This window comes from Paracandidimonas soli (assembly GCF_004342005.1).
In the GTDB taxonomy this organism is placed as follows: Bacteria; Pseudomonadota; Gammaproteobacteria; order Burkholderiales; family Burkholderiaceae_B; genus Paracandidimonas; species Paracandidimonas soli.
In genome coordinates, this window is the sequence record NZ_SMBX01000003.1 from 1 (window position 1) to 227,227 (window position 227,227).

The following is a 227,227-nucleotide window of genomic DNA, read 5'->3' on the forward strand; positions in this document are numbered from 1 at the left end:
GCGTTCACGGACTTCGGGGGAAAACTTGTTCTGCTTGCTCATAGTGGCTCCATTCTCTCAAAGGTTGGAGCCTCCGCAAAACCCGGGGCGATTCACTGATCCCAATAAAGCATAATGTTGCCGATCGGGATTTAAAGCATAAGTCTTCCGAATGGCAGTTTTATGCTTAACGGCACACCAACGGAAGACCGGTGGGTCATTTGCAACTGGTGGTGGGGCAGGAGTGAAAGTCGAACCACTCTTCCGTTGGCGTGCTGTCGTCTGCGCGTCACATCTAGCGGGAAGGGGTGTGTGCGGAAAGACTGCTATGCCCGTACACTCCCTTTAATCTTAAATTCGGTGAGTTCGTCCGTTGGCTTCATCATAGTTGCGAAGCCTAGCTCGGCAAGCCGATAAGACTTGGGCTTCCAGTGTTTCAAGGAGCGCCAAGTCGGTATGTGGCTGGATATTTGCCCAGCTTCCGGAGGGTCGGTTGCCTCGCAGCGAGTGGACATCGGGATCGAAGGCAACGACGAACCGGTCGGTTCTTGGATGGAATATTCTCATGCGCGCGGCGCCGGGAATAGTCTCTCCAATGTAGATTTCTCCGTCGATATGAAACTGATATGTCATGTTGCTTCCTTTTTAGCTCTTTGGCATCATGCCTGGGGAGCAAGTTGGAGTAAAAGGCCCATAAAAAATGCCCGCAATTGCGGGCGCTGTTGTTCCCACTGATTGCTTTGATAAGCCGCATCGTCTTTCCACCTTGTATGGGCCACAGGTTGGCATGGGCATTAGGCCCAACTCTTGATGCAATGTTTATTTTAAGTCGGAACTAAAAAACTGTCAACTCCGTGTTCGAGAAACAGCCCAAGGCATGCAACGACTTTCATCCGGCTGACTTATTGATCAGACTGTCCCTAAGGATGTCCAATCAAGCCGGATCGTCCTCGGCATCCTCAGCATCCCGAATGCGATGAAATTGCTGCTCGCAACTTGTACATTGCCAATCTGGATTGTCACTCGATAGACAGCAGCCACCCAGGACGAACGTTCCCGCTGCGGCGTCTTCGAAGGCGCTCGGGTCGGGTAAACCATAAGCGATCGCGACAACGGTAGCCCTGCCGCACTTTGGGCAGAAATTCGGTTTATCGGTGCTCTCTATTCGTATGGTTCCGTTCATGTATGCATTCCGGTTCCGTAGCAGAGACTGACTTCTAGAGTTGGATTAGGATCGATTATAGGGGCCAGGGAGAATTTATGGATAAAGGCTCTGTCGAGGTTGCGCCACATTGTTATATGTTATTTCCCAACGCCCGTGCCGACTGTACTGGTCAGCCAGGAAGTGTGGTAATCCCCACTTTTAACGGTGCCCAGAAGTAGCACCGTTATGCGGCCATGGCCAGCCGTTTTGGGGTGAGTGCTCTCCGCGTCGCATCTGGTGCCTGGAACCGCCTGCGGGCGGTTTTTTTGCCACTCGGTTCTCGGTCGCCCCATCCATGCAGTGACCAATCACAACCCTTCAGCCCGAAACCCGCATAAAACCTAGCCTTACCCTCGCGACCGCTCGCGAGCCCGGTAGAGAAAAACCGAGAACAGAGAGGCGGGAGAGGGCGAAAACGGGGCTGAGAACCCACCCACCGCTCGCGAGACGAAACCGCAAACCCCCGCCAACACTGGCGTTCCAGGCAAAAAAAATCCCAACCGATAAGGGTTGGGATTTGGTAACTTGGTGGCCTGGGGCGGAATCTAATTGAACCTCTATAGTTCACTATTCATGCGGGTTCCCAAATCTCGCGGGAGCGTGGGGGTACAAACCGGGGTACAACTCGGCGTATGGTGCAAAAAAGCGACAAAGTGGCCTGTGGTGATATTTCATGAGCCGTTTTGAGAGTCAAAAGCCGGCACTACACGTTTCGCCAAGCTCTTTCTCCCGCTGACCTCGCGGTAGCTACAACAGTGGGTGTTTCTCTGCCCGATGTTTGTTGTCATTTTTCGGACAGAGTCGATTGATGCAAGGTTTGAGCTAACTGGCCACGGTCTTGTTGCGTTCGATCAGTGCATGCACGCTTGCGGCTGTTATGCCGCTAGATCGCTTGCCTATCTTGATGAGTACCAGCTCCCCCTCATTGACCAAGCGATAGATCGTGGAACGTGACACGCCGAGCTTAGCTTCTGCCGTGTGGATCCGATAGAGAAGAGCCTCGTCAGGTTGCTTCGGGGCTTGCTTGCTGGGTGACGGGTAGCCGAAGATGCTGTTCGACAGTGCCTGTTCCTTCATTTGTTCCTCCGTTAGACCTTGGGAAGCACCCTGGAGACTCAGGATGCTTTCCAAAGCCGGCGCAACCAGCGCCGTGTTGTCCGACCCGCCAAGTTGCCTCGATGGGGGCCGGGTGCTTTCATCATTCTCAGCAGCGCCCGCCGCTGGCCCCGCTGTCGCGGTTCGGCGGGATGCTGGGAACTGCGGTCTTTGCCGCTGTCATCGACGGATTACGCGCCATCTATCGAATGTGGCCTGCACTTCGGCAGCGCCGGCGTCCGTGTGAACGGATCGTCACTCACACCTTCCAGTTCGCACCAGTCGCTACCGGCCCGGAAGAGGAATGATTTTTCACCTGCTTTACTCCTACCCAGGTGCACGTCACCCAGTACGAAGCTGGTGACACGGGTAGCCGCGCACTCGCACCGCTCAGATGGAGCAGGGCGCGGTATTTATCGGTGTTCTGTTGTTAAAGAGCAGGGTTGGTGTAATCATTACGTATCTACTACGCAGAGTCAATACAAATGTAATACTAAAAAGTCATATTGATAATGCGAATTCCCCTCGGACGGGAGAAAAATTTAGAAAGAGACACGCTGAGATCCGGATTGACTCGTCAAGGGACTGAGGCCCCGGAACTGGGTGGCTGTCGTTTTTTTGCAGAGTCGGGGGAAGAAACAGCGCGGCGCTTTATTGTCAGGTGGCGGACGTGGGGCCGTTGTCTTCTTTCTTGGTGTGCTTCGCCAACTTCATCTGAATGTAGTCGCCAATGTCTTCCCGCACATGTGCAGGAAGTTCCGCGACGACGCTACAGGGGGTACTAGGCCAGGGCCATTCTTCCTCAAACATTTCGCCCTTGCCAGTGACCAGCCATTCAGCCCTGATGTGCAGCGCTGCGGCGATCCATACGATGTGTCGCGAGGATTCGCTGCGGCCACCCTCAATATGCGCTATGGCACCTTGTGTAAGCGGCGTCTGGACAAGGTTGGCTAACGCTTCCTGCGTGAGGCCGCGTTTCGTGCGCGCGATGCGTAAGCGGTCGCCGATGGTGCTCATGCTGTGCAGTTTGCGGTGCGTTTTTTAGTAGAAAGATACATTATGACAGACCTTCGGTTCAAATTATGACCGGATATAAAAATAACTAACTAATAATCTTGAGGGTTGAAATGTCATTGTCGCGACATTGTGGCAGGTATTGGAACGCCGTGGAACGCAGGTTTACCATGCTTTGAAACCGTGGAGCATTTTTCGCACCTACCCCGGGGCACCACAGCTGCGATCATTCACAGCGGCCAGAAAGCCGGCGGCTAGCTTCGCCAGGTGTCGCTCGTTGCGTGCGGGGATATTGACTTTGCGTTTGCCGCCGCTATATAGAAGTAGCTGGGGTAGATGCTTGAGATATGCCGGAAGAAACAGAAGCTCGGTGATGGTTTGTGTGAGGATGACTGTGGGCATCAGCGGCGCAAACCGCAATGCTCAGGTTTGCTATTCACCCTTACGCGACTGTAGCCCGTCGCTGTACCGCCCAGGGCGCAAGACCGTGTCCTCGGCTCTCGGCTGCAGGCAACTAACCCTGGAAGGGTTGCTGTCCGTATAAGATCAACCTATGCTCCCCAAAGCCGGAAACGTCTTCAGAAGCCAGATCGCAAAACGCATTAGCTGTCCGCTCGCTACGGCGATGCCCATTAATACTAGGATCGCGCCCGTAATCAGCTGAATGTAACGACCCGTTCGACGTAGAGAGCTTAGGCGACGCATAAAAGGCGTCATGAAATATGCGGAAAGCAGGAACGGAACGCCTAAACCGGCTGCGTAGATTCCTAACAGAGCAGTCCCATGGCCTATGCTCTCAGATGTTGCGCTAAGAACCAGAATGCTGCCAAGCACGGGGCCAATGCAGGGCGTCCAGCCAAATCCAAAGGCGACTCCCAGAAGCAGAGCGGACCAGGGATTACCGCCTTTTGTGTCAGGGTCAAAACGGTAATAGCGCTGCGCCCACATCGGAACGCGCACAACGCCCATCACGGTCAGGCCCGCTAACGCTATGATGATACCGGCCGCAATATTGAGTTCGTAGCGATAGCTGAGGAAGAGGCGACCGATTGCCGTAATGCTAGCACCTAGAATCACGAATACCAGTGCGAACCCGAGAACAAAGCATGCACTGAGCCCGAACGCTCTCAATCGCTGTGAGCGCCCATCGTGAACAGGTGTCGTCGCAGATATGTTGCCGCCGGCGACATAAGATAGATACCCCGGAACCAGGGGCAAAACACACGGTGATAAGAACGATGCAATACCGGCGATAAATGCAGTCAGCATTCCGATCGTGGTAAGTTCAAGCATTGAAATATCCTAAAAACGACGTTTCTTATGATCGCAATGCGCCTTGCGCGTCAGCTTGTTTACGAGCCCTGTAAAGCTCTATCGATTAACGCTTCTACTTGCTCGCCGTCCCAAGCGGCGGGTCCCAACGCGCGACCTATTTCTCGACCGTTTCGATCAATGAGTAAAGTCGTTGGTACACCGGGGGCACGGAGTGAATTTGGAGCTTGTGCTGATGGATCAAAGTATCCACGCAAAGTCTCTATTCCGAACTCTTCGTAGAACGATTCGACCAAGGCCGTATCACGGTCAATCGACAAAGCCACAACTTCGAAGTCTGCGCCGCCCCGTTTGGCGTTTAGCCGGTCGAGTGAGGGCATTTCTTCTCGGCAAGGTGGGCACCAGGTAGCCCAAATGTTTAATAAAACGACTTTCCCTCGGAAGTCTGCCAAGCTGAGCGCTTTGTCTGCTTCGCCCTTGAAAGGCAGGGTTGGAAGATCTCGCGGTGTACTCCAGCGCATGAAGCGTTGATCGCCGATATCAATGGCGATGTTGAGAGTGCCCCCGGAGACTTTTCCTGTGGCATTCTCACGCTGGTAAGTAAACAAGAAAAATGCGATGGCGACCAATGAAGCAATCACTATCATCGTAAGAAAGAATATTTTCAAAGCACTTTTCATGATGGCTACTGTGCTGGGGTTGGAGTAGTTGTGTCGTGGTCTCTTTGATTGATCGCATGTTGGATGCTCTCGCTAATAGCGCGCGCCGCGTTCGAGTCCGGGGGAACCGCTCCAAGCACCTGCTGCCAGTAAGAGATGGCGCTGTCATAATCTCGCCGTTCTAATGCTGCAGCGCCTGCAAGTGTTAGTGCAAATGGGTCTTGGGGACTAAGGGCTAGCGCGAGTTCGAGCAATGTGGTGGGGTAGCCAGAGAAACCGTTAGGACTGTTTCGTGCCAAGGTTTCTGCGTACTCGGTGAGTGCGAGCGGATCGGCTTCAACTGCACTTCCTGCCTGCGCGAAAGCTTTCGCGGCTTCCTCATATCTCGAAAAATACCGATATGAGCGGGCAAGCATGAGCCACCCTTGCGGGTCGTCTGGATTCAGTGCGAGTCGTGCAGAAAGTGAATTCACCATTGCCTGAACATCAGCTTGTGTGATGCTGGGTGACGGCTGTGTAGGCGCCGGATTCATCGCAGCGGGGTTTCCTAGTTGAAGGTATAACAACATCGACGCCACGGGGAGAACGACCGCTACACCTAACGCAGCATATTTCCCATTGCGAGGCTGTTTTCCGCTTGTTACGACTGGTTTTGCCTCATCTAACACTCGACGTTGTAGATCTTGAACGGCTTCGCCATGATCCTTCGTCGACAATGTGCCGCTTTTACGATCTCTCTCGAGTTCGGCCAACTGATCACGAAGCACGGCCGAATTCACGACGTGGTGCTCAAGATGTGTCGTTGCGCGGGGCCCGCGCCATAGCACGCGGCCTAGCGGGAGCACGACGGCAAGAAGCACCAGTACAACCAGTACAGTAAAAATGAGGTTCATCAGGATTTCTCAGTGTCGGCAGATTGGGCTAGTAACGCACGTGCACGTTTGCGGTCTTCGGCGCTCAGCGGAGTATTAACGAGGCGGGCCTTGCGGCGGCGGAGTGCCATTATCAGTATCGTCAAGCCCAATAAGAACAGCAGCATCGGCCCGAACCAAAGCAACACCGTAGTGGCATTCATGGGCGGACGGTAGAGCACGAAATCCCCGTATCGTTCAACCATGTAGGTTCGGATCTCGTCATCGGTTCGGCCGGCTTGGATTAGCTCGCGGATCTGCTGACGGAGGTCGACGGCTAGTTCAGCCCTTGACGCTGCAATGGATTCGTTCTGACATACAAGGCAACGCAGCTCTTGCGCGATGTTGAACATCCGCTTCTCAGGGTCGACCGTCGTTGCGGAAGCCGGCATTGCAATCAAGAGAGATAAAATGGCAAACCACCAGTATTTCATTGCTGGAGCTCCCGAATTAGTGGCAGCAGCGTGTCGCGTACTGCGCTTTGTGTCACCGGCCCGATGTGCTTATGGCGAATCATTCCTTGCTTATCGATGACAAACGTTTCAGGGACTCCGTAGACGCCGAAATCGATTCCTACACGGCCACGCGTGTCCGACACAGAGAGCGTATATGAGTCTCCGTAGCGCGCGAGCCAGGCTATCGCCTCGTTGCGTACATCCTTGTAGTTCAAGCCTATGATTGGTACCACACCGGAGTCGGCTAGCTCCGAGATGACCGGATGTTCGTCAAGGCAAGCAGCACACCAGGATGCCCATACGTTTAGTAGCCAGACCTGGCCTTTCATCGAGTCAGAGGTAAAGACGTTTTCAGGCGACTTCAATTCGGGTAAAGAGAAGTTTGGAGCCGGTTTATCGATAAGAGGCGAGGGCAACTCACTTGGCTTCAACGTGAGTCCGACCGCAAGGAATGCCACCAGCACGATGAATCCCGCGAAGGGCCAAAACAAACGATTCACGACGTCGCTCCCTTCAATGCGACGGACGCATCACGCGCCTTCCGCTTCAGTCGGTAGCGGCGATCACTGATCGCTAACAACCCGCCTAGGGCCATCAAGAGACAACCGCCCCAAATCCAATCTACAAAGGGCTTGTAATACACGCGAACACTCCAGGCGCCGCCACCGAGCGGTTCTCCTAATGCCACGTACACATGACGAAGTCCGTTGGCGTCGATCGCAGCCTCGGTCATAGGCATGGCAGAGGATGCGTACGTTCGTTTTTCTGGATGCAGTAGGCCCATAGATGCTCCGTCGCGGAACATTTCGATGTCTCCCATGTCGGCGACATAATTTGGGCCTGGGACCTTGCGCACGCCTATGAATTTCAAGTCATACCCCCCGACCTGTACCGTTTGCCCCGGCGCCATGCTCACGTCTTCCTCAGTTTCGTAGCCCATTACGAGCGTGACACCGACAACAAAAACCGCTATGCCCAGGTGGGCGACGTGCATGCCGAGCCAACTGAGAGGCTGGGAGAACAAGCCGCTACGCGTCGCTTTCATGCGTTCGTAGATGCCAATGACGACGGCAACACCGATCCATGTCGCGAGTGACACGCCGAGGGCAACAAGCAGAGACCACCGTCCGAGCGCTAGCGGTACACCTATGCCGAATGCAACGGCGAGGAATGCGGGGATGTACAGACGTTTCAACATGGCTGGCAACTTGGCGGACTTCCAGTTCGCTATAGGGCCCACCGCCATAAGGAGTAATGCCGGCACCATGAGAGGTACAAAAATCGCGTTAAAGTAGGGCGGGCCAACGGATATTTTTCCAAGCCCCAGCGCGTCTATGAAGAGTGGATATAACGTACCGAGTAGTACGGATCCGGCAGCCACTGCCATCAGTACGTTGTTAACGAGCAAAAGGGATTCGCGCGAAATAAAATCAAACCGTCCGCCTAGACCAACTTTTGGCGCGCGGACCGCGTACAAGAGTAGTGACGCTCCCACCACTACAGCGAACAAGAGTAAGAGAAATACGCCTCGGCGGGGGTCTGTGGCAAAAGCGTGTACCGAGGTCAAGACGCCCGAACGCACTAAGAAAGCACCGAGCAGGGATAGCGAGAAAGTGCTAATGGCGAGCAGGACGGTCCAACTTTTGAAGCTATTGCGCTTTTCGGTGACGGCAAGGGAATGTATGAGGGCTGTACCCACCAACCATGGAATGAACGACGAGTTCTCGACTGGGTCCCAGAACCACCACCCGCCCCAGCCGAGCTCGTAGTATGCCCACCAACTTCCGACTGCGATACCGAGCGTAAGGAAGAGCCAAGCTGCAGTAGCCCATGGTCTTGACCAGCGAGCCCACGCCGCGTCGAGTCTTCCCGCCAGAAGTGCTGCGACCGCAAAAGCGAACACCACGGAAAATCCGACGTAACCCATGTAGAGCAATGGCGGATGAAAGATTAGGCCTATATCCTGTAGAAGTGGATTTAGATCAAGTCCTTCCAACGGAGCTGGCGTAAGGCGTTCAAATGGGTTTGATGTGAGCAGAACAAACAGCAGAAATCCAGCATTGACCAAGCCCAATACGCCCAGGACTCTGGCGACCATAGGCTCCGGCAACTGACGTGAAAGCATGCTGACCGCGCATGCCCAGCCGGTTTGCATCAGTACCCACAGCAAAAGCGAACCCTCATGGCCGCCCCAAACTGCGGCAATGCGGTAGAAGAGCGGCAACCGGGAGTTGGAATTCTCTGCGACATAGGCCACAGAGAAATCCTTGGTTATGAACGCCCAAGTCAGGCTTAGGAATGCCAGACTGACTAGGGCAAACTGGATACGCGCCGCAGGTCGTGCAAAAGCGATCCATGCCGCGTTCCCATTTGCCGCACCTGGCAAAGTCAACGCCCCTTGAGCACCCGCCACGAGTAGCGTCAAGATAAGGGTAAAGTGGCCAAATTCAGCAATCATGTCGGCTACAACCTCGTTCCTTCGGCGTTCTGGGTCGCCTGATCTAAAGCGTGCTGGGCTTCCCGCGGCATATAATTTTCATCGTGCTTTGCTAATACCTGCTCCGCTCGAAATTGGCCGTTGCCATCCAGCTTTCCCTGCGCTACAACACCTTTTCCTTCGCTGAATAAGTCAGGCAGTATCCCGGTATAAAGCACTGATACGGTTTGAACTGAATCCGTAACGACGAAATTTACTGTCAAGCCATCGCGCTGCACGCTGCCGGTCTGCACCATTCCACCAACTCGAAACGTGCGCTCTTTAGGGGCTTCTCCAGCAATGACCTGTGCAGGCGTGAAGAAAAATACCAGGTTGTCCTGAAAAGCATTCAGGACCAGCGCGGTCGCGATCCCTAAGGTAGCTATGCCGCCCCCGATAAGGGCAAACCGCTTATGTCGAGCTTTCATTGTTTTTCCTTTCAAAATCGGATTTCTCTGGCAACTTCGATATCGAGCGTTTCCGACGTCGGCTAAGCAGAGCGACTTCCACTACTAGAGCGATGAGCGTGACACTTAGTGAGCCCCATACGTATGGGGCATAGCCCCCCATCGCGAAGAATTCTGCGGCGCTATTCCACTTCATGGTTTTTTCTCATTCAATCGATGTACCCAGGTGCTATGACGTTCTCGTTCCAAAATGATGCATCGAGCGCGTATCAGTGCGACGCTGATTGTGTACATCCAAGCGGCCAAGGATACGAGCAGCATGGCAACGAGCATGATCGTTGCCATGGACGGGGCGCGCGTGAGGGATACGGACGCGCCTTGATGCAATGTGTTCCACCACTCGACCGAGAAATAGATAATGGGTATGTTGACTACACCGACTAAAGTCAGGAGTGCACCGGCTTTGTCAGCGCGGCGAGCGTTCTCAATGGCAGACTGAAGCGCCATAATCCCTATATAAAGAAACAGCAATATCAATTCAGATGTTAAGCGTGCGTCCCAGACCCACCACGTTCCCCACATCGGCTTGCCCCAAAGGGCGCCCGTCCATAAAGAGAGGAAGGTGAACATCGCGCCTGTCGGTGCGAGCGCGCGCGCCATCATGGCTGATAGTCTGCTGTTGAAGGCAAGGCCTACTGCTGCCCAGAATGCCATAACAAGGTATATGAACATGGACATCCACGAGACCGGCACATGGAGAAAAATAATGCGGTAGCCTTCACCCTGCTGCGCGTCTGTGGGTGCCAGGAAGAAACCGATATAAAGCCCCAAGGATCCTATCGCTATAGCCGCGAGCATGAACCATGGTGCCAAACGACCTGCCAGAGGGTAAAACGTGCTTGGCGTGGAATATTTGAACCAGTTAATCATTTATTGCCTTACTCCAACGCGATCCGTAATGCCATAGTTGTGGCCAAAGGTGAGAAGAACGCAGCCAGCGCCAAAGCCGCCGCTAACAATGAGAAATGGGATTCGGCTCCTAACCCTGCATTAACCGAGGCGACCGCTCCTGCACCGAAGATCAGTACTGGTACATAGAGCGGCAGAACCAATAACGCGATAAGTACGCCGCCACCCCTCAATCCGATCGTCAAGCTCGCGCCTATCGCCCCCAACAGGCTCAGTACTGGCGTACCTATCGCGAGGGAGGTGGCTAAGGTCAACAATGACGCGGGTGCGAGATCAAACTGCAACGCCAGCAACGGTGCGACGAATAGCAGAGGAACACCGGTAAGGATCCAGTGCGCAATTACCTTCCCTGTGACGAGCATTCCAAGGGGGGCTGTGGATAGCATGAGTTGCTCCAGCGTCCCATCAGCATGGTCCTCTTCGAAAAGCCTGTTGAGTGAAAGCATGCTTGCTAATAATGCAGCGACCCAAATGATCCCTGGTGCGATCTGTCTCAGCGTATCGCGCTCGGCACCTATACCGAGGGGAAATAAACTAACCACGATGACGAAAAAGAAGACCGGTGTAAGAGCGTCGGACTTACGACGCATCGCAAGACCTAAGTCGCGGCGAATCACCGCATATGTGGCCGCTAAACCAAGTGATTGCATCATGAGCCGATCCGCAACGTACGTATTGATCCGGCTACGGCCATCGGTAAGTGGCTGGTCCAAATCGCAGTGCCGCCTTCATTTAAATGCCGCGAAATCCTGTCGAGCACCCATTGCGCTGCCGCGTCATCAAGCGCAGTCAAAGGCTCATCGAGTATCCAGAAAGATCGTCGCAAATAGCACAGTCTGGCCAAACTTACCCGGCGTTTTTGGCCTTGAGAAAGCGCCCGCACCGGCAGGTCTGCAATTTCATACAAGCCGCTTTGCTTCAATGCCTCCTGAGCGATTGCGTTGCTGATAGGTTCGTCAGCTAATGCCGCTGCATAAACGAGATTCTCTATTGCGGTCAGGTCGTCTTTGAGGCCTATCAGGTGACCGCAATAAAGTAGCTTCCGTCGCAAATCGTCTCGAGCGAGTTGAATCGGTCTTCCGTTCCAGAGGATAGCTCCGCCGCAAGGGGGTGTGAGCCCCCCGAATACACGCAGCAGTGTTGTCTTTCCACTCCCATTCGGCCCTTGGACGAACAGGCCGGATCCACGTTCAACATGAACGTTCAGGTCATGGAATAGACGGCGCTCACCGCGCACGCAGGTCAGATTGATGGCTTCAAGCACGATCGTCCCCAATTCGCAACTTCGTTGCTCGCTGTACAAAAGCTTGCGGACACTAAGGGCAAGAATGCCGGCGCTGCCGTCAACCCTCAGTGCAGTTCGATAAGCTGGACAGAACTGGCACGGCGTACCATGCGTTTCAGGCCGAGAACCACGAAAGGGTCAAGATTGCGCGACAGTTTCACGCACGGCGTGCCAGCTCAGGCGAGAGGCAGCCACTGAGGGCGTTCGGGACGCTCGTTGAGCGCGCGCTGCTTCATGGCGACCTGCCGAAGGTCAGGACCAGAGTCGGAAGCGAGCGGCGGAGGGGGGGAATGTGAGGATGATAACAAAAACGCACAGGATGCATGACAGACATAGTCCGAATGCCCTGACATCTCCGACGAAGTGTCTGCCTTCTTCACTTCGTCGTAGGATGGCGCCTTCGTTTCCTGGAGGTTAAAACTACGGTCGTCCACATAGCCGACTGACGTTGGCGGACAATAGAAGTCGACTACCGCCCAGGAGGCCTGGAGCGGAAGCAACGAAAATATTATCAGCAAAATCAATCGTTTCATAATCGTTGACATTCTACAGGTTTGGGGCTATGCCTGCAAACCGGATAGGGGTGAAGCTGGGATCTTGGGCAGCCCTGACGCACCTTCGGCCGGTGTGTCGTGCGGGGTGGGATGTAGACTCTAAAAACGTCAATTGTGTCCAGGAAAAAGAATTTCAAAGGCCGTCGCTGCATCGTTCGAGCTGACAGTGATGGTACCCCCGTGGGCCTCAATAATAGATTTCGCAATTGCTAATCCCAGGCCGGCACCTTCCCCCGAGCGCTGACGGGAGGCGTCAGGACGATAAAACCGCTCGAATATACGGGGAAGATGTTCTGAAGGGATGGCGAGGCCTGGATTCTGTATGAGGACTTTTACCGTACTCGGGGCGTGTGCAGCCATTTTTTCCAGCTGGACCAAGACCGTTTCACCGCTAGGAGTGTGTCGAATAGCGTTGGACAATAGATTGCTCAGCGCACGGCGAATCATCAATCTGTCACCTAAAGTACTGACAGGCCCACCGGATACCTCTAAGGCGACTTCACGTTCTTCGGCCCAAGCACCAAAATAATCAAAGAGCATGCGAACTTCAGCTTCAAGGTCGATGGCTACTAGCTCAGGCTTTAGCAGCTTGTTGTCCGCTTGAGCCAGAAATAACATGTCGCCGACCATCTTGGCCATCCGATCATATTCTTCTAGATTGGAATACAGGATTTCACGGTACTGTTCGACACTGCGGGCTTGAGAAAGTGCGACTTCTGTCTGGGTTTTTATGTTCGTAATCGGTGTACGCAATTCATGAGCAATATCACCCGAGAAATCGGATAGACGCCTGAACACGTCTTCGAGACGGTCTAGCATCTGGTTGAAAGATGTGGCCAGCTCGGCAAGTTCTACTGGCACTGCATCAGGGAACAACCGGATGTGCAGCTGGTCGGACTTGATTCTTCCTATCTGACGGTTGATTCGCCTTATGGGCGCGTGGCCTTGATGCACAGCGAGCCATGTAAGAAAAATTGCAATAAGGCAGGCAGCCGCCGTAATGACACGCAGATAATTGCGAAAGCTCTCAAGGTAGTGCAGGTGGAAATTTATGCCGGTACCCACGGCAATGGTAAGAACTTCCATACCCGTATGACTGTCGGCTGGAACCTGAATCACTGCACCTCTGTAAGTTTCGTTATGGTCTTTCCATATACTTACTGTATCAACAGTGATCTGGTCGACAGGTTGCGAAATTTTTGCAAACCTTGCCAGGTTCGAGCCGGGCGTCGCATAGACCACCGAGCCAGCCAGCGTCGAAATTCGGTACTGAGCATTGTGATGACCGGAAACAGCGCTTGCAAACATGGCCCGTACGTCTGCGGCACGTGAGCCATCCGGCAGTGTCGCAACGGTGTGTTTTAGGGCTTGCAGAACCGCATTCAGTTCATCTACGTCCTGCTGGATGAAGTGATTGTTGATTGAGCGCTCGATGACCCATCCGAACGTCAGCAATACAACCGTGATCACTGCGCCGATCGAGACGGTAAGTCGTACCGCCAGAGAGACAGGACGTCGCTTCATTGGCTTGGTGTCGAATCGGTGACATCGAGCATGTATCCCATCCCGCGCACCGTATGTATCAATTTAGGTTCGTACTCGTCGTCGATTTTCGCCCTAAGACGCCGGATGGCGACGTCGATAACATTGGTGTCGCTATCGAAATTCATATCCCAGACTTGGGAAGCAATCAACGATCGAGGCAGCACTTCGCCCTGGCGACGCACGAGGAGCTCCAGCAGGGCGAACTCTTTGTTAGTGAGGGTTATCCGAGTTCCTTTGCGTTCCGCTCGCCGCCGTGGAATGTCGAGTACGAGATCGGCTACTTGCATTTGATCACTTGCGGCCGGGACAGCGCCGCGCCGCAATAGGGTGCGAACGCGTGCGAGAAGTTCGGCGAAGGCGAACGGTTTGACCAAGTAATCGTCTGCCCCCAACTCCAAGCCCTTCACCCGATCTTCCACGCTATCGCGCGCCGTGAGAAACAAGACCGGAGTCTGCGATTTAGCATCACGCAGCGACTGCATGATGCGCCAGCCGTCTACGTCGGGCAGCATCACGTCCAAGATGATTAGGTCGTAGGAGCCTGTCAGCGCCAAGTGGTGACCGTCAAGGCCGGTGCGGGCGAGATCGACCACAAAGCCGGATTCGAGCAGACCTTGGCGCAAGTAGTCGCCCGTCTTGACCTCATCCTCCACAACAAGCAGTTTCATGTGATCGCTCCTGAAAGTTTCCGCGGAAGCGGGGCTCCCACGGCCGGACTTCGCCTTACTAAACCATCGTTACAGTCTAGTGTCACCATCGTGACACGTGCATGACGGGATGATTACAAAATTGTAATGTCGGGTGGCGGCTTTGCGACCCTTCGGTCAAGTCCGTCCAGTCTTGCTGTAAGCCCGGATTTCAACGCGTCTTTGTTGCTAGACTTGCGCCGCGCGCAAGATCTGGCATGGGGTTACCGGGCTTGGAGGCTGCCAGTTTCCGTTTTTCTTGGATGGGGTCTACCGGCTGATTATTGACTCGCAGCTCATAATGCAGATGGGGGCCACTGGATATTCCGGTCGAACCGACATAGCCAATGATCTGTCCTTTTTCTATGTTGACACCCTTTCTTAGGCCTTTCTTAAATCGACTTTGATGTGCATATACAGTGGAATAGACATCGTCGTGTTCTATGAAAATCACTTTTCCATATCCGTTCTGAACGCCTATAAAAGAAATTTTTCCCTGAGCCGTGGCACGGATGGGGGTTCCTTTTGGGGCAGGGTAATCAAGACCTTGATGGCCGGCCCACTTGCCCGATACCGGATGAAGTCGGTAGCCATAGGCTGAATTGATATGCACGCGTTCGCTCAGTGGCGTGTTAAGAAACATCCTGCGTAAGCTCTCAAGCCGAGGTGGGGCTTTATGCGAGTGTTTGCCGAGCGTGTGAACGGGGCCGTCGATAATAGAAGTCTGCCTGACCTCCGATGCTGCCACAGTATTCGTCATAAGGTAGCCCAAGACGAGAAACAGGCCTTTTAATATCCTATGCATGTCAGATAGAAAATATTCTTTTAGTGCTAAAGCGTGGTTCGTCTTCTTTGATCCGATCGACTCTGGATGCTGTGGGGAAAAAGCGTGGGCGGTACTGCGTACGCAGTACCGCCGCCTTTGCCTTCATGGCACCTTATCCGACTTTTACCTTACCGATCATGCCGGCTTCCATGTGTCCGGGAAGGAGGCAGGCAAAGTCAACGGTTCCAGCCTGAGGAAACTGCCAGACGAGCCCACCTTTTTGACCAGGATTGACCGTGATCATATTGGGCTCGGCATGTTTCATTCCAGGCATGTTTTTCATCATGGCTGCATGCTCTTTGAGTTCTGCAACGGAACCGATCACCATTTCATGCGGAATTTTGCCGTTGTTCTTCATGAAAAAACGAACCGTCTCGCCCGGCTTGACGTTGAACTGGCTTGGAGAGAAACGCATGGTGTCGTCCATGACTAGCTCGATCGTACGTGTGACCTTGGCGGGGTCGCCAGGTTGCCCCATAGTTGAGCCGGTTTTTTTCATGCTGGACATGTCATGGCCTTGCATCACGGTGCCGTCTTTCATCTCATGACCTCCACCGTGGCTCCCGGCAGCAAATGCCAGAACCGGTAACGTGCTTAATATCGATATAGATAGTGTCTTTCTCATGAAAATCACTTTTGAATGAGGAAAAAAAGAGCATCAGATATGATGTTCCCTGGTAAAACCGTTAAAACCGAAAGCTCAAACCCGCCACGAAACGGGTTTCCTGCTTGGAGTCGCCCGCTGCCCGCGCGTAATCTGCCGTTTTTCCAAATTTGCTGGACCACTCCACGCCAACGTAGGGAACAAACTGACGCGTGACTTCGTACTTGAGGCGCAAGCCCGCCGTGCCGTCTGTAAGACCGCTGCCAATGCCCCAACGTTCATCGTCTTTGCCATGGAGATTCACTTCCACGCTCGGTTGCAGGTACAACTTCTGAGTCAGCAAGATGTCGTACTCGGCCTTCAGTCCCAGAGCCGTGCGTCCGCTGGGGCCGACATAAGCGGTGGCATCCACCTCGAACCAGTAAGGCGCTAACCCCTTGAAGCCGAATGCCAACCATTCCCGGTTCGGCGCGCCCTGGCCGTGATCGAAACGAACCCCCAGCTCCGTATCCCAGAAAGTTGAAACCGCATGGCGCCAAAGTAATTGCGTCTCGGACTCCTGCAACTTGCCGCTCGCCACTTCGCCTTCCGCTTTGATGACGAGGCGGTTATAGGTGCTGCCATACCAAGCCTCCCCTTCATAGGCGGCCCATTCCTCGCCTCGCGCCCTGACGTACTCGAACCGGTCGACGTTGACGGAGCCGAAATTGTGCATATCCGACATGATCAGCGCATCTGAAGGTGGCAGCGCGTACTTGCCCGCGTTACGCACATAGCCATCGGAGTAGGCATCCGGATCGCGTGCATCTGGTGGCGCCGATCCGCCTTGCATCTGCATATCGCCATGGTCCATCCCGCCGCCGCTCATATCCATTGCTCCCATATCGTGAGCAGCAGCCGTTGGAGCTGTGTTGGTTTGGCCATGGTCCATGCCAGGCATATTCATTTTGCTGTGATCCATGCCAGGCATGCTTGCTGTATCTGCAGGAGCCGAGCTCGCTGGCATGGCGGTATGGCCTGTATGGGCGTCATGCGCTTGGGCGTACGCGAAAAAAGGAGCTGCGCCGAGCGTTGCGATTGCAACGGCAAGAATGCTTTTTTTTATATGGGTATTCACGAAGAAGATTCCCTTTTTCTTGTTTATTGAGCTCATGCCACCACCACTTCGCGAAACATTCCCGCATCCATGTGCAGCATCAGATGGCAGTGCCAAGCCCAGCGACCCAGTGCATCCGCGGTCACGAGAAAGCTGATGCGCTGCGCCGGCTGCACCGGAATCGTGTGGCGGCGAGCTTGGAAGCTGCCGTCGGGCGACTCCAGCTCACTCCACATACCGTGCAAGTGCATGGGGTGCGTCATCATGGTGTCGTTGTGCAAGATAATCCTGACCCGCTCGCCGTAGCGAAAATGCACAGGTGTCGATTTTCCATATTCGACGCCATCGAACGACCAGGCATAGCGTTCCATGTTCCCGGTCAGATGAAGCTCGATTTCACGCTCTGCGCCGCGTGGATCCATCGCGCCGCCCACCGTGTGCAAGTCTGAAAGCGTCAATACTCGGCGGCCATTATTGCGCAGCCCAATGCCGGGATCGTCCAGATTGGTGCGAGGCATGTCGACCCGCATATCGATGCTCGGACCATACTCGGTCCTTGCGTGGCGCACTTGGGTGCTTGCGCCAGCCGCTGCCATTGGGCCATGATCCATACTCGCCATGCCTGCGTGATTCATGCCCTGCATGCTGCCATGGTTCATCCCTGCCATAGCGCCATGGTCCATACCGCTCATGGACGACGGGCCGGCCGCGCCGTGGCTCATTCCGGTCATGCCACCGCCCATTGCGCCCATCATGTCCGCCATGGTCAGCCATTCCACTGGATCAAGCGCGGGCACAGGCGCTTCGAGTCCGGCACGTGTGGCGAGCGTACCGCGCGCATATCCCGTGCGATCCATGGCTTGCGCATAGACGGTGTAGGTATCGTCCTTAGGTTGCACCAGCACGTCGTAGGTTTCCCCAGGACCAAAGCGGAACTCATCCACAGTCACGGGCTCAACGTTGACGCCGTCGGCTTGAACGACTGTTAACTGTAAGCCTGGTATGCGGACGTCGTAAAAGGTGTTGGCTGCTCCGTTGATAAAGCGTAGGCGGATCCGTTCACCAGGCCGAAACAGCCCCGTCCAGTTGCCCGCCGGTGTCGTGCCGTTCATCAAATAGGTCAGCACGTTCGCGGACAGGTCGGCTAAATCGGTCGGGCTCATGCGCATCTCGTTCCACATTTTGCGCTTGTCGATGGCTGCTTTGAGGCCATCCCGTGAGGCATCCCGGAAGAAATCAACGGCGGTGGGCTGGTTGTAGTTGTAGTAGTCGCCTTGCGTCTTCAGCTTGGCCAGGACCCGCATCGGGTCCTCGTCGGTCCAATCTGAGAGCTGAACGACATACTCCCGATCCGCCCGTATGGGGTCGGTTTCTGCCGGGTCAATAATGATCGCCCCATAGACGCCGGTCGCCTCCTGCATCCCAGAGTGGGAGTGATACCAGTAGGTGCCGCTCTGTTCGACTTTAAATCGATATGTAAACGTTTCTCCTGGGGCGATGCCCGTAAAACTGATGCCTGGCACGCCATCCATTTGGAAAGGCAGGATGATGCCGTGCCAATGTATGGAGGTCGCTTCCTGCAGCCGGTTCTTGACGTGAATAGTGACCGTATCGCCTTCGCGCCAACGCAACGTGGGGGCAGGAAGCGAGCTATTCACCGTCGTGGCCATGCGTGGGTTGCCGGTGAAGTTGACGGGCGATTCACCGATCTCCAGGTTGAATTCGGTTCCCGTCAGGACAGCGGCTGAGCCTGTGCCCGTCTTGGCGAACGAACCCCCAGCAGCTCGGGCGAAGGGGGACAAGCCCAACAATACGCCGCCGGCCGCAAGGCCCTGAACGAATCGGCGACGGGGCAGGATAGGCAGTGCAAGCGAGGGCGGTAGCAGGTGTTTCACGTGAGCGTATCCGAAATTCGAAAGATGGTGGAAATCAATCATCCTTCGATGATCGAGGCTTCAATTAAATCGCCAACAACGACTTTAACGAGGCGCACATGTCGGCCCAATGACGCCCGCATTACATTTTTGTAATGGACGGTATGGCCGGTTTAGCGACGACGTGATCGGCGCCTCCTCGGGCGGATAGTGACCGGTGCCGGCAGCACCGATATCATTGGCCTTTGGCTTTTTCGTCATGCTGCGTTGAATCCGATTCGCTCGAATTGCCATGCTGGTGTCCTCTGTGCCCATGCATTAAATGCATGAGCGAAACGGCTACCAGGAGTAAATAAGGCCACCAGCCTGTGATATGTCCCCAATGCTCCCGCATGAGGTAAAAGCCCGTCACTAGGACGAGGGAAATCCAAGCCTTCGCCCCAGGGCGCGCCCAAAGCGAGGGCGATGGCCGTTGACGCTTGGGGTGGGACGGATGATGCTTCATACGCAGGAGCTCCAACTAAATTAACTAATACTTTCTAGAACGCTAGCGGCGTTCAGCTCGCGTTTGCGCCCCTCTGCAATGCATACAGCGAAATATCGACCCGATACTTTATGAGACGCTCAGTGGCCGCCGCAGCACCCGCCGCTTGCTCGAGGATCGCGTTTAGAACCCTCTGGAGCGGCTTCCTGGCTGCCTTCCATACTCACAGCACTGCCGGTCACTTGCTGCGCGGGGTAGCCCGCCGCCGCTAGAGCTTGCAGCAGAGCCGGTTGTATCGCAGCGACGTCGTTAACGTTGGCGCGCGCCACTCCCCGCGCAAGGTCTACCTCGGCGTTATGCACCCCTGGTACACCAACAAGTGCCCGAGTCACTCTTGCGACACAGGCGCCGCAAGTCATGCCCGCTACCTTCAGTTCGATTTGTTTCATGCTTTACTCCTTCAGTATTGTTTCAGTTCAAACGGCAGTCAGAGCCACAGCTCGTCTCTGTTTCCTCGTACCCACGGTTCCCGGTCGCGTGCTGTCACTACCAAGATAAACCTTCCCATTGCGACAAGGTCAAGCAATACCTTCGCTGATTCCATCACGGTTCCGCATAGCGTCCAAACTTGAAAGCTTTCCGGTGTTAGTAGCAAATTGAAAATGCAGCTGGTCGTTTGCAACTCATTGAAGTGCAGTTCTACTTCCGACTTCAACCGTCGTCGACCACAAGTGGCCGGTACCCCAGTCCGCAGAATCAAACTATCTCGCAATCGCAATATTGGCTTCCATGGGAAATCGTAAGGAATCTCCCTTCATGAAGCTTTGCACGACTGCGTGAGTTTCCTTGGTTACTTCGCTCACGAGCGCACTTCGCGTTGCCCCGTCTAACGAAGCAAACTTCGGAATCGATGTCGCTGCGCCCAATATAGAAAATTCGACGAATCGTTCGGGTTCAGGCATTTGGATCGACACAGCTTTCGTCGTAACTTCTACATGTGTAAAGTTCGCGCTTCTAAGCAACGTATAGAGCTTTTCTGCGCTGGAAAAGGAGAAGGCAACGTCGACGTCCCTGAATGGGACGTCGAGGTAGCGCGCGGTGGCGGTGAATAGCGCTTCGTGTATTGGGTGTCGAGTTAGAGATTGCCAGACACTGATTACGGCTGTTCCGTGCGTGCGAAGCAGGCGGCGCATCTCTCGTACTGAAGCGCCTCGGTCTGGAAAGAATTGCAGTCCTTGCTGACAGAAAATCAGATCGAAATTATCGTCAAGAAGGTCTAGGTGCGTTGCATCGCCTTGGCGCCACTCGATCGGCGCGCCTGCGGGTTGGTGTTGGGTGCGACCCACCTTCAACATGTCTGCGTTGATATCGACCGCGACGACTGTACCAGTTGTCCCTACTATCGGTGCGACCTGTCGAGCCACACTGCCGGTGCCACATGCAAGATCGAGAACCCGATCACCGCGCTTGGGAACTGCCAATTCCAAAAGAACGCGTGTCCATGGATCTGCAATAGGTCGGCTGAGATAGCGCTCGTACACTTCGGCAGGATTAAGAGGCTGTTGCATGTTCATTGGTTCCAAATCAATGGTGATCTATTCCTACGCAAACCCGCACGTTTTTTTGTGGGTTTGCCACGGAACCCCCAATATTCCCGCCGGGGCACCAATCGCGTTTTTCTAAGAAACAATTTATGGCGCGCTACGGTACGTGATTCCGTTAGGGTTGGGTCCTACCTGATACGTAGCAACCACATCATGAGTGCTGGTGTCGATCGCGCTCACGCTATTATCGAGGGTGTTAGTGATGAAGACGTATTTACCGTCTTCACTCGCAACTACACCGTGAGCACCTTTACCCGTCACGACGGTGCCAATAACCTTTTGGTTTGTGGTATCGATCACTGAAACGGTGTTGTCTGGATCGGTATCACTTCCTTGATTCGCCACGTACATCGTGTCGCCCGCAGCGGCATAGAGTTGGATCGGGCCGCGACCGACGCCGATGCGATTGGTCACTTTCCTCGTATCCACGTCAATCACGGCCACGCTGTTTTCGTCGCGTAGTGAGACGTATACTTGCTTGCCGTCCGGGGTGAATGCCACCTGTACGGGTGCCTTGCCTACTGGAATCCTCGCGACCTCTTTGAGGCTTTTGGTGTCGATGACGGAAGCTGAGTTGTCGGTCACGTTTGCTACGTAAAGCTCGAGCCCACTCGGGCTCAAGCGCAAGCCGTGCGGATAAGAACCGGTATCAATCTCAGCGGTAATTTTCTTCGCTTGGATATCCACTACCGACACGCGATCCTTATCGGCGTTGGTGATGTACGCATAGCGCCCATCAGAACTGGTGACGATATGAGCAGGGTGGTCGCCCGACGGCAGTGTTTGCAACACGTTATCAAGCTGATCGACGTCCAAGATCAGCAGGCCGGCATCGCCATGAGCGTCGGCGCCGTCGCTGTGCGCGCCAGCTGCCTTTTCTCCGTGACCGCCGTGTCCACCTCCGTTGTTCTTCGCAGTTCCGACGGCGAGCACTGTTTTGCCGTCCGGGGAAATCTGAACATTATGGGGCACGACGCTGATCGGAGTTGTCTGCACATTGCCTGTGCTCAGAACGATCTTGCTAACGGATCCATCGCCCTCGTTAGCACTATATACGACGCCATTTGGCAGCGACGCAGCGTGTATCGTGCTGGCAGAGAAGGCAAGAGCGACAGCGAGAAGGACAGGACGAAGTTTTAGCATGGGGAAGCCTCCATATATAGGCAAGGAAAATTGTTTTCTGGCAATGGGAAACCATGGCTGAAACTATAGGGTGCTGCCCCTGACCGGACGATTACTCACGAATTACCCTTTTGTAATGCCATGCCGCTATTGCGGGTGCGACGGGCACTGCACGTACCGATATTCGAGAAAATGACGGCACGATTACAAAGGTGTAATGCGCGCCCAGTGTCGCTCACCACTCATATTTTTCTCTGGTGCGACGGCTTGAGATTTGCTGATTTAGCCGTGTGGCGTCTCACTTAGGGACGCACGATTAAACACCTGTTAAGACCATTGGAGATGAATATGCCCCATAAGAAGTTTCAATCTTGCATCGACGCCTGCTATGCATGCGCTACAGAATGTGATCACTGCGCAGTTTCCTGCCTGCATGAACAAGACGCCAGTAGCATGGCGCGCTGTGTAAAACTGGATATGGATTGCGCTGCAATGTGCCGCCTTGCGGCCAGTTATATGGCGAGAGGGAGTGAGTTTGCGCAATCCATCTGTCGCTTGTGTGCAGAGATCTGCGAAGCTTGCGGAGAAGAGTGCGCGAAGCACGAAATGGAACATTGCCAACGCTGCGCGGAGGCGTGTCGCACATGTGCTGAGGAGTGCAGGCGGATGGCCCAGGCGGCTTAACGTCTTGTTTTAAGGAACGTTCGCGCCGCCCAATAAGGCGCGATTAACTGAAGGCCGACGTGACGTGTCACGTCGGCTTCTTATATTTGGAGCGACGGTGTGCTAACGGGTAAGAGCATGGCCTTGCTCCACAAGTCTGGTGTCTAGCCCCGTCGAGGCTCCTGAGGAAATGTGAAAGGATCGTTCGTTCCTGCTTTTATGCGCAGTCGCCGAGCATTGCGCCGATGACAAATACAACCCGCTACAAATTACTTGGTTACGACGGCGCGGCGAAGATGACAAAGATGTAATGCAGAAGCAATGCCCCTGAAAGGCGGCGGCGGCTACAGTAAGGTGAGCCGCTCGATTGTATGGCGGACGATAAACATATCACCAAAGAGAACCGAAAATGAAATGCGATATGAAGACGATGCTAAAGGCCGGCGCCGGGCTTGCCGTTGGGATTGCGGTTGCCTATGCAATCTTTCCCGCCGCACGCGAACTACTCGTTGCGGTAAGCCCGTTTCTGTTTTTGTTGATCTGTCCGCTGATGATGGTTTTCATGATGAAGGGGATGCAGTCGTGCCATACGGACCATGGAACTAAGAAACATAGGTCGACAGAGATACCGACGGATGAGCCCGCTAAGTCGGGATTCACTCGCCTAGGCCTGGCGGTGAGTAAGCGGCGGGATGCCTAACCAGCTAATGGGTGGCGACCTCAAGAGAGCAGTTTTAGTTCTAATCGCAGTGCTGGGAATGCTCATAGTGTTGGCCGTCGCGTTTGCAGGGATCATGCTGTACTCATTGTTGAGGTTATGAGATGGGTGTGCCGTCAGCATTTCTGCGCACTTGAGCTCGTATCGCTCCCTTGTGGGCTGCCAGCTCAAATGTCTTTTTATTATGAAAAAGTAATGCTTGCGTCACTCGACTGACCGCAGCACTTCGCTATATCTATGCATTAGCACTACCGTTGTACAGGAAACAATAATGAATACCATTTCACGACGCGGCTTTCTTGCCGCGGGTGCAGCCATGCTGGCCTATTCGCAGCTGCCCAAGTTCGCGGCGGCGCAGGGTGTGGCCCCGCTGTCTCTACAGGCAGCAACCCGCACGCTCGATGTCGACGGTCGCGCGGCGACCGTCTTCGGTCTTGCTGGTCCTAGCGGCCAAGGCTTAGTTCTCGACGCGGGACAGAGGTTCAGGGTTGACCTGACTAACAATCTTGATGTGAGTACGATCATTCACTGGCATGGCCAAATTCCACCCAACGCGCAGGACGGCGTACCAGACTTGCCTTTGCCGATGCTCGCGCCGGGTGAAACGCGGTCCTATGATTTTGAGCCGTTGCCGGGCACATTCTGGATGCACAGTCATGTGCCAATCCAGGAGATGCAACTGCTCGCGGCACCGTTGATCGTTCGTTCAAAGGAAGATCTTGCGGCCGATCGGCAAGAGGTGGTGCTATTCCTGCATGATTTCTCATTCAAGACGCCCCAGGAAGTGATGGCTGAGATCGAGGAAGGCCACGGGGGCGGCCATGGAGGTGGTCATGGGGGCGGCCACATGAGTGATATGGCGGGCATGGACCATGGTGCCATGGATGGCATGGCGATGGATCTCAATGACTACGACTGGGATGCCTATCTTGCCAACGACCGCACGCTTTCGGATCCCGAGGTGGTGCAGGTCGAGCGTGGCGGGCGCATCCGTCTGCGGGTGATTAACGCTGCTGCGGCAACGGTTTTCTGGATCGAGACTGGGAAAGCGCAAGCCCGGCTCGTCGCTGTGGATGGACATGCCATCCAGCCCGTTCAGGGCACGCGCTTCGGCCTGGCCATGGGCCAACGCCTTGATCTCGAAATCGACCTGCCACAGGACGGTGGTGCCTGGCCGATTCTCGCGCTACGAGAAGGGGCGCGAGAGCGTACAGGGCTGATCCTTGCCACTCCGGGCGCTGAAATCCGCCGCATTGACACCCTGGCAGAAACCGACGCACCCGCCTTTGACACTGACTTGTCACAGGAGTCGCGCTTGATCGCCTTGAACGCACTGACGAGTCGGCCCGTAGATCGTAGCCACATCGTAACGCTGGGCGGCACAATGCAGCCTTATGTCTGGACGATCGACGGCGCCGTTTGGGGCCAGCACCGTCCGGTTAGCGCGAAAAGCGGCGAGCGGGTCGTGCTGTCCTTTCATAACGTATCGATGATGGGCCACCCGATGCATCTGCACGGACATGTGTTCCAGGTCGTCGGACTGAACGGACGCGCGGTCTCGGGCGCCTTCCGGGACACTGTATATGTGCCGTCGATGTCGAAGGTCGATATCGCGCTCGACGCGGGCGAAGCCGCGCGCTGGATGCTGCACTGCCACCATATGCCGCATCTTGAAACCGGCATGATGACAGAGTTCGCTGTCAGCGCGTAGGCCAGAGCATGGTTACTCCCAGCGCACACAGATGCTGGGATGTTCCGAGAGATAACGGTCAGCTAAGCTAGTCATGAAGCAATGTCACGCAAGAAATTAGTCTTTGGCGCAGCGGCAATCGTTTTATTGGGTTCCGCCGCAGCCCTTTACAAGGCGATGAAACAATCGGGGCCTGTGTTTATCGACCCTGCTGATCAAACCCTTGTGATGCAGGGCAAAGCGATATACGCAAACAATTGCGCATCCTGCCATGGCGCCGAACTGCAAGGGCAACCGAACTGGCGCCAGCGGTTGGCGAATGGTCGGTTGCCCGCGCCGCCGCACGATAAGACCGGCCACACGTGGCACCACCCCGATGCAATGCTAATCGACATGGTGAAAAATAGCCTGGTTCCGGGGCGCACAGCGCCACGGGGCTACGAGACCGATATGCCAGCCTATCGCGATATCCTGACTGATGAGGAAATTATCGCGGTGCTGGCGTATATAAAGAGCAGCTGGCCGCCCAAGGTGCTGGAGGCGCAAAAAGAAGTGACTGTGCGAACCCAGGGCTGAGGGAGTTCAAGAGGATATTTACGAGTGGTCGGATCCGACCACTTATCAGGAGTGAATTATGAGAATGTTGGTTGTCGCGGCTACTCTGATGGCCGCCTCTTCATTGGCCCATGCCGCCGATACCGCTATTACGGTGTATCAGGATCCATACTGTGGATGCTGTTCCGGGTGGGTGGATCATATGCGGGAGTCTGGTTTTGAGGTTAAAGCGATCAAGACGACTGATATGACGTCGATCAAACAGAAGCTGGGTGTACCCGCGAAGCTGGGATCCTGCCATACAGGCGTGGTCGAGAGTACGGGGCAAATCATTGAGGGACACGTGCCGGCCAATGCGGTTAACAAGCTCCTGGCAGACGCTTCGGTGAAGGGCGTGGCGGCCCCTGGCATGCCAGTGAATTCCCCCGGGATGGGCAAGTTAAATGGAAAGCTGGTGACGGTCGATTTCGAAGGGACGCCCTTTTCAAAAGACTAGCCGTAGTACCGAGTCGTGATATTCCTATCATGTCTCGGTACGTGCATCATGTGGATAGCCTTTCCTCGCCCCAACCCGCGCAGGCATGTGACGCGGTTATCACGACATTTTGTGATGAGCCTCTCGGGAGGCGCGGGTAGATTCTTACCTGTTCTTTAAGGTAACTTCAAAGCGTGGCTAGTGACAGCATGATCGAAGATCCCCAACATCTGAGACAGACTCGATTCTTCGGCAGTCGACAACGGCCCAAAGTCGCGCATACGCGCGACACCGTCAGCGATCTCCCGAATGCAGGCCGGGTTGTCACGGGCCAGCAGCTGGGGCAGGGACGCAATTGCGGCCTTTTCGTCAAGCCGCATAATATTGGCTTGGCGGCGCACTGTGTCGCGGAAAGACGCCATGTCAAAGCCACGGTGGCAGTCGGGCTGGTGTAGTTCGAGCAGTAAGTTCGCGCGCCGCTCATCAATAGAACTACAAAAGCGGTGAATATAAATCAGGGCTCGGATTCCTGCCTCGAGCGCGCCTCCTTCGGCAATCTCGGTACGGAGCTCTGTAATCTTCTGCTGGATCAAGGCATCATGATCAGGTGCAGTGCAAGGCCCCGCGTGGGCTGGCTCGTCGCTGCCTGTCTGTCCAGTGATAATGCGCATCCAGGGCGAGTCGTAGATCCATTCAAAAGCTCGTTCATAAGCCGAGTCGCGCGCATCTCGCCAGTGGTCGAGGGCCTGCGTAATGGCTTGCGAGCCAATTTCCTGCATCTGCAGAAAAGGATTGTCGTCGTCAATCGCTACACGCTGCTTGCGAACTTTAGTTGCTGTATCGGCGATGTGTGATGACAACGGGTTTTGATCGGACCACCATTCGTAAGAGAGCCTCAACGGATGCATGGCCTGTAACCACTGCGCCGCCTGCGGCGTGTACGTATGACGTACCCATGGCTGCAGAAACTGGCGGTACAGTCCTAAATTAATCTTCGAGAGCTGCGCCACAGCGTTGAAGCGACGGTCGCTCTCTGGATCCGGCTGGACAATGTCGCGCACGCGGGCCACGTCGGCAGGCTCGATCGATAGCTCAAAATTATCGAGCGGGACCGCGCCATCTTTTTGCGCTGGCTCTGCAATCGTTGCGCGATATATGCCCGCGGGTAACACGTCGATCAGGTCAATATTGGTGGTAAATTTATGATGTTCTTTGCGGCTGACTGCTCCAGACACAAAGATGCCCAGATGGCCGACGCTATCGTGAGTGGCATAGATAATGGTTTGGTCGTGCGTTAGTACGTCTTCATCGTCGCCGTACAAGTCAGTAATCCAACCTAAGGCCTGTGGCGGCGGTGTAATGTTGTCGCCGTACGAGCAGAAGACTACGATCGGCGAGCGAATGTTGCGTAGATCGATGCGTGAGCCATCCGAGGTGCGCAGTTCGGCGATCGAGAGACGATTGCCAATGAATAAATTATCAACGATGTATTGCATCTCCACATCGTTGAGGTAGACGTACCCGCCCCAATATTTTTCGAAATCCAGGTAACGGGGGGCCTCTGTGTCGATGTTTGCATACAGATGGTGTTGCTTGTTCCAGAGCGTATTGGCTGGGTTCAGGTTTTCGAAGTTTTGCACCAACCACGCGCCGTCGAAGCGGCCGGCACCCATGTCGCTCGTCATTGCAGTTAACCAGCTGCCACCAAGCAGCCCGGCGGTGTAGCGCATGGGATCGCGACCGCGCCATCCGGCCCAATAAGAAAGCGGTGCACCGGCGACAATAATCGGGCCAAACAGTTCCGGTCGCATGGCTGCAGTCATCAGAATTTGCCAGCCGGCCTGGCAGTTGCCAATGACGGCTGGCTTACCTTCAGGGCACGGATGCAGTTCAATCACTTTTTCAAGGAAAGCTGCTTCCGCGTGCATCACGTCTTCGATCGTTTGCCCCTCTATGGGGTCGGGCAGAAAACCAATGAAATAGCAGGGGTGGCCAGCATCGATAACCACGCCGATCTCGCTGTCGACTTTGAAGCCGCCAATGCCTGGGCCGTGGCCAGCGCGAGGATCGATCACCACGAAAGGTCGTTTCATATGATCCGCAGGCTTGTCGTGCGGCGGCACTATCCGTACCAGCCAATAGTTCACTGGTCGAGGCAGGTCTTTACCGGATATCACTACTTCGGAAGGGAAGTTCAGAACATTCGGAACCCGCTCGGCGCGGTGCGTTTCATATTGATTGCCGCGCTGGCGCATGACGTCTGCATAGAGGATACTGCGTTGCCAGGCGTCAACCGCATACTCCGCCAAGTGTGGCAGTTTGGGTGTATCGGCTTCTGGCCCCGCCTCGTAGCGGCTTTTCCCCTGTGAACTGTTCGGTGTTTCCGCCTTCATGTTGGTTCCCTCCCGTGCGCCGGCGTCGTTGTCATCAGAACGCCAAGGTTATGGGGTTGTAGTGGCCGCCGCCGGCATTCTGTCCATCATCATTTGCATCATGCCTTGCATCATGTCCATCCGTTTCAGCATCATCTCGTGATGTGCACCTGGCGGCGCTGCGGATGGATCTTTTCCGGTTTGAGAGTGCATGCTTCCCATCATTCCCATACCCTGCATTCCTGCGGACGCCATGCCCATTAGCTTCATGCCTTCTTGCATCAAATCGTGGTGCTCGGACATGAGTGCGCGACGTTCGTCTGGCGTGGCTTTTTGAAGATTCTCATGAAAGGTGTTCATGGCCTTCATATGGGTATCCATCTTTTGCTTCAGAAGCGCCGGGTCTGCCGCTAATGATTTATCCGAAATTGACGTTTCGTTGTTGCCGGTCCCTCCGGGGTGGTGTGCGTTATGCTCGTCTGTCGTCTGAGCGAACGACAGGGCGCTAGCCGAACTCAGAATAATGGTGGAGGCGATTAAACGGATCTTTCTCATGGTGATGCTCCTTACTTGCAAGTGACCACGATCATGGTCATTGCTTTCACTATACTGAGCGGGGGCTGTCGAAATGATGTCGCGGACATTACAAAACAGTAATGTCCGCGGGATTCAAGCGTCGGTCAGATCAGGAGCAGCTGCGCCGGCTTGGCTACACTGAATTGCGCAGTCTCAGTGCGTTGAATACTACGGATGCCGAGCTTAAGCTCATGGCCAGCGCGGCGAACATGGGCGAGAGCAAGAGCCCCAAAAAGGGGTACAAGACGCCGGCCGCCAACGGCACGCCCAGCGCGTTGTAAATGAAAGCGAAGCCAAGGTTCTGCTTCATATTGGCTACCGTCTTCCTGGATAAATGTTGTGCGGTGGATATGCTGCGCAAGTCCCCCTTAACCAGCGTCACCTGTGCGCTGTTCATGGCCACGTCGGTGCCGGTTCCCATGGCAATGCCGACATCTGCTTTGGCCAATGCCGGCGCGTCATTGATGCCGTCACCGGCCATCGCAACGACCCGGCCTTCAGCTTGCAATCTGCTCACTAAATCGAGCTTATCGGCGGGCTTCACTTCGCCATACACTTCGTCAATGTTCAGGATTTCGGCAACAGCTTTGGCTGTCGTTAAGCCGTCACCGGTCGCCATGATGACGCGGATTCCCGCCTCTTTGAGCGCTTGCATGGCTTCCGGTGTGCTCGCCTTTATAGGGTCGGAAACGGCTAATAGTCCGGCCACTTGACCGTCGACAGCCAGATACATCACGCTGGCGCCCCTGGCCCGGAACGATTCGGCCGTTTCGGTCAAGGTTGTGACCTCCACACCGTCTTGTTGCATTAGGGCTGTATTACCCAGTGCCAGCCGCTTCCCGTCAACTTCGCCGCGGACGCCTATACCGCTGCCCGATTCAAAGTTATTCACTGGGCTCAGGCTCAGACCTTGTTCCCGAGCCGCGTCGACGATGGCGTCAGCCAGGGGATGCTCGCTGCCTTGATCGAGGCTGGCAGCAAGGCGCAAGACTTCGTCCACTTCCATTACACCGGCCGAAACGGCTTTATCGAACGCCGGGCGACCCTCCGTCAATGTGCCGGTTTTGTCGACGATAAGGGTATCTACCTTCCGCAAGTTTTCGATTGCGGCCGCATCGCGGAACAAAATACCTTGCGTGGCGCCCCGGCCGGTTGCGACCATCACTGACATGGGCGTGGCAAGCCCGAGCGCACAGGGGCATGCAATGATCAATACCGCTACGGCATTGATCAAGCCGTAGACCCAACTCGGCTGAGGCCCGAAGATGCCCCATACGAATACAGTGATGATGGCGATCGCAACGACCGCCATGACGAAGTAGCCCGCTACAAGGTCGGCCATTCTCTGCATCGGTGCGCGGGAACGCTGCGCCTGTGCGACAAGCTGAACGATTTGCGAAAGCACGGTCGCAGAGCCGACTTTTTCGGCGCGTATCACCAAAGCGCCCGATGTGTTCATGGTTGCGCCAATAACCTTGTCGCCAGCCCGTTTACTGACGGGTAGAGGTTCGCCAGTTAGCATCGACTCGTCCAGGGAACTGGAACCGTCTTCCACCACGCCGTCCACCGGGACTTTTTCTCCAGGGCGCACGCGCAGACGGTCGCCTTCATGGACATGGGTCAGAGGCACGTCTTCTTCGGTTCCGTCGGCGTTGATTCGGCGGGCCGTCTTAGGCGCTAAACCAAGTAGAGACTTGATTGCAGCAGAAGTCTGTGAACGGGCACGAAGTTCAAGAACCTGGCCGAGCAGCGTGAGGGAAATGATGACGACTGCGGCTTCGAAGTAGACGTCGACACGGCCCATCGACATAAAGGTCTCAGGGAAAATGCCGGGGGCTACGGTCGCAAGTGTGCTATATACGAATGCCGCTCCTGTGCCTAGACCGATCAAGGTCCACATGTTGGGGCTGCGGTTGACGACGGATTGCCATCCCCTGATGAAGAATGGCTGACCCGCCCACAGGACCACAGGAATGGACAGCACCAGTTCGACCCAGGTTTGTGTTGTTATGTCGAACCAGCCGAGTCGTGGGCCGAACATCGCAAGGATTGTGACGACGACAGTAAACGGCAGTGTCCACCAAAAGCGCCGCGAGAAATCTACCAGTTCGGGGTTATCGTCATCCAGGGTCGGCATCAAAGGCTCGAGCGCCATGCCGCACTTTGGACAGCTTCCCGGGTGATTCTGTTGAATCTCGGGATGCATTGGGCACGTGTATATTGTGCCCGGGGCGTCTTCGGTCAGGGCTGATTCGCTGTCGCTCTTTGAGCCCAGGTATTTGTCGGGCCCGGCACTGAACTTTTGAAGACAGTTTTCGCTGCAGAAATAAAACGTTCTGTCGGCGTGCTGCCATTGATGCTCAGTGTTTTTGGTGACATGCATCCCACATACTGGGTCGGTGAGTGCAGCCTCGGCGCCTGGATGATTCCGTTGATCATTCTTATGATGACCATCACGCTGTTTCTGTGTCATGGCTCTGTTCGTCAATCCTTTAGAGAACGTCAGTTAGGGCGCGCCACAGCAAGTAAACGGCCGTAGCGTCGGCGCCCGACTGTTGTCAATCATGCCACGTCTACGTGCCGATTTACATTTCGCGCGCATTACATTTTTGTCATCTGAATCGGTACAGAGTCAGACCTCACGGGGCGATCTACTTGGCGTTCGGCGATTGGTCGGGAAAAAACGATCCAGCAGTTCGGATCGCCTGCGGGCGATAAAGGCGCTCGCCGCGCGGCCGGTATCCACAATCCTTCTATGTGGCAAGGGCAGCCATTGCCCTGAGTGCGCCGCCTAAAACGCCGACAGTATCACTCCACTCCTTCATCCAAGGGGTTCGCTTCGCCGGGTACTCACCCGGTCCCTCCGGTTCTCTTCGTTCTCCTTCAGGCTGCGGCTTGCGTGCCAGCCCCTTTCCCGTCGTCCTTCCTTGATCCAGCGCGGCAAGGCGACGAACTCACGGCAACGGTGGCACTCCGGGCCAGACGTAGGACTGCGGTCACCGCAAAACCTACAAAAGGCTCGGAATCTTCGGCCCCGGTAGCCGGTTAACCCCGAAAGGAGAAAACAACCATGGAACACCAAACCGCCGCGCTGAGCTATGACAACATGAACGCTACCCCTGCACTCTACGTGCGGGGCCCTAGCGGTCGCTATAAGCTGGCCAGCGATGACATGATTCTTGCAGCGGGCCGCATGGCTGCAGAAAGTCTGTTGCCGCAGTCACAGCCAGTGGACAACCCTCAGAAAGTACGCAAATTTTTCCAGTCTAAGCTGGCCGGATTGGGGCATGAGTGCGCGGCTTTCCTGTATCTGGATAGCAAGTTCAAGCCTATCCGCTACATGGAGCAGGGCCTGGGTACGATCAATCAGGCGAGCGTGTATCCGCGTGAGATCGTGAAAACGGCATTGAGGCTGAATGCTGCCGCGTTGATCATGGCGCATAACCATCCGTCCGGTTCGTCCGAGCCGAGCATGGCCGACCTGAATCTGACAAAGCATCTCAAGAAAGCGCTGGCCTTGATTGATGTGCGATTTCTGGACCATGTCATCGTGACCGCGATAGAAACGATCTCGCTCGCCGAGCGTGGGGAGATGTGAGAGTCAGAAAATCGGGCAGGGCGTTCCGCCCTGCCTTTTATAGGCACGAATGCAATTGACCAGGAAGGTCCGCGGTTGGCCAACACCGTCGGCAAATTTGCTTTGTAGTATCCCCCTAGGGGGGATAAAATTGCCGCATGAAAGCAGAGGGCAAGCACTCTACTCATCCCGATATCGTGAAGCGCCTGAAACGTGCCGATGGGCATCTTCGGCACGTCATTGGGATGATTGAAGGTGGCGACTCGTGTCTCGACATCGCCCGTCAGCTCGCGGCGGTAGAAAGCGCTGTGACGGCAGCAAAGCGCGTTCTCATTCACGATCATATCGATCACTGCATTGCCCATGACAACGACTCCGTGCTGGCCGAAATGAAGGCGCTGACCAAACTGCTTTGAGGCCATCCGATGCTCTCTGTCCTGAAGAACCGCACGTACCGCCACTTGTTCGCGGCTCAAGTGATCGCCCTTGTTGGTACCGGACTGATGACGGTGGCGTTGGGCCTGCTTGCCTACGACCTTGCCGGTGCAGATGCGGGCGTGGTTCTCGGCACTGCGCTCGCCATCAAGATGCTCGCCTATGTCGGAGTTGCTCCGGTGGCGCAAGCGTTCGCAGATCGGCTGCCGCGGCGGTCTTTGCTTGTCGCCCTAGATCTGATACGAGCCTCTATTGCGCTGAGCCTGCCCTTTGTCAGCGAAATCTGGCAAATCTATGTGTTGATCTTCGTTTTGCAGGCGGCATCCGCAGGCTTTACTCCGACCTTTCAAGCCACCATCCCGGACATCCTCCCCGATGAAGACGAATACACGAAGGCACTGTCTCTTTCGCGGCTGGCCTACGATCTAGAAAGCTTGGTGTCCCCGATGCTGGCCGCCGCGCTGCTCACGGTCATCAGTTTTCACAACCTGTTTGCCGGAACGGTTCTCGGCTTCCTGGTTTCCGCGGCGCTCGTGGTCAGCGTGAGGTTGCCCTCCACTGTTCCAGGCCCGCGTCGTGGTATCTGGGAGCGCATCACGCGTGGCACGCGTATTTATCTGGCCACGCCACGCCTTCGGGGCCTGTTGGCGATCAGCCTCGCAGTGGCAGCTGCTGGGTCAATGGTGATTGTGAATACGGTGGTCATCGTGAAGGCTCGCTTTGGTCTGGGTGAATCCGAGGTTGCGTGGGCGCTGGCCTCTTTCGGAGGTGGTTCAATGATTGCAGCCTTCGCACTGCCTCGTTTGCTTGGCAAGCTTGCGGACCGACCCGTGATGATTGCGGGCGCGGCGATGCTGGTGCTGGGAACAGCAGCCGGTGCGATGATTTCCAGCTATGTTGGTCTACTGGTGATCTGGGTCGTCGTCGGCTTTGGCTACAGCACGGCGCAAACACCTTCCGGTCGATTGTTGCGTCGCTCAGCACATCCAGAGGATCGCCCTGCGGTCTTTGCGGCGCAATTCGCGCTGTCTCATCTATGTTGGCTCATTGCCTATCCTTTGGCCGGTCGTTTTGGCGTTGCCTTTGGACTGCAGTCAACCTTCGTCATCATGTCGCTAATAGGTCTCGCCGGAGTGGGGCTGGCATTGCGGCTCTGGCCCGCTAGTGATTCGTCGGACATCCCTCACGATCACCCGGATCTGCCACCAGATCATCCTCATTTGCGCGAATACACAAACCAAGGTGTGCATCGCCACCCCCAAATCGTTGACGATCTGCACCGGGACTGGACGCGGGTTTAAGTGCTGTCCGCCGCTCATACCCCTGACACAGAAAGACAAGCCACAGCAGCGGGGAACCTGACCGCGCCTTAGTTTTCTGACTGGGCGGGTGGGCCCTATTTCAACGATAGTCCACACGCGTGTCCCTCCGCCTGACGGCTGCGGGCCGGGCTCTCGTGCTTCGCATCAAGCCGCCTGCGGCGTCTTGCCCCTCCGGGCTTCCATCCCTCACGTCTCCGCGCCTGCCGGCGCTGCGCGCTGCGCTTGCCCTGGGCCATTGGCCCAAGTAAGAGCCGCGCAGGGCGCGGCTGTGGGCGCTCGCCGCGCGGCTGCCGTGCGGGGTCATCGCCCGGGCGGGCCGCTGTTCCGTCTTCCGTGAGTTCCGTCGCCAAAACCGCCGACTGTATCACTGCGCTTCTCCCTACAAGGGGTTCGCTTCGCCGGGTACTCACCCGGTCCCTCCGCTTCGCTTCGGGCTGCGGCTTCCGTTCTCGCCCCTTTCCGGTCGGCGCTACATGATCCAGATCGGCACGGCGACGGAACTCACGGAAGACGGCGGCAAGACCGGAGAGCCAGCGTAAACCCCACACGGCGGTTTTACGTTCCGGCTCAAGAATCTTCGGATCCGGTCAGCTGAAAACCCGAAACCTCATTTGGAGATCAGACCATGAACACCTATGAAGCGAAGCAGGCAGCACGGAAAGCAGGGTATCAGGCCAAGGCCGCACAGGCCGAACGACAGGCAGACGCGGCACACGCCCAGGCGCACGACATGGCACAGGCCATTCCCTTTGGTCAGCCGATTCTTGTGGGCCATCACTCCGAACGTGGCGACCGCCGGTATCGGGAACGCATTCACCAGGGCTATGAAAAATCCTTTGAATTGCAGAAGAAGGCCGAACACTACGCAGACAAGGCCGCAGCAGTAGGCAAGGGCGGCATTTCCAGCGATGATCCCGACGCCATCGAAAAGCTGAAGGCAAAGCTGGCATCGTTGCAGGCATGGCAGGACGCCATGAAGAAACTGAATGGGGTTCTTCGCCGCCATGCCAAGGCCGACCCGGAAACCCGCATCAGCGCCCTGGTAGCCACTGGCCTGGTGGACGATACCCGCGCCCGCGAACTCATCAAACCCGACTTTATGGGCCGTATCGGTTTTGCCCCGTACCAACTGCAGAACAATAACGCCAACATTCGCCGCATTGCCCAGCGTATCAAAGACCTGGAGAAAGTGGCCGACCGGCCCGAGTTTGAACGCAGCGGCCACGGCTACACCTACCGCGAGGATCCGCAGGAAAACCGCGCCATGTTCCTGTTTGACGGCAAACCGGCCAAGGAAACCCGCGACTTGCTCAAGCGCCACGGTTTCCGCTGGAGCCCGACACGCAGTGCCTGGGTGCGACAACTGACCGGCAACGCCCAATGGGCCGCGATGGATTTCATGCGCGCCTTGGAACTCGCCCAGCGACAGCAATAAGCCTTTCCCGCCTGGGCGAAAGGTCGCCCAGGTTTTTACCCTGACTGACACAAAGGAGAAGTCATCATGGCATCATTGAACCGCGCCACTCTGATCGGCAACCTTGGCAAAGACCCCGAAGTCCGCTACACCGCAGAAGGTGCAGCCGTGTGCTCAGTGTCGATTGCCACGACCAACCAATGGAAGGACAAGGCCACAGGCGAGCGCCGCGAGGAAACCGAATGGCACCGCGTCGTTTTCTATGGCCGACTGGCTGAAATTGCAGGCGAGTATCTGCGCAAAGGCCGCACGGTATTCGTGGAAGGCCGCTTGAAAACCCGAAAATGGCAGGACACCGACACCGGCACAGACCGCTACACCACGGAAATCATCGCAGACCAAATGCAGATGTTGGGCGGCAGGGAAACGGCCAAGGATGACACTGCACAGGCTGCGCCGGCAGCCCACCCGAAAGGCCGCAACAGCAAGGCGAAGGCACCCGCTGCAGCACCTGAAGAAGTCGAACCATCAGATATTCCATTCTGATCGACAGTTCATCACAGGCCGGGTAACACCGGCCTGGCGAAAACCGCGACTGGCCCGGCTTTGCCGGGCCTAGTTGCGTGTGTCGCCGGAATCCTCGCGCTGACCGACACAGATCATTAAATCAGGCTGGACTGTCGCGGCGGTTCCAGCGGGATGGCATCGAATGCCGCAGCGGGCGGCAGAGTAAACAGCGCCTGCGCGTCGTCCTGGCTGCCGTTCAGCCATTGATCGACATCGGCCAGCTCAATCGGAATCACCGAGCGCTTATCTTGCGCGTCGACAGGCCTGGAAGGATCAGGCTTGTGCATTCTGCTCATCAGGGGGTGAGCGTCTGCGTTCAGCGTAAGCATGGTGTAGCTTTCTACCACTTCGCCGGTTTCCCGGCTGACCCAGGTATTCCACAAACCGGCCAGCCCCCAGGGCGCACCATCGGCGCGCCGGAACCGCCACCACACATTGCTGCCGCTTTCCCAACAGGGTTCATCGAAGGATTCCGCCGGAATGATGCAGCGCTGCCCCCGCGCCCAGGCTTGCCGAAAGGTGGGCTTTTGCGCCAGTTCTTCGGCGCGTGCGTTGTTGGTGGAATAGGGTAATTTGGCATCCTTGGCGAATGGGGGAATCAGCGCCCACTGGCCTACGACAAGTTCCCGCCCCTGGTCGCCTGCACGAATAAACGGCCCCATACCCCGGGGATGCACCAGTGGCCCCCAGAGCCTCGGTGGGTTCTGGCGGCCGACATGCCAGTAGCGTTCAACAGCCGCCTGGTCGGGTGTTACGTAGCGATTGCACATGGAGAAATTCTCTCGTGTTTGTTGCGGGTGTGCAATGTCGGGCTTGCTGTTATCTGCGGGTGGTTTGCTGTTGGGTGAGCATGTCAGAGCAGCTTGCGCTGCTGGTGCCCTACAGTTCCCAGGCAGCGCCTGGGACCCTGTCCGGTGACGATGCCAGCCCGGTTCCCGGCCTGGCTGGGACTTTCCGTCCCCAAATTCGCCTTCGCTCATTTGTGGCCTTAAAAGTCCCACACATGACGCACCCCTAGCGGGGTGGGAAAAGGGTTGTGTTTTCAAATGCCTAGCGGGAAAGCGTTGTGACCTCCGATGCAGGACAAACAGGGCTGCAGAATTGCATAAGCCGTTGATTGGAAGGAGGAAGGAAAGGCCACGGGTGTAGCCTTCCGGGGCGTAGACGGTGGAATAAATTCTTTCCGCAGTTGTGCCACTACATCTCGACGGCTGGCTTTATACACTCTCATGACTTGCTGAGGGCATGCCAGCTGCAGCATGGCTGCAACTGGACTACCCACCAATTACACATTGCCTGCAACCGGCCTGCACAATTGCGTCAATCTACCTCAAGGTCAGATTCGACAGGTAGAGTCGATGCGGCCAGCTCCTTTTCATCCTGGCCAAAGACCTTTGCGGCAGCAGGCTGCAGGTCGTGCGCCAGTCCCTTGTAAGTCTGCCTGTCCACTCTTTCCGGCAGCTTCTCTGCATCGTCGGTGAACACCGTCACCTCATGCCGTTCCCGCGAGATGCTGACGTAGTAGGTGTCCTGGGCGGTGGTGCGGCTGAAGCTCTCGGCGTTGTAAAGCACCCGGTCGCAGGTCAGCCCCTGAGCGCTGTGCGCGGTGGTGGCATAGGCGTAGTCCATGTTCAAGGGCCGGTCTGTGGGTAGCTGGACATGGCGGCCCTGGGTTTCCAGGGTGACGCTGCCCGCGTCGATGGCTACGACTTTCGCCAGTTGCCCGTTGACCAGATCATGTTGAGCATCGTTGCGCGTGATGCGGACATGGTCGGCTACGGACAATTCTGCCTCGTTCAGATGATAGACAGACAGCTTGCTCATGGTCTTGGGAATGATTTCTATGGGCTGCGTGGTTGTTGGGTCTGCGTGGAAAGGTAGGACGTTTATACGGTCATGGCGGGCGCTGCCGGTCACGCGGTAGAGTTCGCCGCGTTTCAGGCCGCACTTGTAATCACGCTCTGGAATCACGATGTCCCCCACGGTGTAATAGCGGGCCACACTGCGTTCGGCGCGTGTGGTGTCATGCCGGGCCAACAATTGGCACGGGCGGCCTTTGCCTTCCAGGCCAAGCAGGGCGTGAATGCGTTGATTGATTGCATTCCTTGAGGCGTTGGTGCCGGTCACGACGATGGTGTTGGCCTGTTCGGTGGCCGTCAGTCCGGTGTAGGACTTCGCGATGGCCTCATAACGGGCTGAGCTGTCGCGGGTCTTCCTGCCATGTTCGTCGGTGGTGAACTCATCTGGAATGACGCGGATGGTATTTAGCAGCGGCAAGGAGTGACTGGCCCGGCCTGTGGCAGCGAGTTCGACCGCCTGGCGCAGCCGCGCCGAGCGTTGGCGCTGGATGTCGCCCATCAAGACGGTCTTCATTCCCTGTTCCTGCAGCATGGCAAAGGCGCGGCCGGCCTCGATGGCCTTGGTCTGGGCCGTGTCGCCCAGCAGCACCACCTTCGCGCCTGTTGGCTGAATGAGGGCCAGCAGCTTGTCCATCTGTCGCACCGGTACCACCCCGGCTTCGTCGATAACCACTACTGATGTCGGTCCTAGGGAGTCCAGGAAGGGGCGCTTGTCGGCAGCGGCCAGGATGGAGGCAATGGTGTTGGCCGCAATGCCGTCTTGGCGCAGGTTGCGAACCATGTTCCCGTAGGGAGCCAGGGCCGTCATGGCGTGACCCTGTTCACGCAGAATGGTTTGGGCGTTTTGCAGGGCGAAGGATTTCCCCGTACCGGCGAGCCCCTGGATGCCTGCTACTTGATCGCTGCCAGTGGTAATCAGCATGACTGCTTCGCGCTGGCCGGGCGTCAGAAGCGTGTCCAGAGCATTTTCAGCGTCGGCGGCGTTGATCGTAGATTGCCAGGCACCACGGCCTGTCTGTTCAGCAGCCAGTATCCTGGATTCGGCTTCATGGGCCTTGCGGGTGGCGTAGCGTGGGCTTTCCATCAACAGGCGGCCCTGGGCAATGGCGTCATCAACCAGCTGCAGGGCAGTGTCCTGGTTCAATCCAGCCAGCCGAGTGACTTCAGCAGCCCACCCTTCGCGGGTCATGGGCTGGGCGTTCTTGTCCTGTGTGCTGCTGTAGTGCGGCGCTTCCTGGATCAGCGCACCGGATGCGACACGGCCCTGGATGGCTGCCTGAATGGCTGTGATGTTGGTATGGCCCCCGGCATGGCGTACGGCGCTGTGCAGCAGATCGGCCAGGGGCATGACGGACTCGCGTTCAGCCAAGTGCTGGATGGCCCAGTCCAGCGAAGCCTGTGCGACAAGATCGGCAGATATTTCCCGTGCTTCTGGTGCCTGTCGTTCAGCGTCGTGGCGTGCTTGGTCAAACTGCATTCCGATGGTTGCTGCCGCTTCCCGCCACTGCTGATGCAGTTCCGCGCGGCTGAAAACCTGGGTTTTCTCCTGGCGGTGTGCCAGATTGATACCCTGGCGCAGCGCATGAGGGGCGTTGTCGCGGGGCGTGCCGCGAGCCGTCAGTTCAGCCGTGATGCCGGCGCTGCGCTTACTGAAAAACTCGATCTGTTCACGGGTGATATGGGCCAGTTCGATATGGTTCTTTTCATGGCGAACGGCATACCCCAGGGCGCGGACATTACGTTCCAGCTCAGCCTGATAGATGGAGTCTGTCACCCGCAGCAGCTTGAAAATCGCCTCGTTCGAGAGCGACACCCAGTTGCCGTCGGCGCGCTGAGTCAGGTTCATCAGCAGGGCGTGAACATGCAGGTGAGGGTCAGGGGCTGCGTCTTCCGTAGGGCGGGCGGTTTCATGGCGGAACTTGGCAATGATGAGATTGCCTGTCTGTTCCACCCGCGACTTGCCGTTTTCCTTGTGGCGACCCATGGTCAGATGTTGTTCGACATAGGCCAGAGCAGCAGTCACCGCTTGATCGTTGGCATGAATCAGGCGTTCATCGCCGCCAATCAGTGCCTGCAGCGTGATGCTCTTGGGCGCACCAAAGGTCAGATCAAGCGCAGCACGGGCCTTGGCATCCTTGCGGATCGACCGGCCAGCCGTCACATTCCGGCCGAAGTCGCCCTGCAACATGGCTTTGAAGCGGGCAGGGTCAATCTCACCGACGGCTCCCAGGCGCCGGGCGCCGTCGCCTTGCCAAGTTGCGGCACCACCGTCGCGGCTGTAGTAATCGTCAGCCTGGTCGGCGTAGTAGTGGGTGGCAAGGGACGCGCGAGCGCGGTAGATCTGACTGTGCGAGATCATGGGGGCTCCGGGAGAGGTAGTGAGGGGTTGGTCGGCAGGTGGAAAGCCAGCGTCAGTATTGGATTAGAAAGGAGAGGAAGGTGAATTGACACTCAGTTTATCTACTGGCTCTGTAGATAATGCCGGCATCTAACGTGTCTGTGAAACGGTGGTTTTCTGAACAGGTTGAAGGGACTCAGTTTGTCGTTTTCAGAAGACGACCGCACCATCTGACTGGATGTAACGCCTGGTGTGCATACGGCTCCTGACAGCCCAATATCAGGAGTCGTCTGCACCAATCTCGACTATGCTCAATACTCGTGTGCACCAAAGCGAGGTTTGGGCATGACATCAGACACTCCACCGATTGCCGCGCAAGGCGTGGCCACCCTGCCCGACGAGGCATGGGCGCAAGCCCGGCACCGGACGGAAATCATCGGGCCACTGGCAGCGCTTGAGGTGGTCGGGCATGAAGCCGCCGATGAGGCAGCCCAAGCGCTGGGCCTGTCCCGGCGACAGGTATATGTCCTGATCCGTCGCGCCCGGCAGGGTACTGGCCTGGTAACAGACCTGACGCCCGGCCGATCCGGCGGCGGCAAAGGCAAGGGGCGCTTGCCGGAACCGGTCGAGCGCATCATCCGCGAGCTGCTGCAAAAGCGCTTCCTGACCAAGCAGAAACGCAGCCTGGCGGCGTTCCACCGCGAAGTCGCGCAGGCGTGCAAAACCCAGAAGCTGCCGGTGCCGGCGCGCAACACCGTGGCCCAGCGGATTGCCGGACTACACCCGGCGAAAATAGCCCGCAGCCGGGGCGGGCAGGACGCTGCCCGTCCCTTGCAAGGCGCGGGTGGCATTCCGCCCGAAGTCACCATGCCGCTGGAACAGGTGCAGATCGACCACACCGTCATCGACCTGATCGTGGTCGACGAGCGCGACCGGCAACCGATTGGCCGCCCATATTTGACCCTCGCCATCGACGTGTTCACGCGCTGCGTACTCGGCATGGTGGTCACGCTGGAAGCGCCGTCCGCCGTCTCGGTCGGCCTATGCCTCGCGCATGCCGCCTGCGACAAGCGGCCCTGGCTGGAAGGGCTGAGTGTGGAAATGGACTGGCCGATGAGCGGCAAGCCCAGGCTGCTCTATCTGGACAACGCGGCCGAGTTCAAAAGCGAAGCGCTGCGCCGTGGCTGCGAACAGCATGGCATCCGGCTGGACTATCGCCCACCAGGCCAGCCGCACTACGGCGGCATCGTGGAACGGATCATCGGCACGGCGATGCAGATGATCCACGACGAATTACCGGGGACGACCTTCTCCAATCCCGGCCAGCGCGGCGAGTACGATTCCGAGAAGATGGCCACCCTGACGCTGCGCGAGCTGGAGCGCTGGCTCGCGTTGGCGGTAGGCACCTATCACGGCTCCGTGCACAACGGCCTGCTCCAGCCGCCGGCCGCGCGCTGGGCCGAGGCCGTGGAGCGCGTTGGCGTCCCGGCCGTCGTTACCCGCCCCACCGCGTTTTTGGTCGATTTCCTGCCGGTGATCCGCCGCACCCTGACCCGCACCGGCTTTGTCATCGACCACATCCACTACTACGCCGACGCCCTCAAGCCGTGGATTGCCCGGCGCGAGCGCTTGCCCGCCTTCCTGATCCGGCGCGATCCGCGCGACATCAGCCGCATCTGGGTACTGGAACCGGAAGGTCAGCACTATCTGGAGATCCACTACCGCACCTTGTCCCATCCGGCCGTCACCCTCTGGGAACAACGCCAGGCGCTGGCCAAATTGCGTCAGCTCGGGCGCGAGCAGGTGGACGAGTCGGCGCTGTTCCGCATGATCGGGCAGATGCGCGAGATCGTGACCACCGCCCAGAAGGCCACGCGCAAGGCGCGGCGCGACGCTGATCGCCGCCAGCACCTCAAGACGTCGGAGCCACCGGCCAAGCCCATACCGCCGGATGTGGACATGGCTGACCCGCAGGCAGACAACCTGCCGCCGGCCAAACCGTTCGATCAGATCGAGGAGTGGTAGCCGTGGACGAATATCCCGTCATTGACCTGTCCCACCTGCTGCCAGCGGCACAGGGTTTGGCCAGGCTGCCGGCAGACGAGCGCATCCAGCGCATTCGCGCCGACCGCTGGATCGGCTACCCGCGCGCGGTCGAGGCGCTGAACCGGCTGGAAACTCTGTATGCGTGGCCGAACAAGCAACGCATGCCAAACCTGCTGCTGGTCGGCCCCACCAACAACGGCAAGTCGATGATCGTCGAGAAATTCCGGCGGGCGCACCCGGTCGGCACCGACGCTGACCAAGAACATATCCCGGTGCTGGTCGTGCAGATGCCGTCAGAGCCATCGGTGATCCGCTTCTATGTCGCGCTGCTGGCTGCGATGGGCGCGCCGCTGCGCCCGCGCCCACGGCTGCCGGAAATGGAGCAACTGGCGCTGGCCCTGCTGCGCATGGTCGGCGTGCGCATGCTGGTGATCGACGAACTGCACAATGTACTGGCTGGCAACAGCGTTAACCGGCGCGAGTTCCTCAACCTGCTGCGCTTCCTCGGCAACGAGCTGCGTATCCCCCTGGTCGGGGTCGGCACGCGCGAGGCGTACCTGGCCATCCGTTCGGACGATCAGTTGGAAAACCGCTTCGAGCCGATGCTGCTGCCGCCGTGGGAGGCCAATGAGGACTGCTGCTCGCTGCTGGCCAGCTTCGCGGCGTCACTCCCGCTACGGCGGCCATCCCCGATTGCCACGCTGGACATGGCCCGCTACCTGCTCACCCGGAGCGAAGGCACCATCGGCGAGCTTGCACATCTGCTGGTGGCGGCGGCCGTCGCCGCCGTGGAGAGTGGCGAGGAAGCGATCAACCACCGCACGCTCAGCATGGCCGACTACATCGGCCCCAGTGAGCGGCGGCGACAGTTCGAGCGGGAACTGATGTGAAGTCCGCGCCGCGCTGGCCGCTGCATCCGGCACCCAAGGAAGGCGAAGCCCTGTCCTCATGGCTCAACCGGGTCGCCGCCTGCTACCAGATGGACGTGCACGAGCTGCTGGCCCACGATCTTGGTCACAGCCAACTTGATGACCTGGATACCGCACCATCCTTGTCGTTGCTGACGGCGCTCTGCCAGCGCAGTGGCGTCGAGCTGGAGCGGTTGCGCAGCATGAGTCTTGCAGGCTGGGTGCCGTGGCTGCTCGACAGTCTCGACGATTCGGTACCAGCAGCCTTGGAAACCTATACATTCCAATGCGCGGTGCTCCTGCCCAAGCGCACCCGCAAGGTGCGGTCCATCACTCGCTGGCGTGCCTGGCTACCGAGCCAGACGATTCGCCGGGCGTGTCCGCAGTGTCTGAACGATCCAACGAATCAAGCTGTGCTACTCGTCTGGCAGCTCCCCTTGATGCTGAGCTGCCCGCAGCATGGCTGCTGGCTGGAGTCCTACTGGGGCATGCCCGGCCGGTATCTTCAGTGGGAAATCGCCGATGCTGCGCCGCGCCCTGCCGATGACGCAATCGCCTGCATGGACCGGCGCACCTGGCAGGCGCTGACGACGGGTTTTGTGGAGCTGCCGCGTCGGCGTGTCCACGCCGGCTTGTGGTTCCGGCTGCTGCGCACCCTGCTTGATGAGCTGAACACGCCGCTCTCGCACTGCGGCAGTTGCTCGGCGAGCATCCGCCATGTCTGGGAGCGCTGCGGCCATCCGCTGCGCGCCGGGCAGAGTCTGTGGCGTCCCTACGAGATTCTGGCCCCGGCGGTGCAGTGGCAGATGCTGGAGGCGGCGGCCACCGCCATCACGCTGATCGAGTCAAAGGCGCTGATCCCGCGCGGGGAACAGGCCGCGCTGTTTCAGACGGAGCCGCACACTGGTTTCACCAACGGCCTGCCGGCGAAGGTGCCGAAGCCGGAACCCATCAACCACTGGCAACGAGCAGCCCAGGCCATCGATGAGGCCATCATTGAAGCGCGACACAACCCGGAGACGGCCCGCTTGCTGTTCACACTGGCGTCCTACGGGCGACGCGACCCCGAATCCCTGGAACGTTTGCGCGCCACGTTCACCAAGGAGGGCATCCCGCCGGAGTTTTTGTCACATTACGAGCCTGAATGGCCGTTTGCAGGTCTTAGACTAAATGACGGGTTAAGTGACAGTTTTTGACGGCGAGAACTTTCTGGCTCACACTGTCACATAATCGAACGTATATGTGACAGGTACGACATGCTGATAGGCTACATGCGGGTATCGAAGGCGGACGGCTCCCAGGCTACCGATTTGCAGCGCGACGCGCTGATTGCCGCCGGGGTCGATCCAGTACATCTTTACGAGGACCAGGCATCCGGCATGCGCGAGGATCGGCCCGGCTTGACGAGCTGCCTGAAGGCGTTGCGAACTGGCGACACACTGGTCGTGTGGAAACTGGATCGGCTCGGACGCGACCTGCGACATCTCATCAACACCGTGCACGACCTGACTGGGCGCGGCATCGGCTTGAAGGTATTAACCGGGCACGGCGCGGCCATCGACACCACGACCGCCGCCGGCAAGCTGGTCTTTGGCATCTTCGCCGCCCTGGCCGAGTTCGAGCGCGAGTTGATCGCGGAGCGCACGATTGCCGGCCTAGCCTCGGCCCGCGCGCGCGGGCGGAAAGGCGGCCGGCCGTTCAAGATGACCGCCGCCAAGCTGCGGCTGGCGATGGCGGCAATGGGTCAGCCAGAGACCAAGGTCGGCGACCTGTGCCAGGAACTTGGCGTCACGCGGCAGACCCTGTATCGGCATGTTTCACCCAAGGGTGAGCTACGTCCAGATGGCGAGAAGCTACTCAGCCGAATTTGATGCCGGCATGAGGCAACGTAGCGACAGCGTGGTTTGTCTCAATGGGAAGCGCTCATGATCGATCTTTGAAGGCCCGCAGCAGTCGTGTCACAGACAGGACGAACAAACCGGTCAGCGTGAGGGCTGCGATACCCCAGTACTCTCCGATGAACGCGCCGGCCGTCGTGCCGGCCAGCACAATGGCGAGAATCGGCAAATGGCAGGGACAGGTGAGCACGGCCAGCGCGCCCCACAGGTAGCCGGTGATCGGTTTGTGCGTCTCGGACGGCAAGCGCTCGGGGCTGTTCATGGCAGACTCTCCGCGTGCTGTGCCGGCTCGGTCGGCATGGTGGCCAACTGCACCTCCAGATCGGCCAACGCTTCGCGCCGACGCTCGACGAACTGGCGCAGAACGGCAAGCTGCGCGGCCGCTTCATCGCCGTCCGCAGCATCCAGCGCCCGGCACAGCCGCGCCAGCGCGTCCAGGCCGATGCCCGCCTCGAAGGCCGCCCGCACGAAGCACAGCCGTTGCAAGGCGGCATCATCGAACAGGCCATAGCCGCCCGGGGTGCACGCCACCGGACGCAGCAATCCGCGCAGCAGGTAGTCGCGCACGATATGCACGCTCACCCCGGCATCAAGGGCCAGCCGGGACACGGTGTAGGCGCTCATTGAAAACCTCCTTTTTTTATCCAGCGCAGCAGGAAAGCTGCTTCACGTCCTTGTTGAAGGTCTGCGCCGCAAGCTTCAACCCCTCGACCATTGTCAGGTAGGGGAACAACTGGTCGGCCAGTTCCTGCACCGTCATGCGGTTGCGGATGGCGAGCACCGCCGTCTGGATCAGTTCGCCCGCTTCCGGGGCCACCGCCTGCACGCCGATGAGCCGTCCGCTACCTTCCTCGATGACCAGCTTGATGAAGCCGCGTGTGTCGAAGTTGGCAAGCGCTCGCGGAACGTTGTCGAGTGTCAGCGTGCGACTGTCGGTCTCGATGCCATCGTGGTGCGCTTCCGCCTCGCTGTAGCCCACGGTGGCGACTTGCGGGTCGGTGAACACCACTGCCGGCATCGCGGTCAGATTGAGGGCTGCGTCGCCGCCGGTCATGTTGATCGCGGCACGGGTGCCGGCGGCCGCTGCCACGTAGACGAACTGCGGCTGGTCGGTGCAGTCGCCGGCCGCGTAGATGTTCGGGTTGCTCGTGCGCATGCCTTGGTCGATAACGATGGCCCCTTGCGCATTGACAGTGACCCCCGCCGCGTCCAGCGCGAGGCTGCGCGTATTCGGTGCCCGACCGGTGGCAACCAGCAACTTGTCAGCGCGCAATTCACCGTGTCCGGTGGTCAGCACGAATTCGCCGTTCACATGGGCGACCTGGCTGGCTTGCGTGTGCTCCAGCACCTCGATGCCCTCGGCGCGGAAAGCGGCTGTCACGGCCTCGCCGATGGCCGGGTCTTCCCGGAAGAACAAGGTGCTGCGTGCCAGGATCGTGACCTGGCTGCCGAGCCGGGCAAAGGCTTGCGCCAGTTCCAACGCCACCACCGACGAACCGATCACGGCCAGGCGTGCGGGAATGGTGTCGCTGACAAGCGCTTCGGTGGAAGTCCAGTAGGGTGACTCTTTCAGGCCCGGAATCGGCGGCACGGCCGGACTGGCACCGGTGGCGACCAGGCAGCGGTCGAACGTTACCTCGCGCTCGCCACCCTCGTTCAAACGGACGACCAGGCTCTGGTCGTCCTTGAAACGCGCTTCACCGTGCAAAACGGTGATGGCTGGATTGCCGTCCAGGATGCCTTCGTATTTGGCGTGCCGCAGTTCATCGACACGGGCCTGCTGCTGGGCCAGCAGTTTGCTGCGGTCAATCGCAGGCACAGTTGCCGCAATACCGCCGTCGAACGGACTTTCCCGGCGCAGATGGGCAATATGGGCAGCGCGGATCATGATCTTGGACGGCACACAGCCGATATTGACGCAGGTGCCGCCGATGGTGCCGCGTTCGATCAGCGTGACCGTCGCGCCTTGCTCGACGGCCTTCAGCGCCGCCGCCATCGCGGCCCCGCCGCTGCCAATGATGGCGATATGCAAACCGGCGCCCTCAAGTGCATCACGGATTTTTGGTTCATCTTTGAAATCACCAACCCGGATCGAGCCTTGATAACCCAATGCGGCGATGGCGGCCAGCAGTTGGTTGTGGCTCACGGCGGTGTCTGCCATGACTTGCGCGCGGCTTTCTGGATAGGACACCACAGCGGCATTCACGCCGGGAATCTTTTCCAAAGCATCTTTGACATGGGTGGCGCAGGATGTGCAGGTCATGCCATTCACGGTGATTTCGGTCATTTTTTTACTCCATTGAATTTCGGGGTGCAGCAGGCATCGGCTTGGCGTTTTCGTTGGATGGCGTAGATGGTCAAGCCGATGAAAATCGCCAGCGCAGGCAGCAGCACATAGTCCAGATAGCCGGTCAGCGCGGACAAGCCGACCACACCGAGCAAAATGACCAGAACAGGGGTGAAGCAACACAGCGCCACGAGGGTTGTGCCAATGATGCTGACCCGCAGCAGTGTCTTCGGGTCTTTCATGATCAGTTCTTGACTGATGATGGGTAGCCCGCATCCTCGGTAGCCTTGGTCAGTTTCTGCACGCTGGTCTTGGCATCATCGAAGGTGACCACCGCTTCGCGCGTCTCGAAGGTCACGTCAACTTTACTGACGCCATCGACCTTGGAAATCGCCTTCTTGACAGTGATCGGACAGGCCGAGCAGGTCATGCCCGGTACGGACAGCGTAACGGTCTGGGTGGCGGCCCACACGGGGGCAACAACGGCAGCGAGGGCAAGGGCGGAAAGCAGCTTTTTCATGGTGAACTCCTGTGATCAATAGAAAAATGGCACGACGTAGGGAAATCCGAGCGCGACCAAAACCAGCACGGCCACGCCCCAGAAAATGAGCTTGTAAGTAGCTCGCACTTGGGGAATCGCGCAAACCTCACCCGGTTTGCAGGCGGCTGACGGCCGGTAGATGCGCCGCCAGGCGAAGAACAACGCCACCAGCGCCACGCCGATAAAGATGGGGCGATAGGGTTCCAACACCGTCAAGTTGCCGATCCAAGCGCCGCTGAACCCCAAGGCGATCAGAACCAGCGGCCCGAGGCAGCAAGCCGAGGCGAGGATGGCGGCCAGCCCGCCAGTGAAGAGCGCGCCGCGCCCGTTTTGAGGTTCAGACATACGTTTGTCCTTTCGAATCTGAATTGGATAGCTTAAGCTTACTTCCGTAGTTATGTACGGAGTCAAGCGATATGGAAAACAATTTGGAGAACCTGACCATTGGCGTTTTCGCCAGGACGGCCGGGGTCAATGTGGAGACCATCCGGTTCTATCAGCGCAAGGGCTTGCTCCCGGAACCGGACAAGCCTTACGGCAGCATTCGCCGCTATGGCGAGACGGATGTAACGCGGGTGCGCTTCGTGAAATCAGCCCAGCGGTTGGGCTTCAGCCTGGATGAGATCGCCGAGCTGCTGCGGCTGGAGGATGGCACCCATTGCGAGGAAGCCAGCAGCCTGGCCGAGCACAAGCTCAAGGACGTGCGCGAGAGGATGGCTGACCTGGCGCGCATGGAGGCCGTGCTGTCTGATTTGGTGTGCGCCTGCCATGCGCGGAAGGGGAACGTTTCCTGCCCGCTGATTGCGTCACTGCAAGGGAAGAAAGAACCGCGCAGTGCGGACGCGGTGTAGCCCGAGGGAACTACGCCTTAGCGTGCTTTATTTTCCGTTTTCTGAGGCGACTCCAACGTCAGAAAAGACCGTGCGGTCGACTTTTGATATTTCGTGCTGTCGCCTTCTGAAAGTGACACAGTTTTGCATGGCCGATGAGGCTCGAATCCGTTAAGATATCCGTTAATTTATCAATGTCCTGGTTCTGTCAATGAATCAACGCATAGGGTACGCCCGCGTTTCGACGGACGATCAGCACCTAGACCTGCAGCGCGACGCGCTCACGCAGGCCGCGTGCAGCGTGACTTACGAAGAAGCGATCAGCGGCAAGAACGCGGTACGCCCGGAGCTTGAGCAATGCCTCAAGGCACTACGATCCGGGGATACTCTCGTGGTATGGCGGTTGGATCGCCTTGGGCGCAGCCTGCCCGACCTGGTGAAGATCGTGGCCGAGTTGGAGGAGCGCGGCGTGCATTTTGAAAGCTTGACCGAGAAGATCGAGACAGGCAGCGCGGCGGGCAAACTGCAATTTCACGTTTTCGCAGCCTTGGCAGAGTTCGAGCGCGCCCTGATTCGGGAACGGACGCAGGCCGGGCTTGCCGCCGCTCGCGCCCGTGGTCGGGCCGGTGGTCGAAAACCGAAGTTAGACGACAAGCAGGTGCGCGAGATCAAAGCCCTGCTACGTGATCCAGACATTCGGGTGGCTGAGGTGGCCCGTCGGTATGGCGTATCCCGTACCACTCTTTACAAGCACGTCGGCGTAGTTATGCCGCGTCAATGAGGAATTTTGATGCTCCAACAATCGCTAGAAGTTGGCGCTTCTGACAAGATGCGACAGTCCGCTCAGGAGTCTGAAGCTGTGCTTAATTGTCCTGTTATGGCCGCGACTGAAGCAATGGCGGCAGGAGGGGGGATAGAAGCTCGTGGAGCGATTTTTACGCGCTCAGAGGTGGTTGACTTCATCCTGGACCTGACTGGATACACGGAAGATCAACCGCTTCATGAAAAGCGGCTCTTGGAGCCATCATTCGGCGGAGGAGATTTTCTGCTGCCGATCATTGGTCGACTGTTGGGCGCATGGCGGGCGGCCAGGCCGAACGGTTCCGCGCTCGACGAACTGGCCGATGCGATCCGGGCGGTGGAGCTGCACCACGACACCTTTCGCAGCACTCAAGCCGCCGTTGTCGCGCTACTCAATCGCCAGGGGATTGCTGCGGATACTGCGACCGCCTTGGCTGACTGCTGGCTGTCACAGGGTGATTTCCTGCTGGCACCGCTGGAAGGGCAATTTGATTTTGTGGTGGGCAACCCGCCCTATGTCCGCCAGGAGTTGATCCCGGCGCCGCTGCTTGCCGAGTACCGCAGTCGTTACCTGACCATGTTTGATCGGGCCGATATCTACATTCCCTTCATTGAGCGGTCGCTGTCGGTCTTGTCGGATGGTGGCAGCCTGGGCTTCATCTGCGCGGATCGCTGGATGAAGAACCGCTATGGTGGGCCGCTGCGCAGTCTCGTAGCTGAGCGGTTCCACCTGAAACTCTATGTCGATATGGTGGATACACCGGCTTTCCACTCCGATGTGATCGCCTACCCAGCCATCACTGTCATCAGCCGTGAAGTGCCGGGGGCAACGCGCATCGCTCACCGTCCGGCCATTGACCGGACGACGCTGACCGAACTGGCTGGCTTGCTTACAGCCCCTGCGCTGCCGAAAGAACCCGGCCCGGTGCGCGAACTTGCCCGCGTGACTAACGGTGCGGAGCCGTGGCTGCTGGAGTCCTCCGACCAGATGGCTCTCATTCGCCGTCTGGAGAGTGCTTTCCCCCAGCTAGAAGAGGCAGGGTGCAAGGTTGGGATTGGTGTTGCGACCGGCGCTGACAAGGCGTTCATAGGGGATTTCCAGGAGCTCGATGTTGAGCCAGACCGGAAGCTACCGCTGGTGACAACCAGGGACATCATGACCGGCGAGGTGCAGTGGCGCGGGCAGGGTGTCATCAACCCCTTTGCCGAGCCAGCAGGACTGGTCAATCTCGACGAGTATCCGCGCCTACGGCGCTACCTTGAGGCTAGACGGGAGGTGATTGCAGGGCGTCACTGTGCGCGGAAAGCTCCAGCTAACTGGTATCGCACGATTGACCGCATCACCCCGGCGCTAGCCGCGAGGCCTAAGCTCCTGATTCCAGACATCAAGGGTGAGGCACACATTGTCTTTGAAGGTGGTGAGCTGTATCCCCATCACAACCTCTACTACGTCACGTCAGACGACTGGGATTTGCGGGCCTTGCAGGCTGTGCTGCTGTCCGCCGTCACTCGTCTGTTCGTGGCGACCTATTCAACGAAAATGCGGGGAGGGTTCCTGCGGTTCCAAGCGCAGTACCTACGTCGCATCCGCATCCCGCGTTGGGCGGATGTGTCTGAACTGCTGCGCCGTGAGCTGGCCGAGGCTGCCATCAGGCGGGACGTGCAAGCATGCAACCGGGCTGTATTCAAGCTTTACGGCTTGAGCCACGAAGAACGATCTGCCCTCGGGGGCAATGGAGAATAAATGGCACTTGATCTCGTCAACTACGAACAAAAAGCCCGAGAGGCGGTGAAAGCATTTTGGGGCAACCGTGAAGCAGCAAGGCAGAAACAGATTGAGTCAGGCAATGCCGACCAAGGAGAACGGGCGGGCGTAACAGCCGGAAAGAACATGGATGGGTTCTTGGCCTTGATACTCGACGTCATCAGGGCCAATGGACTCTCCCATGCTGAGATATACCAGAACCGGGCAATGCTGACATTGCCCGGTTATTTCCGTCCGACGAAATTGTGGGATTTGCTGGTTCTTTACAAGGGTGAGCTGATTGCCGCAATCGAGCTGAAAAGTCAGGTTGGCCCCTCGTTTGGAAACAACTTCAACAACAGAACCGAAGAAGCCATCGGAACCGCCCACGATCTTTGGACAGCTTTTCGTGAAGAGGCTTTTGGTAAGCAGCCGCGACCGTTCGTTGGTTGGCTGATGATGGTCGAGGATGCGCCGGGGTCGCGCAAGACTGTCCGCGATGCATCACCGCATTTCCCAGTGTTCGAGGAGTTCAAGGGCGCGTCTTATCTCAAGCGGTATGACCTGCTGTGTCAGCGGCTGGTCCAGGAACAGCTATACACAACGGCAGCCGTCCTAACTGCGGAGCGGAGTGCGCTGGATACGGGCGAATTTACTGAATTGTCGTCAATGACCAGCCTCAAGACATTCGTTGCAGCTTTGGCGGGTCATGTCGCTGCGGAAGCAGCACGGCTCGGGGAGTAATGAATGGCCGACCTGAGCGCATTCGAACGGCGTAAACTCGAAAAGCTGCTTGGGATGGGCAGCGGGTACGTAATGAACTTCTCTGATCGTACCTATTCCGAGTTCTTTCTGGACTATCGCGTTGAGATCGACGCGGCCATGTACCGAACGGGTGGGGACTCAAAGGCCAAGCGGATGCGTACCTTCTGGGATATTGCCCCTAATCACACAGCCGGCAGGGTAATTGATGGCTTGATCGCCTACGGTGCTCAAGAAGACTGCTTTGGGGATAGTAACCCCCTGCTGATCGACGACTGCAGGAAGATTGCACAGCGACTCCTCAGTGACCAGCCGGTGGCCGAGTTAGATGCGTTAACCGCCATCGCGGATGAGCGAGACTTTGAGGTCGTGGCCGAGCATGTCCGTGAGGCTATCGAGAAAAATCAGCCCGAAGGTGGTCTGGATCGTCTACATACCTTCGTCAACAAGTTCATCCGAGTGACCTGTGAGCCACACGGTATTGTGATTACTCGTGATAAGCCACTACATAGCATTTTTGGCGAATACGTAAAGAAACTGCGCGAAGGTGGACACCTTGAGTCTGCAATGACCGAGCGTATCCTGAAGTCCAGTATTTCTGTGCTGGAAGCTTTCAACGATGTGCGTAACAACAAGAGTCTTGCGCACGACAACCCGATATTGAACTACGAGGAAAGCTTGCTGATCTTCAATCACGTGGCAGCCTCGATTCGTTTCATCAAGGGGCTGGAGGCAAAGATCAAAACTCAGGTGGTGGCCTATGAGCAGACCCAGAAGGCGAACTGGGATGACAGCATCCCATTCTGACTACAAAGGTGCTCCCATGACTGACTATCCAGAAGAACCCGCCTTCCTGGACGATGACGGTCCCAGCGATGACTTGCCGCCGGTACCCACTACGACTAACGCGCGTGAACTGTACGACCTGCGCCCCGGCGAGACGGTACTGGAGGCCATCGAGCGGAAGGCCGGGGAGGGCTAACCTATGCCCGTGGTAACTGTCAGCGCCAGAGTGACAGCCGCCGTAAAGGCTGAGGCGGCTGTCGTTGCAGAGGCGCACGGCATGAGCATGGCTGCCTTGGTGCGTGAGCTGCTGATCCGCGTAGCCGCCGGCGACAAGGAAACACTGGCCTGGCTCGATGAGGCTCGCCGATGAAGAAGCTTGAAAGGATGGTAAGGGGGTAAGCTTGGGTACGGAAATTACGCTCGATGTGGCAGGAGTGTCGGTCACGTACAGCAAGAACCACCGCGGAATTGATCACGGATCAATTTTTCAGGAACAAGATCGAAAGGCCATCAAGAGCAACCAGCTCAACTACGATTGGTATGAAGAGAAGGGCGAGGACCCCACACCTTCCGAGATGGCGTTCACGCGGCCGCTTAAGCACGTCGTTCCTCGTCTCGAACTCCTGGGATTCAATCTGGAGCGCGTCCGCCGTGAATATGATGTTGTCGTACAAGGCTGGCTAGAGGAGAGGCAGTCTCTTCAGGACTATGATGACGAGCCCATTCCCGACCTAATGAGCTTTGCGGAGTTCTGCGCGTTTGCTACCGCTCACCCGCTCGACAGTCTTGATGACACCTTTATTTCGGGGACGGACGATGCAAGCGAAAAGAAGGTCCGAGGGCGATTCGACGGGATGCAGTTCGAGCGGATTCCCGGCTATCGATCCTATGATCTCCATGCCTATTCTGAGCGAAGCTTCTTCGGCGGGTTGATAGATATCCTTCACCCGTATTCGGTCCTGCGCCTCTTGGCGGAGGCGAAGGCGAACGAAGACGCTCCCGTTGTTTGGCAATATGGACCGTTGGTGCAGGCTGGGTGGGCAACAGAGCGGGAGTTCATGCCTCACGCCCGGCGAACCGAGACGTTCCTGATCGCAACCGAGGGAAGCTCAGACGTTCACATCTTAAAGCATGCGCTCGCGCTGTTGCGGCCAGGAATCGCGGACTTCTTCCGCTTCATCGATGTGAGCGAAAGCCACCCATTTTCAGGCACGGGCAACCTAGTGAAGTTCGCGGAGGGGCTAGCTAAGATAGATGTCCAGAATCAGGTCGTCTTCGTATTCGACAATGACGCTGAGGGGCTCGACGCCCATCAGCGTCTGTCAACGCTCACCCTGCCCGCGAATATGCGCGGGATCATGTTGCCCGAGCTCGAGGACTTCCGCGCTTTTCCGGCGCAAGGTCCCGAGGGACTCCGCAACTCGGACATTAACCGGCGCGCGGCGGCGATCGAGTGCTATCTCGACCTCGACGTCGGTGGTCACCCGCCGGCCAAGGTGCTCTGGACCAACTACAAGAAGAGCCTCGGCATCTATCAGGGGGCGTTGGAATACAAAGAGTCCTATAGCAAGGAATTCTTGAAACAGACGGCCGAGACGTTGGCCGCAGGTGCGTATGACGTTCGCAAGATCGAGTCGGTTCTCGATCTGCTCATTGATGAATGTACAGCAATCGCCGTGGGCCAATGGGATTCGGCCGAAGTGCACATGAGCGAGAATGATTAGCAGCCCCCTGATTTGTACGAAAAAAGCAGTTTTTTTCTATGTGGTATTATCCATGGCATCAACAAGTAATCAGCATGCAACTAGCTGATTTTCAAAGAAAACATATTTTAATTTATGATCGAGTGGGAATCATCGGTAATACAAAGCCGTGCTGTTAAGTGGTAGTGGTCACACAATACCAATCTCTCTGCAGTCCTCTAATGCTGAATGCCCATGAAATCGGTGTGCATGCCCCTCTGGCTGTTTATAGTTTTCTCGGTGTTTTATCTGACAGATAATTTCGTTATGGCGAAATCAGTTCAAAGTATCTTCCCAGACTCCTGAAACGCGCCCGCAGCCACCACATACTCCCTGAACGGTAACTCCACCCGAGCAATCGCATAATCCCCCGCCAAAGCCACATACCCGCCCAGCGCCGGCAGCGCCTGTATCTGCGCCGCCGTCACCACATCCTCCGCCACCCGTTCCATGTTGTCCGACGTATTACGGTTATCCGCACTGCGGCTGATACTGAATTTTGGCCTTTCAACTTCATGCTTGCCAAGGCTTTCGCTCATATCCTTGGCAGTCTGCGGGTCGGTGCGGGAGCCGCCGAGCACTGCCAAGTTGCGGAAGCTAGCCCGGATGGTGGTCGCCATGGTGCGCCCGTAGATATGTTCCAGCTGTGACGTGCTTTGCAGGCCGGCGACAATGCGCAAGCCGTTCTTGCGGCCTTTGGTCAGCCCGGCTTCCAAAGAGGGCAGTGCTTCCAGGCTGGCCAGTTCATCTATGAACAGCCACCAGCGCCGGTGGGCACTTTCGGGCATGGACAGGATGGACGTGATGAATACGTCTGCCCAGGACGACACCAGCGGTTTCATGGAACTCATCATGTCTTCGCGCCAGTTGATATACAGGTTGCCGCCATCGGGCTTTTCCAGCCAGTCGCGGATGGAAAATCTGCCGGGCTTCATGCCAGTATGTTCCGATAGCTTGTTCGACAGCACGAAGCGGGCGGAAGACAGCGCCTTGCTGGCTTCGCTGGAACCGACAAATAGGGATTCGGCGAGTGTGCCTTCCAGAAACTGCTTCAGCACTTTGGGGTCTTCGATGGTGCAAAGCCGGAACAGATCCATGATGCTGGCTTCCTCGCCCTGCAATTCATAGAGCTTCTTGGCCGTTTCGCGCAGCAGCAGGCGACCGAAATCGTTCCATTCTTCCGCGTTGCGGTCCTGGCTCATGGGAACCATGGAGCGGGCTAGGCGTTTCCAGTCGTAATCGGCGCGCACTTCGTTGAAGAAGGACCAGCCCTGGCTGCGGGCGTCATAGGGGTTGAGGATGACGTCGTTAGGCTGCCAGAACTTGCTGAGCAGATCGCCATTGGGGTCAATGACGATCATGCGGTCATTGCGTGTGGGCGTCTGGCCGGGGAGATGCCGGGCCATGTCATGCTGCGAGCGTTTCAGCACCGATGCCGCCATGTTTCGCAGCAGTACGGATTTACCGGAACCCGTCGCCCCGCTGATGAGCAGGTGCAGGTTTTCATTGGCGGTGGGCATGGGAATGCCGCCCACATCAATCTGCATCTTGCCGCGTTCTTCGCATTGGCGTGCCAGGTTGTTGGCGCTGGTGGTGCGGGTGCCACGCACAAAGCGCTTGTAGGCGGCGCCTTCAAAACCTTCGGTCCTGGCGGTGCGACCAATGAATAGAATCAGTGTCAGGGAAAGCACCAGGCCGACACCCAGGGCGCCCCAGAGCACGGGGTATTGCGGCGTGAGCATCACGAAATGCCGGAAGGTATGGGCGTTCCAGTCGCGCCAGTGCATCTGGCTGGCCCAGGTGGCGGCAAGCATCCAGGTAGTGGGCGGAAAGACGGCCAGGGAAAAGGCGGCAATACGCCGCCGGGTGATGGGTGAGATCAGGGTGGACATGGAGCATGACCCTCAAGGAATTAGAAGCTGGCCCAGGGCCAGCCCGGCCAGCAGACCGCCAAGCACGCCAGCAGTGCCGCCTACGACCAGGGCAATGAGCGCCATGCGGCGAGCGGATTGGTGGGCGATACGGGCATACTGGGCGGATTCCCGGCTCAGCTGATCCAGGTGGGTGCCGGTATCGCTTAGCATGGATTGAACGGACTGCTGAAGCTGTAGATTCACAGGCCGGGCAGCTGCTTCAAGCGTAGCGCTGAGGTGGCGACCGAGTTGCTGGGGCAACATCTGTTGCGCCTCGCTCATGGACTGCATCTGCTGCTGTGCGGTATCCAGGGTACGGGTGGCGGTTTCCAGCCTGTCCACCAGGCCGGCGACTTCGCCCAGGACTTCGTGGTACAGCAAATCCAGTTTTGAACGGGGGCCGCTGGGTGGGGTGTGGGCGTCCATGCTGGATCACGAGAATAGAGCCGAGAAGGCGGCATTCATCTGCCGGTCCACCGGCTTGGCGAGAGCGCGCAGGGCGTGGCGGTTGCTCAGCTGCGAGATGCGGGCGTGATCGTCAGGGTCGGCAGCGCGCAATAGGGCGCGGTAGTCGGTCTGGTCGGCCAGTACATCGGCAATGGTGGTGCGCTGATCGGCCAGCAGCTCGAAGACTTCGTTTTCGTAGACGGCGGCGCGCGGATTGGCCTGTACTTCGCCCGTCTTGGCGGCATAGGCCAGAATCGACGGAAACTCGTCTTCCACGTTGCTATCAACGCGGTTGAATAGAATCCGTACCCGGTCTGAGTCCACCCCCAGCGCAGCCAGCGCGGCCACGGTTTTGATGGTCTCGCGCTGGGCTTTGCCGGTGTTGATGACAGGCAGGACGAAGTAGCTCATCTCTTCGTGCGCGCCTTCGTAGCGCATCATGTGGGTCAGAAAATCTTCGATATTGCTGGCCCCGACATCGACAATGGCGTCATCGCGGGTGAGCAATTCACGGAACAGGCGTCCGAAGTGTTCGCCGCGTAGCTGATCCACGTCCAGGCCTAGGTCGGCTCCGGTTTCGTTGGTGGACTCCACCGCGAATATCTGCGCTCCGTTCATGCGGGGTGCCAGTAGGTGGGAAGCAACAACTGTCTTGCCAACGGAGCCGGTGTAGTTGAGAACGGCGACTTTCATGGTTCATTCCTTTTGGTGGAGTCAGGGGGGCTGGAAGCGCTGCGGTTGGTCAAGCCTTCGCGGCGTAGGGCTTCCAGATCAACACGCATATCGCGAATCTTGCGCAGGTCGCCGGGCGTCTGGATGTTGCTGGGCCGCCCCTGAATGGCATCAAGGGTCCCGGCGGTTGCGGATGGCGCTGAGGGCGTTGTGGTGGGCGTAGCAGGTGGCTTTGGCTTGGCGGCAGGCCCGGCTGCAGCAGCGCGCTGGGCCTTGCGCCAGCGGTAGAGCGTGATGGCGTAGGTGCTTTGCTGTACGGTCAGGCCCGCTGCGGCCAGATCATCCAGCACGGCGGCATGGGGAACGCCGGCAGCCAACTCAGCTTCGATCAAGGAGAATAGGGCACGCAGGCGGGCGGCGATACTGATGCGTGGGTCCAGCTCGGCGAGCGCGGCCCGGTAGCGTGCAACGGGAGCGGAGTCAGTCATAGGATTCCAGGGGTCGGGTGAGCGCCGCTTATTGCGACAGTTCGGGAAAGACAGCGGCCTGCTTGGCCACCAGCCAAGAGCGGCCCGTGGCCAGCGCTTCGTCGTAGGCGGACTGTTCATCCGTGAAACGTGTCACCTTGCCGTGGGTCGAGAACTGACCGCCGCCGACTTCCTGGCCGCCTTCAAGCAGGCGCAGCGTGAAGCAACCTGAATCGGCAGGGTGGGGAAGAATCTCGAAAGTGAAGCGCAGCCGGGCCTGGGTAACGTCGTCGTAGAACTGTCTTTCGACTTCTCGCAGGCGGGCAGTCCATTCCGGGCCGATGCGGTCCAGGGCTTCCGCGATGCTGTAGCCGCGTTCGCGCAGCCAGTCACAGCGATTCAGGATGAGCGCCGCAGTCAGCGCTTCGCCCAGGCTCATGGGGCCGATGCCGTGCAGGGCGGCTTCCTGTGCGATGTTGAGCATGCGGGTGTCGATGGTCGAGTGCATGGGGTCTCCTTTGCCTTGTGAATTGAAAGGGCAATACGGGGGTGAAAAGAAGGTGTTGCCCGAAAGGGCGGGTGCTGGCTTCGTTGCCGACCGACAGCCGCTATGCGGCTGTGCAGCGTGGCGATGCAAGATGGCCCGGCGTGAACAGGCTCAGTGCTGCGCGTCAGGGGCTGACGGCGTCAGTTATTCACAGGCCGGTTCGGTAGAAGTAAGGTAGAAATAAGGTAGAAGGCGCGACAATGGCTGGAAAGCCAATGTTCATGCGGGTTTCAAAAACTCATGCGCGATGCTGTGACGATAAAGCGCGATGTTCTGACGAAAGGCCGCGATCTTATGACGAGCTCGCCGCGATGCTATGACGATGCTCAAAGCCACTTATCCACAGGCTGGAAATCGGGCCTGAAGTGGCTGCTTCCGGGCATGAAGCGCGATGCTATGACGATGAAAGCCTACCGATCCAGGCGCGTCCAGACTGCCTGCTCATGGCCGCGAATGGCGGCTTCAATCCGGGGTTCTGCAATCACTTTCAAGGCTTCCAGTTCGTCCAGGCTGCGCTCCAGTGTGACCCGGAAATCCCGCATCCGCCCGGTGTATTGGGCGCGCTGCTTGAGGATGTCCAGGCTGTATTTCTGCTGGATGTCGGCAGAGGTGCCAATCAGCCGTTGCAGGCTTTTGGACAGATCATGGCGCATTTGCAGGCGCTTGGCCCAGTCCACCAGAGCGTATTCCCGGTTGCCGAAAATCTGTGCCCAGCGCGGGTCGGCGTACAGGGTGTAGCTGCCCGTGGGGTCGTGGTAATCGAAGCCCCCGATCATGGCAATGACACGGGTGGAAGGATGACGGCCATAGCTGTATTTCACCGAGCCGTCTTTTCTGCGCGCCTCGATGCACAGGGTGAAGCGAGCCAGGTCTTTCATGCCTTCATGCAGCCATTCATAGGCGCTGCCGCCGGTAGGCCGGCCCATGCCGCGCAGGAAGTCAGCGCGGTTTATGACCGGCGCCTCGCCCAGCAAGGCCGTGGTTTGCAGATACATGGCGTGCATCCAGATGTCGGCATGGTCTTCACTCAGTTGCTTGCCCGAGCCTTTCAGCAGGATGTGGCTGCCCTCCAGGAATACGGTTTCATCGTGCAGAGGACGCCAACCCCGGCGTACCGGGGCAAAGATGGCGCTACGGGCGATGTAGTTGGGAATGGCCCGGACGGTCTCGTTCATGCCGGGCAGCATGAACGGTGTCGGGGTGGTGGCCTGTTTCTCTGCGGCGTCAGCCATGGCCTGTGAAGCTTTCTGCATAGCGCGCTGCATGGCAGCTGACAGCCGCTGCAGGTTGGCATCCTTGTGAAAAGGCGTGCGGGTGGGCGTGGTCATTGAGGATGCTCCGGGCGAACCCATGCAAGGGCCGCCCGGAATGTGTGCAGCGCCTCACACGGGTTCGGGGTGGGTTGTGACCCGGCAGGCTGCCGGGTCGAATAGGGTAGAAGTGGCGCTGTTGCAGGAACTCAGGCGACGACGTGGCGCCGGGGATCAAACCAGATTTCTTGCACACGGAATTTATCGACATGCACAACAATGTCCACGGTCTGCTGCAGAAAGGTCTGAATCGTGGGTAAGTCCAGATTGCCACCAGTGGGGGACTGCTTGGTAAGGATGGCCAGCCGGTCAAAGGCGTCGATTGCGCTGTTGGCGTGTGTGGTGGTGACGGATCCCGGGTGGCCGGTGTTCAGCGCGGCCAGATAGTCCCATGTTTCGGGGCCGCGCAACTCTGCCAGAAAAATTCGGTCGGGCGACAGGCGCATGCAGGCGGCCAGGCAGTCGGTGGCGGACACGCGGCCCCGTGTGCCGCCGTACATCATGTGAACGCGGTTTTCATGCCAGGGCAGGATCAGTTCATGCACGTCTTCAATGGTGATAAGGCGTTCATGGACGGGTATTTCATTCATGAGGGATCGGGCAAAAGTGGTTTTTCCTGACCCTGTTGCACCCGAAATCACCACGTTCTTGCGCGCGCGGACGGAGTCCACCAAAAACTCGAAATAGTCTCCCCTGTTCTTCAGTATCAGCAGTCGCTGATCGAGTTTCGACAGACCGTCAGCACCATATTTGGCGGTGGCATCCATAGTGGCCTTGAAAGCCCCGCCGGACGCCAGCTGCTTCAGGTAGAAAGTTTCCGTGGCGTGTTTACGGATGTTGATGGCGAGGGTGTCGTCTATGCAGGCCGGCGGCAGAATGATCTGGCCGCGCTCCCCATCGGGCAGTACCACCGACATGATGGGGCTGCGCGCCATGTGGTTGTAGGCTGCCAGGGCCGTCGCCAGCGCTTCGAGCTGCGGGTAGCTCAGTTCCTCGCAGTCGTGTGACAGCCAATGTCCGTCTGTGCGAGCGTACAGATGGCCTTCGCGCACAATGGCGATCTCTGTGACTTTCGGGTCCTGCAGATGTTGGGCCAACGGCCGCAGAAAGGTCCGCACTGAAATGCCGCGATCAAAAGGGACCACTTCAAGGGGTAAGTTCAAGGTCGTAGACATGGCTGAAATCCAGATCACGGGCGACCATGATGCCGATGCGTTCGCCCTGGTTCTTGTAAAGAGTAGGAGGTATGTCCAAAGACTTTTCCAGAATCTTGGCGATGGCTTCCTGCCCGCCCTGGGCGGTGTTGTCAAAGCGGATGTTGTTGTCGCCCGACTGGCCCTGGTTCGATGCCCAGTTGCCGAAGTCGCCCACCAGGGATAGCAGAATGGCGTTGCCGAAGCGCTCCCAGAAATGGTTGTCGACATGGCCGTCCAGCCCGGCTTCCCCCAGGGGGCCGGTGCCGGGTGAGGCCAACTCAACGATGACACCAGCGGGGGTTTCCAGCCGGTTCCAGGTGACAAAGGTGCGTGCCTGGCCCTGCTGGATGCCGCCGGACTGATAGCCGGTGAACTTGGTGCCGGCGTCGATCAGCTTGACCTTGCCGTTGGCGCTCATAACATCGTGCGTGGCCAGGCAGGTGAGCAGCCCCGGCTGGGTGCTGACCAGCTTGGTTTGCAGCGTGCAGTCGATCATGGTGCCTTGGGTAAGCAGAAAGTTGCGATCCCCCAGCAGGCCGGCCACGGAGGGTGCCAGCTCCAGGGGCCGCAGCTTGTCGGCCAGCGGGCCGGCGTCGCTGTAAGGGCCGTTTGGGGCGCTGGCTTGGCTGCCGCTTGCGCTGCCCCCGTCTGCGCCGCCCGCCTGCAGCGGGCTGGCCAGCCGCCGCTGTGCCACTTCATCGACAGGCGGCGGTGCTGCGGGCGTCGATGGTGGAAGGACATAGGCGGGCGCAGGGACCGGCTGAGGTGCCAGGGGAGGCAAAGGCTTGGGTGGCGAAGGTCGCTCCACCCTGGGCGGCTTGAGCCGGTTGGTGATTCCGCTTTGATCGGCTTCCAGGCCGCTGTCGCTGGCAGGCGCTGGTTCCCGGCTCCAGACTTTCAGCAGCACGCCGATGGCCACGGCAATGGCCACCAGGATGGTGAGCCACAGAAAAGCGCGTGCGCCGCGTGGGGCGCTGCGCCCGGCGGTTTCCAGGTTCAGGGCTTCGCGCTCCAGGCCAGCCGTGGGGGTCTGGCCCTGCTGCGGATCGGTGTCGTTCATGGGCTGTTCCTTCATGGCGTAATCTCCCGAATCCGCAGCGTCGGTACAGGCGCTGCCGCGCCTTTCACTGTGCGCCGGACAGCGGGGGAAGCTGTGCCGGTGTGGGCGGGTACAGGGATCAGGCCGAAGGCTTCGTTATGGATGGCCAGCACCTGGTTGCCCAGGCGCAGATGCCAGCGTGGCGAGGTGCGATGCAGCACCATCGTGCGTTCATCGGCCATGTGATAGTTGGTGATGACTTCCTGGCCGTCAGGGGTCACGCGGTATACCGTGGGCATGTCGGTTTCCGGAGGAAATTGCAGCCAGGTATGGCGGCCATCATCCCAGGCGTGAACGGGCGCGAGGCTGGCGTCGCCACTGCGCGTGTACGCCTGCCAGTTCATCGTGCCGGCGGATGCCTGTAACGAGCGCTCAACCGCTGCCTTCCGGGCGGCCTGTGCCTTCATGCGGGCTTCTACTTCCGGGTAGCGCATCACCAGCTTGTAAAGGGCCGGTGAGCCGCGGTCGTGGCTGTAAGACAGCCGGAAGCTGTATTCGCGCCGGTCGGTGATGACAATGAGGTTGGTGTCGGCGTCTTCGGCGGTGGGCTTGAAGAACAGGTGGTGGTTCTTGTACGTGAAGGCGTAAGCCTGACTGTCGCCAAAGACGTGATACTGGTAGGTTTCGCCGGGTTCCAGCTGGATGTGGGTGGCGACACCGATCACCGCATCCAGCTGGATCACGTTGGCCGGGTCATAGTTGACATAGCGCACCCGATGGTCGAGCCGTGAAGCGCGGGGCGTCTCCAGCGCCCAGGCGCTGGCCGGCAGGGCCAGGCACAGCAGCAGCGCCACCGCCCGCCTGCGTGGGAAGAGTTCAAACATGGGGGTTCCTTCTGATCCGGGGGGGTCAGCGCGACAGGTCGGCAGCCAGGTCGTAGCGAACAACCTGAAAGCCCAGCGGGTTGCGACGGGCGACGGCTTCGGTGAGGGGAACGTCGGCGTACTGGTAGGCCATGGTGGCAATCAGGTGCCGCGTCCTGGTGATGTTGCCGGTAGAGACTTCACGTTCCGTTCTGGTGAAACGGACAATGGCTGCCTGATTGGCGCCCAGAGTGATGGAATGAACCTGAACATCCACCGTACCCAGGGTGCCAAGCCGCGTAGTCACGGCATCCGACCCTTCAAAACGCTTGCCGTACTGCACTTGAATGGATGGCGAGGACAGCAGGGCGCAGGTGTCGAATTGCTCCTGGATGGTCTGCCAGCTGTAGCCTTCGCAATTCAGCACGTAGGTGTTCAGGAAATACTTGGCGATGCGCTGGCCGTAGTCTTCCATCGGTTCACCCAGGGTGCTGACATGCTCGATGCTGCCGGTGGCGTTATCCACGCGCACTACATACATTTCGGGCGGCTGCTTCAGGGGCGTCAATCCCGCCACGGCAGCGACAGCGGCAAAGGCGATCAGCCCCGCGCCCATCGCAACCTGCCAGGCGCGCTTGCGGCTGGTGACCAGTTCGCCCAGGTGGTCGCGCTCCAGGCCGCGTGATTGCTCCAGCCAGGCAGCGACATCTTCAGACTTGAGAGGTTCTGCCACAGTTCAGACTCCTTTGAAAATCGGTGCGCTGGCGTTCACCGGCACACGCGGCCCGTCAGCAGGCTGTGGGGGTTGGGGCGCATGAAAGGCGCAGCCGGCCAGCAGCCCGGCCAGCGCCAGGGCGGCAATGAGTTTTTGCATGGAATGGGCTCCTGTGCTGCCGCGTGGGCAGAAGGAAGGGTGTGATGGCCCCGCTTGGGCAGCGGGTGGGGAAAGGCTTACTTGGCGCGCAGGCGCAGCATGCTGCGCAGACGTAGAACAGAGAACGCGCCCCGGGCGGCGGAGCCGACACCGAGTTGAGCGCCGAAGCCGTTGGAGAGGCCGGCGGCAAGGCCGGGGATCAGAATCATGATGACGAGGCTTGCGGCTCCGACCAGAACTTGAGCTCCGAACAGCGAAAGCACATCGGCCATCCCTGTTTCTATTTGGTCAGCTATCATGCGGATCAGCTGGATGTTGAGCTGCAGGATAAGGCCGAAGACCAGGCCCGCAAGCAAGGCGAGGAAGACAAAGTTCAATGCCTGTGAAACCCAGTTATTGAAGAGAGGTTTTGTTGGCTCGAACAATGTCGCGGCGATGAAGAGCGGCCCTGCTGCAACCACCAGTGCCATGCCGACTTTGCAGACCACCACAATGACCATGATGATGCTGCCTACGACGGCCGCATTGATCCGTAATAGTGTCGCCAGGATGCTGACCAGCACTTCCCTGGTGGAAGGCATGAAGTTGTACCAGGGCCGGTCGCTGGAACCCAGCATGGCATTGGATGCCTCACTGGTCTCGTTCTGAAGCTTATCGACTTCTGCCGCCACGTTGCCCGTGCCGAGCGCGAGCTGTGTGACATCGTCAGGCAGTGCGATCATGGTTTTGGCGATGTCGTTCTGATACAGGCCGCCTGCCCCAAAGATCATAGACACAATCGCCACGAGAATGGCCTTGCGGAAGAACTCTGTGACGGTCATATTGCTTTGACCGTGCATGAGTGCAAACGCATACACAACGAATTGCAGAGTCAGGCTCACTACGATGACCGGCATGAGTGCTTCGAACAGTGCCTGCATCGGCCCGTTGACAGCATCGCTGAGGATGCCTTCGGTTTGCGTCATGACCCATTCAGCTATGTTGCTTGGCGTGGTGGGTGCTGCGACGGATGGAGTGAGGCTGGCCATGGTGTGCCTGCCTATTCAGCTGCGCCGGGGGATGAGTCTGACGCTGGCTTGTTCCCAAACCATCCGCCATAGACACGTTCAGCCCGGGCCTGCAGCAGTTGTCGTTCCGCATCCAGTTGCTGTGCGGCAAGCTGAATGCGGGTCTGTTCGGCTGAGATATTCGCTTGCTCAATCTGAATCCGCGCCTGCAGTTCAGCAATTTCCTTGGGGTTTGTCGTTTGATTGATCTGATCCTGCAGGGCATCGACGTTGGCCAGCCGCTGAGTCATCGAATCGTAGGCCCGTTCACTCATGGCTTTCGCGGTGGCCTCAATGTTCAGCGACCGCTTGGATAGCTCTTGTCGGTCTTCGGCGAAATTCACCGGGGCCAGGACATCATCCGTGATGCGGGAAACATCCCCGTTCAAGCCTGAGCTGCCAGAACGGTTCAGCAGGTCCTGGGCGTTGGACGGCAGCGCAGCGCGAAGCTGGTCGCGGATGGCGTAATCATTGGGAATGACACCGTAGCCGCTGGACTGCGTGAATGCGGCAAGCTGCTCCCTGGCTGTTGCCAGTTGATCCGTCAGGTTCTTAAGCTGGTCGCGGGCGGTCAGCAGCTGTTCTTGCAACTGGGCTATGGTTGCAGCATCGACCGTAGGGATGCCGCTGGCGCAGGCAGGATTCATGAAAACAGCGGCCAGGGCAATGCCCGCCGCAAGGTGCTTGTAGCGTGTCATGGGAGAACTCCGGGGGGGAACGGGGGGCGGCGTGCTAAGTCGCCGGATGGGGTGGCGCTTCAGACGAAGCGGTTAGATGCGTAAAACACTGCCAGTTGAGTATGATTCTTCGGCCAAAAGCCGTCATTTCGACCACATTTAGTAGCCCGTCTTACTGATGGTTTTTCTAAGCTTAATCTTCCTCCCGAATTTGAGATTATTTTCTTATGAAAATCAATGAAAAACGGACTCCAGAGAGAATCGTCGATGGCGATTTTGAGAAAGAAGCCATCTCCTCGAGCGCCAGGCTTTTCTACATCCTGATAACAATGACAATCATCTATGTTTTCGCGGGGATGAGTAAAATTGACAGAAATCAGGCGATGGATAATCTTAGGTCTATGAGTATTATCCATGCATTGATTGTTCTTGCTGAAGGGGGGGCGCCACACAGAGAGATGCTTCGTCTGGATCTGACAAAATTCCACGCCCGCGCGAGGGCCGAAGTTGCCGAAAATGAATTTATTCTTCCAGAGAAATTCGGGGATGGGTCAATTCAAAATGCAGGAATCTATGAGGTTTCGATGAGATTTGCTCCAGCTGCCACTTGCAAAGTCTCAGTGGTTGAAGCTAAGAAGGGAGTGGAGTTCTATGGCGCCAGTAGTTATATAGCAGGCGGCCTACACAAAATTTCTAGTGAGGATTCTCGTTTAGTCAGCTTTGGACGCTGTGGCGTCGGGTATGGTCAAGATTTTCATGCTTGGATTTTTAAGGATAAAAAAAACCAGATTCTTGTGGGGATTCCCAAATCATTTCAAGATTCATTCCCATATCTAAGACCGCCGACACCTGCGGAGCTATTCGTTATAGAAGAAACCGAAGAGATTAAGGGGCTGCTTCCGATGCTTGTGCAGGAGTACTTGGAAGTTAACGAGCCGTTTGTGTTGATCCACGTTCAAGCGCTACGACATGCTATCTTGCGCTACGCAGCGGAGAGACGGGGGGTTTATTACAGTGCCGATGAATTAGAAACTGCAGTATCTCGGCTCTACGAAGAAGTAGAGGCACGGACCGGTTTTATAGGTATAAACGCAACGCATACAACGATCATCCGATTTGGGCCGATAGTAATTTTCATCGTTGCGTGGGAGCTGTGGCGCCGTGTTCGCCGAATCGCCCCGACAGTTAGACGCGATTCAACTTGGTTCCCGTTTGACGTACAGCTTCCCGTAGCAGAAGTGATGGCATCTCTGTTCGCTTTGGCGCCGTTCGTTTCAGCGCTGTTGATCACATATTTCTTTGTTGAATCTCAGGAACTGGGGGTGGTGATTTTTGATCGAATAGTAACGATCTCTGGCATTTTGGCTTTCGATTTTCCGTTGGCTCCGAGTCCAGGGTGGATCAGTAAAGACTATTGGGCGCTTACGCTTATCCCTCTCTTCGTTTCTCTGGCTGGTTTGTTGTTATTTACTTCACTTCGGCTGCTTGCGATTATCAGAGTCAATGCGAAAAATTTCGCGGAATGATTCCTTGGGTTCGTCTGCGAAAAATTCGTTGCTGTCACGGAGGGCATGTTTCGCTAGCCATACGATCAACTTTCACTATGGGTAGTGCTCTGCCTCTCATAAGTCGATGAATCCAGATTAAATCCAGGCTTTTACGACTTACCGCTTGGAAATGGCGGCTTGGTATTCGGTCTCTGAAATACGTCGGGCTTTTAGGTTGTTCGAGACAATTTCATCGTCAGCTTCCTTGTAGGCAATCTGTGCGCTGTCGCCCACAACCAGGATGTTGTCCGCGCCGTTTAGTGTGGCCGGCACGGTATTGGACCGGTATCCAACTTTGCCGAAGTTGTTCCATGCTGTTTCTGTGAACAGGAACGTGTCGTCGTTCCGTTCAATGTGGACCAGGGTTGGTGGGTAGCGACCGTTATCCGAGAACCAATGGCCGATGAATTTCTCGCCCTTCGGTTCGGTCTTGCATCCCGCCAGGATGCTTAGCAGGGCAGTGGCTCCGGAAGCGGCGATGAAATGTCTTCGATTCATTGGGTGTTCCTATGGTGGTCGGTTATCAGTAATTCCCTGGCTGCGTTTGTACGCTGCCCAGGCGTCGGCCACGCTGCAAGCGTGTCCGGCAGTTGTAAGCCAGGCAGCACGTTCGTCTTGTTTCTGATTGTTCCACCAGGCCATGCCGGCTATCTCATCGGCAGAGGGCTGAGTTTGGAGGTTGGGAAGGTTCACAGGCACAGGTCTGGTCCCTCCTGTTCATGCCGTGGGGACAGCCTTAGCGCATGGTCGAAGCGCGCGCCGATTAGGTCGGCCACCCGCTGATAATCCTCCGGGGTGGGGCGCTGCCCATTCACTTCATGAACGTGCAGGCTGTAATACTTTTGCACACCTTGCTCAAAATAGGCACGATCCTGGCGCGGGTAGGTGGAGGAAAACCAGATATCAGGACTCTGGCGCGGGTCGCTGCATGACGGTTCGGTCACGCCGTAATCCTGGCTGTGTCGTTCGAGGTCGTCAGCGTCCACCGTCACCCGGTCAAGCTCGATGTCACGGGTGTTGGTTTCCCCGGCTTCCAGGTTTTCATGCGTCCAGTGTTCGCTGTAGACCGAGATCAGGAAAGTGTCTTCCGGGGTGTCTGCGTCCGGGCCGTGCAGGCTCAACCGCGTGTAGAAGTCCTGATCTTTGGCCGTCTGCAGATCATCACGAACCTGTATCTGGCGCCGCTCTTCATCCAGCGCCTGCTGCTTCGCACGTTCGTTGGCGTTGTGTTTCATGGGGCATTCCTATGAAGTGGCCGGAACGATGCGGCCTTGGCGAACCGCATCCAGATAAACGGGTAGCCAGTTCGCTGGGTCAGGCCCGGCCTGGGCGACTGCCTGCTCCGCAATCTCTGCCATGTCGGGGCTGCCGGAGAACACCAGCAATTCGTCTTCGCAGCCGGAGAGTTCCAGCTGGGCTACCGTGACGCTGGAGCCTTGCTTGACGAGGAACTTGCGGCTGGCCTCGCCCAGCGTTTTCAGTAGCTCGAATTCAGCGGGGGTGAGGCCGAAGCCTTCGATGTAATCGCGGGCCTTAGCCCTAGGGTTGGGTAGCAGAATCAACGTGGCTGTCTGCTGAACCAGTGAGGGGCCAACCGGGTTTTCGGTGATGGCACCCGGTTCCTGTGTAGCGAAGGCGAGTACCCCATTTTTCTTGCGGATGGTGCGGCTGGCGTCCTGCATGTCATCCTGGAAGTGCTTATCTTTCAGGGCGTGCTGACATTCGTCGTACAAGTTGATGATGCGCCGGCCATCATGCAGGGCGTCGATGCGGTGCTTCAAATACATGGTGGCCGCGCCGCGTACCGCGTCATCGTCCAGCAGTTCGGTAAGGTCAAAGCCAAAGATGGCCGGTTTGCCGTCATCCGTTGCGAGGCTCAGCTGATCTGCCGGGTTGTCGAACACCCAGCCATATTCACCGCCCCGGCACCACGGTGCCAGGCGTGCATGAATGGTGCTGGTGCTGTCATCCTCGCTATAAGGGTTGGGCAACAAGGTGTTCAAGGTGGACAGCGTGCGGGCTTCGCGGTCGATCAGTGTGGTCAGCTGCTGTACGGCTTGGGTAATGTCGGCATGTTGTCGGGTGGTGACTGTTTCACCCCGGCGTTCCGCCAGAAATACAACCAGTCGCACCATAAAGGCGACGTTGCCTTTCGTGGGTTCCATCTGAAATGGGTTCCAGCCGGTCGCTTCGCCAAGGCGGATATTGAAGTATCGCCCTCCCAGCGCCATGATGAGTACCTGCATACCCTGGTCTTTGTCCCACACCACACACGTAGCACCGAACTTCTGTGCCTGGGTGAGCAGCATGCCCTGCAGCACGGTTTTTCCGGTGCCGGTCATGCCGATAATCATGGTGTTGCCCGGGCGTCGCTTGCCCGTTTCGTCCAGGTCTTCCACCGAAGCATGGAAGTTGAAGAAGAACGGGCTGCCGGTCTGTGTCTTTAACATCGTCACGGCTGGCCCCCAAGGGTTGCCTGCGGGCTTACCGGTCAGCTGGTTATGCAGACTGGAGAAGCACAGGAAGTTGAGCGACGTGACCGGCACAGGGCGCGGACGCCAGTGCCAGTTGCCGGGCAGTTGCGCCCAGAAGCCAGCTTCCAGGGCTTTTTCCAATGGCCTGAAGCCGATGGCTTCTTCGGCCAGGGCGGTGGCTGTATGCGCCAGTGCCTGGCGCACGCCTTCCGCCGTGTCGCCATAAATGAGCAAGGTAGCGTGGTGGTCACCCAGACCAAGGCGGCCAGAGGTAAGGTCATCCATGGCCTGGGTCAGTTGGGCCACCTGGCTGCCGGCATCATCGCCGGAATCTACCAGCAGCTTTTGATGGCGCTTCACCAGCTTCTTTGCTGCGGCTCCGGTGTGGCTGCCCCAGGATTGGGTCAGTACAAACTCATGCGGCAGGCCCAGCAGCCGATCCAGATGGCCGGGCTTGCTGGCTTCCGGGTAGTCGCGCAGCTCCATCATGCCGAAGATGCGCGAGTCTGCCACAGTACGCAGTTCGCCAAGCTCGCCATGTTTGCCGAAGATGGGCCGGGCATAGGGCAGGGTGTCGCGTAGTCGTTCCCGCGAAACCGGTACAGGCCGCTGCCGCCCTGAAAGCAGAAAGCCCAGGAACTCAGCGGTTTCACTAAAGGCAAAACCATTCCGATCCACAATCCCCAGCGTCTGCGGGTCGTAGCGGTACAGGCCCGCCTTGAGAGTGCGCAGAATGTCGTTCAGGCGGGCGATGGATTCCGTCTGCCAGTGCGCGATGCGCTGGCTGTCAGCCTTTTCCAAGCTGGCGAAGGTGCCAAGTATCGGATCCTCGACCGGGTGAATCAGCACTGACAGGTGCAGGTCATTCATCATCAGGCCGCTTGCGTCGAAGGTGGCGCGATAGGCCGCGTCGAACCGGGAGGCGAAGGGTTGGTTGAAGGCGCTTTCCGGGTATTCGGTGACGCGGCGGCGGATGATGTGGGAATAGAAGCCGACCGACCCCATGGGCAGGCCGCGCAGCACGTTATGCAGGGCTTCAATCCATTCCTTCAGTTCTTCCTGTGCGTAGGCATCCGGTGCGCGCCCCGCCACCTTGATGACGGCCAGGTACTCATGGTTATCGCAAGCGATGATCTGATCCGTGGCATGGTGGGAGTAGGGCAGATAGCGCGAAACCCGCCGTTCATCCACGGCAAGAGTGGCTGCAGCAGTCATGGTGGCGTCCTTTATCGGATGAGGGCGCGCCAGGGGCGGCGCCGGTGGTAGCCGTGCAGGGCGTAGCTGGAACCTTTCCAGAAACGCTGATTACGGTTGCGTTTACGGGTCCTGAGTTCCAGCCAGAGCACATCCAGGGCTTTGTCGTCGTCGCGGGTGAGGATGGCCAGGGTGGGCATGACCACGAATAAGAGTCCCCACCAGGCCAGGCCAGCTGTCATGGCGATCACTGCGACAACGGCGAAGGCACCCAATGACAGCCGTGTGGGAATCCCCATGAAGGTGGCCTTGCGGCCCAGACCTTTGAAGACAGGGTAGGTGTGATCGTTCATGGCTTACTTCCAGAGCAGCACAACCAGTTCAGCGGCTGATCCGGCCAGCAGCACACCAATGCCCCAGCGGATGGCGTCGTCCTTGCGCATGACCTCTGCGGAATACAGCACAAAGATGATGATGCCGATGATGATGGCGGCAATCGGCAGGATGACATCCAGGTTGTCGCGCAGGGTCTGCAGTGTGGTCTGCGCCCTGGACAGCCCGCCGATGGATTGGGCAGATGCCGCCTGAGTGATGCTGCACAGCAGCAAGGCTGTCATCCATCTGTTGAAGATATGCTGGCGCTGCGTAGCGTTTCTGAAGTGATTCAGTAGTGACATGGAAAGACTCCTGCCCCAGACGCCGGGCGGCGCAGGGGTGACGGTGAAAAGGGAAATGGGTGGCCGGCCTGGTGGGCAGTGGTCAGGTGTCGGAACGCTGGCCGGGTTCAGGGTCGGGCGTCGGGGCAAAGCCGTCAGTCGCCGGGTTGGAGGTGAATCCGTCGGGTGTACCGGGTGGCGCTTCAGGCTGCGGTTTCTGCTTGGGGTTCTTTGGTGGCTGGGCCGGTGTGCCGGTCGCAGCCGCGGATGTCGTATCGTCGGCAAGCGGCACCAGGGCCGGAACCTTGATGCCTGCCTGGGTCAGTACCTTCCCCACATAGCCGTTGGTAAAGCCACGCCTGAAATTGCCGGTGTTGTAGCAGGACAGCGCGGCGCGCAGCGCCTGTTGCGGGTCCTTGTGAGCGGGTAAGGCTCGGGCGTAGCAGTCAGCCAACACGGTCTGGGCTGCTGTCAGATTGCGGCAGGGGTCAAACACGGTCGTGGCATCCAGCTTCAGCCAAGCCCAGTTGCGTACATTGATTTGACCCAGCCCGGCATCGAAGTCGATGCCCTGGTCAATCAGCCTCTGCGCTGCTGCTGTGGCTTCTTCCAGGCTGCGGGGTTGACGCTTCAGTTGGTGGCCCTTGCGGTTGACGCCGATGGCGTACTGCTGCGCCCTGGATTCATGCTTGACCACAGCCAGCAGAGTGACCGGGTGAATATCGGGCGCGCAGGCAAGGGCCAGAGCGGCGAGTTCTGCAAGCATGGCGGCGTCCTCAGTTGTTGCTGCGGTGCCGGGGGTCGGTCAGAGAGAAATTCCAGCCGGTCGCCCACTGCCCGGTATGTTCAGCTTCCCACTCGGCCTGAGCCGCATCGTAATCTTCAGACTTGATCCAGTAGCCGCCCATGGCCGGCCTGCCTACATATCGGACAGACAGTTCATAGGTCCAGGCGTGATCGTTGTAGACCACGCAATAAGCGGGCAGTTGTGTGAGCGTGACCGTGCGAAGGGGATGCACTTCGTACACGGGTTCGGCGCTGTCGCCGCCGTAGGTATACCCGCGTTCCCGCCATTTGTAGGCCGTGCCGGCATAGTGGCGGTTCAGAAAGTCTGCATCACATTTGCCAGCCCCTCGGGAAATGGCGTCGATGCGTTGCGCCATGCCTGGTTCGCCGGATGCCGGGCATTCAGACAGGAAAGCCCGTCTGGCCGCTACAGTTGCAGACCAGTCCAGGCCGCGCCGGTTGAACTTCTTTATGTCGAAATAATGATCCAGCGACGGGCTGCATTCGCCAGGGCGCAGGCTGGATGACAGGCATAGCGTCGCTTCGCAGGCCAGGCGGGGAATGCCTGTCAGCAGCTCAATGGTGCCGTTCGCGTGGGCAGCAGGAGCCAGGACGCAGGCAAGCGCCAGCGCCCCAGCCCGCAGGGCGGGAAGGGTGTGCATGGGGAAGTCTCCGGGAAGGGGTAGAGCGTGCGGCCTGTCGGCCTGGGGGATCAGCGCTGCTGTTGCAGCGTCTGTTGTGCGATGGCGAGATGTTCAGGCTTGGCCATCGCCCGCAGCAGGTGGGCGCTTTCAATGGCGGCCAGGCGGGTGTCGCGCAGGTGGCCCAAATCAGCCACGATCTGGCGCAGCAGCGTCAGTTCTTCCTGCAGCGTGTCGTCGGCGGAAAGGCGACGCCTAATGTAGTTAGAAAGGGATAGCCCGGACAGGGCGGCGGCTTCGCCTAGGCGCGCAGCATGGGACGGGGTCACCCGAATGCGGATGACCTCGGAAAGAGGTTCGTTCATGAAAACTCCTGTGTATGAATACAGGCTTAACGTGCGATAGGGCGGAAGTATCCCTTGATGCAATCCAGGTTGCGGATGGCTATCTGGATGTGCGTGCGTCGATGGAACCCGGCACCAGGGTAAAGCTCAACATCTTCCCTGAATGGCGCCCTGACGGAGTCGTAGGGTGGCAGACCTTTGCCTTCCCGGTATGTGTGGACGGCAGTGATGACCTGACAATCTAGCTCCCGCCTGAGTTTGTCAGGCCCGCCTTTGTTGGCAGGCAACGGTATACCCAGTTCGTTATAGCTTTCTGTCAGAATGGCGTAGGCTTCCGCTACCTCTTCAAGACCCGACCGAGTGGTCAGATCAAGGCATAATTTCAGGTCAAGAACTGCGCCGACCGCGTCCGGTGTCTTGATCTTGGATTTTGCATTGCCCGTGCTAGCCCACTCGTATGCTCGCTGAGGATCATTTTCCCAGAAATAGATACCGTGACCCAGCCATTCGTACTTGCCGGCACTCGGTTTCAGGTGCTTTGAAGGGTCAGCGACCAGTGTGCTAACAGTTTCCTGCTCTGTTCCGTGGAAGCCAAGAATAAACGACGGCTGCGTCTGATACAAAAGCCACGAATTAGCCACGGATCAAATTCTTTCGCTTGCCTTCTGGTGTGAGGACGCCCAGCTCAACGAGAAACTTACGAGCGGCTTCAGGGGAGGCAGCGACCTTCTTACGGTACGCGCGCATATCTTTGAGCAAGGCTTCGCCTTCCAATATCTTGGTATGGCCGACAGCTGGCTCGGAGCGGCGTCGTATACGATTGATGGTGCTGGATGTAGTGTTGCTCATGTTCACCCCCGTCAAGTTCAGATTGGCGTTTGTGTCCTCGTATTTTAGCATCGCTGCCTCTCCGGAATAGCATTCGTGTCCCATTGGCCATAGGGAGCACGGATTTTGATTGAATAGCGGTAGTTGTCGTAGGTACTCATGCTCTGAGCCGAAACGCTGATCTGGGCTTTTCGCGTATGAACTGCAGGACTTTGCTGTCCGGCTGGGGCAGCTTGCCAGCTTCCAGTTCATCCAGAAAGTTGGCCCATTGCTGGACCATGGTTTTCCGCTGAGCGATGAATTCTGCGCGGTCGTAGCTGCTGCCGAGTTCTTCATCGGATGTATGCGCCAAGTGGCGCTCGATGACATCCGGGTCCCAGCCCAGATGTTCTCGAATCATGGTGCGAGCTGTGGCGCGGAAACCATGACCAGTGATCTGTTCCTTGGTGTCGTAACCCATGGTACGCAGGGCGACGTTGATGGTGTTTTCGCTGATATACCTACTGGTTTCCGAGCGGCGTGACATGCTGCGGAAGACTGGGCCGGTTGGACCAGTGAGCGAATGCAGTTCCTCAAGAATCTCCAATGCTTGGCGCGGCAGGGGGACAATGTGTGCCGGTGTGCGGCTATCGCGTTTCTGCCATTCGCGCATTTTCATCTTCTCAGGTGGGCAGCGCCAGAGTTCAACCTCTAAATTGATGTCTTCCCAATCTGCAAAGCGGATTTGACCAGGCCGCTGAAACAGCATGGGTGCTAACCGCAGCGCGCAGCAAGTGATGAAGTTGCCGTGGTAGTTGCGGATATCACGCATGAGTTGGCCGAGCTGCGCTGGATCAGTGATGGCCGCGTAATGTCGGCCACGGGGCGAAGGCAGCCCGCCCGTGTACCTGTTGACGAAGTTCTTTGCCGGTTCCAATGTGCCAAGGTCCACGGCGTACTGATAGATGTGCTGGATGACCTCACGTATCCGTTGCGCAGTTTCAAGATTGCCGCGCTCTTTAGGGCGGTGCAGGCATGACACAATTTCCGTAGGCAGAATGGTGTCGATGGGCTTGTCTCCCACCCAAGGAAACACATGAAGTTCCAGGTGCCGGATGATCCTGTGCGAGTACGCATCAGACCAATGCCTATCTTTGGTAGCGCTCTTGTGCCACGCACGGGCCATGAGTTCAAAAGTCTGAAGGCGGGCTGTCCGGGCCAGTTCTTCCTCGCGGCCACGAACGTCCTTGGGATCCTGACCGTTGGCACGTAGGCTGTTTGCCTCGTTTGCCTTGATCCGAGCCTGGGCCAGCGTGACGCCCGGATATGGCCCCATGCCGAGCTTCACAGGCTTGCCGTGTCTCATGTACCGATAGATCCATGCCTTGCCTGTCGCTCGAACGCGCAGGTAGAGGTTGTCGCCGTCGTTCAGCAGATATTCTTTTGGGCCGGGCTTGGCCGCTCTGATCTGAGTCTCGCTCAGTAAGCCCATGACTTGTACCCCCGGAGGCCGTTAATGACGAAACCATTGTGGGGTACAAACTGGGGTACAGACAAACTCGGGATGTAGCGACGCGCAGTGAGACGTCCTGGGCGGCGATTTGCGCCTAAGACATTGATTTTTTTGAGATTTGGGAGGTTTTGAAGCGTGCTGGAACAGCAGAATGGTGGCTTGGGCGCACCCACATCATGCCTGCAAAGCCAATGTTCATGGGGGTTTCCAGTTTTTCTTTGCGAGAGATACTGTCAGTGATACTGTCATAAGTAAGCATTTGTCCAATGCCTCTGCGGCCGTCGTCAGCAACCGGCCGGCAGCCATGATCCTCCCTGACCCTCGATCGAGATAGAAATGTCGCGCGTACGTGCATGCGCGCGCCGGAACCTTCCGAAAAAATTTAAGCGGGCCGTGGGAAAAGTGTAATCTCCGTAACTTTTTCCGGAAAATCGCCGGAAAGCCTTTATCCATGCGGTTTTCAGCTTCCCGTAAGAGCGTAACTTTTGCGTAACCTGACCGTAACCTTATTACAGTCTTATAGTGTAATTTTCTTAAAAAATATATATCTTATTTATCAAATACTTATAAAAATATTACGTTTCAGGTTACGGTAAATTACGGTGGGACCGTAATCAAACAATCTTTTTTATATCAAATACTTATGGATCAAAAAATGGAAGGGTTACGGAGATTACACTTTTCCCACGGTCCACTCGATATTTCTGGCGATCGTTGGCAGTGTCCCATGACGGGTCATAGGAGCCCCATACAGCATTCTTCTGAAACCTGGACTGTCGGCCTTCAGCGCCTGTGAAACGGCTCTCCAGCGGCCTGTACGCATTGATCTGGCTGCATTAATAAGTGCTTATTGGGCGAGCGTCGGGGGCGCGGAGGGGACGGCGATTTAGGGGTAGAGGCCGGGAGTGGTCACCTTTTGACCAGCGGCCGTCAGCCGGCCCGGGCCGGCGAGCCAGGGCAAAAAAAAACCGCCCGAGGGCGGTTCAGAGGGGCGGCAGCGTATTGCTACCGTAGCGGCGGGGACGAGCTGGGCTCGCCGAAATCGAGGTCGTAGTCGTTGAAGCGTACGACCTCTTCGCCCACCCAGTCGTTCAACTCCTTGAAGCGTTCCTGCAGGGGCAACAACTCGTTGGCCACGAACACCTTGGCAACCGGTTCTACTGCGCCGAACCCACCAGCGACGCTGGGCATCACGCCCATAAGCTGAGGTGGCACCCGGTGGGCGGCCAGGATGTCGTCGCGCGTCACGTTCTTGATGTTGAAAAATTCGTCTTTGGCGGCGACTTCCGATAGCGGTATGACCTGCAACCCTTTTTCTTTTCCGTTCGGCGCGTACATGAACAGGTTTCGGAAATTGCCAGGGCCTTTGCTGCTTTTCACTGCCGTGCGAAGAGCATCGATGTCTGCTTCGTTGTGCGCCGCATCGGTCAAATACATTATGTAGCCGGCGTGGCTGCCATTCTTGTAGTAGCGGCGCCGGAACAGCGTGGCATTCTCATTTAGCCACGCCGACTGAAGGGCCGACAGGTATTCCGGCACGCCGTAGATTTCTTGGTTCAGATCCGGCTCGAGCAGGTGAAATATCTTCCCTGGCTCGAACTCATGCGCTTGCCCCCATTCCTTGATGAAAAAATACTGGTTCAGATCTTTGCTCGACCTGCGCATGTATTTGGCCAGCGAATGCTTCAGGGCGATAGGTTTGCCCAGGCGGTTGCTACGTTCTTCCAGGTAGCAGTTTCCCATCACAAGGTGATCGAGCACGAACGAGCTGAAAGTACTGCGCGATAGCAACGGGTGTGGCTTGAACGTACTGACAAGAATATTGCGCTTCACATAGATCGCGGAGCTGTGGTGCGGGCTTGCCCGAAAGGAGCGCGCCAGGCCGTCCAGGCTGATAGGCGGGTCATACCACCGTCCGTTGTCCAACGACTGGAAATACTCGACGATGCGACCGTGGTCGAGCACCGATTCGGGCTCTCCGAAAGTGAAGACCTCTACGCTTGCGGCGTTGGGCACTTGCTCTTGCTGTTCCATTAACTCATTTCCATAATGTTCTGGCCGGCCTCTGTCGTGCCTTCCAGCGGTTCGTGCGCGATAGCGTTCATGGTGGCCCACGCCAGGTCGGCATGGCCGACAGCCTGGGTTCGGCCCGACGCATAGGTGGCCTGGCGGCCCGAGGGCGTGAGTATCTTTCGGATGGACATGAACGACTGTGCCAGGTCGATGAAGCCCGAATCGAACTCCAGGCGGCCGTTGCGCATCACGTTCTGCATTTTCAGCACCATCTGGGTTTTGACTTCCACCGAATAGTTGATCGGCACGGCCGCGGGGAAGAAGAGCCGGACCAGTTGGTACACGGCCCGGCCCATGCCGGTTACGTCGATGCCAATATGCGTGACGTTGTATTTATCGGTCAGCTTCTTGATTTCATCAGCCTGGACCTGGTAGTCAGGGTTCTGGAACTGGATGCGCTCGAGTATGCGGAATTTCCCACCAGGCACCGCCGGCGGCGCAATGACGACACAGCCCTGCTTGTCGCCAGTGTCCGAAGGGTCGTAGCCTATCCAGACTGGCTTATTGCCGAAGGGCCGCGCGGCGTGCGGCTTGTAGTCCGTCCAGATTTCCCAGGAATCGACCATGCAGCGCTGCAGCATCTGCAGCGGGAATACCGACTTGGTGTCGTCGATGAACAGACACTTCAGCAGGTTGTCGAACTCGTCTTCCGTGTACTCATTCCTGAGCTCTTCGATATCGAATAAGTCGCAACCGCCTGCCTCGGCGTCGAAGATCGTGACGATCTGGCGCCAGATCTTGTCCGAGCACAGCTTGCCCGCCTGCAGAGCCTTGTGGCTGATGTCCATCTTGATGGCGCTTTTCTTGCCCCGCACCTTGGCGTGGCGCTCGCCCGACCAGAACGGATAAGCCTCGTGACTCATGGAAGATGGCGTGGAGAAATAGGTTTTGCGCCACTTCTTGTGCATGGCCATGCCGCTGGCCACTTTGTTCAGTTGCTCGAAGCCTGGAATCCAGAAAAACTCATCGACATACAGATTTCCGTGGTAACTCTGCGCCGTACGGTAGTTCGTACCCAGGAAGTACAGTGTCGCGCCGTTGTGCAGCACGATGGGATCGCCGCGTAATTCGACGTCAATGGTGTCGCGCACGAACTGCAGGATGTACTGTTTGAAGACGTGTGCCTGCGCCTTGGAAGCGGAAATAAAGATCTGGTTGCGGCCCGTCAGCAAGGCATCAATGAAGGCCTCACGGGCGAAGAACCAGGTCGCCCCGATCTGGCGAGACTTCAGGATGATGCGTGTGCGCTGATCCCTGTTGTTCGCCCACGTCCGTTGGTACTCGAACAGCGCATCGTCGAATGCTTCGATCAGCTTCTCGGTCTGCTCTTCAGAAATGAAGTTCTTGCTCGGGCGGCGCTTTGGCTTGGAGTTTCGGGCGGCGAGGTTCGGGTTCAGGTCGACCTCGTTGCCGCCGCCAAGATACTTTCGCACACGTGCGTATCGCTCCATCTGGCGACCCAGTAGGTCGATTTCCTTGAAGTCTTGTCCGGTTTTTGCCTGCTTCATCACTAGTTGCACAAGGCGGCACTCGGCAGCGCCCTCGATGCGCTCAATGACGGGGGCTTGATCCCACTTGTCGCGCCGCTTCCACGAGCCAACCGTTGGCGGCCGCTCGCCCAGGTATTCGGCGATGGCGGTTAGGGCCCATCCCTGCCAATACAAGAACTTGGCATGACGGCGATTGTCATGGTCGGCGGGCTGTGTAAACATGGCTGCCAGAATAGGCAACGGCACACTTATTAAAAATAGAAAGTGCTTCTCAAAGGCCGTTTACAAAACCCGCGTCCTTGAGCGCGCACGCCCTAGCGGCAATCATGTCGGCACATGTTTCCCACGAAAGAGATCCGACATGAAATTCAAGTCCAAATTTTTTTGCGTTGCCACCGAGGGCGCCACGACCGACGGCCGCACCATCACCGCAGAGTGGATTCAGCAGATGGCGAAAACGTTCAGCCGGGCAAAGTATGGCGCGCGGGTATGGCTTGAACATATGCGCGGGTTGATGCCTGACGGGCCCTTCAAAGCATACGGGGACGTTTTGGCGCTGGAAGCACGAAAGAAGAGCGACGGGAAGCTCGGCCTATATGCCCAGATCGAGCCGACCGACGAACTCATCAAGATGAACAAGGCCCGCCAAAAGATCTACAGCAGCATCGAAATCAACCCAGACTTTGCCGGCTCGGGCGAGGCCTATCTGGTCGGCCTGGCCGTCACTGACAGCCCCGCCTCGCTGGGCACCGACATGCTGGCGTTCACCCAGCAGAACCCGGAAGGCTCCCCACTGACCGCTCGCAAGCAGGATAAGGACAACCTTTTTTCGACCGCCGAGGAAATCGAGCTGGAGTTCGAAGAGGTCGACGAAGGCTCCGGTTTTTCGGAGCGGATCAGGGAGGTGCTGGGCAAGTTCAGAAAGCAAACGGTCAAGACCGAAGACCAGTTCGGGCAGATGCTGGATGCGGTCGAGCAAGTGGCAAGCCACGGCGCGGATCTCGAGCAGAGGTTCAATGCATTTTCCACCGATTTGAATAAATTCACTGCGGGCCTGGAAACATTGACGAAACTGCAGGAGTCCTTCGAGGCGTTCAAGGCGCAGGTCGAACAGACCGATGCCGGCACCACCCACCGCCCGCCGGCCACTGGCTCAGATGGTCAGGTGCAGACCGACTGCTGACCCCGTTTCAATCGCCCTGAAAACAAACTGTCAAAAATCTGACCGGAGAGCGCAATGCGTAACGACACCCGCCTGAAGTTCAATGAGTACCTTTCCCGCCTGGCCACACTCAACGAAGTGAGCGTCGAGGCCGTGGTAAGCAAATTCACGGCCGCGCCCAGCGTGCAACAGACCCTCGAAAACAAGATTCAGGAATCGAGCGACTTCTTGCGCTCGATCAATACCTACCTGGTCGACGAGCAGGAAGGCGAACGCATTGGCATGGGCGTGACGGGCCCCATTGCCAGCACCACCGACACCACCGAGGCGGACCGTACGCCGCGCGATGTCAAGGCGCTGGACGACAACAGGTACCGTTGCGAACAAACAAACTACGATACGTATCTTCGCTACGCTACGCTTGATGCCTGGGCGAAGTTCCCCGATTTTCAGGTGCGGCTGGCTAAAGCGATCATCCAGCGCATTGCGCTTGACCGAATCATGGTCGGTTTCAACGGTGTGTCGCGCGCCGATACGTCAAACATCGCGACGAACCCCCTCCTGCAGGACGTGAACATCGGCTGGCTGCAGAAGATTCGCGTCAAGGCGCCCGGCCGCCACCTTTTTGAAACCGAAGAGGACAGCGGCAAGGTCACCGTGGGTGGTGCCGGCGACGAGTACAAGACCCTGGACGGCGTCATCTTCGACGTAGTGAACTCCATGGTAGAGCCCTGGTTTCGCAACGATCCGAAGCTGGTAGCCGTGGTGGGCCGACAGTTGATGTCCGACAAGTACTTTCCGCTGGTCAATGCGAAGCAGGCCCCCACCGAAACGCTGGCTTCCGACATCATCATCAGCCAGAAGCGCGTCGGCAACCTGCCGGCGGTGCAGGTTCCCTATTTCCCTGACAATGCGGTCCTGATTACCCGGCTGGACAATCTGTCTACGTACGTCCAGCGTGGCTCTCAGCGCCGTTCCGTCATCGACAACCCGAAACGGGATCGCGTCGACACGTTCCAGTCGTCGAACGATGCCTTCGAGTTGGAAGATTACGGTTGTGCGGCCCTTGTAGAAAATATCGAGATCGCCGCAGGCTGATCTGCCTGACCACAGACGTTCGAAAAGGAGCAAGGATCATGACTACGCCCGCTCAACGCCGCTTTGCCAGGGCCGAGGCTGCGCGCGCGTCGGCGCACGCGCAGCCCGGACAGGCCCCCGCCGGCTCAAACGCCTACGAGTTAATGCTGGCTAAGCTGTACGACGACAAGCGTCGTCTCAAGGAAGTGCAGAGCATCGAGCGCAAGATCGAAGTCAAGCGCGAGCTTCTGTCCGATTACGACAGCTGGGTGGCCGGGGCCCTGGAGGGCGGCCAGGGCGCCCAGGACGAAATACTGGTCACGGTCATGGTGTGGCGCATGGATGTGGGGGATTTCGATGAAGCCCTGCGCATTGCACACTACGTTCTCAAACACGACTTGGTCTTGCCTGACCAGTACGAGCGCACGGTACCCACGGTCATTGTTGACGAAATTGCCGACGCGGCCCTGGCCTTGCAAAAGAATGGGCAGTCGTTCCCGCTGAACCTGCTGCGGGAGACACACGACATGACCGTCAACCTGGACATGCCCGACCAGGCCAGCGCCAAGCTGCACAAGGCCCTGGGTTATGAGCTTCGGGCTGCCGGAAAGCTGCCGGAAGCCGTCGAGCAATACGAACGGGCCTTGCAGCTGAACGACAAGATCGGCGTCAAGCGCCTAATCACCGAACTAAAGGCGGAGATTGCTCAAGGCTCCGCTTAACTGAGCTCCTCGAGCCGTGGCGGCGCGGGCCAAGGGGAAGCCCATTCATGAGGCCAAACCCCGAAGCCCGCCCACCGCCACCCTTCCAAGGATGTCTATGTCATTCGCCATTGCCTGCGCCGACCCTCAAGCGCTCGATTCGGGCACGGCCCCAGAGGCCATCGATCAATTGTGGTGGCCGGCCGTCAGCCTCCAGCGCGCCCGCCAGGTGATGCGCCTGAATGGCACCGTCACCAATGATCGTCTGCTCGAGGCTCTGCAAAACGCAGCCTACTCCGTAAACGATGAGCTGCAAGCCTGGAGCGAAGCGCAGCGCCAGGCCCATCCCGATGGGCTGCCCAAAGGCCGATTGACGAACCTGTACCTGCGAGCCGTGCACTTCTACGCGAAGGCCGAGCTCGTCGAGCGCTACAGAGACTTCGACGCTACGGGCGCCGGTGACCGCCGTGCGGATGATCACGAAGGCATACCGGACGAGGCGCGGCGCAATATGCGGTGGGCGATCAGTGACATTCTGGGCAAGCCCCGTGCAACGGTCGAGGCCTTGTGATGATCGTCCATGCCCAGAAAAACGATACCGTCGACGCTCTGTGCTGGCGCTACCTGGGCGAGACGCGCGACATAGTCGAACAGGCCTATGAGCTCAACCCTGGGCTTGCAGATCAAGGGCCGATCCTCGCGCATGGCACCCCCGTGGTGCTTCCTGACGCGGTGCGTCTGACTTCTACAGTGGAAACGGTGAAGCTATGGGACTGACATTGAAGCGAGCTGCATGCCATCGAACGTATTTCAGCCTGAACATGTCGGCTGACTGGCCGATCCGGATCTTCTATGGCCTGGTAACGCTGTATCAGGGGCTGTTTGGCATTTTCGTACCCTCCTCGATATTTCATCAGGCGCTGGAAAGCTACAACGGTGCAATCGCGATCATTACCTGCCTGCTTGCCGCCGGCGGGCTGCTTGTTGTGGATGGCCTGATGGCGATGGTCCGGTATTGCACCTACATGAATTGCGACCCCATCCGTCCTGCTATGCAGATGTTCCATCGGCGCCGGCCTCTGCTTTTTCTGCCGCCGGTGTTTTGTTATTACGTCACACTCATTCTCGTCAATCGACGCATGGACGAAGGCGTGGTGGTAGTCACCAGCTACTACGTTGTGCTCGCGCTCGCTGGCGTGGCCTTTTGCCTACGAGATGGAATCATTAGCCAGAAGGCACAAAGGGGCACGCATGCCTAAGATGTTTCACAAGCGCGAACTTTTCATAGTTCTCTGTTCCTACGCAGTGCACGCATCCGTGTATGCCTCGCAGGCCTCTCTATGGGAACAGATCAACACCGCTGGGACTCTGATGGATCTGTTCATCAATATGATGAGCGCGATCTGCGCATCGATGGCAAATACAGCATTCCGGCTCAAAAACGAGGCTCTGGTGGTGTCCCAGGTATTCAAAGAGCTGGCGTATGGAATTGGCGTTGGATTCACCGCAGGCGTCATTGTTTACGCCGTCGCTGAAGCGGCAAACGCAAACAAGTTCTTGCAGCTCGCCCTTGTGACATTGGCTGGCTGGGGCGGCGCCAAGGTCATAGAGTCTTACAGCGAAAGGTATTTCGGCGACAAGCGGCACAAACCGCCTCTTGACCGACAAACGGGGGAATGAACATGATTATCAGGCTTGGCGATATCGGAGCGCATGTCGGCGACCTGCAGCGCCGCCTATACATGATTGGCCACAAGGTCGAGCAGACCAACGTCTATGACCAGAGCACCCGTGCGGTCGTTCGCCGCGTACAGGCGCGCGCCGGCCTGGTCGTGGATGGCATCTATGGGCCCAAAACAGAGGCGGCGGTCAAGGGGCAAGAAACCGGTCGACTTCTTCGTCAATCGGCGCTTGTTGAAGCGGCTGACCAACTGGACGTTGATCTTGCCAGCGTAATGGCGGTCAACGAAGTGGAGTCGCGCGGGCAGGGTTTTGTGCGCGATAACCTGCCTGTCATCCTGTTCGAGCGCCATATTTTCTGGCGCCAGCTTGTGGCGCGCAAGATCGACCCCCGGCCATTCGCTCAGAAATACCCCGGCGTCGTCAGCCAGGCGCGCGGTGGTTACGCCGGCGGCATCAGCGAATACACCCGCATGGGCGTGGCAAAGAGCATCTGCGCGCCGGCGGCGTTCGAGTCATGCAGCTGGGGACTGTTCCAGATCATGGGCTTTCACTGGGAGTCGCTCGGGTTCGAGTCCGTCGAGTCCTTCGTGGACTTCCAGCGGGAAAGCGAAGACAACCAGCTGCGTACATTCGTTCGATTCATCCTTCAGGACAAAGAGCTGCATCGCGCCTTGAAACAGAAGAAATGGTCGACATTTGCACGACTCTACAACGGCCCAGCGTATGACGAGAACCTGTACGACGTGAAATTGGCCAGGGCCTATAAGCGCCACATCGATGACATGACGGAGGCCTCTTGAACTACTTGCGCATTGGCGTTGCGATCCTGGGCATGCTCCTGGCCATCTTCAGTTGGGGGCAGTACCGGCAAATAGGCCTGCAAAAAGAGCTGATCAAGAAGCAAGAATCGGCCATTAAAACGGCCATTGACAAACTGAATCAGGTACAGCTCATTGTTGAAAAAAACGATGTTCTGATGTCCGCCATGCTGGGGGTTCAGGTCGAAGTCAACAGCCGCTTATCGACACGACAGCAAGAAATCCGGAGGCTACAAAATGACGTTGCGGAAATACGCCAGTGGGCTGATCAGCAGTTGCCTGATGACATTGTTCGGATGCGCCAGCGGCCAGCCGCCACAGGTGCCCGAGCTTATGGTCAATCAGTGCCCGCCGGTAGTGCCCTGCGTGCTGCAGGCGGCGAGCCCCCGCACGAACGGCGACCTGAACCTGACCCTGGAACAAACTGAAGCCGACTGGGCCAGGTGCGCGGCCCAAGTCGACATGATCTATTCCTGCCAGCAAAAGGCGAAACCCGATGCTCAAGCCGACCGCAGTTCGTGACATCATCACGCGTGCGAACCCCTACCTAAAGCGCGACCCAGACAAGCTGCAGGTGTTCCTGGACTCCGGCCGTATCGTGGCGCGCGGCGCGGCCAGCCTGTCGTACGAGTACCGGTACACACTGACCATCATCGTTCAAGATTTTCCGAACCACGCCGACCAAATCATCCTGCCCATGCTGGCGTACCTGCGCACCCAGCAGCCCGAGTTGTTCGAGAACGTGGAACTGTCGAACAATCTCATCCGCTTCGACGCCGAGGTCATCAATCAAGACTTGATCGACCTGTCGATGCAAGTGGATCTGACCGAGCGGGTCATTGTCGCGCAGCAGGATGGAAAACTGACGGCCACCCATGTGGGCGAGCCTGCGCTGCCAGACTTCCCGGAGCAGGACATCAGCATCGAGCTCGTCAACAAGAAAACGGGCGAGGTCCTGGGAGTCTTCACCGCGCCAGCCTGGAACCCGCAGTTCTGATGGACGGCGATTTGCACGCCCTGGAAGACTGGCTGGCGGGCCTGCTGGCCAAGCTTGAACCCGCCCAGCGTCGTGCCGTCAACCGGCGCGTGGCGTTCGAGCTGCGCCGCTCCCAGGCCTCGCGCATTGCCCAGCAGCGAAACCCTGACGGAAGCCGTTACCTGCCTCGAAAAAACCAGAACAAGAATCTGCGCAGCAAACGGGGCACCATCAAGCGTCGATCTATGTTCGCGAAACTGCGCACCCAGAAGTTCTTCAAGGTGGACGCCGACGCCAATGGCATGAGCGTAGGATTTCGCGGCCGCGCCGGCATGATTGCATTCGTCCACCAGTATGGTGAGAACCGAACCGCCCAGTCCGGGCAGAAGTTCATCACGCCCAAACGCGAGCTGCTGGGCTTGACCGACGTCGAACTGAACCTGATCATCGACGCCTACATCAGGCACCTTGCCGACCAGGACTAGCTTGTAAAAGCACCAGATACAAACCCGCACCCGCGCGCGCGCGATGGCAATTGACCATCATTGCGGACATGAGCAACGAAGAACTGGCCCGCCTCATTCAGAATCTGATCCGCGTAGGCACGATCATGGAGATCGACCACGAGGCGGAGCGTGCACGCGTCAGAAGCGGCAAGCTTGAGACCGATTGGCGGCCGTGGTGCGAAGTCCGTGCCGGTCGCAGCAAGACCTGGGATCCGCCGACCGTTGGCGAGCAAGTCATTCTGTTGTCGCCTGGTGGCGATCCGGCTGGAGCGTTTATCCTGCGCTCCATCGGCTCAGACGCCAATCCCTTGCCCAGCCACTCACCTGACGAAACCGTGCGCGAGTACCCGGACGGGGCGATGGCGAAGTACAACCACGAGACTGGGGCCCTCAGCGTGACTGGAATCACCACCATGCTGGTCGAGGCTTCCGAGAGCATTACGCTGCGCGCCGGCGGAGACATCAATCTGGACGCGCCTCAAACGACCTCGACCGGCCGCCACACGATCGAGGGCTTACTGAGTTACCTGGCCGGGATGGCGGGCCAGAACGGCGAGAACGGCACCACGAGCATCCAGGGTGATATTACGCACGTTGGGGGCAGCCTCTCCTCAAACGGCGTAGTGGTGCACCTGCACTTCCATGGCGGAGTTCAGCGCGGTGGATCAAATACGGACGGTCCTGCATGAGCATCGGAATGTCTACCGGGACCGGCCGCGCAATCGAAGAAATGGACCACCTTCGTCAGTCCATTCTCCAGATCCTATGGACGCGGGTAGGCAGTCGGGTCAAACGGCGCACCTTCGGTAGCCTGCTGCCCGAACTGATCGACCAACCCTTGAATGACTACACCATCATCCAGCTTTATGCAGCCACAGCGACGGCGCTGCTGATGCATGAGCCGCGGCTGCGCTTAACAAGCGTTCAGCTTGCCATCGACGCGGACCGCCCAGGCGCAGCGACTTTGGAGATCTCCGGAACCGCCTCGCTGAATGGTAGGCGTCGCCCCGTGTCGCTGAGCGTGCCCTACGCCCAAGGAACCGCAGCATGAGCATTGTCACGTCCCCGATCGATCTATCCCTGCTGCCGGCGCCAGACGCGCTGCAGGTGGTCGACTTCGAAGAAATCTATGCCAGTCGAAAACAGCGCCTGGTAGACCTGTTCCCGCCCGAAGTGCAGGGCGAAGTGTACGAGACGCTGGCGCTCGAATCTGAGCCGATGTCCAAGCTCCTGCAGGAAAACTCGTACCGAGAAATGGTCATACGCCAGCGTGTGAACGACTGCGTTCGGCGTGTCTTGCTCGCGTTCGCCAAAGGGACCGATCTGGACCACCTCGGCGCCCGGTACTATGTCAAGCGTTTGGTTGTGCAGGCGGCTGACCCCAATGCGTCGCCGCCGCTGCCGCTCATCATGGAAGATGATGATGCGTATCTCGAGCGAATTCAGGACGCCTACGAAGGTCTGTCCGTCGCCGGCCCCAGGGGCGCCTACGAGTTCCATACCCGTTCCGCCGATGGAAGGGTGGTCGATGCCCGTGCCATAAGCCCAGCGCCCTGCGACGTAGAGGTCTACGTGCTGTCTTTCGAGGGTGACGGAACGGCCAGCCAAGAACTGCTCGATGTCGTGGCCGCGGCCCTGAACGATGAAGAAATCAGGCCGCTGGGCGATCGCGTCATGGTTTTGTCGTCAGACATCGTCCCATACCAGATCAAAGCCAAGCTGCACATGAAATCTGCCGGGCCAGGCAGGAAGCAGGCGGTCGAGCTCGCGCGGGAGCTGACGGCTGCTCACGCCCACCGGCGCAAGCGGCAGGGATGGTCTGTCTGGCTTTCCAAACTTGATTCCTTGATGCACGTCGAAGGGGTCGAGCGCGTCGAGATCATCGAGCCAGCCGAGGACATTGAACTGCTGGAGAGCCAGGCGGCTTACTGCACTGGCATCGATATCCGGGATGCCGAGGAGGCGGAAGAGTAGCTATGGCCGCCATCACCCTGCTACCCGCCAGCAGCACGTCCCTGGAGCGCAACATTGCCCAGGCCGGAGCGGACATCGAGCTTATCGATGCGACGGTCATTGTGCGAGTCACGCGTGTGGACGATGCGCCGGTGGACTTCCTTCCTTATTTGGCATGGGAAGTATCGGTCGACCGCTGGTCGGACGCCTGGCCGGAGGCGACCAAGCGCCAGGTCATCAAGGAATCGTTCTATGTGCACAAGCGCAAGGGAACGATCGCATCGTTGCGCCGGGTGGTCGAGCCGTTTGGCTACCTGCTCAAGGTGGTTGAGTGGTTTCAAGAAACCCCGCCGGGACCGCGCGGAACCTTTCGCCTCGACATAGGCGTCAATAACGAGGGCATTACCGAAGAGGTCTATCTGGAGCTCGAGCGCCTGATCGCCGATACGAAGCCCCTTTCACGTCACATGTTGGGGCTGAATATCACGCTTCTGACGCGAGGCACCTGCTACATAGGTGCGACAACGCTGCTGGGCGATACAACCACTGTTTATCCGCCAGATCCCCAAGATATCGAAATTTCAAGTGCGCCGCACTATCGCGCCGCTACACACATCATTGATACCGTTTCTGTGAGGCCCTTGCTATGAGCCAAATCTATTTCACCACCCTGACCGCCATCGGCGAAGCCAAGCACGCCAACGCAGCTGTAACCGGCAACAAGGTTGAGTATGCGACATTGGAGGTAGGCGACGGCAATGGTGTCGTTCCTGTTCCAGACCGCAACCAGACGAGCCTGGTGAACCGAGTACGTTCCCACGGGATCAACACAGTCATGATCGACCCGGACAACCCCTCTCAGATCATCGTAGAGCAGGTCATTCCAGAGGACGTGGGCGGCTGGTGGATCCGCGAGGTCGGTATTCGCGATGTCGCTGGCGATTTGATCGCCGTGGCAAGCGTGCCACCCACCTACAAGCCGGTGCTGCTGGAGGGATCGGGCCGCAACCAGATCATTCGCGTTGTCCTGTTGCTCGCGAGCACCAGCGTAGTGGAGCTCAAAATCGACCCTGCTATCGTCGTTGCCACCAGGAAGTATGTCGACGATCTTGTTACTGCTCCGTCAGGCGTAGAGGAAGGTACGTACGGAAGCACGAGCGAGTACCCAGTTTTCACAGTTGACTCGCGCGGCCGTATCGTGCATGCCGGCACCATAGAGACAGTGTCGGTATGGGATGACATACCCGATCAAAATATCGGGGACATCATCTTTGTCAAGGGCTTGGGGGAAATGTGGTGGGTGGATAACGAATTTCTCACTGGCTATCGGACGAAGTGGTGCGGGATCCCCGCACACACGCTCGACAGAGCCAACCGCTCGTGGACAATATCGCTGCGCGGCGGCACCTTCGACAAGAGCCTAAAGAAGTACCACGGGCTCTATTCGTGGATCCTCGAAAACGATTTGATGGTGCCGGCTGCAGAGTACGAAGACGGCGAGGGCTTCTTCGCCGAGCTCGGCGGCAACATCGTAAAAGTGCCGAATTTTGATGATATGTTCTGGCGGAGCATCGGAACTGACCGTGACACTGCAAATGCAACATTGCTCGGAGGCCGAAAGGGTGACAGTTTGAAAAACCACATTCATGGACTGATCACCTCCGGTGGCACGGCAGGGCCGGGATCAGCAGCGCTACCAGATCACCTATTTGAAGCATGGTCTGGAAATTCCAATCCGGGCCTAGCAGGGATATCTGCTGCAGTGACTTACGGTGTTGGATCTGCTGAAACAGCCCCCAAACACACCTATCTGCACCCTCGACTGTGCATCTGACTGCAAATGCAAGAGTGCTGGGGTCTGGGCAGCTGGATGCGCTCCAAAATATTACGGGAACATTTGCAGCAGGCTCCGCCACTGGCTTTCCAGCCAGTACCCTAACCACTGGTGCGTTTGTTGCGGGCCAGGGAGGAGTGCTGGAAAACATGCTTGGCACGCAGACCGGCTCGACGAGATTCTTAGGGATCAACGCATCGCGAGTCGCACGAACCTCAGCCGAGACACGAGGTGCAAACGTAGCATTAGTCCCCATGCTACACGTGTAGCCTAGGATGCATCGCCACGTTGACTCCCCGGGTTTCAGATGATGACCGTGCGACACGGGCGCTATCGAATGTAAAAGAGTCTCCGCGTTTCTGGGCTGGCACTTCCACTGACACCCCATTAATGTTCTCAGATCCTTCGGTATTGGCCGAAATTCTGAATACCCCACTCCCGCCCGCTGCTATACCGGCGTGGGCCGTGGTTTGTGAGGGACGACTATTCATCGTGCCGGCGAGCTGCTGCAGCGCATCTAATTGCCGCGTCCCCAGGGCTCTTGCATTTGCAGTTACAGGCACAGACGTGGATGGAAAGCTGTGTTGATACCGCGGGTCTCAGAGGATGATCGGGCTACGAGCTCTGTGTCCATGCTAATGACATCCATAGCTCGAAATGGATGTTCTCCTGACAGCATGTTGTGAATTACCCCGGCAGGAGTCGCGGCTCGTGCTGAGTATCTGAATACCCCGTTCCCCCCGTATATGCTGCCAGGGGTATTCTGTCCAGGATCATCCCCAGCTCGCCCGTGTATTTGTCCCTGAAGGCGCTGCATTGCATCCGCTTGCGCCGATCCTAGCGTCCGCGCATTTGCAGCGAGATGTACACACCACTGCAAATGCAAGAGTGCTGGGGTCTGGGCAGTTGGATGCGTTCCAGGAGTTCGAGGGAACCGTTTCATTTCACGCATCGTCATCAGGAACCCCGCTTGGCGGGGCAACAGGAGCATTCCAGCCCATAGTGGCAAATTCATCCGGTATGAATACCCCCATATCCGCCGGCATCAGCAGCTACAACGCGGCCAAGCTCAGGCCGGCCGCAGTAGCTCGCACCTCAACCGAAACGAGGGGCGCTAACGTCGCGCTACATCCACGCTTACACGTATAGCCGAGGCGCCAATGCCGCATTGGCGCCTCGGGTTTCAGTCGAGGCGCGAGCTACCCTGGACGCATCAAACGATACGTCTGAAATAATTGTGACCCCGGATGGGTTTACGCCATCAATGCGGTTTCCCAGCCCCTTAAAAAATGCACCGTTTGGATCTCCTCCGTAGGTCGGTGCGAGAATCCGCATGCCGCTACCGGTGATGTTTTGCAGCGCATCCAACTGCCTAGACCCCAGGGGCCTTGCATTTGCAGTTACAGGCACAGACGTGGATGGAAAGCTGTGTTGATCGCTCGGGTTTCGCTACCGCCGAAGGAATGAATCGATGAACTGCCGACAGCTACCCCACCCCCGCGCACGTAAAGACGACTCCCTGGGGATGTTCCATCTGCAGCTATCTCATAGTTATGAGCGTGCCTTTCTAAACTGCCGTCCTGTTTTGTTCCCAGTGCCCTTGCATTTGCAGTCAGATGTACAGGCGTGGGTGTAGAGCTGTGTTGGCGCTGCGCGTTTCGACAGACGTTCTTGCGACCGTTTCTGTGTCCATCGTGAACCCAATGGCGACGAAGGCGGAAGCACCTGACTGGAGAGGATAATTAGATGTGCTATGAGGGGAAAACACTCCGTTCGTCGAGGTTGCCGCATTTGATCTCAGTACGCCACCGACCTGGCCATAGATTCTCTCCATGGCATCTTGCTGGACTGATCCGAGCTGCCTTTCATTTGCAGTGACGAGGCCACGTCAGACATGGATCCGCGGCAAGAAGGAAACGTTCTGGGGCCTATTTTCGGCCGCGGTCGGCACTGTATTCGAACTGTTGAGTTCGTATCTCCTCACCCCCGCAAGTTTATCGCCACTGCCGCCCACAGAGAAAGTGTTGACCAGGGTCCAGGGGAACAGCTCACTGCCCCCGGAGTTCGAAGAGGAATTATTAGTCAAGATGTCCACGATCGCACCACTCAATCTCCTGGTGGCATCCCCCTGAAAACTGCCGAGCGCTCTTGCATTTGCAGTGCAACGGACGGATAAGCTCTATACACAACTTGCACCGATAGTCATTCGCGCGCGCGTGGGGCAAAGTGAGCACTCATTCAATTTGAGAGTGCGCCAATGTCCTTCGAACCTATTCTGGTGTCCCGCATCGACCCGCAGACGATGCTATTCGTGTACAACGAAACTGTGCAGGCGCAGCCCGATGGTGAGTACCAGGTTCCCGGCAATTGCATTCTTGTGCTGGCGCCGGAGGTTGGCGAGAACGAATGTCCCAAATGGATCACCGACCTGAAAAAGATGGACCTCCGCTTTGGCCACCCTGGAACCGGATCATGGGAGGTTGTGCAGGACTACCGGCAGGCGGAGCTCTACAGGACCGACAACGGTGACAAGTACGAACTTGGCTCCGATGTGGACAGTGTCTCGTACGACGGCATTGGCGAGCTTCCTGCCTGGCTGACGCTCGAGGCTCGTCCCTCGCGTTTTCACCACTATATCGATGGCGCGTGGGTGCTGGACGATCAGGAAGAGCTCGAGGCGCTGATCAATGACAAGGTGACGGAGCTATCGATCGCGTGCCAGGCCCGCATATACGCCGGCTTCGAATCCTCTGCCCTGGGCCAGGAACATCATTATCCAGCCATGGATAAAGACCAGCAGAACCTCACAGCTTCGGTATTGGACTCGACTGTGCCGGGCCTGCCCGAAGGCTGGGCGACGCCATTCTGGTGCGAAATAGGTGGAGAGTGGGCGTTCCGTCTGCACACGGCTGAACAAATCCAGGCGGTAGGTCGCGCTGGCAAGGCCGTGATACTGGCGTGCATGGCGCAAAACAGTGTGTTGGCGAACGCGGCGCGCAACGCGAAAAACAAGGCCGTGCTGGCAGATATTTCCTGGTCTGATCCAGATCTCGAGCAGTTTTAAATAAAAGACGCGGCGTTGTGATGGGTGCGTCAACACCCGCCACAACCCGCATCAGCAGAGTGACCTGCATGAATTGGCCAAGGCCGCGCCACCTGTCGACAGGCGGGGCAAGGTTAACATGAATAACAGGATGTTACTCTATGCATTCCCCTATCATTCCCTGGATCGGCGGCAAGCGCCGGCTTGCAAAAACGCTTCTTCCCTTGTTCCCCGAGCATGACTGCTACGTCGAGCCCTTCGCCGGCGGCGCCGCGATGTTCTTCTTGCGGCCCTCGCCGGCCAAGGTGGAAGTGCTGAACGACATGAACAGCGATCTCGTGAACCTCTATCGCGTCGTTCAGCACCACCTCGAAGAGCTAGTACGCCAGTTCAAGTGGGCGCTGATCAGCCGGGAGATGTTCAAGTGGCTGAAAATAACGCCATTGGACACGCTCACGGACATTCAACGCGCTGCGCGCTTCTTCTACATGCAGCATATGGCCTTTGGTGCCAAGGTGGCCGATCAGTCCTTTGGCACGGCCACCACCAGTAAGCCCGGCCTGAACCTGCTGCGCATCGAAGAAGCGCTGTCTGCGGCCCATCTTCGTCTCGCCCAGGTGTTCATTGAGCACTTGCCGTGGCAGGAGGTCGTCAAGCGATACGACCGGGCGCATACGTTTTTCTTCATGGACCCTCCGTACTGGCAGACCGCTGGCTACGGAGAAAGCTTTCCATGGGAAGAATACGAGCAACTGGCCACGGCCATCGCATCCATGAAAGGAAAGTCCATCGTGACGCTGAACAACCATCCAGACATCCGGAAGCTGTTCAAAGGCTTCAACGTCCGTACCGCGCCGATCCGATACACGGTAGGTGGTGGCGCCGGCAGCCAGGCCAGTGAGCTGATAATCCAGAACTGGAAATAGAAGGTATGTCGCGAGCATCCTAAGCATAGGTTACCTCCAGCTCCGGAGTCTGTCGGATCTTCTCGAGCTGCCGCTTGCCCAGGGTGCTGCGCGCCAGCTTCTTTGCCAGCTCCCTACCATCTGGGTGGTAATAACGAAGCAGCATCCGGGTATCTTTCCAGCCGCCCACCTTCGCCAGCTCGTGCATTTCGAAGATGGTGGCCAGGATCGACGTGGACTCGTGGCGTAGATCGTGGAAACGCAGGTCGACAAAGTACTCGTCCCGCGGCGTCCGATTGTATTTCCGGCACAGATCCTCATACTGCCTACGTGCCTTTTTCCTGGCCCGAATGAACGACCTGGTAATGGCCTCCGGAGTGATGCTGAAAATGCAACCCCTGGCCGGCTTGTTTGCCAGGTACTGGCGCATGACGTGCTTTGCAAACGGAGTCAGCGGCACGATCCGGGATCCGCCATTCTTCGTCATTGACAGGAAAATCGTCCCATGCACCAGGTCGATATTTTCCCGTCGCACTCCTGCGATCTCTGACCGGCGCATTCCTGTCTCGATCGCCAGCATGACGATGATGGGAAGCTCGCGGCTACGAGTCGCTCGGATAATCCACTGGAGCTCATTGCGTGGGCATTCCTGCAGGGATACGCCCCGCAACATGATGCGCTTGTATATGCGGCGCGTACGGCCGTCCTGCACTGCTGGCCGGCGTACCAGTTCCACCGGATTGGCCAGCATCGGCATAGACCAGTCCTTCCTGGCCACGGTATAGAGGTGGGAGATAAGCGCAAAACGCCGAACCACGGTGGCCGGCTTATACTTCGCCAGCCATTCGTCTCGGGTTCTGATCAGATCGGTACTTAGAATGCTGCCAATGGGGCGCTGCGCCAGCGGCGTCTTGCGCCAGGCACGAGCCAAAGAAGGCTCGGCACTCCCACTGCGTTTTGTTGGGGACACCTCAAGTAGATATCGATCTAGCGCTTGATCCAAAGTTGGGGTAGTCTTGCGGCGCGGGCTCTTTCGTGAAATAGTTTTCATAGAAAAAAACAAATCAACGAATATCGGTCGTGCTTTCGCGATACAAAAAGCATGTCAGCATCGAGAACCGCAGTTTTCTTCACTCAGTGCCGAGACGCCGGGCGGGCTATAGTGTTTGGCTGGCTTGGCAAAGCCACATAGCAAAGCACGGGCAGATGAAAGAATCGGCCCCCAGCCTCAGCATTACGACTATTGATTCCCCCATAGTCTTGACTGAGGTTGAACATGGCTACCGATTACCACCACGGCGTACGCGTCAACGAAATTGACGGCGGATCTCGCCCCATCCGAACGATCAGCACTGGCATCATCGGATTTGTTGCAACCGGTGAAGATGCTGACGCTGAGCAATTCCCGTTGAACCGCCCCGTTCTGCTTACCAACGTCAAGTCAGCACTGGGCAAGGCTGGTGATACCGGCACACTGGCCCGCACGCTGGACATCATTTCCGCCCAGACGTCGCCGCTGACCGTCGTGGTCCGTGTCGAACAGGGTGACGACGACGCAGAGACCACCGCCAACGTTGTCGGTACTGTCACCGCGCAGGGCCAGTACACCGGCTTGCAAGCCTTGTTGGCGGCGCAAAGCGGCGGTCCACGCGTGAAGCCTCGCATTCTGGGCGCCCCAGGCCTGGAGAATGCCGCGGTGACCGCTGAGCTCGGCTCCATTGCCCAGAAGCTTCGGGGCTTCGCCTACGCGTCCGACATGGAGAGCCAAACCAAAGAGGAATGCGCTGCATTCCGTGAAACGTTCGGCCAACGTGAGCTCATGGTGATCTGGCCGGAGTTCATGCGCTTCAACACGGCCACGGCGACCGAGCAGGCCATCGCCGCCAGCGCGGCCGCGCTGGGTGTACGCGCTAAGATCGACGAGGAAATCGGATGGCATAAAACGCTGTCGAACTACGTTGTGAACGGTGTCACAGGTATTTCCAAAGACGTGTACTGGGATCTGCAAGACCCTGCCACCGATGCCGGATACCTGAACGAGAAGGACATCACCACGCTGATCAATGAAACAGGCTTCCGTTTCTGGGGTAGCCGTACCTGCGCCGGCCCGACGAGCCTATATCCGTTCGAGAATTACACGCGCACGGCCCAGGTCATCGCGGACACGATGGCCATCAACCATTTCTGGGCGGTAGACGGCCCCATGAATCCGTCGTTGATCAAGGACATCCTGGAGGGCGTCAACAGCAAGTTCCGCGAATGGAAGACGCTGGGCTACGTGATTGATGGTCAAGCGTGGTTCGATCCGGAGCCGAACACGCCGGAGGTGCTGTTTTCGGGCAAGGCCTACATCGACTTCGACTACACGCCGGTGCCGCCGCTGGAAAACCTGAACTTCCGTCAGCGGATCACAAACCGCTACTTGGTGGATTTCGCCAACCGAATCGTCCAGGCCGTCTAAAGAAAGGCAAAGGCTCGACCGGCGTCGTCGGGCTGCCATGAAACGTACAGGAGAAAGCCATGTCTTTGCCGCTGAAACTCAAGAACTTCAACCTATTCAACGACGGCCAGAACTACATCGGCAAAGTCGCCGAGATCACTCCCCCAAAGCTCACAGCAAAGATGGAGGAGTGGCGCGCCGGCGGTATGGACGCTCCGATCGATATCGACCTCGGCATGGAGAAGCTGTCAATGGAATGGACGGTGGGCGGGTACGTCAAGCAAGTACTCACCCAGTTCGGCTCATTGCGTCACAACGGCGTGCTGCTGCGTTTTGCCGGTGCCCTGCAAAGCGATGACCTTGAAGACGTTCAGGCCGTGGAGATCATCATGCGAGGCCGGCATTCGGATATCGACTTTGGCACGGCTAAGGCCGGCGACGATACGGCCAAGAAGATCACGTCTTCACTGAGCTACTACAAGCTGACGATGAACGGCGAAGAGCTCGTGGAGATCGATATTCCGAACATGGTCAAACGCATCGGCGGCAAGGATCTGATGGATCCGTTCCGGCTGGCGCTCGGCCTTTAAGCAACACAGCGCGGCGGCGACCACGCCGCTTGAAACACCCGACTTCTCATTGAGGAAACCATGACTAAGCAAGAACAGAATCCGGGCGATGTTCAGGACGTCGCAATGACGACAGAAGGCCAGGTACAAAAGACCGATTTCGTGTCGGTACCGCTCGACGTGCCGCTGAAGCGCGGCAGCCAGACGATCCAATCCATCACGATCCGCAAACCCAACCCCGGCGCGATGCGGGGCTTGAATCTCGTCGACATCAGCATGATGAACGTATCGGCGCTTCAAAAGCTACTGCCTCGCATTACCGATCCTGCCCTGACCGAAGCCGAGATCGCCCGCAGCCTGGATCCGGCCGACCTGACTTCCATTGGCATCGAGGTAGTGGGTTTTTTGCTCAAGAAGCAGGACAAGCAGGGCTTCCAAGAAACGTCGACGACGTGATGGCCGATCTGGCCATTGTCTTTCACTGGACACCCAGCGACATGGCGGATATGCCGCTGGCCGAACTGATGGACTGGCGGGAACGCGCCCGAGTACGCGTAGAACCCGACTCATAACGGGTGCAGGGTCGAGAGGAAAGCATGGACAAGACCCTACAACTGAAAGTCATTGCCGCCTTGCAGGACAAGCTGTCCGGACCGTTGAACCGCATGCGCGGGGCCGGCAGCAAGACTGCCACGTCCGTAAAGGATTTACGAGACCGACTCAAGGGGCTGGAGGCCACGCAACGCGACGTAGGCAAGTTCCGCGAGCTCTCCCGCGGTCTGACCCAGACTTCCACCGGTCTACAGGCTGCCCAGGGGCGTGTGGCGGAATTGGCCCGCGCCATCAAAAGCACTGACGAGCCTACGGCGGCCATGCGCCGCGAGTTCAATCAAGCGGTGCGCGCTGCGCAGAAACTCAAGAACGAGCACCAGCAGCAGTCTCAAAAGCTGCAGGGGCTACGCGATCGCCTCAACGCCGCCGGAGTATCCACGCGCAACCTTGGCAGCGGCGAACGGGAGCTGCGAAGCAACATCGGCCGAACCAATGAGCAACTCGAGCAGCAGCGCGCAAAGCTTGCACAGGTGGCCCAGCAGCAGCGTCGACTGACTGAGGCGCGAGAACGGTATGGTAGGAGCCAGCAGTTGGCCAGCAGCATGGCTGTTTCCGGCGCCGCTGGTTTTGCCGCCGGCTCCAGCGTTTTGTACGCCGGCGCGCGGCTTATGGCGCCTGGAATACAATTTGACGCCGATATGAGCCAGGTGCAGTCCCTGACACGGTTGGAGAAGGACAGTGCGGAACTTGCCGCGTTGCGCAAACAGGCGCGGCAACTCGGTGCCGATACCATGTTCAGTGCCACTGAAGCCGCACAGGGCCAAGGGTTCCTCGCCATGGCCGGCTTCGGCCCTCAGGCCATTCTCGAGGCGATGCCCGGCCTCCTCGATATGGCCAAGGCCGGCGGGAACGAGCTTGCGGAAACAGCGGACATAGCCTCGAACATTCTGACCGGTTTCGGCATACCCGCCGACCAGATGGGCCGCGTGGGCGACGTGCTGGTGGGGGCTTTCACGCGCTCCAACACCAATCTGGCCATGTTGGGCGAAACCATGAAGTATGCCGCGCCCATTGCTTCTAGCCTGGGCCAGGACATCGAAACCGTGGCGGCCATGGCCGGAAAGCTGGGCGATGCCGGTATCCAGGGTGGCATGGGCGGAACGGCATTGCGATCGATATTGAATCGGCTTTCTGCTCCACCAAAGGCTGCGGCAAATGCGCTGGACACGCTTGGCATTTCCGCCTCGACCGCAGACGGCAACCTCCGGCCCATGCCAGAGTTGCTCAAAGAAATCTACGAGCGCACGAAGAAGATGGGCGACACAGAGCGTGCCGGCCTGCTCAAGGGATTGGCCGGTGAGGAGGCCGTCAGCGCCATGCAGGTGCTGGTCAAACAGGCCGGCTCCGGCGAGTTGCAAGCTTTCATCGGCACCCTGCGGGAGACTCAGGGCGAGGCGGCAAAGACGGCCAAGATCATGGGCGACAACCTGGTGGGCGATCTGGATGAGCTCAGCAGCGCCTGGGAAGATCTCGGCATTCAGTTGCAGGAGCAGCAGAACGGACCAATGCGCGAGACCGTTGTGATGCTGGCTGACATCGTGGGAGCCGTCAAAGACTGGATGGTGGCCAACCCGGAGCTCACCAGCACCCTGGTCAAGGTAGCCGCTGTGATGGCTCTGGTCATCGCCGCAGGCGGCGCCATCACCATCGGCCTGGCCAGCATCATCGGGCCGTTGGCCATGCTGCGCTATGGCATGGCGATTCTCAGCATTCGCGGTGGCGGGCTGGCGCGTATCTTTACGGCTCTCGGACGGACGGCACTTCCCTTAGTAGGTAAAGGCCTGTTGTTCATCGGTCGCGCGCTGATGATGAATCCTATAGGGCTTGCTGTCGCCGCCATTGCGACAGCCGCCTACCTGATCTACCGCTACTGGGAGCCGATCAAGGCCTTCTTCAGTGACTTATGGGTGGAAGTTAAGACCGCGTTCGCCGGCGGCGTGGCGAGCGTGGCCGCGCTGATCTTGAACTGGTCTCCCGTTGGCCTGTTCTATCAGGCCTTCGCCGCCGCCATGAACTACTTGGGCGTCGAGCTGCCGGGCAAGTTCACCGAATTCGGCTCCATGCTGGTATCGGGCTTGATCGCTGGCATTCGGAATATGGGAAGCGCGGTCAAAGATACGGTAACGGGCCTCGGCTCCGACGTGATGGGATGGTTCAAAGAGAAGTTGGGCATCAACTCTCCAAGCCGTGTCTTTGTCGGATTCGGCGAGAACATATCCGAGGGAGCGGCGCAAGGCATATCTCGGAGCCAGACTCTGGCCGAACGTGCTGCTACGGCACTGGCCGCAGGCGTAGTGGCTGCTGGAGCCATGTCGCCGGCGCTGGCCCAAAGCCTGCCGCCGATCAATTTCGACACTCGGCCCAGCATTACGTCTCAGGTGTCTGGCGGGCGTGCGCTTGGCGCGAACGCGCCAGCCAATATTACGGTAGAAGGCGATCGGGTAGAGATCCATATCCACGCTGCACCCGGCATGAACGCTCAAGATATCGGCCGAGCTGTGGCTGCCGAGCTCGATCGGCGCGAACGCGAGAAACTGGCCCGGGCTCGTTCCGCGCTGGCCGACTACGGAAATTAGGTGACAGTTATGATGATGGCCCTGGGCATGTTCATATTCAGTATCCACACGGCGGCGCACATGTCGTTGCAGCGCCGGACCAATTGGCGTCACACAGCGAATTCACGTGTCGGCGCACGCGCAGGATATCAGTATGTCGGTCTCGGTGATGAAACGCTGACTCTACCGGGCTGGATCGCGCCCGGCCAGATGGGCAGCAGTGTCGCCCTCAAGATGCTGCGTGACATGGGTAATACTGGCAAAGCTTTCACGTTGGTTGACGGTCTAGGCGTGTTCCATGGGCTGTACATACTGGCCGATTTTGACGAAACCCACACCTACTTGAGCCGGCATGGCCGGGGCCGCAAGATCGAATTCAGCCTGAACCTGACCCGCATCGACGAAGACCAGGCCGATCAGCTCTTGGGCGACCTGAAGCTGCCCCAGTTCGGCCCCGCTGGCACCTCTTTGGGCGAGCTCCTATGAGTCTGTTCAGCCCCGCGTACCCGCGGCCGATATGGCGTATCTCGCTCGATGGCCGCGACCTTGCCGACCTGATCAACCCTCGATTTATGTCGCTGTCGTTGACAGAGACCCGCGACGATCAGGCCGATCAACTCAGCCTGAATTTAAGCGACCACGACGGACTGCTTGAGATCCCGCCCAGAGGAGCCGTAATTCGATTAGCCATGGGCTGGAGCACCACCGGACTGGTCGACAAGGGGAGCTTTACGGTCGATGAGACTGGCCACCGAGGCGCGCCTGATATGGTTTCCCTACGCGCACGAAGCGCCGATATGACTGGCCCGTTACGCACTCGCACCGAGCGCAGCTTCCATGGGAAGACCATTCGCCAGGTCGTCAATGAAGTTGCCCTAGCCCACGGCCTGACGGCGGTAGTGGGCCAGGAATTTGCCAACAAGGTAATCAAGCACATCGATCAAACGAACGAATCCGACGCTGCATTCCTAAAACGTGTTGGCAAGCGCTACGATGCCGTGGCCACGATCAAAGATGGAAAGCTGCTCTTCATGCCCGTGCGGGGTGCAAAAACGGCCAGCGGCCAGGATATGCCAGTGTGGGAAGTATTGCGCCGCGATGGTGATCAGCATGAGTTTCTAACTACTGGCCGGGACGCCTATACCGGCGTCAAAGCATTTTGGATGGATCCGCGCAAGCAGGTGCGTCGCAGTGTAATGGTGGGCGTGACGGGGAATGTGAAGCATCTGCGCGACACATATGCCAATGAGGTAGATGCACTGGCGGCAGCACAATCCGAATGGCAACGCATCCGTCGTGGGCTGTCGACCATGCGCTTCGTCATGGCTGCCGGAATACCTCAACTTTCGGTACAACACAAGATTCTGTTCCCGGACATGAAATCACCTATCAATGAAATTGAGTGGTTGATTCGGGAGCTCACGCATAGTGTGGACGAATCTGGCTTGACAACGAACTTGGATTTAGAAATGTTCGATAAAGAAGACGCCAGTGCGGAAGATGACGCTATCGAACTTGAGTAAACACCGCTAGTTTGCCACCGGCTCGCCAATTATCGTGATCTTCATGTCCGGATCAAACCTCGTGTTGGCCCAGTAGGTATCCGACTTTTCGCCTTCGACTCTCCACCCGATGAAAGTGAAGCCGAAGTTCTTATTGCTGCTTTCCTTGATCTCGGTGGCAAGCTGGCCCAGTGTTTGTTCATCAACCTTTTCAGGCAACGTGGCTTCTACAGTACGTTTGATCGGGCCCATGGCCTCGTCTTTCGTGATCGTGTATTTCGTTTCTCCAGCCAATGCCGTGGCAAGCGAGAATGCCATGGCAACAGCACAAAGCAGGCCGGTGATTGCTCGTTTCTGGATAGGAAGGGTTCTCATACAGGCTCCTAACTTGGTTGAATCACACTAACAATGTCACTGACACTTTTCCTTTTTTTATCGGTGTCGCTGAGCGCCGTTTTTCTCAATAACTGCTCGAGCACCAAGGCGAGATCGGCGCCAGACACTGCAATTTGAATGTTCCCGCTGCCCTGAATGCATTGCATTGATACCGGATCAGATGAAATCTGGACGTTCTGGTCGCCCGTTATGCGCTGGCGGGATGCATTGTTGTTCACAGCATTCTCAGCGACCAGTTGCCCCGCAAGCCGCAAAAAATTGTCGTGTTTCTGCGCCCTGTCTTTCTTGCTGCTGATGCTCGTCACGTTGCTATATCGATCATGCGCCATGCGGTATATCTCCATCAGGTCGGTTCAAGCAGCCTTTATAAGCAGTTTCGCCAACGGTGCTGCTTCACCATCCCCGCTCCTGACAGCTTGATATAGCGCTTCGGCGGCTAGACGTTTCTTGTCTGCTGGCATTGTTTTCCCCGCGCTGAGTAGGGCTTCGTCCAGCGCTTGCCACGCCGTAGAAAGAAGGTCCAATTCGCGCTCCATATCGGCCTGGGATAAAGCCCGTTTACCTGAGACGAGATACGTGACATCCACCCCGTGAGCGAACACTGCTTCTAAGTAGGCGGAATCGGGCTTTCGCGTTCCTTTCTCATAGGTGAGCTGGGCTTGTTTCAGTACGCCCGCCAGCGCGCCGAAATCGGTTTGGTTCATCCCTAGCCTCTTGCGCTCCTCTGCCAGTCTCGAGCCAAAGTTACTCATTTGTTTACCTTTTTCGTTTCAAGTGCTTGACAGGTACGTATTTGCGTACCAAAATAACAACCGTCTCCATTGTTATCGAGTGTCACACCATGAAACATAACACCAAGGCAGTGCCGCGCGCATCAAAAACCGCGAAAAATCGCATGATCGGTCTTCGTCTCGACCCCGAATTTATGCGCGAGATTGAACAACTGGCCGAAGCCGAAGAGCGTTCCCTTGCCGATACAGCACGTATTTGCGTGCGCATTGGATTGAAAGAGCGACTGGCGTCTATCGGCAGCACCGCGGGCAAATAGACATGGCCAAGCGAATAGGCATGCGGTGCCCGCACTGCGGCTCTCGCGCCCAGATCCGGACCTCCGTCGAACAAAGCCCCACGCTGCGCGACGTGTACTTCCTTTGCCAGAACTTGGTTTGCGGCCACTCATGGGTAGCCACCCTGGAAGCCGTGCGCACGATCGCGCCGAGCGGCCTGCCCAATCCACTCGTGGATCTACCGGTTTTGCCTCGCAATGAGGTCGAGCGTGTGCACGACCTGCTTAATCCCACCTCTCAACGGAGCATCTTCGATGAATAACTTCAGCCATACACCTACCGACTTGCACCAGGTCCGGGACATCCAAGACGGGCTGCAGATCCGTGCCCTGGGGTTCATCCAGAAGCATGCCGGCTCCCACCTTGATCGGAAGCACCTGCTCAAGCGGGCCATGGCCTACCTCGTAGACCTTCACCCAATGGCCGAGCAGACGGCCGAAACCATCGCAGCCCGCGCTTTGTGCGAGTACGAAAGCCGGGGTGCAGCGCTAACCCTGGACCTGGACAACAGCACCGCCTACATGCTGGTGGTCAACGATCCCTCGCGCGGATGCAAGCGCGTGTTCTCCATGGCTGATATCCGCCGACTTCTGTCCACCGCCGACATGGCGCCCATACGCACGCCGTCCTACTCGGCGGCGATGGCCGGCACGGCCACCCCCCAGTAGCAAACCCCCAGAGGCCTAGCGGCCCGGACCTTGCCGACCCCGGCACGCGCGGAACTTGGCGCGTGCCGGGCGACGACCACCTTTTGATTGACTTCCTTATGAGCATGTCCCCGGATCTACTTACCGACGCATTGGCCCATCTCGCCGAGTTCGAATTCAAGGAACGTGGCGGTTGGTTGCGTCAGGGACGTTGCCCATCGTGCAGCCGCAAAGAGCTCTATACCAAAGCCGATGCACCCTGGGTTGTTCGGTGCGGGCGGCTCAACAACTGTGGGTACGAGATCCACATCAAGGAGCTATATCCCCAGTTGTTCGAGCAATGGTCGAGCCGATATCCATCCACTCCCAAAAACCCCAACGCCGCAGCGGAAGCCTACTTGTCCATCCACAGAGGCTTCGACATTTCAAAAATTCGTGGCTGCTATACCCAGGAAACCTATTTCGACCAGAAGCTCAACGCCGGCACTGCCACGGTCCGCTTTCAGATTGGCGATACCTGGTGGGAACGGCTCATCGACCAGCCCGGCCGCTTCGGTAAAAAGGCCAGATTCAAGTACGGCGGTAGCTACCAAGGACAGTGGTGGGTGCCGCCGGGCGTACATCCGCTGAATTCCCAGAAGCTTTGGCTGGTGGAAGGGATTTTCGATGCCATCGCGTTGATGCATCACGGCATTGATGCGTTGTCGCTGATGTCATGTAACAACTACCCAGAGAAGGCGCTGGCCGAGCTCAAAGCGAACAGGCCAACAGGGTCCACGCTCCCTGTGCTGGTCTGGGCGCTGGACGGCAATGAGGCCGGCAGAAGGTACATAAGAAAGTGGAAGGCACGAGCCGAGTCTGAAGGTTGGCTTTGCCAGGCAGCGGTAATTCCCCAGCGGGGCCGTACCCAACAAGACTGGAGCGACCTGCATTTGCTCGATCGAGCACAGGAAGACCCCGAGAAGCTGCACCTCTCACAGGAGGGCCTCAAGCGCTACCTGCACGAAGGTGCGCTGCTCACAGCAAAGACAGCAAGTGAAAAAGGCCTGCTGATCTACAACAACAGCAACAACCATACGGAGTTCGAGTTCGCACACAGCAACCGTCTGTACTGGTTCAAGCTGGACGTCGACAAATACCAGCATGCCCTGAACCGGATCGGCGAAGAAAACGGCGGGCTGAGTGACGACGAGTTGCGGGAACGCGCCCTGAACGAATCCAACAGCATCCGGGAGATTGCGAACTGCCTTCCAGTGCCGCTGTACTTTCAGGAGAACCGGATCACTGACGAGTCCTGGTACTACTTTCGCGTCACATTTCCCCATGACGGAAAGCCCGTCAAGAACACCTTCACCAGCTCTCAGGTCTCCACCGCCAGCGAGTTCAAGAAGCGTCTGCTGGGCATTGCGCCAGGCGCGGTCTATACGGGCAGCAACCAGCAGTTGGAACGCTCGATGAAAAACCAGCTGTTCAATATCAAGCGGGTGGAAACTGTCGATTTCATCGGCTACAGCCGCGATCTGAGCTGCTATGTGCTGGGCGACGTCGCCATGAAAGACGGCAGCCTGTATACGCTGAACAATGAAGATTACTTCGATATCGGCCAGCTATCGGTCAAGAGTCTGAATCAGTCCGTCGAACTCAAGATCAACTCCCAGCCGCACGAATACCAGACTGAATGGGTTAGCCAAATCTATGAGGCATTCGGTTCCAAGGGGCTTGCCGCCTTGGCGTTCTGGTTTGGCACGCTGTTCTGCGAGCAGATCCGGCAAGCACAGGATAGCTACCCATTCATGGAGATTGTGGGGGAGGCCGGCGCCGGGAAATCCACGCTGATCGAGTTCCTGTGGAAGCTGTTCGGTCGTAGCCACTATGAAGGCTTTGACCCCTCAAAATCTACCAATGCTGGCCGTGCGCGCAATTTCTCACAGGTATCCGGTCTGCCTGTTGTGCTGATCGAATCGGATCGTGAGGTAACAGGCGAGGGGAAGAGTCACGTCAAGACGTTCGACTGGGACGAGCTGAAAACCGCCTACAACGGTCGAAGCATCCGTTCCCGAGGCATGGCCACCGGCGGCAACGAAACATATGAGCCGCCATTCAGGGGCGCGATTGTCATCAGCCAGAACAATCAGGTGTCTGGGTCGGAAGCGATCATGACACGGATCATGCATCTGTATTTCGACCGAGCGGGGCAGTCGGCCACGACCAAGGCCGCAGCAAATAAGCTTTCTCGCACGGACGTTGCCTGCGTCTCCGGGTTCATTCTGGCAGCGACAAAACGCGAAGCCGCGGTCATGGCCATCCTGAACGAGAAGGCACCTATATACGAGAACTGGTTACTTGAAAACCCGGATATCCGGACAGTCCGGATCGCAAAAAATCACGGCCAGCTTATGGCCCTGGCCGACGCGCTACGCCTCGTTATCAAGATCACGGACGAGCAGCACGCTGAGCTGCATGAGCAGATCGTTCGCATGGCGGTGGAGCGCCAGATGGCTACGAACTCCGACCACCCGCTGGTAATCGATTTCTGGGACATGTACGAGTTCCTGAATGGAGACGACGATATCGAGCCACGTCTGAACCATTCGCGTAATCCAGAGCGCGAAATCGCTATCAACTTCAATCATTTTGTCATGGTTGCCGCCGACCACAGGCAGCAAGTTCCCCCTCTGCGCGACCTCAAGAACCTGCTCAAGACCAGCCGCCGCTACCGCTATGACGGGCAGCGCGTGGTCAACAGCGCAATTCACGCCCGAAATATCAACCACAAAGGCAGCACCTCGGAGCGCTGCTGGATTTTCTTAAAGGAGGCGCCATGAAAATCTATATCGCAGGCCCCATGACGGGGATCCCGGATCTCAACTTTCCAGCTTTCCACGCAACTGCAGCATCACTTCGCGCCGCCGGCCATACGGTGATCAACCCAGCAGAGCTGAATACGGATCCCAATGCCTCTTGGCACGAGTGCATGAAGATCGATATTCAAGCGCTGGTGACCTGCGACAGCATCTGCCTGTTGCCCAATTGGACGATATCGCGCGGCGCGCGGCTCGAGTTTCATATCGCCAGCCAGCTTGGCATGCAGGTGATTGAGGCATCCGCGTTTTTACCGACAAGGCTTGGCGGACGTAAACCGCGCTGGTTCGGAGTAGACCTGGCATCTGGCCGAGACAAGACGGCTCATTGTCATCGCCACGGCGATAGTAATGTCCAAGCTACTGGGGAGCCAAAATGAAGCACCACATCTTGGTTCCTGGCAGACGCATTGGCAGGTCGTTACTGGCCGCATCGCTGCAGCAGATGATCGACGCCCATGCACTCTCGCGCCTGACGGTTCCGCTCGAAGCAGCTCTGGCGGATCCAGCTCTGGCAACTTGCCTCCGGAACACCGCTTTGGCCTCCATCGATGCCGCCAAGACCCATCCCCCATCCATTACCTATTTCCCTCTCGCACAGGCGGATCGCATGCGTCTCGCCGCCGGCGACCGCGACGACTATGAAGAAGAGAGCCCGCAAACCGTACCGGCCCAGGCCGATAAGGATTCCCATGATTGTTAAAAGCCAACTTACATTAGGCCCGCTCGAAGAAATACTCACCCAGGTCGAGGAAACCGGCACTTTGCCGGTCGACGAGCGAGGCGAGCCTATCTACATCGATGGAAACGGTCACCCATACCCCTTGTGGGAGGCCATAGACGGCTTGATCGACATGTTCGATATGTGGTCCACCAGGCACAACAAACCGCTGCCCCTGGCCCCGCTACGCATGCTGGTGGGTGCCTTGCATTATTCGATGCCCATCACTGCCTTCAACCTGGAAGAGGTGAAGAAGGCCCTGCCGCGCCTGCGTGAGGCTGCTATGTCAATGGAGCACGACGACGCACGAGATCTGGTCGTGCAAACTCAGATCAAGGCAGAGCTGGAGGAAGGTAAGGCATGAGTAATCTTTCAGAAATCAAGCACTTTCACATGTACTGCGGATCCGGCAGCGGCGCGGCAGGGTTCAGCGATGCCCGCCCTGAAATCCCTGGTTTGCAGGGACGTATGGTGTGCCTGGGCGGCATGGACGTCGACGCGGCGGGCGCGGAAGACTTCCGCATGCTCAACGGTGTGCCGTGCGCGGTGCGGGATCTGTTCAGCCGCGGGCAGTATCTGAAATGGCATGGACAGGAGCCGCCGCCCGGGTGGGTCGAAGCCATGCCAGACGATGTGCGCGCAGCTGCGCAGCACCAGACCCCGGATGTCGTATTTTTGTCTGCGCCATGCAAAGGGTTTTCGGGATTGCTGCCGGCGGCGCACGCCGGAACAGCGCGCTACCAGGCGCTGAACGAACTGACCCTGCGCGGTGTATGGCTGATGCTGGAAGCCTGGGCCAGCGACCCGGTGCCGGTCATCCTGTTCGAGAACGTGCCGCGCATCGCCACGCGCGGACGCCACCTGCTGGACCAGATCACCAGCATGCTGCGCCATTACGGATACATCGTGCGCGAGACCACGCACGACTGCGGCGAACTGGGCGGCTTGGCGCAGAGCCGCAAGCGGTTCCTGCTGATCGCGCGGCACGCCGAAAAAATTCCGGCATTCATCTACGAGCCGCCCAAGCGCCCGCTGCGTGGTGTAGGCGAGATCCTGGACCGCATGCACCTACCAGGCGACCTGTCCGCAGGCCCAATGCACCGCGTCCCTTCGCTATCGTGGAAAACTTGGGTACGGCTGGCGTTTGTCGAGGCCGGCAGCGACTGGCGCAGCCTGAACAAGCTCGCCGTTGAGAATGGCAACCTACGTGATTACATGATTGTCCCTGAAGCCCATGGCGGGTACCTGGGCGTGCGCGAATGGGACCAACCTGCAGGCACTGTCACCAGCAGGGGCCTGCCGACCAACGGCGCATTCTCGATCGCGGATCCTCGCTTTGATCCGTCCGCTGCCTGGAAGGACGGTCAAGCCTATGGGGTGCGGCGCTGGGGAGATACCAGCGGTGCAATCAGCGGCGTCAAGTCTCCAGGCCAGGGTTCGTTCAGCGTGGCGGACCCGCGCCACCAAGGACCGGCAAAGCACAGCAATGAGTTTCGCATCGTGCGGTACGACGAGGCGGCGCGCGCCGTGACCAGCGCCCACGGTACCGGGCAATGCGTGGCAGATCCACGGCGGTCCGGCCCGACATACGGCAAGTACGGCGTCACCGGCTGGCAGAACCCGAGCGGCACCGTCATCGCTGGCAGCACCACCGGCCAGGGCGCGTTCGCAGTTGCCGATCCCCGGCCCGGAATGCAGCGCAGCCAGGGCGATGCCTACCTGACCGGAGGTCACTATGGCGTCGTCGGCTGGGATCAGCACAGCGGCGCCGTATCCGCATCTGCCTGCCACGATAACGGCCGCTGGTCTGTCGCCGACCCCAGGCCAATGCCTGCCCCCGATGATCGTCTGATATGCCGCATCACTGCACTGGACGGTACCTGGCACCGACCCTTCACGACGCTGGAGTTGGCCGCCCTGCAGAGCTTCTTCGACCCCGACGATTACGCCGAGGCCGGCGCCGATCCGTTCTTGCTGTTCGGCTCATCCGACCAGGCTTGGCGCGAACGCATCGGAAACGCGGTGCCGCGCCGGGCGGCCAAGGCTATCGCCGAGGAAATCGGCCGCGCAATCCTGCTATCTCGTACGGGTGAGACATTCCAGCTATCCAGCACCCCGATATGGGTGCGCCCTATCGCAACGGCAATTGCTGTACAGGGAGGCATGGAGTCATGATCACCGACACACAGAAGCTGGCTTCGCTCCTGCGGGATGGCCCGTACTTACGCAGTGGCAATGAAACCATCCGCATCATGAATGCAGCCTCTGACCACATTGATGCCATGATGGAACATCTTGCCGCCTACCCCGCCGATTGGCGGGAAGACAGCAGCCTAGAAACGTGGTTTCCCCTGACCGCCGAGCAGGTTAGGGCCCAGGCAGCGGAGATAGATGGTCTACGCGCCAATCTTGAACATCATCAAGCCTACTGGATCAACCATCGTGGCGCGGCATTGGCGTGCAGCAGTGCCATGCGAGACGCATATTCGGATGAAAAGGTTCGCGCCGACGCGGCAGAGGCGGTGATAGCGCGGCTGCGTGGCTGGCTGGCGGACATTATTTTTGAAATCGACGAGATCGAGCGCAACAGAATCGTTATTCAACAGGAGAACCCAATGAAAGACCTTAAAGATATTGATTCCGTAGCACTGCAAATGTGCCGCAGTGCAGGACTGGATGACGACACAGCAGCAGCGCTTATATCTCGAGTGGCAGGAGCGATAGATTGTGGCAAGTCGCACGCTGTAGGCCTGGCCGTCACCGAAGCCGAACAATCAGCATGGCACGCTGGTATCGAGGCTGGCCGAGAGATTGAGCGGGACAATGCTGCGGTGGGGCAGGGGCCGGTGGCTTTTCTATGCCGGGAGTGCGATGAAGAGGGCTGGTCAACCTACGCTGTGATGCCACACGAGGTGCCGTCCACGGGCGAATTTCTGCATGTCGAGCCGCTCTACGCCTCGCCCGTTGCCGCCCAGGCCAGCGGGCAAGATCGGGAAGATGCGGAGCGCTGGCGACACGTCCTGAAATGTTGGGAAAACGAGGCTCCCGGAATAGTCGCTCTGGCGACGCAAGCCAGGGTCGGTTCCGTCTCGCAACTGATCGAATACGTAGACGCCGCCCGCGCTGCGCCGAAGGAGAAATCATGAACAAGAAGGAGCTCGCACAACGTATGCTGGATGCCGACCTGACAATGGTCGCCGCCATCTGGCTGGGCGGCATTGATGTAGATAGCCCTCCCGATCTGCTGGTCGATTGGGCGGACGATGGAAAGCTGGAAGGCGTGGGAATGTTAGGGGGCGATCTGCTTGATTTTCTGGCTCGCAATGAATATCGAATGCCGTTCATCGCTGAGTTTTCGTTCCCCGTACCGCGCAATTTCCACTTTCACAAAGATGGCTCCGCGCACTTTTGGTCAACAGGCGGCGTGTACAAGCATAAGGTTTTCCTGGCTGACACCATCGAGAATTGCATCACACAGGCATGCACGTGGGCGGAGACTGAGTTTATTCGCTACGAGAGCGAAGCACTCGCTGCGGCAAAGGAGCGGGCATGAGGATCAAACGAAAATTTGCCTGGATTCTTCTTGTGTTGGCGTTTATGGCAACAGTCCCGCCTGTTTTTTGGAAAATTCTGTTTGTGATGGAGCTTCTATGAGCGCGGTTGCTATCAGCCCAGATGGCCTATATCGCTGGAGCGACATCAAAGATCTGGTGCCGGTTTCGCGTGAGACATGGCGTAAGCGGGTGATTGATGGTACGGCGCCAGCGCCAGTTCAGCTCAGCCCTCGCTGCACCTGCTACCGTGGGGAGGATCTGTTGCTTTGGCTGCAGGATCCTATCGGTTACCGGAGAGACCCGGCAGAAAAGCAATAACCCCTACGCATTCACCGTCCGGCGCAGCGGAATCACGTTGTCGCCGGCGGCGAGCATATCCAGATAGTCGGCCCATTTCTGCATGAGAGCGACCCTTTCTTTCAACCAGGTGGTGCGGTTGTATGCACGGCCAAGACTGTCGGACACCTTGTGGCTGATCTGCAGCTCGAGCAATTCAGGGTCTACGCGGAGCAGTTCAGCGGCCATTGTCCTGGCAGATGCCCGGAATCCATGTACCGTCATTTGTCCCTGAAAACCAAGCTTTTTGATTGCTGCCATCGGGGTGTTGTTGCTAATGGGCTGCCTTGGCTTGATCGGTGACTGGAACACCATGCCGCTGTCGCCGGTGACGGGTTTCAGTATTTTCAGGATCTCGACGGCTTGGCGCGGCAGCGGGACAAGATGTGACTCCCAGCCTGTCAGCGAGATCTTTGTGTCGCCTTGCTGGCCTTCTCGTTCGGCCGGAATCTCCCACATTGGCGCTCCCCATTTGTTTCCATCCAGGTCGAACTCGCGCCACCTGGCCAGACGGAGTTCGCTGGGACGCTGGAAGAGCAGGGCAGACAGCCGCAGAATGCACCGTGTCACCAGTTCCCCGCGGTAAGAGTACATCCCATGCAGAAGCCGGGCGAAATCGCTAGGATCGGTGATTGCGGCAAAGTGCTTGGCTTTTACGGTTTGTAGCGCGCCACGTAGATTGATGGTCGGATTGTGCGTGGCGCGACCGGTCTGGATGGCATATCGGAATACCTGGCCGCAGTTTTCTCGGGCGCGGTGGGCGGTTTCGATGACGCCGCGGCCCTCGATCCGGTTCAAGACCGCCAGCAGTTCAGGCTCGCGGATCTCGCTGATGGGCAGCGATCCCAGCCAAGGATAGATGTCGCGCTTGAGGCGGCTGGAGACCTTACTGTAATGGGAGGCGGACCAGATCAGCTTTTTTTTGGCGAGGTACTCATCGGAGACAGCCTGGAAAGAGTTCTGGGTCGACAGTGCGGAGCGGACTTTGTCCACCTTTCGCTGTTGCATAGGGTCGACGCCCTTGGCCAGCAGGTTGCGCGCTTGCAGATGGAGCTCTCTTGCTCGCAGGAGGCTGACTTCTGGATATGTGCCCAGCGCGAGTGTCTGGCGACGGCCGTGGAAACGGTAGTCAAAACGCCAGTACTTTGAGCCTTTGGGCTCGATCAACAGGTACAGGCCGCCGCCATCGGTGATACGGCGTACCTTGTCGCCAGCCTTGGCTTGTTTGCATGCGAAATCGGTCAGTTTAGCGAGGATGGCCATGTGCGATTTTCGGTGAAATGACAGTATTTTTTGAGGTGGTGGCTCTGGTACGCGCCGGGTACTGTCAAATGTACTGTCAAAATCGCTTGCTGTCTCTAGGCAAACTTGGGCGTCATTGGGCAACAAAAAACCCGCACAGTCAATGCTGGTGCGGGTTTCTGGGCGTTGTTGGGCAACGCTGGGCATTTCGATGGTGGCCTTGGGCGGAATCGAACCACCGACACAAGGATTTTCAATCCTCTGCTCTACCAACTGAGCTACAAGGCCAACCGAGAAAGGCGAAACTATACACGAAAATTTCCGACTGTGCGACTTACGCCACAAAATTTTTTCGCTTCCTTTAGGAAAAGCAGTAAACCTAGGGTATTCCCTGGTGATCAGTAGGTGTATCCTGCGCCTCGGTCTATAATCTAACGCGTTAAATAACATAATGTTTCGCTGCCGGCGGCTGGTTGTCGTCGGCGTACGGATCTCAATGGCTGTCGATGTCCTTACCTTCGGTCTGAATCATGTCTCCGCCCCGGTGGCGGTGCGGGAGCGCGTGTCGTTCTCGTCAGACCTGCTCAAGCCTGCGCTCGACGGCCTGCGCTCGGCATTCGGGGCATCGGTAAGAGAAGCCGCCATCCTGTCCACCTGTAACCGCACGGAAATCTACTGTGCGGCCGAACCCCAGGTCTCCGAGCAACTGCCCGCCTGGCTGGCGGAGCACAATCGGCTGGAAGCCGGGGCGCTCAAGCCGCACCTGTACCGTTACCAGCAGAACGATGCCGTGCGCCATGCCTTTCGCGTGGCCAGCGGACTGGATTCCATGGTGCTGGGAGAACCCCAGATCCTGGGGCAGCTGAAGGACGCCGTCCGCGCGGCGGACGAGGCCGGCGCGCTGGGCACGCTGCTGCACCAGCTGTTCCAGCGTACGTTCTCGGTCGCCAAGGAAGTCCGTTCGCAAACCGCCATCGGCGCGCAGTCCGTATCCATGGCCGCAGCCGCCGTGCGGCTGGCCGAGCGCGTGTTCGGCAACCTGTCGGAAGCCAGTGTGCTGTTCATCGGCGCCGGCGAGATGATCGAGCTCTGTGCGACTCACTTCGCTGCGGTGCAGCCGCGGCAGATGATGGTGGCCAATCGCACGCTGGAGCGGGCGGACTTATTGGCGACGCGCATCAGCGCCAAGACCATGACGCTGGCCGAGATCCCCGATCAGTTGGCGGATTTCGATGTCATCGTCTCCTGTACGGCCAGTTCCTTGCCGATTCTCGGCCTGGGCATGGTCGAGCGGGCCACGCGCCAGCGCCGCTATCGTCCCATGGTCATGGTCGACCTGGCGGTGCCGCGCGATATCGAACCCGAAGTCGGCCGGCTGGCCGATGTCTACCTGTACTCGGTCGACGATCTCGGCCGCATGGTGCAGAGCGGCACCGATTCCCGCAAGGCGGCTGTCGTGCAGGCCGAAGCCATCATCGAGACCCGGGTCCAGAATTTCATGCATTGGCTGGAGTCCCGCGCATCGGTGCCAGCCATCGTCGATTTCCAGCAGGCGGCCGACGAAGTCCGCATGCATGAACTCGATCGCGCGCGCCGGCTTCTGGCGCGCGGCGTATCGCCCGAAGAAGTCATGGAACAGCTGGCGCATGGCCTGACGCAAAAGTACATGCACGGCCCGCTGTCCGCCCTGAATCGCAGCGAAAGCGCCGAGCGTCAGCAACTGCTGACCATTCTTCCCCGTCTCATGCCGCGTAGCCATCGCCAGCGGTAGCGGCGATCCGCTGTTATCCTGTCGTGCATGCATCACCGGCTTGAGGGCCGGCTGTTTCTCTTACCTTATCCACTATGAAAGATTCCATGCGCAATCGGCTGGAGCAGTTGGCCCGCCGATTGATCGAAATCGATGCCTTGCTGGCCGAGCCCGAAACCGCCGGCGACATGAACCGTTTCCGCAAGCTCTCGCGCGAGCGTTCCGAACTCGAGCCTGTAGTGGCTGCGTTCGAGGCCTACAGCGCTACCGAGGCGGATATCCGCGCCGCCCAGGACATGATGTCCGATCCCGATCTGCGTGAAATGGGCGAAGAGGAATATCAGCTCGGCAAGGAAAAGCTGGAAGCCATGGGGACGGAGCTGCAGCGCCTGCTGCTGCCGCGCGATCCCGACGACAGCCGCAGCGTCTACCTGGAAATCCGCGCCGGCACCGGCGGAGATGAAAGCGCGCTGTTTGCCGGCGATCTGCTGCGCATGTATATGCGCTACGCGGAAACGCAGGGCTGGCGCATCGAGTTCATGTCCGAGCACGGCGCGGAAATCGGCGGCTACAAGGAGGTCATCGTTCGCATCGAGGGCGACGGCGTCTATGGCCGTCTCAAGTTCGAGTCGGGTGCGCATCGCGTACAGCGCGTGCCGGAAACCGAGGCCCAGGGGCGCATCCATACGTCGGCCTGCACGGTGGCGGTGTTGCCCGAGGCGGACGAGCAGAGCGATATCGTCATCAGTCCCTCGGACTTGCGCATCGACACCTTCCGCGCCAGCGGCGCCGGCGGCCAGCATATCAACAAGACCGATTCCGCCGTGCGCATCACGCACTTGCCGACCGGCTTGGTGGTCGAGTGCCAGGATGACCGCTCCCAGCACCGCAACAAGGACAAGGCCATGCAGGTTCTGGCCGCCCGCCTGAAGGACAAGCAGATGCAGGAGCAGCAGAGCCAGGAGGCCGCGCAGCGCAAGAGCCTGGTGGGTTCGGGCGACCGTTCGGAGCGGATCCGTACCTACAACTTCCCGCAGGGCCGGATGACGGACCATCGCATCAACCTTACGCTGTACAAGCTGGGCCAGATTATGGAAGGGGACCTGACCGAGCTGCTGGACGCATTGCTGTCGGAACACCAGGCCGAGCAGCTGGCCGCCCTGGGGGATGAGGCCTGATCATGCCGGGGACTCTGCCTGGCGGCGGCACCAGGACGATCCGGGAAACGCTGCGGGATGCCTCCCTGCCGCGTTCCGAGCTCCAGCTGCTCTGGCAGCATGTGCTGGGCAAGCCTCGTTCCTGGCTGATCGCGCACGATGCCGATACGCTGGCCGAAGAGGATGTGGAGCGCTTCCTGCAATTGCGGCAGCGCAGGCAGGCGGGCGAGCCCATGGCCTACCTGCTGGGCGAGCGCGAGTTCATGGGGCATGCGTTTCGCGTGTCGCCCGCCGTGCTGATCCCGCGTCCGGAAACCGAGCATCTGGTGGAACATGCGCTGGCCGAGGCCGGGTCGGGCCGGGTGCGGCGCTTGCTGGACATGGGTACCGGCAGCGGGGCGATCGCCGTTTCCATTGCGCTGGCCAATCCTGCGCTGGAGATCGTGGCGACGGACGCCAGCCCCGAGGCCCTGGCTCTGGCGCAGGATAATGCGCGGCGCCTGTCTGCGGGTGTATGCTTCTTGCATGGTGACTGGTACGATGCTCTGGCAGGGCAGGCGCGTTTCGACATGATCGTGTCCAACCCGCCGTATATCGATAGCCGGGATCGTCACCTGGAGCAGGGCGACCTGCGTTTCGAGCCGTCGATGGCCCTGACCGATGGGGCGGACGGGCTGCAGGCCCTGCGTGCCATCGTCGATGGCGCCGCGCATTGGCTGAACCCGGGCGGCTCCCTCTGGCTGGAGCATGGCTGGGATCAGGCAGCTAGCGTTCGCGCCATGCTGGCCGGGGCGGGCTTTGCCGATGTAAAAAGCCTGACAGACCTGGCGGGTATCGAGCGCATTTCCGGCGGCAGGTATCTATAATGTCGAGCGTCCAAGCTGTTTAACCGAGAGAGCATCATGAGCACCGTACAAGATTTCATCCGCGAAACCGTTACCGAAAACCCCGTCGTCCTTTTCATGAAAGGTTCGGCCCAGGCCCCGCAGTGCGGCTTTTCCGGCCGCGCCATCCAGATACTGAAGGCCGTCGGCGTGACGCGCCTGGCAACGGTCAACGTCCTGGAAGACGAAGAAGTCCGCCAGGCCATCAAGGACTATTCCAACTGGCCCACCATCCCCCAGCTGTATATCGCTGGCGAGTTCGTCGGCGGCTCCGACATCATGACGGAAATGTACGAAAGCGGCGAGCTGGCCACGGTGCTGAAAGAAGCCGGCGCCCTGGAAACGGAATAAGCAGGCTGCGCCATGACGCATTCCTGTAGACACTCCGGCTGAGGCCGGAGCCCTTCACGGACGGGGCGACTGCCTCGCCATCAGTCCCGCGCAATGCGCGTCACGGGGATGACGCGGGGCTGGGAGGCGTCGCCGTCCTCCTCCGGCATGGCGGGCAGGTCGGGAAACTCCTCGGCGTCGAATGCCGTGTCGCCGCCGCTGTCCGGCAGGCCTGTTGCCGCCAGGCTGCTGAAATCGAACAGGTCACTGTCCATCAGGTGCGACGGCACGACGCGCGACAGGGCGCCGAATACGTTCCATGAGCGGCCGGGAAATTTCCGGTCCCATTCCTGCACCATGCGCGTGACTTCCTTGCGCTTCAGGTTTTCCTGGGAGCCGCACAGGTTACAGGGAATGATGGGGAACTGCTTCAGTTCCGCATAGGCGATCAGGTCTTTTTCCGTGACGTAGGCCAGGGGGCGGATGACGATATTCTGGCCGTCGTCCGACATGAGCTTGGGCGGCATGGCCTTCATGCGGCCGCCGTAGAACAGGTTCAGGAAGAACGTGCCCAGGATATCGTCGCGATGGTGGCCCAGGGCGATCTTGGTTGCGCCCAGCTCCTTGGCGACGCGGTACAGGATGGCGCGGCGCAGCCTGGAGCACAGCGAGCACATGGTCTTGCCTTCCGGTATGACGCGGGTCACGATGGAATGCGTATCCTGGGTCTCGATATGGAACGGAACGCCTAGCGCCGTCAGGTATTCGGGCAGGATGTGGTCCGGAAAGCCGGGCTGCTTCTGGTCCAGGTTGACGGCGACGATATCGAACTTGATGGGCGCGCGTTCCCTCAGCGTCAGCAGGATGTCCAGGAGGCTGTAGGAGTCCTTGCCGCCCGACAGGCACACCATGACCTTGTCGCCGTCCTCGATCATGTTGAAGTCGGCAATGGCTCGGCCGGTCTCGCGCATCAGGCGCTTGTGCAGCTTGTTGTTTTCCAGGCGCTGGCGGTCGTTCTTGCGTGCGATCTGCGCGGCGTCGAAAGAAGAGTCCTTCGCGCTGTCGTCGGTAAGGATGGAATTGGCGTTTGCGGCGGTCATGCGTCTGGTTGGCGTTTGCGTTCGGCCTCGATGCCGACCGCATTGCAGTCGGAGAAGGCCAGGGGTTTGCTGATGCGCAGCCTGACACGCTGCACATCGGGAAATTCCGTCAGGATATGGTCCATGACGCGCTCGACCATGGTTTCCAGCAGATTGACGTGCGCGCGCGTGCACTCATTGACAATGGCATTGCGCAGCAGGCGGTAGTCCAGAACCGTCTGGATGTTCTGGTCGTTCACGTCCTGCGAGACGCGCACGTCGAATTCCGCATCGATGTGCAGCGGCTGCGTTGCGCGCAGCTCGTGATCCAGGATGCCGATACGGGCATCCAGCGCGAGCTGGCTGAAGAAAATGCGGCGAGTGATCATGGCGATATGGCTTAGGGCAAGATGGGAATTGTAGTGCGATTCGCGCCGTTCGGGAAAAACTGCAGCATATGCCGTGTACGGGTTCTGTCGCTACAATCTGGAGGGTCTATGCAATAAAGGGGCGCCATGACGGATGCGTTGATCGTGGGAGCCGGGCCGGCGGGTGTGTCGTGCGCGGTGTGGCTGGCTCGCCTAGGGTTTGAGCCGGTGCTGTTCGAGGCTGGTCCGCAGGTGGGCGGTTTGTGCCTGACCAATCCCTATCCGGATATATGGAATGCGGTGGCGCCGCGGGCGACAGGCATCGAGGTGGCGCATCGATTGGCGCAGAGCCTGGACGATGCCGGTGTTCCCCTTCATCTGTCGTCCCGGGTGACAGGGCTGGTGAAGGAAAACGGCGGGTTCCTGCTGCAAACGGAGCGGGGCGCGACAGCCCGGGGCCGTTTCCTTGTGCTGGCAACCGGCGTGCGCGCCAGGCGCCTGGAGGATACGTGCGGCCAAGTAGTGGCGGAAGACATGCCCGGCATACTGGTCGGCCCGGGTGCGCACGTAGCGGCCCAGGATTTCAGCGGAAAAACCGTGGCGGTGCTGGGCGGCGGCGACAATGCCTTCGAGAATGCGCTCTATGCCATGGAGCACGGCGCGCGCGAGGTGCGCGTCCATGCCCGAACGATTCGCGCGCAGCGGCAGTTCGCGAGGAAGTTTCCGGTCGACCGGATCGCGCACGGCCCGGCCGAGGTGGATGCCGGGCGGCGTACGGTCAATGGCCGGCCATACGATCTGATCCTGGTGCTCTATGGGTGGGAGCCATGCGTACCGCCATGTTCCGGCTTTGCATTGGCGCGCGACGCGCGCGGCTTCCTGCGCACGGAGATGCAGACCGCCCAGACCAGTGAGCCGGGCGTCTATGCCATCGGCGAGGTGGCGCAGCGCCAGCATCCCTGCGCAGTAACGGCTCTGGCCGACGGCGTGACGGCTGCCAAGGCGATACAGGCGCGTATCGAGGCCGGCTCCGCTTGAGCGCGTGAATACGCTTCTGCGGCGGGCACCCGGAAAAGACGAGGGTTTCAGTCGGCGGACGCCGTATCTACGCCCACCACGCGGTTGCGGGAAATCCGCTTTGCTTCGTACAGCCGGTGGTCGGCGCGCAGGGCGGCCTCCCTGAACGATTCTCCGGGCTTGATCGCGGCCACGCCGATACTGACCGTATGGCGGACGGACTCGCCTTCGTGGCTGGTCAGCGCGGCGGCTTCGGTTTGCTCGCGTATGCGTTCCGCAACCTCCATGGCGGTTGCCCGGTCGGCGTCGATAAGAATGGCCACGAACTCTTCGCCGCCGTAGCGCGAGGCGATATCTCCTGGCCCCAGCGTCTGCTGCAGTATCCGGGCGAAGTTGCGCAGCACGTCGTCTCCGAAGGCGTGGCCGTAGGTATCGTTGATGCGCTTGAAGTGATCCAGGTCCATCATGATCAGCGCCATGCGAGGGACGGGCTGGCGCAGCATGGCCTGGTTCGCGGTCCGTATCAGGGCGCCTCGGTTGAGCAGGCCGGTAAGCGGATCGTGCGTGGCCTCGCGGTAAAGCCGCAGCAGCAGGCCGAGCTGGAAATAGTTGGCGGTCAGCGTAATGCTGAGCAACGCGGCCAGCAGCCATATCTCCTGCAGTCCCGAGGCGGTCATCAGATCGCCGGTCACGTACAGCGCATACAGTTGCAGCGCAATGAGCGCCGCGCCCAGCACCGAGGATTCAAACAGCGTGAAGGGGAAGATCGCCAGCATGGTGACCAGCATGTAGGGGATGAAGCTGTAGCCGATGAGGCTTTGCTGCTGCTCCGGCAGGGTGGCCAATACCAGAGCATAGAAAGCGGCGGGAGCCGACAGCAGCAGCCCCGCGGCCAGGCGGGCCAACTGGGGGCGGAACCTGCTGTAGCGCGCCAGCACGAAAACAAGAATCAGCACCAGCAGCATGACGGCGCGGCCGGGCAGCGTATAGGTCAGGCTTTGCGGCGCGAGCATGAACCAATCAATGACGGACCAGAAGGGCAGCAGCGCCAGGAACAGCGCGCACACCACCATGACGCGGTTGCGCAGATAGTCGCCGCGCGCGTAGGCGAAGTCCCTGGAGTGCGAACGGTTTGTGAGCGCATCGCGCAGAGAGCTGAGACTTCTGGCTGCCAGTGTTTTGATGCGGGTCGATGCTGCGTGAGGGGCTGTCATTGTGTGGAAGCTAGGGGGGGGGCATGGGGCGCCTTCGGGATGCGAAGGCGCGGCGGACGGATTTTATACCTGGCGCGTCAGCTTTGCGGTGTCAGCCGGCGGTTTGCCGAGAACGACATCGAAGCGGCGCAGCTCGTCGCGGCGGAACACGTGGACCCGGACCTTGTCTCCGGGGCGCCGGGCCTGCAGCAGGGCATTCAGGCCGTCGGTTCCCTGGACGCGCAGGCCGTCGATCGCGACCAGCGCATCGCCCGCCGAAAGGCCTGCGGCATGGGCGGCCCCGCCCGTGAATACGCTGGCAAGATGAACCTCTGCGCCGCTGGCGCGGAATCTGGCGTCCAGCGAAGGAATGGCGCTGGCGGCGGTCCATTGCAACTGTATGCCTTGATGTTCCAGCAGCGATGCGAGCGGCAAGTCTTCCGTGCCGTAGACATATTGCTGGAGAAACGGCGCGGCGTCGACACCGGTGGCTTCATGGATCAGGCCGGCCATGGCGTCCTCGGGTACGCCGTGGGGCTTGCCCCGGTAGAAGTCGCGGCCATAGCGCCGCCACAGCATGCGCATGACATCGTCCAGCGAGCGCCGGCCCCGGCTTTCCCGCTGTATCAGCAGATCCAGGCCCAGCGCGGCCAGCGCGCCCTTGGTGTAGTAGCTGACGATGGCATTGGGCGAGTTCTCGTCCTGCTTGTAGAAGCGGGTCCAGGCATCGAAGGAGCTGTCGGCGATGCTTTGCAGGCGGCGCCCGGGGCCGCGATGCACGTTGGTGATGGTGGCAGCCAACAGGCGGAAATATGCGGCCTCGTCGATGACGCCGCTGCGCAGCAGCATCAGATCGTCGTAATAGGAAGTGAATCCCTCGAATACCCAGAGCAGTTTCGTATGATTTTCCCGCGCAAGATCGTAAGGGGCGAAAGCGGCCGGCTTGATGCGTTTGACGTGCCAGGTATGGAAGTATTCATGGCTGACCAGGCCGAGGAAGCGCTGGTAGCCTTCGTCCTGCGGCTCGCGTCCCACGGTGGGCAGGTCGGCGCGCGCAGTCATCAGCGCCGTGGAGCTGCGGTGTTCCAGTCCGCCGTATCCGTCTCCGGTGACCATGGTCATGAAGACATAGCGGTCGGACGAATCCAGGAATGGCGCGCGCTTGTGCTCCGGGTCGAACAGCGCGATCTGCGCAGCGCAGATGCGGCGGATGTCGCGCACCATGCGCGGAAGGTCGATATTGGGAGCCACGCCGGTAAATACCAGTTCATGCTCCGCGCCGTGGGCCTGGAAGCGGGCGACTTGCGGCGTGCCCATTTCGACGGGATGGTCGATCAGGGCATCGTAATTAGGGGCGAGATACATGCCGAAGCCGTGGCGCCGTGCGCAGGCGGGGTGATTCCTGGCTTCGGGCAGGCTGGTATGGACCTTCCAGCGGCGCGTGTGCGGCGGCGGCAGCAACTCCAGCAGGCAGGGGCGGCCGGTGCGGCCCTGCGGCGCCAGAAACAGACTGGTTCCGTTGAAGAATGCATGGGTTTCGTCGAAGTGCGCGCCGCGCACGGAGAGATCCCAGGCATAGACCGTGTAGTCCACATGCAGCGGCCCGTCGGCGGGGTCGCAGCGCCAGGCATGGCTGCCTGTCTTGCGGATGGGGACGGTCTTGCCGCGCGCGCTGGCGCGTATTTGCGTCACGTGGCGGGAAAAGTCGCGGATGAGATAGCTGCCGGGAATCCATGCCGGCATGGACAGCAACTGGCCGGCGGGATCGGGATCCTTCAGGATCAGGGAAACCTGCAATTGATGGCCGGCGGGATCGGAAGGCGTTACGCGGTAAAGTAAGGGCTTGTGTTTCATTCCGCTATAGTATGCGGTCGGCATACAGGAGACAATATGAGCGAAGCATTGGTACTGACGGAAACCAGGGGCAGGGTTGCGCTGGTGACGCTGAATCGTCCCAAGGCATTGAATGCGCTGAACGATGCGCTGATCGATGAACTGTTCGCCGTGCTGCGCCGGCACGATCAGGACGACGGCATTGGAGCGATCGTCCTGACGGGCAGCGAGAAGGCGTTCGCCGCGGGGGCCGACATCGCGGCCATGCAGCCCATGACTTTCCAGGACGTCTACAAGTCGGACTACATCGGCGGCAACTGGGAGGCGCTGCGGCGGATCCGCAAGCCCGTCATCGCGGCGGTGGCCGGATACGCCCTGGGCGGCGGGTGCGAGCTCGCCATGCTGTGCGACATCATCATCGCCGCCGACAATGCCCGCTTCGGGCAGCCCGAAATCAAGCTGGGCATCATTCCGGGGTTCGGCGGTACGCAGCGCCTGCCGCGCGCCGTGGGCAAGGCCAAGGCCATGGACCTGATCCTGACGGCTCGCATGATGGATGCAGAAGAGGCCGAGCGCGCCGGACTGGTATCGCGCGTGGTGCCTGCCGACCGTCTGCTGGACGAAGCCCTGAATGCGGCGACCGTGATCGCCTCCATGTCTCTGCCGTCGGTGATGATGGCCAAGGAATGCGTGAACGCAGCGTACGAGTCTCCGCTGCACGAAGGACTGTTGTTTGAACGCCGCAATTTCCATGCATTGTTCTCCACGCAGGATCAGAAGGAAGGCATGCAGGCATTCCTGGAAAAACGCCAGCCGGTATTCAGGCACGAGTAAGGTAGAGCGCCGCTTGCGGCGCTTTCAGGCCGGAATCGTTCAGGGGAAACCATAGGTTGACGGCTGTTGGATGATCCCCGCATTTTGTTACGGCGGGGGCGGGGTCGAGTTGCTGGGGGGTAAAAAAACAGGCTATACTCGCGGAGTTTGTCGCAACTGGTATTTGCTATTTCCGGTATTGAAGCGAGCGCGATAAAATGGCTCGCAAGCCAATATCCATGCTGGATTCAGCTTGTGTTCAGAATGATGCGGGGGTCTCAGTTGCTTCGGAAACCAATATGAATCGGCAGCCATCCAGGCGGCGTTCAGGGCAAGCGCACGGCATTCTGCGTGTACTGATGGCGCAAGGCGTAACAGGCCTGCTTGCCGTACTGGTTTCCTGGTGGGCGGCGGGGGCCGCAGGGGCGGTATCTGCCTTTGTGGGCGTGGCCGCCTATTTTGTGCCCAACGCATTGTTCGCGATGCATTTGCTGGTTGGCCTGGCGGGATCAGGCAGGGCCTCGCCGTTGGTGTTCTTTGCCGGCGAAGCCTTCAAGCTGGCTGCCGCCATCGCGATACTTTGGCTGGCCGGATGGTACGGCCGCGACTGGCTGGTATGGCCGGCCTTGCTGTTTGGTTTGTTGTGTGTCCTGAAAGGGTATGTTCTGCTGCTGGCATTGCGCAGAATGCCCTGAAAGGAAAAATAGCCGGGGACATGGGGTTCCCGGTCTGGTTGACAGGATTGGCTACGCATGGCTGCTAGTGACGTTTCGCCGCAGGGCTACTACATTCAACACCACTTGGTGCATCTGAACAATGTCGGTGAAAAGCAATCGGCTGTCGCCGATTTCGGCATCGTCAACTACGATTCGCTGTTCTGGTCCGTCCTGATGGGCGGTATCGTCATCCTTATGCTGTGGCGCGCCGCCCGCAAAGCGAGCGCCGGTGTCCCGGGCCGCTTCCAGGCTTTCGTCGAAATCCTGATCGACATGGTCCAGGACCAGGCCAAGAGCATCGTCCCCAGCGAGAAATCGCGCCGCTTCGTCGCTCCGCTGGCCCTCACCATTTTCGTGTGGGTCATCTTCATGAATACGCTCGACCTGATTCCGGTCGACCTGCTGCCCTGGATCCTGAAAGTCACCGGCCTTGGCGCCGAGCACGGCGATCCCATGTACTATCACCGCATTCTGCCGACCGCCGACCTGAATGTGCCGCTGGGCATGTCGCTGGGCGTGCTGTTGCTGATGTTCTACTATGGCATCAAGATCAAGAGCCCCTTCGGCTTCATCAAGGAACTGTTCACCGCGCCTTTCCATGCGCATGGCATCGGCGCCATCGCGCTGGCGCCGTTCAACCTGCTGCTGAATATCATCGAATACACCGCCAAGTTCGTCTCCCTTGGCATGCGACTGTTCGGCAACATGTTCGCGGGTGAGCTCGTCTTCATGCTTATCGCCCTTCTGGGCGGGGCATGGACTGGCCTGAATGCAGCAAGCATCGGCTTGGGCATTGGTCATGTTCTTGCAGGGTCGATATGGGCCATCTTCCATATCCTGATCATCCTGTTGCAGGCCTTCATCTTCATGATGCTGACTGTGGTGTATGTGGGGCAGGCGCACGAAGGGCACTGACGCCGTTCTGCACCAGTCTTTTGTCGGACCCGATTTTTTCAATCAAATCATCAAGTTTTTAAACAAGGAGTTGTCATGACCAACGTAGCTTTCGTCGCTCTGGCTTGCGGTATCATCATCGGTCTGGGCGCTATCGGCGCTTCCATTGGTATCGCCCTGATGGGTGGCAAGTATCTCGAAGCATCGGCACGTCAGCCCGAGCTGATGAACGCCCTGCAAACCAAGATGTTCCTGCTGGCAGGCCTGATCGACGCGGCCTTCCTGATCGGCGTTGGTATCGCCATGCTTTTCGCGTTCGCAAATCCGTTCGTCGGATAAGAGGTTACGTGCCTGCGACAGGGCAGGCCGGGCAGCCGGCGGCGGCATGATGCCGCCTCTGGTTCGAACATACGGTGCCGGATGCATATCCGCTGGCACCAACGGTATTGAAGGGAAACGACCGTGAACTTAAACGCGACTCTCTTTTTTCAGATGATCGTGTTTTTCGTGTTGGGTTGGTTTACGATGAAATTCGTATGGCCGCCTCTCACGAAAGCCATGGATGATCGCCGTCAGAAAATCGCTGACGGACTGGCGGCCGCAGAAAAAGGCAAGGCCGATCTGGCCCAGGCGCAAGCGCGCATCAGCCTGATCGAGGCTTCCGCAAAGTCGGATACGCATACGCGTCTGGCCGAAGCTGAAAAGCAGGCGACGGCGCTGATCGATCAGGCGCGTCGCGAAGCCGAAGCCGAGAAGGCCCGCATCGTGGCCCAGGCCCAGCAGGACGCCGCGCAGGAAGTCCAGCGCGCTCGCGAAACGCTGCGCGCCGAAGTCGCCGTGCTTGCCGTCAAGGGCGCCGAGCAGATCCTGCAGCGCGAAGTCGATGCCAAGGCGCATGCCGAGCTGCTCGACCAGCTCAAAGCACAACTTTGATCAGGGCGGATCATGGCTGAACTATCGACTATCGCCAGACCTTACGCGGAAGCGCTGTTTTCCGCGGCAGGCAAGGATGCGGCAGGCCTGGACGCGTGGTCCGGCCTGCTCTCGAAGCTTGCTCGGCTCACCGAGCTGGATGACGTGCGCGCCGCATTGGCCGATCCGCGTCTCAGCGATGAGCAGCGCTTCGACGTCTTCACGAGCCTGCTGCAGGAAACGCTTTCCCCAACCGCCCGCAACTTCATCGAGCTGCTGATCGCCAACGATCGCGTCTTGGCGCTGCCCAGCATCGCCGAGCAGTTCGAGGCGCTCAAGAATCGTCAGGCAGGCACGGCATTGGCGGAAATCGCCAGCGCATTCCCCATCGACGATGCACAGGTCCGGGAACTGGTTGCCGGTCTGGAAAAGAAGTTCGGTCTCAAGCTGAACCCGGTGGTGACGGTGGATGACAGCCTGATCGGCGGCGTTCGCGTCAAGGTCGGGGACCAAGTGCTAGATACTTCCGTGCGTGCCCAGTTGACACGCATGCGCGATACGTTGGCCGCATGACGCGCGCCATATAACAGGATTCCAGGAGTCTGAACATGCAACTTAACCCGTCCGAGATCAGCGAACTGCTCAAGAGCCGAATCGAAGGCCTGGGCGCGTCGACTGACGTACGTACGCAGGGCACGGTGGTTTCCGTGACCGACGGTATTACCCGCATCCACGGCCTGTCCGACGTGATGCAGGGCGAAATGCTCGAATTTCCCAACAATGTCTTTGGCCTGGCGCTGAACCTCGAGCGCGACTCCGTCGGCGCTGTGATTCTGGGCGACTACACGGGCGTTTCCGAAGGCGACCAGGTCAAGACGACCGGCCGCATTCTGGAAGTGCCGGTCGGTCCCGAGCTGCGCGGCCGCGTGGTCGATGCGCTGGGCAACCCCATCGACGGCAAGGGCCCCATCAACGCCAAGGCGACCGACATCATCGAAAAAGTGGCGCCCGGCGTTATCGCCCGCCAGTCCGTGTCGCAGCCGCTGCAGACCGGTACCAAGGCTATCGACGCCATGGTGCCCATCGGCCGCGGCCAGCGCGAGCTGATCATCGGCGACCGCCAGACCGGCAAGACCGCCGTCGCCGTCGACACCATCATCGCCCAGAAGGGCCAGGACGTCACTTGCGTGTACGTCGCCATCGGCCAGAAGGCTTCCACGATCAACAACGTGGTGCGCAAGCTGGAAGAGCACGGCGCCCTGGAATACACCATCATCGTGGCCGCCGCCGCTTCGGACTCCGCCGCCATGCAGTACCTGGCCGCCTATTCCGGCTGCACCATGGGCGAATACTTCCGCGATCGCGGCGAAGACGCGCTCATCATTTATGACGATCTGACCAAGCAGGCATGGGCCTACCGCCAGGTATCGCTGCTGCTGCGCCGTCCTCCCGGCCGCGAAGCCTATCCTGGCGACGTGTTCTACCTGCACTCCCGCCTGCTCGAACGCGCCGCTCGCGTCAACCCCGAGTACGTCGAGAAGTTCACGAACGGCGAAATCAAGGGCAAGACGGGTTCGCTGACGGCGCTGCCGATCATCGAAACACAGGCCGGCGACGTGTCCGCATTCGTGCCGACCAACGTCATCTCCATTACCGACGGCCAGATCTTCCTGGAGTCCGATCTGTTCAACGCCGGTATCCGCCCCGCCATCAACGCCGGTATCTCGGTATCCCGCGTGGGCGGCGCCGCCCAGACCAAGGTCATCAAGAAACTGTCCGGCGGTATCCGTACCGACCTGGCCCAGTACCGTGAATTGGCCGCCTTCGCGCAGTTCGCCTCCGACCTCGACGACGCTACCCGCCGTCAGCTCGAGCGCGGCAAGCGCGTGGTCGAACTGCTCAAGCAGCCGCAATACCAGCCGCTGCCTGTCTGGGAGCAGGCCGTCAGCCTGTACGCTGTCAACAACGGCTTCCTGGATGACATCGACGTCGAGCGCATCCTGCCCTTCGAGAAGGCCCTGAAGGATCAGATCAAGGCCAAGCACGAAGCACTGGTCCAGCGTATCCAGGACAAGAAGGAACTCGGCAAGGAAGACGAAGCCGAATTGCGTGCCGCCATTGAAGACTTCAAAAAGCACGGCGCTTTTTGATCGGCTGGCAAGGATGGAACACAACAGCCGCCGCCCCGACACATTGCGTGAAGTGCGCGGCGGCCGTTCCCAAACGTCCTGACAGGAAAGAATAATGGCCGGAATCAAGGAAATTCGTACCAAGATCAAGAGCGTGCAAAGCACGAGCAAGATCACCAAAGCCATGGAGATGGTGGCGGCATCCAAGATGCGCAAGGCGCAGGACCGGATGCGTGCGGGCCGTCCCTATGCAACCAAAGTGCGCGAAATCGCAGCCCACCTGATGCAGGCGAATCCCGAGTATTCGCATCCCTACATGCAGGAGCGCAGCGAAATCAAGGCGGTGGGCGTCATCCTGGTCACCACGGACAAAGGTCTGTGCGGCGGCCTGAACACCAACATCAGCCGCCTGACACTGGCTCGCCTGAAGGAATTCGAACAGCAGGGCATCAAGGTGCAGTTCACCGCGTTCGGCAGCAAGGGCGCCGGCATGCTGACCCGCATCAAGGCGAATCTGGTTTCGCAGGAAGTCGGCCTGGGCGATGCGCCCAACCTGGAGCGCCTGATCGGCGCGCTCAAGGTGCAGCTGGACGATTTCGTCGAAGGCAAGATCGATGCGGTCTACGTGGCAACCAGCCGCTTCGTCAACACGATGCGCCAGGAGCCCAGCTTCATTCGCCTGCTGCCTCTGCCCAGCGGCCTGAAGGATCCATTCCAGGCGGGCGCCGACGAGTCCGCTCAGGAAGTCAAGTCGCAGTATGGCTGGGACTACATCTACGAGCCGGACGCCCAGTCCGTCATCGACGATCTGCTGCTGCGTTACATCGAGGGCGTGGTGTACCAGGCTGTCGCCGAAAATATGGCATCCGAGCAGTCGGCTCGCATGGTGGCCATGAAGGCGGCGTCCGACAACGCCAAGAAGGTAATCGGCGATCTGAAGCTGGTCTACAACAAGACCCGCCAGGCTGCCATTACCAAGGAAATTTCGGAAATCGTGGGGGGAGCTGCTGCCGTCTGACGCAAGTCTGGCCAAGGCATCCCATCAAAGCTACTTAGTTAAGGACCAAACATGAGCAACGGTACCATCGTTCAGTGCATCGGCGCCGTGGTGGACATTCAGTTTCCCCGCGACAATATCCCTAAAATCTACGAAGCCCTCAAGCTGGCGGACGACAGCTCGGCGTTTGCCGAAGCAGGCCTGACTTTCGAAGTCCAGCAGCAGTTGGGCGACGGTGTCGTGCGCACCATCGCCATGGGCTCCAGCGATGGCCTGCGCCGTGGCATGCAGGTTGCCGCATCGGGCGCTCCCATCTCCGTGCCCGTCGGTGAAGGCACGCTGGGCCGCATCATGGACGTGCTGGGCCGTCCCATCGACGAGCGCGGCGAGATCGAGTCCGACGAACGTCGCGCCATTCACCAGGATGCGCCCGCCTTCGACGAGCTCTCGCCTTCGGTCGAGCTGCTCGAAACCGGCATCAAGGTTATCGACCTGGTCTGCCCGTTCGCCAAGGGCGGCAAGGTTGGCCTGTTCGGCGGCGCCGGCGTGGGCAAGACCGTGAACATGCTGGAACTGATCAACAACATCGCCAAAGAGCACAGCGGCCTGTCCGTGTTTGCCGGCGTGGGCGAGCGTACTCGCGAAGGCAACGACTTCTATCACGAAATGTCGGAAGCCGGCGTCATCCAGCTGGAAAACCTGAAAGAATCCAAAGTGGCCATGGTGTTCGGCCAGATGAACGAGCCTCCCGGCAACCGCCTGCGCGTGGCGCTGTCCGGCCTCACCATGGCCGAGAAGTTCCGCGACGAAGGCCGCGACGTTCTGTTCTTCGTCGACAACATCTACCGCTATACGCTGGCCGGTACCGAAGTGTCCGCTCTGCTGGGCCGCATGCCTTCCGCCGTGGGCTACCAGCCCACGCTGGCCGAGGAAATGGGCAAGCTGCAAGAGCGCATCACCTCGACCAAGACGGGCTCCATTACGTCCATCCAGGCCGTCTACGTTCCCGCCGATGACTTGACCGACCCGTCGCCCGCCACGACCTTCCTTCACCTGGACTCCACGGTCGTGCTGTCGCGTGACATCGCCGCGTTGGGTATCTACCCCGCCGTCGATCCGCTCGACTCCACCAGCCGCCAGCTCGACCCCCAGGTCGTGGGCGAAGAGCACTACGCCGTTGCGCGTGGCGTGCAGCAAACGCTGCAGCGCTACAAGGAACTGCGCGACATCATCGCCATTCTGGGCATGGACGAACTGTCGCCGGAAGACAAGCAGGCCGTTGCACGCGCCCGCAAGATCCAGCGCTTCCTGTCGCAGCCGTTCCACGTGGCTGAGGTGTTCACCGGCGCTCCCGGCAAATACGTGCCGCTGGCAGAAACCATCCGCGGCTTCAAGATGATCGTCGAAGGCGAGTGCGACACGCTGCCCGAGCAGGCCTTCTACATGGTCGGCTCCATCGACGAAGCCTTCGAGAAAGCCAAAACACTCTAAGAAGGATTGCACATGGCCAATCTGTATGTTGACGTGGTCAGCGCGGAAGCGTCGATCTTCTCGGGCGAAGCCAAGTTCGTGGCCTTGCCTGGCGAAGCCGGCGAACTGGGCATCCTGCCCGGGCACACCCCGCTGATTTCGCGCATCAAGCCAGGCACCGTCAAGATCGTTCTTCCCGACAACACGGAAGAAAACGTATTCGTCGCCGGTGGCATCCTGGAAGTCCAGCCCGGCCTGGTCACGGTTCTGTCCGACACGGCCATCCGTGCTGGCGATCTTGACGAAGCCAAGGCGCTTGCGGCTCGTGAAAAGGCCGAAGAAGCCCTGCGCAACGCCAAGGACCACGCGGATATCGCCCTGGTCGAAGCCGAACTGGCCATGCTTGCCGCGCAAGCGGCGGCCGCTCGCAAGTTCAGCAGCAAGCGCAGCAGCCACTGACCGCTTTCGCTTGGTGGGCATCGGTCCGGTACGGCCGATGCCGCAAGGCGCAAGAAACGCCCGTTTGCGTTTGCAGGCGGGCGTTTTCATTTGGGCTTGCGGTCAGCGATTGCGTTTGACCGCCTCGGCTTTCACCATGTCGTACAGGATCTGCGCAGCGGGCGACAGCGGCATGCCTTTGCGGCAGATCAGCCCCAGCGTGCGCGTGATGGTGGGCTCCACCAGACGAACCTCTTTGAGTGTCATGTGATTGGAGATGGGCAGGGCAAGCTTGGGAACGGCCGCCACACCCAGGCACAGCTCAACCAGCCCCAGCAGCGAGGATACGTGCGACACCTCGAAGAAGCTGGTGGGCCTGCGCGACACTTGCGCCAGCGCGCTGTCCAGCAGTACGCGGTTCCCGCTGGATTTTCCGACGGTGATCAGGCGTTCCCGCTCCAGTTCTTCCCAACGGACTTTGCGCCGGCGCGCCAGCCGATGGCTGGAATGGACGGCCAGGACGAAGGGTTCCGTGAAGATCGGTTCGAACACCAGTTCTTGTTCTTGCGTTCCGATGAAGTTGATGGCGAAATCCGCCCGCCTGCTGGAGACATCGTTGAGCACGGTATTGGCGCTCTCGTCCAGTATGCGCACGCGTATCTGGGGGTAATGCTCGGTGAAGCGGGCGATGACCGCCGGCAGGAAGTAGTACGCGACTGACGGCACGCATGCCACGGTCACGGTGCTGTAGCGATGGCGGGACTCGTCGTTGACGCCGAGCACCGCATATTCCAGCTCATCCAGCGCGCTGCGGGCGCGCTCCAGGAATACGCGTCCCGATTGCGTCAGTTCGACACGGCGGGTGTTTCTATTCAGCAACCTTGTGCCCAGCAGGCCTTCCAGCTTTTCCACGCGGCGGCTGAGGGCGGGAGGGGAGATGAACAGTTCTTCCGCGGCGGCGCGAAAGGAAAGTTTCTCCGCGACAGCGACGAATGCCTGTAATTCTTCCAGGCCGAAATTGATGTGTGCCACGCAATAATCCTTAATGACATTGCAATTCATTTATTATTGCCCGGCTCCTATCATCTCGTCCATGGAAATTGAAATCCCTTGTGTCCTGATGAGAGGCGGCACCTCGCGCGGACCTTTCTTTCTTGCCGACGATCTGCCCGAAGACATCGCGCTGCGCGATGAGCTGCTGCTCGATGTCATGGGTTCGCCGCATGAGTTGCAGATCAACGGCATCGGCGGGGGCAGTACCCTGACCAGCAAGGTCGCCATCATTTCGCGCTCCGCCTTGCCGGATTGCGACGTGGACTACCTGTTCGCCCAGGTGTCCGTGATGAAGCGGACGGTGGATACACGTCCGAACTGCGGCAACATGCTGGCTGCTGTAGGACCCTATGCGATCGAGCAGGGACTGGTCCCCGTCCAGGGCAAGGAAACCATCGTCCGTATCCGCAACATCAATACGGGTACGCGGGTGGAAGCCATCATCCAGACGCCGAACGGCGCCGTTTCCTATGAAGGCGATACGCGCATCGACGGCGTGCCGGGTACTGGGGCTCCTATCGTTCTCTGTTTCGAACAGGCCGAAGGCAGCCTGACGGGAAAGCTGTTTCCGACCGGACAGCGTACGGACTGGATCGATGGCGTTGCCGTGAGCTGCGTCGATGTCGCCATGCCCGTCATGGTGGTGCACGCGGAGGATCTGGGAAAGACGGGCCGGGAAAGCGCGGCCGAGCTGGACCAGGACAAGGCGTTTCTTGCGCGCCTGGAATCCCTGCGCCTGCAGGCGGGCCGCCTGATGGGCATGGGGGATGTCAGCCAGAGCGTCGTGCCCAAGCCCGTCGTGGTCAGCGCGGCTGAAGGCGGCACGATCCGCTCGCGTTACTTCACGCCGCATAGTTGCCATAAGGCGCATGCGGTGACCGGCGCCATCGCCGTCGCCAGCAGCGCCATGCTGCCGGGCACGGTCAGCCATTCGTTGATGCAGACTAATGTCGAGTCGGAGAATGCCGTCATCAACGTCGCGCATCCTTCCGGTCAGATCGCGGTATCCCTGGAGGTCAGGGACGCCATCAACAATCCGAAAGTCGTCAGGGCCGGTGTCGTTCGCACGGCCAGACGCATCATGAAAGGGTCGGTCTGCGTGCCGGCCCCCGCATCCATCGTTGCATGATCCATCATATTCCCGAGGAGATATCCATGAATTTTTCGCGTCGCATGTGTCTTTCTGCGCTGTGCCTGGCCGCGGCCTTTCCCGTTGCCGGAGTAGCGCAGGCAGGGGATTTCCCGCAGCGTCCCATCACCATCGTTGTTCCGACTGCGCCTGGCGGCGGCAATGACGCCATGGCCCGCATCCTTGCCCAGCGCATGGGAGAAGAGCTGAAGCAGACGATCGTCGTGGAAAACAAGCCGGGCGCCAATGGCGCCATCGCCAGCATGCACGTCGCCCGCGCCAAGCCGGACGGCTACACATTGCTGTTCGGCTACATCGCCACGCATGCCATCAGCCCCGCCATGCAGAAGCTGAACTACGATCCCGTCAAGGACTTTGCTCCGATCGGAGACGTGGCCAGCTCGCCTACGCTGCTCGTCGTGAACAATGACCTTCCCGTCAAGAGCGTAGATGAACTGATCGCATACGCGAAGAATCCCGCCAATCAGGTCAACTATGCTTCCGCGGGCAACGGCACCGCCCCGCACGCGGCTGGCGCGCTGTTCAACATGGCGACGGGTGCGAAGATGATGGCCATTCCATACAAGGGCTCCAATCCCGCGATGATGGACACCATCAGCGGCACGACGCAGGTCATGTTCCCCAGCCTGTTCAGCGCGGCTCCGCACATCCGCAGCGGCAATGTGAAGGGTCTCGCTGTGGCTGGCGAGCGCCGCACGGATGTGTTCAAGGATCTGCCGACCCTGAAAGAGCTCGGCGTCGATGTTTCTGTGGATCAGTGGTATGCCATTTTCGCGCCGGCCGGGACGCCGCCCGAGATCGTCCAGGTGCTGAACAAAGCCCTGAACACCAGCCTGAATGATCCCGAGGTGACCGAAAAATTCACCGCGCAGGGAGCATTCGTGCAGACCAGCACGCCCGAAGGGCTGGGGCAGCGCGTCGAGCAGGATCTCGAGAAGTGGAAATCGGTGGTCAAGCACATGGGGCTTGACGTCGAACAGTGACCGGGCGAAAGCCTTTTCAAAGACAGGGCGGCCTCTTCATGAGGCCGCTTCTGCATTCAAGGAGGGAGAGAAGCGGCCGAAGCGCACGAGTTCAGTCGCCGGGTATCTGCCGAGCAAGCTCGCCAGCTCGATCAACTGGTGCCGCTGTTCGGATGCATACGCAATGGTGATGCAGATCTGGGATGCATCCTCGTGCCGTATCGGAGCTACTTCGATTTTGCGGACTTCCATCCCGTTCCTGGAAAACAGGCCCAGCATATGGCGGCGCAAAGCGGTCACATGCGCCGAGTGGCAGGTGACGGACAGGCGGGTATGCCCATCCAGGCTGGTCTTGTCACGCAAACGGAAAAGGCTGCAGCAGCGGGTAAACAGGTCAAGCAAACGCATCGCTGATTCCTCCATACTCTCTTCATGCGCCGTAGCGCCAGATAAACGGGCGTGGCGCAGGCAACGCGAATGACGAGGCATCAGCCTGCGTCATGGCGTTCTGGGTTGGGTGTGGGGAGGGCGTGTGCCCCTGGCGGCCGTGGGCCTGCCTTGGGGAAGAGACGCCGCATCCTGTCGTTCAGGATGCGGCAGAGAATGGATTCTGCTGTGATCCTAAACGACGAAGCTGCCGATACACAATCGACAACCGGAGTCCGAGTCGGAACTCATATAACCTCCTGTCGTATAAGGGAAACGGAACCATTCTACATAGAATGCGCCAGACTATCAATGTCGTCCGTGCCGACAAGATGTGTCAGTCGAGGCTGCGCAGCATGCGCAGCCAGAAATCGAGCCGTTCCTGCAGAGTGGAAACCAGAATGTATTCTTGCAGGGTATGGGCGCCGTCGCCATCGGCGCCCAGCCCGTCCAGGGTTGGAATACCGAGCGCCGCAGTGAAGTTGGCGTCGCTGCCGCCTCCCGTCATTGGCGCTTCTTCCAGGCTGAAACCGGCTTCGCGCGCATAGCCGCGAGCGCGCTCCAGCAATGCGATTACTGCGTCGGTACGCGGCATGGGAGGGCGGTTCAGGATGAATTCAGCTTGCACGGCGACATCGGGGTCGACGGAACGCAGCGCCTCCACTTTTTCGCGCAGTTTTTCGCCAGCCTTTGCGTCGGGAATGCGGAAATCGCACGTGATGCGGCAATGCTCAGGCACGACGTTCGGGGTAGTGCCGCCTTCGATGGTTCCTACGTTCACGGTCGTGCCGAGCTCGTAGTCCGTCATGGCTTGCAGCGCCAGTATCTGATGCGCCATTTCCTGGATGGCGTTGCGGCCCTTCTGGTGCTGCACGCCGGCATGTGCAGGACGGCCATGTGTGTTGACGTAGATGAAGCCGGTGCCTTTACGGGCGGTCACGCAGCGACCGCCGTCGGCGCGGGCGGGCTCGCACACCAGCGCATAGCGGGTATTGCGGGAGAAGGCCTCGATGCTGGGGCGAGAGGCGTAGCTGCCGATTTCTTCATCCGGGACGATGACGAAATCGATGGGTAGGGCACTGCTGCCGGGCTGGGACAGTTGCCCTGCGGCGGTCAGCGCCAGCCATGTACCGGCCTTCATGTCGTAGGAGCCCGGGCCGTAAAGACGGTCGCCCTCGATGCGGCAAGGGTTCTTCTCCAGCGTACCGACGGGATGAACGGTATCGTAGTGCGCCAGAATCATGATGCCAGGGCGGGTGTCGCCTGGCGCACGATTATGCATATGCAGCAAAGGCGCCACGCCATCGCCCAGATCTCTGGCCTGGAACTGCAGACCGAGATCGCCGGCTTCCGCGCGTATCAGCTCCGCCATGCGCAGCAAGGCCTGAAGGTCGCGGGAAGGGGATTCGCATTCGATCCAGCGGCGAATGCCGTCGACGATGGCTGAGGTATCTGGTAGGGATGTGGACATGTGAAAAGCTTGCCGTATAACGGTTGATATGGAAATCCGGAGGGTTTGGGGGCTGTCAGGCTTGAGGGTCAAGGCTGGTGCGTCCGTCCGACAACAGGTGACAGGCGGCCTGGTGTCCGGGGCCGATTTCCTGGAGTGCGGGCGCAACCTCCTTGCAGAGAGCCGTAGCGTGCGGGCAGCGCGGATGGAACGTGCATCCCGAAGGCGGATTCAGCGGCGAGGGAATCTCGCCCTTGATGGGCGTGAAAATCCTTTTCTGCCGTTGCACGTCCGGCATTTCCGCCAGCAGGGCCTGGGTATAGGGGTGGGCGACACGATTGAAAATGTCGGAAGTCGAAGCGATTTCGACGATCCGCCCCAGATACATGATGGCGACGCGGTCCGAGATATGTCGGACAACGCCAAGGTCGTGGCTGATGAACAGATAGGTGAAGCCATGGCGGTCGCGCAAGTCCATGAACAGATTGATGACCTGCGCCTGGATGGAGACGTCAAGCGCCGCGACCGGTTCGTCGCAGACCAGGAACGAGGGCTGTACCATCAATGCGCGCGCGATGCCGATGCGCTGGCGCTGGCCTCCGGATATCTGGTGCGGGAAACGGTTGCGGTAGTCTTTTTCCAGCCCGACTTCGGCCAGGGCGGTATCGATCCGGTCGGTGATTTCCGCATTCGGGACCAGCTTGTGTACTTTGAGCGCTTCCCCCAGGATCTGATGCAGGCGCTGCTTGGGGTTCAGCGATGCCTGCGGGTCCTGGAAGATCATCTGCGTGCCGAGAATATAGTCCAGCCGCGCTTTTCCTCGCAGCGTGGCGGTATCCTGTCCTTGATAGCGGATGCTGCCGCTGGATGGCTTGATCAGTCCGGCCACCATGCGGCCCAGCGTGGATTTGCCGCAGCCAGATTCGCCCACCAGGCCGATCACTTCACCCTTGGCGATGCTCAGGCTGACATCATTGACGGCGTGGACGACAGGCTGCTCTTTTTTCCGGCCAAACAGACCAAGCAGGTTTTGCGCGAGATCCGGCTTTTTGCTGAACTGTTTGCGCAGGTTGCTGATGTCGATAACGTGTTCGGTGGTCATGCGTGTTCCTGGGGTGTTGCAACCGGCGAGTAGCATCTGAAGTAGCGCTTGTCATCACCGGTCTGGGGCGGCGCGGCGCTTGCGCATTCCGGCCTGGCCCGCGAACAGCGCGGGCGGAATGTACAGCCGGTTTCGCGTCCGGTCAGGGTCGGCGCCATGCCGTCGATCTGGTTCAGGCGGCTGCCGGGAGCAGCCGCGGCAGGCATCGATTGCAGCAATCCCAGGGTATAGGGATGACGCGGCGCCGCCAGCACCTCCGAAACCGGACCGTATTCGACGATGCGGCCCGCATACATGACCGCGACCTTGTCCGCCAGTTCCGCCACAACGCCCAGATCATGCGTGATCCATATCATGGCGGTATTGTTCTGGCGGCAAAGCTGCTGCATTTGATACAGGATCTGCCCCTGGATCGTGACGTCTAGCGCGGTGGTGGGTTCGTCGGCGATGATGAGCTCGGGCTGATTGAGCATGGCGATGGCGATGGCTACGCGCTGGCGCATGCCGCCCGAAAACTCGTGTGGGTAGTTGTGCAGCCGGCTTTCTGGGGCGGGGATGCCGACCATGGTCAGTGCTTCCAGGCATCTCGCCTGCGCCTCTTGCTTCGACGTGTCCGGATGATGGGTCAGAATGGCTTCCATCATCTGCTCACTGATGCGCAGCACTGGATTCAGCGTCATCAATGGGTCCTGGAAGATCATGGCAATACGGCTGCCGCGCAGCCGGCGCAGCGATTCTTCATCCTGAGCGCGCAAGTCTTGTCCGTCGAACAATACCTGACCGCCAACGACCTCGCCGGGAGGATCGATCAGGCCGATCAGGGAAAAGCCTGTGACGGATTTGCCGGAGCCGGACTCTCCGACCAGCCCTACGATTTCTCCGCGGGCAACGGTCAGGTCTACGCCGTCGACGGCAAGCCAGGCGCCGTCTTTGGTATGGAACGCGGTTTGGAGGCCGCGTACGTCGAGCAGGGGTGTATCGTCAGTCATTAGTGGCGGGGGTCCAGGCTGGTACGCAGGCGGTCGCCCACAATGTTGATGGACAGGATGAGCAGCAGCAGCGCAATGCCGGGGAAGATACTGATCCAGTAGTCGCCCGACAGCAGGTATTCGAAACCGCTGGAAATCAGCAACCCAAGAGAGGGCTCGGTGATGGGGACGCCGACGCCAAGAAAAGACAGCGTGGCTTCCAACGCGATGGCCGTGGCGATCTGGATCGTGGCGAACACCATGATCGGCCCCATGCAGTTGGGCAACAGATGCACCATCATGATGCGCCACGTTGGAAAACCCAGGTTCTGCGCCGCTTCGATGTATTCCTTGCGGCGCTCCTGCAGGGCGCGTCCGCGCATGATGCGGGCGTAGTGAGCCCATTGCACGATGACCAGGGCGATGATCACTTTGTCTACGCCGCGCCCCAGCACGGCAAGCAGAACCAGGGCGACCAGAATGGTCGGGAAACCGAGGATGAAGTCGACCAGACGCATTACCAGGGTATCGACCCAGCCGCCTTTGTAGGCCGCCAGCAATCCCGCGATGGAGCCGATCAGGGTCGAGATCAGCACAGCCGACAGGCCGACCATCAGGCTGATGCGCAAGCCATACAGAATGGCGCTCAGCATGTCCCGGCCCTGCGAATCGGTTCCCAGCCAATAGGTCCAGCCGTCCATGTGCTCCGAACCGGGCGGCAGGCGGCCATCCATGATGTTCAACGCGAGCAGATCATAGGGGTTTTGCGGCGCGAAGAACGGCGCAATCAGAACCAGCAGAATCAGCACGGCCAGCGCAAGCAGTGAACCGCGAACCGAGGGGCGGGAATGCAGGCGGTGCAGGATGCGGCGCCGTTGCGGCGTGTCCTGCAGCGGCTTGATATGTGCGATGGGGGCAGACGTATCCGCTTGTGCCTGCGTCTTGGTATCGGCGGTATTCATCATTGACTCTGCTCCGTCAGTTGCACGCGGGGATCGAGCACGGCGTACAGAATGTCCACGATCAGATTGATCAGGACGAACAGCAGCGTGACCAGCATCACGTACGCGACCACTACGGGGCGATCAAGCTGGTAGACGCTATCGATCAGCAGCTTGCCCATGCCGGGCCAGGAAAATACGGTTTCGGTAATGGTCGAGTAGGCGATCAGGGTGCCGAATTCCATGCCGATGACAGTCACTACGGGAATCATGATGTTGCGCAGGATGTGGCGCCGCACGATACGGCCCGGGCGGATGCCTTTGGCGCGGGCGAATCGCACGTAATCCTGGCTCTGGGCCTCGGCTACGCCCGATGCGGTCATGCGCAGCACCAGTGCGATGTTGGCGACGGCCAGATTGATGGCTGGCAGAATAATGTGCGACCAGCCTTGCGGGGTGAAAATGCTGAGCGGCACGCCTGCGACATTGACGGTCGGGCCGCGGCCCGAAGCGGGCAGCCAGCCCAGCCAGACCGAAAACAGCAGAATGAACACCATTCCCTGCCAGAAATTGGGCAAGGAAAATCCAAGGATCGAACCCGCCATGATACCGCGTCCCAGATAGCGTTCACGGTACAGGCCGGCGACCAACCCCAGCGGAATGCCAACCGTACAGGTCAGCAGAATGGCGACGACCACCAGTTCGAGAGTGGCCGGAAAGCGCGACAGGATCAGTTCGATGGCGGGTACGCCATGAACGAAGGAAACTCCCATGTCGCCGTGCAGCGCATTCCATAGAAAATGCCCGTATTGCTGCCAGATGGGCAGATCCAGGCCGAGGCGTGCAATCAATGCTTCGCGTTCGGCCTGGCCCGCATCCGGACTGACCAGCAGCTCGATCGGGTCTCCCACCGCATAGACGGCGAAAAACACGACGAGCGATACGGCCAGCAATACGAACAGGCTTTGCAGCAATCTGCGCAGGATAAAAACAGACAACGTGTAACTCCTGTTCGAACCGGTGTGTCGTCAGATGACGTCGATGGCGCTTAGTTGACGGGACGCGCCGCCGTGGCCAGCGTGCGCTGGTCGGCGCGGCCTTCGTAGGTCAGTCCCTTGCGATAGGCCCAGACACCGCTTTCGAAGTGCAGCGGAATGTGGGCCATTGCGTTCAGGGCATGCTTGACGCTTTCCTGCAGCAGCTCGCTGCGGCGCTTGTCATCCAGCGTGCGGATGGCTTCCAGGTAGGGCTTGTCGACTTCGGCGCTGGAGAAGCCGCCGTAATTGCTGCTGCCCACGCCCAGTTCGGGATTGCGTGTTGTGATCCAGTATTGGATGAAGTTGCTGGCCTCGCCGGTTTCCGAACCCCAGCCGCCCAGGGATGCGCTGAACTCCTTGCGGGCGCGGCGAGGGAAGTAGACGGAACTGGTCATGGTGTCTACCTGGGTCTTGATGCCGATGCGGGTCAGGTATTGGGCCACCGCCTGGGTGATTTGTCCATCATTGATATAGCGGTTGTTGGTCGAGGCCAGCGTCAGTTCGAAGCCGTCGGGGTAGCCTGCTTCGGTCAGCAGTTCCTTGGCGCGTTTGGGATCGTATTCCAGCGCCGGGGCGCCGATGATGCTGCCGAACATGCCTTCGGGCAGATACTGGTTGGCGGGCGTGGCGACGCCGTCCATGATGCGGTCGACAATGGCCTTGCGGTCTATCGCCAGGGACATGGCCTGGCGCACGCGAGCGTCCTTCAGCGGATTGTCGTCGGCGCCTTTGGGGGACTTGACGAAGGGGCTGGAGTCGCGGCCTACGTCAAGCTGGAAGAACATGATGCGCACAGATGGCTTGGTGGTGTATTCGAAGCCGCTGTCCTTGATGCGTTTGAGATCGCGCGCGGCGGGGTTTTCAATCAGATCGAAGTCGCCGGACAGAAGGCCTGTCAGGCGCGGGCCGGCGGAAGGCACTGCCGTCATGCGGACTTCGCTCCAGGGGGCGGGCGTTTTGCCCCAATAGTTGTCATTGCGCTCCAGCACGATGCCAGAACCCTTGACGTAGGACTTCAGTTTGTAGGGGCCGGTGCCGACGACCAGATCGCCGGTGTTGAATTCAGTCACCGTCGGCCATTTGCTGGTGACGCCGCAACCTTTGGCGGGCTCGTAGGTCAGCTTGTCGAACTCGGCGATGCCGCTCCAGATCATGGGGATGCGGGCCAGCTCATTGGGCAGCACGGGATAGGGCGCGGCGGTTTTCAGGTGAACGGTATGCGCATCCGGCGCTTCGATCCCTGCAATGCGGCGCGCTACGTTGGTGGCGCCGCCGCCGATGGCGGTTTCATTGTTGAGGATGCGGCAGAAGGTATAGATCACATCGTTCGAAGTGAACGGTTCGCCGTTGGAAAATTTCGCGGCGGGGTCCAGTTTGAACTCCCATGTGGTGTCGTCGACCGTCCTCCATCCTGTGGCCAGCGCCGGCCGCAGCTCCATGTCCGGACTCATGGCAACGAGAGGTTCGAAGATATGGGTCAACAGTGCTTCGTTAGGTGTTGTCTGGTGGTAATGCGGATCGACGGCGGTGGGCTCGGCTGCCAGGCCGATCTTCAGTGTCTGTGCAGAGGCGGTGCCGCACAAGGCCACTGCAATCAATGCCGCAATAGTGGTAGGGGTCTGCCGATTCATCATTGTGTTCCTCTCTTGACGGTAAGTCGGACATAGTGTTGTGGCCTGCATTCTAGGAACGCATCCGGTACCAAACAATTATCGTTTTCCATATAATCTAAGTATTTAGAAATATCTTTGCTTTTATTAGAAAGATATAATTCGCGTGGAATCATGCTCCAGTCATAATCGGTCAGAAGGAAAAGCATGCAGAGCCTGGCATTCAAATACTTTATGGAAGTGGCCAAGCGAGGTAGCCTGAGCGCGGCTTCGGAAAGCCTGGGGGTGGCGATTTCGGCGATCAGCCGGCAGATATCACATCTGGAGCAAAGGGTGGGGGCCGCACTGTTCGAGCGGGGTGTACGCGGAATGGTGTTGACGCTTGCGGGGCAAGTGTTGCTTACCCACGCCCAGCGTCAGGTGCTGGAAACAGAGGCGGCGTTGCAGGAAATCTCCAAGTTGCAGGGAATGGAGCAAAGCCATATCCGTATTGCCTGTTCCCAGGGCCTGGCGAACGAAATGGTGCCCAAGGCCATTGCGGATTTCCAGCGCCTGCGCCCCGGAACGACGTTTGCATTATGGGGCGGCGGCGCGGCGGGGGCTTCGGATCGTGTGGCGATGGGCGAATCCGATATGGCCATCACATTCAGCACTCGGCCGGTTTCCAACGTTACCGTCCATTATGCGCATCGTTCGCCTGCGCTGGCGGTAATGCACAAGAATCATCCGTTGGCACAGCGGTCGCGTCTATCGCTGATGGAGCTGAAGGAATATCCCATCGCTTTGACCGACGCAAGCACTTCTACGCGCAAGTTGTTCGATATGGCCTGCAACATGAACGGCTTGCAAATCGAGCCGATACTGAACAGCAATTATGCAGAGGCGCTGCATGCCTATGTGCGCAATGGATTGGGGGTTCTGTTCGCCAGCTACGTGTCGATAGCGGACAGGCTGGCCCGCAACGATCTGGTGGCAATCCCTGTCACCGATGCCGAAATGCATTCGCGCAGTGTCCAGGTGCAATTGATGAAGGGCCGGCTGTTGCCTTCCGCCATCAAGGAATTCATCGATCTCATCGTGCGCGATCTGGAAGAAAAGGGCAGGGCCGAACCGCATTGATGCCGTTGCGGAAGACGGCTCAGCGTGCGTGAGCCGCATCCTCGAAGCGGTCGACATTGCGCAGTTCCTTCACTCGCCACATCATGCCGCCCGCGATGAGCAGGGTGAAGCAGGCGCCCATGGCGGCGGCGGGGACCGCGCCGAATGCCGCCGCCGTCGAGCCGGCGCGGAACTCGCCCAGTTCGTTGGAGGAACTGATGAACAGCATGTTGACCGCGTTCACCCGGCCGCGCAGGTAGTCCGGCGTGGAGTATTGCACCAGCGCGCCGCGCACATAGACGTTGACCATGTCTCCCGCGCCGGCAACCACCAGCGCAACGAACGACAGCCAGAAAGCCGTCGAGAATGCGAATACCAGGTTCGCGCCCCCGAACAGGAAGATCGCGCAGAACAGGGTCCGTCCCACGCGGCGATTGAAGGGACGGGTGGACAGGTACAGGCCGGTCAGGATTTCACCGACCGCCATGGCGCTGCGCAGCAGGCCGAGCCCGGTCGGTCCGACGTGCAGGATGTCCTGCGCATAGATCGGCAACAGGGCCACCACGCCGCCCAGCAGCACCGCGAACAGGTCCAGGCTGATCGCGCCCAGCACGATGGGATGCGACCAGATGAAGCGTATGCCTTCATTGAAGCGCTGCCATATGCCAAGCGGCTTGTTTCCGGCGCCGGCTTGCGCCATCTGCTGCGCATGCAGTAGCTGGACGCGCCGCAGCAACACGATGCCGCCCAGAAAACAGACCAGGCAGACCAGATAGGCGACGGGGCCGCCGAAAGCATAGAGCGCGCCGCCGGCCACAGGTCCGCCGATCGTGCCGATTTTCATGATCATGCTGTTGGTCGCCAGGCTTTGCGCCAGGCGCTCGCGCGGCACGATCTGCGGCAGCAGGCTCTGCAGGGAGGGCGCCATGAAAGCGCGCGCGCAGCCGAACAGCACCAGCACGGCGTAGATGCCGCCGACGGGATGGGCATCGCTGTAGGACAGCCAGGCCAGCAGCGCGCTGCAGATCGCGGACAGCGCCCAACTGGCCGATAGGATGGCCTTGCGGTTGTAGCGGTCGATCAGATCGCCGGCCGGCGCCAGCAGCAACAGCATGGGCAGGAATTGCGCCAGCCCGGCGTAGGCCAGCGACATGGGGTCGCGGGTGATGTCGTAGACCTGCCAGGCCACGACGATGGCCTGGATCTGCATGGCGAATACAGTGGCCAGCCGGGCGAACAGGAATGCGGCGAAGCCGGGCAGGCGGTAAACGGATTCAGGCCGCCCGGATGTGGCTGGATGACTCAAGGGAATGACAGGCAAGATGGCGAAGCTTCAAACCATATCGCCAATCAGGGGGCTTTTCAAGCGCTCGTTGCCTGAAAGTGGGCCAGCACCATCTGCCGCATCTTCTCCGCCGCCGGGTTCAGGCCCGGATGCTTGCGGCGCACCAGGCCCAATGGGCGCTGGATGCCGGGCGCAGCCAGCGGACGCTGACGCAACTGCAGATGGGCGATCAGGTCGATGGCTGTTTCCGGCAGGGCGCTGACGCCCAGGCCTTGCGCCACCAGGGCGCCGATCGTGGCGATGTGATGCACTTCGAATGCAGGCGCAAACTGGATGCCCTGGCTTTCCAGCGCGCGATCGAGGTACTGGCGTACGCTTGCCGCGGGCGGCATGGAGACGTGCGGCCACTGCAGCGACTGTTCCAGCGTGATTTCTCCGTCGCTCTCGGCCAGGGGATGGCCGGGCGCGCACAGCAGTAAAAAGTGATCCTGGGTAAGCGGTTCGTAGTCCAGGTCTTCATGCCTTGGGTGCGCCGCCGTCAGCGCGAAATCCACCTTCCCGTCGCGCACTTGCTCGAATGCGCCCGAAGCCAGGGTCTCGGTCACGCTGAGGCGGACTTGCGGATAATCGGCATGGAAGCGTGCGAACAGCTTTGGCACCAGTCCGGCGGTCAGCGACGGCATGGCGGCAACCGCTACCTTGCCGTGGCGCAGCGACGTCGTGTCCTGCACGGCCTGTATGGCCAGGTTGGCCTGATGCAGTATTTCCGTGGCATGCGTTGCGAATGCCTGGCCTGCGGCGGTCAGCGTGACCGAGCGCGTGGTGCGTTCGAACAGCTTGGCGCCCACCTGGGCTTCCAGGCGGGCAATCAGGGCGGAGAGGGCGGACTGGGTCAGGTGCAGCTGCATGGCCGTCTGGCCGAAATTGCAGGTGTGGCGCAACGCCAGAAACGCCCTCAGGTCCTTGGTCGATAGATTGGCTTCCACGAATACGATGGCGTCATTCGACGCTGATATTGCTCTCCTTGATGAGAGTAGCCCATTTCTCGTATTCGTTGATGATCGCCTTCGAGGTTTCTTCCGGCGTCGTATAGGCGGCAATAGCGCCCTGGGCCAGCAGGGAGTCCTTGACCTCTTGCTCGTTCAGGATCTTTTCGAGCGCGCCGCTGAGCCTGGAAATTACGTCCGCGGGCGTATCGGCGGGCGCTGCCAGCGCGAACATCGAGCTGACGTAGAAATCGGGCAGCCCGGTTTCTCCCGCGGTCGGGGTATCGGGCAACGAGGCGACGCGTTCAGCCGTCGTTGTGCCCAACGCACGCAGATTGCCCGCCTTGATCTGGGCCTGCGCCGCAGGCACCGTGTCGATCATGACCTGGACCTGGCCGCCGACAAGATCGGTCAGGGCCGGGCCGCTGCCCTTGTACGGTACGTGCAGGACTTTCGTGCCGGTCTGCTTCTGGAACATTTCCGTTGCCAGATGCTGGGGAGAGCCGGTGCCCGCCGATGCGAAGGAAAGCGAATCCGGCTTGCTCTTGGCCAGTGCGATCAGCTCGGTCAGGCTGGTGGCCGGCACCGACGGATGCGTGACGAACACCAGCGGCACGGTGCCTACGAGAGAGACGTAGGAGAAGCTGTTGGCGATGTCGAAGGGCGTGGTCTGGGGCGTAAGGGCGGCATTGATCGTGTGGCTGGTGAACGCGCCAAGCAACAGGGTATAGCCATCGGGCGTGGATTTTGCGACCTGCCCGGCGCCGATGCTGCCGCCCGCGCCAGCGCGGTTTTCCACGATGAACTGCTGTCCCAGGTGCGTAGACAATTGCTGGGCGATGACGCGCCCGATGACGTCCGTCGCTCCGCCGGGCGCGTATGGCACGACCAGGCGCACCGGCTTGTCGGGGTAGGTGGCGGCGGCATGCGCCGCTGGAGCGTAACCCGCAGCAAGGCCGGCGGTAGCGAGGCCGGCGGCCAGGATGGAACGGCGAAGGCCGGAAAATGTGATTACGGATTGCATATTGTCTCCCAGTAAAAAAGGCGTGCCCGCTTTTTATGAAAGCGCTATGGCGCGGGCAGGCGTGTTGATGATGCTGTCAGTTGCGGGATCCCGCGAAAATTCGGCGGATGTCGTCGGCGGTGGCCAAGGGGCGCCCCAGCGCCTTCGCGCCTTCGGCGACTTGCGCGGCCAGCGCCGCATTGTCGGGGGCGAGGCTGCCGTCTTTCAGGTAGAGATTGTTTTCGAAGCCCACGCGCACGTGGCCGCCCAGGCCGGCCGCGGTAATGGCGCAGGCGTTTTCCTGTGGTCCGAATGCGCACATGGCCCAGGGGTAGCGGCCATCGTCGCTGTTCAGGAAGGGCAGCAGATCGGCGGGGCTGGATTTCTGGCCCGCCGTATACCGGCCCAGCACGAACAGCAGGAACCACGGGCCTTCGGGAACGACACCCTGCGCCCGCAGGCGCTGCCACTGCGCAACGTCTTCCCCGCTGTAGAGAATGATCTGCGTCATGATGTTTTCCTGCAGCAGCCAATTGAAGAAAGCGTGCAGTTCGGTTTCGGGCACTTCGGGCTTCAGCAGTTCGCGCAGGCCCACGGATACGGCTTCGGGGCGGGTGTCGCGCACGACGGCCATCTGGGCGGGCGGCTCGTAGACCTGTGCCGCTTCCGTGGTGATCTGGACGACCAGAGACTGGCCGACGGCACGCCGGATGGCCGCGGTCGCGTCCTGGTAGGCCTGGGCATCCAGCAGATGCCGCCCGTCGGGCCGGCGCACATGGATATGGATCATGGAGGCGCCGGCATCCAGGCAGGTCTTCGCCGTATCCGCCAAGTCTTCGGCGCTCAGCGGTATTGCCGGGTGCTGTTCACGGGTCTTGTAGGCGCCGTTGGGGGCGACGGTAAGAATCAGGGGTGTGTCGTCGTCGTTCATCGTCAGGGTTCGATCGCTGAAAGATTGGGGAAGCGCCGCTTTATTCCGTTGCGGCATCCTGCACGGGCGGCAGCTCGCTGCCCAGCAGCGACAGGCCCGCCAGCAGCATATCCTGGTAGCGCTGCTTTTCCGCCGCAATGGCTTCCGGCGTCCATTGGAAGAAGCCTTCGCCGGTCTTCATGCCGAACTTGCCCTGGGCGACGCGCTCGGACAGGCAGCGGGCGGGCTCGCTGTTGGCGGCAAGGGAGGGATACATGGTGGCGGCCGCCGAGCAATGCACTTCCAGTCCGGCATGATCGCGCTGCATGACGGGGCCGGCGGCAAGAAAGCGGAAGCCGAAGCCGAAGCGCACCGCGGCGTCGACGTCTTCCGGGCTGGCGACGCCGTCATCGATCAGGGCAAAGGCCTCGCGCGCCAGGGCATGCTGCAGCCGGTTGGCGAGAAATCCGGGCAGGTCTTTCCTGACCAGCACAGGGACCATGCCGCACTGGCGCATGAAGCTGTGCAGGTTGCGGGCGCTGTCATTCGAAGTCCGCTCGCCGCAGACGACTTCGACCAGTGGCGTCAGATGCGCCGGCATGAAAAAGTGCAGGCCCACCATGCGCTCCGTTCCCTCCAGGCCCTTGGCGATGGCGGAAATGGGAAAGCTGGAGCTGTTGCTGCACAGCAGCGTATCTGGTCGGGCCAGTGTCTGCAGTTGCGCGAACAGCGACTGCTTGATGTCCAGGCGTTCGGGAATGCATTCGATGACGACGTCGATGTGCGGCCAATCGACATCCTTCAGATCGGCGACCGTGCTCAGGCGGTCGATGCGGTCGGCTGCATTGTGCTGTTTCAGGCCGTGCGCTACGTGCGCGGGCAGGGCGGCCAGACGGTCCGGGTTCTGCTCGACGATGGTGGTGCGGCAGCCTGCGCGGCAAAGCACTACGGCCACGTCGGCGCCCATCGTGCCGCCGCCTACGACGACGGCGCGAGAGCGGCTGGGGCGGAAGAAATGCGCTGGAGCGCTGAAAGAAGCGGATGCGTTCATCGACATATCACTTTGCGGGGGTAAGTGGGAAGAGTGTGCCGCAAAGCAATATATCTGTGAAATTAAAAATAATTGTTGATTAACAAATAATATTTATAGATTGCTTATTCCGTGCTGTTGTTCCGGTTGGCGTCCAGCACGGTCAGCGCAGCCATGTTGACGATGCGCCGGATTGTCGCGCTGGCGGTCAGGATGTGCACGGGGGCGTTCACGCCGAGCAGGAAAGGCCCGACGGCGACGTTGTGGCCCGCCTCGGTCTTGAGCAGGTTGTAGGCGATATTGCCGGCGTCCACGTTCGGGCAGACCAGCAGATTGGCGGAACCCTGCAGCGGAGAGTTGGGCAGCAGGCGGGTGCGCATGCTTTCGTCCAGCGCGCAGTCGCCGTGCATTTCGCCGTCGATTTCCAGCGTCGGGACGCGTTCGCGGATCAGCGCGAGCGCATGCCGCATTTTCTCGCCCGAGGCCGCATCGCCGGAACCGAAGTTCGAGCGTGACAGCAGGGCGACCTTGGGCGCCAGGTTCAGCCGCTCCATCTGCTCCGCCGCCGCGATCGTGAATTCCGCGATCTGTTCGGCGGTGGGGTTGTCGTTGATGTGCGTATCGACCAGCGCCAGCGTGCGCTGGTCGAGCAGCAGAATGTTCATGGCGCCGTAGGTATTGCAGCCGGGCTTGCGGCCGATGACTTCGTCCACGAAGCGCAGGTGGTTGTGATAGGCCCCGACCGTGCCGCAGATCATGCCGTCGGCGTCGCCCAGGTGCACCATCATGGCGCCGATCAGCGTCAGGCGGCGTCGCATTTCCACGCGCGCCATTTCCTTGGTGATGCCGTTGCGGCATTGCATGTTCCAGTAGGTCGTCCAGTACTGGTGGAAGCGCTCGTCGTATTCCGGATTGGTGACTTCCACGTCCTGGCCCAGGCGCAGGCGCAGGCCGTATTTTTCGATGCGGGCCAGCAGCACTTGCGGGCGGCCGACCAGGATGGGGCGGGCCAGCTTTTCGTCCACGATGACCTGCACGGCGCGCAGCACGCGCTCTTCCTCGCCTTCAGTGAATACGATGCGGGCCTTGCCGCCTTCGCGTACGTGGGTCCGCGCGGCGGAGAACAGCGGCTTCATGAATGCGCCGGAGTGATAGACGAAGTGTTGCAACTGCTCCGTATAGGCAGTCAGGTCGTCGATGGGGCGGGTCGCCACGCCGGATTCCATTGCGGCCTTGGCGACGGCGGGCGCGATGCGCACGATCAGGCGGGGATCGAACGGCTTCGGAATCAGGTATTCCTTCCCGAAGGACAGGTCATACGTGCCGTAGGCAGCGGCCACGACTTCGCTCTGTTCTTCCTGCGCCAGGCTGGCGATGGCGTGTACTGCGGCGATTTCCATCTCCCGCGTGATGGTGGTCGCGCCCACGTCCAGCGCGCCGCGGAACAGGTACGGGAAGCACAGTACGTTGTTGACCTGGTTGGGAAAGTCGGAGCGGCCTGTGGCCATGATGATGTCGTCGCGCGTGGACAGCGCAAGCTCGGGGGCGATTTCCGGCGTGGGATTGGCCAGCGCCATGATGAGCGGGCGCGGCGCCATGGACTTGAGCATGTCGGCGCTCAGCACATTGCCCGCGGAAAGCCCCAGGAATACATCGGCGTCGACGATGACTTCCGCCAGCGTGCGCAATGGCGTCTGCTGGGCGAAGCGCGCCTTCTGCGGATCCATCAGCTCGGTGCGGCCTTCGTACACCAGGCCGTGGATGTCCGTCACCCAGATGTTCTCGACCGGCAGTCCGATGTCCACCAGCAGGTCCAGGCAGGCCAGGGCGGCGGCGCCGGCGCCCGACGTCACTACCTTGACGCTGCTGATTTCCTTGCCTGCGACCTTCAGGCCGTTCAGGAAGGCCGCGGCAACGGTGATGGCGGTGCCGTGCTGGTCATCGTGAAAGACCGGGATCTTCATGCGCTCGCGCAGTTTCTGCTCGACGATGAAGCATTCCGGCGCCTTGATGTCTTCCAGGTTGATGCCGCCGAACGTGGCTTCCAGGCTGGCGATGATGTCCACTAGCTTGTCCGGGTCGGTTTCGCTGATTTCGATGTCGAATACGTCGATGCCCGCGAACTGCTTGAACAGGACGGCCTTGCCTTCCATGACGGGCTTGGATGCCAGCGGCCCGATATTGCCGAGGCCCAGTACGGCCGTGCCGTTGGTGATGACGCCGACCAGGTTTCCGCGCGAGGTGTAGCGCAGCGCATTGGCCGGGTTGCTGGCGATTTCCTCGCAGGCAGCGGCGACGCCCGGCGTATAGGCCAGGCCCAGGTCGCCCTGGGTGACCAGCGGCTTGCTGGCCTGGATGGCGATTTTGCCGGGTTTGGGGAACTCGTGATAGTCCAGCGCCGCCTGCCGATTGTTCTTGCCGCTCATGTCCTGTGTCTCCGTAACTGGGGGATGCGATGCTGGTATTCTAGCCAGCTGGCATAAGAATAATATTTTTGTTTATTATTAACTCATCACTTTTTTATGATGGATAAGGTGGTTTCTTGACCATTTCTGTTTCCGGAACGGCCGGAAGGCCGTATGCTGTAACCACGCGCTCAAGCGCAAGCCTCGTCGTTCACGACGAGGTCAAGCGGGGCAGTGCTCATACGGCGCCGCAGGCGCCCCCGTATGGTGGCGAGGAAGCTCCCGGCTTCAGGCGGGAGCGACTCACATTTTTCAGTATCAAGAGGGCGGGTTCGCCGATGGGCGGGCATGCAGCGGCGCGATGGATACGCTTCAGAAGGAGAGGGGCTTGCTGGATGTAACATCGCAGGCCGGCCAGCTTTTGCGCCGGCTCCAGGGGCGGCTGAAGATGCGACACCTGCAATTGCTGCTGAATATCCGGCAGCATGGTTCGCTGACGCGCGTGGCCGAGCAGTTGTCCACCACGCAGCCGGCGGTGACCAATATGCTCAATGAACTGGAGGGCATGTTCGGCTCCCGTCTCTTTCAGCGTTCCGCCCGGGGCATGGCGCCGACGCCCATGGGAGAGGTGGTTCTGGCATATGCGGCCGTCATGCTCAACGACCTGGATCGGCTGGCCAGCGATATGGAGGCGTTTTCCTCCGGCTACGCCATGCGCCTGCACGTGGGGGTGACGCCGTTCGTCTCGGGCAGGCTGCTGACCAGGGTCCTCGGGCGCTCCCAGTTGCCGGAATACCGCCTGGCCATACAGGTGCACGAAGGGGTGACTGACGAACTGGTCGAGCGCTTGCGCGATCACCGTCTGGATATCGTGATCGGGCGCGCCGGCTCCCTGCTGGATGTGCGCGGCCTGCATTTCGCGCCCCTGTATTCGCAGCAGCCCCGGCTGATCGCCAACCGCAGGCTGGCCGCGGCGCTGAGCCGGGGGCCGCTGAACTGGGCTGCGCTGGCCGAGCTGGACTGGGTGCTGGGCGCGCCCAACACCATGCTGCGCGAGCAGGTCGCCAATCTGTTCCTGAACGAGGGGGTGGCGCCGCCGCTGCCGATTACCGAAAGCCTGTCGACCAAGCTGATCGGAGAGATCATCGCGTCCGGAGAGCGGGCGGTATCCATCGTGCCCGCAGATATCGCCGAAGAGCTGGTCAGGGTCGCCGGAGTGGCCATCGTGCCGTTTTCATTCGACTGGCACTTGCGACCCATCACGATTTTCACCCGATCGGATGACCAGGGTCGCAAGCAGTTGCAGCAGTTCATCGGCCTGCTGCGCGAGGCGAGCGGGGAAATGCAGGGAGCGCCGGGGCATTGAGTATGGGCGCCGCCCGCATTTGCCCTGGTGAACGGTGAGGCTTGCGCTTGGGCGTACGGTCAAAACACGGAAATGGCCTGGCGCACCAGCCACATCCCCAGGACGACGGCGGCGGCGCCCACAATGACGGATACGATGGCGTAGCCGACCGCCGCCATTGTTTGCCCACGCTGGAACAGCTCGACGATCTCCAGCGCAAAAGCCGAAAACGTGGAGAAGCCGCCCAGCAGCCCGGTCGTCAGGAGCAATTTCAGGTGCGGCGACAGGTTCCCTTTGGTGAAGGCGAACTCCACCACCATGCCCATCAATAATGCGGCAAACAGATTGATGCTCAGCGTGCCCACGGGAAATCCGGTGCCGAACCACCGCGCCGACAGCATATTGACGCCGTATCTGCAGGTGGAGCCGACACCGCCTCCCAGGAAAACGATCAGATAGTCCATGCGCATGGCATGCAGCCTCTTGTGTCGGTGAAACCGAAAGCATAGCGCCCGGACGAGGGGTTTGCACAGGTTGAGAGCATTGTTTCTTCGCTTGCTGCTTGTGATCAGACAAACCTTACTTCGAGCCGCTTTCCAAGCGCCGCTGCATACTTTTGCAGTGTGGCGACGGATGGAGAGTGCTTGCCCGTCACCAATGCGTTTTCAAGTCGAGCCACCGCGGGAGCTTTGGTTCCCATGCGTTCAGCGACCTGCGCCTGCGTCAGCCCGGCCTCGGCGCGGGCCTTGAGAATGGCATCGAGCATGGGCATTTCCTCGCGTTCGATGCGTTCGTACTCGGCCCGTACGGCGGGATTCTGCATCATTTTTGCGATCATCTGTTCATGCGTCAGCATTCTTGATCTCCTTCAATCGGGTTTCGGCAATACGACGCTCTGTTAATGGGGTTCTGTCGAAACTGTGCAGCATCACGATACGACGTCCCACCAGCGTGTAATAGAACACACGAGCGATTCCCTCTGCGCCTTTCAAGCGTAACTCGAACAAACTGCGGCCGAAGGCTTTGGTGTGCGGCTCGCCCAAGTTCGGGCCGCTATCGAGCATTCGGCGAGACAAGGCGGCATAGCGAGCCTGCAAGGTTTCCGGCAAAGCCATAATATCGGCTTGCACGCTTTCACTGTAATAATGAATAGAGTAGCGCATAAGGCACAAGTGAATATTAACAAATATGTTATTTTTCAACAAGTGCAGAATAGCAGCTTTCCCGGCATGCAGGAGGGCGGGCAGGACTATTGCATCACTGCCGATGCGGTCCGAAAACCGCGGCCAGCATCAGCATTGCGCCGCTGAGCAGTGCGATCATGCCTGCGGCGCTGACGCTGTTTTCGTAGCCCAGCCATAAGGGTCCCCAGGCCGCCAGCACGTACCCGCCCACGGCGGAGATCCCTGCAAACGCGACGCTCCAGGCGATCTGGCGTTTCAGGCTGTCCGTCATCAGGCGCGCCGTGGCCGGAGGGCAGATGAACATGGCCACCACGATGATGGCGCCCACAGCCTCGAACGCCGCGACGGCGGCCAGGGCCACGACCACCAGCAGCGCTAGATTCGTCAGTGCCGGCCTGGCGCCTACGCTGGCGGCGAAATTGGCATCGAATGTGCCGAGCACCAATCTCCGCCAGAACACAGTCAGGAACAGCACTACGACACTCAGCACCCAGGCCAGGCGCGGCAACTGCGGCGGCAGCCAGGCCAGCGCCTCGGGATCCAGCAGCGACGACCAGCGTTCCGCGTCCAGCCAGATCAGGCTCTCCAGGTTGCCGTACAGCACATGCTCCACGTCCAGGTGCACCGAACTGCTGTTCGATTGCTCCAGCCATAGCACGCCGGCGGCGAACAGGGCGGTAAACACGACGCCCATGGCGGCGCCCGGCTCTACCTTGCCCAGGAAGCGGATCAGCTCGATCAGCGCTACGGCCAGGACGGCGGAAATCATCGCGCCCAGCAGCATGGGGACGGTATCCAGGGTGCCGGTGAACACGAAGGCCCCGACGATGCCCAGCAGCACCACATGGCTGATGGCATCTCCGATCAGGCTCTGGCGGCGCAATACCAGGAAGTTGCCGGGCAGAGCGCAGGCGATGCAGGCCAGCAGCGCGATCAGCAGGGGCGTCAGGCTCAGTTGGAGGAATTCGCTGCTCATGTCCATGGTGCATCCATTCGCGTTGACAGCCCTAGGCCCTGTGCGGTTGAGGGAACCCGGTTTCGCGGGCGAACTGGGATTCCAGCTCTTGCACCGTGTCCTGGGGCAGGGCCTCGCGCACGGGAAGAATGCGGTGGTATTGCGCAAGCGCCGCGCTGCCCGGGTTCAGGCGGCGATACAGCGCCCACAGCGCCTCGTCGCGGGCGGCGGCATTGGCGGCAAGATGGCCGGCGGGTGTCGCCACGCCGTCTCTCCGTATCCAGCCCCGGCGGCGCAGCAGGCGCAGCGTAAGGCCGTCGTAGATGGCTTCGCCCCGGTTAAGCGAAAGCAGGCCCTGGCGCAGGTGCACGCGACGGCGGAACAGCTGGTGGCGGATGAACGTAGCCAGCACGCCGCGCGCGGGCGCCAGCAGCATGGACAGCAGGAACAGCAGGAACAGCGTCAGCACGATGATGGCGCCTGTCGGCAGGCTGGGGGCGGTGGATGACAGTGCAGCGCCTGTATAGGCGCCGGCCGCGCCGATGCCTGCGGAAATGGGCACCAGCAGGTGCACGCGATTCGTCCAGAAGCGCGCGGCGACGGCGGGCATGATGCTGAGCGCAACGCTGAGCACCAGGCCCACCACCTTCAGGCTGGCCACCACGACCAACAGCAGAATGCCGGACAGGGCAAGATCCATCAGCCGCACGCGCAGGCCGAGCACGCTGGCGTAGTCGGGATCGAAGCACAGCATGGCAAGCGGACGGCGCAACGCGAACACGCTCAGCGCCGTCAGCAAGGCCATCAGCGCGATCAGCTCGGCTTCGCTGCGCAGCATGCCAGCGGCCGACCCCAGCAGATAGCTGGCGATGCCCGCCTGCCTGCCGGTCTGCAGCGTCTGGATGACAGTCATCAGCACGATGCCTGCACCGAAGAATACCGACAGCACCATGCCGATGGCCGCATCCTCCTTGAGGCGGGTGCGCATGCTCAGCCAGTGCACGGTGAACAGCCCCAGTGCCGCCGAGCAGGACGCGCCTATCATCAGGCCGGGCATCCAGCGTCCGTCCCCGGTCAGCAGCGCCAGGATGATGAACGCCAGCGCCAGGCCGGGCAGGGTGGCGTGGCCCGCGGCATCGGTGGCAAGGGAGCGGCGGCGCAGCAGGACGAAAGCGCCGATGGCCCCGGCGGCGGCTCCCAGCAGGGCCGCGCCGATGCAGACCAGGGCGGTGTTGTAGCCTGCCTGGAGCAGCAGGGCTTCCAGGATGGCGTTCATAGCGGCGGCGTGCGATGGCCGCTTGCCGAGGCGGCTCCGGTTTGTTGCGGGGCGGGCGCGCCGGCGGCATCCGGCGTCAGGCGCAGGCGTTCGATCTGCGTGCTTACCAGGCGGCCGCTATAGGCTTTTTGCAGGTTTTCCTCGGTGAACACGACGCAGACCGGGCCCGCCGCGATACGGCGTACGTTCAGCAGCAGCACATGGTTGAAGTAATCGGGCACGGTCGCCAGATCGTGATGCACGCACAGCACGGTTTTCCCGCTGGCGGCCAGTTCGCGCAGCACCTGCACCAGCGTGCGTTCCGTGGCGGCATCCACGCCGGCGAAGGGTTCGTCCAATATATAGAGATCGGCGTTCTGCGCCAGCGCGCGCGCCATGAATACGCGCTGTTGCTGCCCGCCGGACAACTGGCCGATCTGCCGGCCGGCGAAGTCCTGCATGCCCACGCGCGCCAGGCATTGCATGATACGTTCGTTATGCCACTTGCGCCGCCAGCGCATCAGGCCCAGCTCGCGATACAGCCCCATGGCGACCACATCGAACGTCGTGGCGGGAAACTCCCAGTCCACGCTGGCGCGCTGCGGCACATAGGCCACGCGGTGCCGGTTGGCGTCGAACGGCAGGCCGAACATGGCGATCTCGCCCGACACCCTGGGGATGATGTCCAGCGCGGCTTTCAATAAAGTGGATTTGCCCGCGCCGTTCGGTCCGACAATCACGGCCATGGAGCCCGATGGCACGGAGAAGTCCACGGAAAACAGCACGGATGCGGCGCCGTAGCTGACGGTCAGGCCGCGGATGTCCAGCGCGTTGGCTGTGGCGGAGGCGGATTCCGGCGTCGCGCCGTCGGCGCGCGCCGCTGTTGCGGCAGAAGTGCTCATGGCCTTTGGAACACCATAGGTTGAGGCAGGCATGGCGCGTAGTTTCCATAACCCTGATGTGTGTATGGTATCCAATAAATATAGCTTTGGCTATGTTGAGTCCGTGTGGAGTTGCGTCCTGTCTCCAGGTTTACGCTTTATGCCATCCTTACTGGTCAATAGAGGCCGGATGTTCAGATTGCGCGTGGTGCAGTTCTTCACGCAGAATGCGGCGCAACGCTTCCTCGGTTACGGGCGCCGTGCCTCCGGTCAGCGCGCGGCGCAGAGTGTCATTGATGACGGTCTGGTAGCCAGTACCGGCTTGACTGGCCTGGGCCTTTGCCGCTTCGATTACATCGGCATCCAGGCGGATCGTGATGCTTACCTTGGGTGATTTTGTGGCTCGGGCGAAGTCCTGAGCGGTCCACTCCGGGTTGTCCGGATCAGCCGCGATGCCGGCATTGATCGCAGCATCCTCTTCCTCTGTTGGGGATATATGTCCCGGTTTAAGCTTCGGCATATTGTCGTTCCTCCCGCTTGTTGGCCTTGCGCAGGCTGATGATGCGACGGATATTGCCGCGGTCAGTGTAAATCGCTACATGCAGCCGCTTGCCGATGTAGCCGATGGCGCTCATGCGCTCTTCGCCATAGGCCTGTCGATCGTCCTCGCGGCTCAGTGCATCATTCCATTCAAACGCCTGGGCATCCGCCAGGGAGACACCATGCTTGGCTTGGTTCGCGCGGTCCTTGGCTTGATCGTAGGTGATCTGTATTGATTTAATGTACATACAACGTAGTTACTTTGCAATCATTTTATTCGTGCGAGGTGCCATGAATTCTGAGTCGGGAAGGCGGATTGCGCCAGGGAAGGGCGGGACAAATTTACGCTAGGAAAAGCATCCGCAAACCGGCAAAAAAACCACACCCGCCGAGCGCGGGTAATCCCTTGGTTTTGGCGGCTTTGAGAGAGGCTTTGTTGTTTGTCGCCAACATAGCGAGGTAAAAGATGCGCTTTTCCCCACAAGAGAATAGCTATTGGCCCGGAATTTTGATGCAATAGCTCCAACTTCCCATCGCGGAGTTAGAAAGAGCGGTAAGGCATGTCTTGTGTGACTGCTGCTCTCAGGTTACTCAAAATCTACGGAGATTTCTTACATGAAAAAGACTCTGCTCGCTGCTGCTCTTGCCGTTGGCTTCGCCGGCGTTGCTCAGGCAGAAACTTCGGTTACCCTGTACGGTATCGTTGACACGGGTATCGGCTACACGCAATTCAAGGACAAGGATTCCGACGTTAAGTCCAGCAAGACTGGTCTGTATGACGGCGTTCAGTCCGGCAACCGCTGGGGCCTGAAGGGTTCCGAAGACCTGGGTAACGGTCTGAAGGCTATCTTCCAACTGGAAAGCGGCTTCAACATCAACGGCGGTAACTCGCTGCAAGGCAATCGCCTGTTCGGCCGTCAAGCCACTCTGGGCCTGTCCAGCGATTCCTGGGGTACCGTCAACTTCGGTCGCCAAACCAACATCGCTTCGCAATTCCTGGGCGGCATCACCAGCCCGTTCGGCGACGCCTTCAAAGAAGCGCACATTGGTAGCTCGTTCCGCTCGATGGCAACCGTCCGTGCTGACAACGTCGTTTCGTATGTCACGCCTAACTTCTCCGGCTTCCAGTTCGGCGTCGGCTACTCCTTCAACACGGGCGGCGATCAAGCTTTCGACGTCAAGAACGCAGGTAGCAATCCTGACGACGGTAACGTCAAGCTGATCACGACTGGTCTGCGTTACGCCAACGGCCCTCTGGCTATCGGCGCCAGCTACGACCAACTGGATAGCGAAAACTACGCCAGCAAGGTCAAGGCCTACAACGTTGCTGCCAGCTACGACTTCGAAGTCGTCAAGCTGCACCTGGGCTGGGGTCAAGAGCGCAAGGGCACTCTGGCTGGCTTCGGCTTCGACGATGGTGCAACCGGCGGTATCGACGTTGGCGAAAGCGCTGGCTTCATCGCCGACAGCTTCAAGACCAACAACTACAGCGTCGGTCTGAGCGCTCCTGTTGGTGCTGGCAAGGTCATGGCTGGCTGGCAGTCCTCGCGCCTGGCTTCCGGTGCATATCGCGATGCTCAAGCCAAGAGCAGCCAGAACCTGTACAGCCTGGGCTACACGTATGACCTGTCCAAGCGCACCAACCTGTACGCAGTTGGTACGTACGGTACTGGCTATGCATACCAGAACGTTCGCGTAACGCAAGGTATTGTCGGTCTGCGTCACCAGTTCTAATCGGTTCGCGCGGCTTGTCCGCGCTGCCGTGGAAAACCCGGTTCGCCGGATTTTCGCAGAACACAAAAAACCACCCTTCGGGGTGGTTTTTTTATGCCTGGATATTTGTGTTGTGCTGGTTTTCTACACGCCGGCAGCTTCGCGTATGGTATGCGAAGCCCACTGGTTCAGGCTTTCGTTGTTTGCCGCTGTGGCTGATGTCTGTTGGGCGCGAAATGCGCTATTGCATGAGTGTCATGTGCGCAATATACCCGGAGCGGCTTTCGCCGGCGGACTTGGCGCGCCGGTCCAGCAGGGCAAGAATCCGGCGGGGCAGGGTGATGTTGATGCGTTCGATCGTGTCATCGACAAGGGCGGGATCGACTTCCGCAATTGCCCAGATCCAGCCGTCGTATTCACCGGATTTCTGCAGTTCGGTAATGCAAGAAGGTTTGGGAATGGTTTCACTGTTGGCGATGGCGTCTTCGATCCACAGAGCGATGGCTTCCTTGGCGTTTTCGATGGCATCGTCAATGCCATTGTCGGCGGCCGAGAAGCAGCCGGGAAGATCGGGTACCACGACTCCCCAGGCGGTAGCGTCGTCGCCCGGTTCGATGGCAATAGGGTATTTCATGATGGTCGCTCCTTACTTCAGTCCGGCTTGGCGCAACAATTTATTTGCCAGACCGACTCCCAGATCCTTCTTGGGGTGGGGAATGCTGATGTGCCCCGGCAGGGTGGGGTGGCGGAAAACGTGATGCGAACCTTTGATGCTTCGCAGTTGTCAGCCCGATAGTTCAGGCTGCCTGATAAGGTCTTTGCTGTTCACGGGCGTGTAATGTGTATTATACACATAATTTATAAGGGATAAGGAAAATGCGACGTTGCGGGCATGCAGTCTATCGATAATCCTTACTTCCGAATATTGCTGTGATGACAGCTTTGTCTACGATGAGGCTGACGAAATTTCAACTTGCTATTTTCTCTACGCCAAGGCTTCGGCGTTTTGACTGCAACTGCCACAAATCATAGGCGGACTGGTGTCCCAGCCAGCTTTTGGCGCTCTTGCCAAAAGCCAGTTCCAGGCGAACAGCCATCTCAGGCGATATCGCCGCCTTGCCGTTGACGATTTCCGAAACCGTTTTGCGTGATACGTTCAGGTGTTTCGCGGTATCGGTGATCGACAGTTTTAGCGGCCCAAGCCATAGCTCCCGAAGAATCTCTCCCGGGTGCGGAGGGTTGAACATGGTGGTCATGGTGTCTTCCTAATGGTAGTCCACATAATTTATGACGTGCACATCGCCATCTTCGAAGCGGAAAGTCAGGCGCCAGTTCGACGCTAATATCAATCGCAAGCGTTTGGCATGCATTGGCTGGATACCGGCCACGCTACCGGATTCGTAGAACTTCTCAAGCCCTTTGTGTGCAAAGCTTTTGATCATGTTGATATGGAGTATTGTAACCTTATGGGTTACGAGATAAAAGATGGTGAATACAAAAAAATCTTTACTTTGTGGCCGATTGGATGAGTGTTGGGCATGTTGCAGCGGATTGGAGTCTAGCGGGAATCCATCTTGCGGAGCCATCGGCTGCGAGACGGTCTTGTCCATGGAGCGAGGTCGAAAGCCGCTCCCGCTGTATTTTTTGCACTACAGCAAAATCCATATCGCAAGAACTATGATGCATCTGCTCGTCAAGAACAATTCTCAATGAGCAATCCTGCTTAGAGAGTAAATAATGCACTAAAATACATTCGTTCAAGGAAATGTAAGCTCCGCGGGAGTTGATGAAACAAGCGCCCGGCGGGGAAGCGATCAAGGCGCTCAAAATGCTACAATCCATGGGTTTCATTACCGCGACTGGATGCATAGCATGAATCTGCAGCAGTACTTCCCCGTTTTGCTTTTCATCGCCTTTGGCACATTCATCGGTTTCGCGCTCCTCGGGGCAGGGCGGTTGCTGGGTCCGCATCGTCCCAGTGAAGAAAAACTCTCCCCCTACGAGTGCGGCTTCGAAGCCTTCAGCGACGCCCGCATGAAGTTCGACGTTCGCTATTACCTGGTCGCAATCCTGTTCATTCTGTTCGACCTGGAAATCGCCTTCCTTTTCCCGTGGGCCATCGCCAACGACGCTGTCGGCATCGTCGGTTTCTGGTCTGTCATGGTGTTCCTCGCGGTACTTACCGTGGGCTTCGTCTACGAGTGGAAGAAGGGCGCTCTCGACTGGGAATAAAGGCTGGACATTCCCGCAGCCTGGCGGCGCGCCGATAGTGTTTCTGTCGCCGGGCCGCTTCAGGGCAAAAGCCTCTTCCTCCGGAGGGGCGGCAAGCCTGAGGCGTAGCGTTGGAAGCATGAGCATGTTCTCCACGCCGCGTTCCGGCATGACAGTGGTTTGCGGCACGAGCCGCAAATCCGTATTTAGGTAAAGACTATGGCTATCGATGGCATTCTGAAAGAAGGTTTCATCACGACCAGCGCGGACAAGTTCCTGAACTGGGCCAAGACTGGGTCCCTGTGGCCCATGACATTCGGCCTGGCCTGTTGCGCGGTCGAGATGATGCACGCGGGCGCCGCCCGCTACGATCTGGACCAGTTCGGCATCATCTTCCGTCCCAGCCCGCGCCAGTCCGATCTGATGATCGTGGCGGGCACGCTGTGCAACAAGATGGCGCCCGCGCTGCGCAAGGTCTACGACCAGATGCCCGAGCCCCGCTGGGTGCTGTCGATGGGCTCCTGTGCAAACGGCGGCGGCTACTACCACTATTCCTATTCCGTGGTGCGCGGCTGCGATCGCATCGTTCCGGTGGATGTCTACGTACCGGGTTGTCCTCCGACGGCGGAGGCCCTGGTCTATGGCCTGCTGCAAATGCAGAACAAGATCCGCCTTACCAACACCATTGCGCGCGAAGCGTAATGCCTTGTTTTCCTGAATGGCTGGCACTATGACTCGGCTTGAAACACTCAAACAGAACCTGGTCGCCCGATTCGGCGATGCCTGGTCGCTAACCGAGGCGCTCGGCGAACTCACGCTGGAAATCCCCGAGGATTCCTGGATCGAAGCCTGTACGGCGCTGCGCGACGATCCCTCGCTGCGCTTCGAAAGCCTCATCGATCTTTGCGGCATCGACTACTCCGGCTGGGGCGCTCCCACCAATCCGCAGCCCGGGCTGTTCCCGCACCGGTTCGCGGCGGTCGCGCACCTGACCTCGCTGAAGCATAACTGGCGCCTGCGCGTGCGCACGTACGCCGGCAACGACGAATTCCCTGTGCTGCCCTCGCTGGTCGATGTCTGGCCCTGCGTCAACTGGTTCGAGCGCGAAGCATTCGACCTGTACGGCATCGTATTCGAAGGCCATCCCGACCTGCGCCGCATCCTGACTGACTACGGCTTCATCGGGCATCCGTTCCGCAAGGATTTCCCCATCTCGGGCTATGTCGAGATGCGCTACGACACTGAACAGAAGCGGGTTGTCTACCAGCCCGTCACCATTGAACCGCGTGAAGTCGTTCCCCGCGTCGTGCGCGAGGAAGGCTACGGGCAAGGGCGTTGAACCATGGCAGAAATCAAGAACTACACCCTGAACTTCGGCCCGCAGCACCCAGCGGCGCACGGCGTGCTGCGCCTGGTGCTCGAGCTCGACGGCGAAGTCATCCAGCGCGCCGACCCGCACATCGGCCTGCTGCACCGCGCCACTGAGAAGCTGGCGGAAAACCGCACGTATCTGCAGACGCTGCCCTATATGGACCGTCTCGACTACGTGTCCATGATGTGCAACGAGCACGCCTATGTCATGGCGGTCGAGAAGCTGCTGGGCATCGAAGTTCCGCTGCGCGCGCAGTACATCCGCGTCATGTTCGACGAGATCACGCGCCTGCTGAACCACCTGATGTCGCTGGGCTCGCACGCGCTCGACGTGGGCGCCATGGCCGTGTTCCTGTACGCCTTCCGCGAGCGTGAAGACCTCATGGACATGTACGAGGCCGTTTCGGGCGCGCGCATGCATGCGGCTTACTACCGCCCGGGCGGCGTCTACCGCGACCTGCCCGGCACCATGCCCCAGTACGGCGAAGGCAGCAAGTACCGCGGCGCCAGCGAACTGCGCGCCATGAACGAAGCGCGTTCCGGCTCGCTGCTCGACTTCATCGAAGACTTCACCAACCGCTTCCCGGCCTGCGTCGACGAGTACGAAACCCTGCTGACCGACAACCGCATCTGGAAGCAGCGCCTGGTTGGCGTCGGTGTCGTCGACCCTGAGCGCGCCAAGGCGCTGGGCTTCACCGGCCCCATGCTGCGCGGCTCCGGCGTCGAATGGGACCTGCGCAAGATGCAGCCCTACGAAGTCTATGATCGCGTCGATTTCGATATTCCCGTCGGCGTCAATGGCGATTGCTACGACCGCTACCTGGTGCGCATCGGTGAAATGCGCGAAAGCAACCGCATCATCGCCCAGTGCGTCCAGTGGCTGCGCAACAACCCGGGTCCGGTCATTACCGACAACCACAAGGTGGCGCCGCCCAAGCGCGAAGAAATGAAGACCAGCATGGAGGATCTCATCCATCACTTCAAGCTGTTCTCCGAAGGCTTCCACGTGCCGGCCGGCGAAGTCTACGCGGGTGTCGAGCACCCCAAGGGCGAGTTCGGCATCTACCTGGTGTCCGATGGCGCCAACAAGCCGTATCGCATGAAGATTCGCGCTCCGGGCTTCGTGCATCTGCAGTCGCTCGACGAAATGTCGCGCGGCCACATGATCGCCGACGCTGTCACCATCATCGGAACACAAGACATCGTGTTCGGTGAAATCGATCGTTGACCGGCAAGCAGCCAAGGAATAACCGGATTCAAACTATGTTGCTCTCCGCACAAGCCTATCAAAGAATCGACAGGGAACTCACAAAGTTCCCCGAAGACCAGAAACAGTCTGCCATCATGGCATCGCTGGCCATCGCGCAGGAAGAAAAGGGCTGGGTGTCCCCCGAAGTCATCGAGGATATCGCCAGCTACCTGAAGCAGCCCGCCATCGCCGTGCAGGAAGTCGCCACTTTCTACAACATGTTCGACACCGCGCCGGTCGGCCGCGTCAAGATCACCGTCTGCACGAACCTGCCCTGTGCCTTGCGCGACGGCGTCAAGACCGCCGAATACCTCAAGGAAAAGCTCGGCATCGGCTTCAACGAAACCACGCCCGACGGCCAGTTCACGCTCAAAGAGGGCGAGTGCATGGGCGCCTGCGGCGATGCGCCGGTCGTGCTGCTCAACAATCAACACATGTGCGTGCGCATGTCGTCGGAACGCATCGACGAAATGCTCAACGAACTGAAACAGCACGGAGAGTCGGCATGAGCAGCACATCCGAACTGCTGAAGAAACTTTCCCACGGCCTGACGAACGATCCCGGCAATGACCCCGAGCGTTCCATGGTGTTCCACGACCGCCACCTGCAGCCGCAGATCATGGCCGGCCTGAACGGCGACAACTGGGGCCTCGAGGACTACGTCAAGCGCGGCGGCTACGAAGCCCTGCGCAAGATCCTCACCACTGGCATGACGCCGGAAGACGTCATTGCCGAGGTCAAGGCGTCCAGCCTGCGCGGCCGCGGCGGCGCAGGCTTCCCCACCGGCCTGAAGTGGAGCTTCATGCCGCGCTCCTTCCCCGGCCAGAAGTACCTGGTGTGCAACTCCGATGAGGGCGAACCCGGCACGTTCAAGGATCGCGACATCCTGCGCTTCAACCCGCACATCGTCATCGAGGGCATGGCCATCGCCGCCTATGCCATGGGCATCAGCGTGGGCTACAACTACATCCACGGTGAAATTTTCGAAATCTACCAACGCTTCGAAGAGGCGCTGGAGCAGGCACGCGCCGCGGGCTTCCTGGGCGACAAGATCCTGGGCTCCGATTTCAGCTTCCAGCTGCATGCCTTCCACGGCTACGGCGCCTATATCTGCGGCGAGGAAACCGCGCTGCTGGAGTCGCTCGAGGGCAAGAAGGGCCAGCCGCGCTTCAAGCCGCCGTTCCCGGCCAGCTTCGGCCTGTACGGCAAGCCCACCACCATCAACAACACCGAGACCTTTGCCGCGGTGCCCTGGATCATCCGCAACGGCGGCCAGGCCTACCTGGAAGTCGGCATTCCCAATGCCGGCGGCACCAAGCTGTTCTCGGTGTCGGGCGACGTCGAGCGTCCCGGAAACTATGAAATTCCGCTGGGCACGCCGTTCTCCACTCTGCTGGAACTTGCCGGCGGCGTGCGCGGCGGCCGCAAGCTCAAGGCCGTGATCCCCGGCGGATCCAGCGCGCCCGTGCTGCCCGCCGACATCATGATGAACCTGACCATGGACTACGATTCCATCGCCAAGGCGGGCTCCATGCTGGGCTCGGGCGCTGTCATCGTCATGGACGAAACCCGCGACATGGTCAAATCGCTGGCGCGCCTGTCCTACTTCTACTTCGAGGAAAGCTGCGGCCAGTGCACGCCTTGCCGCGAGGGCACGGGCTGGCTGTACCGCATCGTCCACCGCATCGAAAACGGCCAGGGCCGTCCGGAAGATCTGGAAACCCTGGATTCGGTCGCGCAAAACATCATGGGCCGCACCATTTGTGCGCTGGGCGACGCCGCCGCCATGCCGGTGCGCGGTTTCATCAAGCATTACCGCGACGAGTTCGCACACCACATCGAGCACAAGCGCGGCGTGGTGCCAAAATATCTGTAAGGTCAGGATACGCAAATGGTTGAACTCACCATCGACGGTCTTACCGTAGAAGCTCCCGAAGGCAGCATGGTCATCCAGGCCGCGCACAAGCTGGGCGTCTACGTACCGCATTTCTGCTATCACAAGAAACTGTCCATCGCCGCCAACTGCCGCATGTGCCTGGTCGACGTCGAAAAGGCGCCCAAGGCCCTGCCGGCCTGCGCTACGCCTGTCACCAATGGCATGGTCGTGCACACGCGCTCCGAAAAAGCCGTGGCCGCGCAGAAAAGCGTCATGGAATTCCTGCTGATCAATCACCCGCTCGATTGTCCGGTCTGCGACCAGGGCGGCGAGTGCCAGCTGCAGGATCTGGCCGTGGGCTACGGCGGCAGCGAATCCCGCTACCACGAGCCCAAGCGCGTGGTGCCCAGCAAGAACATCGGGCCGCTGGTCGGCGCCGAGGAAATGCAGCGCTGCATCCACTGCACGCGCTGCGTGCGCTTCGGCCAGGAAATCGGCGGCATGATGGAAATGGGCATGCTGCATCGCGGCGAGCACTCCGAGATCACGACTTTCGTCGGCCGCGCCGTCGAGTCCGAGCTGTCGGGCAACATGATCGACATCTGTCCGGTGGGCGCGCTCACCTCCAAGCCGTTCCGCTTCTCGGCGCGAACCTGGGAACTGGCGCGCCGCCGTTCCGTCAGCCCGCACGACAGCGTCGGCGCGAACCTGGTGGTGCAGACCAAGAGCGAACGCGTCATGCGCGTCGTTCCCTTCGAGAACGAAGACGTCAACGAATGCTGGATCTCCGACCGCGACCGCTTCTCGTACACAGGCCTGTACTCGCCCGATCGCCTGACTCAGCCCATGATCAAGGGCGAAGACGGCACATGGCATGAAGTGGGCTGGAGCGATGCGTTGGAACTCATCGTGCGCGTCACCAACGAAATCCGCGAGCAGTTCGGCGCGGACCAGCTGGGCGCGATCGCCAGCCCGCTGGCCACGACGGAAGAGCTGGCGCTGCTGGGCCGCCTGATGCGCGCCCTGGGTTCCGAAAATGTCGATTTCCGTCTGCGCCAGACCGACGATTCCCTCGGCCAAGCCCTGGAAGGCGCGCCCTGGCTGGGCATGCCCATTGCCGAACTGAACGAGCTCGATCGCGTCCTGGTGGTCGGCTCCTTCCTGCGCAAGGATCACCCCCTGTTCACGCAGCGCCTGCGCCAGGCCGCCAAGAAGGGCACGCAGATCACGCTCATCGACTCCGCCGCGGACGATCATCTGCTGCCGGTCGCCGAGCGCATCACCGTCGCGCCTTCGGCAATGGCGAACATCGTGGCCGAAGTGCTGGTCGCGCTGGTGCAGCGCAACGAGCAGGCGGTGCCTGATGCCCTGGCTTCGGTGCAGCCTTCCGATGCGGCCCGCCGCATCGCCGAAAGCCTGGGCTCCGGCGAGCGCGTGGCCGTGCTGCTGGGCAATACCGCGGTCTCCATCGGCAACGCCAGCCAACTGGCCGCCAACGCATCGGCGCTGGCGCAGGCCGCCGGCGGCAAGTTCGGTTTCCTGACGGCCGGCGGCAATACCGTCGGCGGCTACCTGGCCGGCGCCACGCCGGGCGAGGGCGGCCGCACCGCCGAGCAGATGCTGCGCGATCCGCTCAAGGCCTATTTCGTCCTGCACGCCGAGCCGCTGCTGGACAGCGACAATGGCGCCAGGGCCGTCGAAACCCTGAAGGCCGCCGGCCTGGCCGTCGCCCTGACATCCTACCGCTCCGCGGCACAGGACTGGGCCGACGTCATGCTGCCGATCGCGCCGTTCACCGAGACATCCGGCACCTTCGTCAATGCCGAAGGCCGCGTGCAAAGCTTCAAGGGCACGGCCGCGCCGATGGGCGAAGCCCGTCCCGGCTGGAAGGTGCTGCGTGTGCTGGGCAATCTGTTCCAGCTGACCGGCTTCGACGAAGAAAGCTCCGAAACCGTGCGCGACACCGTGCTGTCCGGCGATATCGCAGCGCGCCTGTCCAACGGCATCAAGGGCGCCGTCGGCCTGACACCCGTGCAGGAAGGCGTCGAGCGCGTGACGGACGTTCCCATCTATCGTACCGACGCCATTGTGCGCCGCGCCGGCCCGTTGCAGGAAACCCCGGCCTCGCTGCCGCCGGTCGTGCGCGCTTCGTCGGCGCTGCTGGCGCAACTGGGCGTCCAGTCCGGCGACATGGTCCGCGTCCGCTCCGCGCAAGGCGCGGTCGAGCTGCCAGTGCAGCAGGACGATACCGTCGCCGCCGGCACGGCGCGTATTGCAGCCGGCTTTGCGCAAACCGCCCCGCTGGGGAGCGCATTTGGTCAACTTACGCTGGAGCGCATCTGATGGAATGGCTTGATGTACTCGAAAACTTCGGCACGGGCCTGATCGGCCCTACGGCATGGATGGTGGTCTGGACGATCCTGAAGATCGTGGTCATCGCCGTGCCCATCATCCTGTGCGTGGCATACCTCACGTACTGGGAGCGCAAGCTGATCGGCGCCATGCACATCCGCCTCGGCCCGAACCGCGTGGGCTTCCGCGGCCTGCTGCAGCCGTTTGCCGACGTGTTCAAGCTGCTGACCAAGGAAATCATCGTCCCGTCCAAGGCCAACCGCGTCCTGTACGTACTGGCGCCGGTCGTTACGCTGATGCCCGCGCTGGCCGCATGGGCCGTCATCCCGTTCGGTCCGGAAATGGTGCTGGCCAATGTCAACGCCGGCCTGCTCTATATCATGGCGATCACGTCCATCGGCGTGTACGGCATCATCGTGGCGGGCTGGGCGTCCAACTCCAAGTACGCCTTCCTGGGCGCGCTGCGCGCCGCCGCGCAGATGGTGTCCTACGAACTGGCCATCGGTTTCGTGTTCGTGACTGTGCTGCTGGTATCCGGAACGCTGAACATCAGCGGCATCGTGCTGGGCCAGGCCAACGGCTGGTTCGCCGACAAGGGCATCAATTTCATGTCCTGGAACTGGCTGCCGCTGCTGCCGCTGTTCGTTATCTACGTCATCTCCTCGGTGGCCGAAACCGCTCGCCACCCGTTCGACGTGGTCGAGGGCGAGTCGGAAATCGTGGCGGGGCACATGGTTGAGTATTCCGGCATGGGCTTCGCGCTGTTCTTCCTGGGCGAATACGCCAACATGATCCTGTTGTCGGCCATGGCGTCCATCATGTTCCTGGGCGGCTGGATGCCTCCCCTGGAAATCGCGCCCCTGACCTGGATCCCCGGCTGGCTGTGGCTCGGCATCAAGACCTTCGTTGTCGTGTCCATGTTCATCTGGTTCCGCGCCACGTTCCCGCGCTATCGCTACGACCAGATCATGCGTCTGGGCTGGAAGATTTTCATCCCCTTCACGGGTGTCTGGCTGTTGCTGGTGGCGATCTGGATCCAGACGCCCTGGAACATCTGGCAATAAGCTGAAAGAGGCAATCAAGATGGAAGCAATCAAAGATTTCTTCGGCAGCTTCATGCTGACTGAAATGCTCAAGGGCATGAAACTGACGGGCAAGTACCTGTTCAAGCGCAAGATCACGCTGCGCTACCCGCAGGAAAAGACGCCGGCCTCGCCACGTTTCCGCGGCCTGCACGCCCTGCGCCGCTATCCCAACGGGGAAGAGCGCTGCATCGCCTGCAAGCTGTGCGAAGCCGTCTGTCCCGCCATGGCGATCACGATCGAGTCCGAGCAGCGCGCAGACAACACGCGCCGCACCACGCGCTACGACATCGATCTGGCCAAGTGCATCTTCTGCGGCTTCTGCGAAGAAAGCTGCCCGGTGGACTCCATCGTGGAGACGCATCTGCACGAGTACCACGGCGAAAAGCGCGGCGACCTCTACTACACCAAGGACATGCTGCTTGCCATCGGCGACCGCTACGAAAGCGAAATCGCCCGCCGCCGCGAAGCAGATGCGCCTTACCGCTGAACCGGGGATAGACCAACATGATTTTCACTACCGTCCTGTTCTATCTGTTCGCGCTGATCCTCGTCGTGGCCGCGTTTCGCGTCATCACGGCGAGCAGCCCGGTCACAGGCGTGCTGCACCTGATCCTGGCGTTCTTCACCGCTTCCATGCTGTGGATGCTGCTGGGCGCCGAATTCCTGGCGCTGCTGCTGGTCATGGTCTACGTGGGCGCCGTCATGGTGCTGTTCCTGTTCGTCGTGATGATGCTCGACATCCGCATGGAACAGCTGCGCTCGGGCCTCAAGACCTATCTGCCGCTCGGCCTGGGCGTGGGCCTGGTCATGGTGCTGGAGATGTCGTTCGTGCTGGGCCGCACCTGGTTCGGCGCAGGCCCCGCGGCCCCGGTCGCCGATGACTACAACAATGCCAAGGATATCGGCATCGCCATGTATTCCGACTACATCCTGGCAGTGGAAGTCGGCGCGCTGATCCTGCTGGTGGGCATGGTGGCCGCCATCGCCCTGACCATGCGCAAGCGTTCCGACGTCAAGTACACCAATCCGTCGCAACAGGTGCGCGTCCGCGCCCAGGACCGTGTGCGCCTAGTCAGCATGCCTTCGCAGAAGGAAGAGCCGGCAGCCCCCGCCGCCGACGCGGCAGCCCAAGGAGACGCCAAATGACACTCACACTGGCCCATTACCTGATACTCGGCGCGATCCTGTTCGCCATCGGCGTGTTCGGCTTTTTCCTGAATCGCCGCAACCTGCTGGTTCTGCTGATGTCCGTCGAGCTGATCCTGCTGGCGGTCAACATGAACTTTGTCGCTTTCTCCACGTGGTTCGGCGATGTCGCCGGCCAGGTCTTCGTGTTTTTCATCCTGACGGTGGCCGCGGCCGAAGCGGCGATCGGTCTTGCGATTCTGGTGCTGCTGTTCCGCAATCTCAACACCATCAACGTCGAAAAACTTGACCACATGAAAGGCTGACGGGGCTGCACACAATGAATTCAACCAGTCTTTACCTTCTGATCGCACTGGCGCCGCTGGCGGGTGCGATCCTGGCCGGCCTGTTCGGAACCGGCTTCCTGGGCCGCCAGGTCGGGCGCAGGGCATCGCACCTGATCACGATCGCCGGCGTTGCCGTTTCCTTCGTGGGCTCGGTCATCGTCCTGTTCCAGGTGCTCGACGGCCATACCTTCGACGGGGCGGTCTACACCTGGTCGTACATCGGCACCACGCCGCTGCAGATCGGCTTCCTGATCGATTCGCTGTCGGCCATGATGATGGTCGTGGTCACCTCGGTGTCGCTGATGGTGCACATCTACACCATCGGCTACATGGCCGACGACCCCGGCTACCAGCGCTTCTTCGCGTACATCTCGCTGTTCACCTTCTCCATGCTGATGCTGGTCATGTCCAACAACATGCTGCAGCTGTTCTTCGGCTGGGAAGCGGTGGGCCTGGTGTCGTACCTGCTGATCGGCTTCTGGTACACGAAGCCCACGGCCATCTTCGCCAACATGAAGGCGTTCCTGATCAACCGCGTGGGCGATTTCGGCTTCGTGCTGGGCATCGGCCTGCTGTTCGCCTACACCGGCAGCATGCATTACGGCGAAGTCTTCGGCAAGGCCGAGGAACTGTCCACGATGAGCTTTCCCGGCACCGACTGGCAACTGCTGACGGTCGCCTGCATCTGCCTGTTCATCGGCGCGATGGGCAAGTCGGCGCAGGTTCCCCTGCACGCATGGCTGCCCGACTCCATGGAAGGCCCCACGCCCATCTCGGCGCTGATCCACGCGGCCACCATGGTGACGGCGGGCATCTTCATGGTCGCCCGTTTCTCGCCGGTATTCGAATACTCCGATACGGCGCTGTCCTTCATCATCGTCATCGGCGCCATCGGCGCGCTGTTCCTGGGCCTGCTGGGCATCATCCAGAACGACGTCAAGCGCGTCGTGGCGTACTCCACGCTGTCGCAACTGGGCTACATGACGGTCGCGCTGGGCGCTTCGGCATACTCGGCCGCCGTGTTCCACCTGATGACGCACGCCTTCTTCAAGGCGCTGCTGTTCCTGGGCGCGGGCTCGGTCATTATCGGCATGCATCACGAGCAGGACATCCGCAAAATGGGCGGCCTGCGCAAGTACATGCCCATTACCTGGATCACGTTCCTGCTGGGCACGCTGGCGCTGGTCGGCACGCCGTTCTTCGCCGGTTTCTATTCCAAGGAAAACATCATCGAAGCGGCGCATGCGGCCAACGTCTGGGGCGCGGGCTTCGCCTACTACGCCACGCTGATCGGCGTGTTCGTCACCTCTCTGTATTCGTTCCGCCTGTACTTTCTGGTCTTCCACGGCAAGGAGCGTTTCGATACGCACGGGCACGATGATCATCATCATGCCGCGCATGGCGACGACCATGGCGATCACGGCCACCATCACGGCGGCCCGCCCAAGGAATCTCCCTGGGTCGTCACGCTGCCGCTGGTGCTGCTGGCCATTCCGTCCGTCATCGTGGGCGCGTGGTTCATCGATCCCATGCTGTTCGGCGATTTCTTCAAGGGCGTCATCACGGTGCAGGACAAGCATCCGGCCATGGCCGAGCTTGCACACCACTGGACCGACTGGGTGGCTTATGCCCTGCATGGCTTTGTCACGGTGCCGTTCTGGCTGGTCGTGGCCGGTTTCGTGGTGGCCTGGTACTTCTACCTGGTCAAGCCCTCGATTCCCGCGGCCATCCAGCGCAAGCTTCCGCTGGTCTACAAGATCATGGAAAACAAGTACTACGCCGACTGGTTCAACGAGCAGGTCATTTCGCGCGGCGCCCGCTGCCTTGGCCACGGCCTGTGGCAGAAGGGTGACCGCAGCCTGATCGACGGACTTGTCGTCAATGGCAGCGCCCGTGTGGTCGGCTGGTTCTCGGCGCTGAGCCGTCACCTGCAGTCCGGCTACATCTACCACTACGCCTTTGCAATGATCATCGGCGTGATGGCGCTCCTTACCTTTTTCGTGCTGATGGTTTACTGATGGCAAGCGATATGGCGTCTTCTACTTTTCCCTGGCTTACGCTGTCGATCTTCGTACCGATCGTCGCAGGCCTCATCGTTCTGGCCCTGGGCAGCGACGAACGCGCGGGCTTCACGCGCAAACTGTCGCTGTTCGGCGCAATCCTCGGCTTCCTGGTGACGATTCCCCTGTACACGGGGTTCGACTCCACGACGGCCGCCATGCAGTTCGTGGAAAAGGTTTCCTGGATCGAAACCTTCGCCATCAACTACCATCTCGGCATCGACGGCATCTCGCTATGGTTCGTGCTGCTGACGGCCTTCATCACGGTCATCGTGGTGGTGGCGGGCTGGGAAGTCATTACGCAGCGCATCGCGCTGTACATGGGCTCCTTCCTGATCCTGTCCGGCCTGATGGTGGGCGTGTTCGCCGCCCTGGACGGCATGCTGTTCTATGTCTTCTTCGAGGCCACGCTGATCCCGATGTATCTCATCATCGGCGCCTGGGGCGGCCCGAACCGCGTGTATGCCGCGTTCAAGTTCTTCCTGTACACACTGATGGGTTCGCTGCTTACACTGGTGGCGTTCATCTACCTGTGGAATGCGGCCGGCGGCTCGTTCGACATCCTGGCATGGCACCAACTGCCCCTGGGCAAGACGCCGCAGATCCTGATCTTCCTGGCGCTGCTGGCCGCCTTCGCGGTCAAGGTGCCGATGTGGCCGGTGCACACCTGGCTGCCGGATGCGCACGTCGAGGCGCCCACCGGCGGTTCCGTGGTGCTGGCGGCCATCATGCTGAAGCTGGGCGCCTACGGCTTCCTGCGCTTCTCGCTGCCCATCGCGCCCGACGCCTCGCATTCCCTGGCCGGCATGATGATCGCGCTGTCGCTGGTCGCGGTCATCTACATCGGCCTGGTTGCCATCGTGCAGGACGACATGAAGAAGCTGGTGGCCTATTCGTCCGTGGCGCACATGGGCTTCGTCACCCTGGGCTTTTTCCTGTTCAACACCGCAGGCATGGAAGGCGCCATCGTGCAGATGGTGTCGCACGGTTTCGTGGCCGGCGCCATGTTCCTTTGTATCGGCGTGCTGTATGACCGCATGCATACGCGCCGCATCGCCGATTACGGCGGCGTGATCAATACCATGCCGCGCTTCGTCACGTTCTTCGTGCTGTTCTCCATGGCCAACAGCGGCCTGCCGGCGACCAGCGGTTTCGTCGGCGAGTTCAAGGTCATCATGGGAGCGGTCGAGTACAACTTCTGGATCGGCCTGCTGACCGCCACGGCCCTGATCCTGGGGGCATCCTACTCGCTGTGGATGCTCAAGCGCGTCGCCTTCGGCGATGTCACCAACGACAACGTCCGCGCCATGAAGGACGTCAATAGCCGCGAGTTCCTCATATTGGGGGTCATGGCTGTACTGGTGCTGTTCATGGGGATCTATCCCAAGCCCTTCACGGATGTCATGCACGTTTCGGTGCAGGCCCTGCTGCAACACGTGTCCATATCGAAACTGTAGGCCTCGACGACTATGCAAAACTCTTTCAACCTGGCATTGCTCGCCCCTGAAATCATCCTGGCGGTCGTGGCGCTGGCCGTGCTTATCATCGATGCTTCCGGCAAGTCGGAAACCCGCCGCCTGACCTTCGGCCTCAGCATTGCGACCTTGCTGCTGCTGACGGCGGTATCCGCCGTGCAGTGGAGCAACGGTGCGCAAGGCGAGGCATTCAGCGGCCTGTTCGTGACCGATTCCCTGTCGCACTTCCTGAAGATCCTGTCCTACATCGCAGTGGCCGTCACGCTGATCTACGGCCGCAGCTACGTCGAGCAGCGCGACATGGTCGCGCGCGGCGGCGAGTACTACACACTGGCGCTGCTGGCGCTGCTGGGCCAGATGGTGATGATTTCCGCAGGCAATCTGATCACCATCTACCTGGGCCTGGAGCTGATGTCGCTGGCGCTGTATGCCATGGTCGCGCTGCGCCGCGACGACGTGCAGGCGACCGAAGCCGCCATGAAATACTTTGTGCTGGGTTCGCTGGCATCCGGCGTGCTGCTGTACGGCATGTCCATGATCTATGGCGCAACGGGCGACCTGTCGCTGGAAGGCATTTCGCTGGCCATTTCCACGGGCAACCTCGAGCGCCTGCCGCTGGTGTTCGGCGTCGTGTTCATCGTGTCCGGCCTGGCGTTCAAGCTGGCCGCCGCGCCGTTCCACATGTGGGCGCCCGACGTCTACCAGGGCGCGCCGACTGCGGTCACGCTGGTCGTGGGCGCCGCGCCCAAGATCGCCGCCTTCGCGATCGCACTGCGCCTGCTGGTCGACGGCCTGCATGGCCTGGCCATGGATTGGCAGCCCATGCTGCTGGTGCTGGCCGTGGCGTCGCTTGTCATCGGCAATCTGGCCGCCATCGCGCAAAGCAACTTCAAGCGCATGCTGGCGTACTCAACCATCTCGCACATGGGCTTCGTGTTCCTGGGCATGATGGCGGGCGTGGTCGACGGCAGCACCGAAGGCGCTGGCACGGCCTATGGCGCATCGCTGTTCTACGTCATCATCTATGTGCTGACCACGCTGTCCACCTTCGGCCTGATCCTGTTGCTCAGCCGCAAGGGCTTCGAATGCGAGAACCTGACTGACCTGAAGGGACTGAACCGCCGCAATCCGGTGCTGGCCGGCATCCTGCTGCTGTCCATGTTCTCCCTGGCCGGCATTCCGCCGCTGGCTGGCTTCTATGCCAAGCTGGTGGTGCTGCAGGCGCTGATCAGCGCGGGCTATGTCTGGGTCGCCGTCGTGGCCGTGATCTTCTCGCTGATCGGCGCGTTCTATTACCTGCGCGTCGTCAAGATGGCGTATTTCGACGAGCCCGAAGGCGAAGCGATTCCCGGAGGCAGCGGCGCGCTGGCAAACGGCGTCATGTCGGTCAACGGCCTGTTGGTCATCGGCTTGGGCATCCTGCCCGGCGGCCTGATGGCGCTGTGTATCAGCGTCATCGAGAACTCGCTGTCGTTCTAAAGCCTTGAATCAGCTTACGGCAAACTGGATACTCATCGGTCTTTCGCTGGTTGCGGCAAACCTGCCGTTTCTGCTCGAGAGGCCCTTGCTGGTGCTGCCCTGGACAAAATCCGGAGGGAAGCAGCGCCCAGCGGCCCTGACGTGGCTGCTGTTCCTTGTGTTTTTCGCATTGGCCTATGGTTTGACCGAAGCGGCCCGCATCCTGATCGGACAGGCCGTATTCGCCGGCGGCGGCCCGCTGCAGGCGCTCCTGTTCCTGCTGCGCATCGTCGGCCTCTGCGCGGCTGCCTGGCTGCTGATGGCTTTTCCCGGCTGGTGGAAGGGGACTGAGCCGGCCACCAAGTCGTTCTTCGAGCGCCTGCTCGAAGTATTGACGCTCTACGCGCTGATCGGCGCGCTGGGCTTTGCTTTCGAAGCCTATCTTGGAAGCGTCTTTCCCCAGGGCTGGGAATTCTATGCCATCACGCTGAGCCTGTTCCTGGTGATGGGCTATCCCGGATTCGTCTACCGGTACATGTTGCGCAAGCACAAGAAGCGCAAGACGTCCGTGTAAGCGTCTTGGCCTGCTGCGATGTGTTGGAGCAGGCAGGCTCAGGCTTCAGCCATCGATCGTCAGCATATAGCCGCGTCCGCGATGGCTGTGGATGCGCGGCCCGCCCGGCAGCGCATCAGCGGATAGACGCAGCTTGCGCCTGAGATTGCTGATATGGGTGTCAAGGCGGCGCTGCTTGGGATCGGGCGTGGTGTCCAGCGATGCCGCAACCAGCATATCGCGGCTGACCAGGTTGCCGACATGACGCATCAGTATGGCCAGCAGATTGGTCTCGGTAGCCGTCAGCGAGCTCTGGGTTTCTCCGTTGCGGGCGATCAGGCGATGCATGTCCAGGCGCAGCGGTCCTGTGCGCAGCACCGAGGACAAGGCCGTGCGGTCGGCACGCTGGTCGACGTGTCGTCCGATCCATTGCCGTATGAGGTCTTTCTTGCCGGGCCATGGCAAGGCGGTGGCGGCGGGCATCAGCCATACGGGCAGCAAGGTCAGATCGGACTTCGGGCCCAGATACAGAGTGCTTGGAGGAGTTGACGAGGACTGTCTGCCATCCGGAACGGAGGACCAGTCCATCAGCAGGCCATGTTCCAGCACCAAAATATCCAGTGACGTGTATCTCAGATGCCACATCGCATCGGCTCCTTGCGAAGCCAGATGCAGGCTTGCGGGCGCAATCGAGGAAAACAGCGGGAGCAGCTCGGCCAGACTGCCTGCGCTTGCGGCCAGCAATATATTGATTAAAGACGGAGAAAAAGGCATTTCGACGTATTAGCAAGCGTCCGATTCTGCGGGAGTTCGTAGCGATATTACAACATGATTTTGAGAACTATTTCTCTTTTTACTCGAGATAACTAAAGAAGGCTTTAGAAATGTAAAGATGATTATAAATGAATAATAATAATTCTCATTGGCGCTATAGACTTCGGGGCAAGGAAGAGAGGCCCAGGAGAGGGGGCATTGATTTCCTTGGCCTTCAATCACACAGTTTTGAACCCGAGTCGAAAAGAGAATGAGCAATCGATTGCAACCTAATCGCCTGGCCGTCGCCCTGCAGTTGGCGCTGGCCGGCACTACCGTAGGGCTTCTGAGCGTAGCGCAGGCCCAACAGACAGGCGCCGCGAACACGCCTGTCACCTTGGGCAACATCGTCGTTTCTGCATCCGGTTTCGAGCAGGCGGTCGAGGATGCTCCCGCATCCATCACCGTGATCCCGCACGAGGAACTGGCCAAGCGCGCCTATCCCGACATTACCGAGGCCCTGAAGGACGTGCCCGGTGTCGTGGTGACCGGCGGCGGCAGCAGCAGCGACATCAGCATCCGGGGCATGGCTTCCGGCTACACCATGCTGCTGGTCGACGGCGTGCGCCAGAATTCGCGCGAAACCCGTCCCAACAGCGACGGCTCGGGCATTGAGCAGGGCTGGCTGCCTCCCATCGAGGCCATTGAGCGCATCGAGGTCATTCGCGGTCCGATGTCTTCGCTGTATGGTTCCGACGCCATGGGCGGGGTCATCAACATCATCACGCGCAAAGTGGCCAAGGAGTGGGGCGGTTCCGTGCGCATGGAAGGTACTCTGCAGGGGCACTCCCGCTCGGGCGATATCTATGGCGGCAACGTTTACCTGACCGGTCCGCTGGTGGACGACCTGCTGGGCATACAGATCTACGGCAATCTTTCCCGCCGCAACGAAGACAAGTTCGTCAATGGCTTCAACAAGCAGCAGACCGAGTCCGGTACGGTCAAGCTGTCGCTGACCCCGAACAAGGACCACGACATCACCCTGGAAGCCGGCCGCACGCTGCAGGAACGAACCTCCAATCCGGGCAAATCTATGGCGCTGGAATCATGCCGGGGCACCCGATGCACGCCCAACGAAATGTCGCAGTCCAAGTATTCGCGCAATGTCTATGCCCTGTCGCACAATGGCCGCTGGGGCAAGGCGACGTCGTACAGCTATGTGCAGCAGGAGCAGATCGACAACCCCGGCCGCAACATGTTCCTGAAGAACACCGAGGCGAACTCGCAGTGGACGCTGCCGCTGGGCAGCCATATTGTGACTGCGGGAGCTTCCTACAAGAAGGAAAGCCTGGAGGACATGGGCAACCAGCTCACGTCGCTTTCCAAGCTGGATCGCTATCAGTGGGCGCTCTACGTCGAGGACGAATGGAGCATGACCGACAGCTTTGCGCTGACGGGCGGCGTGCGCATGAACAAGGACGAGAACTACGGCACGCACTGGACGCCCCGCCTGTACGGCGTCTGGCATGCCACCGACAACTTCAGCATCAAGGGCGGTGTTTCCACGGGCTTCAAGGCGCCGTCGCTGCGCAGCGCCGTGGCGGACTGGGGCCAGATCACCGGCGGCGGCGGCGACCCAGCCATCATCCGAGGCAATCCCGACCTCAAGCCGGAGAAGAGCATCAGCCAGGAGCTCAGCTTCATCTGGGACAATCGCCAGGATCTGTCCGCCAGCCTGACGCTTTTCAATACGGACTTCAAGGACAAGATCACCGAAGTGCGGACTTGCATGGATAGCGGAAGCACGCCGCCCGGCTCGGCGATCGTCGACGAAAATTGCTCGATCAATGGCGTGCCGTTCAAGTTCATCAGCGACCGCCTGAACGTGGACAAGGCCAATATGCGCGGTATTGAAGCCACGCTGACATGGCAGCCGCACGAGGAAGTCCGCCTGGCGGCCAACTACACCTACACGCGCTCGGAGCAGAAGAGCGGCGACTTCAAGGGCCAACCGCTGAACAAAATGCCCAAGCATATGTTCAATACGACGGTGGACTGGATGCCGAACGAAGCGACCGATCTGTGGGCGCGCTGGAATTTCCGCGGCAAGAGCTCGGAATACTTGAGCCGTACTTCCATGGCTGAAGGCACGCCATCCTTCGCCTTCCTGGATGCCGGCGTACAGTACAAGCTGAATCGCAACCTGACAGTAGGATTTGCTGTGTACAACATCTTCGACAAGCAGGTGAACAGCGAGGATTTCGGCGCCGTCTATGATGGTCGTCGCTATTGGGCCAGCGCTACATACAGGTTCTGATCGCTGATCCTTCCTGTACAAGGTATGAAATGAGCCGGCTGAATGCCGGCTCATTGTTTTTCAAGAGCGCCTGGAGCAGCGTCAATCGGCAGCCGCGCCGTCGGCAATGGCCTTCAGGCAGGCGCAGGCGTCTCCCGTGACGATGCGCGCCGTGCAGGCCAGCATCAGATTCAGCGGCAGCCCGAAGTCTTCCACGGTATAGCCCTGGCTGTCGACATGGCGGCTTTCCTGCGCGTGCCAGCGCGCTCCCGTCTGGGCGAGCAGGTCGCGGTCCTGGTCCGTGTAGGCCCAGACTGGCTTTCCTTTCGCATGCGCGTAACCCATTTCGAATACGGTGCCCGAGTCCGGCTCGTGGCCGCGAAAATGGTTGGCGTTGGCCATGACCAGGTCGCAATTGTCGATCAACTGCAGGTTGGCGCGGCAGATCCACTGCGCCAGCGCCGCCCCCGACAGATGGGATGGGGCGGCATTATCCAGAGGAAACAGCCCTTCGTGGCCGAAGCTGGCGCAAAGCTGCTTCAGATGATCGCCATGGGCGGTGGCGTCCGGACGGAATACGTCGAAACCGGCGAGGTAGATGCGCATGATGTGTGTCAGTTAAACGTCAGTCGGGTGTCAGTTAGTTGTCAGTTTGCAACGATTAATGCGACTGGATCGCATTTTCATCATCAGTCATATGATTTCGATTGCAATAGAAAATGAGAATAGATATCGTTATTGCTATCTTGTAACGGGGGGAAACAGTTATGTTTGCAGCGGTCGTTTACAAGCTACGAGTTTTGTCATCCATCTATCTAGGGTAAAGGCCAATGGCTAGGATAAAGAACAATTCTACTTTCAGAATCAATAGATTGACCGTCTTTGTGAGCAGCGCCTTCGCGGTAGGGGCGATGGGAAGCGCTTCCGCCCAGGAAGCCGCGGGACGTGTGACTTCTCTTGATACCGTAGTCGTGACGGCTGCAGGTTTCGCCCAGGACATCAAAGAAGCGCCGGCTTCGATTTCGGTCATTACCCGTGAGGAATTGCAGGAGCGTCCCGTTTCGTCGATCGCCGAGGCTTTGCGCGATGTCGAAGGTATCGATGTCACCGATGGCACGGACAAGAGCGGCAGCCTGAATATCCAGATGCGCGGCATGGGGGCGGACTATACCCTGATCCTGGTCGACGGCCGCAGGCAGAACAGCGTGGGCAATATCCAGCCCAACAGCTTCGAGCGTACAGAAAACAACTTCCTTCCGCCGATCAGTGCGATCGAGCGTATCGAAGTCATTCGCGGCCCGATGTCGACCCTGTATGGCGCCGACGCCATGGGCGGGGTGGTCAACATCATTACCCGAAAAGTGGGTAACGAATGGCGCGGTGCTGTGAATCTGGGTACGACGATCAATCTGGATTCGCAATACGGCAATAATACGTCCGGTGATTTCTATATCGACGGCCCGCTCAAGGAAGGCCTGCTCGGCATGTCCATTCGCGGCGCGTACATCAACAACCAGGAAAACGATGTCACGTACACGAATGATCTGGGTGAGGAAGTCACGCCCACATTCAGCGGCAACAAGGTTCCCAATCGCCGCTATGATGCCGGCGTGCGTTTTGCCCTGACGCCGAACAAAAACCACGACATCATCCTGGAAGGTACCTGGGGGCGCCAGAAATACGACAACTCATGGTGCGCGCCGAATACGACCCCGATCGGCCGCTGCGGTCCGATGGGGCGCTGGAATGGCGGTTATTCCAAGGATGCGTTGCGTTTCAATCGCGACTCCTACACGATCGCGCATACTGGACGATTCGATTTCGGGACGTGGGACAGCAGCTTCATGCACAACACGACGGAAACCGTCGGGCGCTTGATTCCCGAGGTTCTGCCTGTCGAGCACAGGCCGCCAGGAACGGGTCCGAACGATCCGCGCGAACTGAAGATGCGCAACCTGGTCTTTGACACGAAGCTGGTCACGCCGCTGGGCACGGACAGCCATCTGTTCACGCTGGGCGGGCAATGGTGGTCCGCCAAAATGACCGACACCCTGGTCGGCTCGCCGATGACGCACAGGCAATGGTCGCTGTTCGCCGAAGACGAGTGGTCGATCCAGGACGATCTGATGCTGACCCTGGGCGCACGCTATGACCGCCATAATCGCTATGGCGGCCATTTCAGCCCGCGCGCTTATATCGTGTGGAATACAACGCCCAACTGGACCATCAAGGGTGGCGTCAGCAAAGGCTACAAAGCGCCCAAGGTCAATGAAATGGTGCCTGGCATCCAGAATGTGGGCGGTCAGGGAACCATACCGATCATCGGTGGCAACCCGGACATGAAGCCGGAAACCAGTCTCTCCTCCGAAATCGGCGTGCACTATGACAATTTGAGAAACTTCAACGCCAGCGCCACGATTTTCAATACTGACTTCAAGGACAAACTGGAATCAGAAAGCGTATGGAATTGCCGGTACAGCGGCCGTACGCCGGGCGAGGATTGCGTCGATATCGGCGAGTGGCTGGACGAGAACGGCAATGAACGCGATACGTTCAGCCGCAGGACGAATCTGTCCAAGGCTGTGACTCGCGGCCTGGAACTGAATGCGCGCTACCTCATCAATAGCGACTGGGAGTGGTCGGGCAACTATACCTACACGTATAGCAAGATCAAGCATCCCGGCTCCAGCGATGACGGCAAGCCGCTGACTTCTACGCCCAAGCACATGGTCAATACCAAATTGACATGGCATGCAACGGACGATCTCAGCCTGTGGGCGCGCGGCGAGTATCGCGGCAAGCGCTATCGCGACACGCAAGCAGATGGCACCGAGCGTTATTACAAGCCTCTGACCCTGGCGCACATCGGCGGTACTTATCGCGTCAATAAGGCGGTGGCGCTGAATTTCGCCATGTACAACGTATTCGACAAGAATACGGTCGAGTACGTCAATGAAGGAACCGCTGCGCGTCCCGCCTACAACAATCAGTACAGGATGGTCGAGCAAGGCCGCCGTGTGTGGCTCTCCACGAATATCCAGTTCTGACATCGACGTCCATCGCGCTTGAGAGCGCGTGGAGATCGAAGATAGGGTGAATGTTGATGCATTGATCACTATCCTCATAGATAAATGCGGCATGTCCCGTTCCCGGACATGCCGCATTTTTTCTTCTCATATGTCAGTCCTTCGTCAGCCAACTGATGCATCATCGCTCTCTTTGTGAATGGGACACATTCCTGTTCTGTATCGCTGTTATCGGGAGAGAGGTATGTCGGCTGGGAAATATGGTTTGCGTCGCAACTACGGGGCATTCGCCATCGGCGCGGCTGCGGCGCTGTTCGTGGCGGCGCCAGCGCCTTCACTGGTGCAACAATCCGCGGCGCAGGCACATGGCGCGGATGTGACGAATGTCGTCGTCGAGCCCGGCCTGTTCGAGCTGGCCCAGGTCGGCGGCAAGGTTTACGTGACCTCGGCGGGCGCGGATCGGCGCGATGGCAAGCCGGGGCATGTCCTGGTCCTGGATGCAGGCACGCTGGCGGTCGAGCAGCGTATCGAATCTCCGGAAAAACCGTTTGCGCTGGTCGTCAATCGCACTACCGGCAAGCTTTACGTCGGCCATACCATGAGCCGCAGCGTCAGCGTATACGACCTGGCGACATTGCAGCGCACGGGATTGATTGCATTGCAGGGCGAAAACAAGGAAGGCAAGCCGTTCCGCGGGCGCCAACTGTTGGTGGATGAAGGCACGGATACGCTCTACGTCGGCAGCCCCGCGGAGGATGGCCCGGTCTGGGTGATCGATGGGGCAACGGCCACGATTCGCGCGCGGATCGATGGCGTTGGCGGTCCGGGGCTGGCATTCGACCCGGAGCGCCAGCGTCTCTATACCAGCGGCAAGGGGTTCTTCAGCGTCATCGACACCGGCTCCAATCGCCTAGTCCGCCGCCATGCCGTCACAGACAAGCAAGACCGGTTCCTGGTGAACATCGAAGTCGATCCTGCGCAGCAGCGCCTGCTTGCCACGGAAAGCAAGCACGGAGAGGTACTGGTGCTGGATCCGGATAGCGGCAATATCCGCAAAATCATTCCTACGGGCAAAGGTGCGCTGGCGATTCGCCGCAATGCCGACGGCAGCGCGTTCTTTGTCACCAATCGGGGCGAGGGCACTCTGTCGATCATTGATGGCGCAAGCCTGACCGTGCGCCAGACAGTACCCGTGTCGTCATATCCGAACAGCATCGCCTACGGAGCCGATGCATCCAAAATCCTGATCAGCATCAAGCAGCCGAGAGATGCTTCGGTGGCCGGCTACCGCGAAGACCGCAAGGAAAGCGTGGCGCGCATCCGATTCTGATATAGATCATGCAATCCGGCTTTTCCTGCATTGCAGGCATAGGCATTGGTTGTCCGCGAGCCATCCTGGAGTAAGCTGCCAACGTTACGGAGCTTATTTGCGGCTGCTGGCAGCCGCATGCCGGAGAAGCGGATATGTATTATGGCGAGCGTTTCAATGCCTGGACGCACCTGGTTGGCGCGGTGCTGGCGGTGGCCGGGGTGTCCTGGCTGCTGGTGGTTGCCGGGCTGACTGGCGATCCCTGGCGCATCACCAGCGCGGCGGTCTATGGCGCCACGCTGATCCTGCTCTACCTCATCTCCATGCTCTATCACAGCGTACGGGGACGCGCCAAGAACGTGTTCCGCAAGCTGGATCACTTCTCCATCTACCTGTTGATCGCCGGCAGCTATACGCCGTTCTGCCTGGTCACGCTGCGCGGCCCCTGGGGATGGAGCCTGTTCGGTGTGGTGTGGGGGCTGGCGCTGATCGGCATCCTGCAGGACATACGGCCCCGATCCCCCGCGCGCGTGCTCTCGCTTGCGATCTACGCCACCATGGGCTGGGTGGTGCTGCTGGCGCTCAGCCCGCTGGTAGCCCGGCTGGGCGCGGCGGGATTCGCCTGGCTGGCGGCGGGCGGGGCGGTCTATACCGCAGGGATCGTGTTCTTCGTGTTCGACGAGCGCTTCCGCCACTGGCACGGCATCTGGCATCTGTTCGTGCTGGCGGGCAGCGCGGCGCACTTTCTGGCGATTGCGCGCTATGTCGTGATGTGACGGGAAGAGCGCGTCAGCTGCGTTGCGGCTTGCCGTGGTCCTGCGCCAGTGTCTGCGGTGCGGGGAAGGGCTCCGTGGGGGCCGAGTTCGCGCCGGTGGTGTCGGACGGCATGCGGATGGGCTGGTGCACGCGGTCCGCGGGCACCAGGGTGTCCGGAGCGTCCGGGCTGGTCCATACGGGGTCGGTGATTTCCGCGAATACCTGTTTCAGCCTTTCTCCCCATGTGCGGCGGATCGTGGCGAAATACTGGTTGTTTTCGTCGATGCTGGCGAAGTGGGTGACGCGCAGCGACCCGGTTTCGTAGACCAGCAGGTCCAGCGGCATGCCGACGGAGACGTTGGAGCGCAGTGTGGAGTCCATGGAAACCAGCGCGCATTTGGCAGCCTCGTCCAGCGAGGTGTCGGCGCGCAGCACGCGGTCCAGGATTGGCTTGCCGTACTTGGCTTCGCCGATCTGCAGGTAGGGGTTTTCCGAGCTGGCCTCGATGAAGTTGCCGGCGGAGTAGATCTGGAACAACTGACAGGGGGCGTTGCCGATCTGTCCGCCCAGGATCAGGTTGATGTTGAAATCGATGCCCTGGCGCTGCAGCGCCTGCGCGTCGCGCTCGTGCACGCTGCGCACGGCTTCTCCGACGCGCTCCGCCGCGTCATGCATGCTGGCGGCATGCCAGAGAGAGGTGGCGCTGTTGCCGTCCTGCTGCGACAGCAGGTTGATGATGGACTGGCTGATGGCCAGGTTGCCCGATGTCATCAGGACAATGACGCGTTCGCCCGGGCGTTCGAAGACGCGCAGCTTGCGAAAGGTGCTGATATGGTCGACGCCCGCATTGGTGCGGGTATCGGCCAGGAAAACCATGCCTGTATTCAGGCGGGCGGCTACGCAGTATGTCATGATGGGTGTGCAATGCGATATATGCAGGGCTGCACGCCCGCTTCCCCTTTGGGAGCAGGCACGCCGGCGGCAATTGTAGCAATAGTGGCGGCCGAATTCATGCGGGCGTCATTGACCGGCCTGCACTGGCGCCGCGGAAGCCTGGACGACCACGCTGACCGACAGGCTTTCCTCACCTCCGCCCGTGCGCACGCCGCGCACGGGCGAGGCGGTGTCGTAGTCGCGCGCGACAGCCAGTCGGCATAGGTGATCCGAGGCGAACTGCTGGTTGGTGACGTCGATGCTGGTCCATCCGTGCCCTTCCAGCCAGACATCAACCCAGGCGTGGGTGGCGGCGTGATCGGCCGTCGTATGCAGATAGCCGCTGACGTATCGGCAGGGAATGTCCATGCTGCGCACGCACGACAGGAACAGGTGGGCGTGATCCTGGCAAACGCCGTGGCCCAGCCCCAGGACGTGAATGGCAGGCGTGGTGACATCCGTGATGCCGGGTTCGTAGGCCACGCGGCGGCTGATCGCCAGCGACAGCTCCAGCGCGTCTTCCGGGGTATGCAGGCCGTGCGGCAGCACCTGGCGGCAGAACGCGCGGATGGTATCGTCGGCCTCCGTCAGGCGCGTGCTGACGCGGTAGGCGGCCAAAGGCAGGCGGCTGTCGTCCTCCAGGACCAGGCCATTGCGCAGCGGGCCGATTTCCACCAGGCCGGTGACGCGCAGCTCGATTTCGTCGTGCGGCTTGTTCAGCGTGAGTATATGGGTGATGTTGCCGTAGGCGTCCGTTTGCCGTTGCAGTTCCCCCGGAGCATCGATATGCCAGCGCAGGGTGCGCTGGTGCAGGTCGGTGCGCGGCGTCAGGCGCAAGGTCTGGATGCTGTAACTGACGGGCGTGGTGTAGCGGTAGTGCGTCGTATGCTGGATCAGGTGCTTCATGTCGATTGCCTTTCTGCGGGTTCAGACCGTCAGCGGAACAAGGAAGTCGCGGCTGATGCGGTTGCCCAGGTCGTTGATCCGTCCCAGGAAGTTGTCCAGGTAGCGGTGCAGGCCGCTGCCGCGCAGGATATCTTCGATGCGGCCGTACTCCAGCTCGGCGCGCAGGCGGCCGGCCAACCGCTCGGTTTCGGCGGAGCGCTGGTTGGACACTTTGACCAGGTCGCGCGACAGGGCGCGCATGCAGGCCAGCAGCGAACGGGGCATGTCGGCGCGCAGGATCAGCAGTTCGGCGACGCGCTCCGGGATGATGACGTCGCGGTAGACCTTGCGGTATACCTCCAGCCCCGAAACAGCGGCCAGCAGCGCCGACCAGCGATAGAAGTCGCGGCTGGCGTTGTGATCGCCCGATTTTTCTGCGGGAGCGGGCTCCTGTTCGTGGAACTTGACGTCGAGCAGGCGCGCCGTGTTGTCGGCGCGTTCGAGATAGCTGCCCAGGCGCATGAAGCGCAGGGCCTCGTCTTCGAGCATGGTGCCGGAGATGACCCCGCGCACCAGATGGGAGCGGAATTTAACCCATTCGAAGAATCTTTCCGGATTGCGTTCGTATTGGGGCGCGCGCAGCAGGCGCAGCATTTCCAGCCAGGTGATGTTGTAGGTTTCCCATACCTCGGTGGTCAGGCTGCCGCGTACGGCGCGGGCGTTTTCGCGGCTGGCCCGGATGCACGAGTAGATGGACGATGGATTGGCCTCGTCGCGCACCATGAACTGCAAGACGTTCTTCGGCGTGACTTCGTCGTACATGGCATCGTAGGCATCCTGCAGCTCGGAGATGCGCAGCACGGCGCGCCAGGATTCCTCGTGCGTCTGCCCGGGCATCAGCGACATGTTCAAGTTGACGTTGAGCATGCGCGCCGTGTTCTCTGCGCGTTCGATGTAGCGGCACATCCAGAAAAGATTGTCGGCGGTACGGCTTAGCATAACTAGTCCTCCAGAATCCAGGTGTCTTTGGTGCCGCCGCCCTGGCTGCTGTTCACGACCAGGGATCCTTCCTTCAGCGCGACCCGGCACAGGCCGCCGGGAACCGTCTGGATTTCCTTGCCGGAGATGACGTAGGGGCGCAGGTCCACGTGGCGCGGCGCAACGCCGCTTTCCACATAGGTGGGAACGGTGGAAAGCGCCAGCGTCGGCTGTGCGATGTAGTTGTCGGGACGCGCCCGCACCAATTCGCGGAACAGGTCGATTTCCTGCCGGCTGGCCGTCGGGCCGACCAGCATGCCGTAGCCGCCGGCGCCGTGGACCTCCTTGACGACCAGCTTTTCCATGTTGGCCAGCACGTGCGAAAGCTCGTCTGGCTTGCGGCATTGCCAGGTGGGGACGTTCGACAGGATGGGCTCTTCGTCGAGATAGAAGCGGATCATGTCGGGCACGAAAAGATAGGTGGACTTGTCGTCGGCGAGCCCGGTGCCGATGGCGTTGGCCAGCGTGACGCGGCCTGCCCGGTAGACCGATAGCAGGCCCGGCACGCCCAATGCGGAATCAGCGCGGAAGGCCAGGGGGTCGAGGAAGTCGTCGTCAATGCGGCGATAGATGACGTCCACCCGCTTGGGGCCGCGCGTGGTGCGCATGTAGACCGTATTCTGGTCGACAAACAGATCCTGGCCTTCGACGAGTTCGACCCCCATCTGCTGCGCCAGGAATGCATGCTCGAAGTAGGCGGAGTTGTACATGCCCGGCGTCATGACGACGACCGTGGGATTGTCGGCGCCTTGCGGCGCGGTTTCGCGCAGGCTGTCGAGCAGCAGGTCGGGATAGTGCGCAACCGGTTCGATGCGGGCGCGGCTGAAGATTTCGGGCATCAGCCGCATCGACATCTTGCGGTTCTCCAGCATGTACGAGACGCCGGAAGGCACGCGCAGATTGTCTTCCAGCACATAGAATTCGCCTTCTCCGGCCCGTACGATGTCGATGCCCGAGATATGGCTGTAGATGTTTTCCGCGACGTCGACGTCCTGCATCTCGGGGCGGTATTGTGGATTCAGGAACACCTGCTCCGCCGGGATGATGCCGGCGCGGACGATATTGTGGTCGTGGTAGATGTCGTGGATGAACATGTTCAGGGCGCGCACCCGCTGCTTCAGTCCTTTGTCCAGGATGCGCCAGTCGTCCGCCGGGATGATGCGCGGAATCAGGTCGAAGGGGATCAGGCGTTCGTTGCCGTCGGCGTCGCCGGCCACGGAAAAGGTAATGCCCACGCGGCGGAAATTCAGGTCTGCCTCGACCTGCCGTTCGATCATGGATTCGGCGGGCTGCTCCGATAGCCATTGCGCAAATGCCTGGTAGTGCGGGCGGATATTGCCGGAAGCGTCCAGCATTTCGTTGTAGGCGACAGGCGGTTGCGATAGAGAGGACTTCATGCTGCGGGCTCCTGGGGAACAGCGTGTTTCGCCGTTTTGCATAGGATGCTGCCGGATCCGAAGCAAGCCGCATGCCGACGCGGACATGATGCCATGCCAGGATTGCGCGGCGTCGTTCGGGCCCCGTACATCCGGCGGTCCTAGTGATTATGCACGATAGAGAGGCGGGGAATCGTCGGGCTGGGGTATGTCCCAATAAATCGTGGAGCAGGACATTTTCGATGGCTCCATGCCGGTGCGCGGCGCCAAGTGATGCTACGCTTGGCGATATTGCGCGGCGGCGTCCATGCTCGCGCGTACGCTTCGATGATTTGAAAGGCAGTGATGCAATGCTTCAGCCTGGGTCGGCGGAACAAATGGCGGTTGCGGCTTGCGCCGCATTGCTTGGCGCGTTTGCAGGGGGATATGCCTGGCGGACGGCGCTGCGCTATGGCGCAGGCCTGCGGGCTGGCGCTGATCCGGATGCGCGCCTGATGCTGAAGGCCGCCGGGGGCGGCGCGCTGCGGATGGGTGATGTGGCGGGCGTGGCCGGGATCCGTGGTCTGCCGGCGGCGGGCGGGCTGGCTGCGGCATATGGCTGGCTTTGCCTGCAGCCCTTGACTATCACGCAATCGGCGGCATTGATGCTTTTTCTGTTCATATTGCTGTCGCTGGCCTGTATCGACGCCTGTTGCGGTCTGTTGCCCGATGCGCTGACCTTGCCTCTCCTGTTGGCGGGGCTGGCGGTGGCGGGCGCGGAAGCGGGGCTGGTGGATCTGCCGGAATCCGTCTTCTCGGCCGTGCTGGCCTATGGCCTGCTGCTTGGGCTGGCCTGGGTGTTTCGGAGTCTGCGAGGGCGCGACGGCCTGGGTGGCGGAGATGTCAAGTGCATTGCCGCCATCGCCGCATGGAGCGGCTTCCAGGGCCTGTTCGTGATTCTGCTGACATCCAGTCTGCTGGGAGTCGCGTATGCGCTGGCGGCGGGTCGGGGCGGCCTGTCCCGGTCCTATCCATTCGGCCCGTGCCTGGCGCTGGCCGTCATGGCCTGGCTGGTGGTCCGGCTGGCGTAGCGAGCCGCGCCGGCCATCCCTGGCCCGGCGCGGTCCCTGACGCCGCGCTCAGCTGGAAGCGGCCGTCGCCTGGCTTGCCGTTTCCAGCTGCTGCATATTGAATGTATGCAGCAGCTTCGCGCAGTCCTCGAGAAAGCTGGAGACAATGGACAGCTCGCGCGAGGAGTAGCGCTCCGCGATCCCTGCAATGGCTTCCTCCATCTGATCCATGGGGAACGACAGGCCGGCGCATTGCTCGTGGTCTGCGCATATGGCCACGATGCGCCTGTCTTCCGGATGCCGGTCGCGCGTGACCAGGCCGGCGTTTTCCAGGCGTGAGATCAGGGTGGCGATGCCGCCGTGACTCAGCCCGGTCAATTGAGCCAGCTGACCGGTCGGCAGAGACCCGAACGACAGCAGGAATTCCAGCGCCTTGAAGTCGGTCAGCGGCATGGTCTGCTGCTGGGCAAGGATCGCCTGGCTGACCTGGGCGTAGGCGGCGTAGTTGCGCCCGAGCTGTTGCGACAATTCCCGCACCACCTCCTCCCTTTGCGCCACGCGGCGCACGAAGGGAGATTGGGTGGAGGATGTCTGGTCGTGATGAGAAATTTCGTCATTAACCAGCATGTGATGCCTCTTTCAGGTAAGGGACGGAATCAACGGCCGCCGAGCAGGCCGCCCAGAAGGCCGCCGCTCTTGCCGCCGGCCGGGGCTTTGTCGCCTCCAGTTGCGGAGGACAGGATGCCGCCCGCGCCTCCCAGGATGTTGGTGACGGGAGCAAGCACTCCGCCCGCGCCGCCCAGGGCGTCCGTAACGGGAGCGAGAATGTTGCCTGCATTGCCAGCCGTATCCGTGGCAGGCGTCAGCACGCCTCCAGCGTTGCCCAGCGCGCCCGTGACAGGGGCGAGGACGCCTCCGGCTCCGCCCCCCAGCAGATCCGTCACCGGTGCCAGCAGTCCGCCGGCGCCATTGCCTCCGGAGACCGGTCCGAGGATGCCGCCTGTCACTGCGCCGAGCAGATTGCCGCCCGTTGCCGGACCGAGCAGATTGGCGCCAAGATCATCGGTCAGCGCGGCAATGCCGCCAGTGGCATGGCTGAGCGTATCTCCGATCGGGTTGCCGTTGCCGGGGCCCGCATGGAGGATGCCGCCCGCGCTGGAAACCGCGGAGCCTACGCCGGCCAGGAGTCCGCCGAGGCCGACGGGCGCTGCCCCGTCGATACCGCTGCCGGCGCTGGCCAGCGAGCTGCCGATGGTATTGAGCAGGGAGTCGACGGGCTGGCCGATGCCGGCGCTGTCTCCGATGGATTGCGTGAGGGAAGTGGCTGTCTGCGCGATGGGGGATACTGCGGTATCCAGCGTCTGGCCGATGTTGCCCATGGCATTCGACAGTCCGAGCGGGGCGATGCCGTCGACGGCAAGCCCGATGTGGGCCAGGGCGGGCTCCATGACGGGTTGCCCGGGGAGGCCGAGCAGGCTGCCGTCGATGAGGGTTCCTGTAATGGGAGCCAGTGCGCCGCCTTCGCCGCCCAGCGAGCCGGTCAATGCGCCGACGGCGCCGGTGGCATTGTCGAGGACATTGACCAGGGGATTGGAGTCGTCGCCGGTCGGGGACAGCAGGCCGCCCGCGCTGGCGATCGTATCGCCCAGGCCGCCGGTCAGGCCGGCCAGGCCCTGTCCAAGGCCGAGGGGCAGGCCGGAGCTGTCCAGGTGCGCGCCGACGTTCGATACGACTCCGCCAACCTGATTCAGCAAGGTATCTGCGGGAGCGCCGATACCTGTGGCGGTTCCGATCTCCTGCGTCAGGGTTACGACCTGGCCGGTCAGGGGATCGACGACCTGGTCGGCAACCTGGCCGACGCCGCCCAGGGAGTTCTCCAGGCCGATGGGCAGGACGTTATCGGTGGCCTGGCCCAGGTTGCCCAGCGTGGTTTCCAGAACGCCGGCCTGCGTGCCGCCATTGTTTCCTCCATTGCCTCCCCCGTTGTCGCCTCCATTGTTGCCGCCACCGCCATTCCCGCCGCCGTTGCTGCCGCCAGGATCGGTACCGCCTCCCGGATTGACGGCGGGAGGCACGTTGGCGCCGTTGCGGGGGCCGCTGGCGCTATTGCTGGAGCAGCCGGCGAGGGCGAAGGCGCCCAGCACCAGGCTGGTCGCCAGGCTCAGACGCAGGAAAGACGAAGAGGTTTGCGAGCGTTGCATATCAGTCTCCTTGATGAAAGATCCGGAAGGATTCGTGTCCGGTATGACTTTCATGAAGCAATATGCGTGCCAGCCTTTTCATGCAGTGTGAGGATGGTTCTTGGGTTTATTGATGTTGGTATTTTTTGTTGTTTTAAATCAATTGCTTATATTTATTTTATGAATAATTTTATTTTTTTGAATGCCGTAGATATGCAATATTCCTATCCGTTCGACAGTGATAAAAGCTTTGCTTTTCTGGGAACGTTACGTAACGTTCCCTGCAGTGTTACGTAACGTTCCGGCTGGAACGGGCACGCGCGCCGGCTCAGAATCCGTCGTAGAACAGGGCGTAGTTGGCGTTGAAGCGCAGCTTGCGCCGGTCGCTGTTTTGCGGACGGTCGCCCACGGGGCGGGCCACGTTCAGGTCCAGTACGTAACGCTTGTCGTCGCTGATCTTCAGGCCCAATGCGACGGAAGACAGGTTGCGGCCTCCGAACTCCTTCAGTTCCGGGCGGTTGTACCAGGCTTTTGCATGTTCGATCATGACGTAAGGCTGCAGGCTGGACAGATAGCTGTAGCCCAGGCTGATGCGGCGGTTCAGTTCCAGGGAGGCGCCATAGCCTTTGTCGCCACCCTGGTCGCCCTGCGGATATCCCAATGCATGCCGCCATGCTCCGAACGAGATCTGTTCCGAGGAGGGAAGGATGTCGCTGCTGTACTGGCCCGTCGCGGTCAGGATGGCGCCGAATTGCGCCGGCAGCGAGACTTCCTGCGCCAGGGACAGCGCATAACGGGTGAAATCCAGGTCATAGGGCGGGGCGGCAAGTTCGCCGCGGTCGCTGAGCGTATTCTTGCGCGCTCCCAGGCCGTCCACGCCTTTGTAGACGTCCAGGGATATCCGTCGCGATTGCGTTTCGCTGCGGCCCGTATATTGCAGTCCCAGACGGGCTACGCGAAGGCGGGCTTCTTCGCGCAGCCAGATATTGTTGTCGGGATTGTGGTACTGGTCTTCCGAATGCGTGACATAGGCGCCGACGGATGCCTTGAGCATATGGGCATTGTTCAGCACGATGGGATAGCTCAGGCCGATGCCGAGCCGGCGGTTGTCGATGGTGCGGTCGAAGCTTGTGAAGACTTTCTCGCTGGGTGTGGAACGATAGGCGTAGCCGTCCACTTCCAGTGCCAGTCCATCGTTGCCCAGAGGGATGGAGACTGTGCCCGAAATGTAGCGGACATCGTCCCGACGGGCGGGAACGGCCGCTGTCAGCTTCACCTGTTCGCCCAGCGGCGTCAGGCTGCTGGAAGTGATCGTGACAAGGCCTTGCGTGCCTGTGCCCAGGTCGGCGGCTCCCGCGCTGAGCTGGATTGCCTGATGAACGGTGTCCAGCACCAGTTCCGTGCGGCCGTCCGCGCGCGTCGGCATGTCAAGCCTGGGCGTGAAGCGTACGCCGGGCACGCTGCGCATCAGGTTCAGGACGCGTTCGAGCGTGGCGCGGGTCAGCGGCTTTTCTTCCAGCAGTGGACCGGCCAGGGCATGCAGGCGCCGCTCCGCGCCGCCGGCATCTCCTTCGATGCGCAAGGCGTTGATATGGCCTTCCACCACGGTGACGTGGACTCTGCCTTCGTCGAACTTCTGCTCCTGCAGCAGGGCGAAAGACAGGGGGTATCCCGCCTGCTGGTACAGCGCGGTGATGCGGTTCACATGCTGGATGAGCTGTCCCACGGTCATTTCCTGTCCGCTCAGGGGAGTCAGGATGTCCGTGATCTGCTCGAACGGGATGGCGGTGCTGCCCCGGACGTCGAAATGCCGGGGGGTGATGCGCTGTTGCAGTTTGCCGATGACCGCAGCCTGCTGCCGGTCCGGCATCTGCAGCCTGGCGGGAGGCTGTTGCGGCTGTGCGTGCTGGAGTTGCGGGATCTGGTCCACCGGATTGCCCAGCAGGGGACCGTTTGCATGGGCCGCATGACAGACAAGGGCGAGACAGGAGAGGCTGGCAACGCGATGCAACTGAGGCATGTATCTGGTCTCCCGGCGCGGGACGGCGGCGCTGCGCGTTGTTGTAGTTATTTGTTTTATTGTATATTTCATCTAACTTTGAAGTTACATAAATTTCTAAAAAATGAAATAAATTACTTTTCAGTGAAAATCATAGGGGTAATACGCCAGACTTGTCTACATTGAATTCAGATGTCTGCTTTTTGATTGAAATTAGTGCATTTTTTTGAACTATCTGAATTACAAAGCCTTGCTGGTAAGTCGCTATAAGTATAAACACGTATGAATAATTTTTGTTTTTAGGTAGATTTTTTCATGTTCTTGACTATACTTTTCCATAATCAGTGTAACAAGTAAGAAAATAAAACCGGTTATTTTTTACTAAATGTGACTCTGTGGATTATCGGTGGTGAATGCTTGATAGCGGCATGGAAGACACATGCCGGAATCAGCATCTTTGTGTAGCGTCAATGATGAAAAGCAGGAGGAATCTGCCATGTACCAGCATCTCAAACAGTTCTGGAATGACGAGGAAGGGGCGACGGCGGTGGAGTATGCGCTGATCGTGGGTTTGATTGCCGTGGCGCTTATTACTGCCCTGGGGGTATTGGGGACCGACATCGGCGAGTTGTTCGGTAGGATAGGGCAGGCGCTGGATGGTGTGGAAATGCCGACGGGAGGTGAAGGCTAAGCCCGCCTTGAGCGATAAGGAAGCAGTCAGAGATTCCTATGAGTGGTGTCCTTGCGGTTTGGCTGTTCTTCACTCTGGTGTCCTGTGCTTCCGTCGCCTATTTCGACATCCGCTTCCGGCGGATCCCGAATGGGCTGCTCGTCTCGATGCTGCTGGCGTGCGCGGTTTTCTTTTTGTACGCAGGCGGCATGGGCGAGCCGGAGAGCGGCTTGAAGATCCATTGGCTGTCCGCTCTTACCGGTTTTGTGGCAGGTCTGGCTTTCTTTTATCCGTTCTGGCGCCTGGGTGTCATGGGAGCGGGAGACGTAAAGCTGATTGCGGTGCTGGGCTTCATGTTCGGCCTGCATGGCTTGTGGCAATTGGTAGTGATCGGCAGCGTCCTGGCAGGGCTGCATGCGTGCGTCCTGCTGCTGTCGAATGGCCGGGCCGTGCTCGGCCGGTGGCGGGAAGGAAAGGGATCGAGGCGCGGAGTGCCTTTCGGGGCGCATCTCGCGCTGGCAACGCTGCTGTGGGTGTTCTGGCCGAAAGGTGCGCTACTCGGCCTGTAGCAGAGGTGGTATCGATATGAAGTACAGCAGACACGCCGCGCGGTATCTGGCAACTCCTGGGCAGGCAGGCGCCTACGCCGTGGAATTTGCACTGACATTCGTCGTGTTCTTCGCGGTCTGCTATGCCATTCTGACTTACGCATTCATTTTCACTGCGCAGCACTTGCTGAATGTCGCTGCCGACGATGCCGCGCGCATTGCCTTGCGCTGGCAGCCGGACAACGGCCTCAGTACTGCGCAGATGGCGGACATCCGGCACGTGGTGGATGTGCGTACTTCATGGCTGGCGTCGGCCAGGGGCGAGCCTCTGGAAGTGGCGGTCTGTTTCGGCCATGCCATGAATACGTCGGACGAAAGCAGCGGCACGGAGGCGTCGTCCGCCTTGTGCGCGGGCGCTTTCCCGGCCAGCGGCGCGGCGGTCTCCAGCATCGGCATCCTGGTGCGCTACCCGTATCGCGACGTACCCCTCGTGCCGCTGCTGGGGCCCGCTTTTCTCGTAAGCCTGGCCGTACCCGAATGGCTGAGTGCATTCAGCGTGGTTACGCCATACCGCGACAATCTGGTCACCGAATCGGGAGCAGGGGCATGAGTCATCCGGCCTGTACTCCATCCCTGTCTTGCCCGCATGCGCGGCAGCGAGGCGCCGCCGCCGTGGAGTTCGCCCTGACGATCACGATGCTGCTCGTCATGGCGCTGGCCATTGCCGGTTTCGGTTTTCTTGCGTGGGCGCAGCAGCGTCTTTCCGCGATGGCGGGCGAAGGCGCGCGCGTGGCGCTGCTGGCCAGCTACCAGGATCCAGTGAGGGCGGGCGCCAGCGCCTGCCAGCGTGTAAGACATATGGCGGATGACGCGCTCCTGCTGTCGGGCGTCGGTATACAGTGCCGGCCGGTGAGCCTGCCTTGCGGCTGGAACGATGCGAACGGCGATGCGCAGCCATGCATGCGTCTGGAGCTGAGCGGCGATGTGTCCGGGTGGCCGTTGCTGCGTCTGCTGGGCAGTGCGTTTGCGCTGCTCGGGGAGGGGCAGGGAGAGACGCAAGGCTATCGCTTGCGGACGAGCGCCACCATACAGATTGCATCGGGCGGATAGACGGAGAGAAATATGAGTTCCATGAGCAAAATCGTGGCGGGCGTGCTGGTGCTGCTGGCAATCGTTCTCGGCGTGTTCGCTGCCCGGCTGGCGCTGAAGGAGCCGGAGCCCGCGCCTGTCGTCGCCCAACGGGAGGTCAGGCCCGAACCTGTCGTGGAAACAAAGGAAAGAACGCTGTACCCCGTCGTGGTGGCTGCGCGAGACCTTGAACCCGGCGTGCCATTGAGGGCGGAAGACTTGCAGATGGATGGCTGGCCCGCGGCGCCGGCGCAGGGGTTCGCGCAGGCGGATCCGCTGGTGGGGGAAAAACTGCGGGAAGCATTGCGCAAGGGAGAGCCGCTGACGGAACGTCTGCTGGCCCAGGGTTTGTCGCGCCATTTGCAGGCAGGCGAGCGGGCCATCATGGTCGCGGTGGATGAATCGCTTGGCGGCGCCGGCGGCATTGCGCCGGGCGACCGGGTCGACGTGTTCTTTACATTGGGACGCGATAACGAAAACCAGAATACGCAGGCGCGCTTGCTGCTGCCGTCGGCTCGGGTGCTGGCGTTCGGCCAGGATTCCTTGGACGGGCCTGTCGGCGCGGAAGCGCAGAAGGGGCGAACATCGGTTGCGGCGCGCAGCGCCATGCTTGCGGTCCCGCTGGCGGAGGTCAACGGCCTGCTGCTGGCGATGGGCAAGGGAAAGCTGCAATTGGCGCTGCGCTCTCCGGAGGACAAGGCGCAGCCGGATGCGGCGCTGTTTGCCGAACGCGAGCCTGTGCTGCAGGCGCGCGCAGGGCTGTCTCCCGACGAACGGGAGCGTTTGCGGCAGGCGGAAAACCTGGCTTATGCGGGCGACAGCATTGCAAGCCTGGCGGCGTCCGAGCCGGCCGTTCCTGAATCGCAGGCGGGACAGGCGGCGCCGGGCAAGAAGGGGGATGCGGCGCGCAGCGTGCAAGTCATACGAGGCAGGCAAAGCGGCCTGCATCACTATTGATCGATGATTGGATGCCGGTCATCCGGGACTTGGAAGACGGTCGGGGAGAAAGCAGCGTGGCGTTGGCGAAGAAGATGAATCGATGGAAGGCGGTGCTGGGTGCGGCATGCGTATTGTTTCCGGCCATACTGCATGTCCGGCACGCAGGCGCGGCTTCCGCGGCGGCGCAGTCGCGCGCGGTCTTCGTGGACGTGCAGGAGCGCGGACAGCGTTTCCTGTCATTGCAGGCGATGCCCTCGCGTGTCGCCATTGGCGATCCCGAGGTGGCCGATGTGCAGGTGCTGGATGCCGAGCCTGGCCGGCAGGCAGGCTTGATGCTGTTCGGCAATCGGCCTGGATCGACGCAATTGCAGGTATGGTTCGATGGGCGAGGCGCTCCCCATACCTGGACTGTGCGCGTGCAGGGGCAAATGGAGCGCGCATTGCAGGAAAGCGGCCATGCCCTGCAGGCCGGGGTATACGCGGGCGCGGGCCATGCCGTGGTGACTGGCGAATCCGCTTCCTTGCTGGAACACAGGAAGGCGGTCGAGGTGGCCGCGGGTATTGCCGGGCGGGACGGCGTCGTGGATCTCGGCATGGTGACTACGTCTTCGATGGTGCAGGTCGAGGTCAAGGTCGTCGAGCTGGCGCGCAGCGTCATGAAGGAAGCCGGCATCGACTGGCGGGCCGGCCGTGGCATCGGCAGGTCCGGCGCTGGCGCACAGACCTGGGCCGGCGGCGCCAGTCTAAGGCCCGAAAACGCGCTGCTCAATGGCTTTTCCCTGTTCTACCGCTCGGCGGATTTTCTGGCGTCGCTGGCGCTGCTGGAAAGCAACGGCATGGGGCGCGTGCTGGCGGAACCGACGCTGGTCGCCATGTCCGGCCAGAGCGCAAGCTTCCTGGCCGGAGGGGAAATCCCGGTGCCGGTGGCAAGCGCGCAGGGCACGCAGACCATCGAGTACAAGCCGTTCGGCATTGGACTGACGGTTTCTCCGACGGTGCTCGGGGCCGACCGCATCGCCCTGAAAGTGGCGCCCGAGGCCAGCGAGCTGGACTACAACAGCGCCATTCCCGTCATCAGCGGCTCGCAGACGGCGGTGATGCCGGCCATACGCACACGCCGCGCCGATACGACGATAGAACTGGGCGACGGCGAGAGCTTCGTCATCAGCGGCCTGGTGTCGCGGCAGACGGAAGCCAATGTGAGCAAATTTCCTTTTCTGGGCGACCTGCCCATCATCGGCGCATTTTTCCGCAGCGTGAACTACAGCCAGGAAGACCGGGAGCTGGTAATCGTGGTGACGCCGCGCCTGGTCCGGCCTTTTGCGAAGGGCGCCGCCATTCCTCTTCCGGGTGCGCGACAGGAGGTCGCCGACACGGCGGGCAATGCGTGGGGGCATTTTCTGTTGGGGCCTGACATGGGCCATCAGATGCCGGGGTTTTCTCGTTGAAGATCTTGGGAGCTAGCAATTGATGCTGAAGGAGTCATGTTTCGCGCATAAGAGCGTCGCTGTCCTGTTGGCTTCGGACAGTCCGGCGACCGCGTCTCGCCTTGAGCAAGGCCTGGGCGATACGGCGATGCTGGTTCGTCACGGCCTGGATCCCGCCGGCATTTGCGCCTGCGTACGGGATGAGTCGCCCGATATCGTGTTGCTGGATTTCCAGAACGAAGACGGCGATCCGTCCGGCAGCAAGGCGGCAGCCGCGGCAAGCGCCTTGCAGGAAGCCTGTCCGGATGTTCCCCTGGCCGCCGTGTGCTGCTATCGGCAGCCGCATAGCGCGGTTGCGGCATTGCGCGCTGGCGTCCGGGAGGTCGCCGACCTGGATGATGCGCATGGCTTGCCGCTGTTGATACAGCGCTTGACAGACATCGGCGGACCCAGGCGCCGGCGGAGCGAAGACAAAAGGCGGAGCAGCGTGCTGCTGATGGGTGCGCGCCCCGGCATGGGCGTCAGTACGCTGGCGGTTCATATGGCATCGTTGTGGCAAGAGCGCTTGATGCGCAACCGCTCGCCCGGGGTTCGGTCGGGCTCGCCGGCCCCGGCCGCGGCGGAGGATCTGCCGCTGCGGGACCGAACGGGAATCCTCGACCTGGGCATGCCGGTGGGGGACTGCCTGCTCTACCTGGGCCTGGCTAGCGATTTTCATTTCGTCGATGCGGTGCGTGGCATCCAGAGGCTCGACGACACGCTGTTGCGCTCTGCGCTTGCGCATGATGGCCATGGCGTCAGTGTGCTGGCCTGGCCCAGGGACGTGCAGCAGATCAGCGAGGTTTCCTATACGGATTCATTGCGGCTGTATGAGCGGCTGAAAGAGCATTTCGGCTTGCTGCTGGTGGATGTGGGAGGTTTCTCCAATCCGCAGTTCGTTGCGGCGATGGCGCAATCGGCGGACTCGGCTCTGGTCGTTGCCGACCAGAGCGTCGGCTCGCTGATTTCACTGGCCGAGGTTCTGCGGGATCTTGGCCGCAATGGCATGACGACGGATCGGGTGGGGCTCGTGCTGAATCGCTACGACGAGCGGTACGGCATGTCCGCGAGCCAGGTGGAGCAGCGTTTCGGAACCCCTCTGACGGCAACCCTGCCGGACCGCGCGCTGCAACTGCGCAGCAGCATGAACCAGGGAATGCTGCTTCATGCACAGGCCAGGCGCGATCCCTACGTCCGTGCGGTGGAGCGCCTGATCGACAGTCTGGCGATGGAGCCGGGGCAGGATCCGAAAGCGGGCCAGGGTTGGTGGAAAGGATGGCGGCGCTGAGCCGGAACAATCCATATAGGGAATGCGTACGATGATAATGAACGGTACGGTGCAGTTCGGTGATGAGGGCTTCATGGGGACGCAGCGCTTCCAGGAAATCAAGGCGGCTGCGTATGAGCATTTGCTGTCTCGCATCGAGGAGCTGGGAGCGGAGTTCGGGCGATGGACGCGCGCAGCCATCGAAGAGTTCGTCGGCATCGAGGTCGCGAGCTTTGCGCGTCTGAACCGCATGGCGATCAATGAGGCGGAAATGCAGCAGATTGCCAGCGCATTGACGAAAGAACTGGCGGGACTCGGGCCGCTGGAGGACCTGCTGGAGGACCCCGCCGTGGAGGACGTTCTCATCAACGGTTATGACAATGTCTTTGTGTCGCGGCGAGGCGTGTTGGCGCGCGAATCGCTGCGCTTCTCCGACAACCAGCATGTGCTGCGCATCGTTCGTCGTATTCTTGCGCCGCTGGGACGCAGGCTGGACGAGTCGACGCCGATGGTGGATGCACGGCTGCCGGACGGCGGACGGTTGAACGTCGTCATCGAACCTCTGGCGGTCGACGGCCCCATGGTGTCCATACGCAAGTTCAGGCAGGACCCCCTCAAGCCGTCCGATCTGCTGGCGCTCGGCACTTTCAACGAGGAAATCTCGCGGCTGCTGCAGGCGGCGGTGGAGTGCCGCTGCAATATCCTGATCTCGGGAGGAACGAGTTCGGGCAAGACATCGCTGCTGAATGCGCTCGCATTCTTCATTCCCGAAGCTGAGCGCGTGGTCACCATCGAGGACACCGCGGAGCTGTCGCTCAACCATCCGCATGTCGTCCGGCTCGAGTCCCGGCAGGGCGGCTACGACGGCGCAGGCCATGTCAGCATCCGCGAACTGATCCGCAACAGCTTGCGCATGCGTCCCGATCGCGTCGTCGTGGGGGAGGTGCGCGGCGCCGAAGTCATGGACATGCTGCAGGCCATGAATACAGGCCACGAAGGGTCGATGGCGACCATTCATGCCAATTCGCCGCGCGAATGCCTGTACCGTATCGAGATGCTGGCCGGATTCGCCGGCTACCAGGGCAGTGAAGACAGCCTGCGCAGGCAGATTGCCAGCGCCCTGGATTTCGTGGTGCAGATCGGCCGGCTTTCCAACGGTTCCCGGCGCGTGCTGTCGATTACCGAGGTGACTGGAGTCGGAGATGGCGTGATCTCCACGCAGGAGCTGTACCGGCATGAATCCTGGGTCGATCCCGATGGAAACGACGGCGATCGCTGGGTGGGCCTCGGTGTGCATCCACATACGCCCAAGCTGGCCCGCTCCAAGGCGCAGTTGCGTCCGAATGCGCCATCCGAAGCGGAGCAGGGCGGCGGGTTCTGGGGAAGGAGACGGCAATGACAGGCTTGCTGATTTTGCTCATGCTTATCCTGTTGTTGCTCGCGGGCGCCCTGGTGCTGTGGCAGCATGGCGTGCATCAATCCCGTCAGGCCGCTGCCCGGGCACTGGTCGAACAGCAGCTGGGCTATCGCGCCGGGCAGTCGATGCACGGCGAGGCGGGCGCGGCGTCGGGCGTCGGCCGGACGAGCGCAAGCGCATGGCGTGGTCCGCCCGGCTGGAATAGTCTGCTGCTGTGCGCTGGCGTCGTACCCGCGCCGTCGCTCTATCTGCGCTATGCCTCGGGCGTGGCTGCCCTGGTGCTGCTGGCGGGGCTTGTCTCGGGATGGCTTGCCGCGCTTGTCCTGTTTGCGGCTTCCATGGTCGGCATGTATTTCCTGCTGTGGCTGAAGGCCGAGAAGCGTCGTCGTCGCATGATCCAGCAATTGCCGGAATTCCTGGACAACGTGGTCCGGCTGATGACGATCGGAAACAGCATGGTCGCCGCTTTCCAGGGCGCTTCGTCCAAGACCAGCCAGCCCTTGCTGGAAGTCATGGAAAGAGTTGCCAGCCTTAATCGCTCCGGCAAGGAGCTGGACGTGTCATTGCGCCAGGTATCGCGCCAGTTCCGCCTGCATGAGTTGTACTTGGTGGCTGCCGTCGTCGGCATCGCCTTGCGGTTCGGCGGGCGCAGCGATCAGGTGCTGCAGCGCATGGCGGCGTTCATGAGGGATCTGGCGCAGGCGCGCCAGGAACTGGTGGCGCTGTCGTCGGAGATCAGATTGTCGGCATGGGTGCTGGCTTTGCTGCCGCTGGGGCTTGCGGCTTTCATCCTGACATTCAATACGGATCTGTTCATGAATATGTGGGAAGACCCGGTGGGTTGGAAAATGCTGGTGGGAGCGCTGGCACTGCAGATCGCAGGATCCTACTGGTTGTATCGGCTGGCCAGGCAGATCTAGCGCCAGGCAAGCCAGCGATATCTCGGAGGAAACGAATGATGCAATGGAGTCCCACGCAGCTGTTCGCTCTGGCCATCTGCCTGATGGCGCTGGCGTTGGCATGCATCGGATTGGCGATGGCATGGCGCATCGTGAAGCAGGAGAGGAACCAGCGCGTGGTCGAGCATGCCATGTATGCCAGGGAGGGCGGCGGTGCTTCCGATGCCGCCGAACGGCGGGGATGGGCCGCGATCGTCGCCGCGGCGGCCGGGCTGGGCGCCCGCTGGATTGCGGGACGATTCGGCGCCCTTTTGCTGGAGGAGGAGGACCGCAAGCTGATCGAGGTGGGCGGGTTCGGCAGGACCAGCCTTGCGCGCGGGCTTTTCGTTTTCGCCAGAGTGATCCTGGCGGTGTTTCTGCCGCTGGTGTTCCTGTTGTGGCTGCCGGTCAGGGTATCGGGGAACACGTTGCTGAATCATGCGGTCGTGCTGTTCCTGGGGTTCGGAGGCGGATGGATGCTGCCCAAGATGTATATACGGCGCAGGGCGCGCCATCGCCGGCAGCAGGCGAAGGACGAATTGCCGCTGCTGATCGATTTGCTGCGTCTGCTGCAGAGCGTGGGCCTTTCGATGGACCAGAGCCTGCATGTGATCGTGAATGAATTCCGGGATGTCATGCCGGTGCTGTCCGGGGAGCTCGATGTCGCGGTGCAGGCACATGCGCGAGGCCGTACCAGAGAGCAGTCGCTGCTGCGACTGATGCGGGATTACGAGAACGAGGATATCAGCGCTATCTGCCGGCTCATTGTCCAGGTGGATCAGCATGGCGGGGCGATGCAGGAGCCGTTGCACAACTTCAGCGAGCGCCTGCGCGAACAGCGCAAGATGGACATGAAGGAAAAGACGGGAAAGCTGACCGTCAAGATGACGGGGGTCATGGTGCTGACATTGCTGCCGGCATTGCTGATCGTGACCGGCGGCGCGGGATTTCTGGCAGTCATACGCGGGCTGGCCGGCATGGGTGGAGGATGACATGAGAAGAGCATGGCGCCTGGCGGCGTTGTCGGGGTCGATGGCAATGGGGCTTGCGGGATGCGGCTCGCTGGGCGGCGACAATGCGTGGCGCATCGCCGAGCAGCAGCAGGAGCAGTACGCATTGGCCCAGCGGCATGACGCGGAGCAGATGCGGCGCAATGTCTCGACGCAGCCGGAGTTGATGCTGTCGATGATCCGCGAGATGCAGGCGCAGAAGCGCTACTTCGCATCGCTGGCCTATATCGACGCCTACCTGCAGCAGTTCGGCAGCCAGGGCGATGTCATGGCCATGCGGGCCGATGCCTTGCGCCTGACGGGCCAGACAGAGGAAAGCGCCCGGGCTTATCGTGCCTTGCTCAAGACGCAATATGCCGCCAGAGGCTGGCATGGACTGGGTCTGCTGGCCGGGGCCGCGGGCGATTACGAGGAGGCGGAGCGGCATCTGGAGCAGGCCGTGCGCATTGCGCCGACGCAAGCCGACATGCTGAACGACCTGGCCTATGCGCGGCTGCGCCTGGGCCAGCCCGACAGGGCGCGCTTGCCGCTGGGCAAGGCGGCGGAGCTGGAACCGGGCAATCGCACCATCGTGAGCAATCTGGCGCTGCTGCTGATCCTGCAGGGAGATGCGCTTGGAGCGGCGCAGGTCATGGATAAGGCGGAGCTGGCGCAGGCCACGCGACAGCAGATTCATCGTCTGGCAAACGAAGTGCGCGGAGGGCGGCCGCAGGCGCCGGCTCCGGTCGCGAGGCAATTGCCCTTGCCGAATGTGGCGCCGAGCCAGGGGCGGGTCATGGATTCATTCATGAATCCAGTCGTGGCGCGCAACTGATGGAAGCAGAAAAAAAAGGGAGGTGCAGCATGCAGGAAATGAAACATTGGCATCGATGGTGCCTGGCAGGGTTGGCGGGGCTGGCGATGTCCGCATCGGTATCGGCGCAGCAGAACGCGCGCCTGACGGACAGGCCGGCAGCGATGCCCGCGCAGGCGAATTCTGCCGCATCGCCGCCGGCTGCCGTCCAATCTACCGGGCACCCCGCTGCGCTTCAGATCGAGGCGGATGCCGGGCGCGCCGAAGCGCCTTCCCGCTCCGTTCGGGATACGCCAGCGTCGACGGCGGGAGTATCGGCATGGTGGGATGTGACGCCGATAGGCGCGGAGACCCGCGCATTGATGGCGGCGCAGGCGGCGGGCACGCAGGCGGCGCCCGCTTTGCCGACCCTGGGCGTGACGGCATCCGAGGCATGGGACCGCTACCTGGAAAGCTTTCGCCATCCGGTGCCGGAATGGTTCAAGCAGCACGTGGATGCTGTCGATAAGAGGTGAATGCCATGGACAGGCCTCCTCCCGGAAAACGCGCGAACCGTGCCGCACAGCAAGGCTCCATCGCCGTTGCGATGGCCGGCGTCTTGTTGCTGGGGCTGATCCTGCTGGGATCGGTGCAGATCGGCTATACGGCTTATATCAAGCGGGAGCTGCAGAAAACCGCTGATGCGGCCGCGCTCAGCGGCGTCCAGGTGCTGGGGGCCGGCGATCAGGCCGGATGCGATGCGGCATTGACGGCGGCGCGTATCAACACCGGGCAGAACTTTCCGGGTCTGGCGCAGGGGGATGTGACGGCGGAGTGCGGTATATGGGATCAGGATACGTATCGTTCCATTGTTGCCGAGAAAGCCGACGCGGTGCGCGTATCAATCCGCAGTACGTTTGGCAGCATCGTGCCGTTCGTTTCAGATTCGCAGATATCGGTCGAGGCGGTTGCGTCGCATTCTGAGCCGATCGCGGTGTTCTCCATAGGGCCAAGGCTGGTCGAGTTCAACAACGACTCGGTGGTGGGCGGACTGTTGCATACGCTGGGGCTGGATGTTTCGGCGTTGAGCGTGCTGAGCGAACGCGGCGTACTGGACTCCAGGTTCAAGATGGGTCGCCTGCTGCAGGAATTGGGCCTGGAGCTGGAAGACGTCAATGTGGGTGGCATGGACAGCCTGCTGGATACGCGGATCGGTTTGCAAAACGTGCTGAACGCGGGGTTGCGGGCGGCCAACCAGGAAGAGTTCCTGCATGTGGGGACATCGCTGGTGCAAAGCGTGGAAAGCACTTTGGGAGTATCCGGTCTGGATATCCCACTGGGAGGCGAGAGCGGAGGATTGTTCGGCAAGATAGGAACGCAGAGCCTGGCGGGTGCCTTGAATGCGGATCTTAGGCTGGAAGAGTTCATCGGAACGGCGCTGGCCGTGGCGACGATGGGAAATGCGTTGACACTGGATGTGGATGAGGTGGATCTCGGCTTCCTGAGTGTGCAGGTCGAGTCGGGAATTGTCGAGCCGCCTTCGATCAACATAGGCGGACCGAATACGACCGTTTATAGCGCGCAGGTGCGTACATTCGCCGATATCCGGTTGGACACATCCAAGGTTTTGAACCTGCCGTTTTTGGACCGTGCGTTGAAGTTGACGCTTGACTTGCCGATCACGGTGGATGCGGTGCGGGGGAAAGCGACGTTGCTGGACGGCATGTGTGCTTCTATGGATGAGCAAGGCCGTCCGTTGGCGGAAATCGAGGCGGAGACGACTGCGCTGGGTATTTGCGTAGGAAATCATCCTAATCTGTTTTCTACGGTCGATGGTTGCGAGGCTGGTTTGCAGCCAAAATCGCTGATGAGTTTTCGATTGCTGGGCTCGTCTATTGCCGGTGTGAATACGAAACTGGCCTTCAGCGTTCCGCCTTCCGGATCGGAGCCTGAAAAAAAGCTGTTCCATGCAGGACAGTCGAGGATGATGCCGGAAGAAGGATCAAACCTTCCGCTGGGCGAGGCGGTTTCTAAAGTCATGGATACGGTCTTGGCCTCATTGCTGGTAGGTAGTGCTGGTCAGAGCGGGACCAGTTTGACGGCAGCGGAGAGGAAAAGCGTAGCGCAGGAGTTTTGGGATGCGGCTGATACCGGATGCAATGTGTCGCCGTCCAATAACCGGCAGGCCTATGAGTGTCGCTCGCAAAGACTGCAGCGCGCTTCGGAGTCCATGGAAGACGGCTTGCAAGGACTGCAGGGATTTCTTGGTGGGTTGGGCGGAGATACGCTGAATTTGCTCGGCGACTTGCTGTCATTGGATGTGGGAGGCGTGCTTGGCAGTGTGGGCAACGTCGTGGACAGCACGCTGGGCCTGGTGGGCAATTTGCTGGGGGGCCTGCTTGGCGGTCTTTTCGGAAACAATGATGAATGCGCTGGTCGAACCGGTGTGCTCGGTCTGGCGTATTCCGGCACGGCGGACGGTTGCATTACTAAGCTAAGCAATACGTTGAATCCACCTTCTTCGAATGCGCCTCCAAGTGCTGTATTGGCGGTTCTAGGGCAAGTGTTGGGGCTGCTGTCTCCCGTGCTGGATTCACTGGGGTCCGCTGTAGCTGGCGTGCTGCGCGATATCGCTGGCACGGAGCTCTTGCAATCCGAAGTCCGCCTGATCTCTCTCCAATGCGGCGGCGCCCCGCGTCTGATGCGGTAGCGGTATTTCCAGAATGCAGTTGATTGATAGGTAGGTAATGACTCAAGTTTCCGATCAGGATGATTTCGATCTGTTCGTCTGGGAAGGCAGTTCCGATATCGGGTTGCGCGCGGAGCGCTGCCTGTCGGCTTTCGATGTCAATGTGGTGCGCGTCGATCCGGCGGCCATGCCGTCCTTGCCGCACGATCCGAAGCGCCGGGCCGTGGCGCTGGTTTCCGCCACCGTCATGGGCGGCGCCGGCTTCGCCGGGCACGATTGGCTGAAGGCCAGGGCCATTCCCATCATCTGGGTGGCTTCCGAAGATCGCGGGCATGACCCACGCTTTTATCCGCCGGCCTATTCGCATACCTTGCCGTTGTCGTTCACTTGTGCGGAACTGCGTGGCATGGCGTTGCGGCTGGCCGGCGTGGCGGGAGCGCAGGCAGCGGAAAAGCCTGCCGCGCGGCAGGCGTCTCCCCTGGTGGCAGTATCGGATGTCATGAAAGCCTTGCTGGAAGAGGCCGAGATGTACGCCGATTGCAGCGTCAACGTCCTGATCCATGGAGAGACGGGCGTCGGCAAGGAGCGTGTGGCGCGTCTTTTGCACGAGCGCTCGGCCTGGGCCGACGGGCCTTTCGTCGCGGTGAACTGCGGGGCTGTGCCGGAAGGGCTGTTCGAGGCGCATTTCTTCGGGCACGCGAAAGGCGCATTCACCGGCGCGGTCGGCACGCACAAAGGCTATTTCGAGCAGGCCGACGGCGGCACCCTGTTCCTGGACGAGATCGGCGACCTGCCCCTTTACCAGCAGGTGAAGCTGTTGCGCGTCCTGGAGCAGAGCACGATTACCCGTCTGGGCTCGACGGCGGAAATCCCGGTGCGTTTTCGCCTGGTATCGGCGACCAATCGCGATTTGCGCGAGGAAGTTGCTCGGGAAAGATTCCGCGCCGACCTGTATTTCCGTCTGGCCGTGATCGAACTGGAGGTTCCCAGCCTGGAAGAACGCGGCGCGGCGGAAAAAGCCGCCATTTTTCGCGCGCTGCTGGCGCGCGACCTGCCTGCGGAGGCACAGGAAGCGCCCGACTGGCTGATCGCGCGGATATCCGCCATGTACTTCTCCGGCAATGTGCGCGAACTGGCGAACCTGGCGGAACGCATTGGCATCGTCTGGCGCCTGTCCGGGCAGTGGCATCGGGAAAGGATCGAGCGCGTGCTAGACAGGGCGGGCGATGTGCGCCTGCCCTCCGCAGGTCGGAAACCGGCGCAAGAGGAAGCGTTCGATGCGAGCCGCCTGTCGGAAGGCGATTGGCAGGAGCGCATCCGCATCGAAGAGGTACTGCGCCGGCATGGCTGGCGCCGCCAGGATACGGCTGCTTCGCTGGGGATCAGCCGCAAGGTGCTTTGGGAAAAAATGCGCAAGCTGGGGATTACCGCCCCGGCGGAGGCGGCGCAATGACGGCTGTCGCGCACGCCCGGGCTGGAAGATCCATCAAGTTTGCAATTCGTCATATCAAAATTGAACCAACAAGGAAACAGAGCATGTCTATCGTTTTTCAACGCAGCATTTCCCGCATGGCGCTAACCATGCTGGCGAGCGCCATGGCGTCCGGGTGCGCGAGCGCGCAATTCGGCAGTAAGGCACAGGCGGAAACGCCCGAGCCGACGGTTGTCCGGTCCGAGCGCGATGCCCGGGCCGACGCGGAGGCAGTGACGCCGCCCATGGCGTCGGTGCAGACGCAGCCCAACAGTACCGTAGGAGAGCTGCGGGCGCTGATACAGAACCGCCAGGTCGATGAAATGCGCACGAGCTACAACGGGACTTATGGCGCCAGCCTGCTGTTCCAGCCGGAAACGCTGACATATTTCGTGGCCCTGTTCCAGCAAAAGGATTTCTGGCGGGTCGTGAAAACGGACCAGCATGCGCAGGCGGAACAGCTGTATCGGCGTTTCAGCGAAGAAACCCGGGCGTTGGCGGAAGAGGAGTTGCGCGGTGTCAGGCTGCAGGCGGAATATGCCTATACCGAGCGCCAGCTGGGACAGCGCGCAGCCGAACTGGCGACGCTGCAGAACGATCTGCAGACCCAGCAGCGGCAGGAAAGCGTCGTGGCTGCGCGCAGGCAGCAGGCAAAAGCCCAGGCTGAACAGCTTGCGCAGCAGCAGCGCGAGGCGCGCCAGCAACTGCAGGCCTTGCAGCGCCAGATCCGTTCGATCGAAGAGCAGCAGGCTGCGCTCGGACAGAGCAGGCAGGCCAAGCCTGCTCAGGGAGGTAAAAAGACGTTGCCGCCAAAGTGAGGCCAGACGGCGGCCGCCGGTACGTTAGAACTGGCGGCTGAGCGTCACGCTGCCGAAGACCGGAGTTTCTTTCTGCCCCCTGAATTCCCGGGTACGGTGGTAGCGCGCGATCGTCAGTTTCCATTCGTTGTAGGAAAGGCTCAGACCGTAGCCGATGTCGGCCACGAAGGGGCGCTTGCTCACACTATGGCTGTCGCGGAATGTGTTGCCATCGAGCGTGATGTCGCGCAGCACCGCCTTACCGTTGATGGAGGCGAACAGATGGCCGGACCAGCCGCTGTTTTTGCTGTAGGTGCGCGGCGGCGCGGTGTTCTCGCCGGCAAGGCGCAGCGGAGTACTGCCGAAATCGTCGGGCAGCCTGAAGCCATAGCGGATTTCGCCGCCCAGGTTGGCGTAGGTGGCCAGATTGCCCACGCCTGCGCCCCAGTGCCCGATGGCGTCCCAGCCCCAGGCGCCGCGCTGCGAGGACCCTGGGAATCGATGCATGCGTTCGTGGGCGAGCAGGAATACCGGCTCGTTGTGCAACTGGTTGTCCCAGCCATGGAACTTGTGGCTGCCCGTGATCTTGTGCACGCCGTGCTGTATGGGCTTGCCCAGGGCTGCAGGACCGATGATGCCGACGCTCAGGTGCGTGGCGTGCAGGGTGTCGCCCGAACGGGCGTTGAAGCCGAAGCTGGCCAGCAGGGCGGCGGCGTAGGGCCTGTCGTCTTCGATGAGGTCGCTACGGGAATAGTCCAGCGGCGTGAACAGGGCGTGGGCGAAGGATACGACCATGTTCTGCTGCTCGAAGCCCTGTGGATGCAGCCAGGTGAGGTAGCTGTTGACTGCGCGGGCGGAGGCCGGCAGGCAGGGATCCTGGGTATAGCTGGCCAGATTGGGGGACATCCAGCTCAGCTTCACGCCGTTGGTGTATCCCTGATCCTGGCCGTTGGCTCCGAACATGTCGTTGTCGACCCGCAGGCTCAGCGTGGACGGCGCCCGTTCATAGGCGCTGTCGCCGTTGCAGATGCCGGATGCCGCCACTGACGCCGTGCCGTGCAATGCAAGCAGTCCGGCGATGCCGAGCATGGCCAGGCGGTTTGCATTGCGGGGGTGACGAGGGAACTGCACACACAACCTTGTCTGGTTCGTCATGAACACTCTCTTGTTGCCTGATTATTCCATTTCCAGATCAAACGTGCACTTTGTCGGCTTCGCTTGCCTTACGCTTGTAATGTCTGCGCTTCGCCTTCGTGTTCACGCTTGATCTGGAAATGGAATTATTTGCCGCTAGGCCGTCTGAAACAAGGATAGTGCAAGACTCGATGCTTCGCCAGTGCGGCGCGCTGTTTACAACAGTGCGCCGCGTAACGGTTTGCTAAAGGCGTTTCCCGCCGGCTCCGCCGCGTAAGCGCAGGCAAGGAAATGCAAGTCTCGCCTCAGGCGCGGAACCAGTTCAGGACGCTGTCTAGCGGGCTGACGTTCAGCGCGTACCGGGCCTGCGCGCGCACGACAGGCTTGGCGCGATAGGCGATGGAGTAGTGGGCGTGCGACATCATCTCCAGGTCGTTCGCGCCGTCGCCCAGGGCCAGTATCTGGCGCGGCGCGGCATCGACGGCATCCGCCATCGCCTTGACGGCGCGCGCCTTGGCCGCGCCGTCGACGATTTCGCCCAGCACCCGGCCCGTCAGCTTGCCGTCGACGATTTCCAGGGTGTTGGCGCGCGTTTCGTCCAGGCCCAGGCGCTCCTGGAGGCGTTGTGTGAAGAACGTGAATCCGCCGGAAACCAGCAAGGTCCTGATGCCCGCGCGTTTCGTGGTCTGGATCAGGTTTTCGGCGCCGGGATTCAGTTGCAGGCGTTCCTGGTAGACGCGCTCCAGCGCTTCGACACCCACGCCTTCCAGCAGGGAGACGCGGCGGCGCAGGCTTTCCGAGAAGTCCTTGATTTCGCCGCGCATGGCGGCCTCGGTAATGGCGGCGACCTGCGCCTTGCGTCCGGCCATGTCGGCGATTTCATCGATGCATTCGATATTGATGAGCGTCGAGTCCATATCGCTGGCCAGCACCTTGCAGTCGGTCAGGCGGTCGATCTGGTCCAGGAATGCATGGTCTATCCCCAGCGATTCGCACAGCGCGGCGACTTCCGCCCGTGCGGCGGCGTCGACATCGATCAGCCTGACCGTGGTCTGGTTGAGATTCTGGATGCCGCCGGCCTGGGCGATGGCGGCTATCTTTTCGGTGTCCGGGGCGCGCAGGTCGGGCGCCTGCAGGATGAGTTGTGTCATGATTGTTTGCGGAAAGCCTCAGGAAAGAGCGCGCAGAATGGCGCGAATGGCATCGATGCGGGCATCCAGGGTCTTGGCCTTGCCCAGGTCGATTTTAAGTTTTTCCGGACCGGCAAGCTTGACCTCGCGCTGAGTCTGCACCAGCTGGATGATGCGGATCGGCTCGACATTGGGCTTGTTGCTGAATTGCAGCGTGGCCTGCTGTTCGTTGGCATCGATCTTGACGATGCCCATGGGCTCCGCCTGGATGCGCAGCCGGTGCGTGGTCAGCAGCGTCCTGGCCGGCTCCGGCAGCTTGCCGTAGCGGTCGATGAGCTCTTCCTGGATGATGATGAGATCGTCTTCGCTGCGCGCGTGCGCCAGCCGCTTGTACAGGCCCAGGCGGGCGTGGACGTCGGGGCAGTAGTCCGCCGGCAGCAGGGCCGGGCTGTGCAGGTTGACTTCGCACAGCATGTCGAAAGGGGAGTCCAGGTCGGGCTCTTCGCCGGACTTCAGCGCGCGTACCGCGGCGTTGAGCATCTCGGAATACATCGAGAAGCCGATCTCCTGGATGTTGCCCGACTGGGAGTCGCCCAGAACTTCGCCCGCGCCGCGGATTTCCAGGTCGTGCATGGCCAGGTAGAACCCGGCGCCCAGGTCTTCCATGGACTGGATGGCCTCCAGGCGCTTTTTCGCGTTGCTGGTGATGGCATCTTCGCCGGGCGTCAGCAGGTAGGCGTAGGCCTGGTGGTGAGAGCGTCCGACGCGGCCGCGCAGCTGGTGCAGCTGCGCCAGGCCCAGGCGGTCCGCCCGATGGATGACGATGGTATTGGCCGTCGGCACGTCGATGCCGGTTTCGATGATGGTCGTGCACAGCAGCACGTTGTAGCGCTGCTGGTAGAAGCCCTTCATCACCTGTTCCAGCTCGCGCTCGGGCATCTGGCCGTGCGCGACGGCGATACGGGCTTCCGGCACCAGCTCTTCCAGGCGCGCGCGGCGATTCTGGATGGTTTCGACTTCGTTGTGCAGGAAGTACACCTGGCCGCCGCGCTTGAGCTCGCGCAGCAGGGCTTCGCGGATGGTGCTGCCGTCCTCGCGCCGCACGAAGGTCTTGATGGCGAGGCGCTTCTGCGGCGCGGTGGCGATGACGGAAAAATCGCGTATGCCTTCCAGCGACATGCCCAGGGTGCGCGGAATGGGCGTGGCCGTCAGCGTCAGCACGTCGACTTCGGCGCGCAGGGCCTTGAGCGCCTCTTTCTGCTTCACGCCGAAGCGGTGTTCCTCGTCGATGATGACCAGGCCGAGCCGCTTGAACTTCACTTCCTTGGACAGAATCTTGTGCGTGCCGATCACGATGTCGATGCTGCCGTCGTTCAGTCCCTTGATGGCGGCCGCGGTTTCCTTGGCGGAGCGGAAGCGCGACATTTCCACGATGCGCACGGGCCAGTCGGCGAAGCGGTCGGCAAAGGTCTGCGCATGCTGTTCGGCCAGCAGGGTCGTGGGGCACAGCAGCGCGACCTGCTTGCCGTCCATGGCGGCGATGAAGGCGGCGCGCAGGGCGACCTCGGTCTTGCCGAAGCCCACGTCGCCGCAAACCAGACGGTCCATGGGGCGGCCCGACGTCATGTCGCCGATGACGGCCTCGATGGCGGAAGCCTGGTCGGGTGTTTCCTCGAAACCGAAGCCCTCGGCGAACGCTTGGTAGTCGGCCGCCGAGAGCTTGAAGTGATGGCCTGCGCGGGCGGCGCGCTGCGCGTAAAGCGCCAGCAGTTCGGCGGCGGCGTCGCGCGCCTGTTTCGCCGCCTTGCGCCGCGCTTTGTCCCATTGCCCGGACCCCAGTTGGTGCAGCGGCGCCTGCTCGGGGTTGGCGCCGCTGTAGCGCGCGATGACGTGCAGTTGCGCGACCGGCACATAGAGCGTGGCGCCGCCCGAGTATTCCAGGTGCAGGAATTCCATCCGGCCTTCGCCCAGATCCATTTCGACCAGGCCGTGGTAGCGCCCGATGCCGTGCTGGGCGTGGACGACGGGGTCGCCTTCTCGCAGCTCGGACAGGTCGCGGATCATGGCCTCGACGTCGCTGTTCTGTTCCTGTGCGCGGCGGCCACGCTTGCCGCGCGACGCCTGGTGCGGGTACAGGTCGTTTTCCGTCAGCAGGAGCAGGCCCGCATCGGCCAGTCCGAAGCCGCTGTCCAGCGCGGCGATGACCAGGGCGAAGCGGCCTTGGCCTTCCAGGAATTCATGCAGCGACGTGGTGTGCGTATCGGGAGCCAGGCCGAATTCGGCCAGCATCTGCAGCAGGGTTTCCCGGCGGCCGGCGGAGTCCGTGCAAAGCGCGATGCGCAGCGGAGACGACTGCAGCAGGTGGCGCAGGCGGTGCACGGGATCGTTCGCACGGCGGTCCACCGAGATATCCGGCAGCGGCAGGAAGCCCGGATGAGCGTCTTGCGGCGTCAATGCAAGCCGGGCGAAATCCTTCAGGCGCGAATGCAGGGTTTCCGCATCCAGGAACAGGGTATCGGGCGGCAGTACAGGACGTTCGCGGTCGCTTTTCAGGAACTGGTAGCGACCGTAGGTATCCTGGTGAAAGCGTTCGATGGCTGCCTGGATGTCGCCGATCGTGACAGCGATGGTGTCTTCCGGCAGGTAGTCGAACAGCGTGGCCGTGTGCTCGAAGAACAGCGGCAGGTAGTACTCGACGCCGGCAAAGGCGATGCCGTTGCCGATGTCCTTGTAGGGCAGGGCGCGCGAAGGGTCGCCTTCGAACAGCTCGCGAAAGCGCGAGCGGAACTGGTTGCGCGCCTCCTGGTCCATGGGAAATTCGCGGCCCGGCAGGAGCTGGATGTCCTTGACCGGATACAGGCTGCGCTGGGTATCCACGTCGAAACTGCGGATGGTTTCGATCTCGTCGTCGAACAGGTCGATACGGTAGGGAAGCACGGATCCCATGGGGAACAGGTCGATCAGGCTGCCGCGGATGCTGAATTCGCCGGGCGCCGTCACCTGTGTGACGTGCGTGTAGTTTGCCAGTGTCAGCTGGCGCCGCAGCGCGGCTTCATCCAGCTTGTCTCCCTGGCGGAACGAAAAAGTGTAGGCCGCCAGGAATTCGGGCGGAGCCAGCCGGTACAGCGCCGTCGTGACAGGGACTGTCAGGATGTCGACATCCTCGTGCGTCAGCGCATGCAGCGTGCGCAGGCGCTCGGAGATCAGGTCCTGGTGAGGTGAGAAACTGTCGTAGGGCAGGGTTTCCCAGTCGGGAAAAGGGCGCACGCGCAGCGCCGGGTCCAGCAAGGCGATCTCATCCGTCAGGCGCTGCGCCGACAGCGGCTCGGCCGTCAGGACCAGCAGCGTGGCGCGGCTCTGGCGGGCAAGATCGGCCAGCATCCAGGCATCGCCGGAGCCGGGAGGCTGGGGAACGGTGTAGCGTTGTCCGGGTTTGAGCGCGGCCAGGATGCGCTGCGCGGAATGCGGGGGAGGCGTGTCTTTCGTCATGAGGGCTGCATTATAAAATACCCATTCGTGGAATAATCCCGCATCATGAACCAGAAACCATTGATCGTCGCCATCGTTCCCGCGGCCGGCATCGGGCAGCGGGCATCCGCGGGCATGCCGAAACAGTATTGCCTGCTGCGCGGCGCGCCCATGCTGCGCTGGTCCGTGCAGACCCTGCTGGCGGATGCGCGCATCGCCCAGGTCCGCGTGGCCGTGGCGGCGGATGACACGCGCGCCGCCGCCGCGCTCGACGGGCTGGAACGCACGGTGTGGCGGCCATGCGGCGGGCCTTCGCGCGCAGCCACCGTGATGGCCGCGCTGCGGGACGCCGTCTTGCCGGAGGATGCCTGGGTGCTGGTACACGATGCCGCCAGGCCCGGCCTGCCGGCGCAATCCCTGGGGGAACTCATCGATACCTGCCTGGCGCGGCGGCATGGCGCCATTCTGGCACAGGCCGTGCCGGATACGGTCAAGCGCGCCGATGGAAACGGGATGATCGCCCGGACCGTGCCGCGCGACGGCCTGTGGCTGGCGCAGACGCCGCAGATGTTTCCCGCCGGCCTGCTGCTGTCCGCGCTCGACAAGGCGCAGGACGACGGGGTGGAGGTCACGGACGAGGCTTCGGCCATGGAGCATGCCGGGCATGCGCCGCTGCTGGTGCAGGGCTCGAAACGCAATTTCAAGGTAACGTGGGCAGAGGATTTCGAATGGATGGAAAAGTGGCTATGACGCCGTTTCGCGTAGGGCAAGGGTTCGACGTACATGCACTGGTCGAGGGCAGGCCGCTGATCATCGGCGGCGTGACGATTCCGCATACGCATGGCCTGCTGGGCCATTCCGATGCGGATGTGCTGCTGCATGCGGTCACGGACGCATTGCTTGGCGGTGCGGGGCTGGGCGATATCGGTCGCCACTTCCCGGATACGGATCCCGCCTACAAAGGGGCGGACAGCCGCGTACTGCTGCGCGATGCCTATGCCAAGGTGAAGGCTTCGGGCTGGCAGGCCGTCAATATCGATGCGACCGTGCACGCGCAGGCGCCCAAGATCGGCCCGCATGCGCCGGCCATGGTAGCCGTGCTGGCCGAGGACCTGGGTATGGCCGCCGCTGAGATCAACATCAAGGCCAAGACCAACGAGCACCTGGGCTATCTGGGCCGCAAGGAAGGCATCGCCGCGACTGTCGTAGTGCTGCTGGCGCGTATTTGAGCGGCTGCGCTGTGCGCGGCTGCCGGAGCTGTGCGCAGCGCGAACGTGATCAGAGCGTATCGCCGCCGACGGGGCGATTGCAGGCGCAGGGCTCTTCGGTCTGCAGGCTGTCCAGAATGCGCAGGGTTTCGTCGGGGCTGCGGCCCACGCGCATGCTGTTGACGGAAATGTGCTGGATGACGTTTTCGGGATCGACGATCAGGGTTGCCCGCATGGCAACGCCGCTATTGCGGTCGCGGATGCCGATCTGGTCAATGAGCAGGCCCGCCGTGTCGGCGAACTGGTAGTGCGTCAGGCGGCTGAGCTCGGGGTCTTCGCGGCGCCATGCCAGCTTTACGTGCTCGTTGTCGGTGGATCCGCCAAGCAGCACGGCGTCGCGCTCTTCGAAGGCTGCTGTCAGCGCGTCGAACCCCGTGATTTCCGTGGGGCAGACGGTGCTGAAATCCTTGGGATAAAAGTAGATGACCTTCCATTTTCCGGGGAAGGAGCTTTCGGTAATATCTTCGAACGCCGATACGCCGTTTTCTTCTCGATGCGTAAAGCCGGGCTTGACGCCGGTGATGCGAAAGGGTTCCAGTCTGTCGCCTACGGTCTTCATGGGGGCTCCTGCGATGGTTGGGGACAGGCGGCTTCGCCGTGGATGGGCGAAACGCTTGTTCCGGCCTGTTGCTATGATTCTACGCGATCGGCCGCGGGCTGCGCTCCCTGATTGTTCTTGCCTCGCTGGCGCGGCAACTGGATGCGCGCGGTAAGGCCGCCTTGCTCGCCGGAGAGCAGGCGCAGACGGCCGCCGACCTGACCCAGCAGGCGTTCCACGATGGCCAGGCCCAGGCCTGTGCCGCTGACGCCCGTGCGCGCCTGTTCTCCGCGAGAGAAGGGGCGCAGCAGGCGCTGGATGTCGTCGTTGGCAATGCCGGGGCCTTCATCGCTGATGTCGATGAGCAACTGATCGCCTTCGTACCTGGCCCAGAGCTGGATGTGAGGCTTGCCGTCGGACGGACTGCGCCCGTAGCGGCGGGAGTTCTCGATCAGGTTGCTGACGACGCGCTTCAGGTCGTGCGCATTGATGCGCGCGTAAAGGTCGGGCTCGATGTGTCCCTGCAGTCCGCCGCCCAGCGCCTCGGTGTGCGAGCGCTCGCGCTCGAACAGCTCCCTCAGGACGATGGATACCGGCACGCCGTGCTTGGGTATGGCGCCGGCGGGGCGCGCGTATTCCATCAATTGTCCGATGCTGTGGTCGATCTGCGCCAGATCGTCGTCGATGGCCTGCCGGGCTTCGTCGGTGACGTTGCTCATTTCGATTTCCAGGCGCATGCGCGCCAGCGGCGTGCGCAGGTCGTGCGACAGCCCGGCAAGCATGATCTCCCGATCGGCCTCCGTCTGGCGCAGGTCGCGCGCCATGCGATTGAAGGCAATGTTCATTTCGCGGATTTCCAGGGGGCCGCGTTCCGGCAGCGGAGATGGCGTTTCTCCACGCGCCAGTTGCTGCGCAACCTTGGCCAACTGCGCGAGGGGCTGGTTGACGAAGCGTACGCTGACGCCCGCGCCGATCAGAGCCAGGAGCAGGGCGGTCGCGCCCCAGCCCAGCCATTCAACGCCGGTGGTCAGGCCCAACTGTTCCCGGTCGAACACCAGCCAGTATGCATCCTCGTTGATATCGAAGCTGACCCAGACGCCGGGGACGCCGTTGACGGTCCACATGATTTGCGTATTCGGTCCGAGGCTTTCCTTGACTTCGTGCGCGACGTGGGACCAATAGCGGTATTCAGGCAGGGGCTCCAGCTCGTCGGTGGCTTCGCGCGGCTGGACTCGCAGGCTTTCCTTGGTGGCGAGATCAAGCAGCAGTGCGGGCCTGACGCTGGCAGGCGCGTACATCAGCGCCGAGCGCGTAATACCCACGGCGGTAGTGACCCGCTGAGCCATCTGTACGGCCCTGGGGCCTTCTTCCATGCTGAGGAATACTTGCAGCCAGGCGCCAAGGCTGACGACCATGAGCGCGGCGATCAGCAAGAACGACCGGCTGAACAGGCCGAAGTGAATGCGCTGCGCCACTTTATGGTTATGTTTTGTCGTCGGTGAGGTAAGCATGGATAAAAACCGCCGGCGTCAGGCCGGCGGGATTGGCGGCAGGCTGCGATCAGCCTCCGTCGGGGACGAAGACATAGCCCAGGCCCCAGACAGTCTGGATGAAGACCGGCTTCGAGGGGTTGGGTTCGATCAGCTTGCGCAGCCTGGAAATCTGTACGTCGAGACTGCGGTCGAAGGCTTCGTATTCACGGCCGCGCGCCAGTTCCATGAGCTTGTCGCGCGACAGGGGGATCTTGGGATGGCGGGCAAAGACCTTCAGCACCGAGAATTCGCCGGTGGTGATGGGTACGGTCTCGTTGTTGCGCATCAGTGTGCGGGTGGAGAGATTCAGCACGTAGGGACCGAACTCGATGGATTCGTTTTCCTGGCTGGGGGCGCCGGGGTGCTCTTCCGTGCCGCGGCGGCGCAGGATGGCATTGACGCGCGCCAGCAATTCGCGAGGATTGAACGGCTTGGAAAGGTAGTCGTCGGCGCCCATTTCCAGGCCCACGATGCGGTCGATTTCTTCCGCTTTGGCCGTCAGCATGATGATGGGGGTGTTGTCGTGCCCGCCGCGCAGGCGGCGACAGATGGACAGGCCGTCCTCGCCGGGCAGCATCAGGTCAAGGACCAGGAGGTCGAAATGCTCGCGTTGCCAGAGCTTGCTCATTTCCTTGCCGTCTTCGGCGACGAAAACGTTGAAGCCTTGTTCGGAGAGGTAGCGGCGCAGCAGATCGCGCAGGCGCGGATCGTCGTCTACGACGAGGATTTTGCGAATGGGGTTTTGATTTTGCGTAGTCATGGCGTTAAATGTAACAGGGTCGGAAGAGGACGTACAGCGCTCGTAGTGAGGTGTTACAAATTAAGTTTTTTGTACGATTCGTTTTTGGAAGGTCTTGAAAACATTAAGGTTTTATGAAAATTCCAAACGCCAGGCCAATACTGTGCATGACGGGGTGCGGGCAGGGAGACTCCGGTTGCAATGTCGCGGATTCTTGCGCATTTTTGGTCCGCTGCGAAGCGATTATTCGTACGGAGGGACACGTTCAATCATAAAATGCCCGCATGGACGTTCATATTGTTGCTTTTGAAACCTCGACCGCGCACTGTGACGTGGCCGTGCTGTCGTGCCTGCAGGGCGAGATCCGGCTGGTTTCCCGGTTCCATGACGGCGCTGCGGAGCATGCGCAGCATGTACTGCCGATGGTCGATGCGCTGTTGCGGCAGGCCGGCATCGACCGCGGCCGGCTTTGCGCCGTGGCATTCGGGCAGGGGCCCGGAGGCTTTACTGGGCTGCGGGTGGCTTGCGGGCTGGCGCAGGGAATGGCGTTCGCCCTGGGCATTCCCGTCATTCCCGTGCCATCGCTGCTGGCCATGGCGGAGCAGGATTTCACCGGGCAGGGCGGAGAGTCCGTCAGGCTGGTCCTCCAGGATGCGCGCATGGAAGAGCTCTATGCGGCTGCTTACGCGAGAGACGGGGCGAGCGGGCGGTGGAGCACCGTGCATGCGCCGTGCCTGCTGGGACGGGAGGACGCCGGCGCATGGGTGGCGCATATACGGCGCGAAGGCGTCGGGTCGGCTTTCCGCCTGCTGGGAGACGGCGTCGACGCATTCCCGGAATTGGCGGCCTTGCCCGGCCTGGATGCCGTTGGCAGCGAGCGGCTGCCCCAGGCGGCCGCGGTGGCGCGGCTCGCGCATGCGGCCTGGCTGCGGGGCGAAACGCTGGATCCGGCGCTTGCGGCGCCGCTGTATGTGCGCGACAAGGTGGCGTATACGACTCGCGAGCGTGAGCAGGGCAAGGGAGGGAATCCCAGGGCCGGAGCTCAGGCGGCATCGGCCGGCGCCATTGCCATTGCCGACATGACGAATGCGCATGTGGCGCAGGCGGCCGAAATAGAGCGCTCGGTCCAGACGCATCCCTGGACGGAAAAGAACTTCCATGATGCGCTTGCGGCGGGATATGGCGCATGGGTCGCCGTGCAGGAAGGCAGGGTGGCCGGGTTTTGCCTGCAGATGCTGGCGCCCGATGTGGCGCATCTGCTGCTGATCGCTGTCGATCGCCGATGCCAGCGGCGCGGCGTGGGCGCACAGTTGCTGGCCCATGCCGAGGCGCATGCCCTGCAACAAGGGCTGGCATCCATCATTCTCGAGGTGCGCCGATCCAATCTGCGGGCGCAGGCCTTCTATCGCGAGCATGGTTTTGCAGAACTGTCCGTACGCAAAGGATATTATCCGGCCCAGGACGGAGCGCGAGAAGATGCGCTGGTGCTGCAGAAGATTCTGCCCTCGGAGGAAATGTCCAGGGTATCGGGCGGAGGTGTGGTTTCGTGAACGGACTGGAAATGCCGGAAGCTCCTGAACTTGGCAGCCTGCAACTGGCATGGCTGGAAGAGTTGGGCCTGGATCGCAGGCTGCTGTCCCGCTATACCGTAAGGACGGAGACGGCTCCTGCGCAGGAGACGCCGAAACAGGCGGGATCGCCGGAAGCCGCGCATATTCCCGGCGTGGCTGCGGGAGATGCCGCGTCGTCTGCCCCGGCAGCCGACTCGGCTTCGACGCGGGACGGCGTGGCGGCTGCGCGGGGCCTGCTGCGTTCGTTGCTGGGCAAGAAAGATGCCGCGCCTTTGCCGTTGCCTGCTGTTCCGGAAGACAGGCCGTCCGCCAAAACAACGGAAGCGGCGCCCGAGCCCGGGACGCTGGATGCATTGCGGCATGCGGTCCTGCACTGTCAGGCATGCGCCCTGCATCAGGACAGGGGCACGGGCGTGTTCGGCGAGGGCAATACGCAGTCGCCCGCATGGCTGGTCATCGGCGAGGCGCCCGGTACCATGGACGACCGTGTCGGCGCGCCGTTCCAGGGGCGTTCGGGCGAGTTGCTGCGTGCCATGCTGAAGGCCGCCGGCGCGGACGCCTCGGCCGATGTCTTCTTCACCAATGTCGTGAAATGCCGCCCGATCGCCAATCGGCCGCCTGTCGCCGAGGAGGTGGCGCAGTGCGGGCTGCATCTGCGCAGCCAGGTTGCGCTGCTGCAGCCCGGGCGCATCCTGGCGCTCGGACGGGTGGCGGCCGCCGCCCTGACGGGACAGGACGCGGACCTGGAGTCGCTGCGCGGCAAGGTCTGGCAATACGAGTGCGTGAGCGGCAGGCGGATTCCGGTAATAGCCACCTACCATCCAGGATGGCTGCTGACGCACCCGTACCACAAGGCCGGCGCCTGGCAGGACTTGCGGCTGGCGCGCGACCTGGGCAAGGACTGACGCTCCATCTTATTCAGGTTGATGCAATTCAGCCAGAGTCATTGCTTTTGCGCCCCGCAAGATAGCGGCTGGGCGAAGAACCAAGCGCGCGGCGAAATGCGACAGTGAACGCACTGGTGCTGCTGTAGCCGAGCTCCATTGCGACGTGTGTCACCGGTTCGCCCTGGCCCAGCCGCGTCAGTGCTGCAAGCAGGCAGGCTTGTTGCCGCCACTCACCGAAGCTCATGCCCGTCTGTTCGCGGAACAGACGGGTGAAATTGCGACGACTCATGCGGACTTGCCGCGCTGCCGTGTCGATATCGCTTTCGAGCGTTGGCGCCTGTAATAGATCCTGGCATAGTCGGGCCAGTCGAGGCTCTTGGGGCAAAGGTGCGTTCAGCGGCAACTCGGGCATTTCAGCGATCTCTTCGATAATCAGCTGCATCAAATGATCGTCATGCCCGCCCAGCGGGTATTCTTTTGGCAAATCCACAGCGGCGGACAATAGCTCGTGCAGCAAAGGCGATACGCCGATGACTGTGCAGTGTTCGGGCAGGCCAGCGGCCCGCGCGGCTTCGGGGCTGATATGGGCGCTGCGGGTTGTAGTCGGGCCGTTCATGCGCACTTCGTGTTCAATTCCGCTGGGAATGAATGACGCGCAGCGCGGTGGAACAACCCAGCTTCCTTCGCTGGATGTGACGGTCAGTACGCCAGTGATCGCATACAGGCATTGACTGCGCTTGTGACTGTGGAGCGGCAACACGAGTCCCGGAGGATAATCGTTGCCGACCGCGAACACGCTGCGCTGCACGTCTTCGTGGGCGTTGACACTGGTATTTCGCATAGGTGCTTAGGGATGGCCTAAATTAACAATAAGTATGCCCGATATTGATTTCAGGCTGAAGGCCATCTCTCTAAAGTACGGCAGAAACCCATTGTCATTGCAGCCGCGCCAATCTGCGCAGCCATGGCCGCAGAACAGCATCGGACTGCGGGATTCCCGGAGACCCGGTTTCCACACCTAATTGATTTGCCTATCCATTCATGACTGATGAAGCCGTACCGATCGTAGTTTCGGGTGCTCCGAAAACTGCACAAGCCGACCAGAACCCGCAGGATTTCCTCTTTCCCATTGTCGGCGGCGCAGCATTTGCGCACCTGCTCAACGACATGATTCAGGCGATGCTGCCTTCCATATATCCGCTGCTCAAGGAAAATTTTGCCTTGAGTTTCGGACAGATCGGCATCATCGCCCTGATCTATCAGATTACCGCTTCGTTGCTGCAGCCATGGATTGGTCTTTACACCGATAAACATCCGAAGCCTTATCTGCTTCCAGCGGGCATGGCGATGACCTTCATAGGCATCGGCCTCCTTGCCACGGCCGGGAGCTATCAGATGCTGCTGATTGCCGCAGCCGTTGTAGGTATCGGTTCCGCGACATTCCACCCGGAGGCATCGCGCATCGCCCGCCTTGGTTCGGGAGGCAGGTTCGGCACTGCGCAATCGACATTCCAGGTAGGCGGAAACACCGGCTCGGCCATCGGCCCATTGCTGGCCGCGGCAGTCATTGTCCCGTTCGGGCAGAAGGGCGCCGCGTGGTTCATGCTGGTAGCAGCCCTGGCCATCTTCGTACTGTACCGCCTGACCATCTGGGTGATGCACAACGGGCAAGCCAAGGCCAAGGGTCTTGCCAAGAACCATGGAGGGGGACTGGATCGCGCAGGCGTGATCCGGGCAGTGGCGGTCATCTGCATTCTGATGTTCGCGAAATTCGTCTACATCGCTTCGTTCACCAACTATTTCACGTTCTACCTGATTCAGCGCTTTTCGCTGAGCGTGCAGCAGAGCCAGATTTTCCTGTTCATATTCCTGGCGGCAGTGGCGGCGGGCACGTTCGCGGGCGGGCCTGTGGGCGATCGCATCGGCCGCAAGGCTGTCATCTGGATTTCCTTTCTTGGCGTGGCGCCCTTTGCGCTTGCGCTGCCTTATGCCGACCTGTTCTGGACCGCTGTGCTGGCCATTACCATTGGCCTGGTGATGTCGTCGGCCTTCGCCGCGCTGGTGGTGTATGCCCAGGAGGCGGTGCCCGGCCGTGTCGGTCTGGTGTCGGGCCTGATGTTCGGGCTCATGTTCGGCATCGGCGGCATCGGCGCCGCTGGCCTGGGGGAGCTTGCCGATATCCACGGAATCGTCTGGGTGTATGGCATGACCTCGTTCCTGCCATTGCTGGGACTGGCGACTGCACTCCTTCCCGGGACATCGAAGAAAAAGCCCTGAAGCCCGAGGCTTGCGCTTGGGCGCGTGGTCAAAGCGCCTGGCCGTGGCCGTGCTGGCCTATGGCTTGCTGCAGGTCTGGATTCTCCTGGTGGTTCAGGCGGTTCCAGCGCATGATGACCAGCATCAGCGACGCCACCATCAGGCCGAAGAATACGATGATGTAGTTGATGGGGATCCGCAGCCAGAGCAGCAGGCTGTAGAGCGCCAGCATCAGCAGAATGTTCAGTTGTTCGTTGAAGTTCTGCACGGCGATGGAGTGCCCCGCGGAAAGCAGCACATGGCCGCGATGCTGCAGCAGGGCATTCATGGGAACCACGAAGAAGCCGGCCAGGCCGCCGATCAGCAGCAGCACGGTGTACACCGCCCACGGCTGCTTGACGAGGGGCATGAGCAGGACCGCCAGGCCCATGATGACGCCGAAGGGCAGTACCGACAAGGCGCGCTTGAGCGGAACGCGGCCGGCGATGGCGGAACCGACGACCGTGCCCACCGCCGAGACGCCCATCAGGATCGATGCCTGGTCTAGGCGATAGCCCAGATGCTGGGCTCCCCATTCGATGACGATGAACTGCAGCGTGGCGCCCGCGCCCCAGAACAGCGTGGTGACGGCGAGGGAGATCTGGCCGAGTTTGTCGGACCAGAGGATACAGACGTAATTGCGGAAGGCGCACAGCAGCTTGATGGGGTTGCGCTGCTGTATCGGATACTGGATGCCGGTGCGGGGGATCAGCAGATTGCAGGCCGCGGCAGCCAGATAGATCAGGCTGACGACGAAGATGGCGGCTTCGGAACGGGTCGTGGCGATATTGCCGATCCAGTCATGGCTGAGCAGCGCGTGCGAGACGTCGGGGTGGATCAGTACGCCGCCCATGACCGTGCCGAAGATGATGGATAGCACGGTCAGGCCTTCGATCCAGCTATTGCCCTTGACCAGTTGCGCCGGCTCCAGCATTTCGGTGACGATGCCGTACTTGGCGGGCGAGTAGGCGGCCGCGCCGATGCCGACGATGGTGTATGCAACGAAGACCAGTCCCAGCTGCCCAGGATTGTCCAGGCCGAGCCAGGCATGGAAGAACATCATGAGGCAACCGGCTATCTTCACTCCGTTGGTGATGAACATGACCCTGCCTTTGGGCAGGGTGTCGGAGAAGGCGCCGACGAAAGCCGCCAGCACGACGTAGGCCAGGGCGAACCACCATTTCATCATGGGGGCCATCCACTCCGGCCCCTGCAGGTCGGCAATCAGGGCGATGGCGGCGATCAGCAGGGCATTGTCCGCGATGGACGATAGCGCCTGGGCCGTCATGACCATGTAAAAGCCTTTTTTCAACGGGAAGCCCTGCGGGAGTGAACGTTGGAAACAAAGAAAAAGGTATGCATCTGTAACTGCTGAAGGGGGCAAGAGTACGTCAGTTTAGCGCGTCAACGCAATAAAAAAATACCCCCACGCTGCAGCCTTCAGTTGGCTCCTCAGCCCGAAGTCTCGGCATGCAGCACCACCTCGCGGCCTGCATGCCGCTCGGATTCGCCAGGCATGCAACAGTCCACAGTGGACTGTTGCATGTCCAGGCTCATCCTGGGGGCGGCCCGGCGGTAAAAAAGACCCCCACGCTGCGCCTTCGGCTTGCTGCCCCCGAGGGGGCGTTTTTACCTAGGGGCGGCCCGGCGGTAAAAAATAGGGTGCGGTATCATACGTGCCGTTTGTCCCGGGAGGGGTTCTATGGGTTTGCCCAGGGTCGAGTTCCTCGCAAAAGGGCTGTGGCAGTATAGTGTCGTTTTCCGTTCGTCAATGTTGATTGGACCATTGTGCGTTTAACACAGATCAAGCTTGCCGGATTCAAATCATTCGTCGATCCGACGGTCATTCCCACGCCCAGCCAACTGGTCGGCGTGGTGGGTCCCAATGGCTGTGGCAAATCCAATATCATCGACGCGGTGCGCTGGGTGCTGGGCGAGACCAAGGCGTCCGAACTGCGCGGCGAATCCATGCAGGACGTCATCTTCAACGGTTCCAGCGATCGCAAGCCTGCCGCCCGGTCTTCGGTTGAACTGGTGTTCGACAACAGCGAAGGCCGCGCCGTCGGGCAGTGGAGCACCTATGCCGAGATCGCCGTCAGGCGGGTGCTGACCCGGGACGGCGCCAGCAGCTATTTCGTCAACAACCAGCAGGTGCGCCGCCGCGATATCCATGACATCTTCCTGGGCACCGGCCTGGGCTCGCGCGGCTACGCCATCATCGGGCAGGGGATGATCAACCGCCTGATCGAAGCCAGGCCGGAAGAGCTGCGCGTCTATCTGGAAGAGGCTGCAGGTGTATCGCGCTATAAAGAGCGCCGCCGCGAAACCGAAAACCGTCTTTCCGACACCCGGGAAAACCTGACGCGCGTAGAAGATATCCTGCGCGAACTGAATACACAGGTGGAAAAGCTCGAGTCCCAGGCCGAGGTCGCGCAGAAATACCGCGGGCTGCAGGAAGAGGGCGAACAGAAGCAGCATGCGCTGTGGCTGGTCAAGGAAGCCGCGGCGCATGACGACCGCCGGCGCCACGCACTGGCCATCGAGCAGGCGCAGACGGACCTGGAAGGCGCCATCTCCAGGTTGCGTTCGCGCGAATCGGATCTGGAGTCCCGCCGCCAGGCCCATTATGCGGCCGCCGATGCCGTGCATGCGGCGCAGGGCAAGCTGTTCGAGGCGGGGGCGCAGGTCAGCCGGCTCGAAGCCGAGATTCGCCACGTGGTCGACTCGCGGGAGCGCCTGCAGGCTAGGCGCAATCAGCTGCAACAGCAGATGCAGGAATGGAGCGATCAGCAGCAGCACTGCATTGCGCAGATCGCGCAGATCGAGGAAGAACAGGAAGTCGCCCGCGGACGCACCGAAGAAGCGCGCGAACAGGTCGAGGCGGCGCGCGCAGCGCTGCCCGATATCGAACAGAAAGTCCGCAGCGCGGCCTCCTCGCGCGAGGAAATGCGGGTCGCGCTGGCGCGCGTCGAGCAGAACCTGGCCCTGGCGGCTCAGGCGCAGCGCGATGCCGACCGCCAGATTCAGCTGCTGGAGCAGCGCCAGGAGCGCCTGGAGCAGGAACTGCGCGACCTGGACGAGCCCGACGCCGCCGAGCTGGAGCGCCTGGCGGGCGAGCGTGAAATGCTGTCGCAGCAGCTGGAAGAAGCGCAGGCGCAGCTGGCCGAAGTCGAGGAGCGCGTGCCGGGGCTGGACGAGCAGCGACTGCAGGCCCAGGCCCAGGCCCAGGAGGCGCAGCAGGCGGTTGCCCGTCTGGATGCCAGGTTGGCCGCGCTGGCGAAGCTGCAGGAAGACGTCCAGAAACAGGGGGCGCTGGAGCCCTGGCTGGCAAAGCACGAACTGAATGCGCTGGGCCGCCTCTGGCAGAAGCTGCATATAGAGACCGGTTGGGAAACCGCGCTGGAGTCCGTGCTGCGCGAGCGCATGACGGCGCTGGAACTGCGCCAGCTGGATCATGCGCGGGCATTCGCAGCGGATGCGCCTCCCGCGCGCCTGGCTTTCTACCAGACGCCGGCGGCTTCGCCGGCGGCGCAGGGTGCTGCGGGCCTGAATCCGCTCAGCGCCCTGTTGCGCCTGAGCGATCCCGACCTGCGCTCGCTGGTCGTGGAGTGGCTGCGCGACGTGTACGTGGCCGACGACATGACGCAGGCGCTGGCCGCGCGCCATGAGCTGCCGCCGGGCGCCGTATTCGTGCTGAAGGACGGACACCAGGTCGATCGCCACAGTGTGCGCTTCTATGCGCCCGATTCGGAACAGGCCGGCATGCTGGCCCGGCAGCAGGAAATGGAAAACCTGCGTCGCGACGTCAAGGCCAGGCAATTGCAGGCCGACCAGGCGACCAGCGCCGTGGCCCAGGCCGAGGCCGCGTGGCGCAATGCCGCCCAGGCCGTGCAGCCCGCCCGCGTTCGCGTGGGCGAGCTGACGCAGCGACTGCACGATATCCAGTTGCAGTATTCGCGCCTGAAGCAATTGGCCGAGCAGACGGGAGAGCGCAGCACTAGGCTGCGCGAGGACTTGGCGGAAATCGGCGTCCAGAAAGAAGAGTTGCTGGCCGCCAGGGAAGAGGCCGAAGGCCGTTTCGAAGAGCTGGACAATGAGCTGGCCGAGCATCAGTCCAGGTTTTCCGACGCCGAGTTTTCCGGGGAAGACCTGGGGCGCCAGGCTGACGAGGCCAGGCAGAAACTGCGCGATCTGGAGCACAAAGCGCAGGAATCCGATTTCTCCGAGCGCACGCTGCAGACGCGCATCACCGAATTGCAGCGCAATGCCAGGCTTGCCGAAGAACAGGTGCGGCGCGCCACCGACGAACTGGAAGGCCTGCAGGGCGAATTGTTCGAACTGGACGCCACGGCTGCGCAGGCCGGCCTGCAGGATGCGCTGGAGGTTCGCGCGGAGTGCGAGGAAAACCTGAACCGCGCGCGGATCGAGCTGGACAACCTGGCCGCTCTGCTGCGCGAGGCGGATGAAGAGCGGGTCACGCTGGAGCGCACGCTGGAACCGTATCGCGCCAAGATCATGGAACTGCAGTTGCAGGAGCAGGCCGCCCGCCTCGCGGTGGAGCAATTCGCCGAGCAGCTCGACGCCCGCCAGGTCGACCGGGACGCGCTACGCGTCTTCCTGGAGGAACAGCCCGAGCAGTGGCGCAAGCCGCAGTGGCTGCAGTCCGAAGTGCAGCGCATCACGCGCCAGGTCGATGCGCTGGGGCCGGTGAACCTGGCCGCGCTGGATGAGCTGAAGGCGGCGCAGGAGCGCAAGGGCT

230 protein-coding genes, 1 tRNA gene, 1 pseudogene and 1 riboswitch (1 of these 233 cut by a window edge) are annotated in these 227,227 nt (G+C 60.2%); of the genes and pseudogenes, 119 read left to right on the top strand and 113 right to left on the bottom strand.

Features of this window, described 5'->3' with window-relative positions:
* Positions 1-700 precede the first annotated feature (700 nt).
* A riboswitch (SAM-I-IV-variant riboswitch) is annotated at positions 701-798 on the bottom strand.
* A 1,207-nt stretch (positions 799-2,005) separates the two neighbouring features.
* The 23 genes from EV686_RS06920 to EV686_RS07030 form a co-directional block, all read right to left on the bottom strand.
* Positions 2,006-2,260, bottom strand: a complete 255-nt coding sequence (locus EV686_RS06920; protein ID WP_132474953.1) for a helix-turn-helix transcriptional regulator — start codon at positions 2,258-2,260, stop codon at positions 2,006-2,008.
* Positions 2,261-2,935: 675 nt separating this feature from the next.
* Positions 2,936-3,295 (bottom strand): helix-turn-helix domain-containing protein, encoded by a 360-nt coding sequence (locus tag EV686_RS06925; RefSeq protein WP_132474955.1) that lies wholly within the window; start codon positions 3,293-3,295, stop codon positions 2,936-2,938.
* A 543-nt stretch (positions 3,296-3,838) separates the two neighbouring features.
* Entirely contained in the window at positions 3,839-4,561 is a 723-nt protein-coding gene (locus EV686_RS06930) for a cytochrome c biogenesis CcdA family protein (protein WP_452447949.1), read from the bottom strand.
* Between the two features lie 83 nt (positions 4,562-4,644).
* Complete coding sequence (locus EV686_RS06935; protein WP_243650785.1) at positions 4,645-5,244, bottom strand: TlpA family protein disulfide reductase; 600 nt, start codon at positions 5,242-5,244, stop codon at positions 4,645-4,647.
* Positions 5,245-5,249: 5 nt separating this feature from the next.
* Complete coding sequence (gene ccmI, locus EV686_RS06940; RefSeq protein WP_132474958.1) at positions 5,250-6,116, bottom strand: c-type cytochrome biogenesis protein CcmI; 867 nt, start codon at positions 6,114-6,116, stop codon at positions 5,250-5,252.
* The gene (locus EV686_RS06945) at positions 6,116-6,568 is read right to left on the bottom strand and encodes a cytochrome c-type biogenesis protein (protein WP_132474960.1); all 453 of its coding nucleotides are present in this window, start codon (positions 6,566-6,568) and stop codon (positions 6,116-6,118) included. Before EV686_RS06945 ends, ccmI begins: the two co-directional genes overlap by 1 nt.
* Complete coding sequence (locus EV686_RS06950) at positions 6,565-7,089, bottom strand: DsbE family thiol:disulfide interchange protein (protein ID WP_132474962.1); 525 nt, start codon at positions 7,087-7,089, stop codon at positions 6,565-6,567. The genes EV686_RS06945 and EV686_RS06950 overlap by 4 nt, the downstream gene beginning before the upstream one ends.
* Entirely contained in the window at positions 7,086-9,047 is a 1,962-nt protein-coding gene (locus EV686_RS06955) for a heme lyase CcmF/NrfE family subunit (RefSeq protein ID WP_132474964.1), read from the bottom strand. Before EV686_RS06955 ends, EV686_RS06950 begins: the two co-directional genes overlap by 4 nt.
* 5 nt (positions 9,048-9,052) lie before the next feature.
* On the bottom strand, positions 9,053-9,493 hold the full coding sequence (gene ccmE, locus EV686_RS06960; protein WP_132474966.1) for a cytochrome c maturation protein CcmE: 441 nt from the start codon (positions 9,491-9,493) through the stop codon (positions 9,053-9,055).
* Entirely contained in the window at positions 9,477-9,668 is a 192-nt protein-coding gene (gene ccmD / locus EV686_RS18955; protein WP_132474968.1) for a heme exporter protein CcmD, read from the bottom strand. The genes ccmE and ccmD overlap by 17 nt, the downstream gene beginning before the upstream one ends.
* Positions 9,665-10,402: a heme ABC transporter permease CcmC gene (gene ccmC, locus EV686_RS06970; protein ID WP_132474970.1), complete on the bottom strand. Its 738-nt coding sequence runs from the start codon at positions 10,400-10,402 to the stop codon at positions 9,665-9,667. The genes ccmD and ccmC overlap by 4 nt, the downstream gene beginning before the upstream one ends.
* Positions 10,403-10,410: 8 nt before the next feature.
* Positions 10,411-11,091, bottom strand: coding sequence for a heme exporter protein CcmB (gene ccmB / locus EV686_RS06975; protein ID WP_243650812.1), 681 nt, complete (start codon positions 11,089-11,091; stop codon positions 10,411-10,413).
* Positions 11,091-11,705 (bottom strand): cytochrome c biogenesis heme-transporting ATPase CcmA, encoded by a 615-nt coding sequence (ccmA, locus tag EV686_RS06980; protein WP_132474974.1) that lies wholly within the window; start codon positions 11,703-11,705, stop codon positions 11,091-11,093. The genes ccmB and ccmA overlap by 1 nt, the downstream gene beginning before the upstream one ends.
* Before the next feature lie 683 nt (positions 11,706-12,388).
* The gene (locus EV686_RS06985; protein WP_132474976.1) at positions 12,389-13,804 is read right to left on the bottom strand and encodes a Cu(+)/Ag(+) sensor histidine kinase; all 1,416 of its coding nucleotides are present in this window, start codon (positions 13,802-13,804) and stop codon (positions 12,389-12,391) included.
* Positions 13,801-14,493 (bottom strand): heavy metal response regulator transcription factor, encoded by a 693-nt coding sequence (locus EV686_RS06990; RefSeq protein WP_132474978.1) that lies wholly within the window; start codon positions 14,491-14,493, stop codon positions 13,801-13,803. The genes EV686_RS06985 and EV686_RS06990 overlap by 4 nt, the downstream gene beginning before the upstream one ends.
* A gap of 190 nt (positions 14,494-14,683) precedes the next feature.
* Positions 14,684-15,271: a M23 family metallopeptidase gene (locus EV686_RS06995; RefSeq protein ID WP_165972534.1), complete on the bottom strand. Its 588-nt coding sequence runs from the start codon at positions 15,269-15,271 to the stop codon at positions 14,684-14,686.
* Between the two features lie 178 nt (positions 15,272-15,449).
* Positions 15,450-15,878, bottom strand: a complete 429-nt coding sequence (locus EV686_RS07000; RefSeq protein WP_341539329.1) for a cupredoxin domain-containing protein — start codon at positions 15,876-15,878, stop codon at positions 15,450-15,452.
* A 145-nt stretch (positions 15,879-16,023) separates the two neighbouring features.
* A complete protein-coding gene (locus tag EV686_RS07005) occupies positions 16,024-17,094 on the bottom strand; it encodes a copper resistance protein B (RefSeq protein WP_165972535.1) in 1,071 nt (356 codons plus the stop codon).
* Positions 17,091-18,932 (bottom strand): copper resistance system multicopper oxidase, encoded by a 1,842-nt coding sequence (locus EV686_RS07010; protein ID WP_207901712.1) that lies wholly within the window; start codon positions 18,930-18,932, stop codon positions 17,091-17,093. Before EV686_RS07010 ends, EV686_RS07005 begins: the two co-directional genes overlap by 4 nt.
* Positions 18,933-19,146: 214 nt before the next feature.
* The gene (locus tag EV686_RS18960; protein WP_132474984.1) at positions 19,147-19,416 is read right to left on the bottom strand and encodes a DUF2933 domain-containing protein; all 270 of its coding nucleotides are present in this window, start codon (positions 19,414-19,416) and stop codon (positions 19,147-19,149) included.
* Between the two features lie 119 nt (positions 19,417-19,535).
* Positions 19,536-19,844, bottom strand: coding sequence for a heavy-metal-associated domain-containing protein (locus tag EV686_RS07020; RefSeq protein WP_132474986.1), 309 nt, complete (start codon positions 19,842-19,844; stop codon positions 19,536-19,538).
* A gap of 312 nt (positions 19,845-20,156) precedes the next feature.
* Positions 20,157-20,963 carry a class I SAM-dependent methyltransferase gene (locus EV686_RS07025; RefSeq protein WP_243650786.1) on the bottom strand — a complete coding sequence of 269 codons (807 nt, stop codon included), beginning with the start codon at positions 20,961-20,963 and terminating at the stop codon, positions 20,157-20,159.
* Positions 20,964-21,086: 123 nt separating this feature from the next.
* Complete coding sequence (locus EV686_RS07030) at positions 21,087-22,142, bottom strand: YVTN family beta-propeller repeat protein (protein WP_132474990.1); 1,056 nt, start codon at positions 22,140-22,142, stop codon at positions 21,087-21,089.
* A gap of 327 nt (positions 22,143-22,469) precedes the next feature.
* Between EV686_RS07030 and EV686_RS19100 the strand changes: the two genes are divergently transcribed.
* From EV686_RS19100 to EV686_RS07055, 5 genes are all read left to right on the top strand, one after another.
* The gene (locus tag EV686_RS19100) at positions 22,470-22,805 is read left to right on the top strand and encodes a four-helix bundle copper-binding protein (protein WP_132474992.1); all 336 of its coding nucleotides are present in this window, start codon (positions 22,470-22,472) and stop codon (positions 22,803-22,805) included.
* 400 nt (positions 22,806-23,205) lie between these two features.
* Positions 23,206-23,484 carry a DUF2933 domain-containing protein gene (locus EV686_RS07040; protein WP_165972536.1) on the top strand — a complete coding sequence of 93 codons (279 nt, stop codon included), beginning with the start codon at positions 23,206-23,208 and terminating at the stop codon, positions 23,482-23,484.
* A 289-nt stretch (positions 23,485-23,773) separates the two neighbouring features.
* The gene (locus EV686_RS07045; RefSeq protein ID WP_132474996.1) at positions 23,774-25,213 is read left to right on the top strand and encodes a multicopper oxidase family protein; all 1,440 of its coding nucleotides are present in this window, start codon (positions 23,774-23,776) and stop codon (positions 25,211-25,213) included.
* 81 nt (positions 25,214-25,294) lie between these two features.
* A complete protein-coding gene (locus EV686_RS07050) occupies positions 25,295-25,768 on the top strand; it encodes a c-type cytochrome (protein ID WP_132474998.1) in 474 nt (157 codons plus the stop codon).
* Between the two features lie 58 nt (positions 25,769-25,826).
* Positions 25,827-26,243: a DUF411 domain-containing protein gene (locus EV686_RS07055; protein ID WP_132475000.1), complete on the top strand. Its 417-nt coding sequence runs from the start codon at positions 25,827-25,829 to the stop codon at positions 26,241-26,243.
* 155 nt (positions 26,244-26,398) lie between these two features.
* Here the strand turns inward: EV686_RS07055 and EV686_RS07060 are convergent, their stop codons facing one another.
* From EV686_RS07060 to EV686_RS07070, 3 genes are all read right to left on the bottom strand, one after another.
* Entirely contained in the window at positions 26,399-28,615 is a 2,217-nt protein-coding gene (locus EV686_RS07060) for a DUF3141 domain-containing protein (RefSeq protein WP_132475002.1), read from the bottom strand.
* A 48-nt stretch (positions 28,616-28,663) separates the two neighbouring features.
* Complete coding sequence (locus EV686_RS07065; RefSeq protein ID WP_132475003.1) at positions 28,664-29,149, bottom strand: hypothetical protein; 486 nt, start codon at positions 29,147-29,149, stop codon at positions 28,664-28,666.
* Positions 29,150-29,303: 154 nt separating this feature from the next.
* Complete coding sequence (locus EV686_RS07070) at positions 29,304-31,643, bottom strand: heavy metal translocating P-type ATPase (RefSeq protein ID WP_132475005.1); 2,340 nt, start codon at positions 31,641-31,643, stop codon at positions 29,304-29,306.
* Positions 31,644-32,240: 597 nt separating this feature from the next.
* On the opposite strand from EV686_RS07070, the gene EV686_RS07075 reads away from it, so the two are divergent.
* The 5 genes from EV686_RS07075 to ssb all read left to right on the top strand — a co-directional run bounded on the left by EV686_RS07075 (position 32,241) and on the right by ssb (position 36,464).
* Positions 32,241-32,768, top strand: a complete 528-nt coding sequence (locus EV686_RS07075) for a JAB domain-containing protein (RefSeq protein ID WP_132475007.1) — start codon at positions 32,241-32,243, stop codon at positions 32,766-32,768.
* Between the two features lie 137 nt (positions 32,769-32,905).
* Positions 32,906-33,163: a metal-sensing transcriptional repressor gene (locus EV686_RS07080; RefSeq protein WP_132475008.1), complete on the top strand. Its 258-nt coding sequence runs from the start codon at positions 32,906-32,908 to the stop codon at positions 33,161-33,163.
* Positions 33,164-33,172: 9 nt separating this feature from the next.
* The gene (locus EV686_RS07085) at positions 33,173-34,483 is read left to right on the top strand and encodes an MFS transporter (RefSeq protein WP_132475010.1); all 1,311 of its coding nucleotides are present in this window, start codon (positions 33,173-33,175) and stop codon (positions 34,481-34,483) included.
* Positions 34,484-35,129: 646 nt separating this feature from the next.
* Entirely contained in the window at positions 35,130-35,939 is an 810-nt protein-coding gene (locus EV686_RS07090; protein WP_132475012.1) for a DUF3560 domain-containing protein, read from the top strand.
* Between the two features lie 66 nt (positions 35,940-36,005).
* Positions 36,006-36,464, top strand: a complete 459-nt coding sequence (gene ssb / locus EV686_RS07095) for a single-stranded DNA-binding protein (RefSeq protein WP_132475013.1) — start codon at positions 36,006-36,008, stop codon at positions 36,462-36,464.
* A gap of 116 nt (positions 36,465-36,580) precedes the next feature.
* On the opposite strand, the gene EV686_RS07100 is transcribed toward ssb, so the two are convergent.
* Both EV686_RS07100 and mobF read right to left on the bottom strand, forming a co-directional pair.
* Positions 36,581-37,255: an SOS response-associated peptidase gene (locus EV686_RS07100; protein WP_132475015.1), complete on the bottom strand. Its 675-nt coding sequence runs from the start codon at positions 37,253-37,255 to the stop codon at positions 36,581-36,583.
* Between the two features lie 550 nt (positions 37,256-37,805).
* Positions 37,806-40,703 (bottom strand): MobF family relaxase, encoded by a 2,898-nt coding sequence (gene mobF, locus EV686_RS07105; RefSeq protein WP_132475017.1) that lies wholly within the window; start codon positions 40,701-40,703, stop codon positions 37,806-37,808.
* A gap of 324 nt (positions 40,704-41,027) precedes the next feature.
* On the opposite strand from mobF, the gene EV686_RS07110 reads away from it, so the two are divergent.
* From EV686_RS07110 to EV686_RS07125, 4 genes are read left to right on the top strand one after another with little or no spacing between them, the layout of a single operon-like run.
* Positions 41,028-42,707 carry a Mu transposase C-terminal domain-containing protein gene (locus tag EV686_RS07110; RefSeq protein WP_132475019.1) on the top strand — a complete coding sequence of 560 codons (1,680 nt, stop codon included), beginning with the start codon at positions 41,028-41,030 and terminating at the stop codon, positions 42,705-42,707.
* Between the two features lie 2 nt (positions 42,708-42,709).
* A complete protein-coding gene (locus EV686_RS07115; RefSeq protein WP_033979993.1) occupies positions 42,710-43,618 on the top strand; it encodes a TniB family NTP-binding protein in 909 nt (302 codons plus the stop codon).
* Positions 43,615-44,832: a TniQ family protein gene (locus EV686_RS07120; protein WP_003465063.1), complete on the top strand. Its 1,218-nt coding sequence runs from the start codon at positions 43,615-43,617 to the stop codon at positions 44,830-44,832. The genes EV686_RS07115 and EV686_RS07120 overlap by 4 nt, the downstream gene beginning before the upstream one ends.
* A 60-nt stretch (positions 44,833-44,892) precedes the next feature.
* A complete protein-coding gene (locus EV686_RS07125; RefSeq protein ID WP_000904941.1) occupies positions 44,893-45,507 on the top strand; it encodes a recombinase family protein in 615 nt (204 codons plus the stop codon).
* Between the two features lie 52 nt (positions 45,508-45,559).
* On the opposite strand, the gene merE is transcribed toward EV686_RS07125, so the two are convergent.
* From merE to merT, 6 genes are read right to left on the bottom strand one after another with little or no spacing between them, the layout of a single operon-like run.
* Positions 45,560-45,796, bottom strand: a complete 237-nt coding sequence (gene merE / locus EV686_RS07130) for a broad-spectrum mercury transporter MerE (protein ID WP_001087809.1) — start codon at positions 45,794-45,796, stop codon at positions 45,560-45,562.
* A complete protein-coding gene (gene merD, locus EV686_RS07135) occupies positions 45,793-46,158 on the bottom strand; it encodes a mercury resistance co-regulator MerD (RefSeq protein ID WP_003465059.1) in 366 nt (121 codons plus the stop codon). The genes merE and merD overlap by 4 nt, the downstream gene beginning before the upstream one ends.
* A 16-nt stretch (positions 46,159-46,174) precedes the next feature.
* On the bottom strand, positions 46,175-47,821 hold the full coding sequence (gene merA, locus EV686_RS07140; protein WP_000136268.1) for a mercury(II) reductase: 1,647 nt from the start codon (positions 47,819-47,821) through the stop codon (positions 46,175-46,177).
* On the bottom strand, positions 47,818-48,063 hold the full coding sequence (gene merF, locus EV686_RS07145) for a mercury resistance system transport protein MerF (protein WP_000654684.1): 246 nt from the start codon (positions 48,061-48,063) through the stop codon (positions 47,818-47,820). The genes merA and merF overlap by 4 nt, the downstream gene beginning before the upstream one ends.
* Before the next feature lie 2 nt (positions 48,064-48,065).
* Entirely contained in the window at positions 48,066-48,341 is a 276-nt protein-coding gene (merP, locus tag EV686_RS07150) for a mercury resistance system periplasmic binding protein MerP (RefSeq protein WP_000735441.1), read from the bottom strand.
* Positions 48,342-48,356: 15 nt separating this feature from the next.
* The gene (gene merT / locus EV686_RS07155; RefSeq protein ID WP_001294667.1) at positions 48,357-48,707 is read right to left on the bottom strand and encodes a mercuric ion transporter MerT; all 351 of its coding nucleotides are present in this window, start codon (positions 48,705-48,707) and stop codon (positions 48,357-48,359) included.
* Positions 48,708-48,778: 71 nt separating this feature from the next.
* Between merT and merR the strand changes: the two genes are divergently transcribed.
* The 8 genes from merR to EV686_RS07195 all read left to right on the top strand — a co-directional run bounded on the left by merR (position 48,779) and on the right by EV686_RS07195 (position 55,009).
* Positions 48,779-49,213, top strand: coding sequence for an Hg(II)-responsive transcriptional regulator (gene merR, locus EV686_RS07160; RefSeq protein ID WP_000429838.1), 435 nt, complete (start codon positions 48,779-48,781; stop codon positions 49,211-49,213).
* Between the two features lie 190 nt (positions 49,214-49,403).
* On the top strand, positions 49,404-49,973 hold the full coding sequence (locus tag EV686_RS07165) for a recombinase family protein (protein WP_132475021.1): 570 nt from the start codon (positions 49,404-49,406) through the stop codon (positions 49,971-49,973).
* Between the two features lie 9 nt (positions 49,974-49,982).
* On the top strand, positions 49,983-51,737 hold the full coding sequence (locus tag EV686_RS07170) for an Eco57I restriction-modification methylase domain-containing protein (RefSeq protein WP_207901714.1): 1,755 nt from the start codon (positions 49,983-49,985) through the stop codon (positions 51,735-51,737).
* Positions 51,738-52,481, top strand: a complete 744-nt coding sequence (locus EV686_RS07175) for a PaeR7I family type II restriction endonuclease (protein ID WP_132475023.1) — start codon at positions 51,738-51,740, stop codon at positions 52,479-52,481.
* Positions 52,482-52,484: 3 nt separating this feature from the next.
* Positions 52,485-53,306, top strand: coding sequence for an abortive infection family protein (locus EV686_RS07180; RefSeq protein ID WP_132475025.1), 822 nt, complete (start codon positions 52,485-52,487; stop codon positions 53,304-53,306).
* A gap of 16 nt (positions 53,307-53,322) precedes the next feature.
* Positions 53,323-53,481 carry a hypothetical protein gene (locus EV686_RS07185; protein WP_452447815.1) on the top strand — a complete coding sequence of 53 codons (159 nt, stop codon included), beginning with the start codon at positions 53,323-53,325 and terminating at the stop codon, positions 53,479-53,481.
* A 3-nt stretch (positions 53,482-53,484) separates the two neighbouring features.
* Positions 53,485-53,655: a hypothetical protein gene (locus EV686_RS07190; protein WP_132475029.1), complete on the top strand. Its 171-nt coding sequence runs from the start codon at positions 53,485-53,487 to the stop codon at positions 53,653-53,655.
* 31 nt (positions 53,656-53,686) lie between these two features.
* A complete protein-coding gene (locus EV686_RS07195) occupies positions 53,687-55,009 on the top strand; it encodes a HEPN/Toprim-associated domain-containing protein (protein WP_026483161.1) in 1,323 nt (440 codons plus the stop codon).
* A 299-nt stretch (positions 55,010-55,308) separates the two neighbouring features.
* On the opposite strand, the gene EV686_RS07200 is transcribed toward EV686_RS07195, so the two are convergent.
* The 13 genes from EV686_RS07200 to EV686_RS07260 form a co-directional block, all read right to left on the bottom strand.
* Complete coding sequence (locus tag EV686_RS07200) at positions 55,309-56,919, bottom strand: type IV secretion system DNA-binding domain-containing protein (RefSeq protein ID WP_132475031.1); 1,611 nt, start codon at positions 56,917-56,919, stop codon at positions 55,309-55,311.
* 12 nt (positions 56,920-56,931) lie between these two features.
* Entirely contained in the window at positions 56,932-57,366 is a 435-nt protein-coding gene (locus tag EV686_RS07205) for a hypothetical protein (protein WP_132475033.1), read from the bottom strand.
* Positions 57,367-57,372: 6 nt separating this feature from the next.
* Entirely contained in the window at positions 57,373-58,080 is a 708-nt protein-coding gene (gene stbB, locus EV686_RS07210; protein WP_132475035.1) for a StbB family protein, read from the bottom strand.
* Positions 58,077-58,547 (bottom strand): hypothetical protein, encoded by a 471-nt coding sequence (locus EV686_RS07215; RefSeq protein WP_132475037.1) that lies wholly within the window; start codon positions 58,545-58,547, stop codon positions 58,077-58,079. Before EV686_RS07215 ends, stbB begins: the two co-directional genes overlap by 4 nt.
* A gap of 28 nt (positions 58,548-58,575) precedes the next feature.
* A complete protein-coding gene (locus EV686_RS07220) occupies positions 58,576-59,034 on the bottom strand; it encodes a hypothetical protein (protein WP_132475039.1) in 459 nt (152 codons plus the stop codon).
* 449 nt (positions 59,035-59,483) lie between these two features.
* On the bottom strand, positions 59,484-60,401 hold the full coding sequence (locus tag EV686_RS07225) for a TrfA (protein WP_132475041.1): 918 nt from the start codon (positions 60,399-60,401) through the stop codon (positions 59,484-59,486).
* A 131-nt stretch (positions 60,402-60,532) separates the two neighbouring features.
* Positions 60,533-61,558: a P-type DNA transfer ATPase VirB11 gene (gene virB11, locus EV686_RS07230; protein ID WP_132475042.1), complete on the bottom strand. Its 1,026-nt coding sequence runs from the start codon at positions 61,556-61,558 to the stop codon at positions 60,533-60,535.
* Positions 61,530-62,639 (bottom strand): type IV secretion system protein VirB10, encoded by a 1,110-nt coding sequence (virB10, locus tag EV686_RS07235; RefSeq protein ID WP_243650787.1) that lies wholly within the window; start codon positions 62,637-62,639, stop codon positions 61,530-61,532. Before virB10 ends, virB11 begins: the two co-directional genes overlap by 29 nt.
* A gap of 11 nt (positions 62,640-62,650) precedes the next feature.
* Complete coding sequence (locus EV686_RS07240) at positions 62,651-63,502, bottom strand: TrbG/VirB9 family P-type conjugative transfer protein (RefSeq protein ID WP_132475046.1); 852 nt, start codon at positions 63,500-63,502, stop codon at positions 62,651-62,653.
* A gap of 25 nt (positions 63,503-63,527) precedes the next feature.
* On the bottom strand, positions 63,528-64,214 hold the full coding sequence (locus tag EV686_RS07245; protein ID WP_132475047.1) for a VirB8 family type IV secretion system protein: 687 nt from the start codon (positions 64,212-64,214) through the stop codon (positions 63,528-63,530).
* 3 nt (positions 64,215-64,217) lie between these two features.
* Positions 64,218-64,355, bottom strand: coding sequence for a hypothetical protein (locus EV686_RS07250; protein ID WP_026483152.1), 138 nt, complete (start codon positions 64,353-64,355; stop codon positions 64,218-64,220).
* Between the two features lie 77 nt (positions 64,356-64,432).
* Positions 64,433-65,320 (bottom strand): TrbL/VirB6 family protein, encoded by an 888-nt coding sequence (locus EV686_RS07255; protein ID WP_243650788.1) that lies wholly within the window; start codon positions 65,318-65,320, stop codon positions 64,433-64,435.
* Between the two features lie 74 nt (positions 65,321-65,394).
* Positions 65,395-66,099, bottom strand: a complete 705-nt coding sequence (locus EV686_RS07260) for a TrbJ/VirB5 family protein (protein WP_132475051.1) — start codon at positions 66,097-66,099, stop codon at positions 65,395-65,397.
* Positions 66,100-66,305: 206 nt separating this feature from the next.
* On the opposite strand from EV686_RS07260, the gene EV686_RS07265 reads away from it, so the two are divergent.
* A complete protein-coding gene (locus tag EV686_RS07265) occupies positions 66,306-67,604 on the top strand; it encodes a hypothetical protein (protein WP_132475053.1) in 1,299 nt (432 codons plus the stop codon).
* Between the two features lie 138 nt (positions 67,605-67,742).
* On the opposite strand, the gene EV686_RS07270 is transcribed toward EV686_RS07265, so the two are convergent.
* The 13 genes from EV686_RS07270 to EV686_RS07330 all read right to left on the bottom strand — a co-directional run bounded on the left by EV686_RS07270 (position 67,743) and on the right by EV686_RS07330 (position 79,825).
* A complete protein-coding gene (locus EV686_RS07270; RefSeq protein ID WP_132475055.1) occupies positions 67,743-68,123 on the bottom strand; it encodes a twin-arginine translocation signal domain-containing protein in 381 nt (126 codons plus the stop codon).
* A gap of 191 nt (positions 68,124-68,314) precedes the next feature.
* Positions 68,315-68,860, bottom strand: coding sequence for a hypothetical protein (locus EV686_RS07275; RefSeq protein WP_132475057.1), 546 nt, complete (start codon positions 68,858-68,860; stop codon positions 68,315-68,317).
* A gap of 9 nt (positions 68,861-68,869) precedes the next feature.
* Complete coding sequence (locus tag EV686_RS07280) at positions 68,870-71,314, bottom strand: VirB4 family type IV secretion/conjugal transfer ATPase (RefSeq protein WP_132475059.1); 2,445 nt, start codon at positions 71,312-71,314, stop codon at positions 68,870-68,872.
* Between the two features lie 11 nt (positions 71,315-71,325).
* Positions 71,326-71,646, bottom strand: coding sequence for a VirB3 family type IV secretion system protein (locus EV686_RS07285; RefSeq protein ID WP_132475061.1), 321 nt, complete (start codon positions 71,644-71,646; stop codon positions 71,326-71,328).
* 3 nt (positions 71,647-71,649) lie between these two features.
* Entirely contained in the window at positions 71,650-71,970 is a 321-nt protein-coding gene (locus tag EV686_RS07290) for a TrbC/VirB2 family protein (protein ID WP_132475063.1), read from the bottom strand.
* A gap of 82 nt (positions 71,971-72,052) precedes the next feature.
* Positions 72,053-72,715, bottom strand: coding sequence for a lytic transglycosylase domain-containing protein (locus tag EV686_RS07295; protein WP_132475065.1), 663 nt, complete (start codon positions 72,713-72,715; stop codon positions 72,053-72,055).
* Between the two features lie 10 nt (positions 72,716-72,725).
* Positions 72,726-73,397 (bottom strand): TrbM/KikA/MpfK family conjugal transfer protein, encoded by a 672-nt coding sequence (locus EV686_RS07300; protein WP_132475066.1) that lies wholly within the window; start codon positions 73,395-73,397, stop codon positions 72,726-72,728.
* 50 nt (positions 73,398-73,447) lie between these two features.
* Positions 73,448-73,741: a plasmid mobilization protein gene (locus tag EV686_RS07305; protein ID WP_132475068.1), complete on the bottom strand. Its 294-nt coding sequence runs from the start codon at positions 73,739-73,741 to the stop codon at positions 73,448-73,450.
* Between the two features lie 26 nt (positions 73,742-73,767).
* Complete coding sequence (locus tag EV686_RS07310; protein ID WP_207901716.1) at positions 73,768-74,361, bottom strand: hypothetical protein; 594 nt, start codon at positions 74,359-74,361, stop codon at positions 73,768-73,770.
* Positions 74,354-74,569: a hypothetical protein gene (locus tag EV686_RS07315; protein WP_132475069.1), complete on the bottom strand. Its 216-nt coding sequence runs from the start codon at positions 74,567-74,569 to the stop codon at positions 74,354-74,356. The genes EV686_RS07310 and EV686_RS07315 overlap by 8 nt, the downstream gene beginning before the upstream one ends.
* Positions 74,570-74,705: 136 nt before the next feature.
* The gene (locus EV686_RS07320; RefSeq protein ID WP_132475070.1) at positions 74,706-76,019 is read right to left on the bottom strand and encodes a tyrosine-type recombinase/integrase; all 1,314 of its coding nucleotides are present in this window, start codon (positions 76,017-76,019) and stop codon (positions 74,706-74,708) included.
* Between the two features lie 1,026 nt (positions 76,020-77,045).
* Positions 77,046-78,074, bottom strand: a complete 1,029-nt coding sequence (locus tag EV686_RS07325; RefSeq protein WP_132475072.1) for a phage portal protein — start codon at positions 78,072-78,074, stop codon at positions 77,046-77,048.
* A complete protein-coding gene (locus tag EV686_RS07330) occupies positions 78,074-79,825 on the bottom strand; it encodes a terminase ATPase subunit family protein (protein WP_132475073.1) in 1,752 nt (583 codons plus the stop codon). The genes EV686_RS07325 and EV686_RS07330 overlap by 1 nt, the downstream gene beginning before the upstream one ends.
* A gap of 139 nt (positions 79,826-79,964) precedes the next feature.
* On the opposite strand from EV686_RS07330, the gene EV686_RS07335 reads away from it, so the two are divergent.
* From EV686_RS07335 to EV686_RS07420, 18 genes are all read left to right on the top strand, one after another.
* Entirely contained in the window at positions 79,965-80,786 is an 822-nt protein-coding gene (locus EV686_RS07335; RefSeq protein WP_132475075.1) for a GPO family capsid scaffolding protein, read from the top strand.
* Positions 80,787-80,840: 54 nt separating this feature from the next.
* Positions 80,841-81,863, top strand: coding sequence for a phage major capsid protein, P2 family (locus EV686_RS07340; protein ID WP_132475076.1), 1,023 nt, complete (start codon positions 80,841-80,843; stop codon positions 81,861-81,863).
* Between the two features lie 38 nt (positions 81,864-81,901).
* Positions 81,902-82,564, top strand: coding sequence for a phage terminase small subunit (gene gpM, locus EV686_RS07345; protein ID WP_132475078.1), 663 nt, complete (start codon positions 81,902-81,904; stop codon positions 82,562-82,564).
* A gap of 97 nt (positions 82,565-82,661) precedes the next feature.
* Positions 82,662-83,114 (top strand): head completion/stabilization protein, encoded by a 453-nt coding sequence (locus EV686_RS07350; protein ID WP_165972537.1) that lies wholly within the window; start codon positions 82,662-82,664, stop codon positions 83,112-83,114.
* Complete coding sequence (locus tag EV686_RS07355) at positions 83,114-83,320, top strand: tail protein X (RefSeq protein WP_132475994.1); 207 nt, start codon at positions 83,114-83,116, stop codon at positions 83,318-83,320. Before EV686_RS07350 ends, EV686_RS07355 begins: the two co-directional genes overlap by 1 nt.
* Complete coding sequence (locus EV686_RS07360) at positions 83,311-83,802, top strand: hypothetical protein (RefSeq protein WP_132475081.1); 492 nt, start codon at positions 83,311-83,313, stop codon at positions 83,800-83,802. Before EV686_RS07355 ends, EV686_RS07360 begins: the two co-directional genes overlap by 10 nt.
* 112 nt (positions 83,803-83,914) lie before the next feature.
* Complete coding sequence (locus EV686_RS07365; RefSeq protein WP_132475082.1) at positions 83,915-84,223, top strand: phage holin family protein; 309 nt, start codon at positions 83,915-83,917, stop codon at positions 84,221-84,223.
* Positions 84,220-85,026 carry an N-acetylmuramidase domain-containing protein gene (locus EV686_RS07370; RefSeq protein WP_132475084.1) on the top strand — a complete coding sequence of 269 codons (807 nt, stop codon included), beginning with the start codon at positions 84,220-84,222 and terminating at the stop codon, positions 85,024-85,026. The genes EV686_RS07365 and EV686_RS07370 overlap by 4 nt, the downstream gene beginning before the upstream one ends.
* 300 nt (positions 85,027-85,326) lie before the next feature.
* Positions 85,327-85,566 carry an Rz1-like lysis system protein LysC gene (lysC, locus tag EV686_RS19105; protein WP_424451363.1) on the top strand — a complete coding sequence of 80 codons (240 nt, stop codon included), beginning with the start codon at positions 85,327-85,329 and terminating at the stop codon, positions 85,564-85,566.
* Positions 85,541-86,041, top strand: a complete 501-nt coding sequence (locus EV686_RS07380) for a phage tail protein (protein WP_132475087.1) — start codon at positions 85,541-85,543, stop codon at positions 86,039-86,041. Before lysC ends, EV686_RS07380 begins: the two co-directional genes overlap by 26 nt.
* Positions 86,041-86,505: a phage virion morphogenesis protein gene (locus tag EV686_RS07385; protein ID WP_132475089.1), complete on the top strand. Its 465-nt coding sequence runs from the start codon at positions 86,041-86,043 to the stop codon at positions 86,503-86,505. Before EV686_RS07380 ends, EV686_RS07385 begins: the two co-directional genes overlap by 1 nt.
* 68 nt (positions 86,506-86,573) lie before the next feature.
* Positions 86,574-87,215 (top strand): phage baseplate assembly protein V, encoded by a 642-nt coding sequence (locus EV686_RS07390; RefSeq protein WP_132475090.1) that lies wholly within the window; start codon positions 86,574-86,576, stop codon positions 87,213-87,215.
* On the top strand, positions 87,212-87,577 hold the full coding sequence (locus EV686_RS07395; RefSeq protein WP_132475092.1) for a GPW/gp25 family protein: 366 nt from the start codon (positions 87,212-87,214) through the stop codon (positions 87,575-87,577). Before EV686_RS07390 ends, EV686_RS07395 begins: the two co-directional genes overlap by 4 nt.
* A complete protein-coding gene (locus EV686_RS07400) occupies positions 87,574-88,500 on the top strand; it encodes a baseplate J/gp47 family protein (protein ID WP_132475093.1) in 927 nt (308 codons plus the stop codon). Before EV686_RS07395 ends, EV686_RS07400 begins: the two co-directional genes overlap by 4 nt.
* 2 nt (positions 88,501-88,502) lie before the next feature.
* Positions 88,503-89,129, top strand: a complete 627-nt coding sequence (locus tag EV686_RS07405; protein WP_132475095.1) for a phage tail protein I — start codon at positions 88,503-88,505, stop codon at positions 89,127-89,129.
* Complete coding sequence (locus tag EV686_RS07410; protein WP_132475097.1) at positions 89,126-90,313, top strand: phage tail protein; 1,188 nt, start codon at positions 89,126-89,128, stop codon at positions 90,311-90,313. The genes EV686_RS07405 and EV686_RS07410 overlap by 4 nt, the downstream gene beginning before the upstream one ends.
* A 2,257-nt stretch (positions 90,314-92,570) precedes the next feature.
* Complete coding sequence (locus EV686_RS07415) at positions 92,571-93,377, top strand: DUF4376 domain-containing protein (protein ID WP_132475098.1); 807 nt, start codon at positions 92,571-92,573, stop codon at positions 93,375-93,377.
* A gap of 140 nt (positions 93,378-93,517) precedes the next feature.
* Positions 93,518-94,282, top strand: coding sequence for a DNA adenine methylase (locus EV686_RS07420; RefSeq protein ID WP_132475100.1), 765 nt, complete (start codon positions 93,518-93,520; stop codon positions 94,280-94,282).
* Positions 94,283-94,301: 19 nt separating this feature from the next.
* Here EV686_RS07420 and EV686_RS07425 read toward each other — a convergent pair whose 3' ends face one another.
* Positions 94,302-95,312: a site-specific integrase gene (locus EV686_RS07425; RefSeq protein ID WP_132475101.1), complete on the bottom strand. Its 1,011-nt coding sequence runs from the start codon at positions 95,310-95,312 to the stop codon at positions 94,302-94,304.
* Positions 95,313-95,537: 225 nt separating this feature from the next.
* Here EV686_RS07425 and EV686_RS07430 point away from each other — a divergent pair, with 225 nt between their 5' ends.
* From EV686_RS07430 to EV686_RS07460, 7 genes are read left to right on the top strand one after another with little or no spacing between them, the layout of a single operon-like run.
* The gene (locus EV686_RS07430; protein WP_132475103.1) at positions 95,538-96,722 is read left to right on the top strand and encodes a phage tail sheath protein; all 1,185 of its coding nucleotides are present in this window, start codon (positions 95,538-95,540) and stop codon (positions 96,720-96,722) included.
* A gap of 59 nt (positions 96,723-96,781) precedes the next feature.
* Positions 96,782-97,291: a phage major tail tube protein gene (locus EV686_RS07435; protein ID WP_132475104.1), complete on the top strand. Its 510-nt coding sequence runs from the start codon at positions 96,782-96,784 to the stop codon at positions 97,289-97,291.
* A 60-nt stretch (positions 97,292-97,351) separates the two neighbouring features.
* A complete protein-coding gene (locus tag EV686_RS07440) occupies positions 97,352-97,726 on the top strand; it encodes a phage tail assembly protein (RefSeq protein WP_243650789.1) in 375 nt (124 codons plus the stop codon).
* Positions 97,726-97,842: a GpE family phage tail protein gene (locus tag EV686_RS07445; protein WP_207901723.1), complete on the top strand. Its 117-nt coding sequence runs from the start codon at positions 97,726-97,728 to the stop codon at positions 97,840-97,842. The genes EV686_RS07440 and EV686_RS07445 overlap by 1 nt, the downstream gene beginning before the upstream one ends.
* A 24-nt stretch (positions 97,843-97,866) precedes the next feature.
* Positions 97,867-100,458: a phage tail tape measure protein gene (locus tag EV686_RS07450; protein WP_132475108.1), complete on the top strand. Its 2,592-nt coding sequence runs from the start codon at positions 97,867-97,869 to the stop codon at positions 100,456-100,458.
* A 9-nt stretch (positions 100,459-100,467) separates the two neighbouring features.
* Positions 100,468-100,923, top strand: a complete 456-nt coding sequence (locus EV686_RS07455) for a phage tail protein (protein ID WP_132475109.1) — start codon at positions 100,468-100,470, stop codon at positions 100,921-100,923.
* A complete protein-coding gene (locus EV686_RS07460) occupies positions 100,920-101,960 on the top strand; it encodes a contractile injection system protein, VgrG/Pvc8 family (RefSeq protein ID WP_132475111.1) in 1,041 nt (346 codons plus the stop codon). Before EV686_RS07455 ends, EV686_RS07460 begins: the two co-directional genes overlap by 4 nt.
* 6 nt (positions 101,961-101,966) lie before the next feature.
* Here the strand turns inward: EV686_RS07460 and EV686_RS07465 are convergent, their stop codons facing one another.
* Genes EV686_RS07465 through EV686_RS07475 form a run of 3 tightly spaced genes read right to left on the bottom strand, consistent with a single transcriptional unit; the run spans position 101,967 to position 103,039 of the window.
* Positions 101,967-102,314: a hypothetical protein gene (locus EV686_RS07465; protein ID WP_132475112.1), complete on the bottom strand. Its 348-nt coding sequence runs from the start codon at positions 102,312-102,314 to the stop codon at positions 101,967-101,969.
* 8 nt (positions 102,315-102,322) lie between these two features.
* Entirely contained in the window at positions 102,323-102,664 is a 342-nt protein-coding gene (locus tag EV686_RS07470) for a hypothetical protein (RefSeq protein ID WP_132475114.1), read from the bottom strand.
* A 24-nt stretch (positions 102,665-102,688) separates the two neighbouring features.
* On the bottom strand, positions 102,689-103,039 hold the full coding sequence (locus EV686_RS07475; RefSeq protein ID WP_132475115.1) for a transcriptional regulator: 351 nt from the start codon (positions 103,037-103,039) through the stop codon (positions 102,689-102,691).
* Positions 103,040-103,176: 137 nt separating this feature from the next.
* Between EV686_RS07475 and EV686_RS07480 the strand changes: the two genes are divergently transcribed.
* The 10 genes from EV686_RS07480 to EV686_RS07525 all read left to right on the top strand — a co-directional run bounded on the left by EV686_RS07480 (position 103,177) and on the right by EV686_RS07525 (position 111,184).
* Complete coding sequence (locus EV686_RS07480) at positions 103,177-103,383, top strand: hypothetical protein (RefSeq protein WP_132475117.1); 207 nt, start codon at positions 103,177-103,179, stop codon at positions 103,381-103,383.
* A gap of 20 nt (positions 103,384-103,403) precedes the next feature.
* On the top strand, positions 103,404-103,664 hold the full coding sequence (locus EV686_RS07485; RefSeq protein WP_165972557.1) for an Ogr/Delta-like zinc finger protein: 261 nt from the start codon (positions 103,404-103,406) through the stop codon (positions 103,662-103,664).
* Positions 103,657-104,070: a hypothetical protein gene (locus EV686_RS07490; RefSeq protein ID WP_132475120.1), complete on the top strand. Its 414-nt coding sequence runs from the start codon at positions 103,657-103,659 to the stop codon at positions 104,068-104,070. The genes EV686_RS07485 and EV686_RS07490 overlap by 8 nt, the downstream gene beginning before the upstream one ends.
* Before the next feature lie 62 nt (positions 104,071-104,132).
* Entirely contained in the window at positions 104,133-106,874 is a 2,742-nt protein-coding gene (locus tag EV686_RS07495) for a toprim domain-containing protein (protein WP_243650790.1), read from the top strand.
* Positions 106,871-107,290, top strand: coding sequence for a DUF4406 domain-containing protein (locus EV686_RS07500; protein ID WP_132475122.1), 420 nt, complete (start codon positions 106,871-106,873; stop codon positions 107,288-107,290). The genes EV686_RS07495 and EV686_RS07500 overlap by 4 nt, the downstream gene beginning before the upstream one ends.
* Positions 107,287-107,613 (top strand): hypothetical protein, encoded by a 327-nt coding sequence (locus EV686_RS07505; RefSeq protein WP_132475124.1) that lies wholly within the window; start codon positions 107,287-107,289, stop codon positions 107,611-107,613. Before EV686_RS07500 ends, EV686_RS07505 begins: the two co-directional genes overlap by 4 nt.
* Positions 107,603-107,995: a hypothetical protein gene (locus EV686_RS07510; RefSeq protein WP_132475125.1), complete on the top strand. Its 393-nt coding sequence runs from the start codon at positions 107,603-107,605 to the stop codon at positions 107,993-107,995. The genes EV686_RS07505 and EV686_RS07510 overlap by 11 nt, the downstream gene beginning before the upstream one ends.
* Positions 107,992-109,806, top strand: coding sequence for a DNA cytosine methyltransferase (locus EV686_RS07515; protein ID WP_132475127.1), 1,815 nt, complete (start codon positions 107,992-107,994; stop codon positions 109,804-109,806). The genes EV686_RS07510 and EV686_RS07515 overlap by 4 nt, the downstream gene beginning before the upstream one ends.
* On the top strand, positions 109,803-110,777 hold the full coding sequence (locus EV686_RS07520; protein ID WP_132475128.1) for a hypothetical protein: 975 nt from the start codon (positions 109,803-109,805) through the stop codon (positions 110,775-110,777). Before EV686_RS07515 ends, EV686_RS07520 begins: the two co-directional genes overlap by 4 nt.
* Positions 110,774-111,184 carry a hypothetical protein gene (locus EV686_RS07525; RefSeq protein ID WP_132475130.1) on the top strand — a complete coding sequence of 137 codons (411 nt, stop codon included), beginning with the start codon at positions 110,774-110,776 and terminating at the stop codon, positions 111,182-111,184. Before EV686_RS07520 ends, EV686_RS07525 begins: the two co-directional genes overlap by 4 nt.
* A 322-nt stretch (positions 111,185-111,506) precedes the next feature.
* Here the strand turns inward: EV686_RS07525 and EV686_RS07535 are convergent, their stop codons facing one another.
* Both EV686_RS07535 and EV686_RS07540 read right to left on the bottom strand, forming a co-directional pair.
* A complete protein-coding gene (locus tag EV686_RS07535; protein WP_165972539.1) occupies positions 111,507-112,784 on the bottom strand; it encodes a tyrosine-type recombinase/integrase in 1,278 nt (425 codons plus the stop codon).
* 191 nt (positions 112,785-112,975) lie between these two features.
* Positions 112,976-113,051, bottom strand: a tRNA-Phe gene (locus tag EV686_RS07540).
* A gap of 208 nt (positions 113,052-113,259) precedes the next feature.
* Between EV686_RS07540 and hemA the strand changes: the two genes are divergently transcribed.
* From hemA to grxD, 4 genes are all read left to right on the top strand, one after another.
* Complete coding sequence (gene hemA, locus EV686_RS07545; protein ID WP_132475135.1) at positions 113,260-114,534, top strand: glutamyl-tRNA reductase; 1,275 nt, start codon at positions 113,260-113,262, stop codon at positions 114,532-114,534.
* A 74-nt stretch (positions 114,535-114,608) separates the two neighbouring features.
* On the top strand, positions 114,609-115,691 hold the full coding sequence (gene prfA, locus EV686_RS07550) for a peptide chain release factor 1 (RefSeq protein WP_132475137.1): 1,083 nt from the start codon (positions 114,609-114,611) through the stop codon (positions 115,689-115,691).
* 2 nt (positions 115,692-115,693) lie between these two features.
* Entirely contained in the window at positions 115,694-116,536 is an 843-nt protein-coding gene (prmC, locus tag EV686_RS07555; RefSeq protein ID WP_132475139.1) for a peptide chain release factor N(5)-glutamine methyltransferase, read from the top strand.
* A gap of 36 nt (positions 116,537-116,572) precedes the next feature.
* On the top strand, positions 116,573-116,905 hold the full coding sequence (grxD, locus tag EV686_RS07560) for a Grx4 family monothiol glutaredoxin (RefSeq protein ID WP_132475140.1): 333 nt from the start codon (positions 116,573-116,575) through the stop codon (positions 116,903-116,905).
* A gap of 80 nt (positions 116,906-116,985) precedes the next feature.
* Here the strand turns inward: grxD and ttcA are convergent, their stop codons facing one another.
* Positions 116,986-117,912, bottom strand: a complete 927-nt coding sequence (gene ttcA, locus EV686_RS07565; protein WP_377748288.1) for a tRNA 2-thiocytidine(32) synthetase TtcA — start codon at positions 117,910-117,912, stop codon at positions 116,986-116,988.
* Between the two features lie 68 nt (positions 117,913-117,980).
* Complete coding sequence (gene folB, locus EV686_RS07570; RefSeq protein WP_132475144.1) at positions 117,981-118,352, bottom strand: dihydroneopterin aldolase; 372 nt, start codon at positions 118,350-118,352, stop codon at positions 117,981-117,983.
* Positions 118,353-118,478: 126 nt separating this feature from the next.
* On the opposite strand from folB, the gene EV686_RS07575 reads away from it, so the two are divergent.
* Positions 118,479-119,369, top strand: a complete 891-nt coding sequence (locus tag EV686_RS07575) for an NAD(P)/FAD-dependent oxidoreductase (RefSeq protein WP_132475145.1) — start codon at positions 118,479-118,481, stop codon at positions 119,367-119,369.
* 47 nt (positions 119,370-119,416) lie between these two features.
* Here EV686_RS07575 and EV686_RS07580 read toward each other — a convergent pair whose 3' ends face one another.
* Both EV686_RS07580 and EV686_RS07585 read right to left on the bottom strand, forming a co-directional pair.
* On the bottom strand, positions 119,417-120,562 hold the full coding sequence (locus EV686_RS07580) for a GGDEF domain-containing protein (protein ID WP_132475147.1): 1,146 nt from the start codon (positions 120,560-120,562) through the stop codon (positions 119,417-119,419).
* Positions 120,563-120,625: 63 nt separating this feature from the next.
* Entirely contained in the window at positions 120,626-122,395 is a 1,770-nt protein-coding gene (locus EV686_RS07585) for a M61 family metallopeptidase (RefSeq protein WP_132475152.1), read from the bottom strand.
* Between the two features lie 36 nt (positions 122,396-122,431).
* Between EV686_RS07585 and EV686_RS07590 the strand changes: the two genes are divergently transcribed.
* From EV686_RS07590 to EV686_RS07635, 10 genes are all read left to right on the top strand, one after another.
* A complete protein-coding gene (locus EV686_RS07590; RefSeq protein WP_132475153.1) occupies positions 122,432-123,208 on the top strand; it encodes an enoyl-CoA hydratase in 777 nt (258 codons plus the stop codon).
* A gap of 278 nt (positions 123,209-123,486) precedes the next feature.
* Positions 123,487-123,882 carry an ATP synthase subunit I gene (locus EV686_RS07595; protein WP_132475155.1) on the top strand — a complete coding sequence of 132 codons (396 nt, stop codon included), beginning with the start codon at positions 123,487-123,489 and terminating at the stop codon, positions 123,880-123,882.
* Positions 123,883-123,939: 57 nt separating this feature from the next.
* Entirely contained in the window at positions 123,940-124,818 is an 879-nt protein-coding gene (gene atpB, locus EV686_RS07600; protein WP_132475157.1) for a F0F1 ATP synthase subunit A, read from the top strand.
* A 75-nt stretch (positions 124,819-124,893) separates the two neighbouring features.
* A complete protein-coding gene (atpE, locus tag EV686_RS07605; protein ID WP_132475165.1) occupies positions 124,894-125,136 on the top strand; it encodes a F0F1 ATP synthase subunit C in 243 nt (80 codons plus the stop codon).
* A 123-nt stretch (positions 125,137-125,259) separates the two neighbouring features.
* A complete protein-coding gene (locus EV686_RS07610) occupies positions 125,260-125,730 on the top strand; it encodes a F0F1 ATP synthase subunit B (protein ID WP_132475167.1) in 471 nt (156 codons plus the stop codon).
* 12 nt (positions 125,731-125,742) lie between these two features.
* A complete protein-coding gene (locus EV686_RS07615; protein ID WP_132475169.1) occupies positions 125,743-126,282 on the top strand; it encodes a F0F1 ATP synthase subunit delta in 540 nt (179 codons plus the stop codon).
* A gap of 35 nt (positions 126,283-126,317) precedes the next feature.
* Positions 126,318-127,859, top strand: a complete 1,542-nt coding sequence (gene atpA, locus EV686_RS07620) for a F0F1 ATP synthase subunit alpha (protein WP_132475171.1) — start codon at positions 126,318-126,320, stop codon at positions 127,857-127,859.
* 94 nt (positions 127,860-127,953) lie between these two features.
* Positions 127,954-128,856: a F0F1 ATP synthase subunit gamma gene (gene atpG / locus EV686_RS07625; RefSeq protein WP_132475173.1), complete on the top strand. Its 903-nt coding sequence runs from the start codon at positions 127,954-127,956 to the stop codon at positions 128,854-128,856.
* Between the two features lie 51 nt (positions 128,857-128,907).
* Complete coding sequence (atpD, locus tag EV686_RS07630; protein ID WP_132475175.1) at positions 128,908-130,326, top strand: F0F1 ATP synthase subunit beta; 1,419 nt, start codon at positions 128,908-128,910, stop codon at positions 130,324-130,326.
* 12 nt (positions 130,327-130,338) lie between these two features.
* Positions 130,339-130,764, top strand: coding sequence for a F0F1 ATP synthase subunit epsilon (locus EV686_RS07635; RefSeq protein ID WP_132475177.1), 426 nt, complete (start codon positions 130,339-130,341; stop codon positions 130,762-130,764).
* A 102-nt stretch (positions 130,765-130,866) separates the two neighbouring features.
* Here the strand turns inward: EV686_RS07635 and EV686_RS07640 are convergent, their stop codons facing one another.
* The gene (locus EV686_RS07640) at positions 130,867-131,775 is read right to left on the bottom strand and encodes a LysR family transcriptional regulator (protein WP_243650791.1); all 909 of its coding nucleotides are present in this window, start codon (positions 131,773-131,775) and stop codon (positions 130,867-130,869) included.
* 61 nt (positions 131,776-131,836) lie between these two features.
* On the opposite strand from EV686_RS07640, the gene EV686_RS07645 reads away from it, so the two are divergent.
* Together EV686_RS07645 and EV686_RS07650 are read left to right on the top strand one after the other, a co-directional pair.
* A complete protein-coding gene (locus tag EV686_RS07645) occupies positions 131,837-132,925 on the top strand; it encodes a 4-oxalomesaconate tautomerase (RefSeq protein ID WP_132475180.1) in 1,089 nt (362 codons plus the stop codon).
* A 26-nt stretch (positions 132,926-132,951) separates the two neighbouring features.
* Positions 132,952-133,929 carry a Bug family tripartite tricarboxylate transporter substrate binding protein gene (locus EV686_RS07650; protein WP_132475182.1) on the top strand — a complete coding sequence of 326 codons (978 nt, stop codon included), beginning with the start codon at positions 132,952-132,954 and terminating at the stop codon, positions 133,927-133,929.
* Positions 133,930-133,965: 36 nt separating this feature from the next.
* Here the strand turns inward: EV686_RS07650 and EV686_RS07655 are convergent, their stop codons facing one another.
* The 7 genes from EV686_RS07655 to EV686_RS07685 form a co-directional block, all read right to left on the bottom strand.
* Positions 133,966-134,316 carry a hypothetical protein gene (locus EV686_RS07655; protein WP_132475184.1) on the bottom strand — a complete coding sequence of 117 codons (351 nt, stop codon included), beginning with the start codon at positions 134,314-134,316 and terminating at the stop codon, positions 133,966-133,968.
* Between the two features lie 355 nt (positions 134,317-134,671).
* Positions 134,672-135,805 carry a M20 family metallopeptidase gene (locus EV686_RS07660; RefSeq protein WP_132475186.1) on the bottom strand — a complete coding sequence of 378 codons (1,134 nt, stop codon included), beginning with the start codon at positions 135,803-135,805 and terminating at the stop codon, positions 134,672-134,674.
* A 55-nt stretch (positions 135,806-135,860) separates the two neighbouring features.
* The gene (locus EV686_RS07665) at positions 135,861-136,886 is read right to left on the bottom strand and encodes an ABC transporter ATP-binding protein (protein WP_132475188.1); all 1,026 of its coding nucleotides are present in this window, start codon (positions 136,884-136,886) and stop codon (positions 135,861-135,863) included.
* Positions 136,883-137,875 (bottom strand): ABC transporter ATP-binding protein, encoded by a 993-nt coding sequence (locus EV686_RS07670; RefSeq protein WP_132475190.1) that lies wholly within the window; start codon positions 137,873-137,875, stop codon positions 136,883-136,885. Before EV686_RS07670 ends, EV686_RS07665 begins: the two co-directional genes overlap by 4 nt.
* Complete coding sequence (locus tag EV686_RS07675; RefSeq protein WP_132476003.1) at positions 137,875-138,816, bottom strand: ABC transporter permease; 942 nt, start codon at positions 138,814-138,816, stop codon at positions 137,875-137,877. Before EV686_RS07675 ends, EV686_RS07670 begins: the two co-directional genes overlap by 1 nt.
* The gene (locus EV686_RS07680) at positions 138,816-139,793 is read right to left on the bottom strand and encodes an ABC transporter permease (RefSeq protein WP_132475192.1); all 978 of its coding nucleotides are present in this window, start codon (positions 139,791-139,793) and stop codon (positions 138,816-138,818) included. Before EV686_RS07680 ends, EV686_RS07675 begins: the two co-directional genes overlap by 1 nt.
* A 50-nt stretch (positions 139,794-139,843) precedes the next feature.
* The gene (locus EV686_RS07685; protein ID WP_377747934.1) at positions 139,844-141,466 is read right to left on the bottom strand and encodes an ABC transporter substrate-binding protein; all 1,623 of its coding nucleotides are present in this window, start codon (positions 141,464-141,466) and stop codon (positions 139,844-139,846) included.
* 183 nt (positions 141,467-141,649) lie between these two features.
* Between EV686_RS07685 and EV686_RS07690 the strand changes: the two genes are divergently transcribed.
* Complete coding sequence (locus tag EV686_RS07690; RefSeq protein WP_132475195.1) at positions 141,650-142,561, top strand: LysR family transcriptional regulator; 912 nt, start codon at positions 141,650-141,652, stop codon at positions 142,559-142,561.
* A gap of 19 nt (positions 142,562-142,580) precedes the next feature.
* Here EV686_RS07690 and EV686_RS07695 read toward each other — a convergent pair whose 3' ends face one another.
* The 6 genes from EV686_RS07695 to EV686_RS07720 form a co-directional block, all read right to left on the bottom strand.
* Positions 142,581-143,864, bottom strand: a complete 1,284-nt coding sequence (locus tag EV686_RS07695) for an MFS transporter (protein WP_207901724.1) — start codon at positions 143,862-143,864, stop codon at positions 142,581-142,583.
* Between the two features lie 38 nt (positions 143,865-143,902).
* A complete protein-coding gene (locus EV686_RS07700; RefSeq protein ID WP_132475197.1) occupies positions 143,903-144,811 on the bottom strand; it encodes a LysR family transcriptional regulator in 909 nt (302 codons plus the stop codon).
* Positions 144,812-144,824: 13 nt separating this feature from the next.
* Complete coding sequence (locus EV686_RS07705; RefSeq protein WP_132475199.1) at positions 144,825-145,835, bottom strand: Bug family tripartite tricarboxylate transporter substrate binding protein; 1,011 nt, start codon at positions 145,833-145,835, stop codon at positions 144,825-144,827.
* Between the two features lie 76 nt (positions 145,836-145,911).
* A complete protein-coding gene (locus EV686_RS07710; protein ID WP_132475201.1) occupies positions 145,912-146,745 on the bottom strand; it encodes a beta-keto acid cleavage family enzyme in 834 nt (277 codons plus the stop codon).
* Between the two features lie 40 nt (positions 146,746-146,785).
* Positions 146,786-147,775 carry a 3-hydroxyacyl-CoA dehydrogenase family protein gene (locus EV686_RS07715; protein WP_132476012.1) on the bottom strand — a complete coding sequence of 330 codons (990 nt, stop codon included), beginning with the start codon at positions 147,773-147,775 and terminating at the stop codon, positions 146,786-146,788.
* A gap of 104 nt (positions 147,776-147,879) precedes the next feature.
* Positions 147,880-150,180, bottom strand: coding sequence for an NADP-dependent malic enzyme (locus tag EV686_RS07720; RefSeq protein ID WP_132475203.1), 2,301 nt, complete (start codon positions 150,178-150,180; stop codon positions 147,880-147,882).
* 427 nt (positions 150,181-150,607) lie between these two features.
* On the opposite strand from EV686_RS07720, the gene EV686_RS07725 reads away from it, so the two are divergent.
* Positions 150,608-151,525 carry a LysR family transcriptional regulator gene (locus EV686_RS07725; protein WP_243650819.1) on the top strand — a complete coding sequence of 306 codons (918 nt, stop codon included), beginning with the start codon at positions 150,608-150,610 and terminating at the stop codon, positions 151,523-151,525.
* Between the two features lie 59 nt (positions 151,526-151,584).
* Here EV686_RS07725 and crcB read toward each other — a convergent pair whose 3' ends face one another.
* From crcB to EV686_RS07765, 8 genes are all read right to left on the bottom strand, one after another.
* Positions 151,585-151,974, bottom strand: coding sequence for a fluoride efflux transporter CrcB (gene crcB / locus EV686_RS07730; protein WP_243650792.1), 390 nt, complete (start codon positions 151,972-151,974; stop codon positions 151,585-151,587).
* A 98-nt stretch (positions 151,975-152,072) separates the two neighbouring features.
* Positions 152,073-152,360, bottom strand: coding sequence for a helix-turn-helix domain-containing protein (locus EV686_RS07735; protein WP_132475207.1), 288 nt, complete (start codon positions 152,358-152,360; stop codon positions 152,073-152,075).
* Positions 152,347-152,667 (bottom strand): type II toxin-antitoxin system RelE/ParE family toxin, encoded by a 321-nt coding sequence (locus EV686_RS07740; protein WP_132475209.1) that lies wholly within the window; start codon positions 152,665-152,667, stop codon positions 152,347-152,349. Before EV686_RS07740 ends, EV686_RS07735 begins: the two co-directional genes overlap by 14 nt.
* 94 nt (positions 152,668-152,761) lie before the next feature.
* Positions 152,762-153,664, bottom strand: a complete 903-nt coding sequence (locus tag EV686_RS07745; RefSeq protein WP_132475211.1) for a metal ABC transporter permease — start codon at positions 153,662-153,664, stop codon at positions 152,762-152,764.
* A gap of 31 nt (positions 153,665-153,695) precedes the next feature.
* The gene (locus EV686_RS07750; protein ID WP_132475213.1) at positions 153,696-154,919 is read right to left on the bottom strand and encodes a metal ABC transporter permease; all 1,224 of its coding nucleotides are present in this window, start codon (positions 154,917-154,919) and stop codon (positions 153,696-153,698) included.
* Positions 154,916-155,800 carry a metal ABC transporter ATP-binding protein gene (locus EV686_RS07755; protein WP_132475215.1) on the bottom strand — a complete coding sequence of 295 codons (885 nt, stop codon included), beginning with the start codon at positions 155,798-155,800 and terminating at the stop codon, positions 154,916-154,918. Before EV686_RS07755 ends, EV686_RS07750 begins: the two co-directional genes overlap by 4 nt.
* A gap of 148 nt (positions 155,801-155,948) precedes the next feature.
* A complete protein-coding gene (locus tag EV686_RS07760) occupies positions 155,949-156,299 on the bottom strand; it encodes a BrnA antitoxin family protein (protein ID WP_132475217.1) in 351 nt (116 codons plus the stop codon).
* Positions 156,286-156,567: a BrnT family toxin gene (locus EV686_RS07765; protein ID WP_341539330.1), complete on the bottom strand. Its 282-nt coding sequence runs from the start codon at positions 156,565-156,567 to the stop codon at positions 156,286-156,288. The genes EV686_RS07760 and EV686_RS07765 overlap by 14 nt, the downstream gene beginning before the upstream one ends.
* A gap of 367 nt (positions 156,568-156,934) precedes the next feature.
* Between EV686_RS07765 and EV686_RS07770 the strand changes: the two genes are divergently transcribed.
* Positions 156,935-158,053: a porin gene (locus EV686_RS07770; RefSeq protein WP_132475219.1), complete on the top strand. Its 1,119-nt coding sequence runs from the start codon at positions 156,935-156,937 to the stop codon at positions 158,051-158,053.
* A 220-nt stretch (positions 158,054-158,273) separates the two neighbouring features.
* Here EV686_RS07770 and EV686_RS07775 read toward each other — a convergent pair whose 3' ends face one another.
* The 4 genes and pseudogenes from EV686_RS07775 to EV686_RS19175 all read right to left on the bottom strand — a co-directional run bounded on the left by EV686_RS07775 (position 158,274) and on the right by EV686_RS19175 (position 159,642).
* Positions 158,274-158,666, bottom strand: coding sequence for a type II toxin-antitoxin system HicB family antitoxin (locus tag EV686_RS07775; protein ID WP_132475221.1), 393 nt, complete (start codon positions 158,664-158,666; stop codon positions 158,274-158,276).
* 12 nt (positions 158,667-158,678) lie between these two features.
* Positions 158,679-158,861, bottom strand: a pseudogene (locus EV686_RS07780) (type II toxin-antitoxin system HicA family toxin).
* 139 nt (positions 158,862-159,000) lie between these two features.
* Entirely contained in the window at positions 159,001-159,288 is a 288-nt protein-coding gene (locus EV686_RS07785) for a HigA family addiction module antitoxin (RefSeq protein ID WP_132475224.1), read from the bottom strand.
* A 9-nt stretch (positions 159,289-159,297) separates the two neighbouring features.
* Positions 159,298-159,642, bottom strand: a complete 345-nt coding sequence (locus EV686_RS19175; protein WP_132475227.1) for a type II toxin-antitoxin system RelE/ParE family toxin — start codon at positions 159,640-159,642, stop codon at positions 159,298-159,300.
* A 262-nt stretch (positions 159,643-159,904) separates the two neighbouring features.
* Between EV686_RS19175 and EV686_RS07795 the strand changes: the two genes are divergently transcribed.
* The 15 genes from EV686_RS07795 (at position 159,905) to EV686_RS19110 (ending at position 175,215) form a co-directional block, all read left to right on the top strand.
* Positions 159,905-160,264, top strand: a complete 360-nt coding sequence (locus EV686_RS07795; RefSeq protein WP_132475230.1) for an NADH-quinone oxidoreductase subunit A — start codon at positions 159,905-159,907, stop codon at positions 160,262-160,264.
* Between the two features lie 198 nt (positions 160,265-160,462).
* Complete coding sequence (locus tag EV686_RS07800; protein ID WP_132475233.1) at positions 160,463-160,945, top strand: NuoB/complex I 20 kDa subunit family protein; 483 nt, start codon at positions 160,463-160,465, stop codon at positions 160,943-160,945.
* Between the two features lie 28 nt (positions 160,946-160,973).
* The gene (locus EV686_RS07805) at positions 160,974-161,582 is read left to right on the top strand and encodes an NADH-quinone oxidoreductase subunit C (RefSeq protein ID WP_132475236.1); all 609 of its coding nucleotides are present in this window, start codon (positions 160,974-160,976) and stop codon (positions 161,580-161,582) included.
* A 3-nt stretch (positions 161,583-161,585) separates the two neighbouring features.
* Positions 161,586-162,842, top strand: coding sequence for an NADH-quinone oxidoreductase subunit D (locus EV686_RS07810; protein WP_132475239.1), 1,257 nt, complete (start codon positions 161,586-161,588; stop codon positions 162,840-162,842).
* 35 nt (positions 162,843-162,877) lie between these two features.
* Positions 162,878-163,372: an NADH-quinone oxidoreductase subunit NuoE gene (gene nuoE / locus EV686_RS07815; protein WP_132475242.1), complete on the top strand. Its 495-nt coding sequence runs from the start codon at positions 162,878-162,880 to the stop codon at positions 163,370-163,372.
* Positions 163,369-164,739 carry an NADH-quinone oxidoreductase subunit NuoF gene (gene nuoF / locus EV686_RS07820; RefSeq protein ID WP_132475245.1) on the top strand — a complete coding sequence of 457 codons (1,371 nt, stop codon included), beginning with the start codon at positions 163,369-163,371 and terminating at the stop codon, positions 164,737-164,739. Before nuoE ends, nuoF begins: the two co-directional genes overlap by 4 nt.
* 15 nt (positions 164,740-164,754) lie before the next feature.
* Positions 164,755-167,082 carry an NADH-quinone oxidoreductase subunit NuoG gene (gene nuoG / locus EV686_RS07825; RefSeq protein ID WP_132475248.1) on the top strand — a complete coding sequence of 776 codons (2,328 nt, stop codon included), beginning with the start codon at positions 164,755-164,757 and terminating at the stop codon, positions 167,080-167,082.
* Positions 167,082-168,155 carry an NADH-quinone oxidoreductase subunit NuoH gene (gene nuoH / locus EV686_RS07830; protein ID WP_132475251.1) on the top strand — a complete coding sequence of 358 codons (1,074 nt, stop codon included), beginning with the start codon at positions 167,082-167,084 and terminating at the stop codon, positions 168,153-168,155. Before nuoG ends, nuoH begins: the two co-directional genes overlap by 1 nt.
* Before the next feature lie 19 nt (positions 168,156-168,174).
* Complete coding sequence (gene nuoI, locus EV686_RS07835; RefSeq protein ID WP_132475254.1) at positions 168,175-168,663, top strand: NADH-quinone oxidoreductase subunit NuoI; 489 nt, start codon at positions 168,175-168,177, stop codon at positions 168,661-168,663.
* A 17-nt stretch (positions 168,664-168,680) separates the two neighbouring features.
* Positions 168,681-169,322 (top strand): NADH-quinone oxidoreductase subunit J, encoded by a 642-nt coding sequence (locus tag EV686_RS07840; protein ID WP_132475257.1) that lies wholly within the window; start codon positions 168,681-168,683, stop codon positions 169,320-169,322.
* On the top strand, positions 169,319-169,627 hold the full coding sequence (gene nuoK, locus EV686_RS07845; RefSeq protein WP_132475260.1) for an NADH-quinone oxidoreductase subunit NuoK: 309 nt from the start codon (positions 169,319-169,321) through the stop codon (positions 169,625-169,627). Before EV686_RS07840 ends, nuoK begins: the two co-directional genes overlap by 4 nt.
* A gap of 14 nt (positions 169,628-169,641) precedes the next feature.
* A complete protein-coding gene (gene nuoL / locus EV686_RS07850) occupies positions 169,642-171,666 on the top strand; it encodes an NADH-quinone oxidoreductase subunit L (RefSeq protein WP_132475264.1) in 2,025 nt (674 codons plus the stop codon).
* Positions 171,663-173,165, top strand: a complete 1,503-nt coding sequence (locus EV686_RS07855) for an NADH-quinone oxidoreductase subunit M (protein WP_207901725.1) — start codon at positions 171,663-171,665, stop codon at positions 173,163-173,165. The genes nuoL and EV686_RS07855 overlap by 4 nt, the downstream gene beginning before the upstream one ends.
* Before the next feature lie 12 nt (positions 173,166-173,177).
* The gene (gene nuoN / locus EV686_RS07860) at positions 173,178-174,662 is read left to right on the top strand and encodes an NADH-quinone oxidoreductase subunit NuoN (RefSeq protein ID WP_132475270.1); all 1,485 of its coding nucleotides are present in this window, start codon (positions 173,178-173,180) and stop codon (positions 174,660-174,662) included.
* Positions 174,663-174,666: 4 nt separating this feature from the next.
* Complete coding sequence (locus EV686_RS19110) at positions 174,667-175,215, top strand: DUF2818 family protein (RefSeq protein WP_132475273.1); 549 nt, start codon at positions 174,667-174,669, stop codon at positions 175,213-175,215.
* 45 nt (positions 175,216-175,260) lie between these two features.
* On the opposite strand, the gene EV686_RS07870 is transcribed toward EV686_RS19110, so the two are convergent.
* Positions 175,261-175,839, bottom strand: coding sequence for a winged helix-turn-helix domain-containing protein (locus EV686_RS07870; RefSeq protein ID WP_165972541.1), 579 nt, complete (start codon positions 175,837-175,839; stop codon positions 175,261-175,263).
* Between the two features lie 379 nt (positions 175,840-176,218).
* Here EV686_RS07870 and EV686_RS07875 point away from each other — a divergent pair, with 379 nt between their 5' ends.
* A complete protein-coding gene (locus EV686_RS07875; RefSeq protein WP_132475279.1) occupies positions 176,219-178,264 on the top strand; it encodes a ligand-gated channel protein in 2,046 nt (681 codons plus the stop codon).
* 81 nt (positions 178,265-178,345) lie between these two features.
* Here the strand turns inward: EV686_RS07875 and EV686_RS07880 are convergent, their stop codons facing one another.
* The gene (locus EV686_RS07880; protein WP_132475282.1) at positions 178,346-178,852 is read right to left on the bottom strand and encodes a nucleoside 2-deoxyribosyltransferase; all 507 of its coding nucleotides are present in this window, start codon (positions 178,850-178,852) and stop codon (positions 178,346-178,348) included.
* A 275-nt stretch (positions 178,853-179,127) separates the two neighbouring features.
* On the opposite strand from EV686_RS07880, the gene EV686_RS07885 reads away from it, so the two are divergent.
* The 3 genes from EV686_RS07885 (at position 179,128) to trhA (ending at position 183,354) form a co-directional block, all read left to right on the top strand.
* Complete coding sequence (locus EV686_RS07885) at positions 179,128-181,290, top strand: TonB-dependent receptor domain-containing protein (protein WP_243650793.1); 2,163 nt, start codon at positions 179,128-179,130, stop codon at positions 181,288-181,290.
* A gap of 223 nt (positions 181,291-181,513) precedes the next feature.
* Positions 181,514-182,599 carry a YncE family protein gene (locus EV686_RS07890; protein WP_165972542.1) on the top strand — a complete coding sequence of 362 codons (1,086 nt, stop codon included), beginning with the start codon at positions 181,514-181,516 and terminating at the stop codon, positions 182,597-182,599.
* A 134-nt stretch (positions 182,600-182,733) separates the two neighbouring features.
* Positions 182,734-183,354, top strand: a complete 621-nt coding sequence (trhA, locus tag EV686_RS07895) for a PAQR family membrane homeostasis protein TrhA (protein WP_132475289.1) — start codon at positions 182,734-182,736, stop codon at positions 183,352-183,354.
* Positions 183,355-183,367: 13 nt separating this feature from the next.
* On the opposite strand, the gene EV686_RS07900 is transcribed toward trhA, so the two are convergent.
* The 4 genes from EV686_RS07900 to EV686_RS07915 all read right to left on the bottom strand — a co-directional run bounded on the left by EV686_RS07900 (position 183,368) and on the right by EV686_RS07915 (position 187,545).
* Positions 183,368-184,246: a proteasome-type protease gene (locus EV686_RS07900; protein ID WP_132475292.1), complete on the bottom strand. Its 879-nt coding sequence runs from the start codon at positions 184,244-184,246 to the stop codon at positions 183,368-183,370.
* A gap of 108 nt (positions 184,247-184,354) precedes the next feature.
* Positions 184,355-185,173, bottom strand: coding sequence for a transglutaminase family protein (locus EV686_RS07905; RefSeq protein WP_132475295.1), 819 nt, complete (start codon positions 185,171-185,173; stop codon positions 184,355-184,357).
* A 21-nt stretch (positions 185,174-185,194) separates the two neighbouring features.
* Entirely contained in the window at positions 185,195-186,151 is a 957-nt protein-coding gene (locus EV686_RS07910) for an alpha-E domain-containing protein (RefSeq protein ID WP_132475298.1), read from the bottom strand.
* Between the two features lie 2 nt (positions 186,152-186,153).
* Positions 186,154-187,545, bottom strand: coding sequence for a circularly permuted type 2 ATP-grasp protein (locus tag EV686_RS07915; RefSeq protein WP_377748289.1), 1,392 nt, complete (start codon positions 187,543-187,545; stop codon positions 186,154-186,156).
* 398 nt (positions 187,546-187,943) lie between these two features.
* Between EV686_RS07915 and EV686_RS07920 the strand changes: the two genes are divergently transcribed.
* On the top strand, positions 187,944-188,636 hold the full coding sequence (locus EV686_RS07920) for a prepilin peptidase (protein ID WP_165972543.1): 693 nt from the start codon (positions 187,944-187,946) through the stop codon (positions 188,634-188,636).
* 48 nt (positions 188,637-188,684) lie between these two features.
* On the opposite strand, the gene EV686_RS07925 is transcribed toward EV686_RS07920, so the two are convergent.
* The 3 genes from EV686_RS07925 to EV686_RS07935 all read right to left on the bottom strand — a co-directional run bounded on the left by EV686_RS07925 (position 188,685) and on the right by EV686_RS07935 (position 192,815).
* Positions 188,685-189,242: a MarR family winged helix-turn-helix transcriptional regulator gene (locus EV686_RS07925; RefSeq protein WP_132475306.1), complete on the bottom strand. Its 558-nt coding sequence runs from the start codon at positions 189,240-189,242 to the stop codon at positions 188,685-188,687.
* A 29-nt stretch (positions 189,243-189,271) separates the two neighbouring features.
* Positions 189,272-190,816, bottom strand: coding sequence for a collagen-like triple helix repeat-containing protein (locus EV686_RS07930; RefSeq protein WP_243650794.1), 1,545 nt, complete (start codon positions 190,814-190,816; stop codon positions 189,272-189,274).
* Between the two features lie 307 nt (positions 190,817-191,123).
* Positions 191,124-192,815 (bottom strand): ShlB/FhaC/HecB family hemolysin secretion/activation protein, encoded by a 1,692-nt coding sequence (locus tag EV686_RS07935; protein ID WP_132475309.1) that lies wholly within the window; start codon positions 192,813-192,815, stop codon positions 191,124-191,126.
* A gap of 418 nt (positions 192,816-193,233) precedes the next feature.
* On the opposite strand from EV686_RS07935, the gene EV686_RS07940 reads away from it, so the two are divergent.
* The 15 genes from EV686_RS07940 (at position 193,234) to EV686_RS08010 (ending at position 207,927) form a co-directional block, all read left to right on the top strand.
* Entirely contained in the window at positions 193,234-193,485 is a 252-nt protein-coding gene (locus EV686_RS07940) for a Flp family type IVb pilin (RefSeq protein WP_377747944.1), read from the top strand.
* 38 nt (positions 193,486-193,523) lie between these two features.
* On the top strand, positions 193,524-194,033 hold the full coding sequence (locus tag EV686_RS07945) for an A24 family peptidase (RefSeq protein ID WP_132475312.1): 510 nt from the start codon (positions 193,524-193,526) through the stop codon (positions 194,031-194,033).
* 16 nt (positions 194,034-194,049) lie between these two features.
* Positions 194,050-194,622 (top strand): TadE/TadG family type IV pilus assembly protein, encoded by a 573-nt coding sequence (locus EV686_RS07950; RefSeq protein ID WP_165972544.1) that lies wholly within the window; start codon positions 194,050-194,052, stop codon positions 194,620-194,622.
* Positions 194,619-195,122: a TadE/TadG family type IV pilus assembly protein gene (locus tag EV686_RS18555; RefSeq protein WP_165972545.1), complete on the top strand. Its 504-nt coding sequence runs from the start codon at positions 194,619-194,621 to the stop codon at positions 195,120-195,122. Before EV686_RS07950 ends, EV686_RS18555 begins: the two co-directional genes overlap by 4 nt.
* A 12-nt stretch (positions 195,123-195,134) precedes the next feature.
* Positions 195,135-196,097: a Flp pilus assembly protein CpaB gene (gene cpaB, locus EV686_RS07960; RefSeq protein WP_132475321.1), complete on the top strand. Its 963-nt coding sequence runs from the start codon at positions 195,135-195,137 to the stop codon at positions 196,095-196,097.
* Between the two features lie 74 nt (positions 196,098-196,171).
* Positions 196,172-197,527, top strand: a complete 1,356-nt coding sequence (locus EV686_RS07965; RefSeq protein WP_132475324.1) for a type II and III secretion system protein family protein — start codon at positions 196,172-196,174, stop codon at positions 197,525-197,527.
* Between the two features lie 22 nt (positions 197,528-197,549).
* Positions 197,550-198,833 (top strand): P-loop NTPase family protein, encoded by a 1,284-nt coding sequence (locus tag EV686_RS07970; RefSeq protein WP_132475327.1) that lies wholly within the window; start codon positions 197,550-197,552, stop codon positions 198,831-198,833.
* Positions 198,834-198,864: 31 nt separating this feature from the next.
* Positions 198,865-200,211, top strand: a complete 1,347-nt coding sequence (locus EV686_RS07975) for a TadA family conjugal transfer-associated ATPase (RefSeq protein WP_132476029.1) — start codon at positions 198,865-198,867, stop codon at positions 200,209-200,211.
* Positions 200,208-201,149 carry a type II secretion system F family protein gene (locus EV686_RS07980; protein ID WP_132475330.1) on the top strand — a complete coding sequence of 314 codons (942 nt, stop codon included), beginning with the start codon at positions 200,208-200,210 and terminating at the stop codon, positions 201,147-201,149. The genes EV686_RS07975 and EV686_RS07980 overlap by 4 nt, the downstream gene beginning before the upstream one ends.
* A 35-nt stretch (positions 201,150-201,184) precedes the next feature.
* Entirely contained in the window at positions 201,185-202,159 is a 975-nt protein-coding gene (locus EV686_RS07985; RefSeq protein ID WP_132475333.1) for a type II secretion system F family protein, read from the top strand.
* 1 nt (position 202,160) lies between these two features.
* Positions 202,161-202,991, top strand: coding sequence for a tetratricopeptide repeat protein (locus tag EV686_RS07990; RefSeq protein WP_132475336.1), 831 nt, complete (start codon positions 202,161-202,163; stop codon positions 202,989-202,991).
* 29 nt (positions 202,992-203,020) lie between these two features.
* Positions 203,021-203,485, top strand: a complete 465-nt coding sequence (locus EV686_RS07995; RefSeq protein ID WP_243650795.1) for a DUF3613 domain-containing protein — start codon at positions 203,021-203,023, stop codon at positions 203,483-203,485.
* A gap of 5 nt (positions 203,486-203,490) precedes the next feature.
* Entirely contained in the window at positions 203,491-205,659 is a 2,169-nt protein-coding gene (locus EV686_RS08000; protein WP_132475339.1) for a pilus assembly protein TadG-related protein, read from the top strand.
* Positions 205,660-205,696: 37 nt separating this feature from the next.
* Positions 205,697-207,091, top strand: a complete 1,395-nt coding sequence (locus EV686_RS08005; RefSeq protein WP_132475342.1) for a sigma 54-interacting transcriptional regulator — start codon at positions 205,697-205,699, stop codon at positions 207,089-207,091.
* A gap of 83 nt (positions 207,092-207,174) precedes the next feature.
* On the top strand, positions 207,175-207,927 hold the full coding sequence (locus tag EV686_RS08010) for a DUF2968 domain-containing protein (RefSeq protein WP_132475345.1): 753 nt from the start codon (positions 207,175-207,177) through the stop codon (positions 207,925-207,927).
* 24 nt (positions 207,928-207,951) lie between these two features.
* On the opposite strand, the gene EV686_RS08015 is transcribed toward EV686_RS08010, so the two are convergent.
* From EV686_RS08015 to mfd, 3 genes are all read right to left on the bottom strand, one after another.
* Complete coding sequence (locus EV686_RS08015; RefSeq protein ID WP_207901717.1) at positions 207,952-209,061, bottom strand: lipid A deacylase LpxR family protein; 1,110 nt, start codon at positions 209,059-209,061, stop codon at positions 207,952-207,954.
* 284 nt (positions 209,062-209,345) lie between these two features.
* The gene (gene serB / locus EV686_RS08020; protein WP_132475348.1) at positions 209,346-210,191 is read right to left on the bottom strand and encodes a phosphoserine phosphatase SerB; all 846 of its coding nucleotides are present in this window, start codon (positions 210,189-210,191) and stop codon (positions 209,346-209,348) included.
* A gap of 18 nt (positions 210,192-210,209) precedes the next feature.
* Positions 210,210-213,659, bottom strand: coding sequence for a transcription-repair coupling factor (mfd, locus tag EV686_RS08025; protein ID WP_132475351.1), 3,450 nt, complete (start codon positions 213,657-213,659; stop codon positions 210,210-210,212).
* Between the two features lie 45 nt (positions 213,660-213,704).
* Here mfd and ispD point away from each other — a divergent pair, with 45 nt between their 5' ends.
* Both ispD and ispF read left to right on the top strand, forming a co-directional pair.
* Positions 213,705-214,388 (top strand): 2-C-methyl-D-erythritol 4-phosphate cytidylyltransferase, encoded by a 684-nt coding sequence (ispD, locus tag EV686_RS08030; protein ID WP_132475354.1) that lies wholly within the window; start codon positions 213,705-213,707, stop codon positions 214,386-214,388.
* Positions 214,385-214,867, top strand: a complete 483-nt coding sequence (gene ispF / locus EV686_RS08035) for a 2-C-methyl-D-erythritol 2,4-cyclodiphosphate synthase (protein WP_132475357.1) — start codon at positions 214,385-214,387, stop codon at positions 214,865-214,867. The genes ispD and ispF overlap by 4 nt, the downstream gene beginning before the upstream one ends.
* A gap of 49 nt (positions 214,868-214,916) precedes the next feature.
* Here the strand turns inward: ispF and EV686_RS08040 are convergent, their stop codons facing one another.
* The 3 genes from EV686_RS08040 to ompR form a co-directional block, all read right to left on the bottom strand.
* On the bottom strand, positions 214,917-215,465 hold the full coding sequence (locus tag EV686_RS08040) for a peroxiredoxin (protein WP_132475360.1): 549 nt from the start codon (positions 215,463-215,465) through the stop codon (positions 214,917-214,919).
* A 71-nt stretch (positions 215,466-215,536) separates the two neighbouring features.
* Positions 215,537-216,955, bottom strand: coding sequence for an ATP-binding protein (locus tag EV686_RS08045; protein ID WP_243650796.1), 1,419 nt, complete (start codon positions 216,953-216,955; stop codon positions 215,537-215,539).
* A 49-nt stretch (positions 216,956-217,004) separates the two neighbouring features.
* The gene (gene ompR / locus EV686_RS08050) at positions 217,005-217,736 is read right to left on the bottom strand and encodes an osmolarity response regulator transcription factor OmpR (RefSeq protein WP_132475363.1); all 732 of its coding nucleotides are present in this window, start codon (positions 217,734-217,736) and stop codon (positions 217,005-217,007) included.
* 263 nt (positions 217,737-217,999) lie between these two features.
* Here ompR and tsaB point away from each other — a divergent pair, with 263 nt between their 5' ends.
* Positions 218,000-219,265 carry a tRNA (adenosine(37)-N6)-threonylcarbamoyltransferase complex dimerization subunit type 1 TsaB gene (gene tsaB / locus EV686_RS08055; RefSeq protein WP_132475366.1) on the top strand — a complete coding sequence of 422 codons (1,266 nt, stop codon included), beginning with the start codon at positions 218,000-218,002 and terminating at the stop codon, positions 219,263-219,265.
* Positions 219,262-220,191 carry a uracil-DNA glycosylase gene (locus EV686_RS08060; protein WP_132475369.1) on the top strand — a complete coding sequence of 310 codons (930 nt, stop codon included), beginning with the start codon at positions 219,262-219,264 and terminating at the stop codon, positions 220,189-220,191. The genes tsaB and EV686_RS08060 overlap by 4 nt, the downstream gene beginning before the upstream one ends.
* Positions 220,192-220,219: 28 nt before the next feature.
* On the opposite strand, the gene EV686_RS08065 is transcribed toward EV686_RS08060, so the two are convergent.
* Positions 220,220-221,014 carry an AraC family transcriptional regulator gene (locus tag EV686_RS08065; RefSeq protein ID WP_132475372.1) on the bottom strand — a complete coding sequence of 265 codons (795 nt, stop codon included), beginning with the start codon at positions 221,012-221,014 and terminating at the stop codon, positions 220,220-220,222.
* A 200-nt stretch (positions 221,015-221,214) separates the two neighbouring features.
* Here EV686_RS08065 and EV686_RS08070 point away from each other — a divergent pair, with 200 nt between their 5' ends.
* Entirely contained in the window at positions 221,215-222,450 is a 1,236-nt protein-coding gene (locus tag EV686_RS08070) for an MFS transporter (RefSeq protein ID WP_132475375.1), read from the top strand.
* Between the two features lie 28 nt (positions 222,451-222,478).
* Here the strand turns inward: EV686_RS08070 and lplT are convergent, their stop codons facing one another.
* On the bottom strand, positions 222,479-223,780 hold the full coding sequence (lplT, locus tag EV686_RS08075) for a lysophospholipid transporter LplT (RefSeq protein WP_132475378.1): 1,302 nt from the start codon (positions 223,778-223,780) through the stop codon (positions 222,479-222,481).
* Positions 223,781-224,256: 476 nt separating this feature from the next.
* Here lplT and smc point away from each other — a divergent pair, with 476 nt between their 5' ends.
* On the top strand, positions 224,257-227,227 hold the 5' portion of the coding sequence (smc, locus tag EV686_RS08080) for a chromosome segregation protein SMC (protein ID WP_132475381.1). The gene runs 554 nt beyond the window's last position; the window shows 2,971 of its 3,525 coding nt (coding positions 1-2,971); it begins with the start codon at positions 224,257-224,259; its stop codon lies beyond the right edge, outside the window.

Coding starts and splice junctions, on each gene's coding strand:
- EV686_RS06920 (WP_132474953.1), bottom strand. CDS start 2,260: ATGAAGGAACAGGCACTGTCGAACAGCATCTTCGGCTACCCGTCACCC.
- EV686_RS06925 (WP_132474955.1), bottom strand. CDS start 3,295: ATGAGCACCATCGGCGACCGCTTACGCATCGCGCGCACGAAACGCGGC.
- EV686_RS06930 (WP_452447949.1), bottom strand. CDS start 4,561: ATGCTGACTGCATTTATCGCCGGTATTGCATCGTTCTTATCACCGTGT.
- EV686_RS06935 (WP_243650785.1), bottom strand. CDS start 5,244: ATGAAAAGTGCTTTGAAAATATTCTTTCTTACGATGATAGTGATTGCT.
- ccmI (WP_132474958.1), bottom strand. CDS start 6,116: ATGAACCTCATTTTTACTGTACTGGTTGTACTGGTGCTTCTTGCCGTC.
- EV686_RS06945 (WP_132474960.1), bottom strand. CDS start 6,568: ATGAAATACTGGTGGTTTGCCATTTTATCTCTCTTGATTGCAATGCCG.
- EV686_RS06955 (WP_132474964.1), bottom strand. CDS start 9,047: ATGATTGCTGAATTTGGCCACTTTACCCTTATCTTGACGCTACTCGTG.
- ccmE (WP_132474966.1), bottom strand. CDS start 9,493: ATGAAAGCTCGACATAAGCGGTTTGCCCTTATCGGGGGCGGCATAGCT.
- ccmD (WP_132474968.1), bottom strand. CDS start 9,668: ATGAAGTGGAATAGCGCCGCAGAATTCTTCGCGATGGGGGGCTATGCC.
- ccmC (WP_132474970.1), bottom strand. CDS start 10,402: ATGATTAACTGGTTCAAATATTCCACGCCAAGCACGTTTTACCCTCTG.
- ccmB (WP_243650812.1), bottom strand. CDS start 11,091: ATGCAATCACTTGGTTTAGCGGCCACATATGCGGTGATTCGCCGCGAC.
- EV686_RS06985 (WP_132474976.1), bottom strand. CDS start 13,804: ATGAAGCGACGTCCTGTCTCTCTGGCGGTACGACTTACCGTCTCGATC.
- EV686_RS06990 (WP_132474978.1), bottom strand. CDS start 14,493: ATGAAACTGCTTGTTGTGGAGGATGAGGTCAAGACGGGCGACTACTTG.
- EV686_RS06995 (WP_165972534.1), bottom strand. CDS start 15,271: ATGACGAATACTGTGGCAGCATCGGAGGTCAGGCAGACTTCTATTATC.
- EV686_RS07000 (WP_341539329.1), bottom strand. CDS start 15,878: ATGAAAGACGGCACCGTGATGCAAGGCCATGACATGTCCAGCATGAAA.
- EV686_RS07005 (WP_165972535.1), bottom strand. CDS start 17,094: ATGAGCTCAATAAACAAGAAAAAGGGAATCTTCTTCGTGAATACCCAT.
- EV686_RS18960 (WP_132474984.1), bottom strand. CDS start 19,416: ATGAAGCATCATCCGTCCCACCCCAAGCGTCAACGGCCATCGCCCTCG.
- EV686_RS07020 (WP_132474986.1), bottom strand. CDS start 19,844: ATGAAACAAATCGAACTGAAGGTAGCGGGCATGACTTGCGGCGCCTGT.
- EV686_RS07025 (WP_243650786.1), bottom strand. CDS start 20,963: ATGCAACAGCCTCTTAATCCTGCCGAAGTGTACGAGCGCTATCTCAGC.
- EV686_RS07030 (WP_132474990.1), bottom strand. CDS start 22,142: ATGCTAAAACTTCGTCCTGTCCTTCTCGCTGTCGCTCTTGCCTTCTCT.
- EV686_RS19100 (WP_132474992.1), top strand. CDS start 22,470: ATGCCCCATAAGAAGTTTCAATCTTGCATCGACGCCTGCTATGCATGC.
- EV686_RS07040 (WP_165972536.1), top strand. CDS start 23,206: ATGAAGACGATGCTAAAGGCCGGCGCCGGGCTTGCCGTTGGGATTGCG.
- EV686_RS07045 (WP_132474996.1), top strand. CDS start 23,774: ATGAATACCATTTCACGACGCGGCTTTCTTGCCGCGGGTGCAGCCATG.
- EV686_RS07050 (WP_132474998.1), top strand. CDS start 25,295: ATGTCACGCAAGAAATTAGTCTTTGGCGCAGCGGCAATCGTTTTATTG.
- EV686_RS07055 (WP_132475000.1), top strand. CDS start 25,827: ATGAGAATGTTGGTTGTCGCGGCTACTCTGATGGCCGCCTCTTCATTG.
- EV686_RS07060 (WP_132475002.1), bottom strand. CDS start 28,615: ATGAAGGCGGAAACACCGAACAGTTCACAGGGGAAAAGCCGCTACGAG.
- EV686_RS07065 (WP_132475003.1), bottom strand. CDS start 29,149: ATGAGAAAGATCCGTTTAATCGCCTCCACCATTATTCTGAGTTCGGCT.
- EV686_RS07070 (WP_132475005.1), bottom strand. CDS start 31,643: ATGACACAGAAACAGCGTGATGGTCATCATAAGAATGATCAACGGAAT.
- EV686_RS07075 (WP_132475007.1), top strand. CDS start 32,241: ATGGAACACCAAACCGCCGCGCTGAGCTATGACAACATGAACGCTACC.
- EV686_RS07080 (WP_132475008.1), top strand. CDS start 32,906: ATGAAAGCAGAGGGCAAGCACTCTACTCATCCCGATATCGTGAAGCGC.
- EV686_RS07085 (WP_132475010.1), top strand. CDS start 33,173: ATGCTCTCTGTCCTGAAGAACCGCACGTACCGCCACTTGTTCGCGGCT.
- EV686_RS07090 (WP_132475012.1), top strand. CDS start 35,130: ATGAACACCTATGAAGCGAAGCAGGCAGCACGGAAAGCAGGGTATCAG.
- ssb (WP_132475013.1), top strand. CDS start 36,006: ATGGCATCATTGAACCGCGCCACTCTGATCGGCAACCTTGGCAAAGAC.
- EV686_RS07100 (WP_132475015.1), bottom strand. CDS start 37,255: ATGTGCAATCGCTACGTAACACCCGACCAGGCGGCTGTTGAACGCTAC.
- mobF (WP_132475017.1), bottom strand. CDS start 40,703: ATGATCTCGCACAGTCAGATCTACCGCGCTCGCGCGTCCCTTGCCACC.
- EV686_RS07110 (WP_132475019.1), top strand. CDS start 41,028: ATGACATCAGACACTCCACCGATTGCCGCGCAAGGCGTGGCCACCCTG.
- EV686_RS07125 (WP_000904941.1), top strand. CDS start 44,893: ATGCTGATAGGCTACATGCGGGTATCGAAGGCGGACGGCTCCCAGGCT.
- merE (WP_001087809.1), bottom strand. CDS start 45,796: ATGAACAGCCCCGAGCGCTTGCCGTCCGAGACGCACAAACCGATCACC.
- merD (WP_003465059.1), bottom strand. CDS start 46,158: ATGAGCGCCTACACCGTGTCCCGGCTGGCCCTTGATGCCGGGGTGAGC.
- merA (WP_000136268.1), bottom strand. CDS start 47,821: ATGACCGAAATCACCGTGAATGGCATGACCTGCACATCCTGCGCCACC.
- merF (WP_000654684.1), bottom strand. CDS start 48,063: ATGAAAGACCCGAAGACACTGCTGCGGGTCAGCATCATTGGCACAACC.
- merP (WP_000735441.1), bottom strand. CDS start 48,341: ATGAAAAAGCTGCTTTCCGCCCTTGCCCTCGCTGCCGTTGTTGCCCCC.
- merT (WP_001294667.1), bottom strand. CDS start 48,707: ATGTCTGAACCTCAAAACGGGCGCGGCGCGCTCTTCACTGGCGGGCTG.
- merR (WP_000429838.1), top strand. CDS start 48,779: ATGGAAAACAATTTGGAGAACCTGACCATTGGCGTTTTCGCCAGGACG.
- EV686_RS07165 (WP_132475021.1), top strand. CDS start 49,404: ATGAATCAACGCATAGGGTACGCCCGCGTTTCGACGGACGATCAGCAC.
- EV686_RS07170 (WP_207901714.1), top strand. CDS start 49,983: ATGCTCCAACAATCGCTAGAAGTTGGCGCTTCTGACAAGATGCGACAG.
- EV686_RS07175 (WP_132475023.1), top strand. CDS start 51,738: ATGGCACTTGATCTCGTCAACTACGAACAAAAAGCCCGAGAGGCGGTG.
- EV686_RS07180 (WP_132475025.1), top strand. CDS start 52,485: ATGGCCGACCTGAGCGCATTCGAACGGCGTAAACTCGAAAAGCTGCTT.
- EV686_RS07185 (WP_452447815.1), top strand. CDS start 53,323: ATGACTGACTATCCAGAAGAACCCGCCTTCCTGGACGATGACGGTCCC.
- EV686_RS07190 (WP_132475029.1), top strand. CDS start 53,485: ATGCCCGTGGTAACTGTCAGCGCCAGAGTGACAGCCGCCGTAAAGGCT.
- EV686_RS07200 (WP_132475031.1), bottom strand. CDS start 56,919: ATGTCCACCCTGATCTCACCCATCACCCGGCGGCGTATTGCCGCCTTT.
- EV686_RS07205 (WP_132475033.1), bottom strand. CDS start 57,366: ATGGACGCCCACACCCCACCCAGCGGCCCCCGTTCAAAACTGGATTTG.
- stbB (WP_132475035.1), bottom strand. CDS start 58,080: ATGAAAGTCGCCGTTCTCAACTACACCGGCTCCGTTGGCAAGACAGTT.
- EV686_RS07215 (WP_132475037.1), bottom strand. CDS start 58,547: ATGACTGACTCCGCTCCCGTTGCACGCTACCGGGCCGCGCTCGCCGAG.
- EV686_RS07220 (WP_132475039.1), bottom strand. CDS start 59,034: ATGCACTCGACCATCGACACCCGCATGCTCAACATCGCACAGGAAGCC.
- EV686_RS07225 (WP_132475041.1), bottom strand. CDS start 60,401: ATGACCACGCCCACCCGCACGCCTTTTCACAAGGATGCCAACCTGCAG.
- virB11 (WP_132475042.1), bottom strand. CDS start 61,558: ATGTCTACGACCTTGAACTTACCCCTTGAAGTGGTCCCTTTTGATCGC.
- virB10 (WP_243650787.1), bottom strand. CDS start 62,639: ATGAACGACACCGATCCGCAGCAGGGCCAGACCCCCACGGCTGGCCTG.
- EV686_RS07240 (WP_132475046.1), bottom strand. CDS start 63,502: ATGTTTGAACTCTTCCCACGCAGGCGGGCGGTGGCGCTGCTGCTGTGC.
- EV686_RS07250 (WP_026483152.1), bottom strand. CDS start 64,355: ATGCAAAAACTCATTGCCGCCCTGGCGCTGGCCGGGCTGCTGGCCGGC.
- EV686_RS07255 (WP_243650788.1), bottom strand. CDS start 65,320: ATGACGCAAACCGAAGGCATCCTCAGCGATGCTGTCAACGGGCCGATG.
- EV686_RS07260 (WP_132475051.1), bottom strand. CDS start 66,099: ATGACACGCTACAAGCACCTTGCGGCGGGCATTGCCCTGGCCGCTGTT.
- EV686_RS07265 (WP_132475053.1), top strand. CDS start 66,306: ATGAAAATCAATGAAAAACGGACTCCAGAGAGAATCGTCGATGGCGAT.
- EV686_RS07270 (WP_132475055.1), bottom strand. CDS start 68,123: ATGAATCGAAGACATTTCATCGCCGCTTCCGGAGCCACTGCCCTGCTA.
- EV686_RS07275 (WP_132475057.1), bottom strand. CDS start 68,860: ATGAAACACAACGCCAACGAACGTGCGAAGCAGCAGGCGCTGGATGAA.
- EV686_RS07280 (WP_132475059.1), bottom strand. CDS start 71,314: ATGACTGCTGCAGCCACTCTTGCCGTGGATGAACGGCGGGTTTCGCGC.
- EV686_RS07285 (WP_132475061.1), bottom strand. CDS start 71,646: ATGAACGATCACACCTACCCTGTCTTCAAAGGTCTGGGCCGCAAGGCC.
- EV686_RS07290 (WP_132475063.1), bottom strand. CDS start 71,970: ATGTCACTACTGAATCACTTCAGAAACGCTACGCAGCGCCAGCATATC.
- EV686_RS07295 (WP_132475065.1), bottom strand. CDS start 72,715: ATGCTTGCAGAACTCGCCGCTCTGGCCCTTGCCTGCGCGCCCGATATT.
- EV686_RS07300 (WP_132475066.1), bottom strand. CDS start 73,397: ATGCACACCCTTCCCGCCCTGCGGGCTGGGGCGCTGGCGCTTGCCTGC.
- EV686_RS07305 (WP_132475068.1), bottom strand. CDS start 73,741: ATGAACGAACCTCTTTCCGAGGTCATCCGCATTCGGGTGACCCCGTCC.
- EV686_RS07315 (WP_132475069.1), bottom strand. CDS start 74,569: ATGAGCAACACTACATCCAGCACCATCAATCGTATACGACGCCGCTCC.
- EV686_RS07320 (WP_132475070.1), bottom strand. CDS start 76,019: ATGGGCTTACTGAGCGAGACTCAGATCAGAGCGGCCAAGCCCGGCCCA.
- EV686_RS07325 (WP_132475072.1), bottom strand. CDS start 78,074: ATGGAACAGCAAGAGCAAGTGCCCAACGCCGCAAGCGTAGAGGTCTTC.
- EV686_RS07330 (WP_132475073.1), bottom strand. CDS start 79,825: ATGTTTACACAGCCCGCCGACCATGACAATCGCCGTCATGCCAAGTTC.
- EV686_RS07335 (WP_132475075.1), top strand. CDS start 79,965: ATGAAATTCAAGTCCAAATTTTTTTGCGTTGCCACCGAGGGCGCCACG.
- EV686_RS07340 (WP_132475076.1), top strand. CDS start 80,841: ATGCGTAACGACACCCGCCTGAAGTTCAATGAGTACCTTTCCCGCCTG.
- gpM (WP_132475078.1), top strand. CDS start 81,902: ATGACTACGCCCGCTCAACGCCGCTTTGCCAGGGCCGAGGCTGCGCGC.
- EV686_RS07350 (WP_165972537.1), top strand. CDS start 82,662: ATGTCATTCGCCATTGCCTGCGCCGACCCTCAAGCGCTCGATTCGGGC.
- EV686_RS07355 (WP_132475994.1), top strand. CDS start 83,114: ATGATCGTCCATGCCCAGAAAAACGATACCGTCGACGCTCTGTGCTGG.
- EV686_RS07360 (WP_132475081.1), top strand. CDS start 83,311: ATGGGACTGACATTGAAGCGAGCTGCATGCCATCGAACGTATTTCAGC.
- EV686_RS07365 (WP_132475082.1), top strand. CDS start 83,915: ATGGATCTGTTCATCAATATGATGAGCGCGATCTGCGCATCGATGGCA.
- EV686_RS07370 (WP_132475084.1), top strand. CDS start 84,220: ATGAACATGATTATCAGGCTTGGCGATATCGGAGCGCATGTCGGCGAC.
- lysC (WP_424451363.1), top strand. CDS start 85,327: ATGACATTGTTCGGATGCGCCAGCGGCCAGCCGCCACAGGTGCCCGAG.
- EV686_RS07380 (WP_132475087.1), top strand. CDS start 85,541: ATGCTCAAGCCGACCGCAGTTCGTGACATCATCACGCGTGCGAACCCC.
- EV686_RS07385 (WP_132475089.1), top strand. CDS start 86,041: ATGGACGGCGATTTGCACGCCCTGGAAGACTGGCTGGCGGGCCTGCTG.
- EV686_RS07390 (WP_132475090.1), top strand. CDS start 86,574: ATGAGCAACGAAGAACTGGCCCGCCTCATTCAGAATCTGATCCGCGTA.
- EV686_RS07395 (WP_132475092.1), top strand. CDS start 87,212: ATGAGCATCGGAATGTCTACCGGGACCGGCCGCGCAATCGAAGAAATG.
- EV686_RS07400 (WP_132475093.1), top strand. CDS start 87,574: ATGAGCATTGTCACGTCCCCGATCGATCTATCCCTGCTGCCGGCGCCA.
- EV686_RS07405 (WP_132475095.1), top strand. CDS start 88,503: ATGGCCGCCATCACCCTGCTACCCGCCAGCAGCACGTCCCTGGAGCGC.
- EV686_RS07410 (WP_132475097.1), top strand. CDS start 89,126: ATGAGCCAAATCTATTTCACCACCCTGACCGCCATCGGCGAAGCCAAG.
- EV686_RS07415 (WP_132475098.1), top strand. CDS start 92,571: ATGTCCTTCGAACCTATTCTGGTGTCCCGCATCGACCCGCAGACGATG.
- EV686_RS07420 (WP_132475100.1), top strand. CDS start 93,518: ATGCATTCCCCTATCATTCCCTGGATCGGCGGCAAGCGCCGGCTTGCA.
- EV686_RS07425 (WP_132475101.1), bottom strand. CDS start 95,312: ATGAAAACTATTTCACGAAAGAGCCCGCGCCGCAAGACTACCCCAACT.
- EV686_RS07430 (WP_132475103.1), top strand. CDS start 95,538: ATGGCTACCGATTACCACCACGGCGTACGCGTCAACGAAATTGACGGC.
- EV686_RS07435 (WP_132475104.1), top strand. CDS start 96,782: ATGTCTTTGCCGCTGAAACTCAAGAACTTCAACCTATTCAACGACGGC.
- EV686_RS07440 (WP_243650789.1), top strand. CDS start 97,352: ATGACTAAGCAAGAACAGAATCCGGGCGATGTTCAGGACGTCGCAATG.
- EV686_RS07445 (WP_207901723.1), top strand. CDS start 97,726: ATGGCCGATCTGGCCATTGTCTTTCACTGGACACCCAGCGACATGGCG.
- EV686_RS07450 (WP_132475108.1), top strand. CDS start 97,867: ATGGACAAGACCCTACAACTGAAAGTCATTGCCGCCTTGCAGGACAAG.
- EV686_RS07455 (WP_132475109.1), top strand. CDS start 100,468: ATGATGATGGCCCTGGGCATGTTCATATTCAGTATCCACACGGCGGCG.
- EV686_RS07460 (WP_132475111.1), top strand. CDS start 100,920: ATGAGTCTGTTCAGCCCCGCGTACCCGCGGCCGATATGGCGTATCTCG.
- EV686_RS07465 (WP_132475112.1), bottom strand. CDS start 102,314: ATGAGAACCCTTCCTATCCAGAAACGAGCAATCACCGGCCTGCTTTGT.
- EV686_RS07470 (WP_132475114.1), bottom strand. CDS start 102,664: ATGGCGCATGATCGATATAGCAACGTGACGAGCATCAGCAGCAAGAAA.
- EV686_RS07475 (WP_132475115.1), bottom strand. CDS start 103,039: ATGAACCAAACCGATTTCGGCGCGCTGGCGGGCGTACTGAAACAAGCC.
- EV686_RS07480 (WP_132475117.1), top strand. CDS start 103,177: ATGAAACATAACACCAAGGCAGTGCCGCGCGCATCAAAAACCGCGAAA.
- EV686_RS07485 (WP_165972557.1), top strand. CDS start 103,404: ATGCGGTGCCCGCACTGCGGCTCTCGCGCCCAGATCCGGACCTCCGTC.
- EV686_RS07490 (WP_132475120.1), top strand. CDS start 103,657: ATGAATAACTTCAGCCATACACCTACCGACTTGCACCAGGTCCGGGAC.
- EV686_RS07500 (WP_132475122.1), top strand. CDS start 106,871: ATGAAAATCTATATCGCAGGCCCCATGACGGGGATCCCGGATCTCAAC.
- EV686_RS07505 (WP_132475124.1), top strand. CDS start 107,287: ATGAAGCACCACATCTTGGTTCCTGGCAGACGCATTGGCAGGTCGTTA.
- EV686_RS07510 (WP_132475125.1), top strand. CDS start 107,603: ATGATTGTTAAAAGCCAACTTACATTAGGCCCGCTCGAAGAAATACTC.
- EV686_RS07515 (WP_132475127.1), top strand. CDS start 107,992: ATGAGTAATCTTTCAGAAATCAAGCACTTTCACATGTACTGCGGATCC.
- EV686_RS07520 (WP_132475128.1), top strand. CDS start 109,803: ATGATCACCGACACACAGAAGCTGGCTTCGCTCCTGCGGGATGGCCCG.
- EV686_RS07525 (WP_132475130.1), top strand. CDS start 110,774: ATGAACAAGAAGGAGCTCGCACAACGTATGCTGGATGCCGACCTGACA.
- EV686_RS07535 (WP_165972539.1), bottom strand. CDS start 112,784: ATGGCCATCCTCGCTAAACTGACCGATTTCGCATGCAAACAAGCCAAG.
- hemA (WP_132475135.1), top strand. CDS start 113,260: ATGGCTGTCGATGTCCTTACCTTCGGTCTGAATCATGTCTCCGCCCCG.
- prfA (WP_132475137.1), top strand. CDS start 114,609: ATGAAAGATTCCATGCGCAATCGGCTGGAGCAGTTGGCCCGCCGATTG.
- prmC (WP_132475139.1), top strand. CDS start 115,694: ATGCCGGGGACTCTGCCTGGCGGCGGCACCAGGACGATCCGGGAAACG.
- grxD (WP_132475140.1), top strand. CDS start 116,573: ATGAGCACCGTACAAGATTTCATCCGCGAAACCGTTACCGAAAACCCC.
- folB (WP_132475144.1), bottom strand. CDS start 118,352: ATGATCACTCGCCGCATTTTCTTCAGCCAGCTCGCGCTGGATGCCCGT.
- EV686_RS07575 (WP_132475145.1), top strand. CDS start 118,479: ATGACGGATGCGTTGATCGTGGGAGCCGGGCCGGCGGGTGTGTCGTGC.
- EV686_RS07580 (WP_132475147.1), bottom strand. CDS start 120,562: ATGACAGCCCCTCACGCAGCATCGACCCGCATCAAAACACTGGCAGCC.
- EV686_RS07585 (WP_132475152.1), bottom strand. CDS start 122,395: ATGAAACACAAGCCCTTACTTTACCGCGTAACGCCTTCCGATCCCGCC.
- EV686_RS07590 (WP_132475153.1), top strand. CDS start 122,432: ATGAGCGAAGCATTGGTACTGACGGAAACCAGGGGCAGGGTTGCGCTG.
- EV686_RS07595 (WP_132475155.1), top strand. CDS start 123,487: ATGAATCGGCAGCCATCCAGGCGGCGTTCAGGGCAAGCGCACGGCATT.
- atpB (WP_132475157.1), top strand. CDS start 123,940: ATGGCTGCTAGTGACGTTTCGCCGCAGGGCTACTACATTCAACACCAC.
- atpE (WP_132475165.1), top strand. CDS start 124,894: ATGACCAACGTAGCTTTCGTCGCTCTGGCTTGCGGTATCATCATCGGT.
- EV686_RS07615 (WP_132475169.1), top strand. CDS start 125,743: ATGGCTGAACTATCGACTATCGCCAGACCTTACGCGGAAGCGCTGTTT.
- atpA (WP_132475171.1), top strand. CDS start 126,318: ATGCAACTTAACCCGTCCGAGATCAGCGAACTGCTCAAGAGCCGAATC.
- atpG (WP_132475173.1), top strand. CDS start 127,954: ATGGCCGGAATCAAGGAAATTCGTACCAAGATCAAGAGCGTGCAAAGC.
- atpD (WP_132475175.1), top strand. CDS start 128,908: ATGAGCAACGGTACCATCGTTCAGTGCATCGGCGCCGTGGTGGACATT.
- EV686_RS07635 (WP_132475177.1), top strand. CDS start 130,339: ATGGCCAATCTGTATGTTGACGTGGTCAGCGCGGAAGCGTCGATCTTC.
- EV686_RS07645 (WP_132475180.1), top strand. CDS start 131,837: ATGGAAATTGAAATCCCTTGTGTCCTGATGAGAGGCGGCACCTCGCGC.
- EV686_RS07650 (WP_132475182.1), top strand. CDS start 132,952: ATGAATTTTTCGCGTCGCATGTGTCTTTCTGCGCTGTGCCTGGCCGCG.
- EV686_RS07655 (WP_132475184.1), bottom strand. CDS start 134,316: ATGCGTTTGCTTGACCTGTTTACCCGCTGCTGCAGCCTTTTCCGTTTG.
- EV686_RS07660 (WP_132475186.1), bottom strand. CDS start 135,805: ATGTCCACATCCCTACCAGATACCTCAGCCATCGTCGACGGCATTCGC.
- EV686_RS07665 (WP_132475188.1), bottom strand. CDS start 136,886: ATGACCACCGAACACGTTATCGACATCAGCAACCTGCGCAAACAGTTC.
- EV686_RS07670 (WP_132475190.1), bottom strand. CDS start 137,875: ATGACTGACGATACACCCCTGCTCGACGTACGCGGCCTCCAAACCGCG.
- EV686_RS07675 (WP_132476003.1), bottom strand. CDS start 138,816: ATGAATACCGCCGATACCAAGACGCAGGCACAAGCGGATACGTCTGCC.
- EV686_RS07685 (WP_377747934.1), bottom strand. CDS start 141,466: ATGATGAATCGGCAGACCCCTACCACTATTGCGGCATTGATTGCAGTG.
- EV686_RS07690 (WP_132475195.1), top strand. CDS start 141,650: ATGCAGAGCCTGGCATTCAAATACTTTATGGAAGTGGCCAAGCGAGGT.
- EV686_RS07705 (WP_132475199.1), bottom strand. CDS start 145,835: ATGCAATCCGTAATCACATTTTCCGGCCTTCGCCGTTCCATCCTGGCC.
- EV686_RS07710 (WP_132475201.1), bottom strand. CDS start 146,745: ATGAACGACGACGACACACCCCTGATTCTTACCGTCGCCCCCAACGGC.
- EV686_RS07715 (WP_132476012.1), bottom strand. CDS start 147,775: ATGAACGCATCCGCTTCTTTCAGCGCTCCAGCGCATTTCTTCCGCCCC.
- EV686_RS07720 (WP_132475203.1), bottom strand. CDS start 150,180: ATGAGCGGCAAGAACAATCGGCAGGCGGCGCTGGACTATCACGAGTTC.
- EV686_RS07725 (WP_243650819.1), top strand. CDS start 150,608: ATGCGACACCTGCAATTGCTGCTGAATATCCGGCAGCATGGTTCGCTG.
- crcB (WP_243650792.1), bottom strand. CDS start 151,974: ATGCGCATGGACTATCTGATCGTTTTCCTGGGAGGCGGTGTCGGCTCC.
- EV686_RS07735 (WP_132475207.1), bottom strand. CDS start 152,360: ATGCTGACGCATGAACAGATGATCGCAAAAATGATGCAGAATCCCGCC.
- EV686_RS07740 (WP_132475209.1), bottom strand. CDS start 152,667: ATGCGCTACTCTATTCATTATTACAGTGAAAGCGTGCAAGCCGATATT.
- EV686_RS07745 (WP_132475211.1), bottom strand. CDS start 153,664: ATGAGCAGCGAATTCCTCCAACTGAGCCTGACGCCCCTGCTGATCGCG.
- EV686_RS07750 (WP_132475213.1), bottom strand. CDS start 154,919: ATGAACGCCATCCTGGAAGCCCTGCTGCTCCAGGCAGGCTACAACACC.
- EV686_RS07755 (WP_132475215.1), bottom strand. CDS start 155,800: ATGAGCACTTCTGCCGCAACAGCGGCGCGCGCCGACGGCGCGACGCCG.
- EV686_RS07760 (WP_132475217.1), bottom strand. CDS start 156,299: ATGCCGAAGCTTAAACCGGGACATATATCCCCAACAGAGGAAGAGGAT.
- EV686_RS07765 (WP_341539330.1), bottom strand. CDS start 156,567: ATGTACATTAAATCAATACAGATCACCTACGATCAAGCCAAGGACCGC.
- EV686_RS07770 (WP_132475219.1), top strand. CDS start 156,935: ATGAAAAAGACTCTGCTCGCTGCTGCTCTTGCCGTTGGCTTCGCCGGC.
- EV686_RS07775 (WP_132475221.1), bottom strand. CDS start 158,666: ATGAAATACCCTATTGCCATCGAACCGGGCGACGACGCTACCGCCTGG.
- EV686_RS07785 (WP_132475224.1), bottom strand. CDS start 159,288: ATGACCACCATGTTCAACCCTCCGCACCCGGGAGAGATTCTTCGGGAG.
- EV686_RS19175 (WP_132475227.1), bottom strand. CDS start 159,642: ATGGACAAGACCGTCTCGCAGCCGATGGCTCCGCAAGATGGATTCCCG.
- EV686_RS07795 (WP_132475230.1), top strand. CDS start 159,905: ATGAATCTGCAGCAGTACTTCCCCGTTTTGCTTTTCATCGCCTTTGGC.
- EV686_RS07800 (WP_132475233.1), top strand. CDS start 160,463: ATGGCTATCGATGGCATTCTGAAAGAAGGTTTCATCACGACCAGCGCG.
- EV686_RS07805 (WP_132475236.1), top strand. CDS start 160,974: ATGACTCGGCTTGAAACACTCAAACAGAACCTGGTCGCCCGATTCGGC.
- EV686_RS07810 (WP_132475239.1), top strand. CDS start 161,586: ATGGCAGAAATCAAGAACTACACCCTGAACTTCGGCCCGCAGCACCCA.
- nuoE (WP_132475242.1), top strand. CDS start 162,878: ATGTTGCTCTCCGCACAAGCCTATCAAAGAATCGACAGGGAACTCACA.
- nuoF (WP_132475245.1), top strand. CDS start 163,369: ATGAGCAGCACATCCGAACTGCTGAAGAAACTTTCCCACGGCCTGACG.
- nuoG (WP_132475248.1), top strand. CDS start 164,755: ATGGTTGAACTCACCATCGACGGTCTTACCGTAGAAGCTCCCGAAGGC.
- nuoH (WP_132475251.1), top strand. CDS start 167,082: ATGGAATGGCTTGATGTACTCGAAAACTTCGGCACGGGCCTGATCGGC.
- nuoI (WP_132475254.1), top strand. CDS start 168,175: ATGGAAGCAATCAAAGATTTCTTCGGCAGCTTCATGCTGACTGAAATG.
- EV686_RS07840 (WP_132475257.1), top strand. CDS start 168,681: ATGATTTTCACTACCGTCCTGTTCTATCTGTTCGCGCTGATCCTCGTC.
- nuoK (WP_132475260.1), top strand. CDS start 169,319: ATGACACTCACACTGGCCCATTACCTGATACTCGGCGCGATCCTGTTC.
- nuoL (WP_132475264.1), top strand. CDS start 169,642: ATGAATTCAACCAGTCTTTACCTTCTGATCGCACTGGCGCCGCTGGCG.
- nuoN (WP_132475270.1), top strand. CDS start 173,178: ATGCAAAACTCTTTCAACCTGGCATTGCTCGCCCCTGAAATCATCCTG.
- EV686_RS07870 (WP_165972541.1), bottom strand. CDS start 175,839: ATGTGGCATCTGAGATACACGTCACTGGATATTTTGGTGCTGGAACAT.
- EV686_RS07875 (WP_132475279.1), top strand. CDS start 176,219: ATGAGCAATCGATTGCAACCTAATCGCCTGGCCGTCGCCCTGCAGTTG.
- EV686_RS07890 (WP_165972542.1), top strand. CDS start 181,514: ATGTCGGCTGGGAAATATGGTTTGCGTCGCAACTACGGGGCATTCGCC.
- trhA (WP_132475289.1), top strand. CDS start 182,734: ATGTATTATGGCGAGCGTTTCAATGCCTGGACGCACCTGGTTGGCGCG.
- EV686_RS07900 (WP_132475292.1), bottom strand. CDS start 184,246: ATGACATACTGCGTAGCCGCCCGCCTGAATACAGGCATGGTTTTCCTG.
- EV686_RS07905 (WP_132475295.1), bottom strand. CDS start 185,173: ATGAAGCACCTGATCCAGCATACGACGCACTACCGCTACACCACGCCC.
- EV686_RS07910 (WP_132475298.1), bottom strand. CDS start 186,151: ATGCTAAGCCGTACCGCCGACAATCTTTTCTGGATGTGCCGCTACATC.
- EV686_RS07915 (WP_377748289.1), bottom strand. CDS start 187,545: ATGCTGGACGCTTCCGGCAATATCCGCCCGCACTACCAGGCATTTGCG.
- EV686_RS07920 (WP_165972543.1), top strand. CDS start 187,944: ATGGCGGTTGCGGCTTGCGCCGCATTGCTTGGCGCGTTTGCAGGGGGA.
- EV686_RS07925 (WP_132475306.1), bottom strand. CDS start 189,242: ATGCTGGTTAATGACGAAATTTCTCATCACGACCAGACATCCTCCACC.
- EV686_RS07930 (WP_243650794.1), bottom strand. CDS start 190,816: ATGCAACGCTCGCAAACCTCTTCGTCTTTCCTGCGTCTGAGCCTGGCG.
- EV686_RS07935 (WP_132475309.1), bottom strand. CDS start 192,815: ATGCCTCAGTTGCATCGCGTTGCCAGCCTCTCCTGTCTCGCCCTTGTC.
- EV686_RS07940 (WP_377747944.1), top strand. CDS start 193,234: ATGCCGGAATCAGCATCTTTGTGTAGCGTCAATGATGAAAAGCAGGAG.
- EV686_RS07945 (WP_132475312.1), top strand. CDS start 193,524: ATGAGTGGTGTCCTTGCGGTTTGGCTGTTCTTCACTCTGGTGTCCTGT.
- EV686_RS07950 (WP_165972544.1), top strand. CDS start 194,050: ATGAAGTACAGCAGACACGCCGCGCGGTATCTGGCAACTCCTGGGCAG.
- EV686_RS18555 (WP_165972545.1), top strand. CDS start 194,619: ATGAGTCATCCGGCCTGTACTCCATCCCTGTCTTGCCCGCATGCGCGG.
- cpaB (WP_132475321.1), top strand. CDS start 195,135: ATGAGTTCCATGAGCAAAATCGTGGCGGGCGTGCTGGTGCTGCTGGCA.
- EV686_RS07965 (WP_132475324.1), top strand. CDS start 196,172: ATGAATCGATGGAAGGCGGTGCTGGGTGCGGCATGCGTATTGTTTCCG.
- EV686_RS07970 (WP_132475327.1), top strand. CDS start 197,550: ATGCTGAAGGAGTCATGTTTCGCGCATAAGAGCGTCGCTGTCCTGTTG.
- EV686_RS07975 (WP_132476029.1), top strand. CDS start 198,865: ATGATAATGAACGGTACGGTGCAGTTCGGTGATGAGGGCTTCATGGGG.
- EV686_RS07980 (WP_132475330.1), top strand. CDS start 200,208: ATGACAGGCTTGCTGATTTTGCTCATGCTTATCCTGTTGTTGCTCGCG.
- EV686_RS07985 (WP_132475333.1), top strand. CDS start 201,185: ATGATGCAATGGAGTCCCACGCAGCTGTTCGCTCTGGCCATCTGCCTG.
- EV686_RS07990 (WP_132475336.1), top strand. CDS start 202,161: ATGAGAAGAGCATGGCGCCTGGCGGCGTTGTCGGGGTCGATGGCAATG.
- EV686_RS07995 (WP_243650795.1), top strand. CDS start 203,021: ATGCAGGAAATGAAACATTGGCATCGATGGTGCCTGGCAGGGTTGGCG.
- EV686_RS08000 (WP_132475339.1), top strand. CDS start 203,491: ATGGACAGGCCTCCTCCCGGAAAACGCGCGAACCGTGCCGCACAGCAA.
- EV686_RS08005 (WP_132475342.1), top strand. CDS start 205,697: ATGACTCAAGTTTCCGATCAGGATGATTTCGATCTGTTCGTCTGGGAA.
- EV686_RS08010 (WP_132475345.1), top strand. CDS start 207,175: ATGTCTATCGTTTTTCAACGCAGCATTTCCCGCATGGCGCTAACCATG.
- EV686_RS08015 (WP_207901717.1), bottom strand. CDS start 209,061: ATGACGAACCAGACAAGGTTGTGTGTGCAGTTCCCTCGTCACCCCCGC.
- serB (WP_132475348.1), bottom strand. CDS start 210,191: ATGACACAACTCATCCTGCAGGCGCCCGACCTGCGCGCCCCGGACACC.
- mfd (WP_132475351.1), bottom strand. CDS start 213,659: ATGACGAAAGACACGCCTCCCCCGCATTCCGCGCAGCGCATCCTGGCC.
- ispD (WP_132475354.1), top strand. CDS start 213,705: ATGAACCAGAAACCATTGATCGTCGCCATCGTTCCCGCGGCCGGCATC.
- ispF (WP_132475357.1), top strand. CDS start 214,385: ATGACGCCGTTTCGCGTAGGGCAAGGGTTCGACGTACATGCACTGGTC.
- EV686_RS08040 (WP_132475360.1), bottom strand. CDS start 215,465: ATGAAGACCGTAGGCGACAGACTGGAACCCTTTCGCATCACCGGCGTC.
- EV686_RS08045 (WP_243650796.1), bottom strand. CDS start 216,955: ATGCTTACCTCACCGACGACAAAACATAACCATAAAGTGGCGCAGCGC.
- ompR (WP_132475363.1), bottom strand. CDS start 217,736: ATGACTACGCAAAATCAAAACCCCATTCGCAAAATCCTCGTCGTAGAC.
- tsaB (WP_132475366.1), top strand. CDS start 218,000: ATGGACGTTCATATTGTTGCTTTTGAAACCTCGACCGCGCACTGTGAC.
- EV686_RS08065 (WP_132475372.1), bottom strand. CDS start 221,014: ATGCGAAATACCAGTGTCAACGCCCACGAAGACGTGCAGCGCAGCGTG.
- EV686_RS08070 (WP_132475375.1), top strand. CDS start 221,215: ATGACTGATGAAGCCGTACCGATCGTAGTTTCGGGTGCTCCGAAAACT.